The organism is Pseudoalteromonas sp. APC 3893, assembly GCF_030408095.1.
In the GTDB taxonomy this organism is placed as follows: Bacteria; Pseudomonadota; Gammaproteobacteria; order Enterobacterales; family Alteromonadaceae; genus Pseudoalteromonas.
Genome location: NZ_JASDCD010000001.1, coordinates 115,343 through 346,028, shown reverse-complemented (window position 1 = coordinate 346,028; position 230,686 = coordinate 115,343). Strand labels below are relative to the sequence as shown.

Sequence of the window (230,686 nt, the reverse complement as noted above, 5' to 3'; positions counted from 1 at the left end):
GAAAAAATTTACGCTAACTTAAAACCTGGTGGTGTATTGCTACTAAGTGAAAAAGTAAAAGGCGAAAACGAGCAATGCGATAATTTACTAATTGATTTACATCATGATTTTAAACGTCACAACGGCTATTCAGAACTAGAAATAAGCCAAAAACGTACAGCTATCGAAAATGTAATGCGACCAGATACATTAAGCGAGCATTACTCTCGCCTAAAAGAGATTGGCTTTAGTCAAACTCAAGTGTGGTACCAATGTTTTAACTTTTGCTCATTAGTTGCAATAAAGTAATTTAGGAAATATTTAATGTCTTCATGGTTTAACCAGTTTTACGCTGCAATTGCACAAACACCTCTTAGCCACTGGCTCGAAACACTGCCGAGTCAATTAAAGCATTGGCAGAATGAAGCCAGCCATGGTGACTTACCTAAATGGCAAAAAGTGTTAAAAAACTTACCCGAAGTCCATACTAAGCACGTAAATATCACTGACAAAGTTGAAATTGGTGCTGCGGGTGAAATGAGCGAAGGTGAACAAAAACAAACAACACACCTGCTCAAGCGTATGATGCCATGGCGTAAAGGCCCCTTCAACGTTCATGGCATTGAGATTGATACCGAATGGCGCAGCGATTGGAAGTGGGACAGGTTATTACCCCATATTGAGCCCCTTAAAGGGCGCACAGTATTAGATATTGGCTGTGGCTCAGGCTATCACCTATGGCGAATGCGCGGAGAAGGTGCTGAATTTGTTGTTGGTATCGACCCATCTGATTTGTTTTTGTGCCAGTTTCAAGCCATTAAACATTTCAATCCAGATGAAAACGTGCATTTACTTCCACTCGGAGTTGAAGCACTGCCAAAATTAAAAGCATTTGATACAGTTTTTTCGATGGGCGTGCTTTATCACCGTCGTTCACCAATTGATTTTTTAGCACAATTAAAAGCGCAGCTTCGCCCTGGTGGTGAGTTAGTTCTTGAGACACTCGTCATCGAAGGTGATGAGAATACCGTGTTAGTGCCAACTGACCGTTACGCAAAAATGCGAAATGTATGGTTTATTCCAAGTACCGCTGCACTGAAGCTGTGGATGGAACGCGTCGGTTTTAAAGATGTGCAAGTTAAAGACTGTGCAATCACCACACTTGAAGAACAACGTAAATCAGATTGGATGGAAAACGAATCGCTGATCGACTTTTTAGACCCTGACGATATTAGTAAAACAATTGAAGGGTATCCTGCACCACTGCGTGCAATATTAACGGCAAAGGCCTAACAACAGTTTAAAAATACGAGGCAAATGGTGAAAGTGTATAGACTCATAACTTTCACCTTGCCACTTGAAACTTTATTTATGCGGACAACTGTCCTTGTCAATGTAGCTAAACTTATATTTGAACTAGCCGCGCACCGGCAATTGTTGTAAAATACGCGCGTTTCTAAGCATACCACATGCAAAACCATGCAACTTATTTGAGGAAATCCTGTGAGCGAACAAAAACAGTCTCTAAGTTATAAAGACGCGGGCGTAGATATCGATGCCGGTAACGCACTTGTTGAGCGTATTAAAGGCGTAGTTAAAAAAACCCGTCGTCCTGAAGTTATGGGCGGAATTGGTGGCTTTGGCGCACTGTGCGAAATCCCAGAGGGTTACAAGCAACCAGTCTTAGTAGCAGGCACTGACGGTGTGGGTACTAAATTACGTTTAGCTATCGATCTTAAAAAGCACGATACTGTGGGTATCGACTTAGTTGCTATGTGTGTGAATGACCTTATCGTTCAAGGTGCTGAACCATTATTCTTCTTAGATTACTACGCAACAGGTAAGCTTGATGTTGATACAGCTGCAGATGTTGTAACGGGTATTGGCAAAGGCTGTGAGCTTTCTGGTTGTGCTTTAATCGGTGGTGAAACTGCTGAAATGCCTGGCATGTACGAAGGTGAAGATTACGACATGGCTGGTTTTTGTACTGGCGTGGTAGAAAAAGCCAACATTATTGATGGCACAAAAGTAGCTGCTGGCGACCAACTAATCGCACTTGCTTCAAGCGGCCCTCATTCAAACGGCTTTTCGTTAATTCGTAAAGTACTTGAAGTATCAAACGCTGATACTAACGCTGAGTTTGAAGGTAAAACACTGGGCGAAACACTGCTTGAACCTACACGTATCTACGTTAAACAGTTGCTTGAATTGTTTAAGCAAGTAGATGTGCATGCCCTTTCCCACATCACCGGTGGTGGTTTTTGGGAAAATATCCCACGTGTATTACCTGAATCTGCAAAAGCAGTTGTAAAAGGTGATAGCTGGCAATGGCCTTCTATTTTCAACTGGTTACAAGAAAACGGTAATATCACCACTCATGAAATGTACCGCACATTTAACTGTGGTGTAGGTATGGTTTTAGTGGTTCCTGCTGATAAACTTGAGCAAAGCTTAAGCATCTTAAAAGATCTTGGTGAAAATGCATGGCACCTTGGTGAAATAAAGGACGCACAAGCCGGCGAAGAACAAGTAGAAATCCTAGGCGGCCGTGATTAATGGCCCCTTCTCGTCTAGTAGTCTTAATTTCAGGTAGTGGCTCTAATTTACAAGCCATTATTGATGCCTGTAATAATGGCGAGATAAACGCAAACATAGCGGCTGTCATTAGTAATAAAGCAGGCGCTTATGGCCTTGAGCGAGCAAAACAAGCTGGCATTGCAACCGCGGTGCTCAGCCATAAGGATTTTGACTCGCGCGAAGCCTATGATGCAAAATTAATGGACGTTATTGACTCTTTTACACCAAATCTAGTTGTATTAGCTGGTTTTATGCGTATTCTTACTCCTAGCTTAGTGCAAAAATTTAAAGGAAAAATGTTGAACATTCATCCTTCTTTGTTGCCTAAGTATCAGGGTCTGAATACCCACCAAAGAGCAATAGATGCAAAAGACGACGTTCATGGCGTGAGTGTGCACTTTGTCACTGAAGAATTAGACGGCGGTCCCGTTATTCTTCAAGCCAAAGTTCCTGTGTTAGCTGATGATACTGCTGACACATTAGCAAAACGTGTGCATGCGCAAGAACATATAATCTATCCTTTGGTGGTCAAATGGTTCAGTGAACAACGACTTACGATGGAAGCAGATTATGCAGTTCTTGATGAAAACAAACTCCCAGTACACGGCGCAGACTACCCACAATAAAAAATTAAGTGCCCTAATTTTGTGTGCGGGCACTTTACTTCCTACCAGTTTATTCGCGGGCGAACTTACTCAATTCGAAGCCAACTATGACATTTTGCGCAAAGGTGAAAATCATGGTCAGGGTATACGAACTTTAAAAAAACTCGCTAATAACAATTACCAAGTAAGTTACCAAAGTGATATTGAGTGGATGATATTTTCCGACTCTCGTAAAGAGACCTCCAATTTCACTTTTAGCAACAACAAAGTATCGCCAGTGGATTACAGCATGATCCGTAAAGGCACCGGTCCTGATAAAGAATATACTTTATCGTTTAACAACACAGACAAGCTCGTCAATAGCAGTGAAAGTAAATACCCTATAAAATGTGAATGGAGTGAACATTTCCAAGACTCAATTTCATACCAAGTACAAGTTCGAGAAGATCTTAAAAAGGGTAAAACCAATTTATCGTACCCGCTCGTTGATAAAAAAGGTAATTGCCGTGACTACAACTTCGAAGTAGTTGGCACTGAAATGATTTCACTGCCTATAGGCAATATAGAAGCGATAAAAGTAAAACGCCTTTACGACAATGACAAACGCCAAGCATTAGCCTGGTTTGCGCCAGAAATGGACTATATGTTAGTTAGAATGTGGAAAGGCGAAAAAGGTGTAGAACAATTTGAAGTACAAATGAAATCTTTCACCGTGACCAGCCCTGTGGCAATACCAAAAGACATAAATAACGAAATAGCACCAGAGTAAATTGGGGTTGGTATATCGAGCTAATGTTCAACATCCACTGATAATTTAGTAAGGTGGTTTTCTATGGCTTCTATGCAAATTTTAATACTTAATGGAAGGTGCCTCTCATAGGTATGTAATGCATATACTTTGTTTATTGGCAGTTTCAACTTTGGAAAAACTTCGCACAAAGCAGGTTTTATCATATTGAACTGAAAATCAGGGATCAAGCCAATACCAGCACCTTCTTTTATCAAGGCTAAACAAGAATAAAATGAATTAGCTCGACAATGAGCTGTCGCTTCATAAAGTACTCGATTTCCATCAATATCACTAAACTGGTGACGAATCTGTTTACCCTGCCATTTATTCGCTATATACACAGCGTTATCAATTCCATTTTTTAATAGCAAAGCGCGACTTCCACAAAGAATATCTCTGAATTCTCCAACTCTGCGTTGTTTAATATTACTATTTTTAGAAGGACCTACTCTAATTGCTAAATCTATATTATCTGACATCAAGTCTAATTGGCTATCACCACTAATTAACTCAGGCTCAAGTAGTGGATATTGTTTTAGTAATTTCCCTATTGCTGGTGCAATCACTACATCCATGAGTGCATTGGGCGCTGTAATTTTTATAACCCCCTTTGGGACTTCTGTTGATTCTTGCGCTTGCTGCCAAGCGAATTCTGTAATTTTATTTATTTCCTTGCAGGATTCATAAAAATCGTTTCCTGCAGTAGTCAGAGCATGCTTTCTAGTGCTTCGTTTAATTAGTAAAACACCTAGCTCCTTTTCTAGTACCTTTAGATGTTGGCTCACAACCGATTTTGACAATTGAAGTGACTCTGCCGCCGCCGTAATTGAGCCAGCTTCGACAATATGAGCAAACACTGACATATAACGCAATTTTTTCATTTTTGATTGTCCTACAAAACAGAACATTAAATTCTATTATCTTTGTTTTTACACTCAATGAAAAGCTATATTATTCACCTATTCCGATAACTGATGAGAAAATCATGACTGATAAAAATATTTTAGACCTATGTAAAGAAGGGATTAGTGCTTGGAAAACAGCATTTAATAATCAAGATGCTGCTGGGTGTGCAGCTCAGTACACCGAAGACTGTATCATGGAAGCAAAACCACTAGGCGTGTTCAAAGGCCGAGAAGAGATTTTAGGGTGTTGGCAAAACATCATAGATCAAGGATTTACTAATGTTGAGTATTCGAATGTTAAGTGGGAAGCCGCTGAAGGTGAAGGGTTTATTCTTACTTCAAACTGGGAAATGAATAAAGCCTTTGGTGTAGTACATCATGAGCATTGGATAGTTGAAGCAGACGGTAAAGCTCGTTTAAAAAGCGATTCATTTGAAATCTTAGGTGAAAAATAAATTGAGGGTCTAATGATGAGCATAACTAACCATCGTTTACAAATTTCAGAGCCGAAAGCTTCACTTGATTTTTATTTAAACAAGCTAGGTATGCTCCTCATTTCACAGTATGAGATAGATAATAAACATCACTATTTTTTATCTTTTTCAGATAAGCAAGATGCTTGTTTAGAGCTTGTTTTTGCTCATGACACTGTGTTTTCTGTTCAATCACAGCCAAGCTTAACAGAGGGATATTGGAAATACTCAATTGCAGTACCGAACCTAAGGTTAGCTAGAGAACATCTTATATCCCAAGGGATAAATATTGGCTCTCCATTTGAAGTAAAAAATATTGCTTATCTTTGTCACTTTACTGATCCTGATGGATATTGTATTGAATTAATTCAGCATTACTTCACAAACAATAGCCGTAAAAGACTATCAAGCAGTAGCTCGTTCCAAGAGTGCTTGCCCACATTTAACCTCTCAACACTTAGAGTTAAACAAATAGACGAAAGCTTAGCGTTTTATACAAAACTCGGTATGAGGCTTGTTTCACGCCAAAAAGTAGAAAGCAGAAATATGCATCTGTACTTTTTATCTTTTAACATGGAATCACCACCGTCTTCGGACATTGACTCATTGAGGGTTAGAGAATGGCTTTGGCAACGACCATATACTTTATTAGAGCTTCAGCATACCGATGATATAGAATCAGAAATTGGCTTTAAGTATAGAACATCAACAAGTTCTGGATTCTTAGGCTTAGATATGAATATTTTGAAAAATTTACCAAGCAATGTTGTAGGAAAAGAAACGGAATTTTTAGTTAGCTCAGGAAAGGTTACTGGAGTTGCTCTCAATGACCCTGATGGCTATCAACTTAGATGTTTTTAAGTGCCTCGTCGCCATCAAGCTAAAGTACAGGGTATATTCGTTCGAGTGTTTGATTATAACTTGGCGTTAAATAAGCACTAAAGCTAAGTTGATCATCTAAAATAGCAGGTTCAAGCTGATGAGCTTTTGCTAACATAATGTTTTCTGACACCTGCGAAACTGAAATAAAAACAGCTAACTAAACACGGCTAATACAGTTAACTTTTTACCGCCTCTTCTACCGTTTACGTATTTACAACTTGCTCCAGACTCCCTTTTATAACAACTGTTGCTGATATTTTATCTTGAATGGCTTGACGGTTTGGGTCCCAATAGACTTGTAAGAACCCTAGTAAACCAGTTGCAAAGCCAGCGCCATAACCACCGTAACGGCCAAAGCAATCAAGTAAACCTAACGGCTCCCCATTCAAAGCCACAACACGAATATTACAGATCTTTTTACCCGGCGTTTGCCCTTTCCATAAAAGAGAAAACAAAGTGAAATAAATCGCAGCCCAGCCAAAGCCTAGACCTAAATCTTCAATAATACCTATACCCCACTTTAAAATACTATGCGATGTTGCTGAGTTTGACTGTGGCTCTATAGATTCAATTTCCGCTAATCGTTGTTCATCGTGTGATTGTTGTTCTGCTGTCATCTGCTGCAACAGGCTTCTTACCACATAAACGTTAGCATCTTCATTGAGTTCATTGAGATCGGTTAGCTTTGGTATTTGAGATACTAAGTTGGTTAACTCATTTTTCTGGCATACTTGACCGCACTTTTCATTATCCGATGTTAGTTGTAAGTATGTGTTTACTGCCTGCACTTCTTCTGAGCTTAATACAATATCTTGTTGAGTGGTCGCACTTTCAGCCACAGTGTCACCATCAAAGTAATCAATTGCTACTGACAATAAGTAAAGCGAACTGAAAAATAACAAACTAGCAGCCGTTAATTTTAATACTCGCCGCCATAGCGAGTTCATTTTAGGTAAGTGTTTTTGCGCTGTGCCTTTATAAAAAGCAACTGCAGCCACAAATGCAATTAAAGCGGCACTGAGCTTTGCCGCAAGAAAGATTAACATAACATCGATAATCATCGCTGCCGCTCGTCTTGTTGGCGATGCCAGCGATAATCCTAATAATGCTTCATCTATTTTAAATGCATAAGGTGTAATGACTTCCTTGGTTTCAGAGCGTGTTAACTTCAACTCTTCTATTTGTTCAGCCTTCATAACGTTCTTATATCCTTGCACTATTATTAGCAGCTAAACCATCAAAGCAAGTTTATCAATAAACGGTTTATTCTGTTCATCTATAATTTGAATTATTTCTTTATGTAAGCGCTTTTTATGTTCCGCAAAAATAGTTCGCTTTTTGTCAAATGTAGCGGCAAATTCCATCACATCAGTCATTAGAGTCTCGTTATCTTTAGATGCTCTTTCTATTACATGATCGACAGCTAGCTCTGCGCCTGGAACACGTCGTCCGGTTAATTTCATTTCATTAAAGCGGTAATAAGGTATCGCTTTTTTCACAAAAGCTATCATGCCAGGTAAAAATGGAATTGATAAATCAACTTCAGGAAAGCAAAAGAACCCGCGATCTGCTCGCATAAATCTAAAATCACAGGCGCATGATAAAATCGCCCCGTTACCAAAAGCATGACCATTAATCGCCGCAATAACTGGCATCGGGAACAGTAATAAAGTTTTAAAAACTTCATCCATATCGTACATAAAGCCACGTATTTCATCCGCTTTATTCGCTTTCATTGCAGGCATGAGCCAATCTGTATCAATACCTAAACTCCAGCTCTTTTCATCATTTGACGTAATAACTAGGGCTTTATGATTTTCGTTTTCAAGCACTTCACTTAATAGCGTCTTCAAAGTAGCGGCAAAAGTGGGGTTTTGGCGATTTTCGCCGTTGGTAAATGTAATCACTGCCACGCTCTCGTGCGTAGATAATGTCATAATATTCATAGTCATACCTTTTAATTTTTATTGTGTGATTAGATTGCCCCTTTAACATTACAGGCGCTTATTATTAATAATGCCATGGTTAATGTTTAAGTTGCTAGGGTTAAAGCTGTCGAATTGATTGTCTAAAGCATAAATATTGATCACAATGCTCACTCTATAGTTTAACGCAGTGGTAATTACATATGAATAAAACGGCAATTGTTATTGGTGCCACAGGCTTAATAGGTGGCCATTTAGTTAAGCAGTTAATTAGCGCAGCCCATATCACTCAAGTAATTACGCTTACTCGCCGCCCTGTTAGTTATAACAGTGATAAAGTCATTAATTATGTGGTTGACTTTGCACAATTAGAGCAACACTCAAATTTATTTAAAGCTGATATTTTATTTTCATGCTTAGGCACGACTAAAAAAGCCGCAGGCTCAATTGACGCGCAACGAAAAGTAGACTTTAACTACCAACTCCATGCTGCTCAACTTGCTGCAAAGAGTGGTGTTGAACACTATTTAGTGGTGTCGTCCAGCGGTGCGAATGCTAACAGTCGCAGTGCGTATTTAAAAATGAAAGGAGAGCTAGAGCAAGCGGTAACCCAGCTTAACTTTAAACAGATTAGCATTATTCAACCATCGTTATTACTTGGCGAGAGAGGTGATGACTTTAGGCTTGGCGAAAAACTGGGAAGTATATTGTTACCTGTTTTATGTAGGCTTCCAGGCCTTAAAAAATTTAGGCCAATAAGCGGTACACAAGTCGCTATAAAAATGTGCAACATAAGTGCACAACCAGCTCAGGGGCTAAAATATTATAAACTGAATGAGTTATTTTAAAACAGTTTGACCAAACCAATATGCAACTGACCATTATGATCACACTGCAAACTTACGCTCTAAACCTATTGCTTACATCATTATCATTATGTAATGGGTTGTAATGTTTAATCGACATTTTATCAACTATAACGTTTGTTGAGTAAGGAATGCCTCCTTATTTGTACTTTGCTTCACAAACCTTAAATGGAGATTTATTATGTCAAATACACTTACCATACTACCAAACCCAAAAACTCTCGCTGTAGCGAGCACATCACCTTCTAACACAGCATCACTTGCTGCGGGTGATGCAGAAACATGGCAAATTTCAGAAAAAAAAGGGACTATTTCAGGTGTTGGCGTTACTGTATCAGGCGCGGGAGCCTGGGCTAAAATGTCTGGCTCTTTCGATTTTTCGATTGTAAATCTAGAAAGCTCTAGCACATATCAAAAAATGGTTTCTGAATATAGTATATCAGGTGGTGTTAGTGGCTTTTGGGGATGGCTTGGATTCGGTGCAAATGCAGAAACGCACAAACAAGACATCAAAGAAACAATGCAAGAACTTAGTCAGCAGCAAAAAGTAAATGGCTCTGTGGATGTTGATCTTATGGTCACGGGTTTGATCCCAGGCTTTGAAGTAAGTGCCACGGCGTATATTCTGGTACTTCAAATCCAAAGCTCATCTGGTGCCACCTATAATATTGCTTCATCAACAAGCCCATCTACGGATGTTGGGGCACAAGATCAAAACCAGCAAAACCTACCTACATCTGATAATAATTCAACTATTAGCCTATAAAAATCAATTTAAGATCACCACTACAACTTTGCATTGGTGATCTTTTAATTATAACTATCCAATTATAGTTAAAGGAAATACCATGAGGCCTATTACCATCGCACTTCTTTTATTGCTTACTTCTGCTGTTAGAGCTGACTCATCTGTAATATCTGCAATAAATGATAATTTAAGCTCAACAGTATGGACGGATAATTTTAAAATAAGTGTAGCTTTCACTGACACCAGCTATGAAATACAAGAGACGAGTGTTACCCCCTCCCCTTTTGTGATCAATAGAAAAAACGATCTCATATTCTCTACTTTTACTCGTTTGAAAAAACAAAAAGAAGTTGTCATAAAAGATATTACTGGCGACGGTTTACCAGACATACGTATAACTAATATGCTAGATAAAAATGGGGAAGTTTTATCTTCATCTACTGAAAAAATTGTAATTACCTATGAAAAATAATTTAACTCAGTTTCATAGGTAATCGTTCAGAAAAAGTCTCATTAGTTAATGAGACTAATTACATAACCTTGTGCTACGGCGTCACTGCCGGGTAAACATAGCTGGCATCTAAACCCAGTGGAATACCAAGTGCCCAGTAGCCGAGTAAAAACAAACTCCAACCAATCATAAAGGCAATTGAGTACGGTAGCATCATCGCAATTAAGGTACCGATACCCGTGCCTTTAACATACTTTTGACAGTACACCACTACGAGTGGAAAGTAAGGCATTAACGGGGTAATAATGTTTGAGCTTGAATCCCCTACACGATACGCAGCTTGGGTTAAATCAGGCGAAATACCTAACTGCATCAACATAGGCACAAATACAGGCCCAAGTAATGCCCACTTAGCAGAACTTGAACCAACAAATAAGTTAACAAAGCCTGTTAAGAAGATTATTCCTACGACAGTTACAGCACTAGGTAGTTCCATCGCCTTTAACAGCTGCGCACCTTCAATAGCTAATAGTGCCCCTAAATTTGATTTACTAAATGCAGCAATAAACAGCGAGCAGAAGAATGCCATAACAATATAATACGACATACCATTCATCGCTTTGCTCATTGCATCAATCATGTCTTTAGAGCTTTTAAAAGTACCAACCGTGAAGCCATATACTGCACCGGGTATCCAAAACAATAAGAAAATTAGCGGCACAATTGACTGCATTAAAGGCGATCTAAAGTTTGTAAGTGAACCATCAGCGCTACGCATTGCTGAATCGGCTGGTGCAGATACAAACGCTAATAACGTAAGACCTGCAATCATCACGCTACTTGCGATAAAAAACGCACGCTTTTCGTCACTACGAGCATCCTCAAACGCCGGTAAATCTTCGGTCTCACCATCAACGGCAGTATTTTTTAGTCGAGGTTCAATAATTTTATCAGTGATATACCAACCTAATAAAACGATAAATAAGCTCGATGCAGACGTAAATGCCCAGTTATTTAATGGGTTAATCGACATCGTCGGGTTAATTATTTGCGCCGCACTTTGGGTAAAGCTTTGCAATAACGGGTCGATGCCAGATGGAATAAAGTTAGCACCAAAGCCGCCACTTACACCAGCAAATGCCGCAGCAATACCCGCAAGCGGATGACGCCCTGCCGCATAAAAAATCACACCAGCGAGCGGTATAACTAACACGTACCCAGCATCGGTTGCTGTATGGCTAACAATAGCAACCAAGATAATAGATGGTGTAAGCAGCTGTTTAGGCGTTACTTTTAACATGAGCTTTAAGCCCGTGTTAATAAAACCAGAATGCTCAGCAACACCGACACCTAACATAGCAACTAAAACCACGCCCAATGGTGCAAAACCAGTGAATGTTTTTACCATAGACGATAAGAAGGTGGCGAGTGAATCACTGGCCAACATGTTATTGATTATAATAGCTTCGCCAGTACGCGGGTCGATGGCGTCAAAGTTAACGCCTGAAAACCACCACGACAAAACCCAAATTAGTAGCATGGCAAATAGAAAGATAATTGCTGGGTCTGGAAGTTTATTCCCGACCCTTTCTACAAAGTTTAAAAATCGTGCAACTAGCCCGGTCGGCATCGTCGCATCATTATTATTATTCATTTCGCTTGTTCCTTAGGATTTTAACCAGCATACATTACCGTAAATGCTGCGTTAGGTAAATTTTAAGTAAACAATAAAGCTATTAATTAGGAACAAAAATTTGTAGCGCACAAAAAAACGGCCATACAGCCGTTTTTATTTATACAACAATAAATCACATTTAAGCGAGTGCTTTTACTTCTTCCCATAATCTAACCACTAAAGCTTTATCTTCTTCATTTAGTTCACCATTGCGATAAGCTTTAACTAAGCTTTTTTCAACCGTTTCATTGAGCTCTGACACTTCTAAATTAAGCTCTTCAACTTGCGCATACCCAACAGCTAAATCGAAATGGCCGCGTAAATAACCACCGGCAAACAATTCATCGTCAGTAGCTTTTATTACTAAATCGTCAAAATACTGCTGTGCTGCCTCAATGTAACTTACTAAACTCATTTATTTCTCCTGTACTTGCAGGGTGTCTTGGTGACCCACAGCATACATAACATGGTCGTTAAACCCGGTTGTTACCCGAATATAACCGCTTAATTCATCATCTAATTCGCTATCGCCAGTATCAGCAATGAGCGGCCGGCCACCTAAGGCCTGTAATTTTGTTTTGGTTGCCACAACGATAATATTGTCTTTACCGATTGCACGGATGAGCACTGGACTTAATTGTTGATTACCTCGGCCAAATATATGCCCTTGTCCGCCGATCAAAGTGATCACCAACTTTGTTGGCACATCTTTCGTTAAATCAATTAATTGTTGAGCGGTCAAGTCATTGCCTAAGAGGCTTTGATCTTGTACTAAATCAACCCCGAGCAAGGTGTTACTAAGGCCCATTTCTTCCATTATTGCCTCAACGGTTGAGCCACTGCCCATAATGTACTGGGTATCTTCTTCCATTTCTGACACCACGTAAGCTGCAATATCAGCAAGTACTAATTCATCAGTTTCTTTACCGCCGTTTTTAACGGCTTGTACATAACGTACTTCACTGGGTACTTGCATTTCACCGTAACGCTTGGCTTTTACTGTGCCTTGGCGAAAAGCATCTTCATCAATATCCATGACATCTGCATCTGCTAATGTAACTAGCTCGCCTTTGACCAGCATCTCCACAACCCGACCCGCTGCTTTAGGGGTAATGGCATAAACTCCTGAATGAATCTTACAGCCAGCAGGAATGCCAAGCACTGGTACGCTGTCGTCCACCGCATGACAAATATTGCGTGCGGTACCATCGCCACCAGCAAACAATATTAAATCTACACCAAGTTGCTGCAAGGCTTTTGCAGCAAGCTCTGTATCATCACTTGTTGTAGAGTGCTCGCTGCGATAAATAACCTGCGTTGAAAAACCAAGTTCCTTAGCCGTGTTTTCACCCATGACATCATTAACAGTAAAAATGGTTAACTGCTCTTTATAAGGCAGCAACACCTCAAGCGCGGCTTTAGTGCGTAAATTGGCTTTAGGCTGGGCACCTAATTCAATGGCTTTTGCTGCAGTATCAATACCATCGCTGCCCTTCAATGCAACACTTCCACCTAAACCCGCAACAGGGTTTACAACTAAGCCTAATTTAAACTGCATTCTTTAGCTCCTCAGGGGGCTGCCACTCAAATTGCGTAGCACTGATAGGCCACGGTGTTTTATAAAATGAACTTAACGCATGTAATAACCGATTAGTACGCTCATTGAAGCCTACTTGTAGCAAATGTAAAACCTGCTGGTATACGCGTGCTTGAAAAGCGAATCGGCACGTTTGTTCGCCATTTAAGTTATCAACCGAGACGTTAAAATTCACCCCAGCGGCAACACTAAGTGCCCATTCAATGGCTTGTGGTTTAATTTCAACGCTTTCAAACTCAGCTTGCTGCGCTTTATCACGGCCATCAGGGCAATACCAATAACCGTAATCTTCTAATAATCGTCGTTTATCGCCAGCGACTAACCAATGAGCAATTTCATGCAGAGCACTGGCATAAAAACCATGAGCAAATATAATTTGGTGAAAGTTTGTTTCATCACTAGCAGGAATATAAATAGGCTCATGCTCACCTTTAACTAAGCGCGTATTATGGCTTTGATAAAAAGTTGACTCAAAAATAGATATTAGATCGGCTATTTGGTGCATAAGGTTTAATAATTCGCCTCAGTAAACAGGAATAAGTACTCGCTAAAATCGAGGCGAATTGTACGGGCTTTTAACAGGAAAGTAAAAAGCCTTGCGTTATACTACTTAGATATATTTAGTGAGAAATTTAGGTTTCTGCCATATTACTACGCTCATGAAGATAACGCTTTAACAGCTGAGTATTTCGCGTATTAGCTTTAAAGTAAGCATCAAAAATATCGCCAAAAAATGGAATTAATCCACCTACAAAATCAATTAGCATATTTAAAATGATACGAGACTTTATTCGCCATCCAACTCCAAGGCGCTGAGCCTCAATTAGTACATAACTTGAAAGTATTAGTCCGGCAGCATCTCCAACGCCGGGAATAACTCCAATCAGCGCCTCAACTCCAAATTTAAATCGAGTAAAAGGAATACCTATACTGCTGTCGGTAAACCGGCTAAACCTTTCTAAGCGTTTTAAAGTTGCTTGGTGCTGCGTATTTGTCTTCATAACCACCTCACTTTAAATCATAAATTAACGCTTGATCACTTATCGAAACTGTTAATTTAAGCGCACTAAGGTACGTGTTCTTTTCGGCTCTGTTAAATAAAGAAACTGCTGAAAATCATGGGATGCATTTATTAGCATTTTCCCATCATCTTTGCCGGTGAATATGGCTCTATTACTACCTGTTTTAAGATCTATTTCGTTCATCACATAACCGTCTCTATCTGCAAGTGTGACTGTCATCGTCGACACTTCTGCGCTCAGGCCGATGATCTCTTTTGTAGGTGATTGCCAAACAGTTTCAAGCTCATTGTTTTTGTTTAATCTAAAAACTTGTTTTTCATTGGAAAAGTAAACCTGATCCTGCTCATCAATATCCATATAGATTTATTGCCAGTGATCCAAGCACACAGTGCTTACTTTGATAAAGCATTAATCAAGTTTAAGCATAGTGCAAACAAGTTAACGGCACTGGGCTCTGAATGGGTTGTATTAACAAACAGCCAACTGTTTTTAGATGCCATAGAAATCAGTGAATTATCGCCAATAAAACCCTATCCAAACACTCAGTTAGTGCACTGGACAGATCAAAAAAACAGCTCATTACCACTAATCAAATTTTAAACTAAACACGGGGGCTCAGCCCCCGAAATATTTTAATAAACATTCATTTTTAACTAACATCAATGCCAGCTTCATCCGCTGGTACAATACCCGTTTCAGTTATAGGTTCAGCGTTCCAACGTTGCAGCACAGAAATTGCATTTATTTTCCTTCTACAAAGCGAAAAAAACGCGATAAAAATCGCGTTTTAAAAAGTAAAACTGACTTTCAGCCAAGTCTAATCATTTAAACCGAGCCGTTAATGGGCCCATGCTCATGACTCACATGTGGGTTTTGCCCACGCTGGCGCAATAAATGGTCCATTAACGTAATCGCCATCATAGCCTCAGCAATGGGAATAGCACGAATACCAACACATGGGTCGTGACGACCTTTAGTGATCATCTCAACCGCTTCATTTTCTGTATTGATGCTGTTGCCAGGTATTGTAATACTTGATGTTGGTTTGAGCGCAATAGAGGCAATAATATCTTGCCCTGTGGAAATACCCGCAAGTACGCCACCGGCATGATTTGAGGTAAAACCATCAGGGGTTAACTCATCACGATGCTCTGAACCTTTTTGCTCAACCACATCAAAGCCATCACCAATTTCAACGCCTTTTACTGCGTTAATGCTCATCAGTGAATGTGCTAGTTCTGCATCAAGTCTGTCAAAAACAGGTTCACCTAGGCCTACAGGGACGTTTTTAGCCACGACTTTAACCTTAGCGCCTACTGAGTCACCCTGCTTTTTTAAATCTCGCATGTACTCGTCTAATGCTTCAATTTTACTGGCGTCAGGAAAGAAAAACAGGTTGTTTTCTACTTCATCCCAATCATAGTTCTCAGCTTTTATTGGCCCTAGTTGGCTTAAACATGCACGTACTTCAATACCATGAAATTGTTTTAGGTATTTTTTAGCAATGCTGCCTGCAGCTACGCGTATTGCGGTTTCACGGGCAGATGATCGTCCACCGCCGCGATAATCGCGCAAGCCGTATTTATGCCAATAGGTATAATCGCCGTGACCTGGGCGAAATACATCTTTAATTTTGCCGTAATCTTTTGAGCGTTGATCGGTGTTTTCAATCAGTAAACCAATGCTAGTACCTGTGGTTTTACCTTCAAATACGCCAGAAAGAATTTTAATTTGGTCGTCTTCACGGCGCTGCGTTGTATAACGGCTTTGCCCTGGTTTACGACGGTCTAAATCTATTTGTAAGTCGGCCTCTGTGATTTCAAGGCCTGCGGGCGTGCCATCCACAACGCCGCCTAATGCGACGCCATGGCTCTCGCCAAAGGTGGACACTTTAAACAACTGCCCTATGCTATTACCTGCCATTGTTTTCCTCATTCCTAATGACTACTGAGTACCGAGCCTAGGGCTCGGCTTTAATTTTTAACTTTTTTAGTAAGCAAAATAAGCGATTAATTGCTTTTTGCTGATCACAAACACACCTAAGCCGCCTTGTTCAAATTCAATCCATTCAAACGGCGCGCCAGGGTAAAGTGCATCCATGTGTACCATAGAGTTGCCCACTTCGACAAATAACAAACCGTTATCAGTTAGATGTTCTGCCGCTTCACTTAAAATTGTGCGGGTAACATCTAGGCCATCGTGACCAGATGCAAGGCCAAGTTCTGGTTCATGGTGGAACTCACGCGGTAAATCTGCCATATCCTCAGCGTCAACATACGGTGGATTAGCGACGATCAGATCGTATTTTTGTCCTGGCACACCACTAAATACATCAGATTGTATTGGCAATACGCGATCATTTAATTGGTAATCAGTAATATTGATATCAGCCACTTCAAGCGCTTCATAAGAAATATCAACCGCATCAACTTGTGCATCGTCAAATGCTTGTGCAAGCGCAATCGCAATACAGCCAGAGCCAGTGCATAAGTCTAAAATACGGTTCACCGATTCAGGCTGCTCTAACCACGGTGTAAAACGATTATTAATAAGCTCAGCAAACGGCGAGCGTGGAATTAGTACGCGCTCATCAACGTAAAATGGCATATTTGCAAACCATGCGATGTTTGTTAAATAAGGAACTGGTGTAAAATCGTTAATTCGCTCTGCGATTAAACCGGCTAAACGGTTCTTTTCCGTACTGGTTAACCGTGCATGCATTAACTCTTTTGGCGCATCAACTGGTAAACTCAATGCAGGAAGTAATAAGCTAACCGCTTCATCCCATGCATTGTCGGTCCCGTGGCCAAAGAAAATACCACTGCTGGCAAACTGGCTAGTCGTCCAACGTAACCAGTCATGCAATGTTGAAAGTTCTGCAACAGCTTCATCTAAGGTTGCTTCTTCTATTAGTAATTCGCTCATGTGTGTTATCTGCCTGCTTACTTTCAAAAAATGTATATTCAATCGAGGTGGATTAACCTCTTGATTGCCCTATTGTAACTCGTTTCAACATCGGTTTTTACTCGATTTTTAGCATTTTTTTGTTTAGACTGCCGCTATGAAAAAAGATCCTCACTCAAACAGCCAAATCAGCACTGACGACATTGACTTGTTTCGTCAAAGTATTAACGGTGCCAGTGTATTTAAACAAGACACCCATCGTTTTGCTAATAAACCTAAAGTGTCACAAGCGAAGCAATTTGCCCAGCAAAAAAAGCAACAACAGTCAGAATTTTTCTTTTCTGATGAATATGTGCCAGACATAGACACTAACGGTACAGTTAATTATGTGCAAGATGGTCAAGACCGCTTTTTAGCTAAGCAATTGCGTCGTGGGGATTTTATTCCCGATCTAACCTTGGATTTACACGGTTTAAATAAAGAAATTGCCAAAGACGAGTTAGCAGGCTTAATTCATGAATGCAAAAAAAAGCATTATTACTGTGCTTGCGTCGTTCATGGTATTGGTGGACATATACTCAGACATAAAGTCCCGCAATACCTTGTACAACACCCCGATGTAATCGCGATTCACCAAGCCCCCCTTGAATATGGTGGAAAAGGAGCTGTGCTCATTTTGATCAATCTACCGCAAAATGATGAGTTCAGGCGATAAACACCATCTTTGATTTTCCAACCACTTTAAATTTAGGGCAATAAAGCAGTGCATATTTTTTCAATTATTTTTCCACTGATCTTTATTGTTGCCCTTGGTTACAGCTGCTGTAAGTTAAAGTTTTTTCAACAACAGCACATCGCAAGACTAAGCAAGTTTACTTTTTATGTTAGTTTACCTGCCTTCTTGTTATTAAATATGTCCCGTATCGACTTACAGCAAAGTATTAGTCTATCTGCTTTTTTGAGCTTCTACATTCCTGTCTTGTTGGTATTTACCAGCGGCATTATTATCGACCGTTTTTATCTGGCTAAACAAAAAAACTATCAAGAACATGGCGTATTTGGCTTAGCGTCAAGTTATTCAAACATGGTACTTGTGGGCATACCTATCGTCATAGCCTCATTAGGCAAAGACATGATAGCCATAGCGTTTATGATTATTACTTTTCATAGCGCATTATTATTCGCATTGACGTATTTGATAGGCGCAAAAGGCAGTGAACACGCATTTTCATGGCCAACCTTTATCAAGAGTATGGTGCTAAATCCTATTGTATTGAGCATAGGTTGTGGGCTTTTGCTCAACATAAGTGGTATACACTTGTTTGATAATTTAGCCAATAGTTTAGAGTTGCTCGCAACGCCTGCCATAGCCTGTGCGCTGTTTGTATTAGGCGCTAACTTAGCATTTTACAAAATCGCGGCTAATTGGCAACCGGCGTTAATAGCGTCATTAATGAAAATCTTTGTACTGCCTGCAGGGGTGTTTTTAATAGGCAGCTATGCATTTTCACTCGATAGAGAAATTTTAAATGTGTTGGTACTGTTAAGCGCCTCTCCTGTTGGGGTAAACGCCTACCTCATTGCTAGCCAAATTGGTAAACACCAAGTTACGCTTGCAGGTGCCGTGGTACTTTCAACTGTATTAAGTGTAGTTAGCTTTAGTTTTTGGTTATCGGTGCTTTTGTAGCCATAGTGTGCATTAATTAATTCCCAAACAACCTCTGTTCAATTGCTGTTGTTTCTTTAACGGCGAAATAAAGTTTTCTTCGCGTTCTTTATTTGTTAGACAATGACGTTTATAAGGAAGTGCATTGATTGCTGCTTGTGCGATACCCTCGCTAATTGCTGGCAATGTATATACTTTATTCGTATTTGAAAGCAGCAATAGACGGTCATTTTGTTCATCAAACGCCAACGATTGATTTTGATAATCCTCACTTTGATAAAATAGTTTTCCAGTTGCAACTTCATATATGCTCGGCTTGCTGCCATTTAAAATAACGTACTTATTCGACACAGTGGCCGTTAAGTTATTAGGTTCAGTTAAGGTATTGAAGCGATGCTGTTCCTGTGCGTTTTGGCTATCATACACGATTAATTCTTGATCTTTTAAACCAACAATAAATTGTTGTTGATGTGATTTGTACGATTTAATGTCAGAATCAAATTCCAATTGTTTCAGCAACTCCCCAGTGTTGAGATCATACATAAGCAAACTACGTTTTGACTTTTGCACTATCAACCGCTGCGTCGCTTCAATAAAAAATCCACTATCAATGTTGCTCAACTTATCTATTGTGGCAATCTGCATGGCTGTATTTAAGTTATATACTTGCCCACCCGCATTATAGCTTGTGGTAAGTGCAAACAGGCCTGTTTCACTAACTATAAGTTTATCAACGGTAATATCATCCGCTAATTTAAACTCAGCCAATAAAGCTTTACTTTCTATATCAAATTTTGACAGAGTGTTACTTTTCCAATCACTTTTCAAAAGGACAAGCTGAGCTTCGTTAGCTGTGAGTGCAATATTAGCAATATTAATATCATCGCTGTCTTGACCAAACTTAAGGTAGTCAGCTTTTTTAATATCAAACACCTTGGTACTGTTAAACTGACAATTAACAGTTAAGTAGCGGCCACTTTTTGACCAAGAATTAGCTGCTAGTCTAGCTGAATTGCATAATGTAAGTGTTTGCTGGATATCACCTTGCCCGGTACCGATTAGGTAATAACGCTGTTCATTTTCATGACTTGGTGTTAAAAGTTGCTTACCATCAGCACTAAATTGGCTGCCCCATACTTTACTATCAGGTGATAATGCAAAGTGGGGTTGAGTTTTATCTAGTTGCCACAATGCAATTGATTTTTCTTTACTGGACACCCCGAGTAATAAATTATTTTTCAACTGTAACTTAGGTGCGCCCTGCAATTTAAAAGTCGTCATTTCTGTGCCTGTTTTTACATCCCATACCCTCACTGTGCTATAAGATATGGTCAATAACATAGTGCCATCACTGGTAAAGGCTGCATCAGTTACATCACCAAAGTGGCTCAATGGGCCGCCTGTATTTGTTTTAATATTCCAAAGGACTGGCGCTTTTTGTAAACCTCGAATAAATTCAGCATTAGTAGCATTATTTACAATAGGCTGAAAATTCGACATAACAAACATATATTCGCCTGAATTATCGGTCAGCGCGTGCATTCCTGAGCTTTCCCCTTGGATTTCTCCTGCTACTATTGTTTCAACTCGAGTACCCTTATTATCATAAATCAATAGACCTTGACTATCTGATGTAAAGCGCAATTGTCTTGCCAAGCTACTCGTCGTCCCATAGCTGATATCTAATTCGATATGTCTGATCAGGGCTCCTGTAAACGCATCAAATATACTGGCCTTACCAAATGCAACAGGAGAGATCACGAGATATTTACCATCTGGACTTAGAAGTAATTTATCATTAGTAAAATTGTTGGATATTGTGTGATCAAAAATAACTTTCTGCTCTGACACTGACCAGGCAATGATACGATTCATAGCAGACAAGGTGTAAACTATACTGCCGTCTGGACTTAGCAATACCTGCACTATATCTACATTGAGCTTCGTTGTTGCTAGCTGCGTTAATGATTTACTATCCCACAAAGTGACTTGGCCTTTATTTGATGCCGTGACTAATTTTGTTGCATCTTCACTTTGCGCAAAAGCAACAATCGCCTGCTCTGCGGCAATCTCTTGATCTTGAGCCATTTGATGATATGACAAATACTGTAACTTGCCATCACTCAAAGCAAACAAACCTTGCTCTGCATTAAATTTAACCTGTGAAAAATTTTCGGCACCTTGATAGTGAAAGAGCTTATTAGTGGCATAAATTGCTGTTCTTATTTGACCAATATCATCAGGCATTGGCCGCTCTCCGCCATAACGGCCTGGTAACGCATTCAAACCTAATAACAAAGCAAGGTCGTGCTCGCCATTGCTATTCGCTTGGCGCGCTCGATCAATTAAAAAACGACTTTGATTTAACAGTGATGCATCACGTTGCTCGGTCGCTAATTGTTCATTCTTTACTGCTCGTTGTTGAGCAAAAAAAGCCATGAACCCTGCCGCAATTGCAACAATAGCTAAGATAGCAACGCCACTTAACCATTGTCGTAAGCGCTTGGTTTTTTGCTGAGCAAGCTCTAATTGGTAAGCTTGATCGCGCTTTGTTAATGCGCCCAGCGGTACTGCGATAATGCCAGCAATAATTTTTAACAGCATTAGCTGCTGCTGAGCTTGATAACGAGTTACTCGTTCGTTTATTACTTTAGCCGACACAGAACCTAAAGCTTTTAAATACTGTCGATAAGCTTCTACCGATGCCCACCCCTGCTCAAGTACCCCATCATGGTTAACCCTAAAATCTGCTGCCAACGGTTCAGCAAGTTGTGATGTAGGCTGACCGTTAGCATCATATGCATATTGTAAGGGCTTCGGAAAGCATTCATCACTGGCGGTAAAACCCTGCTCTTGTTTACTAGTATCCCAACTTGCGTTTGGTTCGCCATCTATCATTACTGCAATAATTTGATCCGAACGACCTAGTTTTTTAAAGTAATCAATTTCGTCAGCTACATAAGTTGAAGCAACCGCATTAGGTGAACACAACACGATTAACAAGCCGGTATTATCAAGTGCTCGAGTAATCGCATTGGCTAAATCGGCATCTGCGGGGAGCTCTTCCTCGTCACGAAAAATAGGAAAGATCCGTTCTGGGATGACATCCCCTCGAGCATTCTTTTGACCAACTAAATCTTTAGGTATTTCATAGGTTTCAATTGCTTGGTGTAACCAGGTTGCCCATTGACGCCCTGTTTGTTTATTGTCTGCGTGACGATACGAAATAAATGCTAAATATTGATGAGTTAACTGTGACTCACTCATATTTAACTACCTCTTACAAAATCAACAATATACAAATCACCCTTCGCAGTTTGCGGTTTTAACGGGTAGCTCACTGCAAACTCTTCTGGAACTTTATTTTTCCACCAATCAACAACATCTGCGGTGCCACCTAAACCTCGCCCAGCGTTACCATCCCATACTGCAATTAAATCATCCGCAATAGCCACTAAATGTGCGCCTAATGCAGCATATTGATTAGCGCGAGCAGGATTAGTTACCTCTTCCATATCAGCAACATGCTGATACACAGGTGGGATCTCGCTATACCAAAGTGATTTCGCAATGAATTGTTCAAATTCATTATTATCATTATCAAAATCCATTTTATAGAGCTCATAAGCCATTGGCAGTAACGCTATATATGGGGCACCCAAAATAATTTTGGCGCGCTCAACAACTAACCGATCAGCTCCTTGAGCCAAGCCACTAACAAATTGAAAATGATCATTTGGGTATCGTTGTTTAATTTGCAATAAGGTAGTATCAATCGAGGCTACCAACTCGCTGTATTTTGAGTCCGCTAAATCATTAAAACGATGCCCTGTTACTGCAATTGTTCTGACTCGTTGCAAGCCAAACTCAAATTCACTGCTATTAGCCATGGTTTGTAGGTCGGTCACAGTACTTGTAAAAAAATCATTGTTACCTTGCTGTTGCAGAGTGTTGAGTTCACCCCACGGTTTTAATAATGGGTGCTGCTTGGTTAAGTTAGACCGCACATCATTAAATTGCCAACCATCAATGCTGCGCTCAGCACACCAACGCGTGTGCTCCATAGCCGACATAAGAGTAAGCTCACTGGCACTGATTTCAATTCCCTGAGCAGTTGTGCAAAATCGTGCGCCAATTGCTGCCAGCTTGTTATCCCAACTCATAGCAAACGCACGGTTTGCTTCTTTTAAGCTATATGGCAATGCTTGCCATGAGGTAGGCTGGCTGTCGTCATTGTTGCTGGCCAAGTAACTGTGCTCATGAGTGCGTTTTGCTATTAAACTGCCAAGCGGTTGGGTAATAGCACTGATATTGATGTCTTTACTATTGTTATTGAAAGCATATAAATTATCTGGAATCTTTTGATTTTGCCGCGCGGGACTATCACCAATTTCAGCATGATCAGTGGCATAAATAATCGGTGCCATAAACAAGCAATGGTTAAACATTGCGTTTCGTAGCGCCAATGCCACTTCAAAGCTATTTAAGCTTTCACTTTCAAATACATATACTTGTGTTACATCATTTAGTAGCATTGCAAGACGTTGCTGCTCAGCAACTAACTGAGCAACATCTTCTTCAATGACCTTCAACTGTGTTGCTGCAGCAATAGCAGCAAACTCAGCTTTTAAGCTGCCATTCGGCTTATCAGTAATGAACGTAATCGTTGGCGTTTGTAAACTCTTATAAATTGCATTTTTGGCTATCGTTCGTGCTAAATCTAGCGCATTATCATTACAGCCAAATATAATAATATGCGCCCGCGATACACCTTGAATATTGGCATAAGGCTGTATTGGATAACGCTGTAATAAGTGCTCCGCTAAAATTTGGCTTTTTCGCCAAAATCGCAATTCAGTTTGAGTGTTACTCATAAAGCGCGGTAATTGATTTAATTTATCAGCCAATACTCGGCTATGTAAATGTACAAAAACCTGAGGAGAGTTTTCGCCTTCAACAGTATTTAAATAAGGGAGTACTTGCTCTGCTATGGCGATATTTTTATTGTCATCACCGCAGCAAAAAAATATATTTTTCGCATGCCGTACATTTAACTTTTTAACCACCTTTAGATTGATTTCACCATTGAAAACAATCGCACCTCGGCGTTTTAACAGTGCAATATTACTATTTTGACTTTGATGCTCTATCGCTATTACTTTTTTACCTTGCTCAAGCGCCGACACGGCAATAGCAGAGCCTTTATTACCAAGACCTATCACTAACTCAAAACCAGTACGCGGACGTAATAAAAATGCCAATAATTGTTTTGCACCATCAAAAATCAGTACAAAGAAAATTAAAGCCGTGGTTAGCGGGGCTGCAAAACGTGCAAACTCAATAAAAATATTCATATGCTGAGTTTTATGAAGATCTTGTGTCCAATCTCCACTAAAGGCGAATAACCCAGCTATAGCGTATATATTATTTGCTAACGGTTCATTCCATTTGGGGGTAAGTGATAGCCCGAGTAAGCCAACCAACATAATGAAAATAAATAACCCAAATAGAAACAAACTCGATTTTTTTTCAGTATCCATAACACCTAAATTATTATTATTTATAAATTCACACTTAATAATAACGGCACATCTTAGTTACTGCCAGCTATTCCGAGTAAAGTATTAACAATTATATTGCATAAGTAATCGATTGTTACAACAAAGTAAGGTCCATGATTAGGTAAGTTTTCTATTATCAGCAGCTTTCTTTAAGGTCATGCATTGGGGATATAAGCAACGACGAGTATACTTTTGTTTTAATTACTCTTTTCTTAGTTATAAACCCCCTGCAACATCAATAAAACTTCCGGTAGTAAAAGAGGCTTGCTCAGACGCTAAAAAGTAAATTGCAGCGGCCACTTCTTCGCCCTGTCCACCACGTCCTAAAGGGAGCTTTTTCTTGAGCCTATCGACTCGATTAGCTTCCCCACCATCACGATGCATATCAGTGTAAATAAGCCCAGGTCTAACGCCGTTCACGCGAATTTTTTGCTGTGCTACTTCTTTGGCAAGACCAATAGTTAAAGTATCTATTGCTCCCTTAGACGCTGCATAATCGATATATTCGTTTGGCGATCCGGTTTTTGCTGCACCTGATGACACATTGACAATACTGCCACCATTTACCATTCGCTTTATCGCCTCGCGGCTACATAAAAAAGCGCTGGTGATATTGGTAGTCAGTATTTCATTAATACGTTTTGCGTCCATATCAAGTAGCGTCATCTGTGGTTTTAAAATACCGGCGTTGTTGACCAAAACATCAAGCTTGCCAAATATCTTATCAATACTTTCGAACATGGCTATTACATCATTTTCTTTAGATACATCAGCTTGCAGCATTAGCACCTTCACTCCTAAGGCTTGAACTTGCTGTGCTACTTTTTTTGCTTCAACGTCATTGGTTTTGTAATTAAGACAGATATCGTAACCATGGCGAGCGAAATGAATGGCAGTCGCAGCCCCTATTCCACGACTAGCGCCGGTTATTAGCACTATTGGATTTGAGCTCATTGTCTATCCTGAGAGTTAAGTTTTTAAACGGCCTATTGAGTTTGTGCTTTTCTATCAGGCCGCTTAAAGGGATTATTTAATTGCAGCGACAACTGATATCTCTACCAATAATGCATCTCGCGCCATTTTAGCTTCCACACACGCACGAGCCGGTGCGTGCCCTGCTGGTACCCACGCATCCCACACCGCATTCATATCAGCAAAGAAGTCCATACTTTTTACATAAATAGTGGCACTAAGCATATGCTCTTTTGAGCTTCCTGCTTCATCTAAGAGTGCTTCTACCTTATCAAGCATGGTTTGGGTTTGCTCTTTAATACCTTGCTCTGCATCTGCACACACTTGGCCGCATAAGTACACGGTGCCGTTATGTTTAACAATGCGGCTCATACGCGCACCTGTTTGAAGACGTTCGATACTCATGTTCATTCTCTCGTTAATTTATTTGGCGCTAATTTAACAAAGTAAGATCAATAAGGTTAACAGTTTAAGATGAAATAATTTCTAGACATCAACACTAACTGGTGAGTGTATACTCAAATATTGACTTTTTTGCTCAGTATCATCATAACTGATCACTGCAACAGCCCCCGTGTTAAATATAGGCATATTGCCATTACTCAGCTGATCAACCAAATAGCTAACAATTGGCATGTGTGCCACCACCAGCCAAGTATCGCACTCTGGATGTAATGCAATTAAAGTTTCAAGGTAGTCAGCCGCAACTTGCGGGTTTCCTTCAGGTATAATGTCTGTACAGGTTTCTTCAAATAAAAATGCGTTATTCTTTTTAACGCCTTGCGCTGTTTGTTGAGCTCTTGTGAAAGGGCTCACTAATAACGCTGTTGGAGTATAGTTAGTGTGTAACCACTTACCCATTTTTTCTGCTTGCTGTTGGCCAACTAGGGTCAAATTTCTACTTGCATCGTCTGCTTGCATCGGTGTTGCTTCGCCGTGACGCATAATTAGGATTGTTTTCATAAAAAATCAACCGATTAAAGAATATAAAACAGTAGCCAGTTTGCCCGTTTGTCCGCTATATTAAAGCAATATAACCTATCGCTTATGATATTCAGGTATTAGGCATCGCAGTTAAATACTGTCCTGAAGATATCATGTGTTGTAAACAAGTAAACGTAAGTTTCAGGAGCATCATTTGAATATCAGCCGTAATGATAACAGAACATACCACTCCCTAACACTGGACAATGGTCTAAAAGTGTTAATAGTGCAAGATAAAGATTCAACTAAAGCTGCCGCATCCATGGCTATTAATGCCGGACACTTTGATGATCCCGATGATAGGCAAGGCTTAGCACACTTTTTAGAGCACATGCTGTTTTTAGGCACTGATCAATTTCCTGAATCAAATAGCTTTAGTAACTTTGTGTCCCAATCTGGTGGCAACACGAATGCGTGGACAGGAACAGAACACACCTGTTACTTCTTTGATATTAATAATCAAGAGTTTGAACATGCTCTCACACAGTTTAGTCGCTTTTTTATCGCGCCACTTTTGAGCCCAGCTGAAACAGAAAAAGAACGTAATGCCATAGAAGCTGAATTTAAATTAAAAATTAAAGATGATGGACGCCGTATATATCAAGCACATAAAGAAACCGTTAACCCGGCTCACCCTTTTGCTAAATTTTCTGTCGGTAATTTACAAACCTTAGCGGATCGTGAACTCTGTATTAGTGATGAATTAAGAGCTTTTTTTGACACCCATTATCAAGCACAGTGGATGACTCTCGTTGTTTGTGCAAATGCTGAAATAGCACAAATGCAACACTGGGTAACGGCGCTGTTTAGTGATATCAAAGGCGCTAATGCTACAAAGCCTCCGATTGAAGCACAGCTCTACCGCGAGCAAGATTTATGTAAAGTGTTACATATTGAGCCTCATAAACACATGCAAAAACTCATTGTTAGCTTTGCAATGCCCAATATCGATGAGTTTTATCGTCATAAAACCGTCAGCTTTATTGCACACCTATTAGGCTATGAGGGGCAAGGCTCTTTATACTCCATTTTAAAAGAGCAAGGCTGGATCAACGCTCTCTCCGCAGGTGGTGGAATAAATGGCAGTAACTTTAAAGATTTTAATATCAGCATGGCGCTGACTGATGAAGGCATAGAGTATTATGAAGACATTGTTGAAATGGTGTTTGAATACATTTGCTTAATTAATCAAAATACCGACAAACTACCACGACTTTATCAAGATAAGAAAAACCTATTAAAAATAGCGTTTGATAACCAAGAAAAAGCACGGCTTATAGATTGGGTGAGTAATTTAAGCGTCAATATGCAGCATTACGACGAAGCTAACTATGTCCAAGGTGACTATTTGATGGAGGGGTTTAACCTGCATGCCCACGAAATAGCCATGCAATGGTTAGTACCGCACAATATGCGTTTGGTGCTCATTCATCCCGATGTTGAACCTGAGCACAAAACTCAGTGGTATCACACACCCTACCGCGTCGAAGGGTTATCTAGCTGTTGGCTTGAGGCGCTTAGCGAAATAAACACGCCACTACCTGAAATGTTATTACCAACTGCAAACCCCTATTTAACTAAAGAAGTGGCTTTATTTGATGTAGAACAACCGCAAACTAAACCCACGTTACTAGTAAAAGAACCCGGTTTTGATTTCTGGTTCAAACAAGACAACACTTTTCGGGTCGCTAAAGGACACTTTTATTTAGCAATGGACTCTGACTACGCGGTTAAAGATATTAAACACATGGCACTAACACGGCTATTTGCTGATTTATTTATGGATAGCGTGGCCGAACAATTTTACCCAGCTGAATTAGCAGGTTTAAGCTACCATTTAACCTCGCACCAGGGCGGACTAACACTGCATACTGCGGGTTTATCATCAAGCCAATTGGAGCTTGTAGATGAGCTACTAGATGCCCTGTTTAACGTTGATATCTGTGCCAAACGCTTCGCTGAATATAAAAAGCAGTTGGTGCGCCATTGGCGTAATAGCAACCAAAATAAACCTGTTGGCGAGTTATTTAGTGTGCTTGGCGCGAAAGTCATGCCATGGAACCCTGAACCTGAAGAACTTGCAACGGCTTTAAAAGACACCAGTTTTCATCAATTTAATTGTTTTCGGCGAGAGTTCTTTAAAGCGTTACACGTTGAGTCTTTCTTACACGGGAACTGGCGAGAAAGTGATGCAATAGAGTTTCAAAAAGAGGTCGCAAATCATTTAGCCAAATCTGCAACAATTGCTGATTTGCAACGCCCATTGTACGAAATTGATAAAATTACCCGTGCCCAGCTTGAGTTAAATTGCAGTGACAATGCCATGGTAATTTACTATCAAGCGTTAACCAGCGACGTTAACGAAAAAATAAAAATGATGGCGTTAAATCATTTAATTAACCATGATTACTTTAATGAGCTACGCACCAAGCAACAACTAGGTTACCTAGTAGGTGCTGGGTATGCCCCCTTTAATACTCGCGCAGGCATCGCTTTTTATGTCCAGTCACCAAATTATAGCGCAACAACATTGCTAGAACGCCATAATGAATTTTTAGCTAGTTTTGTTAGTAACCTGGATGCCATTGATGAGCAACAGTGGCAAATGCAAAAACATGGTCTTAAAACCCATATAGCCGAAAAAGATAAAAACTTACGTTTACGCTCGCAAAGGCTTTGGCTGGCTATCGGTAATCAAGACCACGAATTTCATATGCAGAAAAAGCTTTTAAATGCATTAAAAGAGCTCACGCTGTCTCAAATGAAACGTTATATACTCGACACCTTCAGTGATGATAGAGCAAGATATGAGCTATTGAGCGTTGCAAAATTAAAGAAACAAACAAAACAGAGTGTTTACTCGCATTCTCTTTGACACAACCTGACGCTTCTATTAGATTATCTAGTGAAGATTAAAGAAGTGCACAATGATAATAGAAAAAATAACAATAAAACTAACTGTATTTGTATTTTTACTGCTCAGTTTTAATCCACTAGCTTATAGCGAGCAGTTAGTAGATAAACAAACCTTAATGGTTTATATACCTAGCGTATTTATTGCGCTGGTTTTACCATTTCTGTTATTTACCATCCACAGACTGCGCCGCTCACGTAAACAGTTACGTGTCTCAGAGCACCGTTTAAAAAGCACTGTTGAAGGCAGTGGCGATACCTTGTGGGATTGGAATATCGGATCCGGTGAAGTATTGCGTATAAACGACAAATACATGATGGATCGAAACACTCAAACAGACTTCCCCCCTAACAGGTCGCTGATCCACCCTAATGACATATCCAGTGTTGAGCTTTTACTCAAACAACATTTTGCCGAACAAACCGCCTTTTTTGAAGCAAGTTACCGTATTAAAGATAGTTTCGACCGCTGGCGTTGGGTACTTGATCGCGGCAAAATCATCGAAAAAGATGCAAGTCTTAATCCATTGCGAATGACCGGCACAGTCCGTGATATTACCTTATTAAAATCAACTGAAGCCCGCCTAAACCTATTTGCAAAGTGTGTTGAATCGCTTACTGATGCTTTGGCTATTTACGATAAAAACTTTAATCTGGTTGATTTAAATCCAAGTTTTTTAAGTCAATTTGGCGGCAACCGTGAAAACTACCTTAATAAGCCTTTCACCTTGCAGGGCTATGAAGAAAGCTACATAGAAGAGATAAAAAATACCGTGCGTCGCACGGAGCATTGGCAACAAGAAGTAAAACTACGTAATAGTGACCGCAAAGTATTACCTATTGAAATTTCTATCGACGAAATAAAAAATGAGTACAATCAAATCTGTAACTACGTGGTGGTATTTTCAGATTTAACAGAGCGTAAGAAAGCCGAGTCGCAATTACATAATTTATCCAACCGAGATAGAACCACCGGCTTGCCTAATCGGAACTTGTTTTTTACTGATCTAAAAAAACTAGCAAAGCAAGATGACCACCATGCGCTATTGGTTTTTGATTTAGATAACTTCAAAAAAATCAATGACTCACTAGGCCATCAACTCGGCGATAGCTTATTAGCAAAATTAGCCATGCGGCTAAATAAGCTCACCCGTGAAAAAGACGTGTTTTACCGCTTAGGTGGTGATGAGTTCGCTCTTGTAATGTCTGGTACAAACGATATTCACACCATCACTCGAATGGCGAAACAGTTTTTAGCCGCTATCGCGACACCATTTAAAATGGCGGGTCATGAATTGGTGATCACTTCTAGTTTAGGTATTGTGCTATTCCCTGAAGACGGTAATACGCCAGAGCTGTTACTTAAAAATGCCGACACAGCTATGTATCACGCAAAAAAGAAAGGCAATAGTTACCTATTTTTTAACGATACAATGAATCGTCAAGCTGTTAAACGTTTACAAATCGAAAACTTAATGAGATTTGGTTTAAAAGAAGATCATTTTGAGGTGTATTACCAACCGAAAATGAACATTCGTACTGGCAAGTTCACAGGTATGGAAGCTCTGGTTCGGTTTATTACACCGAAAAAAGGCATTATTAGCCCAGGCGTGTTTATTCCTATTGCTGAAGAGACTGGTCAAATTATTGAAATAGGTGAAGTGGTATTAAACAAAGCTTGTCGTGATGTAAAAGAGTGGCTCGATGCTGGTTTATTTAACGGCCGAGTAGCGGTAAATTTGTCAGCAAAGCAATTTAGCTTGCCAGATTTAACCACGCGGATTGATGTGATTTTACAAAAAAATGCACTACCGTCTTACTTTTTAGAGCTTGAGATCACTGAAGGTACTGTAATGGATGACCCTCAAGACGCTATATCGATTATGCGTTCACTCAGTGCACGCGGTATTCACTTAGCTATGGATGACTTTGGCACAGGCTATTCATCACTTGCATACTTAAAGCAATTTCCACTTAATACATTAAAAGTTGATAAAGCATTTATTGATGATATGGAAAACGAACGGGGCCGCAATATGGTCGATTCGATTGTTACCATTGCCCACAACCTAGATTTACATGTTGTTGCAGAAGGTGTTGAAGAAGCGCAGCAAATAGCAATTTTAGAGCAACTTAATTGCGAAACCATGCAAGGTTATTATTACTCTAAGCCATTATCAAAAACCGAATTTACCGCATTTTTGCAAAAACAACTTAATGAATCAGCGCCAAGTTTAATCCATCAAGCTTAAGGGCGCCAAATGCACGCATTGACCCCAACACCCTGTAATAAAGCTCTACGGTAATGTAAGTTAAATAAACACCATGCTATGGGCCCTAGCACCCCTGCAAGCATCACCCAACGCTTAACCGGCATGCCTTTTTTGATTACTTCTAAATACATTATTGCTATGAAAATTGCGCTAATAAAAAAATACAAAATAGACCTTATAAAACTGGTTAAAAATAAAGCGTGCAATGTAACTTATGTGCAATGTTGTTTAAACTCTAATATATGAATAATGGGTATTCGTGTCATTCATAATAGATACAAAAAAAGCCGATGATGTATCGGCTTTTAATCGCTATCTAATGAGCTAAAGGTTACTTTTCAGCACGGCCCATAAATTTATGTTCAGCTGTATTAATACGAATGCGATCGCCCGTAGAAATATGCTCAGGTACTTGAATAGTTAAACCAGTTGATAATTTTGCAGGCTTTGAGCGAGCACTGGCTGACGCCCCTTTAATAGATGGGTCTGTTTCTTCAACTACCAGCTCAACGCTTGAAGGTAAATCTAAGCCTACTGGTGCACCATCAATAACAATGACGTGTACGCCTTGTGTTTCTTCATTAACGAAAAGAATTTCTTCGCTAATAGCATCTTTATTTAGGTTATATGGCGTGTAATCTTCGTTGTCCATGAACACGTATTCATCACCATCGATATAAGAAAACATTGACTCACGGCGAATTAAGTCAGCAAGCTTTAGCATATCACTGTCTTTAAACGTTTCGTCAACTTTAGCACCTGTTACTACATCATACAGACGCATGCGGTATAAACTACCACCAGCGCGGCCTTGTGGCACAGAACGAACAATATCTTTAACCACTAAAGCGCGGTTATTGAACTCAATGGCATTACCTTTTTTAACTTCACTTGCCTTAGGCATTGGTGTATTCCTATAATTTATTAATCATCAGAAACATACCATGAAGTTATTTTTCTGCAACAAGAAAATCTCAGCAAGTAGCGTTATGATTGATAATTCTAATAAATTATACCTATTGGACATTTTTTCATGACTAAACTACGAAAAAGCTGCTATGGTTAAGGTACCGTAAATGACTTCAAGGACTGGATCATGGATCAACACACAGCACATGAGTATTTAACAACTAAACCTCTGGTTATGGTTACCAAACCTTTTGGCCAAGAAGTTGATGTATATAAAGTAAATCATAAAATGTTTGCTACATTATCGGTCGGTAATGAAGGTGAAACAGATGAAGATGGCAACCTAATTTGGTGGATGAACTTAAAATGTGACCCTGACGAAGCACAAGCTTTACGGGATCTTTTTCCTTCAGTGATACCTGGCTATCATATGAATAAACGGTTATGGAATACTGTTATTCTTGATGGCTCTATCCCTCAAGGCGAAATTGAGCGCATGATTGATAATTCATTTAGTTTAGTTGTAGCAAACATGCCTGAAAAAGATCGCAAAGCGATCGAGATTCACATGTGATGCATCTATTGCACTGGGCTTCACGCTTAGTGCAATACTTTCCCAACAAGTTTTCTTCTTAAATACACACCTCGACTGTGGATAAAACAGTCTTTATGCAATGTAATTTTATGCGTTAGTGATTTTATGTAGGCATAAAAAAACGCACCTCAAGGGTGCGCTTTTAGCAGATTTAAACCTTAAGCCTTTTTATCGTCTTGTTGTTCATCTGCGGTTTCATCTTCACTGTCAGGCTCAGGGGCTTGCGTAATAATAACTTTATCCGTTGCAACTTCAACTGACGACTCCTCAACAACGCTTGGTTGCTCAGCAGGTTGAACTTCACTCTTAGTTGCAGCTACTGGCTCAACTTGGTAAAAACTCGCGCCTTTATCTGCCATATCTAGCAATGTATCACACGGGGTAAATACTGGGTTGTAGTTAGCAAAAGTCGCCATTTCTGAGCTCACTTTACTTGCGCCAAGTTTATCCATATAGCTGAATGGGCCGCCCAAAAATGGTGGGAAGCCAATACCAAATATCGCACCAATGTCACCGTCACGAGGGCTTGCTATAATGCCATCATCTAAACAACGCACGGCTTCGTTCAGCATTTGGGCTACACAACGCTTAGCAATTTCACTTTTGTTTAAACGTGGAGACGGGCTTACACCAAGTAACTCATAGATTGACTCATCCACTTTTTTGGCTTTTTTATCATAGATATAAAAACCACGACCTGTTTTACGGCCTAAGCGTTTTGCGTCAATTAAACGACTAAATGCATCAGGAGCTTTAAAGCGCTCACCCAGTTCTTTTTCAAGAATTGGGGCTATTTTAGAGCCGATGTCGATACCTACTTCATCTAATAATGCCAACGGTCCAACAGGGAAACCAAACTCAACAAGTGCCGCATCAATTTTATCAATCGGCTCACCGGCAAGGAGTAAGTTAGCTGCTTCATTTACATAAGGCGCTAAAATACGGTTTACGTAAAACCCTGCCATGTCTTTAACAACAATCGGTGTTTTACCTTGTTTACGGGCAAAGTTTACTACGCGAGCAATAGTTTCTTGAGACGTACCTTCATGTGGAATAATCTCAACCAATGGCATTTTTTCAACTGGTGAAAAGTAATGTAAGCCAATTACATTTTCAGGGCGCGTAGCCTCAGCCGCTATTTGCGAAATAGGTAACGATGAGGTATTGCTGGCAAAAATAGTGTTGTCTTGGCATTGCTGTTCTACATCAGCAACCATACCTTGTTTAAGACTTAGATCTTCAAATACCGCTTCAATAACAATATCAATATGCTTAAAGCCACTGTAATTTGTTGTGCCGGTTATTTTACTCATGGTTTTCTGTAAATCGGCTTTAGATAAAATACGACGCTTTTGCTTTTTATCTAAAATTTTGTAGCTGTAATTCATGGCATTACTAATACCCTGCTCTGCTACATCTTTAATACGAACAGGTACACCTGCTTTAACCGCGCTAACATGAGTAATACCTGCGCCCATTAGACCACCGCCTAATACAGCTGCTTTTTCTATAGCAGGGGCATCATCGTTGCGCCACTCTTTTTTCATCTCAGTAGTTGCAAAAAAGATCCCACGCAGTGATTTTGATTCATCACTCATCACCAAGGTTGCAAAACCTTCGGCTTCTGTTTTGTAGGCTTTTAATTCATCAAGCTCAACACTAGCACGCACCGCTTTAATAATTGCCAATGGTGCAGGATAATGACCACCGGTTTTCTTCAATACGTTTTCTTGGGCTTTTTTAAAGATAATATTGCGGCCAAATGGGTTTGACTCAAGCAATTGACTAATATGGTCAAGCTTTGGTTTTGGCGCTTTTGCTTTGCCTTTTAAAGCAAACTCTTTTGCCACACGCAGTAAAACAGTGTGCGGTACGCAGTCATCAACTAAACCCGCTTTTTTAGCTTGTTTAGCACGTACCTGCTTACCTGTTAACATCCACTCAAGGGCTTTTTGTAGGCCAACTAACTTTGGTAAACGTTGTGTGCCACCGCCACCAGGTAATAAGCCAAGCTGTACTTCCGGCAGGCCCAATTTAGTCATATCGCTGTTTGAACACACACGGTAATCGCACGCTAGCGCAAATTCTAAACCACCACCTAGTGCCGCACCATGAATAGCACTAACAGTTGGAAATGGTAGTTTTTTCATATCAAAAAACGCACGGTGGCACAGCTCACTGATTGCCAATGCATCTTCGCGTTTTTCAACGTTATCGAGCATTTTAACATCAGCGCCGGCAATAAAGTTATCGCTTTTACCGCTGATAAATACCATACCTTTTACAGCTTGTTGTTTTGCATCATCAAGCAGTGCTTTTAAATCATCGGCAAAGGTATCGCGCAGGGTGTTCATTTTCTCACCCGGCACATCAATAGTTACAACGGCTAAACCGTCTTCAATTTCTAAACTAAATACTGAATCTGTCATTACGCACTCTCCAATACAAAGGCTGCACCTAAACCACCCGCCGCACAGGCGGTAGTCAGGGCTAAACCACCGCCACGGCGGTTAAGTTCGTGTAAGCTTTGAGTGATAAGTCGTGCGCCAGTTGCTGCAAATGGGTGCCCATATGCAAGCGATCCGCCCATCACGTTAAACTTATCCATGTTAATTTCACCAATGGCCTTACTACGGCCAAGTTTTTCTTGGGCAAACTTATCTGATGCAAACATTTTCATGTTAGCAAGTGTTTGCGCTGCAAATGCTTCATGCATTTCAATTAAATCTAGATCACCCAGTGTGATCCCCGCTCTATCAAGGGCAATAGGTGTAGAATGGGCTGGTCCCATCAGCATGTCTTCATGCACACCAATAGCTGAAAAGGCAAAGCTACGGACATAACCTAAAATATTGTAGCCTAACGCTTTTGCTTTGCTTTCACTCATCATTAATACAGCTGCCGCACCATCGGTTAATGGCGTTGAGTTTGCAGCAGTAACTGAACCATGTTGACGGTCAAATGCTGGCTTTAATTTAGCATAACCTTCTACAGTTGAGTTATGGCGAATATTGTTATCTTGTTCGATAAAGCTCTTATAAGGTGGTAAATGCGCTGTCATTACTTCTTCAGCTAATTTGCCATCAGCCCATGATTGGCTAGCAAGCGAATGTGAACGATGTGCTAACGCATCTTGATCTGCACGGCTAATATTATGCGTTTTAGCCATTTGCTCAGCGGTTTGGCCCATTGATAAGCCTGTTGAATACTCGGCCACTGCTGGCGGTACTGGCATTAAATCTTTTAAACGCAGCTTTGAAAATATTTTTAAACGCTGGCTAAAAGTACGCGCTTTGTTTAAGTCAACCAAGCTACCCGCCAGTTTTTTGCTTACACCGATAGGTAACACTGAAGAAGAATCTGCGCCACCGGCAACACCTACTTGGACAGAACCGGCCATTATTGACTCAGCAACATTCGCAATGGCCTGAAAGCTAGTCGCGCATGCACGAGACACTGAATAAGCATCAACCGATACCGGCATACCTGTGCCTAACACAATTTCGCGAGCAATATTTGGCGCTTCAGGCATTTGTACCACTTGGCCAAATACCAATTGATCAATTTCTGACTTATCAAAATTTAAGCGCTCTAGCATTTCATTAACCACTAGTTTACCCATATCAAGGGCTGGTACATGATGGAATGCAGTTGCTTGTTTTGCGAACGGTGTACGTAAACCACTAACGATGGCGATACGATCGCCTTTTGCTGTTTTAAGTATGTTTTGCTCAGACATTTATGCTCTCCCGCTGACAGGTCTGACCTGTTTGTTTTCCTCGATTCTAAACAACCCGTGTACTAAAGCCAATAGCGAAATTGAAAATAGTGTAATTAGTTACCAACAATAGGCTTTTTTTTAACTATTTACAAAATTATCGGTTCTTTATATGTTAGGGTAAAAATCGTTAAAAAATAACGAACTATTTTGTAAAATTAGGTCTAACACTTGTGTTTTACCCTATTTACCCATATTACAAGTTAAGCTTTTTTAAACCCGTGCTAACGAGGATACTCTTTTTACTATGGCCGCTAACGCTTTTTCACAACTAAAAACTTACTTAGATAGCCAAATTATTGGCCAGCCAGAATTAACTCAAGCATTGCTGATCGCCATTTTAGCCGATGGCCACTTATTAGTAGAAGGCCCGCCAGGGCTTGCAAAGACTCGTGCTGTAAATGCATTAGCCAAAGGTGTTGAGGGCTCATTTCAACGCGTACAGTTTACGCCTGACTTGTTACCTGCGGATGTAACCGGTACTGACATCTACCGCCAGCAAACCAGTGAATTTGTATTTGAAAAAGGCCCTCTATTTCATAACCTAATTTTAGCCGATGAAATAAACCGTGCCCCAGCCAAAGTTCAATCTGCATTATTAGAAGCGATGGCTGAACGCCAAGTTACTGTGGGGAAAAATACCTACCCACTGTCTGATTTGTTTATGGTAATGGCAACACAAAATCCGCTAGAGCAAGAAGGTACTTATCCATTACCAGAAGCCCAACTTGATCGCTTTTTATTACACTTAAGCATTAATTACCCAGGGGCTGAGCATGAGCGTGATATTTTACGTCTTACCCGCGGTGAAGCATTAAGTGAACATCAAATACCAGAACAACAAATAAGCCAAGCAGATTTATTTTCCGCCCGTAAAGATATTTTAGGTTTATATCTTGCCGAGCCACTTGAACAGTATTTAGTACAACTGATTATTGCCACCCGAGAAGGTGCTCAATTTGACGAACAACTAGGCCGCTGGATTGAATATGGTGCAAGCCCACGAGCGACAATCGCTCTTGATAAATGCGCGCGCGCGCACGCTTGGCTACATGGTCGCGACTTTGTTGCACCTGATGATATTCAAGCCGTGCTGCATAATGTATTACGTCACCGTATTATATTAAGTTATGAAGCCCAAGCAGATGGCGTAACAAAAGATCAAGTGATCAGCCGTATTTTAGAACTTGTTGCCGTACCCTAAATTATGCAAAGCGAATTAGATAATCAAAGCTGGCTTAAAACCAGCCACAGTCATGGCGTAAACTTAGCGTTAAAAGAGCTAATGTATTATAAAGCTAAGGCTCGGCTTTTAGAGCTTGCACCCAAAGTAAAAATTAAAAACAGTTTAACAGGACAATACCTAGCACCGCATAAAGGGCGTGGTATGGAGTTTGCCGAAGTACGTCATTATCAGCAAGGTGATGATATTCGCTCTATTGATTGGCGCGTTACTGCACGTACAGGTGAAACCCACACTAAGTTGTTTCAAGAAGAAAAAGAGCGACCAGTATTTGTTTTTACTGATTTTTCTAATTCGATGTTGTTTGGCTCAAAGTTATTATTAAAATCAATACAAGCCGCGCACATTAGTGCGTTAGTTGCGTGGTCAGCCTGCCAACGAGGTGATCGTATTGGCGGTATTGTATTTAATCAGCACGAACATTTAGAGCTAAAACCCAGTGCCCGAGAAAAAGCTGTATTAAAACTTTGTCATAATCTATGTGATAGCCACCAACAGGCACTTGCGAAGATTGACCAACCTGCAAAAAATAATTTTAGTGATAATTTAAAACGCCTCAACCATTTAGCAAAGCCTGGTAGCCTAGTTTATTTGGTCTCAGATTTTAGCGCACTAGACGATGCTAGCTTTAAGCAGCTCGAAATATTGAGCCGTCACTGTGAGTTAATTGGTTGTCATATTAGCGACCCATTTGAGCACCAGCTACCTGCTTTTAAGCAAACCGTGACCGTCAATGCAAATGGAAGTGACTTTGCATTACCGTTAATGGATAAAGGCTTTCGCGATACTTTTGCTAAAACGGCAGCTCAAGCATTTAGCACGCGAATGGACAGGTTAACTAAATCAGGCCTTAATTTAATATCATTCAATGCAGCCTCTCCTTTAGAACTGCAGTTAGTGAGAAAGTAAATATGCAAGCATCCCCGTTAGATGGCCTTAATGATGTCATTGTGCCAGAGCAAGTAGCATGGTGGCCGCTGGCGCCAATTTGGTGGTTCATTATCGCTGCTATTGCTGTAGCCGCTATTTTATTAGCTATAAAACTATACCGTGATAACCAATTTAAAAAAGCAAAGCGTTACGCCATTGCACAAAGTGAGGCCGTAGCAAACGACAGCGCACAGCTACATATACTGATAAAACGTTTAGTTTTGCATTACTACAGCCCTGAACACGCCAGTGCTGGAACAAAAGAATGGTGTATCACTTTAAATAAACTCACTGAGCAACATTTTAGTGAACAAGAACTCATGAGCCTTTATCAAGCAAATACAGCACAACCAGAGTTGGCTACCAAGCTAAAAGCTGGTATTAAACAATTTAAGCTTAAGGAGTCGCTAAATGTTTGAATTTAGTTGGCCTTGGCTATTTATTTTATTACCTTTACCACTACTATTACGCCTATTTAAACCTGCGACCAGTGACACACAAACGCAATTACGTATTCCTGGCTTTGCTAGGCATAATTTAGCAAGTCAGGTAGCAAAACAGCATCCACGTAACATTAATGTATTAGAATGGCTTATTTGGCTGTTACTAGTATGTGCTGTTGCAAACCCTACATGGCTTGATGAACCAATTACTCTGCCTAATGAAGGCCGCGACATTATGCTTGCAGTTGATTTGTCTGGCTCAATGACAGAGCAAGACATGGCTTATCAAGGGCAATATGTTGACCGCTTAACCATGGTCAAAGCCGTACTGAGTGACTTTATAGAGCAACGCCAGGGCGACCGCCTAGGCCTCATTTTGTTTGGCGATACCGCCTTTTTACAAACCCCACTCACACGAGATGTTAAAACGGTCAGCCAAATGCTTTCAGAAGCACAAATTGGTTTAGTAGGCCGCGCGACAGCAATCGGTGACGCGTTAGGGTTATCTGTAAAACGGTTTGCAAATAGAGATGAAAGTAATCGAATTGTAGTACTGCTTACTGACGGTCAAAACACCGCTGGTAACTTAGACCCAGAAGAAGCCCTACTTTTGGCACGTGAAGAAGGCATAAAAGTGTATACCATAGGTGTTGGCTCAGATAACCCACGCGGCTTTAGCTTATTTAATATGGGTGGAGCCAGTGGTGGCAGCTTAGATGAAAGTCTATTAAAACGCATTGCAGAACAAACCGGTGGTTTGTATTTTCGTGCTAAAGACGTGGCTGGATTACAACAAATTTACCAAGAGTTAGATAAACTCGAGCCAATCAGTGCTGATGAACAAATATTTAGGCCTCAGAGCTCACTGTTTTATATCCCTTTATTAATATCACTCGCCATTGTCACCCTGCGAGTAATATTGATCACTGCCCGCACTTTTAAACAGGAGGCCTAATGGACTTTGAATTTATACGCCCAACTGTTTTATGGTTACTTATTCCCGTGGCCGCATTATTTATTATTGCGTTAATTAAGCATAAAAAAACCAACCAAGGTGAATTAATAGCCCCGCATTTGGCACAATTTGTTATGAGCTCTGAAAATAAAACGACCGGGCAACCCATGTGGTTAGTGGCATTATTTTGCGTATTAGCAGTGCTATTTAGTGCAGGTCCTAGCTTTGAAGAAAAACAAGTGCCTGTATTTCAGAGTAAAAATGCCCGCGTGATTGTAATGGATATGTCATTGTCAATGTATAGCACAGATATAGCCCCGAGCAGACTTGTCCAAGCTCGCTTTAAAGCACTTGATATGGTTGATCTGTTTAAAGAAGGCGACACAGCACTTGTCGCTTATGCAGGCACTGCTTACACAATTTCACCACTAACAAATGACGCAGCGACTCTTGAAAACTTAATTCCTAGTCTTAGCCCTGAGATCATGCCAGATAAAGGTTCTAACGTACTGGCAGGCTTAGATGAAGCAAAAGAGTTACTAACCCAAGCTGGTTATTTAGACGGCGATATTATTTTGATCACCGATGGCATTGAGCAAAATGAGCAATCCGATATCAACCAATTTACTGCGACTAATCGTTACCGGCTCAATGTATATGGTGTAGGCACAGAGCAAGGCGCCCCGATAAAGTTACCTGAAGGCGGCTTTTTAAAAGACAGCTACGGCCAAATAGTTGTGCCCACTATTAACACTTCTCGCTTATCGAGTATTGCTAATAACAGCGGCGGAAAGTTTGCACTATATCAACCAAGCGCCCGTGATATTTCCGTATTTGCGCCCAGTGCCAATACTGAAACCCTCAAAGATGAAAAGCAAAGCCAAGCGTTATGGCGGATTGATGCGGGTATTTACGGTTTGTTTATTTTACTGCCCTTAATGATGTGGTTTTTTAGAAAGAGTGCACTACTCGGCGCATTTATGATTATATGTTTTGTGCCTCAACAAAATGCCTATGCAGTAGAGTTACCCAGTATTTTTAAAAACCAAGACCAACGCGCATTAGAGGCCTATCAGCAAGGCGAATATGAACAAGCCGCAAGCGCTGCCGATTCAAGCCAACTTAAAGGGGCTGCACTTTATCAGCAAGGTGATTTTGAAGGTGCATTAAACGCATTTAGCCAAGATAGCAGTGCGACAAGTTTATATAATTATGGTAATGCCTTAGCCAAAGCCGGCAAATTAGATGAAGCGATTAACGCTTATAAACAAGCGCAAGCATTGCAACCAAATTTTGACCAAGCCAAAGAAAACCAAGCCTTAGTGGAGCAGTTAAAAAACCAACAGCAACAAAACCAAGATTCACAGGATGGTGATCAAGGCGATAATCAAGAGCAACAGAACGACGAGCAAGGCCAAGATCAAAAAAATCAGGATGAATCACAGCAAGGTGAGCAATCAAAGCAAGACTCTCAATCGCAGCAAAACGATCAACAGGGCGAGCAATCTGACGAGCAAGATAAGTCGCAAGACGGCGAGCCTTCTGCTGAGCAAAGTGATGAGCAAAATAAGCCCGAGATGGAAGCAGAGCCTGATCAAGCACAACAAAGTGAATCAAACGATTCACAACAAACACCTAATGAAGATCAGCCTGAACCAAGTGAGCAAACTCAGCCGCAAATGAGCCCTGAGCAACAAAAGCAGGCAGAAGAAGCGGCAAAGCAACAAGCGATGCAAGCACAAGCTGCCCAGCTGACTAATGAAGAAAAAGAAAAAGCGCAGCAACTAAATCAATTACTGCGCAAAGTACCTGATGATCCTGCTATTTTGTTACGTAACAAAATGCAATTAGAAGCACAAAAACGAAACTATCAACGTCGTCCACAAGGAGTCGAAAAATCATGGTAATGCGATTATTTTGCTGTTTATTGCTTATCAGCGCTATGCCCCTGTGGGCTATGACACAACTGCAAGCCAGTGTTGACAAAAACCCTGTGTTAGCCGGTGAATTTTTTATGCTAACAATCAGCGCTGATGACACAATAAAGAACGATCAGCCCGACACATCAGTGCTATTAAAAGATTTTGTGGTTGGCCCGACGAGTGTAAGCACCCGCACCAATATCGTTAATGGCAGTATTTCTAAACAAACAAACTGGTCAATTAAATTGATGACCCGAAATGCCGGCGATTACACAATTCCGGCCTTTAATGTTGCAGGTATCAGCTCACAACCAATCGCATTAAAGGTGTCCGAGCGCAGCAAAGCAACGGAACAAAATAACGACATTTTTATAAAGTCATCCATGTCATCTGACTCTTTATTTGTCCAAGAAGCCGGTTTATACACAGTTAAACTCTACCTTGCAAAGGAATTACTCGATGGTAATTTAACCGCGCCAAGCATGCCTGATGCGCAACTAAGTCAAATCGGAAAACAGCAAGAAGAATACGAGCTAGTTGATGGTAAACGCTATTTAGTGATCACGCGTGAATATTTAGTGCAACCGCAAAAAAGTGGTGTTTATACCATTGAAGCCCCTGTTTTTCAGGGTCGAGTTAGACAAAACTACCGCCAGTTAGAAGTATCAGCTATGGGTGAAAGTACCGATGTTGAGATCAAGCCAATACCGAATGATTATCAAGGTGCATGGTTACCCAGTGAGTTGGTTAATTTAGACGAGCAATGGCAACCTGACAGCGATACTGTAGAGGTCGGCACCCCCATTACCCGTACACTAACGCTTACCGCCTTGGGCATAACCAAAGAGCAGTTACCTGATATTGAACTCCCTGAAATCAACGGTATACGGAGTTACCCTGACGAAAAAGAAAATAACCACCTTGTGCGTGATGGCCGCGTTATTTCGCAACAAACTGCCTCATATGCACTATTACCACAAACGCCTGGTACATATACCCTACCTGAAGTCAGTGTACCTTGGTACAACACTAAAATTAAGCGTATTAGTTATGCCACTTTACCTGCACGCACAATTACTGTTACAGCAAGTAGCCATTCACCTGCCACAGTCCCTGCGATACCACAACAAACTGAAGGCATGACACAGCTAAATGAAAACCCAACCAATGTCAGCACAGTTACAGTGAAAACTACTCCACTGTGGCTTATCATTGTTTGTGTTATTGGTTACTTGCTATGGCTAATCACCTTGTTACTTTGGTGGCGTAGTAAAACAACCCACAAGCCAGATACACAACCGCAGCATGTATCAACAATGGCAGCTCCTTCACTTAATGAGTTAAAAGCCAAGAGCAAAAGCAACGATCTGTCTGCATTTCATCACGCACTTAATCGATACGCAATAAAGGTGACTAAGCAATCAAATAACGCGATTGATGCTTTAATCGAACAAATAAATGATCAGCAACTTAGCGAACAAATTGCTAAACTGAGGGCTGCACTCTATAGTTCAAATAGTGAAACGGTTGATTTAAGTGTGATAATTAAAGCATTAGAGCTACACACTCACTCAGCACAAAAAAATCAGAAAAATGTTTTAAAAGGACTTTATTAGTATACTCAACAGCTTGCATAGTAAATATGCAAGCAAACTATCCCTTAATATAAAAAAGTAATTATGCCGGGAAATAATAATTCTAAAAGTCAGGTCTTAGTTGATGTGGCAGAGAAAAAAGTACGTTATGAAAAACTCGTTCATGTTTATCATAGCGAATTATATCGCTTTGCCTATTGGTTATGCCGTGACCCTAATATAGCCGAAGATCTCGTTCAAGAAACTTTCTTGCGAGCTTGGCGTTCGCTTGATTCGCTATTGGATCAAAAAGCAGCTAAACCATGGTTATTGACGATTGTACGCCGTGAAAATGCACGGCGTTTTGAACGCAAGCAATTTGATTACAGCGATGTAGAAAACGATACGATCGTCGATGAGAAAAGCGTAACGTTAGATGACGAAATGGAACAAACGGTGATCCAACGTCAAATCGCTAAATTATCTGATGAATACAAAGAGCCCTTATTACTACAAGTAGTTATGGGCTGCTCTGGAGATGAGATTGCTGATATTTTAGATTTAAACAAAAACACGGTAATGACCCGACTCTTCCGTGCCAGAAACCAGTTAAAAGAGGCGTTAAGCCGTGATGATGAACAACTTAAAGGGGCATCAAAGTAATGGATGATCTCGAGTTTCGTCGCCGAGTAATCGCACAGCCAAACAGTGAAGACCAGGATATTCTGGATTTTGCTGGGCAAGATCCTGAGCGACAAGAACTAATTGATCAAATGCAAGAGTTTGACAATGCATTGAACCAAGCACTGGATATTCCTGTGCCTGAAGGCTTAGCTGAGCGTATTTTAGCAAACACTGAACTGTACGCCGATGAGCATACTTCTCAGCCAAGCACTGTAAGTAATGAGCCCGTTGCTGATAAGGCTGCGCAAAGTAATGTAATCGAAGCTGGCTCGCGTTTTAAGCTAGATAAACTTCCTCTTGCTATGGCAGCTTCATTGTTGGTGGCAGTGGGTGCGTTTTTCTTTAGTAGCGAACAAAATGTTAATTATGGTGCAGGAGAACATGCACTTGCACATGTATATCATGAACTTGGCTCGTTAGAAAAAACAAACGAGATCAGCTTAGAGCGCGTAAATGAACAGTTTGCAAAGCTTGGTGGTGAACTAAAAGAGCTACCAGGTAAAGTAACGTACTTAATGTTTTGTGACTTCAAAGGACAACGTGGACTACACCTAGTATTTGAGTCCGAGCACGGGCCGATGACTGTCTTTATTGTCCCCTCAGAAAAACAATCTTTTGGCCATGGGGAAAGTGACTTCCATGATGAACGGTTTGCTGGGCATATTGAGCGTGGGAATGGGGCAGATACTATATTAGTCGCCAGTTTAGGCAGCCCTGTTGATCGCTATACAGGTCGAATTAACGACGCTATTCGTTGGTTGCACTAAATACTTACGTTGCCGCTGTTTCAGCGGCAACGCCTTATATTTCAGCAGTTTGTATTAAATATAAGCACTTAAATCAATTCAAATTAGTTATCCTACTGACTCTATTTATATAATCCTAGAACTCATTTAGAATCGCCGCTCTAATTTGTTTTAAGGATGTTCATGAAAAACCTAATCGTTATTTTTTCTTTACTGGCATTATTATGTACTGCTAGTTTTGATGCACAAGCACGTAAAAAGTTTGGTAGTAAAAAACGCGGCAAAACCCCAGAAACCCAACAAACTGCACAAAAACAACAAACCGACACAAACACAATCTCTCCTGCAACTAAACCAAAATCTAACAAAAAAGGCATGATGGCCGGTATTTTTGGTGGTTTATTAGCGGGTGGCCTAATTGCTTCAATGATGGGGGATGACTTCGAAGGAATGCAATTACTTGAAATGTTACTCATGGCAGGTATCGCGTTTTTTATTATCAAACTTATTCTTGGTATGGTACGTCGTAAAAATTCACCTGCGATGGCGCATGCTCATCAAGCTTTTAATGCTCCACAAATGAAACAAAACGCAGTAGAGCCAACCCCTACCAGCGGATTTTCAGCAACGAATTCAATCCCTTTTAACTTGCCGCCAAATTTTGACACAAATGGTTTTTTACAAGGTGCTCGCAGTCATTACCATACATTACAAACGGCTTGGAATAACGCAGATTACAATACGATGGCCGAATATTTAAGCCCTGAACTTGTTGCTGAGTTTAAAGCTGAGCGCGACGCCATAGAGTGCGTAGCGACCGAAGTAATGTTTATTGACGCTGAATTAGTGCGTGCAGATACAGATGCAGACAAATGGCAAGTAAGCGTGCGTTTCAAAGGCAAATACCGTGATTTAGCTGATAAAAAGGAACAGCCTATTTTAGAAGTTTGGCATTTAGAGCGCTTAACACGTGACGATGCTCCTTGGTTGATTGTTGGTGTAGAAGATTTAATTGACGCCTAAACACAAAATATTGTGAGAATGAAAAAGGGTTGCTAGTTAGCAGCCCTTTTATTTTTAAAAAGTATTTAACCTGAACTTTGGATAATAAATCTATCTCCAGCGGCTACTTTCAACGCTAACTGCGTTGAATTTACTTGCAATAGACTAGCTATTGACGCGTAAATTCGCCTTGTTATCGCTAAAAGTCTCCGGCTGGAGACTAATAAATATATTTGTGATTTAATATCAATACATTAGTACATCTCTTAACCAGAGTTCAGGTTATTTAGCTAATTGGGCAGGTCGCATCAATTTTGTTAATTGCGGCAAAACAGAAAACAAAATCATTAATGTCATCAGCATATATTGCCACACCTGATATTGCTCATTTAATAAAACAACGGCGCAAATAATACCTGCAATTGGATTAGCAATCGTGCCAAAGGTAAATTCAACCACACTCATCCGCCCAAGAAGCCAAACATATAACGCATAAGCAAGCGCCGTATTGGGCACAACTAACCAAAATAGTACAAACCATTGGTTTGGGGTAAATGCCTGTGTGAGAACCTGATAAGCCTGTGGCTCAATATAAGATGCTTGCACTGATGCCGCAATCGCAAGCACTGAACCACCTAAAATCAATTGCCAAGTCAGCACCGTCCACCAATGAATATGCGTGGTGATCTTTTGTACCAAAGTACTGCCAATCACTATTGTTAATAATGCTCCTATCAATGCAATAACCCCGAGTAAGTTAAGTGCAACATGTTGTGGATCGAACAACCGCCATGCTAAATATACTAGCGCTAACGCACAAACCGACTGTAATAGCGCGGGTCGCTGCCCTTTCAACAACCAAGCATACAACAAAGCCACCACAGGCACTGAAACCATACCCACGCCAGCAATTGCAGCTGGCAAGTTGATCGCCATAACAAAAATAAAGCTAAAGAATAAAGCGATATTAACTAATGCTAATACAATTAAGCCTCGCCACTGTCTTAACTGTGGCCAAGTCGGTTTGATCAATAGTAATAGTAAACCAGCTGGTAATGCTCGTATTGCACCAAGTAAAATCGGCGGCCAATCAGGTGTTGCATACTTAGTCACCGCATACGTGGTGCCCCATAAAAAAGCAGGGATCATGGCAAGAAGAATATTCATTTCTTTCCTTTGTAAAAATAAGAGCTGTAAAGGTAAAACCTAAAGTTAAGTTGAGGTCAATATACAAAAACAAAAAAGGTTGCCAATGTGGCAACCTTTTACATTGACGGGTAAATTTAATTTACGCTTTGCGCCAAGTCGTTTTACCCGCTGAATCTTCAAGCACCACACCCAATGCGTTAAGTGCATCGCGAGCCTCATCAGCAGCAGCCCAATCTTTATTAACACGGGCGTCGTTACGCTTAACAATTAACGCTTCTATCTGAGCCACTTCATCATCCGCTTGTCCACCTTGTAAAAACGCTTCAGGAGCTTGTTGTGCGACTCCAAGTACTTCACCAATGCTGCGTAAAATATAAGCCAGTTTGCCTGCTTGTGTTGCATCTGAGTCTTTAACACGGTTAAGCTCTTTAGCAAGTTCAAATAACACAGGTAATGCTTCAGGGGTATTAAAGTCATCGTTCATGGCTTTTCTGAACTTAGCGATATACTCGTTGCCCTCAAGCTCACATACGATAGGCTTAACACCACGAAGTGCAGTATAAATACGTTCAAGTGAAGAACGGGCTTGATCTAAATTCTCTTGCGAGTAATTTAGCTGGCTACGGTAATGACCTGAAATCAAAAAGTAACGTACCGACTCAGCGTCATACTCTTTAAGTACATCGCGTACAGTAAAAAAGTTATCTAATGATTTAGACATCTTTTCTTTATTTACCTGCACCATTCCGGTGTGGATCCACGTATTCACGTATTTACCATTATTTGCACAGCATGATTGCGCGATTTCATTCTCATGGTGTGGAAATTGTAAGTCTGAGCCGCCACCGTGAATATCAAAATGCTCGCCTAAATGCTTTGAGCTCATTGCTGAACATTCAATGTGCCAACCAGGACGGCCTTCGCCCCAAGGTGAAGACCACGATGGTTCACCTGCTTTGGCTTTCTTCCACAATACAAAATCAAGTGGATCATCTTTATCTTGCGCAACTTCAACACGCGAACCTGCTTGCAGCATAGTTAAATCTTGTTGCGATAACGCGCCATATTGCTCAAATGTAGATACGTCAAACAGTACATCGCCATCTGCAGCAACATAGGCATGGCCTTTTGTAATCAAACGCTCGACCATTTCGATGATCTCATCCATGTGCCCCGTGACTTTCGGTTCAATATCTGGGCGCAACATGTTTAAGCTATCAAAATCTTCATGCATAGCGACAGTCATACGGGTGGTTAAGTCATTAATAGCTTCGCCGTTTTCATTGGCTCGCTTGATAATTTTATCATCTACATCGGTGATATTACGCACATATTTTAAATCATAACCAAGGTGGCGAAGATAACGTACAATCACGTCAAAACCAACAAATGTACGAGCATGACCAATGTGACAGTAATCATAAATGGTGATACCACACACATACATGTCGATTTTTCCTTCGACCATAGGTTTAAACTGCTCTTTTTGACGCGTGAGTGTGTTGTATATATTTACCATTTATTTTAAGTCCTTGACTATTTACTTGATTGACTATGTTACCACTTGCAAAGCCCCTGCTCTAGCGCTTTATCAAATCAATAAGCACTTTGTTAATCTTAGCTAACTAAGATAAAATAGCGCCAAATAAATCAGCTAATAGGAAACCTCATGGTTGTTCTACATACAAACTTTGGTGATATCACCATTAACATGCACAAAACCGAAGCACCAAACACTGTTAAAAACTTTTTACAGTATGCAAATGCAGGCTTTTACGACGGTACAATCTTCCACCGCGTAATTGATGGCTTTATGGTTCAAGGTGGTGGTTTTGAGCCTGGTATGACACAAAAAGAAGTACATGATCCTATTCAAAACGAAGCAAACAATGGCCTTTCAAATAAAAAAGGCACATTGGCTATGGCACGTACACCGGATCCACATTCAGCGACAGCCCAGTTTTTCATTAACGTGAACGACAATGACTTCTTAAACTTTAGCAGCGAAACTTCACAAGGTTGGGGTTACTGCGTATTTGCTGAAGTTGTTGAAGGCATGGATGTGGTTGAGAAAATCAAAGCCGTTGCTACAGGTAGCTCAGGCTTTCATCAAGATGTACCACTTGATGATGTTATTATCAAAAGCGTAACGGTAAACTAAGTTAGCTTTTCAGCTAAAAGCGGATGAAATCATCCGCTTTTTCTTTCTCTGTACTAACTCTCGAGTCATCATGCGCCAAACCTATTTTATAGCCGATCTTCACCTCACTGAAAGCCGCCCTGATATAAGTGCTGCGTTTTACCAGTTTTTAGATAGCCACATTATTAATAAAGATGTCGATGCTTTATATATCTTAGGTGATTTTTTTGAAGTATGGGTAGGCGACGATTATGTCACGCCATTATCCAGTGAAGTCGCTGCACGCCTTAAACAAGTAAGCGACAACGGTACGCCAGTGTTTTTTATTCATGGTAACCGTGACTTTATCATGCGAAATGGCTACGCCAAAAAAGCCGGTATGACCCTACTCGATGAGCAAACCGTGATTGATTTATACGGCACACCTACTGTCATTTTGCATGGCGATGAAATGTGTACTCAAGATATTGAGTATCAAAGATTTCGTAAAAAAGGTCGTGGTTGGTGGTGGCCGCGTTTAATGTTGGCACTCCCTCTGTGGTATCGCAGAGGCGTAGCAACAAAAGCCCGCGAAAAGTCAAAACAAAACCAAGCTGGTAAATCCTTAGACATTCTCGACGTGACCGAAGACGCCGTACTTGATGTTTTTGCTAAACACCAAGTCACTAATATGATACACGGCCATACTCACCGCCCTGACGTACACCACTATAATGTGGCTGGTACACAATTGACTCGCACAGTTTTAGGTGACTGGTACAGCCAAGGCTCCTACCTTGTTGTAACCGAAAAACAACAAACACTAATTAACGAGCCATTTGAAGAAAATGAATAATATCAATTAGTCTGATAGTAAAAAGTATTATCGGCTAATTTTACAACATCATCGTATTCAAAGCCTTGTAAATTTCGTTCACCGATCACTGGCACATAACGACTATTAGCACTGTAAGCCACTCCCCATTGGTTATTACTAATACCCGACACGATTATACGTAACAATGAATCCTCGCTGCGGTGTATCACACTCATCCCTGTTTTAAGCATAAGCTGTCGAATAGCCAATGTTTGCTCTTCAATTTTATAATAGGGGATTCGTTCAATGGCACTAAAATACTGCTTAAAATCAGCCGACGGCACAAAGCCAGCTTCAGCCGACGGTTTATAATCAATTACACTGTCTGGCGTATAAAAGGCATTATTAACACGATAAACATACTGGTCTAAAACGCTCACTAAATTTATCGTTGGATTTTCAGTAAAAAACGCTTCTATGGTATTGATATGAGTAATAAGTTCTCGCGCATATGCTAACCTCGGTTTTCTGCAGCTGTTTTGATGACACAAAACACGGTTCGGTAAATCTGTCGTATAGCTTTGCTTTGCATCAAAAATAGCAGAGCCCATAACACCCATATTAAAATTAGAGAAACTATTCTTATCTAAATCATCACTAAACTTCGTTGCCTGTACATCTAATAAACCATAAGGGGACGCTAATACACTTAAAAATTCAGGATTGCCATTTTTTGGCAACACATCAACAAAATGCTCTATGAGCGCAAGGTATTCTTTATTTGATTCTGAATTAAAAAAGGCAGGAACCCCTCCTTCATTAGCCCAAACAGATACACTAAAGAGTGATAAAAACCCAATTAACTTCTTCATTAAATATCCTTATAATTTTTATTATATTAGAGTCGAGCATAGCGCACTTATAAATTCGGCACACCTGAGTGGAACTTAAAGTCAGTATCAGAAGTTATAATCAACTCTCGCTCTTTTTCAGCAAAAAATTCAACGCGCTCTGTGATATCAAAATCCGCGATTTCTTGTGCGAGTGTTAAGTAGTCTTGATAATGACGGGCTTCAGAGCGTAGTAATGAAATATAAAAATCACCTAAACGCTTATCTAAATACGGGGCCAGTTTGGCAAAGCGTTCACACGAGCGCGCCTCAATGTAAGCGCCCACTATAAGCTTATCGACTAATGCATCAGGCTCATAGGTTTTAACATGCCGGAGCATGCCCTTTGCATAACGACATGGCGTAATACTTTGGTATTCAACACCGTATTCATCCATAATCTCGAGCACTTGATAAAAATGGTGCAGCTCTTCTTTTATCAACATCACCATCTTATCAACCAAGTCTTGCCCATAGGGTGAATCCGATTTTGGGATCACCGATTTATTCAACTTATTCTTAGCCGCTAAATCTTGCCAATTACCTTCACGCTTATAGATGAGTGTTTCAAATGGCTTGAGCCACTCTAGCAGTGCATCGCTACTTTGTTTATCAACCGCGTACTTGCGAATTAAGAACATGGCAGACTGCGCAGCCTTAAGCTCACATATCAGGTGATCAATCAGTAAAACATTTAAGTTCTCTGGTTTTACTGCTTCATCTATCCAAGCTTGTGGGGTTTCGCACTGAAGAAAATTATTGATTGGTTGTAAAAGTTCGCTGTAAGGCACGGTTTGAACTGCTTATATAAATAGTTTTATTGCAAGTATTTTACCACGAAAATAACCAGAGAATAAGATAAAGCCACCTTTCAACTAAGGTCTAATAGCACTCGCTGAATCGCTGTTCCTTGACAAGCCCCAACAACTGAACCATAACTTAATACAAGCTGTATAAAAATAAAACAGCAGACAACTTTTTTAAGGGGCACACAATGATATTAAACCACTTATGGGGCATCTATGCCCACCCACTCGAAGAGTGGCAAACCATAGACAACCGTCATGAGAGCTTAACCTATAGCTTATCGCATATATTACTGATTGCGTTATTTCCATCAGCTATGGGTTATTATTCTTCAGTCTATTTAGGTTGGAGCATTGGCACAGGTAACCCAGTATTCTTAACTCACGATAGTGCTATGTTAATTGCAGTTGCCATGTATGCAGCCTTAATTGTGGGTGTGTTCGCACTGGCTTATTTGGCACACTGGATGGCGGTAACATTTGGTGCAGAGCCTACCTTTACGCAAACCTTAGAGCTTGCAGCCTATACATCTACACCTGTGTTTATGTCAGCGTTGGCAGCGTTTTTACCCGAGCTTTGGTTTGTTGTATGTATTGGCATGGTTGCATTGGCTTATTCGGTGTATTTACTTTACACCGGCGTACCAATTTTAATGCATATCCCCCAAGAGCGTGGCTTTATTTATGCAAGCTCAGTGGTGACATGCGGGCTTATATTGCTGGTCATTATTTTGGCTGTTACAGCAATGCTTTGGACTAATGGAATTGTTGATCCAACCTTTACATAGTGTAGATGTTGATAGAGTGATGTTCGGCAGTAGTAAGAAGTAAAAAGCGGTATAAATATAATAGTATATAGAGTGTTCGTTATTTCCTTTCCTTTACAAAAAAGGAGCTAAACTTAGCTCCTTTTTTTATTTCTAAACAGGCTAACCAAACGTATTAGTCTGAGCCGTTTTCTTCTTGATTATGTAACTCTAAACCAGAAGACATCGCGCTTTCACGGGTAGTCTTAGCTGAGTCATTACGTAATCTATCAATACGATTTAGGTAATCTTGATCGATGCCACCAGTAATGTATTGACCATCAAATACAGAGGTTTCAAAACGGCTTATCTCTGGATTTTCTTGGCGAACTGCAGCTATCAAATCATCTAAAGATTGGAAAATTAAGCCATCAGCGCCAATACTTGCGTTGATGTCTTCAACTTCACGGCCATGAGCAATTAGCTCAGCAGCTGATGGCATATCAATACCATACACATTCGGGAAGCGAATTTCTGGCGCAGCTGACGCAAAGTAAACATTCTTAGCGCCTGACTCACGGGCCATTTCTACGATTTGTGCTGAAGTAGTCCCACGTACAATTGAGTCATCGACCAACAACACATTCTTACCTTTGAACTCGCGATCAATAGCATTAAGTTTTTGACGCACTGACTTTTTACGCATTTCTTGGCCAGGCATGATAAACGTACGGCCAATGTAGCGGTTTTTAACAAAGCCCTGGCGATAAGGTAAGTCAAGAACACGGGCAATCTCAAGAGCAACATCACATGATGTTTCAGGGATAGGGATAACCACGTCAATGTCTTTATCAGCCCAGTCACGCGCTATTTTTTCACCTAACTTAGTGCCCATGTTTACGCGTGTTGCATATACCGACATACGGTCTATGTTTGAATCTGGACGCGCAAAATAAACAAACTCAAAGATACACGGTGAATAAGACGCTTTTTCAGCACAAGCTTGAGAATAAAACTCTCCAGCTTCAGTCACGTAAATTGCTTCACCTGGTGCTACATCTCGTACAAACTCAAAACCATCAGTTTTTAGTGCCACACTTTCTGAAGCGAACATGTATTCTGTGCCGCTTGCAGATTCACGCTTACCAAATACCAATGGACGAATGCCATTAGGGTCACGAAATGCCAGTACACCATGGCCAATAACCATCGCAATAGCAGCATAGCCGCCCTGCACTTTGTTGATAACTTCAGTAACCGCAGTAAAAATATCTTCAGGATCAAGTTTTAACTTGTCTGCTTTACTTAGCTCATGAGCCATGATGTTAAGTAAGATTTCAGAATCTGAAGTGGTATTAACGTGACGGCGAGCTTCAGAGAATAGCTGCTCTTTAAGCTGCTCTGCATTAGTTAAGTTACCATTATGCGCAAGCGCAATACCAAACGGTGAGTTAACATAAAAAGGTTGTGCTTCTGACGAGCTAGACGAACCAGCAGTCGGGTAGCGTACGTGGCCAATACCAATAGTACCTTGTAAGCGTTTCATATGGCGAGTGTGAAAAACATCTTTCACTAAGCCATTTGCTTTACGTAAACTAAAGGTGTTGTTTTCAATGGTAATGATGCCCGCAGCATCTTGACCACGGTGTTGCAAAACAGTTAAGCCATCATATATCGCCTGATTTACAGGAGATGTTCCGACTATTCCAACGATACCGCACATGCAATTTTTCCTCGGTGATTAACGGTTGACCGAATTTAAAAAGCTTGAATTGTTTTCGAGGTATGAAAAAAACCACTCAACAACAAAGCCAAATTCTGGGATCAAAATAGAATTACCCCACCAATGCGTATTTGGCGCACCAGTAAAAGCATCAAGAAAGAAGAGTAACGCGCTCACGACCAACACGCCACGCAGTGCACCAAAGACAATGCCAAAAACACGGTCGGTGCCAGATAAGCCTGTACGTTGTACAAGTTCACCTAAGAGGTAGTTTAACATTCCGCCTAACAATAGCGTCGCAAAGAATAATATGGCTATGGCCGCTGCATTTCTTAAAAGGGGTTCAGAAATACTGGTTAGGAAGGAGGCTAAATATTGATAAAACAAACTAGAGATGATGAATGCACCAGCCCATACAGCTAAAGACATTGCTTCTTTTATAAAGCCACGAATTAAACCTATGATAGTAGACAGTGCAATAATGCCAAGTATGGCGTAATCAACCCAGATCATAATAACCAACTAGTCGTTAATTTGGGGCGCATTCTATAAGAGGATGACGCTAAATGCCAGATCATTTTGTTACTTCGAATTGCGTAACTTTACCGTTTAATTTTGTAAGTTGTTTTAATTCAGGTAGTTTGCTTTGAAGTTGCGCTTTATCCAGCGATGGACCTACAAAAACTTTGGTTAAAGTACCGTTTGGTGTTTTAACCGGTCGAGTAAAGGTTTTAAAACCTTTTGCCGTGAGTTTAGCTTGTAGAGATTTAACATTAGCCGCGTGAGAAAAACTGCCTAATTGAATCACATAAGCCATTTTAGTGAGGTTCTCTTCTGGCTTACGAGTAGGTTCAGGCTGAGGTTTAACAACTTTAGGAACAACTTGTGCTGTTGGTTCATTGCTTGGTGCTGACACTGTAACCACTTTTTGCTCATCGGCAAATTCAGCTACTGCGTCACCCGTTTCAGTTTTCTCTTCTAGTAGTGCGTCATCACTGGAAATATCTTCAATGGCTTGTGTATCGGGTTGTTCAACATGCGCTACACTGTCATCGATGGCTTCTTGTAAATCAATAGTTTTGAACTCAGGACGTTCAGGGATGGCTTTGAAGCCTTCTTTATAATGTACTTTCTCGCCATCCAAAATATTTGGAATAAATATAATAGCTGCAATCACTACAATGCTTGTGCCGACTAAACGATTTATAAAGCCTGAGTTCACCGTATTTCTCTCTATTTTTTCCAATATTGAATTGCTGCTGCAACCGTAAAGAATGAGCCAAAAATAATTAACACTGATTGCTCATCAATACTTGGCAACACACTATTTAACGCCTGCTCAACACTTTGATGCTGAGTTTGCGGTGCATCAGTGCACACATTGTCCATTGCTTTTGCTAGATTTTTTACTGTATCACCACGGTAACAGCCAAGCCCAGCAAGGTGCCACTGATCAACCACAGCGTTTACTTCGCTCAAAACAGCAACTTTGTCTTTATCTGCAAGCATAGCGACTAACGCATGAACTTTAAAGCCTTGATCTCGCAAGTGCTTTAACTTTTGCGTTAAGTAACGGGCCGATTCAGGGTTATGGGCTACATCCGTATACACCAAAGGCGCAGTACTGAGCTGTTGAAAACGCCCTTCTACCACAAGGTTTGTGAGGCAATCTTTTATTACCTCTTGTGTTGGTAATAAATCAAGAACCGCCAAAGTTGTCAATGCAGTCGCTGCATTTTGACACGGTATACCCGGTTTTTCGAACTGATAGCTCAGCTCATTAAATTGCCAGCTGAAGCTTTCTGCTTGCTCATTAAACATGAAATCTTGGCCAGATAGGTACATATTAGCCGCAATGTCAGTACCGTAGTCGGTTACTGTATGAGGTATATTTAAATCACCAATAATTGCTGGGGTCGCCGTTCTAAAAATACCGGCTTTATCATAGCCAACTAATTCGCGGGTATCACCGAGGTATTCTTTATGGTCTAAATCAATCGTAGTAATAACACTAGCATACGGGGTAACAATGTTGGTTGCATCAAACCGACCTCCCAAACCCACTTCAAGCAGCACGTAATCCACGCTATGGCGTTTAAATATAGCCAGCGCACCCAAAGTACCAAATTCAAAATATGTTAATGGAGTTTCACCACGGCCCAGCTCTAACAAATCAAAAGCATCAACATGGAATTGATCATCTAGCTCAGCACCATTTATACGCACCCGTTCATTGTAATGAATTAAATGCGGAGAAGCATACGTGCCCACGCTGTAACCTTGAGCCAATAATAATGACTCTAAACAACGCGCAGTGGTGCCTTTACCGTTCGTTCCAGCAATCAAAATAATTTTACTTGGGGTGTCTAATAAACCAATATTGTTGGCAACATCGGCTACGCGTTCGAGGCCCATAGCAATATTTGCAGGGTGAACACTTTCTAAATAACAAAGCCAATCATCAAGGCTTGATGATTGGCTAGGAATACTTTTTGTCATAGCGTGTAATCAGTTAAGCTGAAATTTACGCTACTCTATGCTCTTGTTCGGTAGAAGGCAAGTTCATAAATTTAGCCAGTACACGTGCTAGCGTATCGCGCATCTCACGACGATCTACAATCATGTCGATTGCACCGTGCTCTAATAAGAATTCACTGCGCTGGAAACCTTCAGGTAAGGTTTCACGTACTGTTTGTTCGATGACGCGAGGCCCAGCAAAACCAATTAACGCTTTTGGCTCTGCAACATTGATATCACCTAACATTGCTAATGACGCTGATACACCACCCATTGTAGGGTCGGTCATAACAGAGATAAACGGCAAGCCTTTTTCGCTCATTTTAGCAAGTGCAGCACTGGTTTTAGCCATTTGCATTAGCGACATCAGCGCTTCTTGCATACGTGCACCGCCTGAGGCAGAAAAACAAATAAGCGGCATGTTATGCTCTAAGCATTGGTCAACGGCATCAACAAAACGCGCGCCAACAACCGACGCCATTGAGCCACCCATAAATGAGAACTCAAATGCAACAGCGGCAACTGGAATACCCTTAAGGCGACCTTTCATTGCAACTAGTGCGTCTTTTTCACCACTGGCTTTTTGCGCTGCACTAATACGGTCTGAATATTTTTTAGAATCTTTAAATTTTAAAACATCTTTTGGCTCGTGTTCAATGCCAAGCTCTTGACGATCTGCATCATCAAGGAAATGCTCTAGGCGTTTACGCCCACTCACACGCATATGGTGATCGCACTTAGGGCAGACATTTAATGATTTTTCTAATTCTGCTTTATATAAAATCGAATCACAATCTGTACATTTAGCCCAAACACCTTCAGGGATCTCTTTACGGCCTGAAGATTTTGTCGTTTTAGGTAAGATTTTTTCTAACCAACTCATTTGCAACTCTCTTAATGCTGTTCTGTGTCGCTTCCTGCCCATATATACAGGCAGACAATTTTTTCAATTAAAACATGAATTACGCGCAGACGGTATAAAAAACTGGTCTTAGTAGTGAGATGACTGCGAGTTTTTACCGTCTTAAAACACTTATTTATCTGAATCTGCCAAAAACAACGGCCCTAAAGGGGTTGATGGTATTTCAAATTGTGCAGGGTAATCCACGTCAACTAAATACAAACCCGCTGCTTTAGCCGTGGCACTGGCTTTTGCGCGCTCTTTTAAATCCAATAATTCTTTCAACCAAACAGGCTGATGCTTATGCAAGCCAATATCCATCAAACAGCCAGTAATATTACGCACCATATGATGTAAAAAAGCATTGGCTTTAATATCAATGATCACATAATCACCCTGGCGTTCCACTGATAAATGATGAATAGTACGATTAGCTGTATTAGCTTGGCAGTGTAATGCTCGGAACGAAGTAAAGTCATGCTCACCGATTAGATACTGACAAGCTTGTTGCATTTTCACTTCATCTAAAGGGTGATGAAAGTGCGTAACTCCCTCATTCATAATGGCACCGCGGTATGAATAATTGTAGATTACGTAGCGGTAACGTCTTGCGGTCGCACTAAAGCGGGCGTGAAAATCTTCACTGACAGGTTTGGCAAAGCGAATCGCAATATCTTTAGGTAATAAGGTGTTCATACCCATAGTAAAGGCCACCATTTCACGCTCAGCGTCTGTTTCAAAGTGTACCACTTGACCAGTACCATGTACGCCAGCATCAGTACGCCCCGCGCACACGATTTCAACCGGATGATTACAAATACGCGAAAGCGCTGTCTCTACTTCTTGTTGTACACTATTAACATGTGACTGACGCTGCCAACCACTGTATCGGGCGCCATTGTATTCAACTCCAAGTGCTACTCGCATAATTACTGCTTTACCTACTGTACTAATGAACGGGGCATTTTATGCTATATAGCAAGCTAATAAAAGCAAAAAGGGCATAAACTCGCGTTCATGCCCTTTGCTGCTAACTGTTATTTTTTACACCAATTTGGCTTTTAAGCTCTGCGCTTCTTGCTGTACTTCTTCAGGGCCATTGGCAATGACATCCTCAATCGCATCAAGTGCGGAGTCCATATCGTCAATTTCAATATATGCCCTGGCTAAGTCGAGTTTTGCTGAGTAACCACCACTTTCTAAATCAACATCAGTCGGGTTATCGCCTGCTAATAAAGCATCAAACTCACCTAAGCCAACATCCATATCCACGTCATCATAAGGTTCATGCTCTGCTGTTGCATCGTCACTTTGTTCAATTAAAGCATCAATATCAACAAAATCATCATCAGTAACTTGGTCTGCCTGTGGGGCAGCTGGCACATCAACATCTTCCGTTAATTCATCAAGCTCTGCTAAGTCTTCATTTAGCAGCGCATTAAAATCAACGTCAAACTCTGCACTATCATCTAAATTAAGTGGCTCAGGCTCGGCAAGTTCACTGAGTAATGCATCAAAATCTGTTTGCGTAAGATCAGCCATAAAATCATCATCGAGCTGATCATCAGATAAGTTACTTTCATCAATTGTGCTTTCTAACTCATTAGCTACATCGCCGCTATTTGAGCCACTTAGTAACTCTTCATTGAGTTCATCATTGTCAACATCGTGACTATCAAATGTTGGCTCATGCTGGATCTGCTCTTCATTTTCAACATTGTCTTGATCATCAGCAAGCAGCTCATCACCCATTAATGGCTCGTCATCAAAGTCTTGCTCTAATGAGTCAAAATCTTGATTGTTTGACATAGCATCAGCGAGGTCTTGTTCAGCTTGGCTTAGCTGTACATCTGCTTGCTCATCCTGTTGTAACTGATCAGATGAATCCTGCTCTGTTTGCTGTGATTCACTTATTGCATCTTCAGAAATAGAGGTATCTGCTTGCGCTGGCTCAGGCTCTGTTGTTTCAGCTATATCTGTTGGGTTATCTAACAATACATCGTCAAGTAACTCATCCTCAATTAGCTGCTCGTCATCAAAATCGTGTTCTAAGCTATCTAAGTCTTGTCCACCTGCCATCGCACTGGCAAGATCTTGCTCGGCTTGGCTTACTTGTAACTCGCCAGTATCTTGGGTTACTTCTTCAACTAGCTCTTCGCTATCTAACTCCAGCTCTGGATACTCTTCAAGTTCTTCGCTGGGTGTAACAAGTTCACTGTCAAGCTCTTCACTTTCTTGCTCAAGATCTGGGGTGGCCTCTTCATCAGCAAGAGGGTCATCACCTAAATCAATTTCGACTTCTTCGATTTCATCATCGAGTGCTTCGTTTAACTCTTTATTGAGATCATCAACATTAGACCACTCTGGCGTTGGTACGTAGTCATCTTCTTGCTGAAGCTCATTTAGGAGTTCATCAACACTTTTTAGTGATGGATCGTTATATTCATCTAATAAATCGTCCTCATCCATCTCCACTTCTGATGGCGCTTCATCTAATTCAGGCTCAGCTTCTAGTTCTGGTTCAGCTTCAAACTCTGGCTCGTCTTCAAGCTCCAGCTCAGCTTCAAACTCTGGCTCGTCTTCTAGTTCCGGTTCATCTTCTAGTTCCGGTTCATCTTCTAGTTCAGGCTCATCTTCTAGTTCAGGCTCATCTTCAAGTTCTAGCTCAGCTTCAAGTTCTGGTTCAGCTTCTAGCGCTGGCTCGTCTTCTAGCTCTGGCTCGTCTGTAAGTGAAGATGCAATGTTTTCTACTTCATCAATATTGAGATCGTCTTCTGCACCTGATAACTCTTCAATCGAATCGGCAAGAGCTTCATCTAACTCAGAGTTACGATCATCGGCAAGCTCTTCTATATCATCTAAATCAAATTCATCATCTTCTTCAACTAATTCAGCTGGCTGCTCTAGTGCTGGCTCTGGTTCTGGCTCTGACTCGGATGCTTCATCAATAAGGCTATCGATATCATCTAAATCAAATTCATCGTCTTCTTCAACTAACTCAACTGGCTGCTCTGGTGCTGGCTCTGGCTCGGCTGCTTCATCGATAAGGCTGTCGATATCATCTAAATCAAATTCATCGTCTTCTTCAACTAATTCAGCTGGCTGCTCTAGTGCTGGCTCTGGTTCTGGCTCTGACTCGGATGCTTCATCAATAAGGCTGTCGATATCATCTAAATCGAATTCATCGTCTTCTTCAACTAATTCAGCTGGCTGCTCTGGTGCTGGCTCAGCCGCTTCATCAATAAGGCTGTCGATATCATCTAAATCGAATTCACCGTCTTCTTCAACTAATTCAGCTGGCTGCTCTGGCTCTGGCTCTGGCTCTGGCTCGGCAGCTTCATCAATAAGGCTGTCGATATCATCTAAATCAAATTCATCGTCTTCTTCAACTAACTCAGCTGGCTGCTCTGGTTCTGGCTCGGCAGCTTCGTCGATAAGGCTGTCGATATCATCTAAATCGAACTCATCGTCTTCTTCAACTAATTCAGCTGGCTGCTCTGGTGCTGGCTCTGAATCTGGCTCGGCAGCTTCATCAATAAGACTGTCGATATCAAAGTCGCCATCTTCATCTGCAAGCTCTTCGCTGAGCGCGGCTAGTTCATCATCAGAGCTTTCTTGTACTGACTTTTCACTCGTTTGAGCAGACTCATCTTCTTCATTTGCAAATAAATCGTCTAAGTCGCTGGCACTTAAAATATCACCATCATTTTTATCCGCATCTAGGTCAATATCATCCCCTAAACTATCGTCATCATTTTGATCAAAGTCTTGCTGCAAGAAAATATCAAGGTCATCATCTTGGCCTTCAGATTTTTCATCATCAAAAACAATGTCATCACCAAGCAGCCCATCAAGCTCATCTTGATCGAGAAGGCTGTCGCCCTCTTCAAATGTATCGTCAATGTTATCATCAAAAATAATGTCGTCATCATCTGGCAACATGTCACTTTCTAAATCATCATCGAGTTGAACACCTATGTCACTCAGTTCGTCATCAACGGGATCAGGAATGATAGGATCTAAGTCAAGGTCATCTTCTTCTGGATAAGTTGCGCTTTGCGGTAAAAATTCATCATCATCGTCACTTGGCTCTTCTTTGTTATTACGCTTACGTAAAAACATAACCACAGCGAAAATAACTAACAGAGCTGGAATTGTCATAAGCAATATGAGGACAATTGGATTATTTAACAGTGCGCCAAAGTCAAACTCACTGTCCTCTTCAATCTTTTTTGCTTTTTGCTGCTCGATTATTTCATTTTGTTTTGCAATGAGCTCTTTTAATTGCTGTTGAATTTCGCTGTCTTGTCCTAATTGGTTGCGAACATTTTCTAATTCTTTTGAAATTCCAGTTAATTGCTCTTTAAGCTTATTATTTTCAACTAATATTTCTTCAACATTTTCTACAGATGACTTGAATTGGTTTTGCAGTTCAACAAGCTGAGTACCTTGCTCTGTTTTAATGGTGTTTATTTCTTGCTTTAGTTCTTGTTTGGCTTCGTCTACGTCAACTTTACGAGCCTGTGTGACTTTTTTTTGTGAGGCTGAAATTTCACTTTTTGTTAGCGTGCCATTTTTCTTCTTTTCCCAAAGTTCGTCATCTTGCTCTGAACGTTGTTTAGCAAGCTGTGGGTTTACGCTGCGAATTTCAGCAAGTGTGGGGATTTTTAAGTATGCGCCATCACGCATATGATTTAAGTTTTGATCTAAAAATGAATTGGGGTTTTTCTCATACAAGGCTTGCATGACTTGGTAAATGCTAACAGAGTTATCTTGGCGCACCTTCGCTGCGATACGCCAAAGTGTATCGGTTGGTTTGATTGGCCCGATTGAGCGCCCTTGGACGCCATAATCAACCCCTTTTGGTCCCTTAAGCTGGGCACCATCTTGGCCGAAAACTGGTGTAACCACCAATGCAGACGCTAATAAAAGAAGTGTTGCTAAACCGCGCATGCTGATCCTTTAATGTTTAAATGTTAACGCAGCGCTGCTATATAGCGAGTATGAGCGCTTAAACATTGGTTATTTCATACAGAAATAACTTATATAAATTAAAATAACTTACATAAACTAAATTACATAAACTAATAGTTAATTAAAATTTCCTGCAAGCTTTATTCCAGTTACAAACTATAAACCAGTTAGGTTGTAATATCTATTGCAACGTATTGAAACATAATCGCTTAAACTTAATCAGCAGAAAGAATTTGTTATTGTTATGGTTAAGTTTATACGCTTTTAGTTACGTTGCGGCAATTATTTGGCAGTTTAAAAGTAAAAAGCGGCAAATATGCCGCTTAAAAAGGTGTAGTTAAAGGTAGTTTTCTATCAACTCTTCAGCAATTTGTACGCTGTTAGTTGCTGCACCCTTACGAGTATTGTCACTAACAACCCACATATTAAGTCCATGTGGGTGAGAGATATCTTGGCGCAAGCGCCCGACATAGACGGTATCGTTTCCACTTGCATCTGAAACAGCCGTTGGATAATCCCCTTCATCTTCAATAAGCTCAAGCCCTGGTGCGTCATTTAATAATTGCTTAACATGCTCAAAATCATAAGGCATACGCGTTTCAATACTAATTGCTTCTGAGTGACCAAAAAATACTGGCACTCTTACACACGTTGGATTTACAGCCACTGTGGTATCACCCAAAATCTTATGGGTTTCATTTACCATTTTCATCTCTTCGCGGGTGTAACCGTTTTCTTCGAAGGTATCAATCTGTGGAATAACATTAAACGCAATTTGCTTAGGGAATATTTCATTCTCCATTGGGCGAGCGTTCATTAAGTTAGCAGTTTGTTTAGCGAGTTCATCAACGGCTTCTTTACCTGCACCAGATACAGCTTGATAAGTTGACACATTGATACGATCGATACCATACGCATCATAAATTGGCTTCAAAGCAACCATCATTTGAATGGTTGAACAATTAGGATTCGCGATGATATTGCGGTTTCTAAAATCAGCTAAACTTGCTGCATTTACTTCCGGCACTACTAAAGGTACTTCAAAGTCATTTCTAAAGTGAGAGGTGTTGTCGATAACAACACAACCTGCATCTGCTGCAATTGGTGCATACTTTTCAGATACGCTGCCACCAGCAGAAAACAAACCTATGTGGGCTTGGCTAAAGTCAAACCCTTCAACATCTTGTACTTCAATGTTTTCGCCACGAAACTTAATATCTTCTCCAGCGCTGCGGCTACTTGCTAATAAAAATAATTGATCAACAGGAAACTTACGATCTTCTAAAGTTTCGATGATTTGACGACCAACTAGGCCAGTAGCACCGAGTACAGCAACATTGTATTTTTGTGACATGTTTATTCCTCTATTAACAATCGCCAATGTGGCCATTATTTAAAATATTAAAACCAAGCGCGCGCAGTGTGGGTGCGTAGTCCCCAGCACCGGTTATATTTACGGTGCTGAATTCTCGTCTAATGGGGTAGTTTTTTCTTAAACTATCAAACCCTTGCAATGCTAGATGGCGACGTAAAATACCATCATCACGGCGCACGTCATAAACTAGGTGTATCAGTTGGCCAAGATCAGCAAGAGTAAATGTGTCTTGCAATGAAACATCTGTAACACTTGGCTTAGGTAAAAAATCAGCCAAAGACTTATCAGCTTTTAGCCCTTCGATATTACACAGTGCTTGATACAACATTTGTGTACCGCGCGCTTTACCTTCTAACGTGTGCCCTGCTATGTGAACACTGGCAAAGCGCACGTAATCAAGTAGCTCGGTTAAAATAGTGGGTTCGTTTTCCCACACATCTAACACTAAATCGAGTGCAGCGCCACCTTGCATTAGTTCAAGTAACGCGTGGTTGTCAATAACATCTCCACGACTGGCATTGATCAAAGTCACACCACTTTTTAAAGCAGCTAATCGTGCTTTGTTCATTAAATGTAAGGTACTGTGTTTGCCTGTTTTTACTAAGGGCACATGAAAAGTCACAATATCAGATTGTGCAAGGAGTGTGTCAAGATCGCAGTGCTCTGCCAGCAAACCTGCTTCATGCTTAGGCGGGTCGCAAACAAGTATATTTACATCTAAAGCTGCAAGCTTCTTCCGTAGGCAACTACCAATACTGCCAACTCCCACAATACCAATAGTTTTGCCTTCAATACTGCTGGCATTTTCTTGTGCTAGCGCAAATAGGCTGCTTATCACATACTCTGCAACCGCAACGGCATTACAACCCGGCGCACTGGTGAAGGCTACTCCTCGTTGGGTGAGTAAATCAGTGTCAATATGATCCACTCCGATGGTAGCAGTCCCAACAAATTTAAGCTTACTTGCTTTGCTTAAAAGCGCCTCGTTTACTTGCGTAACTGAGCGGGTAAGTAACACATCGACATCCACTAATTGATCGCTTTGCAATGAACGACCATCAAAACGCTCAACTCGCCCTAAATCTGCGAAGTATTGTTCAACTAAGGGCATATTTTGATCTGCAAGTATCTTCATTAACGGACTCGTTTACTCAAAGGAGCAGTATTGTAACGAACAACCCCCTACTAGCACAAACGAAAAAGCCGAGCATTTTTGCTCGGCTTTTATATATTAAAGCTTTTATCTAGCCTTTATATTTGCTCATAACAAGTGTGGCATTTGTGCCACCAAAGCCAAAGCTATTAGACATAACAGTGTTAAGCTCTACATCTTTACGCTCAGTAACAATGTTTAAGCCTGCAGCTTGCTCATCTAATTCATCAATATTAATTGATGGAGCAACAAAGCCATGCTCAAGCATAAGCAGTGAGAAAATAGCTTCATGCACACCAGCCGCCCCAAGAGCGTGCCCTGTCATTGCTTTCGTTGCGCTTATCATCGGTGAATTACCACCAAATACTTCTTGAATAGCACCTAGCTCTTTTACATCACCTACAGGCGTAGATGTGCCATGCGTGTTTAAGTAGTCAATGCCACCATCAAGATCTTGCATCGCTTGGCGCATACAACGTACTGCACCTTCACCTGATGGTGCGACCATGTCGTAGCCGTCAGATGTTGCGCCATAGCCAGTAATTTCAGCATAAATGTGCGCACCACGAGCAAGGGCATGCTCAAGTTCTTCAACAACAACGATACCGCCGCCGCCAGAAATAACAAAACCATCGCGGTTTGCATCATATGTACGTGATGCTTGCTCTGGTGTTTCGTTGTATTTTGTAGAAAGCGCGCCCATTGCGTCAAATTCCATCGCAAGGGTCCAGTGCAACTCTTCACCACCACCGGCAAAAATTACATCTTGTTTGCCAAGTTGGATTTGCTCAACAGCATGACCAATACAATGCGCTGATGTTGCACACGCAGAACTAATTGAATAGTTCACACCTTTGATTTTAAATGGTGTCGCCAAACACGCTGATGTGGTGCTCGCCATAGTACGTGGTACCATGTAAGGTCCAACACGTTTTACGCCTTTTTCACGTAAAATGTCTGCAGCTTCAACTTGCCATTTTGATGAACCGCCACCTGAGCCTACTAATAGTCCTGTGCGTTCATTTGAAACTTGCTCTTCATTTAAGCCAGCATCTTCAATCGCTTGTTGCATTGAAATGTAAGAATAAGCAGCTGCATCGCCCATAAAGCGCATAGCTTTACGGTCAACAAACTCTTTTACGTCAAGGTCGATTTTACCAGATACGTTACTGCGTAACTTATAATCTGCAAATTCCTGGTTAAAAGCGATGCCGCTTTTACCTGTTTTTAACGATTCTAAAACTTCTTCTTTGTTGTTGCCGATGCTTGAAACAACACCGATGCCCGTAATAACGGCTCTTCTCATGGGTAATTACCTTAGCTTGATACTAAATTGTGATCTATTTTACGCTGAATTTTATAACTAAGTGGTCAGCTTTCTAGCGTACACATGTACTCTGAACGTATAGCTTATAAATAACGCCAGACTATTTCAAAGAAAACACGTAAAATAATGAAAAAAAGTACTCTTTAATTAATTGCATGCCATGATCAAAAACGCTGATATTCACTTTAATCACCTAGGCACTCCCGTTGCTGATAACTTCGACGATGTGTATTTCTCTAACGACGACGGTCTGGCAGAGTCCAATTACGTATTCTATCAACAAAATGATATTCCCAGACGATTACAAAATCATGACCAAGCACATTTTGTTATTGGAGAAACTGGCTTTGGTACTGGGCTTAACTTTCTTAATTCGTGGCTGCAATTTAAAAATCACTTAGCTAATAGGCAGCATGACGAGAATAAAGTTCAAAAGCAACAAAACGTTAACCGCTTACACTTTATTTCTTTTGAAAAATACCCTATCAAACACAGCGACTTAGCTATTGCATTAGCGGCCTGGCCAGAATTAGCACTGTTAAGTGAGCAACTCGTTGCACACTACCCTATTAATTTAGCCGGTTGTCATCGACTTGAGTTTGAAAACGGCCAAGTAGTGCTCGACTTACATTTTGGGGATGTACAAGAATCAATTAATAATATGGCCTACAACCAATCGGGTTTAATTGACGCATGGTATTTAGATGGCTTTGCACCGAGTAAAAACCCAGCAATGTGGCAGCAAAGTTTATTTAATTTGATGGTTGATATCTCTCGTAACAGTGCAACATTAGCCACCTTCACGGCAGCAGGTTTTGTACGAAGAGGATTAATAGAAGCAGGCTTTGAGATCCAAAAAGCCAAAGGCTTTGGCCGCAAACGAGAAATGCTAACGGGCAAGTTAACACAAGCAAATGCCGCGTATTCCGCTCCCCCCTACTTTGCTAACCAAGCAAGTGAATTAAACAATGTTGCGGTGATAGGCGGTGGCATTGCCAGCAGTGCAGTGCTTTATAGCTTGGCCAAACGCGGTATTCATAGCCAGCTATTTTGCCAAGACAGTCAACTTGCGATGGGCGCCTCTCATAATGTGCAAGGTGCTGTTTACCCTCATCTTCAGGCAAAAAACTCACCTCACAGCGAATTTTTTGCCCATAGCTTTTTATATGCAAAACGTGTGTATCAACAACTTACAAATAATGGCTTTAGCTATGACCATCAATGGTGTGGTGTATTACAACACGCCGTAAAGCAACCTCTGGCTGAGCGGCATCAAAATATTGAAACCAAACAACTGTGGCCAAATGAGTTAATGCATAGCGTTACTCCAGAGCAGGCAGATGAAATAGCAGGGGTTGAGTCTGGTTACGCTGGGGTGTACTTTCCCTTAGCTGGTTGGGTTAATCCGCCGCAACTAGTTAACGCTCTTTTTGAGCAAGCACGTACGCTGTCAGACATACAAAGTCACTTTAACTGTGACATTGATACACTTGAAAAAACAGCCAATGGTTGGATACTCAAAAGTGAGCATAAACAATTCGGCCCATTTACTGATGTTATTATTTGCGCTGGTGAGCACAGTGACCGCTTTACACAAACCAAAGCGCTGCCCATCGTAGGAGTGCGAGGCCAAGTGTCCCATGTAACAGCAAGTGAGGCATCTAAAAAACTTAAAACGGTACTATGCCATAAAGGGTATTTTACCCCTGCCTATTTAGGTAAGCATTGCATGGGAGCGACATTTGAAAAAAACTCAAAGAGTCGCGAAGTCACTGAACAAGACAATGTCACAAATCGCGAGCAGCTGCTTAATTTTTATGGGCAATGTGATTTTGCAACCAGCTTAGGTGAAATAAAATCAGCCAAAGCGGCTGTAAGGTGTAGCTTTATTGATCACTTACCTATGGCAGGTCAGTGGGCTGAGCAAAGCGATTATATTAATGCGTTTGCTAACTTACGTTTAGGCAAGAGGTATCAATATCAACCATTACAAAAGTCGCAGCAAGGCTTACACCTATTAACAGGCTTTGGCGCACGAGGGTTTTGCAGCGCCCCCTTGGCTGCTGAGCATTTAATTGCAAATTTGAATAACGAGCCAAGCCCGCTCAGTGAGCGGGTTAGCCAAGCTATTCATCCCGCACGCTTTATAGTGCGTGATTTAATCCGTAATAAAATTTAATAACATTCATTTAAAGGAAAGAGTGTGAACAAAATAATAACGACCGTGCTCGTCGCATTTGCGCTTACGGCATTTAACAGCGTAGCTGATTTAGACGCAGTACCTCTGCCCGATGACTTTAAACCTACGCTACAAGTTACTGATGAGTACCCGCTTGTACAAACCGGTTATTCTGCGCAATCTGTTGTTGATATTGCTGCATTTTATATTTCAGAGCTAGGTAAACCACAATTAACCCGCGGTGATAACTCACGTATGACACTATTTTACGCGGTAGGAAATGAAAATATCCGCATCAGTCTATACACAAATGACTATAAAACCGAGATTGCAATAATGCTTACAAAGTAATCTTAACCTGTCCCTAAATCACTGTGAATACGTATGCATATAACAAAAGGTTGAGCTGACTTTAAAACAACCGTAGTTTGTAATTAACACAATTATAACAATGCGGTTTTTATGCGCTATTTACCTTTAACCCTAGTGTTCTTGATTAGCTTTTTTAGCTATGGCGAGCCTATTAAATTACAAAGTTACTCAAAGGACACATCCCTCCCCCACAAGCTACTAATTGCAGCTTTAAACAATGCCAACTTAGATTACAGTCATCCATATGAAAGTGATAAAGACATTTCAAATGCGCGCATTTTAAACGATGTGAAGATAGGCCAACTCGATGTAATGTGGAGCATGACATCACAATCCCTTGAGCATGATTATCAAGCAATATACATCCCGCTTTTTAGAGGGCTGCTAGGGATGCGTTTAGCGATCGTAACTCAACAAAATGTCGAAATGTTTATGCATGTAAGCAACATAGCTGATTTAAAAAAGTTTCGCGCTGGCCAAGGCAAAACGTGGCCTGATACAACCATTTTAAAAGAAAACGGCCTCAATGTAGTCACTACATTAAAATACCCAAACCTGTTCCCAATGCTTGAAGGTGGACGTTTTGATTATTTTCCTCGTGGTGTAAATGAGCCTTGGGATGAAATAGTCAATTACCGAGATCTAAATCTAACTGTAGATCCATATGTACTATTAAAATACACCGCGCCATTGTATTTCTTTGTTGCCAAAGAAAATACGCAACTTGCACAAAAATTAACGCAATCGCTGAATGATATGATCAAAGATGGCAGCTTTAACAGCATGTTTTTTAGTGACAGCCAAGTACAAATGGTATTGCAAAAAGCAAATTTGAAACAACGTATTATTATCCCTCTTAGTAACCCTAATTTAAGTTCAATAACCCCTCTATCGCGCACAGAGCTTTGGTTCAATCCACTTAATGAGAGCACAACAACACAATGAAATCACTACAATACAAAATAACTATCGCACTAAGTATTTGTCTCGTTATCATATTTGGCTTTGTTGTTAGTGTTAACTATTACTTATTAAAAAATAGTGAAACGCAGCAGTGGCAAGAAAATATCACAGCACTGGATCAACAATTAACTGTCATTTTGGCTGAGCCTGTTTTTTCATACGATAAACCTCTGATCGCACAAATCATTAATGCTTTTGCTAAAAACCAAAATATTCAGCATATTGAAGTAGTTGATCATCGTAATAAACGTTTAGGCAATGTAGACCAACAAAGTAATAGAACAAACGTAATCGCTCATCAGTTACCCTTGTCTGTTTCAGATCAAGCTATTGGCACTATAAATATAAAATACAGCCAAGATGCACTCAATCAAGGTATATTCAAAGCGGTTAAAACTATGGTGATCACTTTGGCAATTTCGTTTTTACTGCTCGGTGTAACAATCATTTACGTGTGTCGCTTTATCATAATTAAACCTATTGTTGGTGTGAATCAACTTGTTGATGAGCTGGTACGCGGCGGTGGCGATTTAACTCAACGTATTAACTATCAATCGAGTGATGAAATTGGTTATTTAGTAGCAGGGTTTAATCGCTTTATTAACGAAGTTCAACAAATTATTGCCAGTCTTGGTACAACGGCCACTGAATTAGAAATCATCGCAGGCTCTGTGAACGAAGCCACTATGAGATCTAAATACGAAGCAGAGCAAGAGTATGCACTTACTGATGCTGCAACATCATCCTTGAGTCAACTCAGTGAAGCCACAAAAGAAATTGCATTTGGCGCAACTCAAACGGCAGATCAAACAACAAAAGTGCAAAACTTGTGTCAATATGGCCAATTAAGTATGAGTAATAACAGTACCTTAATCCATGAACTTGAAAACCAACTTGATCATACTTCAAGGGTGGTGGATCAACTGAACAGTCGCAGCAGTGAAATAAGCCAAGTACTCGATGTAATAAAAAGTATCGCCGAGCAGACCAATTTACTTGCCCTTAACGCCGCTATAGAGGCAGCAAGAGCTGGGGAGTCAGGCCGAGGTTTTGCCGTGGTTGCTGATGAAGTTCGTGCACTGGCGAGTAAAACTTATCATTCAACCTCTGAAATTGAGAGTATTATTGGTGCACTGCAAACAAACGCCAGTGAATGCGTAGCCGCCTCACAAAAAAGCAAACACGTTAGTAGCCAAGTGATCAATGCTAATGAACAAAGCCAGCACGTGTTTCATAATATTGCCGAGCAAATCGACGAAATAAACCTCATGAATGAGCGCATTGCCGCAAGCTCAGAACAACAAACCTTGACCACCCAAGGAATTTTAACCACGATGGAACAAATTAACCACGGTGCAAAATCATTAGCACAAGAAGCCGAACACCTTGACGAGACGATAAAGCAACTAAATGATCTTGAAAAAGGCATTGTACAAAAATTAGGGTTATTTAAATATTAAACGTTAGCGGCCAGCTTGTTAGGCTGGCCAACAAGATTTTAAAATTGATATTCAAATCCCAAAGCCCACTCATTAACATCGTTTTCGTTTAATGTGTAATGGCTAAAGTTAAGCGAAACATCTGTATTTTTTAATATAGGATAAGCCAATTGCCCACCAAAATAAGCGCGCGTATTTGACTCATTATACTCAATTTTTTGCCCCGAATTATTAAGACTCTCAATTGAATAATGATAGTAAAAAGCGCCTATAAACAGCTTGCTTTTTACTTGGCCAAATAAAGGAAAAACATAGGCGGTTTGAAGTGCAGGCCCTTGGCCCAAAACTGGCACCTTGTTAGATAAACGCTGGTGAGTATTGGTTGGATCAAGTGTATCGCCGGCAAAGGTCGTATTTCCTTCACCTAAGTTAATATAACGCAAGCCAAATTGCCAATTAGTGGACAATGTGTAATTACCTGCGATAGACCAACTAACATCTGTGTCGTCATAAGCTGTATTCGCGAAAACCGATTCACTCATTACTGATGGAGTCCCGGTCACTGCAGCATAACCAATCTGCCCATCAAGTGACCATGTACCTGCCGCCGCGGGCTGACTCGCAATAGATACGGTTGCAAGTAAAGCCCAAGGTGTTACTCTGGTTGTACGACGAATTAGCACCACACCAACCAGCATTATCACTAACATTCCCCCCATGCTTCCTGATGAACTATTACTCACTGCTGTGGTTGTATAAGCTTTTACAGTCACTTTTACCTCGCCCTGACTACTTGCGCCTTTGCTATCTGTTACGATGTATTCAATCAAGTCTACACCTTCAAATCCCTGTTTTGGTTGATAACTCAATGTACTGTCAGAATTAATAGTTACCCCCCCTTGAGTAGCTATGGCACTGGTTATGGTTAGTGCATCGCCATCGGCATCGCTATCATTACTAAGCACATCAATCACAATTTGGGTGCGATCATTGGTCGATGCACTGTCAGTTGCTGTAGTTGGCGCATTATTAACAACAATATCAACTGTTGCAACATCATATGCAGTTCCACCTTGTCCATCTGACACACTGTAACTAATAGTAGCCGTACCGATAAAGTTAGTGAACGGCTTATAACTCAGTTGATTATCAATAATAGTGACTTCGCCAAAATCAACATTTGCACCAGTTAATGTCAATGCGTTTGCATCTTCATCACTGTCATTCTTGAGTACATCAAGTATTATTGTACTATCTACCGCGGTGATCGCTTGGTCAGACTGAGTAACGGGGTTGTTATTACCTGTTTTCATAACAGCAACACCGCCTGGATCTACAATTTGGCCGTTTACTAACGCATCTGCATCGTTGAGACCACCATCAGCTATGCGCAGTCGCACACACCAGTCTCCCTCTTGGAGGCCCTCTTGCCACAGCTCATTTGATGGCGATGGACAATAACCTTGCTCGCCTTGAGTAGAATAAACTTGGTCTCCTTCAGTCGTGTCAAAGTCTCTCCATTCATTGTTCATGAGTTTACGGTAAACAGCGTTAGCAGGAATTGGCATGCGTTGTGGTAATACAATGTTATAGCGCGAACCTACAGGTTCAATATCTGTAACAATAAAGCCAAAATAACCGCCCATGTTGCTCATTCCTTCATCCGCTGGCAATTCTGATGACATAAACTGTAACGCACCACTACTACTCGCTAAGCCTGAATAAGCTTTTCTTAAGCAACCGCCAATATCACCCTCGACTAAAAATTGTGTTGTCTGCGTGACTTGCTCTGGCATGACATTGCAGACATTGATCGGGTCTAAGTAATCGGCGATGCCATCATTGTCACCATCTTGATAACCTTCTAAATCATCTGGGAGTAAATCCTCATCTGTATCGGTATTTGTTAACTCTGGTAATTGTGCAACCACCTCAACATAACGAGTTACTGTACTAGATAAACTCTGTTGCGCATTATCAGTAGCAGTGACCGCAATACCATAAATACCTTCTTTCAGATCAGCTGTTGAAAACACGAATGTATCAGGGTGATCTGCTAGGTTGATAATTCGTTCATCGTCTACTTGCCAACTTATTGAGATAGTATCCGCTGGATTGTTATCTGTAGCGAACGCCCGAACTGTAACCAAATCGTCATTGGCTAATACAAATGGCCGAGTTTGGTTATTTTGCTCAATAGTCGTTGATAACGTTGGTGCAATATTTTGCTCAGTAATTGTTATGATACTCGAAGCATTTACGCCTGTGTTAAGGCTTTCATCTAGCGTAATCGTCACAACCTCATCCGCTTCAACGTCACTATCAGCAAACACGTTAAAGTTAATTTCGCCAACCAAACCTTGCTCTATCACAACTTCACCAGAAGTTAAATCATGGTCATCCTCAGTTGCTGTTCCTGAGATACTATATGGTATAGTTATTGGATAGCTCGGTGCCTCACCATTTAAGTAAACGTAGGTGGTATAACTTTGTTGTTCAGCTACCTCCATACCCTGCTCAAGGGATACTTGTGGGTGAACGAGTACTTGCTGTTCAGCCAAGGCCATGTTGCCAGCGCTATCTGTTGTTTGCCAATATACTTGATGTGCGCCTGGAGCAAACAACATACTTGGCTCTACTGTGCTAACCGCTAGTGGATTTCCTTGATCATCAAAGGCCGTTGCAGTACCCAATTTAACCCGTGTAAATAAGCCAGTTGCATTTATGCTAACATCTGCTGGTGCAGTTATTGTTGGTGCTCCGTCCATATTTTCATTAAAGCTAAGCGTAGCAATTGCACTGCTACTAGCATTGTGCGGATCAGCAACCATATATTCAATATTAATACTGCTCTGTGTGCTTGCAGCCAACTCAAATAGTAATTGATTATCAACAATTAAGACTGTACCCACACTCGCTTTAGCACCAATAATACTGAGCGGATCACCGTCAACATCGGTGTCATTAGCAAGAACATCTAAGGTATATTGACCACTTTGTGTAGGCGTTAGATTAAATGTATCGGCCAAGGCCACTGGCTCATCATTCACTGGTGAAACGTTTATTGCTACAGTCGCGATTTGCGAGTTATCTTTACCGTCGAATACTGAGTAACTAAAGCTGTCACGGCCATGATAATTCGCCTCAGGTTGATAACTAAATACCCGGCCTTGTACTGCTAAACTACCAAATTTTGGCTCAGTGACTAGCTGTACAGCTAAACTATCTTCATCATTATCACTAATTAGCGCGCTAACACTAATAGTGGTATCTTCTTCAATATTCAGCTGCATATCATTAGCAATAGGCGGCGCGTTCACATACGTTACATCAATGTTGAATGGGTTAAGCGTACTGCTTAACTGCCCATCGCTTACGGTGATCAAAATATTACTATATAAACCAACGTCGTCTCGTGTTGGTACACCACTTAATGTACCACTTATGCTATCAAACGTTGCCCAACTCGGCTTGTTCGCAATCGTGAATGATAGACTAGTATTATCAATATCCGACACAATTGGGGTAAATGAGTAGCCTGTATCTTGCGCTATTGATGTTGCAGGTGATCCGCTGATTGTTGGTGCATCGTTAACATTCACTACTGTTAGTGTAAATGGGGTTAAACTTTGGCTTGCAATCCCATCAGATACACGCACCGTAATACCAGCGTAACTTCCTACATCAGCGTTATTTGGTCTGCCTGATAGCTCCCCTGTAATGGTATCAAACTCAAGCCAACTTGGTTTATTTACAATACTGAAACTTAAGCTATCGCCATCGTTGTCTGTTGCTGTTGGTATAAAGCTATACAAGTCATTTTCATTAACCGCTAAGCTTGGTATTCCACTAATCACCGGCAAATCGTTAATACTATTAATAGTTACTGACACTGTGTTCGGTGCTGAATCAAGCAAGCCATCATTCGCGATGTAAGTAAACTGATCTTCGCCAAAGTAATTTGCATTACCTTGATAAGTTACTTGCTCGCCAGAGATAGTCGCAGTACCGTGAGCTGGCTGTTCAACAACTAAATACGTTAAAGTATCTCCTTCAATATCATTACCAAGTAAGTTAATAACAACCGCTGTATCTTCGTCAACATTGGCACGTTGTGCGCTGACCGTTGGGGCATCATTAACTGCAGTAATAACTAATGAAATAGCTGTGCTTGCAGAATCTAATTGACCATCATTAACAACAAAATTAAAGCCATCACTGCCGTTATAATTAGCGTTTGGCGTATACAACCAACTGTCATTACTTTGCTGCACGAGCGAGCCATGTAATGCACCTTCATCAATACGATAACTTAGCTCATCGTTCTCAATATCAGAGCCTGCCAAGGTGATCAAGACACTATTATCTTCTGCAAGTATTAAGCTTTGTGGAAGACCTAGAGGTGCATCATTCACTGGAGTCACAGTCATGGTTACGCTCGCCTCGTTGGAGGTTGCGCCGTTACTGTCTTTAACAGTGTATGTGAAGCTGTCGCTGCCGAAGTAATCAGCATTGGCGGTGTAAATAATTGCCCCAGTCGCTGTTACTTGAGTTTGCCCGTTGCTTGGTGCACTGACAACCGTCACACTGCTGACATCTAAGCTGTCGCCGGTATCCACATCGCTGTCGTTACCCAGTACGTTAACCTCAAATGAGCCTTCTTCTTGTAGTTGCGCGGTGTTATCCATGGCAACGGGGGCGTCATTCACGGCATTGATGGTTAATGTTACTGTCGCTGGTGTTGAGCTGAGCCCTTCACTATCAGTGAGTGTGTAAGTAAAGCTAAACACACCGTTGACATCTTGCTGAGGCGTTATCGCTAAACTGCCATCAAGATTCACACTCACATTAGCAAAGTCGTACATGCCAGCGCCTGAGCCTTTGTTCTCTAAGCTGACGTTCGCCGCATTAAAGCCGCTGTCTTCAACATCTGAGTCGTTGGCTAAAATAGCCAAGCTCACTGCGGTGTCTTCATCGGTTGTGACTGCATCATTCACGACTACAGGACGGTCATTCACAGCACCGATATTTACCGTAACAATGCCTGGCAATGATACCCCCCCCTCGCTATCGGTAATCGTATAGGTAAAACTGTCTTGCCCTGTCACATTCGCATCAGGCGTATACACAAAGGTGCCCGCTGCTTGGTCTAATACCACTTGCCCTGACGTTGGGCCTCTTACAATGGTGATATCCCCTGTGGGTGTCGTGTCTTCCACATCCGTCGCTACACTGCGTAGTGCCGTTGCCACTGATGGCGTGTCTTCATCCACGTTGATATTGAGCGCCTGTACCTCAGGGATATCATTCACTGGTGTAATGGTCACTGTCACTGTGGCCGCGGCTGAGGTATTCAGCGCCGCATCTTTAACGGTGTAGGTAAAAGTGTCGGTGCCGGTTTCATTGGCGTTCGGTGTGTACGTGGCAATGCCATTAGTAATACTCACCGAGCCTTTGCTTGCAGGTGATACAATCGCCGCTGAGGCGGCCACTAAATCACCTTCAGCATCGGTGTCATTGGCCACTAAACTAAAGTTAACGGCGGTATCTTCATTCGTCGTTGCACTGTCATCCATGGCTATTGGCGCATCCGCCACGGGGGCTATCGTCAGTGTCACTGTCTGCACCGCCGAGAGTGCCCCATCACTGTCACGGACTTGGAAGGTAAAGCTGTCGCTATGGTTTTCACTGCCATCATGTTGGTAACTAAAGCTACCGTCATTATTAAGCGTTAAGCTACCAAATTGCGGTTGGCTCACCCCGACCGCTGTTAGTGTATCACCTACATCATCATCGCTCGCATTACTCAATAAACCATTGGCCAGTGCCACCGTGAGCGTGGCGCCTTCATCAAGGTTAAAGCTAAAGTTCTGCCCAACAGGCGCATCGTTAGTGTTGGTTACCTCTAACGTAAACGGGGCTAAACTGGCACTGGCCGTACCATCACTCACACCAATGGTGATATTGGCGTAGCTGCCTACATTACTGTTATCTGGCGTGCCAGATAGCTCACCTGTATTGGTATTAAAATCAGCCCAGCTAGGTTTATTGATAATAGTAAAGCTTAAACTGTCACCATCAATATCATGCGCTGATGGCGTAAATTGATACGGGCTGTCTTCGCTCACCGTAGTGCTGGGTGTCCCACTGATTGTGGGTGCATCATTGATATTATTTACCGTGAGGTTAAAACTACTCAATGCTGCCGTGATCGCGCCGTCTGATACTGAAATAACGATATTGCTAGTCATGCCTACATCATCATTACTTGGCGTACCTGACAACTGCCCAGTGCTGCTATCAAAGTTTGCCCAGCTCGGCTTGTTGCTGATGCTAAAGGTTAAGCTGTCACCGTCAATATCATTCGCTGTTGGGGTAAAGCTATACAGTGCATCTTGATCAACATTTAATGCAGGAACACCACCAATCGTTGGTGCGTCATTAACGTTGATCACGGTTAAGTTAAAGGCTGGTAGGCTTACGGTATCCATACCATCGCTGACACTGATCACAATATTATTGTGTACGCCCACATCGGCGTTCGTGGCCGTGCCACTGAGTGTTCCACTGGTGCTGTCAAAGCTCAACCAACTTGGCTTATTGGTAATACTAAAGGTGAGGCTGTCGCCTTCTGTATCAACGGCAGTTGGGGTAAAACTGTAGGCGGTTTTCTCACTGACCGATAAAGTCGGCGTGCCGCTGATCACTGGCACGTCATTCACGCTAGTGACATTTACTGTAATGTCTGCCGGTGCTGAATCCACCGTGCCGTCGTTAACAATAAAGTTAAAGGAGTCTGTACCAAAGAAATCAATGTTTCCTTGATACACGACTTGTGAGCCCGTCAAAGTCACGCTGCCGTTTTGAGGCTGACGGCTTATTTGATAGCTTAAAGTATCTCCTTCGATGTCGCTGCCTGCCAAGTTGATAGTTATTGCGCTGTCTTCACTAACGGACACGGTATCATTGATGGCAACCGGTGCATCATTGATGGCATTGACACTCAAGTTTACGCTCACTGGTGTTGAGTCTAACTCGCCATCATTAGCAATAAAGCTAAAGCTGTCGCTGCCATTAAAATTCGCGTTTGGTGTATATAACCAGCTGTCGTTGCTTTGCTGTACTAAAGTTCCTTGTGCTACATCATTGTCAATACGATACGTTAAGTCGTCATTTTCAATATCATTTGCCACTAAGGTGATAAGTAAACTGCTATCCTCATCAAGGCTCAGCGTTTGTGCAACAGCCACCGGTGCATCATTCACTGGGGTCACTGTCATGGTTACGCTCGCCTCGTTGGAGGTTGCGCCGTTACTGTCTTTAACAGTGTATGTGAAGCTGTCAGTACCAAAGTAATTCGTGTTCGCGGTGTAAATAATTGCCCCGGTCGCTGTTACTTGAGTTTGCCCGTTGCTTGGTGCACTGACAACCGTCACACTGCTGACATCTAAGCTGTCGCCGGTATCCACATCGCTGTCGTTACCCAGTACGTTAACCTCAAATGAGCCTTCTTCTTGTAGTTGCGCGGTGTTATCCATGGCAACGGGGGCGTCATTCACGGCATTGATGGTTAATGTTACTGTCGCTGGTGTTGAGCTGAGCCCTTCACTATCAGTGAGTGTGTAAGTAAAGCTAAACACACCGTTGACATCTTGCTGAGGCGTTATCGCTAAACTGCCATCAAGATTCACACTCACATTAGCAAAGTCGTACATGCCAGCGCCTGAGCCTTTGTTCTCTAAGCTAACGTTCGCCGCATTAAAGCCGCTGTCTTCAACATCTGAATCGTTAGCTAAAATAGCCAAGCTCACTGCGGTGTCTTCATCGGTTGTGACTGCATCATTCACGACTACAGGACGGTCATTCACAGCCCCGATATTTACCGTAACAGTGCCTGGCAATGATACCCCCCCCTCGCTATCGGTAATCGTATAGGTAAAACTGTCTTGCCCTGTCACATTCGCATCAGGCGTATACACAAAGGTGCCCGCTGCTTGGTCTAATACCACTTGCCCTGACGTTGGGTCTCTTACAATGGTGATATCCCCTGTGGGTGTCGTGTCTTCCACATCCGTCGCTAAACTGCGTAGTGCCGTTGCCACTGATGGCGTGTCTTCATCCACGTTGATATTGAGCGCCTGTACCTCAGGGATATCATTCACTGGGGTAATGGTCACTGTCACTGTGGCCGCGGCTGAGGTATTCAGCGCCGCATCTTTAACGGTGTAGGTAAAAGTGTCGGTGCCGGTTTCATTGGCGTTCGGTGTGTACGTGGCAATGCCATTAGTAATACTCACCGAGCCTTTGCTTGCAGGTGATACAATCGCCGCTGAGGCGGCCACTAAATCACCTTCAGCATCGGTGTCATTGGCCACTAAACTAAAGTTAATGGCGGTGTCTTCATCCGTCGTTGCATTGTCATCCATGGCTATTGGCGCATCCGCCACGGGGGCTATCGTCAGTGTCACTGTCTGCACCGCCGAGAGTGCCCCATCGCTGTCGCGCACTTGGAAGGTAAAGCTGTCGCTATGGTTTTCACTGCCATCATGTTGGTAACTAAAGCTACCGTCATTATTAAGCATTAAGCTACCAAATTGCGGTTGGCTCACCCCGACCGCTGTTAGTGTATCACCTACATCATCATCGCTCGCATTACTCAATAAACCATTAGCGAGCGCCACCGTGAGCGTGGCGCCTTCATCAAGGTTAAAGGCAAAGTTCTGCCCAACAGGCGCATCGTTAGTGTTGGTTACCTCTAACGTGAACGGGGCTAAACTGGCACTGGCCGTACCATCACTCACACCAATGGTGATATTAGCGTAGCTGCCTACATCACTGTTATCTGGCGTGCCCGATAACTCACCCGTGCTGGTATTAAAACTCGCCCAGCTTGGTTTGTTAATGATAGTAAAGGTGTGAGTATCGCCTTCATCACTATCGGTCAGTGTCGGTATAAAGCTATAAGCTGCATCTTCTGCTGTTATTGTATTGGGAGTTCCACTTAATACTGGCGCTACATTATATTGCTTGGTTACTGTTGCAGTCACCGCTGAGCTTGCATTACCTGCGGTGTCTGTAGCTATTGCTGAGAAGGTTAACGTTCCCTCAGCCAATGAGGTCACATTAATACCTGTGATTTGCAGCGTTGCTGCGCTGATAGTTGCCGTACCACTGACTGAATTACTGCCGTCACTTACTTGATAACTAAGTGTGCCGGCTCCTTCCAAACCAGACAAAGAAGCACTCATTGCAGATTCATTACTGGCATTTATTACACTCTGATCAACACTCGCAGCATGCCCTGTAGGCGCTATATTGTCTAATGTAATACTAGTAGTTGCAGCCGGTGAAGTATTACCAGCGCTGTCCGTTTGTGTTGCAGATACCGTTAAAATACCGTTATTTAACGCGCTAATGTCTAATTCACTGCCGTTAAGAGACCAATTACCACTGCCATCTGCAGTTATTGTACGACTGACCCCTGCAACATTTACATTCACAGTCGCACCTGCTTCTGCCCCTGAGCCGGCGATCAATACACTGCCATCTTCATTGGCATTAACTATGTCATCACCCTCAATCGGGGTGGCAATCGTTAAAGCACTTGGTGCAGCGTTATCTAAAATCACGGAGGTGCTGGCTACGCTGGAAGTATTACCCGCGGTATCAGATTGTGTGGCGCTGACGGTGAGCGTGCCATTGTTAAAGCTGCTCACATCAAACTCGTTACCACTGATAGTCCATGCACCAGAGCCATCAGCCGTCACACTGCGCGATTGGTTATTTACGCCATCGCTGATAATCACATTCACGCTGGCATGGGCTTCTGCGCCAGAGCCGCTGATCAACACACTGTCATCTTCTGCCGCATTGACTATGCCATCGCCCTCAATCGGCGTAGTGATGATCACTGCACTTGGCGCTGAGTTATCTAAAACCACCGAGGTACTGGCTGCACTTGACGTGTTACCCGCCGCGTCACTTTGAGTAGCGCTGACGGTGAGCGTGCCATTGTTAAAGCTGCTCACATCAAACTCATTACCACTGATAGTCCATGCACCAGAGCCATCAGCCGTCACACTACGCGATTGGCTATTTGCGCCATCGCTTATAGTCACACTCACGCTAGCATTGGCTTCAGCCCCAGAGCCGCTGATCAACACACTGTCATCTTCTACAGCATTGACTCGGCCATCACCCTCAATCGGCGTAGTGATAGTTACAGCACTTGGTGCAGCGTTATCTAAAATCACAGAGGTGCTGGCTACGCTGGAAGTATTACCCGCGGTATCAGATTGTGTGGCGCTGACGGTGAGCGTGCCGTTATTAAAACTGCTCACATCAAACTCGTTACCACTGATAGTCCATGCACCAGAGCCATCAGCCGTCACACTTCGCGATTGGCTATTTGCGCCATCGCTGATAGTTACATTAACCGTAGCACCAGAATCAGCACCGCTTCCTTGAATAAGCACATGCGCATCTTCTACAGCATTGATCCGACCATCTACTTCAATGGGCGTGGTAATACTCGGAGTACTCACATTAGTGTCAATCGTTATTGTAGTACTCGTACCATTGGTGATATTACCAGCAGAGTCCGTCGCACGTGCCATAATGGCATGCGAGCCACTGGACATAGCTGAACTTGCTGTGATACTCCATACCCCACCAATAACAACTGCGCTCCCTATTGAGCCATCAATACTTGAAATAAGAGTAATGCTGTCACCTGTAGTACCGGTTCCCGTAAAGGTCGGTGTGGTATCGTTTGTAATATTATCTGTGTTAGAAGCACCGCTATCACTTGCTGCTGACAAGTCTGGCGAACTCGGAGCGATCGGCGCAGCAGTGTCTATTGTAATAGTCAACGCACTTGAGCTACTACTCACATTACTTGCAGCGTCAGTTGCTTTTGCTGAAATAGCATGATCTAAACCGCTAGTTAAAGCACTGGTTGTGATCTGCCAATTACCACCAGTCGCCGTAGCAGTTCCTATTACCGTTGCTCCGCCACCAACTTGATCACTATACAAAGCAACCGTTGAGCCACTCTCAGCAGTACCACTAAATGTTGGCGTGGTATCACTGGTAATGTTGTCTGTATTAGATACCCCTGAATCTGAAGCCACGTCTAAATCTGGGGTTGAAGGTGCATTAGGCGCTACATCATCCGTGACTGTAATAGTAAACGCTTTTTGAAACGTGGTCGTAGCATCACTACTTTGTACACAGATAATGTAACTTCCTGCACTAAGTGCAGCTTGCGTTTGAATTAAGCTGCCACTGATCTGAAAACTACTATTGTTTGTATCAGCGCTACATGTGCCGCTTACACTTGCACCTGAGCTTACAAACGAATAACTGTGGCTGTCGCTAGTATCTACATCTGAGGTAGAAAGCGATCCTATATTAGCAGCCACCCCAGTTGATGATTGATTGATACTTGCCGATGATAGCGAAATATCAGTTGGGCTATCATTTAGCCCAGTAATGTTCACTACAGCTTGATTTGTACCCGTACTGTTTGCTACCCCATCATTAAAAACATAATCCAAAGTCACTGCGGATGATGGTGATTCTGAACTATTTTGATAGGTAATGCTTTGCAGCACTGAGTCAACAATGGCAGAGGTCGCATTCGCATTAAAGGTCAGTACTAACGTACCTACTGAGTTGGTGGTTACCGTGCCGACCGTGGTCGAATTATAAGTAAATGTATTACCCTCAATTAGCACCCCCAATAAGCTATTGTTCGCAAAGGCATCTTGCGTACTTGCTCCACCGTTTCGACTAATGGTTAAGCTGGCATTATTATAATTACCTATCGCGCCATTAAGAGCATCGAGCTCAGTATCAGCAATCGTCACATCAGAGTCGATAACAATTGCCGAGCCATTTTCAGTAAAGGTCGTACCGCCATTCAAGCTACTAAATACAGGAGCGCTATTTGGCTCAACAAAAGTGATAACAGTATCGCTCCCACTGTCAGCCACACTAAAAGCTAAATTTGCCGCTGGGGAGTTACTTAGCGCCAGCGTAAGCTCTGAAATATTAAAATCAGTGGCATCTGTATCAACTTCTAATGTACTAGTACCATTAAATCGCACATTGGCACTTGAAAGCCCTGTCACACCTGTAATAGTTAAGCTATCACCTACGGCTAGATCAGTGATTGTATCCCCTGATAATTGTGCCACACTACCAACAAAGTTATCGCTACCGGCATTGCCTGTCATCGAATCAGTACCACCGCCAGGGCGAATGGTATCTGCACCGCTACCACCAGTAATAGTATCATCGCCGTTAAAATTACTGGCCGAAATCGTTAATGCGTCACTGCTAAAAGCTGAAGCATTTATTGTTAAATCTGCTGTAATTTCGCCGCCACTCGCATTTGCTACTGATACGGCTTGACCATTTGCATTAAAATTATCAGTTAAAATTATCGTCGTATTATTGTCAGTCCCTATTGCGATTGCTTCAACCGCAGACACTGAAGTACTGGTGAAATCAAACGCCCCACCATCCATCAGTTTCAGTGTTTCAGAACCCGCGCTCCCCGTTATCGCAGTGCTAAAATTACCAATATTAGCCGCATCAATAACCACTGTTGCGCCGCTAGCTAACGAAAGAGTGCCTATATTTAAAAATCCACCGCCGCTAATGTCTGCACCATCAGTGACTTGTACTTGGTCGGCAACACTACCCTCGCCAATTAAGGTGCCTGTGTATGCGCTGCTACCAATTGCAAAAGTGATTGCATCTGTAGATGAACCGGCGGTTACATTAGTAGTCCCCGTTGATACGGTGATGGTTCTGGTATTTGTACTGTCATCAGCTACATCGTAGCTTTCAATACCAGTTAACGTTGTAAAATCACCATCACCGGTGATAGTAATCGTTTCTGAGCCTGGTGCGGTTATGGTGCCTGTAAAGTTGCCATGCTGACTGGCCGTCATCGACACTGATGCGCCCGACGCAAGTGTTAAATTAGCCACATTACTGATGGTCGCATTAGTAATATTTGCGGCATTATTCATCGATAACGTATCAGCAACACTATTTTCGCCGGTAATTATTCCCGTATAAGCTAGTGTGCCAATATCAAACGTAATAGCATCACTTGCTGAGCTCGCTGTTACTGAGTGCCCTGCACTACTAATAGCAACCGTTCGTGCATTGCTGCTGTCATCCGCTATTGTATAGTTTTCAATTGCAGAGACTGTTGCGAAATTACCGTCACCTAAAATAGTCAATGTCTCTGTGCCACTACCTGTTACCGTACCGGAGAACAATGCTAATTGTGATGCAGCAATACTTGCTGAACCGCCACTGGCTACAGCCAAGTTTTCAAAGCCGCTAATCGTGGCGCCAACAATACTGCCACCACTACCAATAGATAACGTATCAGTACCCGTATTGCCCGCTAAAATACCCGTTGCAGCAAACGACCCCACATTAAGAGAGTCATCCCCTGTACTACCCGTAAAATTTTGCCCCACAGCGCCAAGTGTGAATGCATTTGCCGCAGCAAGTACATACGTTTCAATCGCACTGTTACCTACTAGCCCATCCGTTGCTGAACTAATGGTTATTGTTTCACTACCCGGTGCCGTAAACGTTGAAAAATTATCGTGCTGCAATTCGGTCATCGTTACACTTGCACCGCTGGCAAGCGTTAACGATTCAAAAGCAGAAATTGTTGCACCGCTAAGATCAGCCCCAGCGCCGACCTGTAATACATCGGTGCCTGCAGCACCGTTTAGTGTTCCAGTAACTGCAAAGGCATTAATATTAACCGTATCAGCTGCGCTGCTACCAGTTACATTTTGCGCTGCGCTACCAAGAGTAAAGGTCATTGCTGCGCCAAGCACATAAGTTTCAATATCTGCATCGCCAGTGAGTGTTTGATCGCCGTTCGCACTAGAGATAGTGAACTGATTCGTACCTGTGCCATTTATGGTGGTGAAACTCTCGTGCTGCGTTTCACTTAAAGTCAATGAACCATCGTTATAGGGGGTGAGGGTTTCAAAACCGGTCAACGATGCAAAACCGGTAAGGTCAGCACCATCAATTACATTGATAGTATCTGTTCCACCGCCACCATCGGCGGTTGATCCCGCAATATGTAATGCATTACTAATAGTTAGAGTTTCATTATCATTACTAAACGTTATTGCAGGACTTAAATTTGTGCCATTTGAAGTATTGAAACCAGCGGCTATTGAGCTTGCTGCAGTCACGTTCGCAATGCTGATACTTGCACTTCGGGTTACACTATTTTCTGTACCATCGTTAATGACAACTGTGATATTTCTGGCTGTGGTATTGGGGGTAGAGCTGGTGTTGTTATAAGTTATTGCCCTTAAAAAACTAGCAACTTCTGCAACAGTTGCAGAAGCACCCGTTATCGAAATCATATCTTGCAGAGTAATGTCTGAGGCACCTGATATACCACCAAGTGCATTTTGTGCCGCCGCTGAAACACTCAGCCCTTCTAAGACGCCATCTTGGTCGTTGGTTAATGCAACCGTTACTGTTGTTATTGTATCTGCATCGCTATCAGCTACATTAGCGCTAGATGCTATATTTATCGCACCATTGCCTTCAGTAAACGAAGCAGAACTATCGGCTCCAGCTCCTCCTCCATTTAAATCAACTACTGGGGCTGAGTTTACTGGAGCTGCCGATAAGTTATTTATGGCAAGGTTATCAATTCTCAACCAGCCTAATGTTGAGCTATCTGTATAAGAAACTTTTAACCACTTTATTCCTGTGAATAATGAGCCCGAAGTATTTATATTCTCTCCCTGACGGTTAACTAAACTACTAGAGTCCGCAACTCCTCCTTTGTCTGTAGTTAGACGGACAGCTCGATTAGTACCACTTGAGTTATATACGTAAAGGCTTGATACATTAAACTCCTCATCATTCGTAAAATATATTTTACTGTAAGTTTGAGCTGAGCTGTTGGTAGCGACATAGACATAACCTGTTGTGAAATTATATAAATCTAGCCCTCCCCCCGCTCCAGACTTAACTTTTATGGTATAGCTAGTCCCAGAAATTTGATAACTTTTACTGTTCGCATAGCCAGTAGGTAAATTATCAAACGTTAATGTACTGTCAAAAGCCAATACATCTGAAAAGTCCTGTAGTGCATGCTCTGAAAAAGGTCGGTTAGCAAAATCCACGTCGCCTTTAACGATTTCTAAATCCCAATCCCCTCCTTTGCTAGCATTACCCGTTAAATCATCAGAAGCAGCAACATCTAAATCCGTTGCTTGATTAAATACTGTTAAAAACTGCTCACCCTGCGTATCTTTGCCAACATCACAACCATAAAAAAATATGTCACCACCTGATGCAACTGCCCCTTTAAACGCCTGCATAAATTGTGTGTTTTTTTCAACCACCGCGGTATTTATTGAGCTGTTTCCAAGTAATACTTCGCCACTGCGCCCATGAGCAAAAATACTCACGCTCTGTAGGTTATGATAATCAACTAGTAGTGCTTCAAGTTGCTTAATGCCAGACTCATTAGCTTGCAATTCAACTATTTCAGTACCTATTTTGCGTTGCCCGTAAAGTAAGCTTTTATCAGGGACAGCCGCATCAATAATGATCAAATGCTTAATAACATTGGCACTTTCGATCACCAAATCATTTTCACCCGGCGCAACCGATTGCTCTCTTTTCACCTTATCTTTGCTAACCTGACCAGACCTAAATACGCTTACGCTGTGCTCAGGCTGCGCTGGTAATTGAGCGTATTCACTAACAGTAACACCAGCCACTTGAGTAAGCCCTAGGGCTGAACCGACAAAGATAGAAATTGGAGATAAAGAGAAATGCAGCATTAGTTTAGTCCTCTAACCATATTGTATAAAGCGTTGCTTTAGTACTACTTATTTAAAATGTTAAGGTGTTTTTTGTGTGATTAAGCTTGCGTTACTACCTTGTGGTTCCAGCCAAAAAGCCATATCGCTGTATTTTTTAAACAATTCAGGAGGAAGCACCGTTTTGCGGCCGGTAAATTCCACCTTTTGCTTCACCGCATGTAACCCCTCTGCTCCCAAGTTTTTATCAAATTCACTAGCGTTATAGCTGACATTTTCAAAATCATGCTGATAACCAGACAAACCTAAAAACTGATAAATCAGCGCTAGGCTATTTTCTGGTTTAGTCACCAACAAGTCATAATCGAGCAACAACAATTGCTCTGAAAACTCACCATAAAAACCTTCTTTTAATGCAGCCCACGCACTACCAAATGGCCCAAGATTAGACGCAATATGCTCACAGCGGGTATACACGTTTTGCCGCGTTGCAGCGGAATATATACGACTAAATTCAAGGCTGTTTTTTCTGTAAATACGCTCAAAACTATCCATCACCCATGCCGGGTTTCTTACTAAGCAAATCACCTTAAAATCATTGCCAAATAAAGTATTTAGTACGTTAAGTTTTGCGGTCCATAATCGGTTAGTGTCAAACACGACTGGCTTTTCAACTTCCTGATAATAGCCAGAGCAAATAGCTCGACATATATTCAGTCGCTGGACCGAAGTAATACTCGAAGCGAACTCACTCCCAGACCCCATTTGCTCCAATAGGTTAGTGACGAAGCCAGCAACAGGCGTTGACATATCAGCGTGAAAATCAGGGTTTTGTCTTAATATACTCGCCAATAATGTTGAGCCTGCTCTGGGCAAACCTGCGATAAAATGATAACGATGCTGCATAAATAATTAATTCCGACTCGGGAATAACCCCTGCAAAGCAATAACGTAGTTCATTGCAATGGAAGGTGTGCGAATATCCATAGCTTGATTACCACCAGATAGAGACACCGTCCCATGTAAACTATTAGCTGGCAGCGTCAGTGGCACATTTGTTTGTGCTGGGATATCAAACGAATCAACACTCACATTACCAAGGCTAAGCAAGGATGATGGCGCGGTTTGATAGATCAATTCTTGTTTATCAGGGCCGCCACCAGCAACAACCGTAGCCAATGCCGCACCTGCTGTAGGCTCACCTGTATCGGCATTTTGTGCCGTTGCAATATTTGCAGTACCGGTCACATCGGTTATGGTTTGCCCTGGAATACTGACTGAGACTGACTGCGCAGAGCTTGGCAATGACACTGTGCTATGCATTGAAGGTAAATAGGGTTGTGAAATATATACAGATTCAACGCCTCCTTTTTGACCAAGCTTATAACCGCTCAAGCCGGGGCCATGGCCATAGCCAATAGGTGCTCGCCCACGTATATCTGGTAACGCCATAGTGGTACGGCCGTCACCACCGTATATCGTCCCAATAATAGAAAAAAGCGCAGTATTGCTACTAATCGGCAATAACTGCCCGTCGCACATAGCCCAACTTCTTGGGGCAAAGTTACCCGCAAATATTTCTACATCGCCAATATATGGATCTGCACTCATAATTTATTTCCTCTAAATTTTATATAGTTATAATTGCATTCCAGCGCTAACATTCGCTAAAGATGCAAACCGATAACCAGAGATGCAGCCAAACTGGCTAGAAATAATATCTAGTACCACCGCTCCCTGTTTAGTTTGTACAATTAACCCTGCTGATTTATTGATTGTTAAAATCGTACCCGCAGGCTCAAAAAACTCATTTTGCTCAATAGTTGAAGCTTGCAGCACGTTAATTTCACCCAACTGAGTTATCAAAATAAACCCCCCATATAGTGGATTACCTGCTTTTGCTGCAGCAACGAAATCATTAGCACTATGAGTTTTAAAAGATAAAGTTATGGCTTCGCGGGTGATTGGTTTTGCAGTATTTGGCAAGACTTGTTTTTCATTTAATGATTGCCAAGTAATCATATTTAGCTTCGCCATTACATTTACTAAAGCAGACGCTAACGCTGAAGCCACTCGTAACGACAAACTTTGGTAGGTATCAAACGGATGAATCACAACAGATTGCAGCGCTGTATTTTCATTACTGTTGAGTCTTTGCAAAGTGGTAGGCAGTTCATTTTGCTGCGTTCTGATATGCCAATATAAACTATTGGTCCATTGATGACTCTTAGCTATACCACAGCACAGTCCATAAGCTTGGCCATGAAAAAATTTAATAATTTCATCATCCAATGCTCTTGCTGTAAAACACGAAACTGCGATTGATGCATGCCACTGATCAAGTTGAGCTACCAATTGATCATTATTGTTCCACCTGGTGAGGTTTATATTTAATGCCTCACATTGGGCGCGTAACTGTTGCTGCTCATGTTGAATATGTTGTGCTTCGTCATCAACAAAAACCACCGAAACCAGCAGTTCTGCTTGCAACAGCAAATTGATTGTAGGCATAGCCAAACAACTTGAAGTAAAAAGTACTACACGATTAACTTGCTGCATAACTCACCTGCTGCTCGGCTTTAGTTGGCAAAAACCCTGTTAATCCAGTCAGCTTGTAATAAAAAGTAATTTTGTCTGTCGAACTCAGTAGTAAGTCATCCACGGTTGAACTTTGCGGCACAAAGTCGATACATACATTGAGTAAAGGTAATGGATGGGTAATGCCTGATTGATATTGAGTCAGCCAGTGATCGTTATAAGTCATCACTTGGGCATAAAGCACCACTACATGCTTACTTGCATCTTGCGTATTTTCAGGGATCGCCAATGTGTTACAACACACAACCTGCTGCTGCCCTAAATTAATAATATCAAGGTTTAATAAACTATAGCGGTCAAGGGTCAGTACATTTCCTAATTCAATTCTTTCATTTAAAATCTCTGGATTAGGTTTAGCACTCACCTCCCCTTGTGCTGAAGCCTGCCACTGTTCAATATACTCACGTTGGCACTTAACTAATGCTGCATTAATAGTGGTTTTACAAGGCAGCATCACACCGTGACTACTTAATTGAGCCGCAAAGTTTTTACAAATACTTAAATGCGCCTCTTTTGATAAACCATGTTGAAATGCTTCTGCGATAAAAATATCGTATGGTTTTTCCCCTTGATATAACACTGCATCACTTAAAAATACGCCATCAAAATAATCACTGAGTTCTAACTCATTTATTAACGCATTAAGAGACTTAATAGCACCGGGTTGAATATCGATAAGTGAAACTCGCACTGTTTTTGGCGAGATCAGGTTTTGTTTATCCATGTACAACAAAATGGGTAGCAATAACGGCGCAAAAGGCCCACATGCCGGATAGGCAATATTGATCTGAGCACTGCGCTTTAATAAATCTGTTACCAACTCAAATATTGCCTTATAAAAACAGCTATTGCGGTGCACATCTTTAATTGTGGTGGTGCAATTTAAAACCGACATAACCAAACCATGCTGATTAATAAATTGCTCGGTTATTTCTGACTCTTGCAACTGAGCTTGATTAAGGCAATGCATTGCTTGCTCATAAGCGTCTGAGAATAACTGCTTAGTTAATGCTTCATCATGAATCTGATTCAGAGCTTGGCTGGCAATTGCTATAAACGATTGCTGCAAGGTTATTGCAGTTGTAGGTTGTTGAGTAAGCGAACGAATTTGGTTACGTAATGCTTGGTTTAGTAGCCCCGTAACCATCGGATCTTCTGTAATATAAGCAGTAGCTGATTTAGGCAAATGCGGGTTTGACATCACAACCTCCTGCATTAACATTGAATTGTGTTGAATCATGTAATGCCCAGATCAACCCTTTGAGCCAGTCATTTACTTTACAATCTACAACCAAATTTATACGGGGTGTTGAGCCTGCATTTTTTACACTATGAACAGCATCTGCATTTACATACCATGCACTATTATTGCTCATGGGCACACGGTGGCCATCAACATAAAATTCAATATTGGCAGAGTAACCTAAACAAATGTGTATACGGGCCTGTTGTGACTTTTCAACACTCAAGCCGTGATCCCGATGGGGTTTGATAAAAGAATTTGGATGCAAACGCATTAAACGAGCCGACAAAATCTCGCACTCAAAACTAGCAAGCAGACCCTCAAATGCACTCAGTAAATCTAAATTTGGTCCGTCAATCCATTCACATGCAGCTTCAATAGCGAATGCCTGCAAAATACGATGACTATAAAGGTGCTCTTTTGGCACTTTAAGCTCAAGCACATCCCACTTACCCTGATATTCATCAGTATTAACATGCTCCAGCCAAGTTAACTGCTCAGCAATTAACAAGTCATCAGCAAGGTTAAACTCACTAAGTGGGATAGGTAATTGAGTAAATGTAATCGGCTGAGTAAACATATCTAAGCAGTCCCTGAACTATGTTTACTGAGGATAGACAAATTCTTTGTTTTAAAATATTACAGCGTATTACAGCAACGCTGTAATAAATCGAAAATCATGGCTTTGTAGTCTAAACTGATGAAAACATTAATTAAGGTTGAGGCAAACTTGCAGCTTAAAGATCTCACCACTCAACATCTGGCTTTAATTTGCAATGACCTAGCAACACTGCGGTTACAGGCCGACCTCACCCTTGCACCGAAAATGCCGCACTTTGCAAATAAGCCATACCCGATTGGCCGCTGTAGAGAAATTCGTGACGAAATGTTTAACCTGTTACAAATAGCATTACAGCAAAGCCAAAATCCGGGCTTAAGTTTGCTAAGAGACGGCGTCTCGCAAGGTCATGTTATAAAAAAAGCATGGGGATCACTGCGAGATGAATATTTTCAAAATGCCCTGATTTTTGGCCCCTGGTATATCGATGTTGCCAACGACACCGTCAATGCCAATAAACCTCGAGTAGAGATTTTGCCACTCGCCACATCGCAATTTTCAGCAATAACCAGCTTTACACAATTTACAAAAATTGCCCGTTCGTATTGGCAAGTAGACATCTATAAAAATGACGTTTGCCCTGCATTAGCGCCATACATGCCACTACTATGTGTTGGTATAAATGGCGTAAGTTGGTTGGCAGCCGCCAATGACGATATGCTATCGCTCGCAATAGCGAGTCAATTTGAAGCATCCATAGCAATTCTCAATACATTACCAAGCCCTCCTGAGCATATAAAAACACGGTGGGCGAACCTATTAGCCACATTAAATAACAACCCATTTTTAGTTAATCATGGCAACCCAATTAATTATTGCCGTCAGTACCAACAAAGCTTACGCCACCCAGATATTGCACAGCGCGATGGTGCAGTAATTGCGTATTCAAGCTTGCCAAAATCACTCTAATCTAAGCCCACACAATGTAATACCCTGTAATAGAAAAGCCTGACGTTATTCATATACTCCATATTGAGTACAGCAATGAGCTTTGCTCAAAAACCTATTCAATAAACAATTTAAGGAGAAATTTATGAGTACATTTAAAGTGAATATCCCAGCAGGCCCAATCTGGGATCAAAAAGATGCAGAAGAAAAAGCCCCCGCCGTTGCCGCTGCACACCAAGGTAAATGGACGGGTCAATGGAACACAGTAGTACAGAGCCAAATGAGTGTTGTTGAAGTTGAACTTGAAGTAACAAACACTGGTAGCAACTCATTCAAAACCAATGTATTAGCCGGCCCACTTTGGAGCAATGACGAAGCTCAAAAAATAGGTAAAACAATCGCTGCATCATACGGCGCAGAATTTACCGGCGAGTGGAAAACTATCGTAGAAGGCGTAATGAGTGTTATTGAAATCCAATATAACTTTTAGTCAGTAAAAAGCTAAATCAAACAGGTAGAGTGAATGGTCGAATATTGTGAAAAGGAATGAGTTCAACCTCAAGGTTAAACCATAGACTGGCTTTATTATGGTTTTTTAACCTTGTGAAAGATATCAAATTTGCGAAACGACCGACTTTCCCTTGTTGCTAGTATAAAGCGCTATAAAACCTAGGCTTATAGCGCTTTAACTGGTTTAAACTAAAGCCCTTGAAAACCTTGCCATGCTAATTGCAGCGCCAGTAACGTTAAAACCGCACGAAAAACAGCTTTAAATTTAGCCGCAGATATCCGCTGTAATAGCTTTAAACCAAGCCAAGTACCGAGCACACCACTTATTATCATGGCCGTCACCAGCGGCAACCACTGCCAAAAAGAAAACCCTACAAAGCCATACAAAATAGCTTTAAAAGTATGCTGCACACTCATACAAGCTGAAAAAGTAGCGGTATACCTTAATTTATCGTAATTGTTAACGTACAAACAACTGCCTACCAACGGGCCACTCGCACCAACAAACATCGATAAAAATGTGGTGACAGCACCCGCCATATAACGCCATAATTTTGAGGTTTCACGTAGCTTTGGTGTCACGCCCCATAGTAAATAAAGTACAAACCCCGCCACCACAATTTTCATCAACTCAAGTGGGATATGCGCCACAATCGACGACGCCGCAAATACTCCCAATACCCCACCCAATGAAAAATACACAAACATACTTTTATCAAGGTGCTTAAAAGTCAGCATAAACCTATTGGCATTAGACCCCAATTGCACTAACCCATGCACCGGAATCACAATACTCATCGGCAATAACGACGCCATCACCACCAATAACAACAACCCGCCACCAGCCCCAAAAGCCGCCGACACCATCGATGTAATGGCCGATAAAACAATCAGCCCAATAACGCTGAACGGCGTTAATAAATCACCGGCTAAAAATTCCATTTAACACAACTTAGCAATACAACAACATGCTAGCAAAGTTACCATGAGACAAAACAAGTTACGAGAGCCAAAAGAGCTAACAGTTATCCCCCCTTTGAATACATAACCGCTTTAAAACAGGCATAAAAAACCCGCAAACTTGATTACTCAAATTTGCGGGTTTTTTAGGGTTTTTAAATCAACGAATTTAAAAACCGATATTGGTGGAGCTTAGGGGAACTTCTCGACCGAAAAACCTCGATTGTTATAGGTAAATAATAAAAACAAGTACTTACTTTATAATCAAGGAATTAGTTACTTATGTTATCTAGTTGTATCTTGTGTTATCAAATGAACTTGGGCACAATGTGGACAAAAATTAAAGGGAAGTTAGATGCACGCAATCACACCATATCTTCTTCAATCGTTTCATAAACGAGAAAATAAAGAATCCATTTATCATAAATTATCGAGTGTTCACTCAAAAGACACTTTAGAAATAATATATACATTCATGAAAAAGTTTTCAGCTCATGTATACGATTATGCAGCAGATAAAAAAGTCTACTCTTTCAAAAATATAAAGTTTGATAAAAAAAATCGCACTGTTTCCGCTTTTTTTGTTACTGGGCAGTATGGTGTAAAAAGTGATATTTTAGATAAAACAACAGGTCAGATTCGTTTCCCCAAGACTGAATCTGATGCTGAAGTTTTAAAGCACTATATTCAATTCACAATACCAAGTAACTCAACTGATGGTATTGCACTATTTCACAAAAGCATGGGTGTAGGTATAAAATCACTATTTTGTGCAATATTTTTAGGCTACTTTAAGGAAGAAACAGAAGCCACATTACAATTTAAGCCCTACTCACACACTACAGCTATTACTGAATGGGTTGAAAATGCAAAAATTAAATCGTTTAATGTCAAAGGCTATAAAGGCAACTCTGATGTCACTAATGCGGTAAACTCCGTTGCTGAATGTAATATTGAATTCTCAGTAAGGCCAAAAAATAAAAAGAAAGGATTTGAAGCAACTTTTGGTAAACTTAAGGATTTAATGGGTTCAAATCCGGACCCCAAGCTTCAACAAATTGTAGCAGTTTTAAACACGCAAGGAGCTGAAGTTACTACAACTGCAAAATTAAATGGCGTTACCCGTTCATTTAATGTTGGCACTAACAGTAAGGGGACTTATTGTGATATTTTAATTAATGAAGATGGTGCAAAAGACGTTGAAATGATAGGTAATCAACCAGATTTTCTTTCAATTCAAAATTGGTCACTTTCTCTAACGAATGATATACTCAAAGGAGTTCATGGACGACAGGCTTTCCAGGTTATTGTGCCTTAGGAGGTATTATGAGTGACAAAATTAATGTTTCTGAAATAATAAAAGGACATTTTTCAACCCTTAAAAATTATCATACAGGGAAAATTTGTAAGTCGGATGTTTTTGTATTCATAGTTATTCCACTTCTAATAGCCATTGCAAACATGGTTTTTGGTATGTCCATAGGCAAAGAACTCAGAGCTGCCCTAATAAATTTCGGTGCTATTTTTTCTGCCCTTTTAATAAGCGTATTAGTACTTGTTTATGACCAAAAAAATAAACTTGCAACGAAACTAGAAAACAAATCTAAAGATAAAGAATCTTGTCAGGATAATCTACCAAACCTTAATGCACTTTCTACTACATTACATGAACTTTACAGCAATATTTGCTTTGCTATTTTAACGTCACTAATGCTTGTTGTTTTCTCGATGGTTCAGATTATATTAATTGATTTAAAAATTACTGTACTAAATTTATATTTGATTAATCCGTTAATAATTTTTTGTATTTGTACTATTATTCTAACAACGCTTATGATTATTAAACGCCTTCATAAGTTGCTCTCAGCTTTTGATAACATTGTAGATAAATGAATACTCTTTTCAAGGAAAGGATCTAAATGAGTAAGAATACAAAAAACATCAAAAAAAGTTTCCACACTAGCTTCGCAAACTTTGAAGGATAAAGACGCTTCGAAAATTGCAAAAAATTAGCAGCTTCTGCTTTATCACAATCTAGTTCATCTAACCAAACTGGTGCGGAAATGGAAAAGTTGCTTCAAAAGTTCTTAATAGCGAAAAATATAGTGATGACACAAAAGCCTTGGCTGCAAGTGTGCTATCGCAATCGAATAAAGAACGCTAACTAACCATCAATTTTGGTCCAAATTTTATAGCATCTTCTAGGTGACTTGGTGCAAAGTGTGCGTAAACCATGGTTTGTTCAATCTTTGTATGACCAAGAATCTGTTGTAGCACCAATATATTACCTCCGTTCATCATAAAGTGACTCGCAAAAGTATGCCTTAAAACATGGCTACACTGCCCTTTCGGTAAATTAATATCGGTTTTATTTACTGCACTTTCAAACGCCTTTCGACAATCTGCTATTAACTTTGTAACAAAGATACAATGTAGATCCCTACATTTTAAACTCAACAGCACTTACCTTACCCGATAACTCATCTTGTACTGATTGAAACAATTTAATTAGTGTTGAAGTTAAATACACCTGAAATTTTTCCAATGCTAAAGTGCGGTCAAATACATCAGTGGGTAAGAAGCGTTTCATCTCAGCTATAAATGCTTCACTCTTAACAAGCTCAGCTAGGCGCTCAATTAAATTAGCAAGCAACACATCATAGTGATCAAGTTTATAGTCTACGATCTTGCTTTTGACTAAATCCATTTTCAATGTAGCGCCTTGCTGCTGTAACCAAGCGAGGTCCCAAATATCTCGATGCCGAACATATTTTGTTGTAGCAGGTAGCGAAATAATTTTATCTGCCATCACTTCATCTAGCGTCTCTGTTAAGATCAGAGTATCGCTATAGCCATCCGGTAAAAAGTCATAATTTGCCTGCAGAGGTAACGGCTCCTTTGTATAAGCTGGGATATTTGCTATTTCAAGTTTAATTTTTTGTTTAGGTATATCTTTTCTTTCAGGAAAGGTAACAACTGCAATTTGCCACTTATCAATGTTTAATTCTGCATATTTTGGGTCTGTTTTTAACTCTTTTGGTTCTTTAACGCTTACTTCAAGTCCGTCCCTTTCGCCGATATATTTTTCAATACAAGATTTCATGTCAGCCAGCATCGTCGAGCTAAAATCTTTGCCACCAGCAAAATCTAAATCTTCGCTGAAACGATTGCCGCCATAACATAGCCGTAAACATGTACCTCCTTGAAAAGTTAACTTGTCCAGAAACCTCGCTTTTTCTAACGCAAATAAAATATCGTAATGTAGGAGCTCTTTTTCTATAACTGCGCGCATGTGCGAAACATTGTCACTTTGCATTGCTTGGTTTACTAACCTTGCGAAGTTCTGTTGATCAATTTTCATAACGTACGCTCCTCCAATTCATCTATATTAACCAAATGGGTATTGCGGCCAACACGTTTTAAATCTCTATAAGCGATTTGTTTGGTGGCTAATCTAAGCGGCCTATCAATTAGATTTGTACCTTCTAGAATGTCCATCGGTGCTCGTTTTGTATGGGTAAATTCAATGGTTCCAAACGGGGTTTTATATTCAGCCGAACGCCCTGTTGTCATTACCGTTAAACGATCAACTGGGATTTGCGAGATAGCTCCAAATTCAGACAGTGCAGATTCCAAACTAACGTAATTGTATTCACCACGTCTAATCGTTTTGGCAATCTGCTCTAACGTATCACTTCCCTTAGATTGCGCTAGAGTATATAAATACACGCCATTAATGATGCGCACAAGTAAGCCGTCATCTAGTAAACGCTTGATTCCCGCCCGCAAAGTTCGCTCGTTATCTTGATGGAAAATTTTCGAAAGATCTGAATTAGTAAAGATATAACGACCACGCTTATCGTATTCTGCAAGTTTTTTAATGGCCTCAGATTTCTTCAATATAAACCTCAAGTTATCATTAATAACACATAAAGATGTCATAATTGTAGACTTAACCGTTCACTTTAACAAGTCTACAAAAAACACATATTATAGTGTCATATTTGTATACTTAAATATCATGTTTGGGGAAAGCTTTGTTTTAGACAGGAAGAGCGTGTAGCGTGTAGCGTGTAGAGTTACTATTAAAATAGCCCCGCGGCTTACAATATCAAAGCTGATACATCGTAGAGAAGCATTACTCGTTTTATAAAAAACGCTTCTGTTTTACTGCGCTGTTTTTGTGCAGGCTGTTAGCGTTTAACCTGCCAATACCCTGTTTTCTTTGCGCCTATGCGGGTTATTAATCCTACGTCTTTTAAAACTGTTATGCGCCTTTCAATAGTACTTTGCGACTTGCCACATTTTGCAGCAAGCTGGACATTAGTGATATAGCGGTCTTGCTCAATAAACGCCAAAATGGTTTTATCAACGTCAGATAGTTTTAAACCCTCACTTAAACCCGCATTTAAACCTTCATTTTCTGACGTTTTCGCCTCAGTTATTGCAGCAAAAATCATTTGTAACATGAACTAAATAAATGGAGCGCTATCGGTTTACTGGGTACTTTGGCGAATAGCGAGGTAGTAGTCGTCTTGATGTTGATGCACCATACTTTCAACAGGAATATTAATAAACACGTCATCAATTAGGTTATTAAATTGAGCAGCGGTTAATAAAGTAACACTTTCAAACTTTATTTGTACAGCCAGCCCGTTGTTTATATAAATGAATTGCATAAAAAAACCCGCAAACTTGATTACTCAAATTTGCGGGTTTTTTAGGGTTTTTAAATCAACGAATTTAAAAACCGATATTGGTGGAGCTGGGGGGATTTGAACCCCCGTCCGAAAAGCCTCGACCGTCGGTACTACATGTTTAGTATTGTCATTTAATTAACCTTTAAGTCCCGGACAAACACGGTAAATAAAGGCGAGGCCGCTTAGTTTTAACGCTTCAACCCCGGCCAGGGTTTCCGTCGCGATCAGGTGTTAGGGTGACACTCCAGAATCCAGTCCACAAGAATACATGGAAGGAGCGCTAGCCAGCCTAAGCTGCTAGAGAGTAGTTATCGTCGTTTGCGATTACTTTAAATTGCGGCTTTTTTACGAGGCAAACCGCACCTCGACATGCACCTCGGGCTTCTTGAATTCCGTCGAATCCTAATCAGCCCCTGAATTAGTAAACTCATTCAGAGTGTGCAAGCAGTATAACTGACTAAGGTGCTGATACTCAAGACTCTTCAGTGCTTTATTTTATTAGCTCCCACTAAGTGGTGAATAATTAAACACAAAATGAGAATTATGCAAAGTTCCATAAAATAAAACAAACAATTACTTAACAAATTAGCATGACTGTGCTCAAATAGCGTACTAAACCACCATTTTGTATTACACATGTATAAAATACATAGAGTGGTAAAAATAAATAATAAGAACAGGCATATTCTAAAGGATGTTATAAATGTCGCTGTTTAATCATGACCCTCAAACTGGTTTTGTTGCGCTTGCTGAGCACCCAAAAAACAGCGGTTTCCCTGTTACTAGCTCACAGTTAATAGAATTATTAGAACAATCTCAGTACGCCGACTTTGAAGTAGTCAGTGCTAATATTGGCAAACTGTTTGCTCCAAGTAGTAATTATCAAGCTGATTCATTGATTATTGCGCGTGCGGTGGATGCCTCGTTACTCATTCAAATTGATGAAAAAAATATGGTTGCTGAAGCCACCTTAACCACAGCCCGAGGTGGTCAATTGATGTCTGTTGATGGTGCCCGTGACGCCCTACTCGAAGCGGGAGTTATTCAAGGGATCAGCCAACGTGCATTAGATAGCTTTTTAGGACAGCAATTTGAAAAACCCGCAGGGGCTTCGTATAGCGCGATTGTAGCTCATGGCCGCAGACCTAAAGAAGGTAGCGATGCTAAATTTGTTCGCTTATGTTCAACAGCACAAGACCGTGTTTTAAGTCCACAAGCAACAGAAGGCGGAAAAGTGGATATGCGCGACTTAGGCGCCATAATCACTGTAAACCCTGGTACCCCATTAATGCAGCGCATAGCGGCAACACAGGGTGAAGACGGCTACACTGTGTTTGGTGACACCATTGCTGCTTGCCCAGGTAAAGACCTTCCTCTACAGCCCTTCGAAGGAACTAAACTCGACCCTGATAACCCTAATATGCTTATTGCTGATAGTAAAGGTGTACCCGTTGCATTACCACGTGGCATGCGTGTTGATGACGTATTATGTTTTGATAACGTTGATATTGGTACTGGTCATGTTGATTTTGATGGCAGTGTCATTATCAGTGGCGATATAAAAGACGGTATGCGTGTACGCGCCAGCGGCGACGTTACTGTGTTAGGCTTTGTAGAGTCAGGCAACATAGAAAGTGCCAGTGCAGTCACCGTGCTGCTAGGGGCAATTGGCCGAAAACGTGAAGATGGTGATGAGTTTACATGTAAGATAAAAGCCGCAAGAACAATCTCATTAGGATACGCCCAATATTGTTTTATTGAGGGGCAACAAGATTTATTTATAGAGCGCCAAGCTCTCCACTGCGATTTAAGTGCGCGGCGGTTAATTAGAGTCGGTAAAGCGAATAACCCCAAGGGTAAAATTATTGGGGGTAGTATTTTAAATGCAATGCGTATTGAAACGGGTGAACTAGGTGCGCCTTCTGGTACTAAAACTAAGGTACACCTCGCCCAATATTGGCATGACTTACGACAAAAACAGATTCAAGTCTCTGACTTTGAAAAGCTACTGGCTACAAAAGCCGCATCACTTAAACAAGCGCGTAAAAAAAGCAGTTAAAATTCCCGCAGCCGATAAGCGACAGCTATTTTTAACTAAAATAGCGGCCAGTGAAGAACAAATAAATATAAGAATTGCGCATATTAAGCGTAAGAAGCATTTAATTAAAACCAAAATAGCGCAGCTTTTAGCAATCAGCCGAGTAAAAGTTAATGAGCTAATGCATCCAGGTGTGGAATTAAAAATAGCAAAAGACTCAAAAAACTTTTCCCGTATTTACCCGCCTCATTTAGTAAAAATGAGTGAAGGAAAAATTACTCAGTCGTTTTAGCGGCTGAGTCTTGCGTTGATACTTCAGTATCTAATTCGCCTTCACTTTCAGCTAGCGGCCAACCACCTAATTGCTGCCAACGATTCACAATTAAACAATATAACTCAGCTGTACGCTCTGTATCGTAAAGTGCTGAGTGAGCTTGTTTGTTATCAAACTCAATCCCCGCAGCACGGCACGCTTTAGCGAGTACTGTTTGACCAAGAGCAAGTCCAGCTAAAGAGGTTGTGTCAAAACTGACAAACGGATGAAAGGGTGTGCGCTTAATTTTATTACGCTCAATGGCTGCATTTAAAAAACCATGATCAAATGCCGCATTATGTGCCACCACGACAGAGCGCTGACAGCCTGCTGCTTTTTGCGCTTTACGTACAGCTTTGCAGACTTCTTTTATTGCTTCGTCTTCAGGTACTGCGCCACGAAGTGGCGAAAAAGGATCAATACCGTTAAATTCAATAGCAGCTTGTTCAATATTGGCACCTTCGAATGGCTGCACATGAAAATGAACCGTGTGATCAATACTTAACAAGCCTTCGTCATCCATTTTTAAAATAGAGACCGCAATTTCTAATAGCGCATCAGTTTCTTTATTAAAGCCCGCAGTTTCAACGTCAATAACAACAGGAAAAAAGCCACGAAAGCGTTTTGCGAAAAGTGTTTGTTCAGTATTTGCCATAGTCTTCTTGGTTTATGGATGTAAGCCTTCTATTATGACAAAGTTGATGCCCTCTAGGCTAGGGGTTAAGGGATTTATTACACGATAAATTATAGGCATGTATATTGCTTATGTATGAATTAGGTTTATACATTAATTAAGCCCGTAGCCTTGAAAACCTACTTATTTGAATTAAATAAGCTCTTAAGCTGGTGCATTGAGCCAAAATTTTGGCACGTTAAAGCAAATAGAAAGTTAATATTGTTGGAGAACTCTACTGTGAAGTTATCATCCTTATCTTTTGGTATCACAACAATTGCCCTACTATCGAGTAGCTTGGCAGATGCTGCGATGCGCCAATACAGTGCAGATGCCGATACCTCACAATGGGAAGTAGTAAAAACCACTCGCTTACAATGTCAGTTAAATCATGAAGTTCCTTACTACGGCGAAGCCATATTTAGCACCACGGCGAGTAAGAACAAAGATGTTTTATTTAACTTAGATATGGTGGTTAGGCCAGATAATTACAGCATCGCAGGACTAAAAGCGGTGCCACCCTCTTGGCGGGCTGGTCTTGCTGCGCGTGATATAGCAAACATGAAGTTATTGCGAAAATTTGACGGTGAACTTGGCAATAAAACAGCATGGGAAATGCTCACGGAGCTAGAGAAAGGTTACTACCCTACTTTTTATTATCAAGACTGGCAAAATAGTGCCGACAAAATTGCCGTCGGTCTATCAAGTATTAATTTTAAACAAGCTTACTGGGCTTTTTTGCAATGTCGTGATGAGTTACTCCCATACAGCTTTGAAGATATTTCATTTACGGTGATGAATTATCAACCTAATACCAGCACACTAACTAAATCATCACAACAGCGCTTAGATAAAATAGCGGAGTATTTAAAACACGATACCAGTATCGCTTCAATTTCTATCGATTCATACACTGATAGCTATGGTGGGCGCTGGAACAATTTAGAATTATCTAAAAAGCGCGCCAAAGCCATTAAAGATTATATGGTCAGTTTAGGTATTGATGAGTCAAAAGTTGAAACACAAGGCTTTGGTGAAAAGCGCCATGTTGCAACAAATGACAATATTTTAGGCCGAGATAAAAACCGCCGTTTAGTGATCCAAATAGCAAAAATGTAATGTTAACTTTTAAGAGGTTTGTTTTTTAACTTACCTCTTTTGCTAAACCACCCTTCGCCAAATTGAAATACCGCTAAACTTAATAATATTATTACAGCTCCCATAATGAGTTGCAGATCTACAGGTTCGTTGTTTAACCATGCCCCTAGAGCAATAGCGAAGCTAGGTGTGATGAGCGTGGTTAAAGCAACCGTGCTTGCTGCTAACTTTTGTAGAACATGAAAATAAGCAAGTGCGCCGATTAACGAGCCAAACACCCCTAAATAGACTATTGACCATAGTGACTTAGCCGACCAAAGCGCACTATTGAGTTCACCATCAAGCAACCACCAAGTAATAAAGAATAAGGGGGTTACAAATATCAGGGCACCAAATGTTGTGGCCATTGGATGTATCGCAATTTTAACGCGCTTGATCATGACACCACTTAAACTAAAAAAGCAGACGGCCAATAGTACATATAGCAGCCCTTGCATTTGCATTAGTGAACCTTGAATATGCCTTTGGCTGACCAAGTACAAACCTATTAATGCAAAAGCCAATGCAATAAGTTTTATCGCGCTGAACTTAGGTTCGTTTAATAACCGCTGAGCCAGCAAACCAGATAAAATAGGTGCTAAGCCAAAAGTTAATGAGATTAACCCTGACGGCACCGTTTTAGCTGCCATATAACTAAGTAGCATGCCACCATAAATACCAATACTAGAGTAACCATATAAAAAACAAGCCCGACGATGCCAGGGAATACGCACATTTGCAATCGATACGACAAACGCCGCTAACACCAAGCCAATAAGCATGCGCATCAGCACAGCAAGGGTTGGAGCAACTGTTTCACTGCTAAATACGATGCCTAGCGGTGTTGTTGACCATATCAACACCATAAACAAATAAGATACTTTGACGTTCACCCGGCTATTCCTTTATGGAAGCGGTACAACACAGAAGAGAAAAAGAGGATTCTAACCGCGTTATACCGCGGTTAAAATAAAAACTATATTTTACCGCGACCCATACATGAGCGCATCACTGATAGAGTCAGCCATGGGCACAAAATTGAAGGTACTCGGTTAGTTAGTTGCATTTAATTATCTACTAAAAATCTGAAAAATAAGGATATACCTATAGAAATAGCAGACTTGGTTTATAAGTCAACATAAATTAGGTTTCAGTGAATAAATTAAGCACTGTATTACGCATGTAAATCATAAGTTACATTTAATTTCTTTGATTTATAACAAAACTATTTAAGTTTGTGCCAACTAGTTATATCTTGCTTGCCTCTCACGAAGTTTCAAGGGTAAAAGAGTGCTTAAAAATAAAACAATAGGCAGCATGTTAATTGTTGCAGGTACCACCATAGGCGCAGGGATGTTGGCGCTACCTATTGCAAGTGCAGGACTTGGGTTTACTACCGCCCTTACATTGATAGTCGCTACATGGTTATTAATGACATACACCGCATTACTTATGCTCGAGTTACATCAGCATGCCGAGCGCGATGCAACATTAAATACGTTAGCAAAATCATGGCTGGGGAAGCGTGGCCAATACGTGGCTAATTTTTCTGTGATGTTTTTATTCTACGCATTATGCGCTGCATATATCGCAGGGGGTGGTGCTCAATTACAAGAAAAGATAAATTCTGGGCTAAACTTAGATCTAGCACCACAAATTGGCTCTATTATTATTGCTGTTGTTATTGGCACCGTGGTCACCCTTGGCACAAGTAAGGTCGATAAACTTAATCGGGTGTTATTTAGTATTAAAATAATTGTACTTGCGAGCTTGTTTTACATGCTGACGCCTTATGTTCATGGCCAGCATTTACTTGAAATGCCCATCGAACAAGGGCTTATTTTATCAGCCATTCCGGTTGTATTTACCTCTTTTGGTTTTCATGGCTCCATTCCTTCTATTGTTAAATACGTTGGATTGGATATTAAAACACTGCGCCGCGTTATGATCGCAGGTGCTGCACTACCACTCGTTATTTATATTTTTTGGCAACTAATTAGCCAAGGTATGATGAGTCAAGCTGAGCTTTTAACCAGCACGGGTTTACCCGGTTTTGTAACGAGCATGGCCAATATTGCCAATAATTCAGCGGTTTCAACGGCCGTTAATTTATTTGCCGATTTAGCCTTAGCCACTTCGTTTTTAGGGGTAAGTTTAGGCTTGTTCGATTTTTTTGCTGATGCATTTAAAAAAGGCGATGGAAGTAAAGACCGTATTAAAACCGCCTTAATCACTTTTATTCCGCCGTTAGGCTTTGCCCTTTTCTACCCGCAGGGCTTTATCATGGCGCTTGGCTACGCAGCGATAGCACTCGTCATTTTGGCCGTATTTTTACCCGTCGCCATGGTATACCAACAACGCAAAAGCGAATATGCTGGCTACAATGTTAAAGGAGGTAACATAGGACTTGCGATTGCAGGGCTATGCGGTGTGTTAATAATAAGCGCACAAGGCCTGCAAATGGCTGGTTTAATTCCTGCTATTGGTTAACTGGCTAACTGGCTAACTGCAAATATTTATACTTTCCTATAACAACAAAAAAGGCACATTGAGTGCCTTTTTTGTCAATAAAATACAAGTCTCGCTTATTTAAGTTTAGTACTAAGCCTTTCAAATAACGCTGGTAGCTCTCTTTCTGCAATAGGGGGGCTATAATAGTAACCTTGCACAATGAAGCAGTTATTGTTCTGTAAAAACTCAACCTGCTCAACCGTTTCTACTCCTTCGGCAACAACATCTAATTTAAGCTTTTGCGCCATCGCAATGATTGCTGCGGTAATTTCCATATCATTGGAGTCATCTGGAATATCTTTTACAAATGAACGGTCAACTTTTAATATATCAACAGGGAAACGTTTCAAGTAACTCAATGACGAATAACCCGTACCAAAATCATCAATAGATATAGAAATACCCAAGTCTTTAAGTTGATGAAGTTGTAATATCGCAGCTTCAACATTGCCCATTAGCATGCTTTCGGTTAGTTCTAAGTGCAGGCGTTTAGCTGGGACTTGTGTTTTCTCAATAATAGAGGCAAGTAGTGGTACTAGGTTAGCGTCTTTAAATTGGCGCGCAGAGAGGTTGATAGAAATATTATTTTCACGTTCTTGTCTGGCTAACCTTGCAGCAAATTCACAGGCTTCCTGTAGCACCCATGCACCAAGCCCAACAATTAAGCCTGTTGCTTCAGCAATAGGGATAAACTTAGTCGGCGGGATCATACCTTCGGTTGGGTGAAACCAACGAATTAGTGCTTCGTAGCCCGTAACTTGTTGCGTTCTACAATCTACCTGTGGTTGATAGTAAAGCACAAACTGACGCTCTTTAATCGCTAAACGTAGTTCATTTTCAATAAATAAACGTTCATTAGCAGCAGCGTTAAGCTCTTGGCTATAGAAGTGAAAAGTATTCCGCCCTTTTGCTTTCGCCTCATACATTGCTAAATCAGCATGTTTTAATAGCTGATCTTCTTCTTGACTATCGTATGGTGCCATTGTAATTCCGATACTGGCACTTATAATCACTTCATTATTGCCTAGCATAATAGGCTCATTTAGTGTTCTTTGTATTGTATTGGCCACCTCTGTGGCATGCTCTTGTTGTTCAATGCCACTGAGTAGCACGGCAAATTCGTCGCCGCCCAAACGGGCTATTGTATCTTCAGCACGCAAGCGTTTTTTCAACCGGTTTGCCACTTCAACGAGCAATTGATCACCAGCATCGTGGCCTAGTGTATCGTTTATCCGTTTAAACTCGTCTAAATCAAAATAAAATAATGCAAATGCATAATGTCCGCGCTCAGCAAGTGCCATTGATTTGCGCAACTGCATTCTAAAGAAGGTACGATTTGCCAGTCCGGTCAAAGTATCAAAGTATGCCAATTGCTCCATTTTGCGCTGGCTTTCTTTTACGAACGAAATATCTTGAGCAGATGCCACATAACTGGTGATCTCCCCGCCCTCTTCACGAATAGGTGAAATACTCAATGAAACCCAGATAGGCGCTTTATCTAACCCTTGTATTAAGGTATCACCGCGCCAATAATTTCGGCTGCGTAGATCTATATCTATGTCATCCACCAAAATAGCCATTTCATCAGCAATAATGCTTAACAGTGGCGACTGCATAAAGTGCTTTTCGCTAAATTTGGTCATTTCTAGCATTTTTGGATTAACGTACTCAATCACAAAATTATGATCGGTTATCACTACCCCAGTGCCAGAGAACGCCACGGCTTTTGAAAGTCTATTTGCGGCTTTTTCTGCGATTTCTTTTTCAGTGATCCGTTGATTTAAACCATCAATAAGTTTACGTATCTCCACTGCCATATCACGAAAGGAACCATTTAAAGTACCTATTTCGTCTTTATTTTCTTTTGGAAATTCAATTTGTAAGTGTCCTTTACCAAAACTCGTGACTGCATGCACTAAAGAGTGGATTCGGCGTAAGACAAGTTGATACAAAGCTTGGTGCAATAACAAAGCGACTAAAATGGCATATAAAATAAATAAGCCAAAAAACTTTACTTTAAGTTCTTGCAACGCAGATAACGCCGAAGAACGCTTTTTATAAATACCGATATACCAATCTAAGTGCTCAACTTTACGGATATTAATAATGTGAGTTTCACCATCTTGAATAAATGAATCAGCATTTTTTGGCAGTTTCATTTTAATCGTTTGATTTATAAGCTGTTGTAAATCTGTATTAACAAAATCACTGGTGCGTAGGGGTTTACCAGCTTGGCCATATTGTTCGTACTGATTTTTGGTCAACTTTGGATGCGCAAGTAGTTGGCCTTTACTGTCAAATACAAACAAGTGCTGATCGTTATCACCTACGGGGAGTTGCGATATTAATGTTTCAAGAGCCAGATCACTGCCTGTAACACCAAAAAACTCATTATTAATATAAATTGGCACCAATACACTAATAACCCATTTATGCCAAATTTGATCATAATAAACTTGTGACCATACAGCTTCGCGCGTTGGGTTTAGTGCTTCTTTAGCGTAGTTAAAACTGCTGCCATCAGTAAACTGGTGCTCACTGGCAACATTAAGTGCCCAATTAGGTGGCGCAATACGGATAAAATTATCTTTTGAGATCAGATAAAAGTTAAAAAAATCTTGGATCAAAGTGGGGGAAACTATTTTCCATAATGACTCAGAATCATTAATTAGTTTTTTATAAAACGGAGTGAACTCTTGCTGCGGTAAAAAAGCTGCTGACAACCCGTCTTCTGACGCGCTACGAATACTGCCATCTGCATCAAAACTCAATTTAGCATTTTGGCTACTTGCCAATTGAGAAGAATTATAGAAAAGTTGACTCGATACAACTGTATTCGCTTGCTCTGCAATATTAACCTTTGTTTTCACTAGGTTATTAAATTGCTGGTTCAAACGTTCGCTAGATAGCTTCAGCACTTCGTGTTCTTCAAACACGAGTTGTTTTTCTTCAGATTTAAGCATTAGTGCAGCCGCACAAATGCCAGCGATCAAACAAATCGCTGAAATTAACAGCGACAGTTTCATACTTAATGAATTAACACCAAAACGTGATGGTGGGCGTCTATACACCACAAGCCAACCTTATTTATTAATAATTGTTATTATTTGAATCGACACTCAGAAATATACCAGATCCCTATTTAGATTTATAAATTTTTTGTAAATATTCATAAAAAAACTCAATTCTACGAATAAACGAGTTCAATTGCCCGATTAAAGACAATAGAGTGTTGACTTTATAGCCTAGTCTCCATACATTTAAAGCATGAACATAAAATTCTCGCTTTTCACATTTTCTTTTTTTAGCTTCTTTATCAAATAGAAGAGGCTTACCTGTTTGCGAGATTAAATCAACCGAATAGCAAAGCCTCCCAACTGGGAGGCTTTTTTGTTTTTGCCTTTTTAAGGTAACTTTTGGAATGAGGAACCCAAATGACAAATGATGTACTAAATTCGCTCAGACATGATATCAACGAGATTGATTCAGACCTGCTTGTGCTACTTGCCAAGCGCCGCCGTATTAGTCATGGCGTAGTAGAGTATAAAATAGCTAATAACAAACCGATTCGTGATGAAGCGCGTGAGCAAGCTTTACTCGAAAAGCTAATTGGTTACGGTAAATCCTTGGGATTAGATGCTTATTATGTCAATAACGTATTTCAAACAATTTTAGAAGATTCAGTACTCAATCAGCAGGCCATGCTACAGAAGAATTTAAACCCTGACGCAATGAGCGAAACTCACCGTGTTGCTTATTTAGGAGGTCAAGGTACGTACAGCCAATTAGCCTGTCATAAGTACTTTAGTCGTCGCCCTGGCAAACTGGTTGAACTTGGCTGTGCAAGTTTCGAACAAATTACTGGTAATGTAGAAAGCGGCCAAGCCGATTTTGGTTTATTGCCTATCGAAAACACCAGCTCAGGTAGTATTAATGAAGTCTTTGACTTACTGCAACATGCACAAGTATCCATCGTGGGCGAAGTAACTCACAGTGTTGAACATTGTTTATTAGCCTCACCTGATACAGAGCTCAGCAAATTAACTAAAATTTTTGCTCATCCACAACCTTTTGCGCAATGTAGCCGATTTTTACAAGGCTTAGGCGATATTCAACATGAAACCTCTGACTCTACTGCAAGTGCATTACAATCAGCAATTGACACACCTAATAGTGCAGCGATAGGCTCAGCCCAAGCAGGCAAACATGTCGGGTTAGAAGTATTAAAATCAGGCCTTGCTAACCAACGCGAAAACCATAGCCGCTTTATTGTGGTTGCTCGCCAACCACTTCAAGTGTCAAAGCAAATTCCAACAAAAACCAGTTTAATTATGGCCACTAAGCAACAAGCCGGTTCATTGGCAGATGCATTAATGATTTTCAAAGAGCACAATATCAACTTAGTGAAGCTTGAATCTCGTCCAGTGCCTGGAAACCCATGGGAAGAAGTATTCTATGTTGATTTAGAAGCCAACTTAGTAGATAACCACGTGCAGCACGCTTTAGAGCAGCTAAAAGAGCATACGCAATACGTACGTGTGCTTGGCTGCTATCAAAGTGAGTCATTACAAGCGGTGAGTGTTGAGGCTTAAATTTAGTACATTTAAATGATTTAAGGCCAGCAAATTGCTGGCCTTAATATTTGATAATTCATACCACTAGCGTGCGCTGAATATCAACCCATTTTCATCAGCATCTATCACTATCATACTGCCACTTTGATACTCACCTGCTAGCAGTTTTTGCGCCAGTGGATTCTCAATGGTATGTTGAATAGCGCGTTTAAGTGGTCGTGCCCCATAAACTGGATCAAAGCCGCTGGCTGCAATCCGCTCTAAAGCTGCATCGCTAATATCTAATAAATACCCCATTTCAGTTAAGCGCTCTCGCAATTTCGTTAACTGAATATCCGCAATTTCTTTAATATGCTCATTAGCAAGTGAATGGAACACCACGGTTTCATCAATTCGGTTAATGAACTCTGGTCTAAATTGGCTCACCAACACACCCATCACTTTTTCTTTTAGGGTATCGTAGTCGTTATTACCCGCTTGCTCTTGAATGATATCTGAGCCAAGATTTGAGGTCATAATGATCACGGTGTTTTTAAAGTCTACCGTGCGCCCTTGACCATCGGTTAAGCGGCCATCATCTAATACTTGCAGTAAAATATTAAATACATCAGGGTGCGCTTTTTCTATTTCATCAAGCAAGATGACAGAATATGGGCGACGTCGCACAGCTTCAGTTAAATAACCGCCCTCTTCATAACCTACATAGCCCGGAGGTGCTCCCACTAAGCGCGCGACTGAATGTTTTTCCATAAACTCTGACATATCAATGCGCACCATGGCACTTTCAGTGTCAAACATGTACGTGGCAAGCGCTTTGGTCAACTCTGTTTTACCCACCCCTGTTGGGCCTAAGAATAAAAAAGAGCCAATTGGACGATTTGGATCCGCAAGCCCTGCACGGGAACGACGAATTGCGTTTGAAACTGCAACAACCGCTTCATCTTGCCCTATTACTTTAGCATGGAGTTGATCTTCCATTTGTAATAGCTTTTCACGCTCACCTTGAAGCATTTTAGATACAGGAATACCTGTCCAACGCGATAAGATCTCCGCTATTTCATCTTCGCCAACTTGGTTTTTTAGCAAGCTCATATCTTGCATTTCAGCTTGTGAGGCTAAATCAAGTTTGCGCTCTAAATCGGGAATACGCCCATATTGTAACTCCGACATACGTTGTAAATCGGTTGCACGTCTTGCAACTTCTAAATCTAAACGCGCTTGTTCAAGCTCCGCTTTGATTACTTGAGTGCCTTGTAACGAGGCTTTTTCTGCGTTCCACACTTCATCAAGTTCACGATATTGTGATTCAAGTTCACCGATAAGCTCTTGCATCTCTGTACGACGTTTTTGACTGGCTTCATCTTTTTCTTTGGCAAGGGCGTTATCTTCCAGTTTTAACTGAATAATACGACGCTCTAATTTATCTAAAGATTCGGGCTTTGAATCTATTTGCAAACGAATTGAAGAACCCGCTTCGTCAATTAAATCAATCGCTTTATCAGGAAGTTGCCTGTCGCTAATATAGCGATGTGATAAATGCGCCGCAGCTACTATTGCAGGATCGGTAATATCAACACTGTGATGTAATTCATAGCGCTCTTTTAAGCCACGTAAAATAGCGATAGTGTCTTCAACTGATGGCTCTTCAACAAGCACTTTTTGAAAGCGACGTTCGAGTGCGGCATCTTTTTCAATGTATTGGCGATATTCATCAAGGGTTGTTGCACCCACGCAGTGTAATTCACCACGAGCTAGCGCAGGCTTTAACATATTACCCGCATCCATTGCACCATCGGTTTTACCAGCGCCGACCATAGTATGTATTTCATCAATAAAGAGAATAACTTGGCCTTCTTCTTTAGCTAACTCGTTCAATACTGATTTTAATCGCTCTTCAAACTCACCGCGGTATTTGGCTCCTGCCACCAGCGCACCTAAATCAAGTGACAATACGCGCTTGTTTTTTAGTCCTTCTGGCACTTCGCCATTAATAATACGCTGCGCTAACCCTTCGGCAATAGCTGTTTTCCCTACACCGGGCTCACCGATTAATACCGGGTTATTTTTGGTACGACGTTGTAATACCTGAATGGTTCGGCGAATTTCATCATCGCGGCCGATCACAGGGTCTAGCTTACCTTGCTCTGCACGCTCGGTAAGGTCTATAGTAAACTTTTTCAGGGCTTGACGGGTTTCTTCGGCATTGGGGTCATCCACCTTTTGCCCACCGCGAATCGCTTCAATCGCAGTCTCTATTTTCGTCGCTGTTACATTTAAAGCACGGAAAATATCACCAAGAGGACCTTTGTCTTCACAGGCGGCAAGTACAAATAATTCGCTAGAGATAAACTTATCTTTACGCTTTTGCGCATATTTATCACATAAGTTAATCAGCGAAACCATGTTGTTAGACAGTTGAACATCACCGCCTACACCTTCTACTTTGAATAACTTTTCAATTTCTTTTGACAGTTTAGTATTAAGCTCGTCTGCACTAACACCTGCTTGTGCTAATAAAGCACGCACACTAGAGCCACTTTGTTGTAACAGTGAGTACATCAAGTGAACAGGCTCAATAAATTGATGGTCACGACCAAGTGCCAATGATTGCGCATCAGAAAGCGCAGATTGAAATTTACTGGTAAATCTATCTAAACGCATGAGGGGTACCTATTAAAAAAACTAATTACTTTATTAATGGGTATGTTCGATGATTTGTTCAAGGTTTTGAAGGTAATATATTCGCAATGATGAACAATTATTTGCGCCAGATCAAAGTAGCCATTCGCCCTGTTTTACCATCTCGTCGATATGAAAAAAACTGCGCTTGCTGATTAACAGTACAATGCTCACCACCTGAAATTTTTAAAATACCTAAATGGTTTAGTTGAATGTGTGCAATGGCGTAAATATCAGCTAAATATTTGCCATTATCTTTTGCTTGAAAAGCATGTTGATACTGTGCACTAAACTGACAAAAAGCAGCCTTGACCTCAGCACCCACTTCGAAGTTTTGCGCCCCAATAGCAGGTCCAAGCCAAGCTACTATTTTTTCTGAAGGAGTCGTAAAGAGAGCAGTTGTGTTAGCGATGATGCCAGCATATAAACCTCGCCAGCCACCATGAATTGCAGCTACCTCACTCCCACATTCAGTGGTGAGTAGAATGGGTAAGCAATCTGCCGTCATTATCGCTAAAGGTTGCTCTGGCAAACGAGTAAAAAGCGCATCGGCATCCACTAGTTTGGAATGATCAAACTGCTCATCAACAACAACAACATCGCTGCTATGAACTTGATTTAACCAAACCGGCTTAGTCGGTAAGTGGCTCGCTAATAACTCACGGTTAGCCAGTACTTTTTGTTCATCATCACCTACATGTAAACCCAAGTTAAAACTACTAAATGGAGCATCAGAGTAGCCCCCTTTTCGAGTGGTGCTCAGGGCACCAATATTTATTGGTGCGGGCCATGTAGGTGTGATCATCGCGATTAAAAGTCTATATTAGGGTTAGCTTTGGTGTCTTCGCGTAATGCGTGTGTCATTGCCACCATGTCGTCAGGAATAGGTGCTTGCCACGTCATCATTTCACCTGTGATTGGGTGAGCAATACTCAGCTTAACCGCATGTAATGCTTGACGGTTAAACGCTCTGAGCATTTCAAACAACTCAGGTGTGGCACCTTTTGGTGGGCGCGGACGGCCACCATAAGCTTTATCACCAATCAATGGATGATTAATAAACGCCATATGCACACGAATTTGGTGAGTACGGCCAGTCTCTAGGCGTAAACGTAAGCGTGTATGGGCACGGAACTTTTCTGCAACACGAAAGTGCGTAATAGCAGGTTTTCCCTGCTCATGTACCGCCATATGCGTACGTTGAGTTGGATGACGGCCGATTGGTTTTTCAACCATTCCACCTGCGGTCATCGTCCCATTACAAATTGCTTCATATTCACGAGTGAAGTTTTCACGCTTTTGTAATGCAGTCACTAAGTGGGTTTGTGCAGGAATTGTTTTGGCAACAACCATTAATCCTGTGGTGTCTTTATCAAGACGGTGAACAATACCAGCACGCGGGACGTTTATAATCTCAGGATAATGGTGAAGTAACGCATTTAATACTGTGCCATCTGGGTTACCCGCCCCAGGATGGACCACTAAACCCATTGGTTTATTGATAACTAAAATATCATCGTCTTCATAAACGATGTTTAATTTGATATCTTGCGCTTCATATTCACGTGGCGCTTCAATGCTGGTTTCAACATTGACCACTTCGCCACCTAAGAGTTTTTCTCTTGGTGTGTTGAAAATTTCACCATCCACGGTGATTTTATCATCCAAAATCCACGTTTTTATACGTGAACGTGAATAATCAGGGAACAATTGCGCCAATACTTGGTCTAGACGTTTACCGCCTAACTCAGTTGGCACCTCGGCTTGAAGAGAAATTTGTTCTGACATTAGTAACTTTACCCAATTTACCAGTGCAAGCTGTGCTCGACTGGGTTAGAATCGCTTTTAATAAAAGCATTTATATAATAAGCATAGTTTACTCGGTTTTACCCAGTTGGCCTAGCCGAAGACATCGAAGGTAACAAATAAAATGATAAATAGAATAGGGAAACGTGCATTCGCCATTGTTTTTACAGTTTCATTACTTGGTTTAGGCGCATGTTCGTCTGCTCCAGATGAAGAAGATATCCAACGCGTTCCTAATAAATCAGCACAAGCGCTTTATGAAGACGCTAAACAAACACTAGACTCAGGCCTTTATGCACGTGCAATTGAGCTATTAAGTGCAATTGATTCACGCTACCCGTTTGGCCCAATGTCAAAACAAGTACAAATGGATTTAGTCTATGCCCATTACCAAGCAGGTAATACAGAGCAAGCATTAGCGACCATTGACCGCTTTATTCGCTTAAACCCTAATCACAAAGATCTAGATTACATGTATTACATGCGTGGGTTAGTGAACATTAAAGCGGATGAGAATGCATTCCAAGAATACTTTGGTGTTGATAGAGCCGACCGTGATGCAAACCGTACTCGTGTTGCCTTTACTGACTTATCAACCTTAGTCAACCGCTTCCCACAAAGTGGTTATGCGCCAGAGGCAAAACGTCGTTTGGTTTGGTTGCTAAATAAAATGGCACGTTATGAGCTAAAAGTGGCTGATTACTACTATGAGCGAGAAGCATACCTTGCAGCGGCAAATCGCGGTAAATATGTTGTAGAGCATTATTCACAAAGTAGTTATTTAGATGAAGCATTAGAAATGATGGAAAAAAGCTATTCCAAGCTGGGATTGCCTGAACTAAGTGAGCACGCTAAATTGACTCGTGAGTTGAATAAAAACAAATAGATTTAATTATATATAAAAAAGGCGCTAATTTGATTAGCGCCTTTTTTATATCAAGTGAAGACTTATTAACTTAAACCGAATTAATTAAATAGCTTCTTCGTCTTCTTCTGCCGTACGAATACGCACAACACGCTCAACATCAGTAACGAAAATTTTACCATCGCCGATTTTACCTGTTTGCGCAGTTTTAACGATCACTTCGATGGCACGGTCAACATTTTCATCACCTAACACAATGTCTAGTTTTACTTTCGGTAAAAAATCCACCATGTATTCAGCGCCACGATAAAGCTCGGTATGCCCTTTTTGACGACCAAAGCCTTTTACTTCGCTGACGGTCATACCTGTAATACCGACTTCTGATAATGCCTCACGTACGTCGTCTAGTTTAAAAGGTTTGATGATTGCTTCTATTTTTTTCATTGTTCGTTGCTACTTTTAAATTCTGTTTGAGTCGATTTTAGACAATCCTGCAGTTCATAGCAAACAAAGCAATTGAATTACGGTGATTTAATCATCAACAATGATATGATAATTAAAAATCTAGCAACCATAGTGATAAAATACGTTGTTAGTATGGCTTGTTAATGAGTCACCTAGTATTTAGAGGTAGATATGAAACAAATACAACACGGCTTTACGCTCTTAGAATTGATGGTCACTATTGCTATCGTTGGCATTGTTGCTGCAATCGCTTTTTGGAATAGCAGTGATATGCTTGAAGAAAATCGAGCCGAAAACTTTTTGCTCGAGTTAAAACGCAATATCAATTTTGCCCGCGCAAAAGCCACCAGTACAGATTCACTTATCGTAGTGTGTAGCGCAGACACAACCAATATAGAAAATAATACACAATTGACCTGCTCTAAAGATTGGAGTGACGGCACCATCATTGTATTTTTCGATGACAACAGTAATGGTGGCTATGATCCACAAGAAGGAGACAAAATTCTTAGAGCCATGGCTGAGATATCTGAAAATAGTAAATTAACATTTTCGGGAGATACTTCATTAACATTTGATGCAAGTGGCCGGATCACCTCAAACCCAGGTACATTTACATACTGCCCAAATAAAGACAATGAAAACAATAAAGCATTAACAATCAGCCAATCGGGTACCGCTTTATATAATGGAGATACTAATAACTCTTGTGTTGCTAAAGCACTTTAATTGAGCTTGCAACTCCAGCAAGCTCAACTAATATTAGAATAATAGTAATCAAAAGAGCTCAAGGATGAGAAAGCCACCCCAATTCCAAGCAAAATTAGGGACAACATTGCTCGAAACAATGGTGGTATTGAGTATTGTCGCTATCATGGCTAACCTTGCTCTGTTTCACTTGCAGCCTTTTCTTGCACAAACTCGCCTTGAAAATTATAGCCACCTGATAAAAAGAACCTTGAATTTAGCGCGTAACAATGCGGTATCTTTAAATAGCCAAATTACTGTTTGTGCATTGAAGTCGTCTGTATGTGACAGCAGTCGTTGGCATGAAGGTATTACCGTTTTTGTTGATAAAGGAGATGTTGGAGTCTTTGGTTCTGATGACACTGTTATGTTTGTCACTGAAGCCATTAATAAGTCAGATAAACTTACTTACCCCCGAAACGCCATCACTTACCGCCCTGATGGTACACCCAGGGGGTTTAATAATGGTACATTTATATATTGTGCTGACTATAAATCAGCAAATTTACCGGGGATTGCTATTTCGGTGAGTACTACAGGTAGAATAACACTAAAGGACACCAAAGAATGTCAAAATAGTATTTGAGCAAAATCTAGCTTACTTATTTGTTAGCCTTTTTTAGTTTATTTGCAATGCCAAGCGCAAGCGAAGTCGTTAAACCAAAATGAAATTACCCCCAGCACTCACTTTTATCCGCACTTCCTTTGGACGTTTTAAGTCCGGCGTCATCAATAGTAAAAGATTTACAATCGTCGTCTTTTAGTGGTGGTCCAGCAGCGGGGGTAGCAGTGATCTTGAACGTGCCCGCAGAATTATCAACGCTTACTTTTATGGTATAAAATCCATGCTCTGTCGGAGATACCACACCCAAGTTTTCTAAGCTTTGTGTATACACTCGATTATCAACAAAAAACTGTTGTTGCTTATTTGCAGCATCAAGTAATGAAGTAATAGCTTCTGTGCGAGCTGTACGTTTAACATGTTCAAAGTAACTAGGCAGAGCGACAGATGCGATAATGCCCAATATAGCCACCGTAATCATTAACTCAATTAAAGTAAAACCATTTTTTTGTATTTTCATTCTTCGCACCATCTATTTTGCATTATACGCCGAAAATTATTATGTGTGGGGTGTAAACTAAATCACCCCATCATAAGTGCCTACTGCATCGAATGCAATTATTGCCTGAATTTACCGCATTAAGCACCTTTTTTAATTATTGAGAAATAATGTCTTGCTTATATACATACGTCTGCTGAACCCGAAAACCCAGACCTTGTGTTGATGAACTCGTTACTAATTTTATATGGCCATTTTCATCAAATGTAATGTCTGGTCCTAATAATTCTTGTGGCACAAACGATTCACTAGGTTTTAAAATACCTGCCACTTGCTGTGTATTTAACCAAGGACCAAGTAGTAAAAACTGACTTTTTTTGGCAACCGGCTCCATAGTATCATCGCAAAGATTATCATCATCTTTATCGTCGCATTGCTCTTGAGCTCCAAAATACAATTGCGGTGTATCTGGTAACTCATCACGCGTTAAATAAGCCAATTGCTCATAGGCTTTAGTGCCATAATGCAAATGAAACGCATACATAGCACCTTGCCCACGACTATTTATACACTGTTGACTTGCCTCAGGCGCAGTCGAGGCTGCAGGAGTATAGCTTGTAAAGTAAGCAATACCGCCAACCACTGTTGCAACAGCGAGAGACTTTTCACCTAGTTTAGGTAAGTTGTAGTACCACCCTTTAAAGTTTCCCAGTTCGACCTCAAGTTGAACAAACGCCTCGTTATCATCAAGCTTGGTGGAAAATGGATCTAAACTAACATCCATTAACTCGTCAATACGAATCGGCTCAGGTAAGCCATTAGGAAATTGGCCAGTAACAGTATTTATATCACGCACCATATAAAGTTGATCTTGAGTATTTGTGGTCATCGGATCTGCACGATCTCCGCTACCGATTAACACCGCATCAAACGGAATATCTTCGCGTACTTGATGCATTTCCCCATTATAAAAAACACTACTAACACGGCTAAATAATGTTCTTGCAATCATAGGTTGATTTAAAAAACGACGCCTATTAGCTATCCCACTAGCACTGAGTTCGGCTAATTTAAAATGTGTCCACGACTTGCCTTCTGGCATATCTACCCGCCATACATTCCCTCCGGTGTCAGCAGCATAAAGACGGTCTATATAACCATCATAATTAGCATCAAATACCGCAACATCGCCCGCAATACTATCTACACCTGCAAATCCATTTTCAGGGGTCAATGACCATACTTTTTCGCCACTGCTTGCATCAACAATATATATGCCTCGCCCTTTATCATCACTGCTTGGCTGCTCATTATCTTTATTCGCATCATAACCGGCAGCAAAGATCAGTACCGGTTTATTTTCAAAACCTGCCAATTTAATATAAGTTACAATTGGTTTTGACCACGTTTGCCCAAGCTCTTTAAATGATGATACCCCCCCTTGAATTGGAGTGCTCCAAAGTAATTTTGGTGAATCAGGCTCTGAAATATCAAGTCCGTAATAATTACGTCCTCCCCGACGCAAACCAAAAAATGCCCAGACACGATCATCATCGTTAATTATTCCATTGCTATTTTTATCATCAATAAATAAACTGATAGGACCGTCAACACCATATACTTTACTATTTGATTGGTTAGCTCTTAATGGTTTGAGAATGCTATAAAGGCTGCGTGGAATAAATGCCCAGCTTTCAGACAAGGTATCGTTTTTATCTTGAAACATATGTAAAAAACCAGCATTTGTGCCAACAAGAATCCTTATATCGCCATTCCCATAATCAATAGCTACGGGTTTAGAGTGCAGTGGATCACCAAAAATATTACTGCGAGTTTCAGTCCGGTTGTCATTGTTATTTTCGTCATCAACATCAACTCCTCGCGCCCAATTTATAGTCGCTTCAATCTCCGATAATGGTTCATTAAACAATTCATCAAGGTCATCTAACTGATTTTCTAAATTAGAATAAGTAAAAGGCATCAACCCCGCGGCTGTATCCGTATAAATATTACGTTCAGCAAATTCCGACAACCAATAATTAACCCCTCCACTTTGCAACTTGGCGCCATCATTAGGTTCCGCATCAGGAAGCCAAAAAGTACGACTATCTTGGCTTATTGCCCCACTTCCATCCAGTGCAAAATTACCTGTCGCATCAGTAATTTGCGTACCTGAAACCTTTAATTTTTTTAAATTCCCCAACCAACGAGCACCTAAAGCTGGTTGAAACATAGTTAAATAAATACTATCTAAGTGGCGCGTTCTATCGGCACTACTTGCGACAATCGCAGGGGAAGAAAAGCTAGCATCAACAGTGCGTACTGTTTTCATTGTCGTCGCAAACGCTTCATTTAGCTCCTCTAGTGACTCAGCTAAAAAATACTGCCCGCCACCTTGCTTTGCCGTTTCTACCAATACCTGCTCAGCATAAAGAGGCATGCCATGACCAAACCCGACTGTATATACATTAACATTATCGATAATTGCAGTGTCTGGATAGGCATCAAAATTACTAATTCCTTGCCCATGTAAGAGTCTGGCCACGGTTGGTAAATAAGTATTTTTAAATTTATCGGCAGGATAACCATATAGGTTTTGATGCAACTGCTTTATATCGTTTTCACGGCTATTTTCTAATAATGGCAAGCTTTCTGTTAAGGATATACCATCGGTGATCAATACAACATTCACTTTACTTTCACAGGGGATTTCAGAGTCATCATTCAAACTAAAGGGGGAAATATATTGCCCCTGTTGTTGAATACGAATATCAATGAGATCAAGTAAGTTAAGGTGATCATAACCAACTTGTTGGCCATGTAAATAAAGCATCGCTTCATGTAACATTTCAGTTGCAGGACTTATGTTTACTAATGATAGTAGCCCCCAATCATCAATTGTTTCGATAATATCGCTGTGTTCAGCTCCAAACCCATGAGTGACATAACCACCTGTTGAGCCTAATAAGCTACCTAAATCAAGTAAATTATTTAATTTTAAATTTAAAGGGCCATTCGATTTTATAAGCGCAAAATCAACATTGGGATTATCATTGATCAATTTTTTCATCGCAGTTTTTGCAGCTGATAGTCGAGTCTCAGGGCATAGCTTAATTACACCAAGCAACCCTTTACACTGTTTATTACTATTTATTGATAAAGCCATACTTAGCGAGTTATCAAATACTAATAATACCTTTGACTTATCATCATTTTGTGAATGATATAATTCAATATCATCAGCCAGAGTCACTTGACTGGTAAAAACAACTAAAAAGCCAAACAGTTTTGTAATTCCATGCGTAAATTGAAACATAGCGACAACCCTATCCATGTGAAAATCTTTTCGTTTAAAACTCATACAGAAGACTTCTCTCCATTTAGTATGAGTACTACTTTAGTACAGCACAGAATTTAGATTTCACAACATAAAACAGTCACTTTTCTGTATAAAAAACACACCAAGCAATCCTTTTTAACTACATCTAATTGATTAGACTAATATAATGACTACATCTGTGAAATCATGTTTTTCGTTAATTTTCTCAGAACAGAAAATTACAAAATAGGGTTGGAATTGGGGTAAAAAGATAGAATACTTTGTAGGTATAGAGCTTATTCAGTACAAAAAGCTGTAATACGCCTTGTGCTTCGTATGTGAAGGTTGGTTTTAAGTAAAGTATTTAAACAATCTGACTGTAAAGGGAGTTACACGGTTTTACTACATTAACGATAGTAAAACCGTATAAAAATAACTTTAATCTTTATTTATAGTTATCATTCAACTCGCGTTTATAAATAAATGTTTGTTGGGTTTTAAAACCAAAACCAATTGGTACAGCATCGCTTACTAGTTTAATTTTGCCATCTTCATCAAATGAAATACCAGGCCCTATAATTTCCTTTGGCACAAATGGGTTTTTCGCGCTTGAGTCCCCTTGCGTTTCTTGTGTTTGCTTAACCCCAGGCCCTAGCAATAAAAACTGGCTCTGTTCATCACAATCATCAGTCTCACATGTATTTGTTGAACCAAAATACAGTTGTGGTGTATCAGGCACATCATTACTCGTCACATAGCGTAACTGCTCATACACTTTGGTGCCATAATGTAAGTGAAATGCATATAAACCGCCGCTTCCGCCGCTTAAAGAACATTGATTAATAACCGAATCTTCTGAAGCCGGTGTAAAACTCGTAAAGTAAGCAACGCCACCAACTACAGTTGCAGCTGCAAGTGATTTTTCACCACTTCGAGGAAGATCATAATACCAGCCACTTTTTTGACTAAGCTTTAACTCCTCATCAGTAAATTTATCGATATCACTGAGCGCATTCGCAAAAGGGTCATTATTCACATTCATTAAATCACTGATTGTAATGGGAACTGGAATGTCATCATCCAAAAATGACTTAGTCACAGTATTTATATCACGGATCATAAATAACTGATCTTGCACGTTCGTTAACGTGGGCTTGGGCCTATTACCACTGCCAATTAATACCGCATCAAAAGGTGTATCTTGGCGAGTAATCGTTGTTTTATCATTTTCAGTAGTGTTAGTTACCTTGCTAAACATTGTACGCGCTACAACCGGCTTATAGAAAAAACGTCGATCTTGGCTAGATAATGCTCCTCCTAATTGTGCTAGTTCAAAGTGAGTCCATGGGTTTATGCTATCTTTCGGGTTTGCACCAGGCATATCAACACGCCAGATACTACCCGCTGTATCAGCTGCATACAGACGGTCTATAAAGCCATCATAATCAGAATCAAGTATCGATACAGTTGCGGCTATACTATGCTCTCCTTTAAAGCCTGTTCTAGGGGTGAGCTCCCACACCAAACTACCATCTGATGCATTAACAATATATAACCCCCGTCCTTTACTATCATTACTAAGCTGTATATTGTCTTTATTAGTATCAAAGCCCGCCCCAAAAATTAACACGGGATCTGTTTTCCCTTTAATGTATGTTGCGATTGGCGCTGACCAAGTTTGTGCTAGCTCAGAGAAAACACCTGTGCCTCCTTGAATTGTCCACATTAATCGAGGAACATCAGGGTTCGTAATATCTAAACCATAATAATAATTACCGCCTCTACGCATACCAAAAAACGCCCATACACGATCGCCAGTTTCAACAACACCATCACGATCAGCGTCATCAAAAAATACAGTAATAGGTCCATCAACGCCATACACTTTAGTATCAGCTTGGTTCTCCCGCAACGGTGCTAAAATTCTATATAAGCTATTAGGAATAAATGACCATGTTTCACCCACTTCGTCCCCTTTATCCTGAAACATATGTAAAAAACCAGCATTAGTACCAATCAGGATACGTATATCATCATTACCATAATCAATAGTGACGGGCTTTGAGTGTAATGGATCACCAAATATGTCCTGACGCTGATCCCGACGAGAGCCATCCTTATCCTCATCATCAACGTCAACACCTCTAGCCCAATCAATAGTTGAAGCGACATTGAGTAGATCAGTCCCAAAACTATTCGCTAAATTTGCAAGCCCACCGAAGGCTGTTTGTAAAAGATTACTTTTAAACTCGATCAGTCCTCCTGCGGCAGAATCGGTGTAAACGGTTCGCTCTGCTAAATTTGTAAGATGTAAATTAACACCACCATTTTCCACTGAATTACCATCTGCAGCTGAGTTTTCAGGTAACCAAAAGGTATGTGCTGTTGATTTAATTAACCCATCATCATTAAGTGCAGGGGTACTTCGCGCATCAACAATTTCGGTGCCAGACACTTTTAATTTTTTTAAATTCCCTCGCCAACGGGCACCTGTTTCGGGGTAAAACATAGCATAGTAAATCGATTCCCGGCTTCGAGTCTGATCCACATTGTTACTTGCAATTGAAGGAGATGTAAACGTGTCATTTACTTCTCGAATATTTGTAATGAACTTTTTAAATGCATCTGATAACTCATCTGCCGTATTAGCATGTTCATATTGACCACCACCCAATCTCGCAGTCTCTTCTAATAAATACTTGCCTGAGGCACTCATCCCAGAACCAAACCCAACGGTATATACCCGTCCCGTTTCGTGGATATCAGGAGTTTGTGGGTATAGATCAACAATAACTTCTTCGATACCGGCTTTTTTATTTGCGTCTACACCATGAATTACTTTCGCAAGTTGATGTAAATAATTACTGTAAACATAATCATCGTTGGTAAGTGAACGGCCAAAATATTTTCTATATTCGCTACTTATATCAGCATCGCTGCCGTTATCACTCCCTGAAGACGGATCACCATCAGTCATATAAATTATATTCACTGAGTTATCGCAGCGTATAGCTTCAGCTTCGCTATCAGCAAAAGGAGAAATATATGTGTAATCGTAGGTATTTTGCCATTCATTCCAACAATTCCACCACGAACTACACTTGCGAACTCTCACTCTTCCTGTATAAACTTTATTCTCAACACCTGTATCCCTACTACTCTCATTGAGATTTAATGCATAGTGCAAACTTTTCCCTGTTATATATAAATAGGCTTCCCAAAGTGTTTCGGCTAAAGGCGTTCCTCCGTCTGCTGGCAAGTTATTTATTGAACGAGTAATTGTGTCATGAGAGCTACCAATACCATTGACAATATATCCACCATCGGTGCTATGGTAACGCATAAGACCAAAATCAATATCTGGATGTCCTTCAACTAATTGTGTCATTGCATCTTTAGCCACCCCCAACCGGCTATCACTGCACAACCGCCAATCTCCATTACTATATTGTCCACAGTCATCCCCTGTTCTTGAGGAAAAAGCCATACTTCCAGAGGTATCAAAAATTAATAAAACACGCGGCTTTTCATCAAGCTCAACATTATGATTAACATATAATTCAATATCTTCAGCGTAGCTGTGCATACTCAAAAGCAGTGCAATACTGAGCGAAATACTTATAACTAACTTTTCAAACTTCATCATATTTACTCACTTAACCGCCAGTATTTAAACTAGCCATTTCTTGGGCGATTCCAGTCGTTATTGTAATAGTGTGTTTACTTTTTGAGCCATAGGTTATGGTGCTATCAACTTGTACCATGTTGCATGAAATACCCGCTGTAAAGCTAAACTTGCGGGGACAGGGCAGATCTAGCGCACCATTATTTAAATTACTCATTGAGTTTACTGTATCGCCCACTTTATCTAATGCGATTGAACCATTCGGTATTTGCGCTCGCGTATATAAAAAGTAACTGGTTCCTCCTTTAGTCGCTTCATCAGCTATCACTTGTTGTACATTACCCATCAAAGCGTTTTCAGCTTCTTCTCGCTCAAATGCGGCATTGGTAATTTTCATATCCACACTACTGCTACTCATAAGCGTCACAGCTATACCTGTGACAGCAACAACCATGATCAGCGCCACAATAAGAACAACACCTTGCTGTTTTGCAGCTAACCTTAAATTCTCCATAGGTTTGCTCCTACATTATTTAAGCGAATCGTTGTTGTAAATAGAGCTCGACGAAACTTATCATCAAACTCAAGTATTCTTTGGTCGACATCTTCGCCTAAGGTATATGTTTGATTGAGCTGTTTTAAGTTAGCATCTTCTTGTAATGCTCGTACTAAAATAAATACTTGCACCGTTAAAATGCCTCGGCGGTTTTCCCAATCAGCTGCGGTCATTTTATTAACACTGCGGTAAGTATCTACTCGACTATCATTGTTCGTATCTAAACCGAATAAAAACCGCATATTTTCAACGCCTTCCATAATCGTTTCAGTGACCATTTTTCCACTCGGTGCCAGCCGACGTCGCATCAATACGGGTACTTCTCTATCACGATCGTTTATTTTAAAAGTTTGCTCATCAATATAATAAACATGATGACGATAGCGCCAAAGCGTTGCATTACCGCCTATGGTATTTGCAGCAATGGGGCCTTTACGAAACTCGCCTCGCTCTTGCTCTGCAATAAAATAATAGTTATTCGCAGTGCTATCAGTTGGATCAATTTGTAACCCTTCTAAAAATTTTACCTGCAAGATATCAGTGTTTTCTTTTGTCTTATTAAGGCAATTTAGTGCTTCTCCCCCCATTGTTTCAATGGAATACACTGAACGAAAATTAGTGTTCACGTTAAAAACAGGAAAGCTACCATTATTCGCCCCCGCAAAACAATCTGGGGCTGGTTTTTGTCCAGGTGTAAGTGACACTTGTGTATTTTCTGCTGAAAAAGAATCTTCATAAAAGGTGCCCCAAAAACCAACTTGCTCTATATCACGCTGCATAATATTAAGCGCTAAGCGACCTGTTTCTTGCAAGTCACCTATTGTCATTGTATCTCTCGTGGTTACTTTCATACTGACATACGTGAACATCACTCCACCAAGCACTAAACCACCAATAAATAGCGCTACCATCATTTCGACTAAAGTGAAACCTTGCTGCTTCATATTAGCTCCTTAGGTAAATATAACTTTTCAAAACCATAATACGGCGATTGCTATTACTCTCACCACACGTTAATTGCTGGGTTTCTGTCGTGCCGGTAAACTTTTGGCGGCCTTGCCAACTCACCACTACTTGAATATTAAATGCTTTATCATCGCTATTTGGTACGGCAGTATTCTCTATACATACCGTTGCATCATCTAAAGCGCCTGTATTTTCTTTAGCCTGTATTGCACGGATCCATTGCTGCCGATCAAGTGCCGCTATTTGCGCTGAGCTACATGCGTCACTGTAGCAAGTACGTGACTGTTCAAGCTCGGTATCACTCGTAAATGTGCCATTATATTGAGTAATTGCTGCCACACGATCATTAGCCCGTATCCGTTGAATAATATCATTGCCTAGAGCAACCGCAGCCGCTCGCTGCATTGAATCAAAGCTTGCTTGTTTCGCTTTTGCTTGTAATGCAACGGCACCCAATAAACCGAAGCTTAGAATCACAAACGCAATTAATACCTCTACTAATGTAAAACCTTGCTGTGGTGTATGATTGACTAATTTCATAACGCACCTAATATAAAACTATCTCATTATAAGCATATGCTATCAGTAGGTAGATTCAACTCTGCTCAGGATAAACGGTTATATTTGTTGATAAATGGTTACTCGGACAGCTTTAATAACCTGTGTATCTAAAATGAGGAGGGGGAATTAAAGGTGCTCTTTTACGTTCTTATACGCACGTCGACTAACAGGTAATAAACAATCACAACCTTTCAATGCAACAGCATGCGTTCCGTTAGCGCCTTTTTTCAGCTCAATTAGACGTGATTGATTAATTAATATTTTGCGATGAATTCGTAATAAGTGCGTGGAAAACTCTTCCTCTAACTGCTTTAAACTGTGGTCAAGTAATGCTTCGCCACCAGTAAAAACTAAACGTGTGTATTTGTCTTCAGCGATCACATAATAGACATCTTCTAGTGCAACACTTCGCGTAACTCCTGCCAGTTGATAGTTAATCATCGCTGGGCGTTGTTTTTGCACATGAGCACGAGTGAGACGACCAAGTTGCTCTATAGTATTGGCCAAATTTTGCTCTGTAACTGGTTTAACTAAGTAACCTGCTGCACTAAGTTGTAAAGCATCCAAAGCATGTTCAGGGTAAGCGGTCACAAATATTATCGCGGGTGGCACACTAAGTGTATTTAATTGCGCAGCAATTTCTAAACCGTTCATGGCGGGCATATTGACATCTAAAAATACAATATCTGGCGCCAAACATTTTACTTGCTGTATAGCTTCGGTGCCATTACTTGCATGTGCTATATCACTGTAGTCTGGATTTTTCGCAAGTAAGCGCTGCAAGCGAGCTCGAGCTAATGGCTCATCATCGACAATAAGAACTTTCATTGTTGCTCCTGTGTATAATCAACATCCAAAGGCAGTACCAATTTAACCCGATACACCCCTTCTCTTACTGTCATTGTCAACTTAGCACGCCCCTGATAATAGAGATCTAACCGTTGGCGAATATTATCTAATGCCATGCCATTTCCTGGCCGTGTTTGTTGCGATGATGAAGACACGGGGTTTTCGACGATAATCACCAACGAGCGTTGACTTACATGTAATTCGACATAAATAACAGCCCCTGTCAATGAAGGCTCAACACCATGACACACGGCATTTTCTAATAGTGGTTGTAATGTTAAACAAGGAATTGTTATGTTTGGGAGTTGTTCTGGTAATTGCCAGTCAACTTGTAGCCGCTCTGCAAACCGCCAGCTTTCTAACCTTAAATACTGCCGGGTCAATGTAATTTCATCAGACAATGCGGTTTCTTTTCCGACTTGCATTGCAGCTTGCGATAATGCAGCTAATGCTAAGATCGCTTGCTCCGCAGCATCTGGATCGTAATGAGTCAATTCGGCGGCTGTATTAAGGCTATTATATAAAAAGTGTGGCCGAATACGCGCCTGTAGTGCATCCAGCTCAGCTCTTGCTAATGCATTAGTTTGCAGCTGTTTTTCAACGTAAATTGTGAGAAACTGCACAAATAAACACGCAACTAAAACTACAATAAGTAAATTTCGTAATATAAACGCAATAGGATCAGCAACTTCAATCACACTGCCAGCAAAAAAAAGGACCGCGATACTCATTAACAATGTAGTTGATAAAAGAGAGATGAATAAACTAACACTTTGAATGAAGCGCGAATATCTCTGTAGAATAAACCGTAGCAGAAAAAGCCAGGACAGGCTTAATAAAAAGATAAGCTGTAAAAATAAACTAATGACACCTAAACGGATCCAGATGTCTTGGGCTGCAGTAGGTGCAAAAGCCAATATAGTAGCAATAACTTGCACCACAACTAATGTAGCTAGCACACCTCGCTCAGTAAAAAGAGCCGCAAAAAGCAAAGTATTGGTTTGCACCGACTTGCTCATTGCACTCTCCTTAAAAATGCCCCATAAATAGATTAAGGCTAGCGTAACTCAACGGGTACAGCAAATACTATGTTTTCTTCTTCGCCTGGATTTTCAACAACCTGTTTACCACCCAATTCTTTAAGACGACTAATAACTTGTTGAACAAGTACTTCAGGTGCAGATGCACCGGCGGTTACACCAACAGCTTTTGCATTAGTAAACCAAGCATCTTCAACATTGCTGGCATCATCAATCAAGTACGCTACGGTGCCCATTTTATCAGCAAGCTCTCGTAAACGATTAGAGTTTGAGCTGTTTTTAGCGCCAACCACTAATAACACATCAACTTTATCAGCTAAGTCACGAACTGCATCTTGGCGATTTTGCGTGGCGTAGCAAATATCATCTTTACGAGGACCATCAATAACCGGGTATTTAGCGCGTAAAGCATCAATCACATCAGCCGTATCATCAACCGACAAAGTCGTTTGGCTACAGTAAAAAAGGTTATTTTGATTTTTTACGTTGAGTTTAGCGACATCTTCTGCAGTTTCAACTAAATAGATACCGCCATTACTATTATCGTACTGCCCCATGGTGCCTTCAACTTCAGGATGACCGTGGTGACCAATTAAAATACACTCAGTTCCCTTACGGCTAGCACGGGTCACTTCCATATGCACTTTAGTAACCAGTGGGCAGGTTGCATCAAACACTTTAAGCTCTCTGCGTTTTGCTTCACTACGAACAGCTTGTGATACGCCATGAGCACTAAAAATTACAATGCTTTCATCAGGTACTTGATCAAGCTCTTCAACAAATACCGCACCACGGCGTTTTAAGCCATCAACCACATAACGGTTATGTACAACTTCATGACGCACATAAATTGGTTTTTCGAATATATCTAACGCACGCTCAACAATACTAATCGCACGGTCAACGCCCGCACAAAAACCGCGAGGATTGGCTAATAAAATATCCATTAATCATTTACCTTAGGTGTATTATCAACTTCTAAAATTTCAACTTCAAAGGTTAAATTCTGACCAGATAAAGGATGATTAAAATCAATTGTTACCGACTCGCCTTGCACTTCGCGTACAAGTCCTGGTAATTCAGTACCATCAGGTTGCGTGAACGCGATGATAGAACCTACAGTAGCTGGCGTATCTGGGCCAAATTTACTACGCTCAACATAATAGATGTTATCGGGGTTTGGTTGACCAAAGGCATCTTCTGGCTCCAGCTCAAACGATTTGCTGTCGCCTGGCGCTAAACCAAATAAACACTTTTCAAAGTTTGCGGTTAAGCTGCCATCACCCATTACCAGCTTAGCTGGTTTATTATGTACTTTGGTCGAATCAGCTGCAGAGCCATCAGAGAGTTTTATTGAAAAATGAAAAATCACTTCTGAGTTTTCGGTGATAACTGTTTGGCTCATGCTTTATGCTCCTTTGGACTTTCGCCAGTAAAGGCATCAAATAATAACAATGCTGCACCTATACAAATTGCACTATCAGCGATATTAAACGCAGGAAAGTGCCAGTTTTCATAATAAAAGTGCAAAAAGTCGATTACATAACCATAGTACATACGGTCGTATAAATTACCTATCGCGCCAGCTAAAACAAGTGAATAGGCACCACATAAAATTTTATTAGACGCTGGTAAGCGCTTTAACCACCAAATCAGCAAACCACTAATGGTGATTGCTATTAAACTTAAAAACCAACGTTGCCAACCGCTTTCATCACTTAAAAAGCTAAAAGCTGCGCCGTAATTGTGTACATAAGTAAGGTTAAAAAACGGTAATATATCAATCGAATCACGCAGATTCATTGTATTCACCACTAGCGTTTTACTGGCAAAGTCTGCTACTAAAAGTAGCAGACTCAACCAAAGCCACACTAAACCACTTTTTTGGGCTAGCTTGCTCACTGACTACTCCTATGCGAATTGGCGCGTTTCGCCTTCGCCATCTACGTTGCTAACACAACGACCACAGATTTCAGGATGTGCAGGGTTCGCGCCTACATCATCACAATAGTGCCAACAACGCTCACATTTTTCTGCATCTGTTGCTGCTACACTAATGTACAAACCATCAATTTCAGTTGTTTGAGTGCCTTCTGGTTGCTCATTAACAGCAGTAACCGTTACTTGAGAAGTCAGTAGTACAAAGCGTAACTCATCACCTAATGCCGCTAATTTATCCGCGATTTCTGCATTTGCAAAAATACTTACATTAGCCTGTAACGTTGCGCCAATGATTTCTTCTTTACGAGCACCTTCAAGTACACGGTTTACTTCATCACGCACGGTTAAAATAGTTAACCAATCATCATTGCTAAATTGGCCTTCAGTCACTGCTTTTAAGCCATCATACCAAACTGAGGTAAATACATACTGGTCACGCTCACCTGGTAATGCTTCCCAGATTTCTTGCGCTGTAAAGCTCATGATAGGCGCCATCCAACGCGTCATTGCTTCAGCAATATGGTATAAGGCTGTTTGGCATGAACGACGTGCATGGCTATCACTTTTAGCTGTGTACTGACGGTCTTTAATTACGTCTAAGTAGAACGAGCCTAGCTCACCCGTACAGAAGTTCATTAATTTTTGCGTAACTTGCAACATTTGGTAACTGTCATAGGCTGCCACAATTTCATCTTGTAATTGCGCTGCACGGCCTACAATCCAACGATCAAGCTCAACCATGTCTTCAATAGCCACTTGATCAGTTTTTGGATCAAAGCCACTTAAGTTAGCCAGTAAGTAACGGCTGGTATTACGGATACGACGGTAGCGATCCGCTGAACGTTTGAAGATCTCATCAGAAACCGTCATTTCAGCAGTGTAATCTGTTGAAGCAACCCAAAGGCGTAAAATATCAGCGCCTAGTTTGTTCATCACATTTTGTGGTGAGATTACATTGCCTAATGATTTCGACATTTTACGGCCATTCTCATCCACGGTGAAACCATGAGTAAGTACTTGGCGATAAGGTGCATGACCATTAATCGCAACTGAGGTCATCATTGATGACATAAACCAACCGCGGTGCTGATCTGACCCTTCTAGATATAAATCAGCTGGGCCTGTTAACTCTTCACGAGCGTCAACCACACACGCATGCGTTACACCTGAGTCAAACCATACATCAAGTGTATCTTGCACTTTCATGTATTGCTGAGCGTCTTTTTCACCTAATAACGTTGCAGGCTCTAAATCATACCAAGCTTGAATACCTGATTTTTCTACCAGTTTAGCCGCGTCTTCAATTAATGATTGCGTATTCGGATGTAATGCACCGGTGTCTTTATCAACAAATAAAGCAATTGGTACGCCCCACGTACGTTGACGTGAGATACACCAATCAGGGCGCCCTTCTACCATATTTGCAATGCGGCTTTCGCCCCACTCTGGTAACCACTGAGTGTTTTTAATTTCTGATAATGAATCTTGACGTAAATTAGCTTGGTCCATGCTAATAAACCACTGCGGTGTTGCACGGAAAATAATCGGCGTTTTATGACGCCAGCAATGCGGGTAGCTATGCGTTAACGCATGATGGTGCATTAACGCGTTACGCTCAGTTAATACATCAACCACATTAGCGTTTGCTTTAAATACGTGTTGCCCTGCAAACAGTTCGGTGTCTGGTAAGTAAACACCATTAGCGCCAACTGGGTTAGCAACTTCTAAACCGTATTGTAAGCCTGCCACGAAATCTTCTTGGCCGTGACCCGGTGCTGTATGAACAATCCCCGTACCAGAGTCAGTCGTAACGTGTTCAGCCACAATTACAGGCACATTAAAGTCATAAAATGGGTGAGCAACTTGAAGGTTTTCAAGTACCGCCCCTTTTACATAACCTAAAACGTGGTAATGGTTAAAGCCGTAACGGTCCATAGCATCTTTAACAAGCTCTGAACCTAAAATTAAACGCTGTTGTGCACCTTCATCGTCAACTTGAACAAGGGCATATTCTAAATCAGCGTGAACGGCAACTGCACGGTTAGCTGGTAGCGTCCACGGTGTCGTTGTCCAAATCACGGTGCTTACAGTGCCTGTGCCTTCATGATCTGCCTTTAAATCAAATGCGTTAACAACAGCCGCTTGATCAGTGAACTCAAAGCGTACATCAATTGCTGGCGATTGCTTATCTTGATACTCAACTTCTGCTTCAGCCAATGCTGAACCACAATCTGTACACCAGTGAACTGGCTTAGCGCCTTTATGCAAGTGCCCTTTTTCGATAATGCGACCCAATACGCGAATGGCGTTGGCTTCAAAATCAAAGTTCATCGTTAAATAAGGCTTATCCCAATCAGCAAAAACACCTAAGCGTTTAAAGTCAACTTTTTGACCTTCAACTTGCTTTTTAGCATAAGCACGGCATTTCTCACGAAATTCTGCCGCAGTGACTTTAACACCCGGTTTGCCAACCTTTTTTTCAACCATTAACTCGATTGGTAGACCATGACAGTCCCAACCCGGCACATAAGGGGCATCAAAATCAGATAAAGTCTTAGACTTTACGATAATATCTTTTAAAATTTTATTTACTGAATGGCCTAAATGGATATCGCCGTTTGCATACGGAGGGCCGTCATGCAAAATAAAGGTTTTTTTACCTTTTTTAGCGTTGCGAATTTGACCGTACAGGTCGTCTTCATACCATGTTTTAAGCATTTTTGGTTCACGTTGTGCCAAATTGCCGCGCATTGGAAACATTGTTTCCGGTAAATTCAAAGTATGTTTGTAGTCGCTCATTAATCCTACTTTCCGTATCGGCTACCTAATTTAAACCAAAACACTGCTTAGCGGCAGCAACATCAGTTGCTATTTGTGCCGTCAATTGTGTTAATGTCTCGAATTTTTGCTCATCGCGAAGTTTTTCAATCAACTCCACATGCATAAACTGTCCGTATATTTCTTGCGCAAAATCAAATAAGTGCACTTCTAATAATGCGCGTGTTCCATTAAATGTGGGTTTGTTGCCTATATTTGCAACCCCATATATTGTTTTATCTTTTAGCGTTACCTGCACCGCGAACACCCCATTTACAGGGCATACTTGACGCTTTAAAGCTATGTTAGCTGTTCTAAAGCCAAGTTCACGACCACGCTTCCAACCATGTATTACACGCCCTGAAATAGCATAGTCATGACCAAGCATCGCCTTCGCTTGCGTTAATTGTCCGTGAGCAAGTGCTTCACGGATTAACGTGCTGCTTACTCTAGCATTTAATTGACGAAAACTCGCGGTGCTTTTAACATCCATTTTTGCCGCTTGCCCCATTTGGGATAGCAACTTAAAATCACCTCGACGCTGCTTACCAAATCGAAAATCATCGCCAACCGTTAATGCTTTTACACCAAGTTTATCAATCAGTATTTCACTAACAAACTGCTCAGCCTGCATATTTGCAAACTGTTGATTGAAGCTAATGCAAATAACTCGCTCAATGCCCAAGTTAGCTAAAAACTTGAGCTTATCACGTAATCGCGTTAAGCGAGCTGGTGCGTTATCTTTGGCAAAAAATTCTTGTGGCTGAGGTTCGAATAACATCACCGTGCTTGGCAGCTGGTATTTTTTAGCATCATTGAGTAAGCCTTTAAGCACTTCGCCATGGCCTAAATGAACACCATCGAAATTGCCAATGGTCAACACACAACCATAATGTTGCGTGCGAATATTATGAATACCTCTGATTAACTCCATACCACCTAATTGCCTTTTCGAGCCAGCCTGAATATATATTCCAGCTATAGAAACGCCGATTATAATCTTTTTTTTAATTTGATTCAGTAGTTGCTACGTTTTTTATCGTATTTAGTCGCACACCGAGCATGAACATGGACAAGAAATAAACAAACCCAGCCAAAATCAATAACCCACTGAGTAAAATAACTTGCTGCATAAAATGCCAATCACGCCATAAGAATTGATTTGAGGTATACCAAACAGATAAACCCATTACAGCACTTGCAACAATACACTTAAATGTAAATCGTCCACTAAAACTTGAAAAATGATATACCTGCTCTTTATTTAATTGTCGGTATAATAAATAAGCATTGCAACTTGCCGACATTGACGTGGCCAAAGCTAACCCTAAGTAGCCAATAAACGGCGCTAGCATAATATTAAACACCATATTTAAAACCAAAGTAATAATACCTATACGCACTGGTGTTTTAGTATCTTGGCGTGCATAAAAACCTGGCGCCAGCACCTTAATTAACATAAAACTCACTAAACCAACGGAGTAAGCCATTACACCCAGGCTCACCGCTTGAACATGGTCAATATCGCCTTCTTTAAATGCGCCATGATCGAACAAGACTGAAATAATTAACGGGCTAATCAGCATCAAGCCAACCATGGCAGGGAGCCCTAAAAATATTACAAATCTTACGCCCCAATCTAATGTGTGTTGGAAGTCAGTACTTTTATCGCTGTTATGTAATTTAGATAGTGCAGGTAAAATAACGGTGGCAATGCCAATGCCAAATAAACCTAATGGAAATTCAATTAGTCTATCTGAGTAATAAAGCCAGGCGATTGATCCTGTCATCAACAATGAGGCAATCATGGTATCAAGCAGCAAATTAATTTGACTAATAGATACACCAAACAGCGCAGGGATCATCAAGGTGCGGACTTTTTTTACATTATCGTCCTGCCAAGCCCAACGCGGCTTACTGAGCATCTTTGCTCGGTATAGAAACGGCAATTGAAACAATAACTGCACAACACCACCTACAAATACCCCTATGGCAAGTGAGTATGCCCCGACTGAAAATTGATCGTGTAATAAAATTGCGCAGCTGATAATTGAAATATTCAGTAATACTGGTGTAAAGGCTGCCACCGCAAAGCGGTTATAAACATTCATAACCGCGCCACTTAGCGCTACGAGACTCACGAAAAATAAATAAGGAAATGTCCATTTAAGTAATTCACTAGCAAGCACAAACTTCTCACCTTCAGGGTTTCCTTGATACCACTCAATAAACCAGCCTGTACCAAATAATGCCGCTATCACTGGCGATGCAACCACGCCAGCTAAGGTAACAATCAATAATATAGTGCCTAGTGTGCCCGCAGCTTGAGCAACAAAAAATCGTACTTTATCGTCGCCCTGTTGCTCTTTGATTTCAGACAAAACCGGCACAAACGCTTGTGCAAAAGCCCCTTCAGCAAATAATCGGCGTAAAAAGTTTGGAATACGATTGGCAAACAAAAAAACATCAGCAGCGGCATTGGCACCCAGTAAATTTGCCACCACGGCATCTCGTACTAAGCCCAAGATACGCGATATCATGGTCATTGCACTCACAATCATACCAGAACGAAATAATCCTTTTGCCACACTAAAACCTGCTTTAAAACCAATGAGAAAGTTAATTATGCCACAGACTTTTTTATAAATCGCTCTAAAGCACTAGGCTCAGTGCATGGGCTTTGTTACAATAGCGATATTAACTGCTAAAGCGGCAAATTGATGTTCGTTACAAAGGAGCAGTTTTTCTTGTTATGTCAATTTTTTATTGACATTCATGATTAAAAAAGGCATATTCCACGGCCTTTAAATTAAGCTTATTTTAAGATTGTTAGGAGCAAACCTTGGCTAACATCAAGTCTGCAAAAAAACGCGCTATCACTAGCGAAAAAAACCGTCAGCATAACGCAAGCCGTCGTTCAATGATGCGTACATACTTCAAAAAAGTAGTTGTTGCTATTGAAGCGGGCGACAAGGAAGCTGCACAGCAAGCTTTCGCAGTTGCTACACCAATTTTAGACCGTTACGCAACTAAAGGTCTAATTCACAAAAACAAAGCTGCTCGTCATAAGAGCCGTTTAGCTGCTAAAATTAAAGCACTATAATTTGTTTTTGTAGATTATAAAAAACCGGCCTAGGCCGGTTTTTTTGTATCTAAAATTTGTTTTCAACACTATTTATTAAGCTATTTCTAATTCTGGATAAAACTTTTTCAACATTGCAGCTATCTTCTTAGGGGTAAACGGCTTTACAACAAATCCTTTCGCTCCTTTATCTATTGCGTCTTTAACGTTTTCAACCGTAGAATGAGCGGATACCATAACAACATTTGTTGCAGGGTTGATTTCATTTATTTTGGCAATAATTTCTTTGCCGTCACCATCAGGCAACTCGATATCTAAAAAGATAATATTGTAGTCTGCTGCTTGGCAGGCACTAATACACTGGGCCGCTGTAGAAGCCTCTTTGACATTTTCGATACCCAAATGCATAAGCGTTTGGTTAAGAAAGCTACGTACCGTCCCTACATCATCCACGATTAAAATTGAAAGCTGCGCATTCATACTTGATCCCCATAGGCTATAAGCTAGGTTTAAGTTATTATACTAAACATATAAACTTATTTAATTCATTGATCTCATTATAGAGACACCTGCTTAAAAGGCCAGATTTGCTTCATGTCTAATAAAATAAAAAAACAAGCGTTGCTTGGTAAAGCCCCGCAAAGAAAAAAGACGCAACCAACAACAAATAAAAGAAAAGCCACAGCAAATACAACAAGCACAAAGGTTGAAAATAGTAATTCGACAAATACCACTACGCATAGTAAGCCCAAAAGTAGAGTATTAACCATTACTTTAGTTATTCTACTATTAGTCTTTTTAATTACCCCTAAACCGCAGTTAATTACCTATCAAAAGTTAGGTCTAGTAACACAAAGCGTGTATTGGCCTGGTTTGTTTGGTTACGGCGCTAACTTGTTTGATTCTAGCTTAGAGCCAAGAGCAGACTTAGAGCGTAATACCTTATATCTATGCCAAAACCTAAATCAACCTGCTAGCTGTCAAAAATACCGAGTCACTGAGAAAAAAGGCTTTTTTGCAGCGATGAGTAAACTAATTTTGGATTAATAAAACTAATCTGAAAAATATAAAATTACTTGGTTGAAAGGTGTGCAAAAGATCACCATAATGGCGCTCCTTTTTCAACACAAGTACACTGAAACGATCATGTTAAACGAGCTAGATTGGCTTTTAAACTTTACTCTGTTAGCCCTAGGATTAGGGGCGTTATTTATCAATCAATTGACTTTATTACGTGTTGCCGCACTTAGCGCCTGCGTATTACTGTTTTTATCGTTTAGCTTAGATGTAATGTCATCGAGTGTTATCTCGAATATGAGTTTAGTGTTGATCAACACATTTTACTTGTTCAAGGTTTATACCTTTGGCCAATTGAATGTAACACCCAATTAATATCTCTCCCAAGATAATTTGATACCCCATTGAGTTTACTCACTGGGGTATTTTTTTGTCTATCGAATGACTAACATTATGAACTAAGTTAAAATTCGCTGCGTATTAATTTATTTTGAGGTGGCCTATCTTATGTCGTTATCTGATTTTGATTTATTTTTATCTTCTATGGAAGATGTAGAGCCACTTAGCCATGATACTGTAACACCACAGCATTTGAAAAAATCGCCCTCGTTTGCACAACAAGAAAAACGTAAAGCCGCCGAAACAGACCGAATGATTGATGAAAACTATCTTAGAAGCGAACTCGTTGAACTGTTGGCCCCTGATGCGTTACTGAGTTATAAAAACACCGGAGTGCAAGAAGGGGTGTTTAAAAACTTGCGCCTAGCAAAATACCAAATTGATGCCACACTCGATTTACACGGACAACCACTTAAATCTGCTCGCCAAGCGTTATTTGATTTTATACATGATTGCCATAATAAAAATATACGTGTGGTATTAATTCGCCATGGTATTGGGATAAAAAATAGGAAGACACCGGGTATATTAAAAAGTTACACCAATAAATGGCTGCAAGAACTCAGCGCTGTATTAGCGTTTCATACCGCTTTAAAACACCACGGAGGTATAGGTGCAACGTATGTTTTACTGAAAAAAAGTGATGAGAAGAAACACGAAAATAGAGAGCGTCATGCTAAGCACTGAGCTCTCACAAGTGTATGGTTAATCTTGTTGGGTAATTTCAGCTTGGTTTGGCTCATCGGCATTCGCCTGATTAAACCAAGCAGACACTCCCATAAGAATGACCGATAATACAATGAGACTGAATTTAACGCCGCCTTGTTGGTTTTTCATAACTAACCTTGTTTTTATAATTATTTTTGTGACATCACTAGACTAGCTAAAATCATATATGTTAACAAGATGTATAAAGCATTAATTGTTCAAATTTTAATAACCTTTTGTTCTATCAACCTGATGATTTAGTTCTAACCTTTTTCCTAGCCGCTGAACATTCTCTGCAATTTGCTGTGCAACACTCGTTATACTGGATAATGCAGCGCAGTGCGGAGTCATAGTAATGGCATCATGAGACCAAAATGGGTGCTCTTTTGCTAAAGGTTCTTGCCTGAATACATCTAAGGTCGCGGCGCGTATTACTTTATTGTCGAGTGCCCAAATTAAATCCTCTTCAACAACATGCTGACCACGCGCAACATTGATCACAACAGCATGCTCAGGAAGCTGAGTTAATAGCGCTTTATCAATAATATTTTTAGTCTGTGACGTTAAAGGCAATAAGCACACGAGGTAATCTGCTTTAGACAGAATATTTGTCAATCCTTCTTGAGTATGAACACAGGTTACATTAGTAAATTGTTTAGGGCTTTGTGAAAAAGCACTTACAACAAAATTATTAACAAGTAAACGTTTAGCGCAGTGCTGCCCTAATTGGCCAAAACCTAAAAATACTACATGATCAAATTTATGTGCTCGTTTTGGTTGCCAAAGCTGAGCTCGTTGTTTACTAAAATACTCTTTTAATTTTAGCTTTTGCGCTAAAATATGAGTTAAAACATATTCAGCCATATCATCCGCTAAGACTTCATCAACAATTCGTGTCACCACAACATCATCAGCTAACAAGTCTAATTTTATACTATCAACTCCAGCGCCGAATGATGAGACAGCTTTAAGATTGGGCAATTGTTGCCACATTTGTTCAGGTGCTTGCCACGCAATAACAAATTCAACATTGGCCAAATTATGGCAATCAGGCCACTGCGATATCTCTACCTCAGGTAAGTACATTTTTAACGTTTCAATAAGCTTTGTGCAGTCTCGGTTACTAATCGCGATAAGTAGATGCATGGCATTCCTAAAGTTTATGTGTTTTTAATCATTATATCCTTAAGCTATTAAAAAACGATGATTAAAGATACCCTCTTTAAAAAGTCATACAACTGCAACCTAACTGTCATAGCAAACTTTTAATCTGTTCGTATATTGATCACCAGAGACAATGAGGTAATTATGATCAGTGTTGATAAAGTCATTGCGGCCAACCTTCCACAATTAGAAAACTCTCCGAAGGTAAAAGGATTAGTAAAAAAAGGATTGGGTTATTTGCTTCATGAGCAAGAGTTTGTCGCATTTGGTGACGCTTATCCTCATTTACAAGGCATCGAGTTTGTTGAGCAAGTGCTTGATGAACTTGACTTTGACACCCGATACAAACCAAAGCAGATTGAGCATATCCCGAGCGAAGGGAAGTTAGTAATTGTGGCAAACCACCCCATAGGTTCATTAGATGCATTAGCGCTGATCAAGGTACTTTTTGGCGTTCGACAAGATTTAAAAGTGGTTGCCAATCGTATGCTAATGTCGGTCACTCCCATGCATTCGCTCTTATTACCGGTAGATAATTTATCTGGTACAAGTAAAAAACAAGAACTCAGCAACATCCACCAGCATCTAAAAGATGAAGGCGTTATTTTAATATTTCCGGCTGGGGAGGTCTCTCGCCTTGGCCCAACAGGTATTAAAGATTGTAAATGGAATAGTGGATTTTTGCGCATTGCTAAAAAAGCGAACTGTCCAATATTACCTATTTATATTAAAGCCAAAAATAGTCCTCTGTTTTATGGTACTTCAATGATTTATAAACCTCTGGCTAGTTTACTATTAGTAAAAGAAATGTTTAAACAGCGGCAAAAATCGTTAGAGTTTGAAATTGGCGCATCGATCCCTCCCGAATCATATTTAATTGAAAATCTAAAAGATAAAGAAGTCGTCAATTTAATTCGCAAACAACTCTATGCGTTAACATCTAAGAAAACATTACCACTAAAAACGCAGACCCCTATTGCTACATCAGAATGTCGTAAGGAACTGAAAAAAGCCATTGAAAAGTGTCAATTATTAGGCACTACACAAGATGGCATGCAAATCTACTTATATCAATACCAAGGTAGCTCAGCTATTTTTAGAGAGCTTGGAAGGCTACGAGAGATTTCATTTCGTACAGTGGGCGAAGGTAGCGGTAAACGTCGCGATATCGATAAATATGATATGGATTATCAGCATTTAGTATTGTGGGATCCTAGCCAATTAGAGTTAGTGGGCGCCTATCGCCTCGCATGTGCACAAGAGATCATTGATAAACATGGTCGTGAAGGTTTATACACTGATAGTTTATTTTCCTACAGCGATGAAATGACTCCCTATTTTAAAGCGGGTATCGAACTTGGCCGCAGCTTTGTACAACCTAAATATTGGGGTCGTAAAAGTCTTGATTATTTATGGTATGGCATAGGCGCATTTGTCAAAAACTATCCGCAATATCGCTATTTATACGGCGCAGTAAGTGTATCGAACGCACTACCTGATCAAGCCAAAGCAATGCTGGTGCACTACTACCAGCATTATTACGGTGCTAAACAAATCATTGCGACTCCAAACAATGAATTTAAAGCCACTGAGCAACAAATAAAACAATGCCAAAGCTTATTTACAGGTGATGATATAAAAGAAGATTTTGTTGAATTAAAACATGTTCTCGCCAATATGGGAGCCCAAGTACCCACTTTATTTAAGCAATACACTGAATTGTGTGAGCCTGGTGGTGTGCAGTTTTTAAGTTTTAGTGTAGATCCTGAGTTTAATAATTGTATTGATGGGCTCGTGCTGGTTGATCTTGAAAAAGTAAAAGCAGGAAAGGCAAAGCGCTATCTAAGCAAAGAGTAATGGCCTATTTTGTTTAGCTTACTTTAATTAAGCTAAAAATGCTCGCCATACAACGCGAGCATTTTATTAGCCCTTAAATAAATTGCTTACTACCTGTGTGTATATCTGCTCTATTTTTATTAAATCACCAATAGGTACGTGCTCATTAACTTGATGAATAGTGTTATTGCGAACACCGCACTCAATCACTTGGGTGTGGCTATTAGCAAAAAAACGGCCATCGGACGTTCCCCCACTCGTGCTCAATAAAGGGTAACTCCCCGTCACGTTAAATATTGCTTGCTCTACTTGTGCCAATAAGCAATGACTACCTTGGTGAGCGGTATAAAATGATTCACATGGGCGCTCCCATTCGATATTGAGGTATTGTGCTAAATCCTCTAAAGCAAATCGAATTTCATTTTTTATATCGGCACTTTTATAACCATGACTATAGCGAATATTAAATGTCATCTCACATTGTGCTGGCACCATATTATCGACCACGTTTGCAATATTGATCCCTGTAATTTGTAAGCTGGTTGTTGAACCCATTTCATCGTGTTGCCAATCAATATTAGTCAAGCGTTTGACAATATCAGCACTTAAATGAGCTGCATTAATGGAATTATCAGGGTATGCAACATGACCTGCTTTACCTTTTATCTGTAAGCGTGCTGAAAGCGCGCCACGACGACCGTTTTTAATAGTGTCGCCAACATATAAGTGGCTCGTTGGCTCACCCACAATACAACCATCTAGCTCTATTCCCTGCTGCGCCAAGCGTTCTGCAATCAGCAAAGAGCCGTACTCAGCTTCACCTTCTTCATCTGAAGTAATTAGCCAATAAAAGCAGCCTTCTTTTTGCGAAATATCGGCTATCAGTTTACGGGTTGCGCTCAACATTGCAGCCACTCCTCCTTTCATATCGGCAGCTCCGCGCCCATAAACGGCATTGTCTTTTATCAGCCCAGAAAAAGGCGGGACACACCATTGCTCTGCCGCTGCAGGTACCACATCTATATGCCCCGAAAATGCATAAACAGGCCCACTGCCAAAACTTATTTTGGCAATTAAATTCGTCACGTTATTAAAAGAGAATTGCTCACACTCAAAACCTAGCTCTTTTAACTGATGCGCTAACCAGTCAATTGCACCCGCTTGCTGTGGCGTAACTGACTTAAATTGAATGAGATGTTGTAAACAAGCAACCACAGATTCTGCATGGCTTGTATCACTTAGAGAGTGTGTTTGAATTGCTAACGTCATAATAAGCCTACCTAATAAAAACTAAGTAAGTTCATTACAACGCGAGTTTATGACCGCTTAATGACTGCCCTCTTCGATAAACGCTTCTTGGGTAACTTTTGCAATGTTTTTATCATCTTTTGTTAATTGTGTTTGCTGCCAGCGACCGCGACAAAACCATGCATAAGACACCAGTGCAACTAAAACATTGGTGACAGCAAATGAACACCAAATACCGTAATCACCTAAATTAGTATGTTTAGATAAAATATAAGCCGCTGGAAATTGCACTACACATTGCGAAAATAAAGCCAATATCATCGCATTTAGCATATTACCTGATGCCCTAAAGGCAGCAACAACACATAATTGCACGCCAATACCCCCCCAGGTTAAGCACATCACACGAATAAATTGCGCACCTTTATTAATTACATTGATATCATCGGGAATAAAAAACGCCACCAGCACAGGTGCAAATACATACGCCAGAACACCAATCACAGTTAAGCCTATTAACCCCCAAACAACGGCTAATTTTGTTATTTGTTCTGCACGTTTAATATTTCCAGCGCCCATATTTTGCCCAACTAAAGTAGACACAGCCATCGATAAGCCCATCGCTGGGATCATTACCATTTGCAATATATTAGAGCCAACCCCATATGCCGCTATCGTTTGCGTACCAAAGCTTGCCACTAGAAAAGACATGAGAATTAAACCAAATGCGCGTGTAGAGAGCTCCACAGAGCCTGGGGCTCCTAAAAAGAAAGCTTGTTTAATATAAGAGTAGTCGGGAATGAAACTTGAAAGCTTTAATTGGATACCATGGCGGCCACGCATAAAAATAACGACCCCAGTTATCGCTGCCAAACTTTGCGTAACAAGGGTTGCTAAAGCGGCCCCCATCACACCATAACCAGAAAAGCTGCCATAGCCAAAGATAAATAGTGGATCAAGTATAAAGTTTAGCAGTACAGTTGAGCTAACAATAATTAACGGTACTTTTGTTTGCCCGATCCCCCGCATGAGTGCTTGAAACATGGCATAAATAAAAACAAAAATAACTCCAATAAATGACACATGCATAAATTTTAGCGCATCGTTATATACCGCTTTATCAACACCTAGCAAAGCCAAAAAATAGGGTGAGAGCATATACCCTAGGCAACCTAACACACAGGCTGTAATTGTCACCATCAGCATGGTTTGCGCAGCAACATGGTTAACCTTATCTTGTTGTCCTGCTCCCATATATTGCGCCGATAAAATAGCCCCAGCCATAGCAAGTCCTGAACCAATAGCGATAACTAAAAATGTAACAGGCATACTCACTGAAACTGCTGCAACTTGAGCCGCACCTAAACGACCCACCCAAAAGGCATCAGTCAGCTGATACGCTGACTGTAAAATATTAATAAGTATTATAGGAACTGCGAGTGTCAGTAATGCTTTACTGATTGAGCCATTGAGAAAAAGAAAGTTGCTTTGATTCATAGTACCCCTTGTCTATGGCTAATATTATAGCTTAAAACAATGACCTATTGATGAACAAATAGGACTTGAGACGAGTCAATACTTTTTAAGCGCAACCGAGCAAAACTTTAATCTAAATCAAACAATTTAATAAAGATGGAATACGCCTTGATAAACCTTGATCTAGAACAGTTTTTTATTCCGAATTCACTTGATAATAGACCTAATTCAAAAAAAGTAGTTCTCGGAGAACAGCATGAAAAAACAACTTAGCGCAGCTTTATTTACCTCTTTATTAATCGCGTCTCCATTTGCTAGTGCAAACTTGAGCGTTAATCTGGGTGCTATTAATGTAAACCCTGATAACAGTAGCTCAGCAATCAACGAAAACTCAGCTTTGGGTTTAAAACCAGATTCTGATACGCAATTAGGTATTACTGTAGATTATGCATTTAATGATCAATGGGTATTAGAGTTAGTTGCTGCAACACCCTTCTCTCACGATGTAAACGGTGCGGGCGGTTTAGCAGGTAATAACATTGCTAACATCAAGCATTTACCACCATCGCTTATTGCCCAGTATCACTTTTTAGAGGGCACATCAGCATTTCGCCCATTCGTTGGTGTTGGGGTTAACTATACCGTGTTTTTTGATGAAGAGCCGTCTGCTGCACTTAAGTCAGTACTTGGCACAAATGACGTTGAAGTAAAACTCGATGATTCATTTGGCTTTGTTGCACAAGCCGGTTTCAATTATATGTTCGACCAAAACTGGGGCCTGCACGCTATGGTATCTGTAATGGATATCGAAACTGATGCAACCGTCTATGCAGATGGTGCTCAAGCACTTACCTCAACTGTAAAGATTGACCCCGTTGTGGCAATGCTAGGTATTAAATATAAGTTTTAATAATACGCACTTAAGTAAAAAGGCCGCAAGGCCTTTTTTTATGGAGCCAGATTAGTGACTTTTTTCTGCTCAAGCATTTCTTTCCAATGCATCACTTCGGCAGGTAAAATAGGTGCAACCCCCTCAAATCCTGCTTCAGTAAGCATTTCTTCAACGCTTACCACGCCTTTTTTACGCTTAAAAACACCACGCACATAAGCAATTGCATGTAAGCCGCGCTCAGAGTGAAATTTTTGCTCGATATAAAAGTATTTATGATCCCAGCCAACCAAACGCGTACTAATAGTATAGCGCTGCATTGGTTTTATATCTCGTATGTAAGTAATCGCTGTGGCATTAACAATCGGGAACCAACGTTTCTTCATTATTACGCCTAGTAAGCCCACCCGCTCAGTCATCCATGTGCGCGCTAAATCCATCATCGCGAGGTAGCGAGAATTTGTCAGGTGTAAATTAATATCGCAATCAGATGGTAGTGCTTTATAGTCAATATCAACCGTGTCTAATAATGACTGATAGCTGCGGTTACGTTTAATTTTAAAAAATAATAGTAGGAGACGAAAATAAAGGTTCACAATAAAGGTCTTACCAGTTAACAATAGCCTGAGTGTAGCACAGCTAGTTGCAATGGAGAATATTCTACTCTAATCTCTTGCATACGATAAAAAATAGTATTTTAAATGATGATTAAACTAATATCTTCTATGAGTATTTTACTCGCGCTTTGCTCCTGCCCTACTTGGGCCGATTTTGATTACCCAGGAGAAGGTAAAGTACGCTATCCAACTGGGGTTGAAAAACCTTTTAAATTTGGTTTTGGTTGGCACGCAGATAGTAAAAAATTCACCATCGGCGAAAAAAGTTATGACATGCAATTACCTGAGTCTTACTCTATTGCCATCACTTTATCTAAGGATGAGCAACAAATTTGGGTGCAAGAATTCAACAATGGATTTATCGAGAGCTTTAACTGGCAAATTGGCGAACATACGCTGCAACTTAAAAAACAAAAATTTAAAGACCCAGTAAAAGGCGATTACGTTATAAGCTTAGACAACAAAGACTACTTCTTTGCCCGTAATAATATTAGCATTATGGTTGAATTTAAAGATGAAGGTATTGATAGTGTCGCTATTGATGGAGTAACAAAAAACATGGGCACTAAACAGTAGCGCCCAATATAAATTTATACCTTAACTGTTTTGCGATTAATACCATAATCGCGAAGCTTATTAGCCACCGCAGTGTGGCTTAAACCTAAGCGTTTCGCTAACTGCCTTGAGCTTGGATACGCCGGATACAGTTTACGTAACAGGGTCGCCTCAAAACGTTTAACGGCTTGATCCAATGAACCTTCAAAATCTGACTCTAAATAACCTAAATCATGTGTGAATGTAGGCAGCTGTAAGTGCTCTACTCTTAACTCATTATCATCAAGTAATGACACCGCTCTATAGATAGCGTTTTCTAACTGACGAACATTACCAGGCCAAGGATAATCTTGTAAAAATGCTAAACACTCAGCCGATAACTCAGGTATTGCGTGGCCATTTTGCTGCGCATATTTTTGAATAAAGTGCTCAGCTAGTGGCCCTACATCTGCTTTTCGGTCGCGTAGAGGAGCGATCTCAAGCGTTAATACATTGATGCGGTAATATAAATCTTCTCTGAACGCCCCTTCTTGTACCATTGCAGGTAAATCTTTTTGTGTAGCAGCAATAATACGCACGTTTACTTTAACTTCATTCTCGTCGCCAACCTTTCTAAAGGTACCATCTTGTAAAAAACGAAGTAATTTAGTTTGTAGCTGAGTCGACATTTCTCCAACTTCATCTAAAAATACAGTCCCACCATCGGCTTGTTCAAGCACACCACGTTTCGGCGCTGCATTTTCCTCGTAACCGGCGTAACCAAATAATTCAGACTCTGCCACATCATCTGGCAGCGAAGCACAAGACAAGGCAATAAATGGTTTTACTGAGCGGTTAGAAGCGTAATGACAGGCACGTGCTAATAATTCTTTTCCTGTGCCAGTTTCACCGGTGATCAAAATAGGCGCTTCAAGTTGTGCCATTTTACGCGCTTCACGAACCACTCGACGCATAGCAGTGCTAAAATTATGAATAGTTGCAAAACTTTCTTGACCATATCGTCTAAACGCACTTACCTGCTGACCTAAGCGGCTTTGCGATTTAATATTTATTACCGCGCCCGCAAGTACATCGCCTTCGGCTCCTTGCGGTACAGCAATTGGCAAAATATCCGCAATATAATCCTCGCCAGCCACTTCAACTCGAGTTGTTTGACCGAGCACTTCTTTACTTTCTAGCCAGCGCGTAAAGTTAAAGCCTTTCAGTAAATTATTAATATTTGAGCCAATAACTTCCTGCTCAGTGAGTTGAAGGTCTTTACATGCTGCATCGTTACAAAGCCGAACCCACCCTTTGGCATCTATAGAAATGATGCCATCAGGTAATGCTCTTAATAGTGTATTAAGCTCATTATGCTCACGTTCAGAAGGTAAGAAAGCCGTGGTACGAACATCCATCACGCCATCAATCAAGCGAATGGATGGCATTATTTTTTGAAATTGTTCAAATTCAATAGGCGGAAAACTTACATACATACGACAGTTAACTGAGTCGACTTCAATCCCTTTTAAATCAACTTGGTAATTAACTAAAATATTAAGTATTTCTTGAGCAATACCGATGCGGTCTGCACAGTGTATATCTAAACGCATTTCACCCTCAAAAAAGAGAAAATCAATATGGGGCGAATAATACGCGAACTAAAAGGTTGTGGATAGTAGATTGTAAAGATTTTTGGACAATTACACTTTAATTTTTAAGTTAGCTCCCTTTCTTTTAAACTTCCTGTAGCTTAGTGATTATCGCACTAACCATAAACGTTAAATAACGCGGGTGAAAATGCAACAAAATTAACTCCTAGACCTAAATACAACTAAAGTAACTTTTGTAATGGAAGACCCTTCACATATTAATGATTTAACCTTTGTTGATAGCAACTAATTCAATCAGTACATAGCTACATAAAGCTAAACCTATTAAGCCGGGAGCACACTTCCCGGCTTTTTTATGCCTATTTACTTAATTGCTTTGCGGGTAAGCTGTCCACTCACCACCATCAAGTTGAATATAGGGCTTATTACCAATATACATCATTATGGTATCTTCATTTTCAGCCACTTTAGGGGCACGAGGTAAGTTATCTAACAATGATTGTATCGAGCTTTCACCTGAAAAAATATCATTACGTAATGCTCGGCTTATTATCTCTGACAACCCAAAATAACTAGTCGAGTCTTTTACTTCAATTAATCCTGAGTGCCTTACATTCGGACCAATAAACTTAATGGCGCTAGGTACTGATACAATTTTAGGGCTTGGTATTTCTCTTAGGCCTGAAAACTGAACTTTATCTCCTTCAAGTGCAGCACCGTGCTCTGGCACTATCACGAGTAGGGTATTACGCTGTTGTTGCTCTAACTTTTCTATAAACTGGTTTATATCTGAAAATAGCTGCTGCTGCCTAATGGGGTAACTTTTGGTGCTACTCATTCGATCATAACCTGCGATCTGATTGCCATCATGAAGACTTATAGTATTGTAATAAAGAGAACGTGGGCCACTATTTTGACTCTGAGCATCCAACCAATTTGTGAGTACGTCTTTATCTGAATATATCGGCTTACCATCAAAGCCATATTGGGCAGGAGAGTAACCTGAAAAATCCAACTCGGTCGTATTCATCCCACCGTACTTATTTATTAACCCTTTAAAGTCATCAAAGTGGCCATCATGATTCATCGCCACAGAAGTATCATAACCAAGCTCTTGCAGGTTATTAAATAAATAGCATTGCTCTGGCACAGATTTAAATAAATCTGTTTGACTTGTTTGCCCACAACTAGCTCTTAAAAGCCTAATAGCCGCGGGGCCACTGTATGAGGTCGCAGAATTGAAATCGCTAAATAAAATATCAAAATTACTAAATAGCTGAGTTTCATCAACACCAATAGCCTCAAGATCAGCGGTAGCAAGTGAGCAGATGTTCAAAATTAAAACATCAAAAGGCTCACCAGTGGGCCGATCAGGAAAAACGCTTTTTAACAAACTTTGTTGCTGATAAAAATCTTCTAATTGTTCATCTGGGGTTTGCTCTCGTTTACCTGCCCCAACATTTACAGTGGGTTGAGTTGATGTAATTGGCTGATTTCTTTGTTCGGTTAATTGTGCTGTTTGAGAAGAATTAATTACCGGTGCAGTAGATAACCAATACGCATAAGCAAAGCCTAATAATGAGATACTAGTATAGCGAAGCCATTTATGCGAAAAACGATACAATACACAAACAATAAAAATACTTAATAGTAAATCGATACTCACTACGCGAGCGCTAATTTCAAAAAAGTAGTCCAGGCTAAAGTCTTGTACATTACCAACCTGTTTTGTTAAACGGGATATTGGAGGCAGCCATGAATCATAATATAACAAAGCACTAGCAAAAATAGCTGCAGATACGTTTTTCAACCTTTGTTGCCAAGCTTCACTAAACGATAGCGTGAGGAAAGCAAAAAACGCTAAATTTTCTAAAAAGTGAAATGAAATTTCACCATAAGCAAATAATGCAAATTTAATTAAAAAGTATAGATTCCAAACCCCTAAACCTGATATTTTCACTCTTCATCCTTCTTTCTTTTAGCGGGTGTATAAGGCGTCAACAATACATGGCGAAATGTCAGTTTACGGTAATATTTTAGTAATTTTGTAAAAACTGTTTTACTCACGTTACTCAGAATAACACCGATAATTAACGCAATTGAAAATGTGATAAAAAATTGATCTAAACTCATAATTTTGATTCATTCAATGTCATTGGAAAACGTTGAGCATCCGGTCTTTTAACGCGATTAAACTCTGGTGATTCAATATCTAATGAAGATAAGTCTATAGACTCTTGACTATATGTATAACTAGAATTCCCTTTCAATTTATCTGTATAATCTGGAACGTCTCTATCTTTATAATCTTTTTTCAATCGTCTACATTCTTGTTGAATAAAAAAGTGATCGGCAATGACTGTCTTTGAATCAAAAAAATCAGCAATTTCAAGTTTAAATAAATGTCCAATGGCATTATCTACGTCATGCTCTCGACATGCATGAAGATATAGATACACGTACTCATCAACGGTGCTAAAAACGTCTCCTTCACGCTTAACATGAAATAGCTGTAGCGGATGAATTGCATCTATTCTTGGTAATAACCTCAATGTAACCATTACGCCACTAACGCCCAAATTAGCCGCTGAATCGCTATAGTCTATAACCTGCTCCACAAACTCAGATAAAGGTAAAAAACCTTTGCTCAGCGGGCTTTGTGAGTGTTGTAATACCTCATCAATCGAGCTGGGTAACGGCCTTGAAAACTCAAATCCCTGAATAGATTGAATCTGAGATAATAATCGGGATGGCTCAGAGAAACTATATAAAATAAGGTTAACCCCAAGTGTTAAAAATAAACATTCATCTTGATGGCGTATAATACCATCTACATTTTGAATAACGAGTTTCAGTTTTTTGCCACATAACTTTCGTAAAGAAAAGCATTGTTTTGCTAAATCTGCCAAATCTGTATAACGTGTTACTGCAAACACTAAAGTGGCTGCTTTCATTTCACTCGCATGCTGGTAAAGAGCTTTGTTATCTTCAAGCAGTTTATAAGATTCGGGTAGTTTGGTGCCTTCTGGTACTGCGCTTTTTACGAGCCAAACATCATTTTCATCAAAATCGTGATTACGTTTGAACGTTTTAGTTTCAGTATTATTTCCCTCGATAACTTTAAATTTATTAGTGCTCGCTTCTAATAGCACAGTTTCTCCAGCTATGATCCCCTCTGAATGGCTCCAGTAATCATACTCTAAGGCCTTAACCGTTGACTCATTTACATACACTATGCCATCAAAGGATTTATTTGCGCCGCGAATCAGCATCCGCGCGCGCGCAATTTCAAGGCCGGTAGTTATAAATATAAGAGTCAGTTGATATTTTTTTGTAAAACTTTCGAACAATTTAAACTGTTCAATCAATTCACTATGCTTATAGTGTGTTATCAAATCTGTATTGATATGCAAAATAACGGTAGAGCCAAATAGTCCATCATAAATTTTTAATTCTGCCAGTAAGCTACGGATGAAATGTAATTTCTTTTTCAAGGCAATATCGCTATTAAATGTAAATGGATGTACTTTGCCTTTGTTAAATAAATCGCTTACACCGTCAGAATATGGAGTCTCGAAGAAAATCTCTATTTGCGAAGATAAAATAAACACATCTTGCTTTGATTCTTCTGAAATTGCCTGTAAAGCAAACTCGACTCCTTGGTTATCCAACGGAGAGAGCAGTATATATATGGCATCACTTTTCAGTTCTGCAAGTGCAGTGGGTAACCCCTCTATTTTCAAGCTAGGCACATGAACATCCTATAAAAAAAGTACTTTTTCACTAGTTTTGTTTCTTATTCTATATATAATGTAAATTAAGTCCACAATTTCAAAGCTTATTATTTAACATGAGTAAGTACATGCATAATATTTACAAAGATCAGTCAAATATTTTAACTCAATATGATATTGAATGTTTGTTAAACCGTTTCGGTGGTAAAGATCAGAGTTATATTGAAATTGTTGATGTGCAAAAAAATCAACAAATCTTTGCAAAATACCCGCTATTAAAAGAAATATCGCATGCAAAATCGATAAGTACTTTCAAGAATAAGTAGGAAGCAATGAAGAGAGTTTTTCTTAAAGGTATTAAAGGGGGTACTGGTTCAACATCTGTTGCGGCTAATCTTGCATGTGCATTGCGAAAATCTAATGAAGATATTTTACTCATTGATCTTGATCCTAAAAGTGATGTCGGACTGCATCTTGGTCTTCCTTGGCAGCATAATTCAGGTTGGAGTAATTTCCCCAACTTCGAAAGTGCAATAGAAGAGTTTTTTACTGATAATGATGGCGTAATATTTCTTCCTTATGGCAGTAATTCGGTGGGAATTAAGCGCTTGCAAGAAACTATAGCGGGTGTAAGCAATTTAAAAACAAGTCAAAGTGCGTGGGTTATTTTTGACTGTCCTAATTATATCGATCTCAATGATTTTTCTTTCACTGAACAAGATATCGTTTTAGAGGTCATTAATTGTGATGCGATTTGCCACAGTTTAGTCTATAAGCGATTAGTTTCATTAAACCAAGCGACAAAAGATTGGCAACATTATTTTTTAGTAAATAAATATAATTCAGCCAGTGAACTTGAGTCTGACCTGTTACAGGTATGGCAATCTGAAACCCCGCTATTAGCCCCTATCCATATAAATAAAGATGAAGTGATAAAAGAATCTACTGCATTTAAAAATGTCGCTGTAAATTGCGCACCTTACAGTGTTGCTTATGATGATTTTGAAACACTTGCAGGGTGGCTAGTGAGCAAGGCGAGTAAGAATGACTAAGCATCATTATGCCTCAGGCGTTCTTCAGCAGTTCTTTGCTCTCATACTCAGTATTTTATTTACTGAAAAGCTCGTTCGCTTCATATTTTATAAGTTTCATTGTTATTTTAATCAACATAAGATGAGTGCCTTAGCAGCATTTATAATGCCATTCTTTTTGCTGTTTGCAGCTATATTCGTCAAGCTTAATAATAAGAAAAAGAGACATTTAGAAACTAAGTTATCACTGCTCTACCCTCATATCACATCGCCATTTGGCACATTAGCAAACTTTATACGGATATTATTACAAAGTATTTATTTGATTCTTTTTAACGTTACAACAAAAAATGTACCCGCGCGAAATAAATATACAAAAACAACAACACGATTAATAAACAGAGTCTTTAGAATTATTCGTTACATAGATAGTAAACTGACGCGACGATGCAAAAAATTATGGTTACAATTACAAATCAGAACAAATGTAAAACCATTACAGCGTGTTAATAATTTCAACTTATGGCAAAACCGTATATTAAAATTTGTATTATATTTTATGCTCGCGTTTACTGTACTACTTTTTGTTACAGTCCCTTTCAGCCTTGAAGCACAAGCAATATTTATTAGTTTGATTCTAATTGTTGCCTACTCATTGAGACGCGTTGATGGTCAAATGGCCACAATTACCATGATAACTCTTGCTGTGACGACTTCAACACGTTATTTATGGTGGCGTTATACTGACACCTTAAATTGGGGTGATCCGCTGGCATTAACTTTAGGTATTGGTTTATTACTCGCAGAAACCTATGCATGGCTAGTACTGATTTTAGGCTTTTTTCAAACGATTAACCCATTACATAGAAAACCGATCCCAATGGATGGTGATACATCAAAATGGCCAACTGTCGATATATATATTCCTACCTATAACGAGCCACTAAATGTTGTTAAACCTACTGCAATTGCAGCACAAAGCATAGATTGGCCAGCAGATAAACTAAACATCTACATTTTAGATGATGGTAAGCGACCTGAGTTTGCAGAAATGGCAAAAGAAATTGGCGTGGGTTACCTTGATAGACCAGATAATAGCCATGCCAAAGCAGGTAATATGAATCACGCGATGAAATATACCGATGGCGAGTACATTGCTATTTTTGATTGCGACCATATACCTGCCCGTTCATTTTTACAAATGACCATGGGCCAATTTATTAAAGACAAAACTGTATGCTTAGTTCAAACTCCACATCACTTTTTCTCAGCTGATCCATTTGAACGTAACCTTGATAATCATCGCCAAATACCCAATGAAAACATGTTGTTTTACGGGCTTATTCAAGATGGTAATGATATGTGGGACGCGACCTTCTTTTGCGGCTCTTGTGCAGTTTTAAAGCGCAAAGCGCTGGATGATATTGGCGGTTTTGCAGTCGAAACTGTCACAGAAGATGCACACACTGCACTGCGAATGCAACGCGCGGGCTATAAAACAGCATATATCAACATTCCTCAAGCTGCAGGTCTTGCTACAGATAGTCTATCAGCCCATGTTGGCCAACGTATTCGTTGGGCTCGAGGCATGGCGCAAATATTCAGACTCGACAACCCACTACTAGGAAAGGGACTCAGTTTGGTACAACGTTTATGTTATATAAATGCCATGCTGCACTTTTTATCTGGTATTCCTCGAATTGTATTTTTAACTGCCCCGCTGGCATTAATTTACCTAGATGCTTACATAATCTACGCCCCTTTTATCGCTATATTTTTATATATAGTGCCGACCTTGATGCAAGTGAAAATTACAAATTCACGTATTCAAGGTAAGTACCGTTACTCATTTTGGGGGGAGGTCTATGAATCTGTACTTGCTTGGTATATTTTAAAACCCACCACTGTCGCCCTATTCAATCCTAACAAAGGGAAATTTAACGTAACAGAAAAAGGCGGTTTAAATGATGTTGCTCGATATGATTGGCTTATCTCGAAGCCATATATAGTACTGTTACTATTAAACGTACTTGGTATGTGTTACGCCATCTTTAGGTTAATCTTTGGTGATGTGTCACAAATTGGTGTGCTATTAATCAGCATGTTGTGGGTTAGCTATAATATGATGATCTTAGGTGCCGCTGTTGCCGTAGCAGCTGAAGCTAAGCAAGTGAGAAGTTCTCATAGAATAAAAGCTAACTTTCCTGCGGCCATTAGACTTGCAAACGGACGCACAATAAAAGTAAAAATTACAGATTATTCTGACAGTGGTGTTGGTATTGAAACCGTACATGAACATTCTTGTCGAGAAAATGATAAAGTTGAACTACTCATGAGCCGAGGGAAAAAACAGTTTTCCTTTCCGACCTTTATTTGTAATACAAGAAAAAGGCAAATTGGCTTAACGTTAAGAGACCTTAGCTTAGACAAACAAAAAGCATTCATTCAATGCACATTTTCTCGCGCAGATGCTTGGCTCGATTGGCAAGATAATTTTAAACATGATAAACCATCGTACAGTTTCAAGCGGGTATTTTATACAAGTCTTCGTGGCTATAGTAACTTGATTTTCCATGCGCCTAAACCATTTAGGCCATTCATTATTTTTATGACTAACGTAATTGAAGTCATGATTTCGCTATTACCAAAAAAACCAAAAAAGTATTCTAAATTATATGATTAAACAATTAGCTACCTCTGCCCTAATAATGCTAGCTTTAGCCAATAGTCAATTTACAAAAGCAGCAACCCCTCTTATAGATAAGTCTATATTTGACGATGGCTACCCTGAGCAAGCACCTACAGAAAGTCTAACACTCAGCTTTAAACGTCTGGGGGTTAATAAATTTAAACTAGACGGAGTTGACACCACAACCTATGTCGATTTTACCAATAGGCTAGATAAAATAGGTAAACAACTTAAGTTAAACTTCTCCTATAGTCATTCGCCAGCGCTAATCAGCCGCGTATCACACTTAAAAGTCTATTTTAATGATAACTTGATTACTGTTATGCCAATCAAAGATCAAGAGACACAAATTAGTCAGTTAAAAAGCCATAGCCTTGATCTCAATCCAAAGTTAATTAAAGACTTTAACCAAATACGTTTTGAACTCGTTGGTTATTACGACTTGATCTGTCAAGATGATTTTAGTAAAACAATTTGGACTGAGTTAAGCCAAAATAGCTCTATTACTCTAGAACAGCAATCATTAGCCTTGGAAAGCTTGCTTGAGTATTTTCCTGCACCATTTTTTGATGAGCGAGATTATACACAACTAAGTTTACCTTTTATCTTTGCGAACAACCCTGATGAAAATACACTTGAAGCCGCTGCGACTCTATCAAGCTGGTTTGGGGCGCAAGCCGATTGGCGTAAAGCAACGTTCCCAGTGCAGTTTAATCAAACACCTACTACACATAGTGTAGTATTGGCGACCAATACCAATAAACCTGACTTTTTGCTCGATTATCCAGATGTATCAAAACCAACCGTTGAAATCATTTCAAGCCCAACTCAACGTTATGCAAAAGTACTACTGATACTAGGTAAGGATACGAAGCAGCTAAAAGATGCCGTCGTAGGTCTAGCATTTGGTCACAAAGTAATGACTGGGCGAACTGCAAGTATTAATGAAATTAATCATTTACCCTTAAGAGATGCTTATGATGCGCCTCGTTGGGTAAGATCTGATAGAGCCGTTACATTTGATGAGTTTATTGAGTATCCAACCCAATTACAAACACAAGGATTAAAAGGACAACCAGTTGATCTTAATCTTCGTTTTGCCCCTGACCTATTTACTTGGCGTAAAGAAGGTATACCTATCGACTTACATTATCGTAATGCACCAGCCGAAGATGCTCTACTTTCTCGCTTGAATATGCTCATTAATGGTAAGTTTATCAATGGTTTTGAACTTAAGAGTCATGATGAAAAAACAGTTGAAAACGAAAGTTTTGCCCCTTTAGTTTCACGCCAAGGTACAGCGCACAACGAACAAGACTTTGATATTACAGGGTTGGATTTAAGTAAAAAGAACAAGCTTACCTATGACTTTAAATTTGGCGTAATTAAAGTGGGCGAATGCAGTGCGGTACCAGCCGGCGGTGAATATGGAGTGATAGACGGCAGCTCTACCATTGATGTAAGTGGTTTTGAACATTACATCGCATTACCTGATTTAAATGTATTTGCAAACAGTGGATTCCCATTTACGAAATTTGCTGATTTAGATCAGACGACACTTATTATGCAAAAAGAAAGTTCTGCGCAGGCGATACAATTACTGTTAAATTTTACGGGGCATTTAGGAGAGATTACGGGGTATCCAACTCATAGACTTGATATTGAGTTTCCAGATCCCACTCTAGTTCTTGATGATAAAGATTTGATCGTCATTGCAAAACCGGATGCTTTAACGACAGAGTTACCTCAAGATGCTGCAATCAGTGTCTTGTTAGAAACTAATCAACGGATCGTTGAACAAGCAATTTATAATGGTGCTTACGATAATAACAATGCTCAAAAAGTAAAAGTGAGTATTGAAAGCCAAGGTAAACTAGGGATTATTGCTGGTTTCCAGTCACCATTTAATTCTGAGCGTTCTGTAGTATCAATGACAGCAACGACCGATAATGCATTTACATTACTAAGTGACGCTATGATAAAAGATGAATCAACAGCTTTAATCAAAGGCAGCGCTGCAATAATTAATAGTGCTGGCATAAAGACAATTAATACTGATGATCAATATTTTGTCGGCTACGTACCTATTCACACATTAATATGGTTCCACTTTTCTGATCATCCGTTTATATTAGCGCTACTTTCGATTTTAGTCTTATTGCTTATCTCCTTTTTATTATGGCGGTTACTAGGTGTGTTAACTCAAAAACGTTTGTCTGAAGGGGATGCGTAACTATGAATATTTATTTTAAAGCGTGTTTAATACTCATTATATTTGTATTTTCAACACCTAGTTTCTCACAAACTATGTGCACACCTTGGCCACAATGGGATACATTTAAAACGAACTTTATCAGCCCAGAGGGTCGAGTAATCGATATAGGTAGTCGCCAATCAATTACCACCTCAGAAGGTCAATCTTACGCCTTATTTTTTGCACTCATTGCAAATGATCAAGCTACATTCGACAAAGTATTGGACTGGACACAAATCAATCTTGCCGAAGGTGATTTAAGTACACGTTTACCAGCCTGGCAATGGGGCATAAACAAGCAAGGCCAAGAAACTATTTTGGATTCTAACCCTGCTTCTGACTCAGATTTATGGATAGCATATGCATTATCGCAAGCAGCGCAACTATGGCAAGATAGACGTTACAGTGTACTTGCAGCTGTTATGGCAAAACGTATCATTCGTGAAGAAACAGCTTACCTGCCTAACTTAGGTTTATCATTATTACCGGGACCACATGGCTTTGAATTTGATAAGACACGTTGGAAGCTAAACCCAAGCTATGTTCCGCTGTTTATTTTAAAGCAATTTAGTCAACTATATCCAAATTCTCCATGGCAACAACTTCATGATGCATCGGCTAAAATGATCATAGAATCAAGCCCCAAAGGTCTTAGCCCTGACTGGGTAATGTACCAAGCAGATAAAGGTTTTTATCATGATAAAACGACTACCGATATCGGCAGTTATAATGCAATTAGGGTTTATTTGTGGGCAAGTATGATGGCCGACGACGCACCTTTTAGAGATGAGTTAATTACACATTTTAAGCCCATGAGCAATCACGTTGCTAACAGAGTAAAGACTCCATTGAATGTTTTTTCAAAAACAGGCAAAGCACAAAAGAATGGACCTCTTGGCTTTGATGCAGCTATGCTTCCTCTACTTGAAATCCATAATGAAATACAAGCAAAGACGGCATTACAGCAACAATTAATGGTTGATACTACATTTACCAAAAACCGCTATTATGACAGCGTATTATATTTATTTGGCCTAAGTACAATTAATAAATTGTATGAAATCGACACGTTAGGCAAGCTAGAACCTAAATGGAGCAATAAATGCCACTAAAATGGCTAATTGGCGCGACTATTTTAAGTGCTTGCTGTTATATCTCCGATGTAACATCTCAAACATCTGCTGATCTTGATACAGACTCCATAGAATGGTTAGTTAGCCAAATTGAGCTTGGTGAAATTCAGCAGAATCAATTACTGATGACTGATAGCCTTGATAAGCTGTTAAGCATAGCACCTAATAATATTCTCGCTAAATGTGCCCGAGCTCGAGTATTTCTGACACAAAATAAATTGGATCAAGCAAAAGCTATTATCAACCAATTTAATGCTTTAGATAATAAACAAGCATGTGTGAAGCAATTAAAGTTGCTCGTACGGGTAAATACTTCTGATAAACAACAAATTCAACAGGCTAAATTGCTTGCTCGTGCAGGTCAGTACCCTGCAGCGATAAAAATTTACAGTAAATTATTTTCTAGTGCTTACCCTAGCATTGAGTATGAATTTGAACATATCAACTGGATTGCCAGTGATTCAAGTAATTGGCAACAAGCGTATAGAGGCTATCAATCCTTACGTGCCCGCTACCCTAACGTAGGTCGTTTTGATATAGCCTACGCCAGACATGTTTTAAAACAGAAACCTCATGATAAAGGCGCTTTAGCAATTTATCGCCATTATGCACAAAGTAATCAATACAGTGTAGAAACTGAATTTGCTTGGTTAGCGGCGCTCAATAATATGCCCATTACTCAAAAAACCGATAAAGCATATCGTGAGTATTTAAATAGTTACCCTAATAGCAGTAAAGGCCAGTTACAATATACAGACTTTCAAAAAGCATTAAAGCAAGAGCTAATAAAGCAATCGGATCCTGCTTATAAGTTATGGAAAAGAGGCGCTGTTGCACTTGAAAAACAACAATACAGTAAAGCTGAAAGACTGTTATTACAAGCCTATAAAGGACGCCCCTCTGATCATGATGTGCTTAATAGTTTGGGCTTGTTATATTTAAGGCAAGGTATAAATTCAAAAGCATATACTTATTTTAAAAAGGCTCAACGCAGTACTGATAATATAGATTTAGTTGCGGTCTATCGCGGTTTGGCTAATACAGCTAAATTTTGGCAGTATATTGATGAAACAAAAAAAGCTATAGCCTCTAAGCATTTCAAAAAAGCGAAACTAAAAATAGATCTTGCTGATACCCTCTCTGAAAACCCTGAAACCGTAAACTATTACCGCGGTGAACTTTTGCGTACGCAAGGGAAATTCAAGCAAGCAATAGATTATTATAATAAAGTACTCCAAAGCGACCCAACTAACGCATCAGCACTAAGTGCGATATTAGAGGTTTTAAGTATAGATAATAACTTTGAGCGCACAAACCAATTTTATTATCAATTAACTCAAGCACAACAAATCGCGATTGCACAGCAATACTCTCAATTACAAAGTCAACAACTGCGGCTACGGGCAACAAATTTAGCCGAACAGGGTCGGCTTGATGAAGCTGTAAATTTATTACTATTGGCGATTAAGCAAACTCCAAGACAAAGTTGGTTATATTACGATTTGGCTAATTTATATCAACAGCAAGGTTTATTAGATCATGCTAAAGCTCTTTATAAAAAAACATTATGGCAATTCCCTCTTGATGCGGAGCTAAGATATAGCCATGCAGTTTTTCTTCGCTCTCTTAATGACTATCAAGGTGCTTTAGAAACCCTTTCTTATGTTCCAAACAATGCGCGTGATGAAAATGTTGTTCAGCTAATGCAACAGCTCAATATCAATGCAAAAATGAATAAACTTGCCAGTAATATAACGGATAATAGAGCGACTATAATTTATAATTTAACTGAACTTGGGGCGCAACCATTAACCCCGCTAATGCAAGCGGAGCTCGCTACACAGTGGATGCAAATCAATGAATATAATTACGCAATTAGACAGTTAAAAACAGCTTTAGAGCGAGACTCTAGTTTAAATGCATACTGGCATATGACCTATGGGCAGTGGCTTTTAGAAGGTGATAACGAACAAGAAACGAAGCAATGGTTTGCTAACTATCAATTGCCCCAACCTGCAACTGAAGAACAGCAAACTAATTGGGTTATTTTACAGGCTGATTATATAAACAAATTTAACCAAGGCGAAGATCGCCTTGGTTTGTTAAATCAACTTATGCAGTCCTACCCCAATAATTCTGCTGTATACGATGCTTTGATTAACGCAAATATCCAGTTGGGCTACTCTAATGAAGCCATTGAATTATACAAAAAGCAATATCAGCAGGGTGTCGCCTTAGCTCAAGAAACAGAGCTTGCTGTGGCAAGAGTTAGCCGTGAATTAGGTGAAGATGCTTTATCTGACCGAATCATCGCTGGGTTAATAAATGACGTTGATAAAGAACAGACTTATCAACAACAATTACTAATGACCGCTCTTACAGACTTCAAAGACGAAGCGAATGTGATACGCCTTGCAAATGACTTGCTTGTAAAATCAAACTATAGTCAAGAGATGTATTATCAAGCAGCGCAAGTTGCACAAAGTCATGAACAAGCAAATTTTGCTAAAAACTGGTATAAAGAAGCGATTGAGCCGCACAGTAGTATTAGGTCGAAAAACAACCCTTCTCTAAATTACCAACTTTATAGCATAGATGAAAATGCCCCGTGGTATGTCAATAATGCTAAACGAGAACTTGCAAGAATGCAGCAACAAAACCAAGCCTATATCACCGCAGGTATTAATTTAAGTAGTCAAACAAGTACGCAAAGCGATGCGACCTTAGGTGCAAATTCTTTTCCTATAGAAGCTGGTTTTTCGTTATGGGACGGGATGGCTATTATTAAACTCGATCCAATGTCGGTATCGAGTCAAGAAACCCGTTTTGACGAAACATTCTCAGGCAGTCGTTATGGCCAAGGCCTATTATGTATTTTAGATTGCCCATTGAATAGTATTACACCAAAACAGCAAGGTCTTGATATTGGTTTAGCGTGGGAAAATGAAACTTGGCGGTTTGACTTAGGGACGACTCCACTTGGTTTTTTAGTTGAAGATATTGTTTGGGGTGTTGACTATAATGACAGTTTTGGTGACTTCGGCTATAGCGTAACATTGAATAAACGCCCCGTAACTAGCTCCGTATTATCGTATGCAGGCCTAGAAGATGTACGTACCAATCAAATATGGGGCGGTGTAAGAGCAACCAGTTTACGCTTTAACCTATCTCATGACCTAGGTCTCGACTGGGGTTTTTGGGGCTCGACTGGTTTTCAACTATTACAAGGTAAAAACGTTAAAGACAACCAACGCTATAGCATCATGGGTGGAGTATATAATCGCTACATTCGCGAAAAAAATACCGAGTTAACTCTGGGGGCTAACTTATTGCATTGGGCTTATCAGTACAATTTAAGTGAAGAAACCTTTGGCCATGGGGGTTATTATAGCCCACAAAGCTATATAGGCGTTTCTCTACCAGTTACCTTTGACCAACGGGTAAATAACGACTTTATATATCAATTGCGGGCTGGGCTATCATGGTCAACGACCACCAATGACGGGAGCGATTTTTTCCCCAATGACTCACAACTCCAACAACAAGCTGAAGGATGGAGGTCTATAACGGGTGTTAACCCTTACTTTGAAGGGGATTCAAGCTCAGGGATATCTTACAACCTCGGAGGCAGTTTTGAGTACCGCTTTACTCCGCATTGGTTTTTCGGTGGTTTCTTTAATTTAGACCGTGCTGATTTTTACGAGCCAAACTACGCACAGTTATACTTTAGGTATTATTTCAATCCGGTGTACAGCGAAATGATATTCCCAGGAACACCTGTAGTACCTTACGCAGACTATTAAAATATGCCAAACAATCTCAATAAGACTCTCAAAATGAGATTGTTTGGCAATACCCACTATTTATACCAACTGTCGCAAGCACTTCCCCTAACCATAAGGTCTATGTATACTTAGCCGCAATTGTAGCTAGGATAAGGGTGTGACTCTTTCCACTAAGTAACATCTTAGTAAGCAAACCATTACCTTAGCTGCATTAAAAAACATTCATGGCCGCCCGTTCAGTTAGTGTATTACTTACACGAGCAATAAAAGCAAAAATATAAGGCCGCAATAATAATATAAGTTAGGAAGTAAATATGAGTTCATCTTCAACTGGGGGTTTTTTCGGCCACCCAAAAGGACTTTCAACACTGTTCTTCACTGAGATGTGGGAGCGAATGAGCTATTATGGCATGCGTGCCTTACTAGTACTCTTCATGACTGCTAGTTTGCAAGAAGAAGGTCTTGGTTTCACTGTCGCCTCAGCAGCGGCTATCTATGGTTTATACACAGGTGCGGTTTACTTTTTAGGCTTACCAGGTGGTTGGCTCGCTGACCGTTTATTTGGTGGCCAAAAAGCGGTCTGGTACGGTGGTATCATCATCATGATTGGTCATATTATTTTGGCTGTACCGCATGAGTATTCGTTTTTTATCGGTTTAGTTTTCGTCGCCTCGGGTACTGGTTTATTAAAGCCAAATATCAGCGCGATGGTTGGTCAACTTTATTCGAGTGAAGATGAGCGCCGTGATAGTGGATATGCCATCTACTACATGGGTATCAACTTAGGTTCAATTATTGGTTACTACGTTTGTGGTTACTTTATGGAAAATGTCGGTTGGCACTGGGCATTTGGTGCAGCAGCTGTTGGTATGGGTATTGGTCTAATTCAATATCATTTAACCACTAAGCACTTACCTAGTCATAGTTCAGCTCCAGCTAATCCATTAAGCCCTCGCGGTATCACTCGCACTTGGTTTGCAATTGCAGCGTTTGTTATTATTGTAGCATCAGTAATGACTGCAACAATGACAGGTCATTTAGTTATTGACCCTGTGATTATTGCCGGTTATGTAGCGATCGTGTTTTCACTAATTTTCTTCGCATACTTTGGCATTATCTATTTTAAAGGCAAGTTAACCGAAGCTGAGAAGCGCCGCATGTGGGCCTTATTTTTAGTGTGTGTTGCTTCAGCGTGTTTCTGGTCTGGTTTTGAACAAGCGGGCTCTTCACTGAATTTATTTGCTCGTGACTACACCGATCGCCTTGTCGGTAGCTTTGAAATACCTACCGCTTGGTTTCAGTCATTAAATGCTATCTTTATTATTGTATTATCTCCATTTTTTGCTGCCCTTTGGATTAACCTATCTAAAAAAATGATTTCACCGTCATACAGTGTCAAATGTGCATTTGGTCTTATCATTATGGCGAGTGGTTTTTTAGTTATGTTTATGGCAGCTCATTACGCCGCTGAAGGCTTAAAGGTTGCGCCTTATTGGTTAGTAACAACCTACTTCTTACATACAGTGGGTGAACTTTGTTTAAGCCCTGTAGCATTAAGTGCTGTTAGCCGTTTATCTCCACAACGCTTCTCTGGTCAAATGATGGGGATATTCGTACTTACTTACTCTATTGGTAACATTATTGCGGGTATACTTGCTGGTGGTTTTGATCCTAATAATATGGAAGAAATTCCTTACCTATATCTACAAATCGCATTATTTAGTATAGGTGTAGGTATTGTATTAGTACTGATGAGCTTTAAAGCCAGAATATGGGAAAAGCAAGGTTTATCTGAGACAGGTGCTCAGTAGTTCATAAACTTGATGCATTAACAGCAATGTACTTTTCCTAAAAGGCAAGATAGCAATATCTTGCCTTATTACCTTCAAACCCATCGCAATTTAAATTTACTCATTTTTAGTCACTAAAAATAATGTTTAATAGAAGCAATTAAGCATTATGGAGTATTAATCAACAAACTAATTTAGTGTATTTCGAATCGTTGATGATTGATTTTCCTACAAGCTTGTTTCTATAACTGATATAATTAAGCTATTCAATTAATTGGTAGCACAGGTATATGTCTTTCTCTTCATTAATTAAACTCCCTATTTTTATAGCTACTTTAGTTTTACTAAACGGTTGTGGCGGTGACGATACGAACAAAGACACTAACTTTGAAGTTGAAGAAACAGGCTTAGTGATTTCAGCAAATAATGGGTTAGTTAAAAGTTTTGATAACAATTTAGTTCAGCTAAGCGCCCCCGCTAATTCAGTTACAGTTGACACAAGCTTTATTTTTAGTAAAGCCGAGTTAGATACCTCTAATAAAGAACTCGATATTGTTTCTCCTCTTTATACATTTAGACCCCAAAACTTAGAATTCAAAAAGTCTATTACCATAAAAATTGATGTTACAAGTACTGAACCACAGCAAATGTTGACTATCGTGCAATTGGTCGATGGTCTCTGGCAGCCTTTAACAACTATAACCAGTAGCTCAAACAGTGTTAGTGCATTAATGACTAGCTTTGGTACTTTTGCCGTTCAGGCAAGAACAATTCCTACAATAACAAAAAATATAGGCCCTACCTGTACAGATAACCAAACAGAGCAAACTCTGCGTTTTATCCACGTTGCTGACTTGCACGCCCGTTTTGGCTTTAAAGAGCAGTATTTTAGCCGTATTAAAAGTTACTATAACAACGCATTAACTGAGCAGCCATATACCTTATTTACCAATGGCGGTGATGATTATGAAAAAGGCACGGTCGCTGAACAAACCTCATTAGGCGTAGCAACTGTTGAAGCTATAAAAGCAATGAAATTTGATGTACGTGTTGTGGGCAATCATGACTATGCCTGGGGACCGCAACAGTTATTAGAGTATGCCAATGATGATCATGCAATTGTACTAGCAAGTAATACCCGTTACGCTGGAAATAGTGAACAAACCTTTGATGGGGTGGAGTTTTCTATCGTACAAGTCGGCTGCCTAAAAGTAGGCTTTTTTGGCATGACATCTGTGCCTTGGAATGAATTAGATCAACCAATAGAAACCGCACCGATCCCAGACTTCATCGCGAACTTTAAAATGAACTGGGAATGGCAAGAAATAGCTGAAGAAATAGTCGGTAAATATAGCCAAGATGTAGACTTCATGGTGATGCTAAGCCACCTAGGTGAAGGCACTGATACCCGTATAGCACAAAATGTTCCGGGAATAGATTTAGTACTTGGCGGACATACCCATGGTGGCGAAAATTATCAACTATTAGAAAATGGCAGTATTGTTATACAACCTAACTTCTTTGCCCAAGGGCTGACGGATTTAACACTTACTTTCGATTCAAATACGAAAGAGCTTACGAATATTGATTACGAAACTATAGCAACATCTACCATCTCAACGACTGATGAACAGCTGCAGAGTGAAATAGATTCAATAATGGGTAAATATGCACCAGATGCAAATACTGAAATAGCAATTTCAGAAAACTACCCTACAGCAGAACAAGTCATGGAAATTACCGCGCTAAGCGCACAGCATCAGTATCAAGTCGATGCTGTATTGTTTGACTCCGCTCAAGTACAAACTCGCTGGACACCGGGCACACTAACACAAGAAGATTTTCATAATGCCTTTAAAGTCGAAAGACAGCCTTCTAACACGCCAGGTTTTAGCGCTATCTATCAGGTAACAGTGTCAGGATCGCAATTAAAAGACATTGTTTCTAGTCAACCTGACTGGGTATCGCTTCTTCCTGAGTCTATTAATGATGACAGTAATTACACTTTAGCTTTACAAAAAGGGCCCGCATTTAATGGTGAACTATTCTTTAACGATATAGGTTTCACTGACCCTGCTTTATTAGCTGAAACCTGGGAACTACTTGATAAATATGCCCGCTATCGCACCAGTCAGTGTTTACATATAGATACAGATAAACCTCTAAATGCGTGCCAAAGTATTGATAATATAACTGTTTGGAACTTTAACGACGCAAGTAATCCATTCAAAGCAGACTATGGACCGTCAACACTAAACTACTATGATCCAAATACTACAAATTGGGGACCAAGAGAAAGTACATTCGATACTACCACCTCTCTAGAAATAGATGATTTAATTGATGGCCCATCTGGCGTTATGGCTTTTAGCGATCATGCACCAAATGAAGGCTTAATTATTAATTTAAATACTCCAGCTAATGGCGATTTTGCAGAGCAAGGGTTAGTATCAGATTACACAATAGTCATGGATATATATTGGCCATTTGCCGCTAAGGATATCTACCGGGCACTGATGCAAACAAACATCGAAAATACTCCCGAAGACGATGCTGATATTTTTATTAATCCTGAGGGCGGTTTGGGCAAGTCTACAAGTAAGAGTGGGTATTTTGGTGCAACTCAACCTGATACTTGGCATCGCATCGCATTTGTCTTTTATACCGCACCAAGCAATGGTGTCTTTGAAGTATATGTAGATGGTGAGTTAGCAGGAGTGAAAACTGAAGGTGAAATAAACAGTCGCTGGGCACTGAATAAAGCAGTACTACTTTTAACTGACGATGATTATGAAACAGAACCCGGTTATTTAAATGCGCTGTTATACGCTGGGCGAAGTATGACTCGAGATGAAATAAAGGCAATGGGTGGTGCGCAGCAACAACTGCAATTTATACCGAGCACTCGTGAACTAAATCAAACTGTAGAACGCCATTATCAAAACGCCCCCACCATCATGCCTAACCTCTGGCTTGAACAACGTAGCAAGTTTTTTAACAATCGCGCTAAAAACGTAAACAAATAATTACAATCGCAGGGTGAGATATAGAGAGAAACGCTCCTATTATTTACCCTGCGACTTCACTGAAAGTCTCATAAATACTATATAAATCAATATCAAAAAATATATTAGCATTATTTTTAAAGTGAAAAATCTCAAGCTTATATAACGGTATTCTAAAACCTGCAATTCAGTTTTGACTCACCGTCCCATTTAATTTACAAACCTCCTCTGAGCTAAATAATTGCCCCCTCTTCCCCTCATGCAATTTATGGTTAATCATCTGCGCTATTAAATACAACAAAACGCAGTGCTTAAATATTGCGGGAGAATTAAAATGAGTGAAGTAAAAAACCCTTTAGGTTTAGTTGGTATCGAATTTACTGAGTACGCAACGCCAGACGCTGACTACATGGACAAAGTATTTACCGATTTTGGTTTTTCTAAATTAAAAACATTTAAAGGTAAAGATATCGTTTACTATAATCAAAACGATATTCACTTTTTACTGAATAACGAGCGCGGCGGTTTTTCTGCTGAATTTGCAAAAAGCCATGGCCCTGCTATTTGTTCGATGGGTTGGCGTGTTGAGAATGCACAAAAAGCATTCGAAACAGCTGTAGAACGTGGGGCAAAACCAGCGACTGACTCAACCCATAAAGACCTACCATACCCAGCAATTTACGGTATTGGCGACAGCTTAATCTATTTCATTGAACAATTTGGTGATAATGGTTCTATCTACGAAAATGATTTTGAAGATTTAAGCGAACAAAATATTGTTGCTGACAAAGGCTTCTTGCGCATCGACCACTTAACAAACAACGTTTATAAAGGCACGATGGAAACATGGGCTAACTTCTATAAAGACGTGTTTGGTTTTACCGAAGTGCGTTACTTTGACATTAAAGGTCAAAAAACTGCGCTACTTTCGTATGCACTTAAATCACCGTGCGGTACCTTCTCTATTCCAATTAACGAAGGTAAAGGCAACGATAATAACCAAATTGATGAATACCTAGGTGAGTATAATGGTCCAGGTGTTCAGCATCTAGCATTCTTAACAGATGACTTAGTAAGCTCGCTCGATAAGCTAGATAAGTCAACGATTGCCACGCTTGATATTATTCCTGAGTATTACGACACTATTTTTGACCGTGTACCTTGGGTTGCAGAAGACAAAGAAAAAATCCGTGAGCACCAAATATTAGTCGATAGCCAAAGCGAAAACTGCTACCTATTACAGATTTTCTCTAAAAACTTATTTGGCCCAATCTTTATCGAAATGATCCAACGTGTTGATGACGGTGGTTTTGGTGAAGGTAACTTCCAAGCACTGTTTGAATCGATTGAGCGTGACCAAGAGCGTCGCGGCGTCCTTTAAGCTTTAGAATATAAAATTAAAAAGCAGCGAACTCGCTGCTTTTTGTCGTTTAAATTTGTGCTGATTGCCTCCATATACTAGTGTATTCAATCAGCGCAAACCATAAGGAAAGAATATGAGCCTCATTAACGAAACCCATGATATTAATTTAACTAGCTGGGTTGAATCCGCCAACGCCGAAAATTGTGACTTCCCAATTCAAAACTTACCTTTTGCTGAAGTTCGTCGTAAGCACTCTAACGAAGCTTTTCGCGGTGCGGTTGCTATTGGCGACCAAGTAATTGACCTTGCAAAAGTAAACGAGCTCGCTATTTTTTCTGGTGATGCCCAAACAGCGGCTGCTGCTGCAAGCCAAGCAACCTTGAACGAATTTATGGGCCTTGGCCAACAATACTGGTCAGCATTGCGTTTAGCTTTATCTAAAGCACTACGTGAAGGTGCAGCTGAGCAAACACAACTAACTGATGCATTAATCGCTCAAGCTGACATTGAATTTGCCTTGCCATGTCGCATCGGTGATTACACTGACTTTTATACCTCAATTTATCATGCAACAGCCGTAGGCAGTTTATTCCGCCCTGATAACCCATTACTGCCTAACTACAAGTGGGTGCCAATTGGTTACCACGGCCGTTCATCATCAATTGATGTATCAGGACAAACGTTCCATCGCCCTAACGGACAAACTAAAGCGCCAGATGCCGATGTTCCATCGCTTGGCCCATGTAAACGCTTAGATTATGAATTAGAGCTTGGTATTTACTTAGGTAAAGGTAACGAGTTAGGGGATGCCATTGCTATTGAAAATGCAGAAAATCACGTATTTGGTTTCTGTGTATTCAATGACTGGTCAGCACGTGATTTACAAGCATGGGAATACCAACCGTTAGGGCCATTTCTTGCGAAAAACTTTGCTTCAACAGTATCACCGTGGATTGTCACCACTGAAGCATTAGCACCTTACAAAACATCATGGACCCGTGATGAAAATGATCCACAACCATTAGATTATTTAGAGTCAGCTCATAACCGTGAGCACGGTGCTTTTGATATTAAAATGGATGTACAGATTGAAACGCAGAAAATGCGTGACGAAGGCCATGCACCAGCGCAAGTGTCTAAATCAAGCTTTAAGCATTCATACTGGACGGTAGCGCAAATGGTTACTCACCACACCGTCAATGGTTGTAACTTTATGCCAGGTGACATGTTAGGCTCAGGTACTCAATCAGGCCCAACGCATGAAGAAGCGGGCTCTTTACTTGAGCTATCGCGTGGTGGCAAAGAGAAGATCACGCTAAGCAATGGAGAGCAACGTAGCTTTTTAGAAGATGGAGATAATGTTATTATGCGTGGCTGGTGTGAAAAAGACGGGTTTGCTCGAATTGGCTTTGGCTCTGTTGAAGGCACAGTTCTACCTGCTAAGTGATTAAACCACCTAACTTTTTAACTACATGTTAAAAAAATGAAAGCGCCCAGTTGGGCGCTTTTTACACACTAAATTGTAAAGGTTACAATTTTTTTCTGGCTTTTTTATATCAAATTGCTATCTTAATCTGGTTAATAGCCAGTATTTATAAGCCATGTCAGTATTTATTAAGTCTTTTTATCACAAATTATTCCCAGTTAGACAGCTTTTGATCCGTCAAAATGGTGAAGTGAAGCATGTGATCTTAGCCCCTTGGCTGCAAGTTTTTGCCGTGTTTTGTATTTTAACAGCAATAACTTGGTTAACAGTTTCTACTTTGCAGGTTTATAGCCAAACCAATATAATTTCTGATATTGAGCAAAGCCAAATAACAAAACAACAAAAATGGCAACAGCAGCAACAAGCGCAACAGCGTCTGCATGAACAACAGTTAGAACAATTAGCCACACTCGAACAAAAACATGCACTACTACAAAGCATGATTGAATCACTACCTGACTCTCTAAGTAAAGCTGAAGATAGTACGACACTTGAAATTGAAGAAAAACAACAGCAAAGCGACTTACATGAGCCGTTAATAGATGAAAGCAAAGGAAGTCATATACCACTACAGCAAAGCAGTTCGCTTGAGCAACGCTTAGCTGCACTCAGTACACAATATAAGCAAAGCTTTAATAAGCTAGAAACTCATATTGATCAGCGCCAAAAAAACATTTTAACAATGCTCAAAGGTGCAGGCCTTGATACAGCGTTTGCTAATCAATTAAATTATCCAGTTAATGATTCGGCCCAAGGTGGTCCTTTAAATTTATTTGATGAATCAAGGATCCCCAGCGAATTTTTAACCACTGCCGATAAACTATTATCCTTAAATAACCTTGAGAGTTTACTCAGCGAACTTCCACAGTCGCTACCCGCTGCTGACTATTATATTTCGAGCAGCTATGGTTTACGTAAAGATCCAATGAATGGTCGTCGTGCTTTTCATAAAGGTGTTGATTTAGCTGGGTGGCATAAGACTGAAATTTTTGCCCCTGCCGATGGCACCGTACTACGAGCCGGACGCAATGGCGGCTATGGTAACTTTATTGAGCTTGAGCATAAAAATGGTTTTGTAACACGCTTTGGCCACCTTAATAAAATTAAAGTTAAAAAAGGACAGTCAGTTACTAAAAATGATGTCATTGGCTTGATGGGCAGTACTGGCAGAAGTACGAGCACTCACCTACACTATGAAGTGTTACTTAACGACAAACATGTTAATCCAGTTAAAATTACAAAGGCGCTCTCTCGTGTTCGGTAAAAAAAAGCAAACTAATACTCACTCAGCTGGTAACCAACTTAAAAGAACTAATCACGCACCTTCAATTATATCTGAAGATGTTCGTCTTACTGGCTCGTTAATCAGTCAGGGCGAAGTTCAACTTGATGGCAGAATTGATGGTGATGTAAAAGTTAGTCATCTTGTCATTGGTACCACAGGTACTGTTGAAGGCAGCGTTGTCGCAGATAGTGTTATTGTCAAAGGCAAAATTATTGGCTCACTCAACGCGAGTAAAGTCACGATTGAACAGACTGCCGAAGTACACGGCGATGTTTATCAAGATACGTTAAGCATTGAAGCTGGAGCTGTTATTGAGGGTAACTTAAAACAGCGGCATGAGGCCGAAACTGTTGAGTTGATCAGTCAATCAATTGAGTCAAAACCTGAGCTAACATCGGTTTTAAACGAAGGTGATAACGACTTGTCGTTTTTCAACAAGCAAGCCGCAGAAAAGGAATAAGGTTATTTTTTCTTAGTAATGTACATTGTAATATCTGCGGTGAATACAAGCTCATTGCGGGTATTGTACAGTTTGACCGGAACCACTAAATCTTCTTTATCAATCCATGGCCTTGGCAACTGAATCTCTGCAATAGCTGTGACATCTGTATCCACTTTTGCTAAATAATTAACAGTCATTCCTTTTGGGATCCAGCGATGGGTTTTATAGGGAACTGTTGCGTCAACCATAACCCCAGCACATAGTTCAGCCAAATTACATTGTGCAATGGCATGAATAGTCCCAATGTGATTATGAACGCTACGACGGTTTTTAACCACGGCACTGCAATAGCCATCTCTAACATCTAAAATATAGGGCTTCATTGAAGCAAAATAAGGGGCTTTAACACAGACGGCTTTAGTAAATAGCCAATTCCCAAATGGTAGCTTTTTTAATTTTAGCCAGGTTTTTAAAACGGCAGATTTATCACTCATTATTTTTCTCAAGCAAATTTTTTATTATCAATAAAACTAACACATCAGACCAGTTAACAAAAGTTTAATTATTATGGTGCATCTTGATATTAAGCGCCTGTTAAACGCTGAATTCTGCATCTTGAGGTGATTTGGGTATATGTCTCTCTATTATCGCTTTCAATTTCATAACAGGCACAATAAAATACGAGTATAAGGAGCATCCATGCCAAAAACTGAACACTCATTGCATACCGTATTAATTCTCGCTTTATTAATTATTTTCTGCCCGTTGGCTATTGATATTTACCTGCCTGCTTTTCCTGAAATAGCGCAAGCACTCTCTGTAGGTGAGCAAAAAGTGCAGCTCACTGTTGCTATTTTTATGCTCACTGTTGGTTTGGGTCAGCTTATTGCAGGGCCCTTAGCTGATAAGTTTGGCCGTAAACCCATTGCAATTACAGGAATAAGCCTTTATGGCATCGCGGGCTTACTGGCCTACCTAGCACCAAGCTTTAGTGTTTTAATGATTGCTAGAGCACTACAAGGATTTGGCGCTTGTGCAACTTTTGTAGTGGCATTTGCAATTGTACGAGACATATACGGTAGCGCTAAGAGTGGCCAAATGATTACTTACTTAAATGGAATTGTATGTTTTGTGCCAGCGCTCGCACCTATTTTAGGCGCTTGGTTAACCGTGCAATTTGGCTGGCGAATGAACTTTTTATTTTTAGTCGGCTTCGCCTGCCTAGGCCTTATAATCACCTTGTTGTTTTTTAAAGAAACTCGGCCAAGTGATAGTCACTATCAAGGGCATATTTTAGACTTACGTCGGTTTGTGCCAATTATTACCACAAACGTATTCTTTTTTAACAGCCTTTTATGCATGATAGCCATGTCGGCAATTTTAGCTTTTGTCACTCTTGCGCCGGGTTGGATCATGACCGAGTTGGGTGGCACTGTGAGTGACTTTACTTTTTGGTTTACCTTGAATGCGATTATTAGTATCGTCGCCAGCTTTATTGCGCCTATGTATATCAAGCGTCACAGTCAAAAAGCATTGAAGCTAGGAGTTAGCTTACTCATTTTTTCTGGTGTGCTCATATTGTTACTGAGTCATTTTAAAACAGCATTTACTTTTATGTTGCCCATTTTGATTGCTGCACTTGGCTTTGCACTGAGTTTAGGTTCCGCCGCGGGCATGGCCTTGTCACATTTCCCAAAACAAGCAGGCACCGCATCTGCACTGATTGGCTTAATGCAAATGAGTGGTGCAGGTGTATTAGTCATACTAACCCAAGTGCTGCCCTTTAATGCACCGCAATTTATTGCCTTTCATTTATTGCTATTGTTACCACTATGGATAATTTTAATCACGCGCAAAGCAGATATTTATCATCCAACAACTGAAGTGGTAAAGTAATGCTCGTCAATCCTGAGTTTGTATTATCATTTTTAGCCGCGAGTTTTTTAATAGCAGTGGCACCAGGGCCTTCTAATGCATTTTTAATGGCGCAAACGTTTGCTAATGGCCGTGCTGCCGGCTTACAAAGTGCGTTTGGTTTTGCCCTTGGCGGCGTAGTACACACTTTATTAGCCGTAGTTGGTTTAACAGCTATCTTAAAAGCCTCTGAAACAGCATATGCGACAGTTCAGTACGCTGGCGCTGCCTACCTTTGCTACTTAGGCGTTATTATGCTTAAAAGCACGTTTATGCAACCACAATGCAGTAGTGACGAGAAGCCTCATGTAAGCACCAAAAAGAAGTCCAATGTTATGTTTCAAGCTATGATGACAGAAGTGCTTAATCCAAAAGTGGCGCTGTTTTTTATTGCTTTTATACCACAATTTGTTGATCCGACGTTGTCGAGTTCAACCACATTTCAGCTGGCATTTTTTGGTTTACTCTACCCTCTTTTTGCTTTTCCTATCGACTGCACTTATATTTACTTTGGCGATAAAATTGCAAACTATTTTAGAGCACATCCACAAAGCCAGATTTGGATAGATCGTATAACAGGCGTAGTATTTATAGCACTGGCCATTAATTTACTGATGTAATAACAATAAGAGTCAATATGGAACAAAAATTACAGTCACTCCCAGCACATAAAAATATCGCTTTGGTTGCCCATGATGGTAAAAAAGCAGCCCTTCAAGCTTGGTGTAAAAAACACCACGCAAGCCTTAGCCAACACACATTGTATGGTACAGGCACCACAGGACATTTAATCGAACGCACGACAGGATTAAACGTTGTAAAACTATTGAGCGGCCCTATGGGTGGCGATCAACAGCTCGGAGCAAAGATTGCCGAGCACGAAGTACATATGCTTATATTCTTTTGGGATCCTCTTGCATCACAACCCCATGATCCAGATGTAAAGGCATTGCTAAGATTGGCTGCAGTATGGAATATTCCTGTGGCCTGTAATGAAGTCAGTGCAGATATGTTATTAAGCTCAACGTTAATGAATAGTGAGCTTGAGCGTACCTTGCCGGATTACGAAAAATACCTCGCAACTCGGCAAGTAGATTTATAAGTAAACATCGGCTTACTTATAAATCATATTTGCCCATTTGGTTAGGCCGGCGGTAACACTACCAAAGTGGTCGCCGTTCACCATATTAATATCACCTAAGTGCTGTTTGAGTGCCGCTTTTATTAACGGCGACTGTGCACTGCCTCCCGTTAAATAAATAACATCAGGCGTGACACCTGCCTCTTTAATTGCTTCTTTAGCCAGCGTCACTATTTGACTTATAGAATCATCAACGGCTAACGCTAGGTCACTTAAATTCAATATTTTAGATAAATCCTTCGCTAGAAAGTCTAAATTACAATTAAAGCTTTGCTGGGATGATAAGGCAATTTTAGCGGCTTCGCCTTGTTGTACTAGCTGATGCCCTTGTTTATTTTGCTGTAAATTAATTAAGCGTTGGAAAAGCGCAGGTTCACTTACTTCACGAAGCGCAGCAATGAGCTCACGAGCATGTGCTTGCGCGTAAAATTGGCTTTGCAAATTCACATCGTTAATTTTACATGCCTGCCAAAAAGGCTGATTGGGTAAAGGTAAGCCCGATTTGAACGAACTGCCAAGGCCTAATAGCGGCATTAAACCGTGATAGCTCAGCGCAATATCCAAGTCATTTCCACCGATACGTTTACCGCTGTGGGCTAAAAAGTCATGATCGCGCTCACTGTTACCACGAAAATCAGGGCCCATTTGCACAAATGAGCAATCACTCGTACCACCACCAATATCGACCACGAGTACTTTCTGGTTTTGAGTTAAATTACTTTCGTAATCAACCCCTGCGGCTAAAGGCTCATATAAAAAGGCAACGTCTTTAAAACCTGCACGTTTAGCTGCGCGCTCCAAAATACCAATGGCTTGCTGGTTTGACTCGTCCCCACCCACAGCCTGAAAGTTAACTGGGCGACCAATTACTGTATGTGTTAAGGATTGTTGTAAAGACGCTTCAGCGCGTTGTTTTATTTTTAAAATCATTGCCGTAGCAATATCTTCAAAAAAATTGATTTGTCCTTGTTTTAAGCCCGTTGCGCCAAAAAATGATTTCGGCGATTTAACAAAGTAACCTTCTTCAGGAAATTGCACATACTCGTTAATTGCTTCACGGCCAATAAATAAGCTTTGTTCATCAACCGCTAAATCAAGGTCAGACTTTATACGTGGCAATGTATTTAGCAAGGCTTGGCGTTGGCTTTTATAATCGTGTTCGAATGGAGTGCCAGTTAGGTGCTTAGCAACAAAATCAACGACTAATGCACTATGATGAGTGTATAGAGTCGATGGCAAGTAATGCTTACCTTGCTCTAATGGCACAAGTTCAACAAGGTTGTTTTCACCCATGACACCCATTGCACAATTAGAGCTACCATAATCAAAACCTACTACCATTGCTTCACCACGTTGACGACAAAAAGGCCGCGCAATTTAGCACATTTAATCCAGCTTTAAAACGTTATTCCTGCACATGCTCACGTAAAAAGCTGGCAAAGCGAGGTAATCCATTTTTTGTATAGCCATGGTAACGGTACGTTATCTTTGCGCCAATAGCGGGTGGATTTTGTCTTTGGAGGTCACTAAAGCCTGTGCCGATTGTAAATTCAATGCCGGCTTCATTTTTAACGCGTATTGCACCAAGCATACCTAAGTATTTACCTTTACCTGGTAAATAGTCAAGTATAATGGCTTCATCATCAAAGTAAGGTTTGAGTTTTAATAGTGCTGATGTACGGCCATTTTGATGCTTTGCACTCGCAAGATGTAACATAACCCCTTCACCACCGCGTTTAATTATTCGTTCAAAAAAGGCGGTTAAGGCTTGGTTTGATAAAAACTGATGTTGTTCTACAGCAATGATGTGTGGCTTGTTAATTGCTTTCACTAACTGCTGGTAATTTTTATAGCGAATACTGAATGGATTTGTCTGATCGGGCATATCAAATATACGAAAAGACACTTTCTGCCAATCACTGTCTATCGGCTTGGCTGTGCGCACAATGCCACTTAAAGCTGCAAAGTCATTATGCTTTGTCCAAAGCTCCCCATCGAGCCACACATTAGGCAAAACACTGCTAAACCAACGCGGTGGATTAATGGAGTTGCCATTTCGAGTGACAAACTCAGCCCCAGTCCAAATGGCCCTGACTCCGTCAAACTTTTCACTTACTAAATATTCAGATACTTCAGCTGTGTTATTTTTATCATACACTTTTGCAAGTTGTACGTGGGGTGTGGTATCTGCCTTATCAGCACTTTGGGCTAAAAAAGGTAAGCTTAGTAAAACTAGCCATAAATATAATAAAGTATAGAGTCCTTTTTTCATTGTTGTATCCTTACAAGTAAGATACTTAAACTATAGTTTATTTTGTACCCATTGCAAAAACTCATGCAAATTAACAAGCTGTGCCGTTGCTTTGCTTAAGTCATGGCTTAAAGTATGTTTATTAGGCACTGCAATTACAGCAAGCGCTGCATTAAAAGCAGCAGTTACGCCGGTATTGGTATCTTCAACCGCGACGGCATTTGCAGGATTAATTGCGAGTGTTTGCAGTGCTAATAAATACGGATCGCCAGCAGGTTTTGGGTTTACCACATCATCCTTCGTTACTACACAGTCAAACAGCTCATAAAAGCCATATCCTTTAAGGATAGGTAAGGCTTCATCTCGTGCACTGCCTGTTACTAACGCCATCTTTAGACCACTTTGTTTAACCGCGAGTAAGGTTTCTTTTGCAAATGGCATAAGTGGTGGCAAGTGAGTTGTGACAAATTCACTAAAGTAGTCATACTTACGTTGCGCTAGTGCTTGCGGTGAAATTGCTAAATTGTAATAACTAACAACTTCTTTTGCCGCTTCTACAGTTGCTTTACCTGAAAAACGCTGACAAAATTCATCTTCTTCATAACGAATTCCATACTCGGCTAAAATGTCATTCCAGCAATTAAAGTGCACACTTTCGGAGTCAACCAGCGTGCCGTCCATATCAAATAGTATTGCCTGTAAAGTCATCACCACTCCTTATTTAAAGTGCTAAAAAAAGGCGCACTTGGCACCTTTTCATTTTACATTATTGCGTTAAGCCTGCAGGAGGCTCGGCAAAGGCCTCTTCACCTGTTTCAACGTCAACAAGTTCATAACCTCGTTCTTTACGAACCACTTTTAACACCGGCTTATCAAATGCCGTTTTTAGGCGATCACTGTCAGCTTGTAGTTCTTCGACAGTGTTACCAAATGGTGCAGCACCGGTTTCAGACCAGTTCGTTACTTTACCATTTAAGTTATATTCAACTTCATGAATTTGATATTGCGCCGCTTCATCTTTGGTTGCTTCACAAAAAATTACGCGGTAGTTCCAAAATCCAGCCATGGTCATTCTCTTTAAAATATAATTAGTGCTACTTTAGCAGTAACAGCGGGTAATATAAACGAAAAAACCCGCTGTAAAAGCGGGTTTTATATATATTTAGTTAACCTTAAAAGAAGTTAACTTTAAACTCTGCGCCAATAAAGCGAGGTTCATTTACGATGCCTGCATTATTACTAAAATCAACACCGCCAATAAACACTTGCTCATCTGTTATATTACGCGCAAATGCAGCAACTTCGTATTCATAGTCACCTGAGAACCATTTATAACCAGTGCGCACGCCACCTTCAAGTAGGGCTTCACCAGTAAATTCAACCGATTCATATAAAAAGAAGTCAATTTCGCTACGGTAAGACCAGTCAGTGTATGCGTAAAACTCTCCATCGCCCACTTCTTTTGTATATCGTAAAATAAAGTTAGCAATCCATTCTGGCGCATGTGGTAAGCTATTACCGTCTAAGCTATAACCTTGTTCTGTCAGCGGGTCAGTTATAGTACAAGCAAAACAACCAGCTGAATATAAACCATCATCTTGTAACTCTGTATTGTTATAACTGAAGTTAAAGGTTGCATCAAAGTTATCTGATAATACCCACTGCGTATCCACTTCAAAACCATAACCCACTGTTTTATCAGCGTTAAGCAAGCGTGCCTCATTACCTGAGCTACCACCTACAGCCGTTAGCTGCTGGTCATCCATTTGATAGTAAAAAACGGTTGCATTAACACGACCACTGCCATCAAGTACGTCTGACTTAATACCGGCTTCAATAGAGTTAATGGTTTCTGAGTCTGCAACTGTCACGTCGTTGCTAAATAAAATACGTCCTTGAACACTTGGTGCACGGAAACCGTTTGCAGCACGAACAAATAAGTTTACGTCATCAGAGTATTTATAAGCAGCAGCTAAATCCCATGACACATGGCTATCTTCTGGTGCCACTGATTTAGTTAAGTTAGCAGTAGTTGACTCAGGTGATGCATAACGTGACGCAGTAAAGTCACGCTTGTCATCTGAATAACGTAAACCAGCTGTGATTTCTAGCTTATCGGTTAACTGATATTCACTTGAGGCGAATACAGCCCATGCAGTCGTTTCCTGATCTTGACGTACATAACCCGTTAAGATATTGGCGCCTAAACCGTCATAACCGTAAGTTTCGATTACCTGCTCTTCATTATAATAAAAAGCACCTACTTGATAGTTGAAATCGCCAGCAAAGTCACTTGATAAGCGTAACTCTTGCGTGTATTGATTATGATCAGGTAATGCATCTGCCGTTTCGGATGTCAAAAAGATGAACCCCGGCCCCATCTCAGCTGTAGGGCAACCTGGTTGAAATGGGTTATCACACCCGTAACCACCATCAACATCCGCACGAGAGAAGATTTCAGCACTTTCCCAACCGGTGATTGAGGTTAACGTATAATCATTAAAATCATATTCAACTTTTAAGCTTGCACCTTGCGATTCAACATTTTGCGTCGCAAACTGCACTGAATCTTGATAAATAACTTCTGGGTCAAAATCAGCACGAGGCTTATTAGTGCCCGCTTCAATTGCATTTGCATGGAATACAATTGGCTTACCATTTAAATCACGTGTGTGGTAGTTAAATAGTGCACTTAAGTCATCTTTTTCATATAAAAACTGCACACGAGCAGCTGTTTCTTGATAGCCACCCGTTGCATCATCAATCTCGTTACCTGCTAAACGATTATCAATATAGTCATCACGCTCTTGGCGTAATAAAGACACACGTGCAGATAAGTTATCAGTTAAACCACCACTTACAGCACCTTCAAAATCAATTGAATTGAATGAACCATAAGATAAAGCAGCATAACCTTCAAAGTCTTGCGTTGGACGCGCTGAATCAATTTTAACTAAGCCAGCCGGTGTATTACGACCAAACAGCGTTCCTTGAGGTCCACGAAGAACTTCAACTCGGCCCGTATCAAATACAGGGAAGCCTTTTAAAATAGGGCTTTCTTGAACAATTTCATCTACCACTAAAGATACTGGTTGCGATGAGTTCAAATCGAAATCTGAGTTACCAAGACCACGAACATAAAAGCGTGGGAATGAACGACCAAATGAAGATTCAACAGTTAAACTTGGGATTTTCGCATTTAAAAAGCGAATGTCCATACCAGCAGAGCTTGCTGCTTCTAACCCATCACCTTGTAAAGCAGATGCCGCTACAGGAACTTCCTGTGCGTTTTCTACACGTTTGCGTGCGGTGATTTGAATAACTTCTAATTGATTGCTTTTTTCTGCAGCGGGGGCGTCTTCTGCTGCGCTTGAAAATGAAGTACCTGCTACTGCAGAGAACAACGTTGCATTAATAAGGGTTGCTAACGTAGATCTTTTCATTGCTTTCATGTTGGGGTTTAGCCTTTTGTGTGCACTCTTGTTCAACGGTGTATGTGTTGCGCTAGTTCACTTAGCGGGCTCGGCCAATTTTTCGCGCCTTATATTAAGCTGCGCGGACCTCACTGTCGAGAGTGCAAAACGAAGTAGTGAGGCTGAACGAACGATGAAGATTATAACACTTCATGACATTATTACTGCATAAATATGTACATTTAAATAAACTTTTTACAACAATTAACGACACAATCAGCGAACTTAGGCAGTTTTATGCATATATTTTTGAACTTAGCGGACATATGTCCTTGATCAAGCATTTGCAAAGCTATAGCCAAATCTTATAAATGACAATAACTATCACTTACAAGGTTAAACTGCTTAATTCGTATTTAACCACTCACTTTGGCAAAATCGATAGTATTAACATAGCTTAGTACATCACTTTGTACTGCCCTAGGTGTGACTCCTTTGAATTTAACACGGCAAGGATCATCCGCTATTTTTTCATGGCCATCTAATAGCTACTTGCGAACTGCTATGCTAAAAAGGCTAATATGTCTCGTGGAGTTTGAATTCTTAAACAGAGTAAAATAGTGTATTCGAAATTCGTAAACTTATGCTTATCATTAAGGAACAAGATGAATCTAACAACAACACTTGCAAAAAACTGGTCTGTGCTTTTTATACGTGGACTAATAGCAATCGTATTAGGCGTACTAACCTGGCTAGCCCCACAAGCATCGTTGAGTATTATGTTATTGTTTTTTGCTGGTTACTTTTTATTTGACGGTTTACTGCGTAGTTGGATTGCATGGAACTCCCGGCAAAATAACCCCTATTGGCGTTGGTTATTGATAGGCGGTGTGTTATCTATTATTGCTGGATTAGTTACCCTACTAGCGCCAAACATAACAACTATTTTATTACTTTATTATGTAGCTGCTTGGGCAATCGCTATCGGCGCTGTTGAGATACTCGTAGCGGTCAAGTTAAGGGTTGAGATATCAGGTGAGTGGCTATTGATTATTACTGGTGCATTATCGGTAATATTTGGTTTATACCTTGTGTTTAATCCAAGTGCGGGTATTCATACCCTACTGTGGTTAGTTGCAACATACGCCGTTATTTTTGGTACCTTAATTGTTGGTTTTTCTTTGAAGCTTAAAAAGCTTGGTACTTTACAATAATGAGAAAGCCTTGGAGCATTACTGTTTCAAGACATTTATACCTATTCAATAATCCACAGCGATTAAATCAATTTAGCTTTAATAGTCCTTACGCGATATCACAATCTCACCACCTAAGTGAATATCGCTGTGCATTAAACTACATGACAAACAAAATGAACGATCTGTTCTAAGTTCATAAGCATCTGCAAAAAAAAGTTTAGCTATTCAGGGGTTAGTAAGTTTGACACGCCATAATACCTTTTAAGTGCAGAACGTCTAAGTTCATTATGCTCTTTATGAACAAAATATTAACAATTCTTTACAACCGCTGCTATACCTATATTGTAAGGTCAATACAGCACGAGGAGAACGCGATGTCACAACTAACCTTAAATCAAAAATTAGCCAGCTTACAGCCATTGGTTGATCTAGCGCTATTCGAATCTAGCTTAGCTTACCGTAACAAAATTTTATGTGTACTTGCCGAGCAAGAGCAAACGCTTAATTCAATTAATAAAGAGTTTGGTCATGCACAACCGGAAGGTTTTGGTAGCGAAAAGAAGTTTGTACTTGGCTACAACTAATTTTGCTTAGCATGATTAACTTTTTTCTAAATTACCCATTAAGTAATATGACAACAACCCAACAGTAGCTTTTTTATATAATTTATAATTAAGCTACTTTTTTAATTTTTACCGATAACTTATCTGCTTTTTTCATTTTTTGCGCTCAATCCCCCCATTAAACCGATAAACTTTGTTGTATATAATCCAAAATTTGCTAAGTTAAGATGCTAATGCCTTATTTGTTTTTAAAGGCTAATTTTTTTATTGGAGCTCTTATGCGCAAATCTCTCATCGCTAGCACTATCGCCAGCGCTTTATTACTCTCAGCTTGTAGTTCACAACACGTTGAAGATTCAACTGAACAAGCAACGCAAGTACAAACAATGAATGTTGATAACGTTTTAATGAAGCCAAGCCCACTGCAATATATGGCGCCAGAGTTTGATAAGTTTGGCACAAAAGATTATGAACCTGTTTTCGATGCCGGTATTGCACAGCAAAAAGCCGAAATCGCTGCTATCGCTAATAATCCAGCACCTGCAACATTCGAAAATACGTTAGTTGAAATGGAATACTCTGGTGAGCTTCTTGATCGTGTCTCAACTGCATTTTATAACTTGTCAGGTTTAATTTCTGATTCAGAATACCAACGCATTGCCGCTAAAATGGCACCTGTATTGTCAGCCCATTCTGATGATATCTTCCTAAATAAAGCATTATTTTCACGTGTTGAAAGTGTGTACAACGATAAAGACAGCTTAAACGCTGAAGATCAACGTTTAGTTGAGTTTTACTACACTAAGTTTATTAATGCCGGTGCAAAGCTAAACGAAACACAAAAAACAAAAATGCGTGAAATTAACGCTGAGCTTGCTAAGCTCTCAACCGCATTTTCGCAAAACGTATTAAAGTCGTTCAAAGAAGACGTTGTACTAGTGACAGATAAAAGCGAGTTAGCTGGTTTGTCTGAAGGCGAAATTGAAAACCTAGCCGCTGCTGCGAAAAAAGCAGGTAAAGAAGGCTACATGATCACGCTTGTGAACACGACACAACAGCCTATCTTAAGCAGCCTTGAAAACCGCAAACTTCGTGAGCGTATTTTTAAAGCTTCTGCAACACGTGCACAAAACACTAACGGCCCTATTATCATTAAAGAGACCAACTTACGTGCACAAAAAGCGGAGTTACTCGGTTATAAAGATTGGGCGTCATATGTAATGACCACGCGTATGGCTAAAACTACCGAGAACGTTTACGGTATTTTAGATGATCTAGCACCAAAAGCCGTAAATAAAGCAAAAGCTGAAGCTGCTGAGATTCAAAAGGTAATTGATGCATCAGGCGAAACATTTGCAGTGCAACCATGGGATTGGGCATTTTATTCTGAAAAAGTACGTCAAGCAAAGTACGACCTAGATCCTGCATTAGTAAAACCTTATTTTGAAATGCAATCAGTGATCCATAACGGTTTATTCTTCGCAATGGAAAAACTTTACGGTATTACGTTTAAAGAACGTAAAGACCTACCGCTTTACCACGAAGATGTAATGGCGTTTGAAGTATTTAATGCCGATGGCAGCGCAATTGGCTTGTTCTATATGGACCCATATGCACGTGAAGGTAAGCGTGGCGGAGCATGGATGAGCTCATACGTTGGTCAAAGTGGCTTAAAAGGCACCAAACCTGTTATTTATAATGCGCAAAATATTCCTAAGCCTGCAGAAGGTCAGCCAACCTTAATGACCTTCTCTGAAGTAACCACTATGTTCCATGAGTTTGGTCATGCAGCACACGGTTTATTCTCAGATGTTAAATACCCAAGCCTTGCCGGTACTGCAACAGCACGTGACTTTGTTGAGTTTCCTTCTCAAGCACATGAAGATTGGAATATTGAACCAACAGTCCTTGCTAACTACGCTAAACACTACAAAACGGGTGAGCCAATTCCAAAAGAGCTACTGGATAAAGTACTTGAGTCACAAAACTTCAATCAAGGTTTTGGCACAACTGAATACTTAGCTGCTGCATTACTTGATATGGAATGGCACTCATTTGGTTCTGATATGAATATCAGCGACGTTCAAAAGTTTGAACACGAAGCACTAGAAAAACACGGTATTGCCTATTACCCAGTACCGCCACGCTATAAGTCTTGCTACTTTAGTCATACTTTTGCCGGTGGTTACTCAGCGGGGTACTACGCTTACCTTTGGACTGAAGTATTTGCAGCCGATGCATTTGCTCACATGACAGAGCAAGGTGGCCTTACTCGTGAAAACGGTGATAACTTCCGTAAAGAAATTTTATCAAAAGGTAACAGCCGCGACTTAATGCAAAGCTACATTGAGTTCCGTGGTCAAAAGCCAACTACAGACGCATTACTTAAGCGCCGTGGTTTAGTTGAGTAACAAGAGCGAATTTTAATGAGAGCCTACAACAGGCTCTCATTTTTATATAACGATCATCCCGTATTATTGACCTTCTAACTCAAATTAACTCCCTTTCATTTTCCCTGTGCTAGTCTGAATAAAAAATTCAAGGCTAAAAAATGAAACATACACTGCTATTTCCAACTTGCTTAGTATTAGCTGCATGTACAACTCAACCAACTGAACATGCTGATATTGTTATCGCTAATGCAACCATTATAGATATGAAAACAGGGTTATTAACTCAAAATCAATCTCTCGCTATACGCGATGGTGTGATCATAAAACGTAGTAACCAATCACTTAAAAGTAACTATATTGTTGAAAACTACATTGATGCAAATGATCAATACCTGATGCCTGGTCTTTGGGATATGCATGTACATTTTGGCGGCGGTGAAGAGTTGATAGAAGAGAACAAACAACTGCTACCGTTATATTTAGCATACGGTATTACAACGGTGCGCGATGCTGCCGCCGATTTAAGTGGATCAGTATTGAGCTGGCGTGCGCAAATAAATAGTAACCAATTAGTTGGCCCTACTATTTATACATCAGGACCAAAACTTGAAGGTAAAGATTCAATTTGGCCTGGCGATTTAGAAGTTGAAACGGTCGCAGAAATGAACGCTGCGATAGACAGTCTTGATGCTATGCATGTGGATTTTGTTAAAATCACCGATAGCGCTTTAACGCCAGAACTGTATTTAAAAGCAGTCAAAGAAGTAAAAAAACGGGGTTATCAGATATCAGGACATATTCCATTTTCACTATCTGTAACGGACGTATCTAATGCAGGGTTAGATGCTATCGAGCACATGACTTACTTATTAAAAGCAGCTGCAAACAACGAGCCTGAAATATCAGCAAAAGTGGCCTCTGGGGAACTGAGTTATCACAGTGCTTTACCTATTATCACCGCCAATATTGATACCCAAACCGCCTTAAATAAATACGCCGTACTGGCTGAGAATAATACCGCAGTTGTGCCAACTTTAATTGGCGGACAAATTACCGCCTATATTGATGAAGATAATCACCGAGATGATGCGTTTTTAAACTACCTTGGCAAGGGCCTCAAGGCCACTTACCAATGGCGTGTAGATAGAGCAAATAAAGACACGCCGGCACAAATAGCACAACGAAAAGAACGCTTTATAAAAACCGCACAATTACTGCCACTGGCACAACAAGCCGGCGTACCAATTATTGCAGGAACCGATGCCGGCTTTTTAAACTCATATATTTATCCGGGTTTATCACTGCACCAAGAACTGGCTATTTTTAGTGACTATGGTTTAACACCTTTACAAACACTGCAATCAGCAACTCTTGCAGGGCCTGAATTTTTAGGTAAGAGTGAACAATTTGGTGAACTAACTGAAGGCAAAACTGCCGATATCATTTTTTTAACCGCTAATCCATTAATTGACGTGCGCAACACGCAAAAGCTAACGGGGGTTATTTCACATAGTCGTTATTACAACAAAACCGCACTTGAGAAACTTAAAGCGGATGCAAAACAGTTTGTGGCACAACAATAAAAACAACGGACTCAGCTAGCTTTATAAGCCAGCTACGCGGAGCTTTTCTATTATGCGATTATTATTTTATCGTCCACTGGTATAGAATCGTGTTTTTGCAAAGGCAACTCAACCATGACCTACTTATTTGCAACCACCCTACTTTGGGCTTTTTCATTTAGTTTAATCGGCGTGTACTTGGCAGCCCAAGTTGATGCATGGTTTAGCGTGCTAATGCGTGTAGCTCTAGCGACATTGGTATTTCTACCATTTTTAAAATTTAAAACCGTCCCCAAAGTTGTCATTGCTAAGCTTATGCTTATTGGTGCAATACAACTGGGTGCCATGTATAGCTTTTATTACCATTCGTTTTTATACCTTAGCGTACCCGAAGTATTACTCTTTACTGTAATGACACCTTTATACATCGCACTGTTGAACGATGTAATTGAACGCCGGTTTAATCCCCAATATTTGCTGGTTGCATTAATTGCTATAGCAGGAGCAATTGCGATTCGTTATGAAGGTGTTGATGAAAACTTTATTTTGGGCTTATTATTGGTTCAAGCTGCAAACTTATGTTTTGCCACCGGGCAAGTCACCTACAAACGCTTAATGGCTGGTAGTGAGCTACCACAACGTACCGTGTTTGGCTGGTTTTTCGTTGGCGCACTGATTGTTGCATGTGTATGTTTTGCTTTATTTGGTGATACCAGTAAGCTTCCCACCACCAGCACTCAATGGGGAATTCTTATTTACTTAGGGACAATTGCCTCTGGCTTTGGTTATTTTGCATGGAATAAGGGCGCAACTCAGGTTAACGTCGGTGGCCTAGCAGTGATGAATAATTTACTCATTCCCGCCGGTATTTTGGTTAACGTTATTATTTGGAATCGCGAAGCTGACCTTGTAAAACTCAGTGTTGGCGGTGCGATTATTATCTCAGCTCTATTATTGAATCAATACCTTAATAGAAATGCCACAAATAAAGCCTAGACTGTCATTAATGAGTAGTGAGGGTTTTATGAAATTACTGATTTGTACATCATTGATAATATTGCTGAGTGCTTGTAGCCAAACACCCCAAAGTAAAAATATTCAAGTGGGCTCTCGGCCTTATTATCTCATTAACGATCTGCCAGCCAGTGAGCTAAAAACACAACTGCAGGCATGTAGCGAAGGCCCTTTTTACAAAACAGACTTTTCCATTGGTCACCGTGGTGCGCCAATGCAATATCCTGAGCATACTAAAGAGTCTTATATCGCAGCAGCGCGAATGGGCGCGGGTGTTTTGGAGTGTGATGTAGCCTTTACCAAAGATAAAGAGCTTGTGTGTCGCCACTCTCAATGTGATTTACATACCACCACCAATATTTTAGCCGTACCTGAACTTGCCGCCAAATGTACCGTGCCATTTAAGCCAGCTCAAAACGGCCAACCGGCTCAAGCAAAATGCTGCACCAGCGATATTACTCTCGCTGAGTTTTTAACGTTAAAAGGTAAAATGGACGGCGCGAACCCCAAAGCCACCACAGTCGCTGAATATTTAAATGGTACGCCGAGTTGGCGCACTGATTTATACGCAAGTAATGGCACATTAATGAGCCATAAACAAAGCATTACCCTATTCAAGCAGCTGGATGTAAAAATGACGCCAGAGCTTAAGTCGCCGCAAGTAACCATGCCATTTAATGGCTTTACTCGAGCCCATTATGCACAAAAGATGCTTAATGAATACTCAGCGCAAAACGTGCCAAGTGACCACGTTTTTCCACAATCATTTAACCTTGATGACGTAAAATATTGGATAAACAATAACCCTGAGTTTGCAAACAACAGTGTGTACTTAGATGGTCGCGACGAAACAGCTAATTTTAACCCAAACAACCCTGCGACGTGGCAACCGAGTATGGCAGAGCTTTATGATGACGGCATACGTATTCTTGCACCACCTATTTGGATGCTGTTAGCGCTTGATGACAACAAACAGATTGTGCCGTCCTCTTACGCTACTTCCGCTAAAGCCGCAGGGCTTAAACTTATAGCATGGAGCCTTGAACGCTCTGGCCCGCTATATAGCGGTGGAGGTTATTACTATCAATCAATTAAACAAGCAATTGATCGCGATGGCGACATGATGAAGGTGGTTGATGTGCTCGCCCAAAAAGTTGGCGTAATGGCCATATTTTCAGACTGGCCCGCAACGGTAAGTTATTATGCCAGTTGCATGAATATGGCAAACAGTGAGTAATCCTTTTTGCTTTGTTATGATAGGCCATATTCTTTAGTATAAGGCTCACTATGATTATTCAGCACCAAAGCCATGATATCGAAACGGCAACGGGTACTATGCGTACCAGTGTTTATCGCCCTCAAGCGGATGGACAGTACCCGGCTATAATTTTTTACTCTGAGATTTTCCAACAAACCGCTCCCATTGCACGCAGCGCAGCTATTTTAGCCGGTCACGGTTTTGTAGTATTCGTACCAGAAGTGTTTCATGAGTTAAACCCTATTGGGACTGTACTTGCTTACGACGACGAAGGTAAAGACAAAGGCAATGCGGATAAATGGGCAAAACCACTTGAATCCCATGACAGCGATACTCAAGCATTAATAGATTTTGCACAAACACAACACTATTGTACTGGCTCAGTGGGTGCGATGGGTGTCTGTATTGGTGGGCATTTAGCTTACAGAGCGGCACTAAACCCAGCAATTAAAGCTGCATTTTGCTTATATGCTACAGATATTCATAGCGATACCCTGCCCGCAGAAACTGGCAATAATTCGTTCGAACGTATGGCAGATATCCAAGGTGAAATTCACTTTATTTGGGGGAAGCAAGACCCGCATGTACCACAAGAAGACCGCGCTAAAATCTATCAGCAAGCTGTAACAACAGGCATTAACTACCAATGGCAAGAGGTAAATGCACAGCATGCGTTTATGCGAGACGAAGGCGAACGCTACGACCCTGCATTAGCGATTGCCATGTATCAGCAAGCAGTGGCACTGTTCAGTCGTACTTTATAAGCTTATTTTAAGCAACTGGCTGCTGCGTTAGTTACTTTTAAGCATACCCAAAGCGGTGTGCTTTTTTACAAAGTAATTTTTAAGGTAATCAATAAATAGACGCAACTTCTTCGACCCAGCACCGCCAGGTGGAAATACGCCATAGAGCTCGATGTCTTTACTTTTGTAATCATCCAATACAATTTCTAGCAAACCGGCTTGCACTTTAGGCCACGCATCATAAAGAGGAACACGTCCGATACCGTGCCCAGCTTCAACAAACGCAGTACGTGCTGCGGCGTTATTCGTGCTTAACCCACCTTGCATAATCAAACTGTATTTTTTGCCCTCTTTTTGCAATGTCAGTGATTTACTCCCTAACTGATACACCACCCATTTATGCGCTTTGAGTTGCTCAGGGGTTTTAGGCTTACCAAAGTGAGCAAAGTAATCTGGCGAGCCACAAATACAAGTACTCATCACTGTTAGCTTAGTTGCTTGTAAATTGGAATCATTAAGAGCTACACCACGAATCGCAAAATCAAACCCATGCTTTATAATATCAACAACTTCATCACTTAACTGTAAGTCGATATCGATTTTCGGGTATTGGCGTTTAAAGTCGTTAATGGCCGGTACTATCAATTGCATACCAACATTTACAGGGCAGCTTATTTTTAATAACCCCTGAGGCTCATTTTTAATGTTTTCTATCTGTTGGTTTGCAGCATTTGCTTGCTCTGTAATAACCCTGCAACGTTCATAGTAGGCAATACCCGCCTCTGTTAACGCCATGGTCCGTGTAGAGCGATTTAGTAAACTCACTTCAAGCTGGGTTTCTAATTTTTTTAAGTGATAGCTCGCCACTGCACGGGTTAAACCTAACTGTTTTGCAGCTGCTGTTAAGCTACCTTGCTCAACAATTTGTGCAAACACTACCATACTTTTTAATTGTTCAAATGAAACTTTCATGGTCTCTCCAACTTTAAACGCACTTATTGTATCAATTTATAAATCAATAAAGTTAAATTTATCATCGTTGTTTAAACTAACCTTGGCGCATATAGTAATTAACAGATTAAAATTCATTTCATCAGAAGGAATATCGTTATGGCTAAAAAAATACTTATGGTTCTTACTTCACATGCTGATTTAGGCAACACAGGTGAAAAAACAGGTTTTTGGGTAGAAGAATTCGCAGCCCCTTATTATGCTTTCATCAATGCGGGTGCAGAAGTAACTTTGGCATCACCTGACGGTGGTCAGCCACCGATTGATCCGACAAGTACACTAGCCGACTTTGAAACGGATGCCACTAAACGTTATGACAACGACAGTGCAGCAAAGACATTGATGGCTAATACCAAAATTTTAAGCGAAGTAGACGCCAGCGATTTTGATGCCGTATTTTACCCAGGCGGCCATGGCCCACTATGGGATTTAGTTGATAATGCTGACTCAATAAACTTAATTGAAAACTTTATTCAGCAACAAAAACCCGTTGCCGCGGTTTGCCATGCGAGTGCTGCATTTTTAAATATTAAAGACACAGACGGAAATGCATTAGTTGCAGGTAAAAAAGTAACAGGCTTTAGTAATACAGAGGAAGCCGCAGTACAACTTACTGACATTGTGCCATTTCTAGTTGAAGACGAGCTAATTAAAAAAGGCGGCGATTACCAAAAAACCGATGACTGGGGCGTACTTGCACTAGAAGACGGGCTTGTGATCACAGGTCAAAACCCAGCAAGTTCTGAGCTTGCCGCTAAAAAGCTACTAACCAAATTAGGTTAACTATTGATTTTAAAGCCTTGCCTACTGGGTAGGGCTTTTCATTTAAGCATCAAGATAGGTATACTCACCCAAACCCATTTTCAATTAAGCTAAGTATGCCAACCAAAAAAAGCTCTTTGAGCGTCCCTCCTTTATCCAGTAAGCGCTTTACACTTATTGGCATCATTTTACTATGTACTGCATTACAAGTTTTTAATAGCTTACCGGGTGTTAATTTAAATGGCTTAGGTATATACCCGCGCAGCCTTAGTGGTTTAACTGGAATTTTTTTCGCACCGTTTTTACACGGCGGTTGGGCTCACTTAATAAGTAATTTAATTCCCTTTGCTGTGCTTGGTTGGTTGGTTTGCCAATACAGTGTTAAGCGGTTTTGGTTGGTGTTTATTTTCACAGCCCTCGCTGGTGGATTGTTAGTTTGGTTATTTGGCCGTAGCAATATTCATGTTGGACTTAGTGGCGTATTGTATGGTTTGTGGGGCTTTTTAATTTGTTACGGCTTCATGCATCGCTCATTTAAAGCCATGGCAATAAGCGTTGTAGTGGTATTTTTATATAGTGGTTTAATCTGGGGCGTATTACCGCAGCGACCCCACGTGTCTTTTGAGAGTCATTTTTTTGGGGCTATTGCCGGTATAGTGATTGGTTATTATCTAGCAAAAAAAGATAAGAAAACGAGGCTCTAGCGAGTTGGCGAGTTGAAAATCAAGTATCAATTCGCATCGTCAACTTTAAGTTTTTCTATCTGTGCTTTTTCATTGTCAGTCAACGCTTGATACCAGCGTGGGTAAGACCAACCATAACCCCATCTAAATGATGTTGGTAAATAAGGACTGCCACCTACTCTAACACCTGCGAGCATAAGCTGAGCTATTTGCGGTTCGCCGACGGCATGTACACATTCTCGTAGCTCTTTATCTGCTTCAAGTCTTTCATTATATGTACCGCCTTGCCAATAACTATAGTCATGATCAGTACAGCACCCTAGCCAAAGCTCATTCTGTTTAAATGTACCATCAGGAAAAGAACTACAGCCATCTGATGTAAAAGGCTTAATGTTTTCAGCATTTACTTTCATACACGCTAGGCATACCACCATTGATAACAATAAATGTATCGATTTACTCAATTTTAAGATCTCAAGGTTAATGTAATAAGTATCACTGCATGGTCCGTGCTTTGGTCATCTCGCTCAAACACGGGGTTAACCAAATGCCTATCGTAGGTATAATAATCACTTACTGAAAAGAAGCTATCGTCGTAACTTGCATCAAACTCACAAGATAACAATATATAATCAAGTACTGAGCTGCTTGCACCAAAATAATGTGTGGGAGTGCGCTTAAGCACAGTTGTAGCTTCTTGTTTTGCTTGTTCAGTACAATCGGTTTGCGCCTTTACGAATAGCTGCCACGCATCATTTAAGCAATATTTTTCAAGGTAGGTTTTGCTATCAAATGCTGGAGCAAAACGTAGTGAGCTGGTGAGCAAATGACTAAGTACGCCATCGGTTAGATTATTATTAAAATCCCCCATTAGCAGCATTGGGTTTTGAGTGGCCTCGCGGCGCTTGATCATTTCAAGCATTAATAAGGTGGCTTCACTCCCTCGCTGGACAGTTGATGCCCAACCACCTGCGATATCCGCCTTCAAATGTTCAATAATATTCTTTTCAGGTGTTGTAACTTTACATTCTGCAACTTCTACCATCGAACGTTTAGATTTAAAATGGACCACATAACAATCACTTAAACCTATATGTGGCAGCTCAATTGTCGCTCTAAGCACTTGGCGGCTAAATGTAAATGAATCAGCCAAGCCAAGAGCTTGCGCAAGTTCAACATCATGTTCTATGGCAGCCACAGCAACAATTGGGTATCGAGAGGCAATAGCCACCACAGGGCGCTTATATATAAAATCATCTATCACCTCTGGCTCATCAACTACTGCGAAATATTCATAGCCAAGGCCACTTAATAATAGTTTGAGGGACTCAATACTAAATACTTCTTGAAAGCCAATTACATCTGGTCGATATTCAGTTAAATAATCCGTTATCCAACGCTGCTTTTTGGTCCACTGCTGCGCACTATAAATACGCTCAAATTCATAAAATGCATTAGGCGGCTCAAGGTAATTAAACAGATTAAAGGTAGCAATTTTAAGTTGCGTGTTTTTTATCAAAATTTGCTCAGTTGAGTATTAAGGATTGGTTTTTTATGATGAAGCATAACTTTACTTCCCTTGGTCTTAATGATCAACTAGGATGGAGTATTCGTAATAGCATCTATACCTTGATTTAAGTAACCAACGTTTGAGGAGTTTTGATGAGTAACAACGACTATACGCCCCCAGCAGTTTGGCAATGGGATGCAGAAAGTGGCGGTGAATGGGCTAAAATAAATAGGCCAATAGCAGGTGCAACCCACCAGCAAGACTTACCCGTTGGTGAGCATCCGCTTCAGCTGTACTCTTTAGCGACTCCCAATGGCCAAAAAGTCACTATTATGCTCGAAGAGCTGTTAGAGCTTGGTATTAGTGAAGCTGAGTATGATGCATTTTTAATTAAAATTAGTGATGGTGATCAGTTTGGTTCTGGCTTTGTCGGTGTTAACCCGAATTCTAAAATACCCGCTTTAATGGATCACTCCACCAATCCAGTTACACGTGTGTTTGAATCGGGTGCGATTTTACAATACTTAGCCGAAAAATTTGATGCCTTAATCCCAAGCGATCACACCAGTAAAACCGAATGCCGCAATTGGCTGTTTTGGCAAATGGGTTCTGCACCCTATTTAGGCGGTGGATTTGGCCACTTTTACGCTTATGCGCCGGTCAAAATGCAATACCCTATTGACCGTTTTACCATGGAGGTTAAGCGCCAGCTAGATGTACTTAATCGCCACTTAAGCGACCATGACTATATGGCTGGCAGCGAATATTCAATTGCCGATATTGCTATTTGGCCGTGGTACGGCAATTTAGTGATAAACAATTCATATGAAGCTGCTGAATTTTTAGATGTTGAGTCTTATACACATGTAGTTCGCTGGGCTAAACAAATTGAGCGACGCCCTGCGGTGAAACGCGGCAAAAGAGTTAATCGCGTTTGGGGCCCTGAAGAAGAGCAATTAGCAGAACGCCATAACACTAATGACTTTAGTTAGCTTCTAGGAAATTACTCGCAGCGTTTGATTATGTTGCGAGTATAATTATACAAACTCAATTTCCCTTCCTCATTTTTACAAATTTAGGTTTATTACACTTGCTTACAAAACTAAGATTGTAAAAACCACTTAATTGTTAATAATATATTTACAAAATTTATCGACGATTAAATTTAAATGGAACTTACAATGCTCAAGCCTTTATTAGCCACTACAGTATTACTTCTAGCGCCACTTGCTTTTGCTAGTCAGCAATTAACTATAAAAACCACAAAAGGATTAATTACAACAGACTCACCAATTGTGTTTGCTTATAATGACGAGCTGCAACAGCTTGCGAAGGTTGATTTAGCAAATAACCAAAACCAGATGCTTACTTTACCTAAAAATTTAATTGGCTTTGATACTGCCACGCTGGCAAATACTTTAAACCCTCAAGCGCTTGTTTTAACCACTGATGGCGTCTATCTGAGCGAACAAAGTAAGAGTACGCTGCTATTTAAATTTGAATCGGTATTAAATCAATTAGAAGTCAACAAATTTACTAAAGTTAACTTTGTCATTGACGCGAACAATGATGGCCTAAGTGACATTTTATTGCCTGATATTGAAACCAATACACTGTACCTTCAGGATCAACAAGGTAAGTTCCACCCTCACGTATTTGCCAAACAAGCGCAATTTAAGGGCGACTTTAGATCTAAACGATTTAAATTAGATATTGATATAAGTATTACCCCACAAGTAATTGATGTAAACCAAGATGGCCGCACTGACTTGGTGTTTAGCAATGATAAACAAGCCCAAGTATTGCTAACAAAAGATACAACTTTTGCCGATAAGGTGACTAACATTACCTTTCCTGTAAAATTTGGAAAAATAGAAAACGACAATTTCCACTATATAGATTTAATACATGATATTAATAATGATGGTTTTGTCGATCTTATCACCAAAGTTATGCCTGATGCTGATGGCATGGATGCCATGAATGCGACAGTGCACCGCAGCCTTTATATGGGCCTTGCAGGCGGCGGTTTTTCAACACAAGCGATCGTTCTGCCACAAACAAGTATGATAGGTAACTTAAAGTTTGATGAGGACTTTAATAACGATGGCTTAATGGAGTTACAACGATTTAATATCGATTTTGGCTTTGGCACCTTAGCGTCCATGGCCATGGGGGGCGGTGATACTGATGTTGATGTTGAGTTCTCTGTTCATAAGCAGCTTGCAGATGGTACATTTAGCGAAGAACCTAATGCAGACTTTGAGGTGGAAACCCCACTTTCTATGTCTAACGATTCATCATTAAAACCCTTATTTTTAGCTGATATCAACGGTGATAGCAAACTCGATGCCATTTATAAAAGTGGCAGTAAAACACTGTCGGTATACTATGGTAATGATAATTTACTCAGCTCAAAGCGCAAAAAAATCAAACATAAACTCCCTGATAACAACAGCGATATACTTTTAGTCGATATTAACAATGACGACAAGAAAGACTTTGTATTTAAATTCACCGAAGAAGACGGCACTAGCAGCATTAAAACCGTTATTAATTAACTTAAGTTTTGGTTAACTAAAAATAGCCAGATACATAAATGTGTATCTGGCTTAACAACTAAAAATTAATATTGAGCTTTAAATAACCTCGTCTACCGAGTAAATCGTAGGTCATTACATCCGTATTGGCATCATTCCATGATGTTAAAAACGGCGCTTTTTTATCAAAAATATTATCAATTCCGATCGATAAGAAAGTGTTTTGACTAATAAAATAACGCCCTTGAATGTCGTTATAAATAATACTCGGTACTGCACTGCCAATTGGACCACCACCATTAACATCGTCTGCGGTACCAATATAACGCATCGCATAATGTGCCGACCACGTATCAGCTTTGACACTCACGCCTAAGTTAGCGCGCCATTTGGTATAACTGCCCTGATCTTCGGTGATATACCCTAATAGACTTTGCGTATCTTGACCTGCAAACGGGGTTGTTTCGTGCTTTAACAAGCGTGTGGCATCTAATTCAAACTGACTAGTTAAACCAAATAACTCGGTATTGTAGCGCGTGTTGAAATCTATCCCACTGACCTTTTCAAATGCTGCATTTACCGGGCGTTGACTTAAGGAGTTAACTTGACCTGTCACAGGATGACGCGTGAATGTATCGCAGTAAGCGCTATATACATCAGGATCGGTATAACATAATTTGAGCGCATCAGAGCCATTGACTGAGGTAATAGCATCTTCAACTTCGATATCAAAATAATCAACGGTAGTCGATAAGCCTTCAATAGTATTAGACTGCCACACCATACCTAGGGTGAGTGTGTCTGCTGATTCTGGATTTACATCGGGGTTGCCACCAACTGAGGTACGCACTGTTGTACCATCTTGAACAAAATCAGCGGGTAAACCAGCTGCTAAGCAGTTTGTAGCAATATCACCAGTAGCCCCTTCACAGGGGTCTATTGTACGCAGGTTTTCGGCATTTGTACCACCAAATAGCTCCGTGATCATCGGTGTTCTAAAGGCTGTTGATTTAACTCCTCGCAGCATTAAACTATCAACAACTTGCCATGTTAAACCCAATTTATAAGTCATCTTACTGCCAAATGTACTGTAATCTGAGTACCGCGTAGCAACTTGCGCCTCAACACTCTCAAGTACTGGAATTGCAAGCTCTATAAAACCCTCTGTTACTGAGTAACTGCCATCAATGGCATCTTCACCGCCATTGGCAAGTACTGTTGAATCCGGGTTACGCCAGCCTTTTTCATCACGCTTTTCAACCCCCGCAGCAAAAGCTAAAGCCCCTGCTGGTAATTCAATAATATCGCCTGATAAATTGAAAGTAAGCGACCTTAATTCATTGCCACCATTGCCTTCACGGTGATACTTTACATACTCGATAACATCTGGCGTTAATTCGTCGACACCAAACCAATCACCACACGGAATTGCTGCGCCGCTTTCGTAGCTACAAATATTTTCATCTAACGTATTAGCCACTTTGCTAATATCTTGATCAAACGTCCAGCCATCGGTGCCAGTATTGCGGCCATAGTTGTAAGCTAACTGCCAATTCCAATCATTATTTAATGTGCCCTCGAGTCCTACAACAATGCGTGCTGTATTGGTTTCTTGAAAAAAATACGGCGCACCTAGCTCAACATTACGACGCCGTGTTATTTCTAAGTCTTGCCCTGTTGGGTTATATAGAAAGTCTTTTGACACCATAATACCGCTGATACTACGCGGCGTTACAATCTGCTCAGATTGACGATTGCTGTACTGCGCTTCGGTAAATAAATTTATGTTGTCGCTCAGCTCAAAGGTAAAATTGGTCGATAAGTTAATACGTTCGCTTGGGTTAACGGCATTTAAGTAACCGATGTAATTAAAGCCGTGTTTAGCTGAGTCATATGCTTCATAACTATTGCCATCTCCGTTTGGGTCTTGATTAAACTGCACACTGCTACCACCAGCTAATAATGCCCGTCCACCAGCGGTTGTCGCACTACCAAAACACTCTAACTGACTACTGCCATCATCATTAACTGTTTCACTTTTAGCGCAATCAATTCGATCTGACTGCCTGACTGCCTCGGTATTTATATAGCTTGCGCTAAAAATAAAGTGTCCTCGGTCAAACTCTCCACCGACATTAAAACTCAGCTCTTGACTTTGCCCTTCACCATCATCGGCAGCGCCTACTTTAGCGGTGAACTCGGCGCCATCTAGTTGTGTTTTGGTAATGATGTTAACCACCCCCGCAACGGCATCAGCGCCGTAAATAGCCGATGCACCGTCTTTAAGTACTTCGACTCGTTCAATAATTGAGGTAGGTATCATATTTAAATCAACTGAACTATTTGCCCCTGTACCGCCATTAACTATACGCCGCCCATTGAGTAGAACTAAAGTACGTTTGATCCCCATGCCACGAAGGTTAACTTGAGCCGTGCCATAACCACCACTGGTCCAATAGGCATTAGTAGCATTACCTGCAACCCCCGCAGAAAAAGACATACGCTGTAATAAGTCTTCCACGTTTACTATGCCTGTCTGAGCAATTTGCGCAGCATCTATTACGGTTACTGGGCTGGCACTTTCAAAATCAGTACGTTTAATATGTGAGCCAGTAACATTTATGCGTTCAATATTATCGTTTTGTTTATTAGCAAATACGTTAAAGTTTATCAGTGCAAGTGAAATGGCAGAAAGTGCCATGAGGTTATTCATAAATATGACCTATTAAAATTTTTATTTTAAAAATAGGCGCTTATGATAAAGATTTTAGGAATATTGAGAATGTGACAAATTGTCGCAGGTGAAAGATTAATCAGCTACAGCCCCCCCCCCCGAACTGATTAATTTGATGGTTAATTAAGCTTTTACTCAAAATGAGGCCGCCCCTTGCCTTTTGACACTTGTTATTTGAATACCTGCGATAGACACTTTTGCGACTGTCAGATCGCGTCTGTTAATCCAATCTGCCTTTAAACATTAACACTGATTCGTTTAACACTTTAAAAAAGCACTCCCCTATAAGCTTAATGGCAGCGTTATAAAGTTGGCCGCTTTAAACTAAACATGTCCGTTGTTTTAGTAAACTCATCTCCGCCCAGTTTACCTACGCTTTTTAAAGCAACGGGGTCGATATAACCATCAACAAGTACTGCATCGTCAATATAAACTCCCACAACATTAAGTAACATCATTTGCCCACCAGCTGATTGTTCACTAATGGTAATCACCTCGCGGAGGGAGCATTCATAGCGGACTTTTGACGCTTTTACGCTGATGGGTTTAACAAGCCGACTTGCTGTTGATTCAATATGTGCCGCATCAAATTCACTGACCTCAGGTGAGTAGTTTGCACAGCTTTGGTTCATTTGCTCAACTTGCTGCTCACTGACAATATTAACCACACACTCTTTGCTCGCCAGCAGGTTGTTTAGCGTGTCTTTATTGCGCTTTTCACCGGGGTTAACTTGGGTAACACTCAATACAGGCGGGTTAACGCTCGCCACTGTAAAAAATGAATAAGGCGCAATATTTGCCACTCCATCACTACTAAGCGTACTTATCCACGCAATCGGCCTTGGCGTTATGCCGCCGACTAATTGACTATAGACATTTGGTTTTTCAAGGGATTGAGTTAAATCTAAAAACACATATCGCTCGCTTTAATGTTGATAAAATAAAAAGTCACACGTATTAAACGTGTTCAGTGTTTGTCACGTATTGACACAAAATGGATTAATAAAACCCTAATGACAAGTTTATTATATGACACACTCTGTATATTGGTTCACTCACGACCTACGGTTATCTGACAACGCGCTACTACGCCATGCATGCGAGCAAAGCTCATCAATCAGCTTTATTTATTGCATTGACCCTGATTGGTTTAAAAGCAATCGGTTTAACTGCCAAATACTGGGCGAACAACGATGGGCGTTTTTGGTTAAATCGCTGCACCAATTAAACAGCCAGCTTAATGCACGTGGGCAACACTTAGTTGTTTATTTTAAATCGCCGCTGGAAGTGATTGATCATTATTACTCTCATCATAATACCCGAGTAATTTACTGTAGCGACCAAGTTGGCTTATACGAACGGCAATCACTCAGTGCAATCACTGATAAATACAGCGAAATTACACTTAAACAAAGTAATACATTTACCTTGTATGACATGCATCAACTGCCCTTTGAGCTAAGTGATCTGCCGTCAACATTCAGTAAATTTCGTAAAAAGGTAGAATCATCAAACCTCTCTATAAAATCGCCCGTTGAGAGACCGAGCCATTTCCCTGCGCCGTTAATTGCCCCAGTACCTTGGCCTAAATCTTTACCTAAGGTTGAGCAGTTACACTGTGAGTTTGATGCAGGCGAAGTAGCAGCTCAGCACCACGTTGGACAGTATTTTTCAAGTTCAGCTCCGAGCGAATATAAACTGACTCGCAATGCCCTTGATGGCATGGCAAACTCAACTAAGTTCTCGCCTTGGCTTGCCAACGGTAATGTGTCGGTGCGACAAATCATGCACGCATTGCAAGAATATGAGCAACAACACGGCGCGAATGATTCAACTTACTGGATTTACTTTGAGCTACTTTGGCGTGAATATTTTCAGCTTTATAGTGTGCGCTATGACCATCAATTATTTGCATTTAGTGGCATAAGTGCAAACAAACCACTGACCAGTTTTTATTCTGGACGCTTTAAACAATGGTGCATGGGCACCACCCCCTACCCCATTGTCAATGCGTGTATGAAACAACTAAATCAAACGGGTTATATGTCTAATCGCGGACGCCAACTTGTTGCTAGCTGTTTAGTGAATGAGCTCAAATTAGATTGGCGTTTTGGTGCAGCTTACTTTGAACAACAACTCATTGATTACGATGTGGCAGCAAACTGGGGCAACTGGCAATACCTTGCTGGGGTGGGTGCTGATCCTCGCTCTGGCAGGCATTTTAATTTAGTTAAACAAACTCACACTTATGACCCCGAAAATACCTTTATTAAGCGCTGGCGAGGTGATGAGGTTTATAGCATAGACTCTGCCGATGCTGCAGATTGGCCATTAAGCAGTTAATAATGCGCGAAAAGGTTAATATAGTCTGGTTTAAACGAGATTTACGTTTATCTGATCATCAGCCACTTAAGTACGCGTTTGACAGCGCACTGCCGACCCTGCTTATTTATAATTTTGAGCCACTGCTCATTGATGATGCTCATTATAACGAGCGTCATTGGCGTTTTGTTTATCAATCGTTGATTGAAATGAATAAACAGCTCGCGCGCTTTAATGCCCGCGTTTATCTGTTCAATTGCCCAATGGATGAGCTACTTGATTCATTAAACAAGCAGTTTGAAATTGTTAGCTTATTGAGCCATCAAGAAATTGGCTTAAATAATACGTTTGAACGCGACAAAGCAGTTAAAAAATGGTGTAAACACCATGCAATAAACTGGCTTGAGTTTCCTACCGGTGGGGTTATACGCGGGGCTAAAAGCCGTAAAGGCTGGAACGAACACTGGCATCAGTACATGCATAGCCCTATTGCTATTCCAAACTGGAAAAACGTCAATGCGGTGGCATTAAATGATTACCAGATGCCTACGTTACCCGATAGCTACACAGAGCAACATCCGCACTTTCAAATTGGCGGTGCGTTGGAAGCCCAGCAAGTTATGCAAAGCTTTTTTGAAAGTAGAGGCAAAGGCTATCAAAAAGGCATTTCAAGCCCCAGTTTAAGCCAAACCCATTGCTCTAGGCTCTCGCCTTATTTAGCATGGGGTAATATTAGCCTTAGGCAAGTGTACCAAAAAGCAATCCATGCATATGACTCAAAACACCCTGACAAACGAGGCTGGAAGCGCCCGCTTGCGGCGTTTGTTTCGCGCTTGCATTGGCATTGCCATTTTATGCAAAAGTTTGAAAGCGAATGTTCAATGGAATTTAAAGCGCTTAACGCGGGGTATCATCAATTTCCCTACCGCGATGACGATCAGGTCGCTGAGGATATACAGCGTTGGGCCCAGGGGCAAACAGGCGTGCCGATTATTGACGCCTGCATGCGCTGCTTAAAGCACACCGGCTACATTAATTTTAGAATGCGCGCCATGTTGGTCAGCTTTGTGACCCACCACTTAAACATAAGTTGGCAGCAAGCGAGTTTCCCGTTAGCTAACTACTTTTTAGACTTTGAACCAGGCATTCACTATCCGCAAATACAAATGCAAGCCTCAGTGACCGGTATCAACACCATTCGCCATTACAACCCAATTAAGCAATCTGAAGATCAAGACCCAAATGGCGAGTTTATAAAAAAATGGTGCCCAGAACTTGAAAAGCTGCCCATAGAGTACTTACATGAACCATGGCAACAAACGCCCATGGAAGCGTTATTTAACGACTTTAAAATAGGCGAAGACTACCCCGAACCTATGGTAGATTTAACAAAAGCCTCAAAAGAAGCGCGAGATAGGCTGTGGCAATACCGCGAACGGGTTGATGTACAACGGGCCATCCCTGCGATACTCAAAGCCCACGTAAGTATTACACCGCGACCAAAAAACACTAAAAAGAAGCGTAACAATGGCGCATAAGAAATTACACTTACCGCAAAAAACCTGCCCCGTTTGCAAGCGTGACTTTACCTGGCGAAAAAAATGGCAACGAGACTGGGACAACGTAATTTACTGTTCAGAGCGGTGTCGGCGAAACGCAAAATAAACCTTGGTGTCAATATTGCAAAACCCTACTTGAGTATCGTGTAAATACCGATTAGCCGGTAAAAGCATGAAGAGCTTGCAATGTTATTGCAAACTTTACACAACAAACCCAAGGAGACATTATGACGATTAAAAAATCAGCATCAGCCAATTGGTCAGGGGATATTAAATCAGGTAAAGGATCAATAAGTAGCGAAAGTGGTGCACTTGAGAGCCAGCCATATGGGTTCAACACTCGCTTTGAAGACAAAGCAGGCACTAATCCTGAAGAGCTAGTTGCAGCAGCCCACAGTGCTTGTTACAGCATGGCGTTGTCACTGGCGCTCACTGAAGCGGATTATGTAGCCGATGATATCAAAACCACCGCAACCGTTAGCCTAGATGAGGTAGATGATGGCTTTGAAGTAAGCCACATTGCGCTTAATGTAGAGGCTAAGATTGAGGGTATTTCACAATTAAAGTTTGACGAACTGTGTGTACAAACCAAAGAAGGTTGTCCTATCTCAAAACTAATGAATGCTGAAATATCACTGTCAACTCAGTTAAATTAACACGTTAGTTAACTATTAATTATTTTTAAGCCAAGCTATTTTGCTTGGCTTTTTAATGTTTATGGTAAATACGCTACTTAGTAGCTTACTACACTCTCCACGTATTACAAAATGGCAAGTGATGGTTATGCGTTATGAGCGCTGATGCTTACCCAATGAAAATTAACCAGCTGCTGTTAGTTGCTGTTGTGCTAGCAGTTTTTTGAGTCGCTCGTTTTCTTCTCTTAATAAAGCAACTTCCTCTTCCAGCGGTAATTTTTTATCTGCAGTGTGTTCGCCATGGCGTTTTTCACGTAGGTGCATAATGACTTGTTCTGAGCTTACAATATCACCTACTTTTGCTTTAAAGTTATGAATAACGCCTGCTTGTGGTGTCACGACCTCTAAAACGGCTTTTTCAAATTCTACATCAAACAATGCTTGATTGGCGATAATTTCGCTGAGGTATTCATCAAACTCACTAAATTGAGATTCAAGTTCCTCTAGCTGGATAAGCAGCCGTGAAAGTTGGTCATCACAGGCTTCAGGGGTTTTTGCATTATTCAGCGCATTGGTAATGCTTTGCGAAAACAGTTTAAAACGCGCTGCAGAACCATGCGCTTAGTCGAAATATCCATGACTTCCATTTTATGGTTCACAGGATAAACAATATCGTCCGTTGTAGTGACATCAGGCTCGTTTTTCATTTTGTTGATGATTAAAGCTTGGCCTTGCTCAACCTTGCGGTAAAACTTACCAACGATAAGCAAGATAGCAAAAATGATCGCTATTGCTATACCTACAAATGTTAGTATAGGGATGAGATTATATAAAAATTCCATGTTATGTCCTCTAACGTAATTATCGGTTTTTATATTCTACGCATACCATTTCAGGCAATCTGCTTACCACGGTTTACGAGTTATGGTGTAGCAGCGTTGATCTTTGAGGTGTTCAAGCAACACGGCTGTGTCACCTGAGGTAGACTGTTCAGTATCTGCGCGAACTTGAATAAGTTGCTCAGTACCTTGAAACTGCACGCGCGCTTGACCAAATGTACTTGTTACTTTGCCCGTGACAACTGTGCACTCTAAGCCTAATAAGTCAGAGTTTTTTGAAGTTTCGGCGCTATTAAAAAAGCGCTGTAGAGGTTTTGAAATAATCGCGGCGATAGGCATAGCCACTAACACACTGGTAGCCACCATTAATATTCCAAAAATGTAAAATAATATGCCATTACCTAGCAAGAATGAAAGGACTTATGAGCGTATATAGAGATAAGCCAACTTGTCAACACAATGAGGCTCAATGAAACCGTAATTGGCCCCCCAAACCCCATGTTAAACCATGAAGATATACTTGGGCTTTGCGCTGCATCGGCATCAATATCGAGATCTGATTCGAACATACCTATATAGGCAAAACCAACAAGGGTTATTAGCCAAAAAAGTACAACAACTAAAAGAAGCGCTGTAAAAATGGCTGTAGGGAAAGTAAATGCTAAATTTAAAAATCCATTGTAACTGCTACTCAGCTTTTATATTTATTATCCTTATAGAAAATTTTTACCATTTTAAGGCACAATTGTTAGGTACTTTATAAAAGATAGATCTAATTATGTGCACAATTACAACTAAAAGATCTTCAAACAAATTGCATTCGCTTACTTGCTTTTAACCCGTGTACCTATGTTATGCTTAAAATTAAATTACAAAAAATTAACTTCCTATTGACACAAAGAGGTGTTTTTGTACTTAATAGCGCACCAAGTTTAATTTGTACTCATAACATAATGGGTTATTTTTAACCTAGCATAAGACTCTATATTTTTTACACAAAATAAAATATAGGTACGCAATGTTCACTATAACTGGGTTGCATTCTGCGCTTGAAACTAATAAATACGAGGGAATGATGAAAAAACTTTTTATTATCTATACTGTAATGCTTATGCTAAGTGCATGTGGCGGAGGCTCTACAAACACTTCAGAGGATGAAGTTCCGGTTGCAGATGATCCATTTCAACCTATCGAATCGACGGATAATTTATCTATCCCCAACAATAGGGAATTTGATACATATAATATTTTAATATTGGGTAACAGTCATGTTGCAGGCCTTGATTCTTTATTAACAGAAATATTCGCTCATGCAGAAGTCAATAAAACGGTAAATTTTAAAACCCTTGGAGGTTTGTTTCTCGATACAATTGTTAACAACGAAAACATTATCAAAGCATTACAAAACTCACAATGGACCCATGTTATTTTACAAGGTCAAAAATACTCGCAAAGCCATACCATATCCTATCCGACTAATGCCACAAGAACATGGATACAACGGGCAAAAGCAATAGGCGCCACACCTATACTCTTTCCTGAACATCCACTCGCTAATAGACCAACAGATGCCGCTTACGTGCATGGAATACATGAAGGAATTGCTGAGAAACAATCGAGTTGTGTTGCGCCGGTTGGATTAACATGGAATAAAGCGTTAGAGCTATCACCTAGATTAGACGTTCATCACTCTGATGGCAATCATGCAACAAACTTAGGTAAGTTACTATCTGCTTTCGTATTTTATGAGACCATAACCGGTGAATCTGCAGACTTATTAACATTTAGTGATACGTTCCCAGGTGATGCTGCTACTCAAGCATTATTCGGCCAAGTAACATCACAAACAATTCTTGAGAATCCACCTTGCGATTTTTAAATCAAAATAGTATCCATGCTTTTTTCAGCATGGATACTACTAGTCATAGAGTGACCAGCCTTTAAGTAGCTTTGTATAGACTAAATTAAAGTCATCACATATTACCCAGTTTTATCATCATTGCGGTGTACATCTTAAGGTTTAACTTTAACTGCTCAATGGTTATAAACTCATGCTCTGAATGACCTGTGTATTTTTTGCCAGGCATGGATGGGCCAAACGACACTGCATTATCAAATAATTTTGCGTTGGTGCCCCCTCCTATCGATACAAAGCCTGCATCTTCATCACCCGTAAAGTGTTTAAATATATCAAGTAATGCTTGGGCATGGGGGGCGCTATCAAGCAGCATCGGTGTGCCAATGATCACCTGTGTATCTTTTAATGTAACCTGATTAATAGCCTGCCAATTAGCCAATGCCGAGTCGATTTGTTGTTTTAGCACAGTTTCATCTTTACCTACTGGGCGGCGCATATTAACAGATAAAGTAATATCGCTATCATTTCGTTTTAATAACGTAGGTGAAACTGTCATCGGCCCCATAAAGTCATGTGTATACGCAATATCACCAAACTGTTTGCCATATAAATCCAAGCCTATGAGCTGATTTATAAACTCAATAGCCTGCCCGTCGCTATTATTTTCAAGCTCAATACCTTTAAAGACTTCTGCTAGGTGGGCAATGGCGTTAAAGCCAGCTTCTGGCTCTGATGAATGCGCCGACGTGCCTTTAACTGATGCCTTAATACCTTGATTAACTTCAGTAACGGCAACTTTGACATCCTTGAGTGCGGCAATATTGGTATTAAGTGTTTCAATATCTGCCTCTGTCGCATTATGTAAGATAGCGCTGGCGTCTTCTGGGATTTGGCTTACAAATGAACCGCCTTCTAAATTGCTCACATATGCACTTGTTTGGTTTGAATTGCCTGAAAACGTAGGTGCAATTAAGCTCCAGCCTTTTTCTGCTACAACAACTGGGTACGATGCATCAATCGTTACCGCATATTTAGGCTGTTGATAGGTTTTCATAAACTCTTCAAGCGGGCCCCAATCTGACTCTTCAGCTAAATAAATCATCAGTTCTATGCGGTTTTCAAGCTTTATGCCTTGATCTTTAATGGCTTTCATCGCATAAAGTGCTGTAGCGATTGCGCCTTTGTCATCTTCAGTACCGCGGGCAATGAGTTTACCGGGCTCTGACGTGCTATCAATTTTAAACGGGCTTTGTTGCCATTTACTCGCATCGGCTGGTTGCACATCACCATGGGTTACTATGGTTACTTTATCTGTTTGTTTACCCATACCAATGAGTACTGTGTAACCTAAATCTTGGTAGTCAAAGCCAAGTTCTGCTGCTTTCATTTTTAACAACGCTTTAAAGCCAATAAAGTCCGGGTTAGTAGGCGTAGCTACCCCCTCTTGATTGACTGTTGGGTATGACACTAAATTGGTCAAAGTATGAATTTGTGCATTTTGGTATGTATCTACTGCATATGCAGCCGCATCATCACTGATTTGGTGTAAATTGGCATGAGCGCTGGCGGTGAGTAATGCGAGGCTAGCTATAACAAACTTTTTCAAAGCAAATTCCTATAAATGAAAGGTAGGCAAGAAGTTATAATTGTAACGCTGTTAACTCCCTCTTAGCCAGCTTTGTACCAGTTATTAAAGATTGAATATTTAAATAGCTAAACATGGCTTATACGCTGTATACTACGCCACCAATTTTAAGTAGCTGTTAGCGTAATCAAACATGAACCGTAGAAAGAAGATCGTCACTAAATTTCAGAAAAAAGATAAACGCGCTAACGCAAAATTACATAAAAGTAATAAGCCTGCTTATGTTTCAAAGGCTGAGCGTGAAAAGTTAGCGTTAGAGCAAAGCCAACTTGATCATGTAGATGAAACTGAAGAAGAATAAAGCTATTTATAGTCATAGCTTTATTCTTAATTAAAAATTCTAAAAACTATAACTCATACCCAAATTAATCGAGCGACCTTGTCCTGCAAGTTGCGTAAAGCCTTGGCTTTGATCTACATTAAACTGCGCGATACTCACGCCGCCTAATGGCTGTTGGTAGTATTCATCAAGTAAGTTTGTTATAGCTAGTTTAACGGTTAGCTTATCCCACGTACCTTTCGTCTGTAAATTTAATAAGCTATAGCTATCTGTTTGATTTTCGAGACGACGAGGATCAATACGTGTTTTACTATCAATCCACTCCCAACTGAGTGAACTCTGCCAATTACCCATTTGCTGTGCTAATGCTATTTTACTGTGTAATGGCATAATTTGATAAAGTGGTTCATTACTGTCATCACGTTCACCATGAGTACTGGTAATAGCCGCTGTTAAGTCCCATATACCTGCGCTTTTGCTATCGCTCACACGTACAGCAGCTTCAATTTTTCCACCATATAATGTAGCGTCTAAATTAGTAAACTGGAGCGTATTTCGCTGCATAATGGCCATTTCAGTTCGATTAGTGTTCCCCACAACTGTGCCATCAATATAATCATTAACTTGGGTATACCAAACATTGGCGCTTATCTGCCAAGTATCATCTTTCGCAGATTTAGTATAACTACTGCTGAGTGTATGTGCGGTTTCTGCTTCTAAATCAGGGTTACCAATATAACCGTTACCATCACCAAACCAGCCAATCATACTGGTTGACATGGTACTCACTCCCCAACTGTAACGTTCATATAAATTAGGGGCTCGGTTTTTACGTGCTAAGCCAAGTTCTAGCTCATCTTCATTTGTTATTTGATAGCGCACGAGTAGGCTTGCATCTACTAATGTATCGCTGCGTTCTCTATCCATAGCATTAAATGCCATTGCTGCATCTTGATTTGGGTCATCCATCATCATCGATGACATGTCGCCCATACCCGACATATCACCCATTGCATCCATACCTGACATATCGTCCATGCCGCCATCCATGGTCATATCACTATAAGGTTGTACTTCGCCAGCATCCGTGTGCACATATTCAATTCGTGCGCCCGCTGATACCCACCACTTTTTATCTAGCTGCTTTTGTAACTCTGCAAAAGCAGTGTAGCGATCGCGTTCACCATCATTTATATTTACATAATCATTTGGCCCCATCATCATTGAACCTTCAATCGCAGGCCACCAATCATCAATGCGATAACCAAAGTATTCTTGTCCTAATAATAATGTAGTATCTTTATCGAGTTCTAAACGCCAGTTAAGTTGATAACTCATATCTTGCGCATCGGTATTCATCGGCATCATGCCAGTTTTTTCAGCCGTGAAAAAACCCATTTCGTGCTTTACATCGTTATAGTTAATCTGGGCTTGAAACTCACCGCTTTCGAGAGTGCGTTTATATTGACTGATCAAACCGTAACTGGTGTTATCAGTCATATCCATATATTGGTTTGGGAACCCTTGAAACGGTATTTTTTGATGCGTTAATTTAACAACTAGTTGTTGTTTTTCATCTCTTAATGCAGCTGTTAGTGCATGGCTTTGGGCGCGATACAAGGTATCTAAAACAAGATCTCCGTTACCATCTTCGTAACTATCCGCGTCTTCATATGCGCCTTGATAACTTAAACTGAATGTGTCGCTGGCAATACGAGCGCCAACGCCCACAGCTTGCGCGTTATTAATACTGCGGTATTGTGCAGAAACATAACCCGAATGCCAGCTTAATGAATCACTATTGCTGTACTGAGGAGCTATAGAATTAACACTGATCACCCCTGCAATATTATCGCCACCAGCACTCACAGGTGAAACACCTGCCACCACTTGATATGAGGTAATTTGGTTTGCTGATATATAAGACAAAGGTGGATTCATTTGATTACCGCATGCCGCTGTAATATCTGCCCCATCAACTAAAACCTTTACTCTATCGCCCATCATACCATTTAGAATAGGTAGGCTAGACACACCGCCCGCGGCAGAAAAATCAACGCCCAATTCACTTAGTAGCTGATCTGCATTACCTAAATTTGCATGTGAATTGAGATGTTGGCCTTGAACTTCAATATGTTCAATTGAATTATCAGCAACTGCATAGGGAGAAAGTAAACATGCAATACTAATAGCTAAAGGAGAAAGTACATACTGAGGATGAGATAGTGATAATTTGCTGCTCATTTTATTGTTTATTTACAATAGGTTTAAGATGAGCAAAGTATATAACTTGGTAACAAGCCTGAAAACGCGACAAATTGTCGCACCCCCTGTTTTATATAATTACAAATAGTGAGCATGCTACCTAGCAGCATGCCCTACCAAAGGCCTGAGGTGATTAAAGTTGACTAAGCTCTGTGTTTAATTGCGCAATAAATTGATTTATACGCTCAGCATTTTTACCTAAATCACTTTTACCTACTCGTGACTTACTGCGGATATCTAGCTCACTACCATCACCTTTAGCAGTCACTCGGATAACAACGTCATCCTTAAAGCCAAACCACATGGTCGTATCTGTGGCTTCAATAATTCCGTTTTCAATATCAGCACTGACTAGCTCCCAACCTAAGCTTTTTACCGAGTCAATAGAAACACGGATCACATGTTTTGTATTCTCTTTAAATCTTAATGTAGTTAGGTCTGGGTAGGCTTTAAGCTGCTGCGCGGCAGTTTCTGGTCCTGCGTACTCAACCGGATTAGGAGCATCGGCTCGTAATTTTGCTATAGCAACAAATTCAGGTGGGGTAACTACATCGGTCGAAATATCATGAATAGGCGGTACACTTTTAGCTTTACTCATAATACTAAGAGGCATAGCCACAGCAACAATAGCAAGTACTGCACTTATAGCAAATAATGGCCAATATGTGCTTTTACGAAAAAAACCAGCTTGAACAACAAGTAGAATAAGCCCTGCAATTGCAGCAAATACACCATAGCGAATGCCGGTAAAAGCGGTACTAAGCTCAATTAATTGCCATTTATACAAAGGCCCAGGAAGTACCACAAGCAAAATAGCTAATAGGCATACTATACTACTTAATTTTTTCATCTTACTGCTCCGCAATATTTATTTAAACTTGACCCACACAATACCTTATTTACTTGCTAATAGATCAAATTAATCATTGATTATTAAATATCGAGCTGTAAAATCACACTTATTGGAACGTTCCTAATAAAATTAAAGTATACCAATATTACGTATTCTGCATTACTGATTCAGAGCTTTAACATAGTTTGTTCTTCTCTCATATTCTTTATGCTTCTATCTACAAGGGTTAATTATGTCTTTACAACCTAGCGCTGTTAAAAATGCGCTAAGTACTTCTGCTATTTTATTGGTGCTGGCACTTGGCACATTTATTTTAGGTCTTTCTGAATTTTCTATGATGCCGATGCTCCCGTTGATCAGCGAAACCTTTGCATCAACACCTGCGCAATCCGGCTTTGCGATAAGCGCCTATGCATTAGGTGTGGTGGTTGGCGCACCTATATTAATGCTCAGTACGGCTAATATGCGTAAGCGTAAAGCTTTGTTAATTTTTTTAGCTATGATGTGTGTAGCTAATGGTCTAAGTGCTATTGCAACATCATTACAGCAATTAGTACTGTTTCGGTTTTTAAGTGGGTTACCCCACGGCGCTTATTTTGGCGCTGCTATATTGCTGGCAGCAGACATTGCCCCATCAGGTAAACGAGCAAGCTTTATGTCTAAAGTATTTATGGGCCTGACCGTCGCAACCATTGTGGGTGTACCCGTAGTTACCTTAATCGGGCAAAATTTTAGCTGGCGTTATTGCCTTGCTGGTGCAGCCATACTGGCTTTTATCGCATTCTTTTTGGTTTATAAAGTAGTGCCAAATAAAGACAATCAACAAGCATCAAATATAAAAGGTGAAGTAAGCGTACTTAAAAATAAATTAGTCTGGTCTATTTTAGGCATCATAATTATTGGCTTTGGTGGTGTATTTTGCATATACACATATATAGCCGATACAATTTTACAAGTTACACACACCCCAGCTTATACTATTTCTATTGCTATGATTATGTTTGGTATTGGCTGCACATTGGGTAACTACATACTCGGTAAAGCGGCGGATCACTCACCGTTATATACAACAGGCATAGCACTATTAAGCGCTATTGCCTTTGCAGCTATGTACGTCAGTGCAAGTGAGCATATTTGGCTCATGTATGTAGTTATCTTCTTTATTGGCTGTAGCGTAGGTCTAGGTACCGTTATTCAAACTATGCTAATGGATGTGTCACCAAACGGCCATGCCATGATAGGAGCATTAGTGCAATGCGCATTTAATGTTGCAAATGCGATTGGCCCTTGGGTTGGTGGGCTAGTTATAGCAAATGGTGCTCTACCCAATCAAACCGGCTACGTTGCAGCTGCTTTATTTGCTGGTGGTTTAATAATGTGGCTTATAAGTGCCATGCAGATGGGCAAAAATAAAGATTTAACGGCCCCAGCTTAATCACTTCTCGACTTAAGCAACAGAGTAAAACACTTTTCATGTCTCTTTAATCTCATAATATTGTATTAAAATTACTCTTGCAGTAGGATGCTAATAGAGTATTACTGCTTAAATAACAATAATGAGCAAAGCATGAGCACACCTATCTTTTTTGTTGGTGATTGGCAAGTAACGCCAGCAACAAATACCCTTCGCTTAGGCGATAGCATTAAGCAACTAGAACCCAAAGCAATGGATGTGCTGTTATTACTTTGTGAAAAGCAAGGTGAACTACTCAGCAGTGACGAAATAATAAATCATTGTTGGCAAAATATTGCCGTAGGTGACAACCCGTTACACAAAGTTATCACTCAATTACGTAAAGCCTTTAATGATAAAGCGAGCGATCCTAAATACATTGAAACCATTCGTAAACGTGGTTATCGTGTTATTGCTCCTATTCGGTTCCCCCTTGATGACGAGCAAAAAGCAAATAATACAACCTGGCAAGGTGACTCGCCTTTTGTTGGCTTAAGTGCATTTTCGCCTGAGCAAGCCAATGTATTTTTTGGTCGCTCCAAACAAATTGCCACCTTGCTACAACGTGTTTCAACACAAATTAGTTATGGACGCGCGTTTTGTTTATTACTTGGCTCAAGTGGCTCTGGTAAATCATCATTAGTCAACGCCGGTGTTTTACCAGCATTAATGAGTGGCGCCGGCTACGATGGTTTTCGGGTTGAATCATACTGTCAGCTCGATTTTGCCGATATTAACAAAGAGCGACTGTTTCTTGATTTAGCCTCGACCTTACTTGATTTAGAAATTAACCATACCCCTGTTTTCAACGATATTAGTGCAGATGCGCTATGCGAGTTGCTATTAACATCGCCAGAGCAAGTAATTGAACTATGTAAAAAAGCACTAAAGCAGCAAGCAAATCAAGTAAAACCCTACTTGTTTTTGTTTATTGACCGCCTTGAAGTCTTACTCTCATCAGCGTTATTTAGCGAGCAAGAGCGCAGTCAATTTCTCGCTTTAATAGAGTTGTTTGCTAGTAGTGATTGCATAATAATTTTTAGTGCCTGTCGCAATGACTTCTATCCCCATGTTGTCAACGAGCCAAGCTTAATGGCAGGCAAAGCCAATGGTGCTCATTTTGATTTACTCGCGCCCACACGCGCTGAACTCAAACAGATGATACGCCTTCCAGCTTTAGCTGCTGACCTTAAATGGCAGCTTGATCCTGAGCACCAAACACCACTAGATGAAATACTCTGTAACGACACCATTAATAACCCAGACGCCCTACCAATGTTGCAATACACCTTGCAACAACTGTATTTACAGCGCAGTGACAACGATGAGTTATTGGTTTCACACTACCAAGCACTAGGCGGTATTGAAGGCGCTATAGGCCAAAAAGCCGAACAGGTATTTACGCAATTACCCAAACCACAACAAGTTGAACTGGGTTTAATACTGTCTAGATTAATTACCTTAAACGCCGATGGTGAAACCCTCACTAGCCGCGCAGCACGTTGGGATGAGCTAAGCAATCCAGCGCAAAACCAATTAGTACAAGCGATGGTGGACAGCCGCTTATTTGTGTCACACCTTAAAAATGAGCAAGCCTGCTTTAGCTTAGCGCATGAAGCATTACTGCGTCATTGGCAACGTGCTATTAGTTGGATAAGCGAGCACCAAGAAAGCCTTGCGATAAAAAGCCGATTGCAACACGCTGCTGAGCGCTGGCTAAACGAGCAAAAACACCCTGACTTTTTATTAGCTCAAGGTAAACCACTGCAAGAAGCGCAAAGTATTGCCAATAGCTCACTGTTTAGGTTATCAAATTCTGAATCTGCTCTGCTTAAAGCCTCAAACAAAAAAACTAAACGTAATAAACGCTTACTACAATTAACCACTACGGTGTTTTTTGTTATCAGTGTCATTGCCATTACAATGAGTGTGCGCAGCTACCACGCTGAGCAAGTAGCCCAACAAAAACGACTAGAAGCAGAGAGCTTACTCGGCTTTATGGTAGGTGAATTTGCCGATAAACTGCGTAGTGTTAAACGCATGGACTTACTTGATGGCATAAGTAATAAAGCGCTGGAATATTTTACCAACCAAGCAGAAGAGCGCAGTTCTCTCTTTCGTTTTACCGACCAAAAAACAGACTTTAACAACCGCTTTCAATATGCACAAACCCTTGAGGCTATGGGAGAAGTGGCCTATTCCCGCGGTAAAACAGACGAAGCCTTTACCGCCTTTGAAAACGCCCGCACTCGTCTTGAGGCATTATTAAAAACCCAACCAAACAACATAGAGATACTCACGCTTGCAGGGGCTAATGCCTTTTGGTTGGGTCAACTTAATTATGACAACAGTGACTACGCCGCCACTGAGCCATTATTTAAAAAATACCACGCTTATAGTGAAACCATGTATTCGTTAGCACCGAATGACTTTAACTCCATTATGGAGCTATCGTACTCACATAATTCACTGGGGTCATTGTATTTAAAGCAATTTAACTATAACGCAGCAAAACAAAGCTTTACAAAGTCACTCACCCTTAAAAACAAGGCCCTTGAACTTAAACCAAACAATAAAAACTTATTGCGCGATAAAGCCGACACCATCAGCTGGCTTGCAAAAACAGAAGAGAGATTGGGTAACTTTAATGCAGCAGTAGATATGCTGGAAAATGCAGTTAGCGTGTTCAAAAAAATGGCTAATCACTACCCCAATGACGCAAGCCTTTTTTATATGTCAGCAAATATACACATGCAACAAAGTTACTTACTTAGCTATTTAACCGATAAACGAATAGCCTATCAAAAAGCTCTTTTTGCTAACAAAATTATAAACAAGGCTTTAGAGCAAGATCCAAAAGACAATAAATTTCAGCTAATGTATTATCGCTCTTTAGCGCACTTACTAATGCTGTCTAACGATAAAAATATTGATTTAAGAATAGAAGAAACTATTAAGTTCTTAAAATCACAAGGTTTTAATAATATCAGCCCTATCAATATACAAATTAGTCTGATTCACTATTTCATTGACAGAAACGCTTCCCTTAAAGCGCAAGAGTTATTAACAACCCTTGAGAGTGACGAAAACTATCAAAAGTATAGAGCAAATCAAATACAAACAGGCGATAACGTAGTGCTCATACGGGTAAACTTACTTAAAGCAAAAATAGCTGCAATCAGTGAACAGCGAGAGCAACTTTGCTTAAATGCACTTAATGACATTGCTCAAACAGTAAAAATCAGCCAAAGCGTTCACGTAACGTACCCACAGGTACAGGCGTACACCTGCTTAAACCGAGCAAACGAAATACCAGCAATAAAAGCAAACCTAGTTAAATTAGGCATTACTAATTTTAAGCTATAAGCATAAATACAAAAGGAAATAATATGAATACCACTCAAGAACAAATTAACTTTACTGTCAATATTGAACTAGACAGTAACGACAAGGCCAACTTTACATACTTTAAGGATAACAAAGAAGTTACTGGCGGTGGCGTTGTTAGAACCGAAACAGCGGGTATTTATAGCTTAAATGAAGCAACACTTGCTAAAGGTTTTTTATTCACAGGGGCAACTATCACCGATAAAGAAGGCAACTGTGCCAGCAACTTTACAACAAAAGTCAATGATAATGGTCAAGCAATCACCATTATCGACACCGATGAAAACCCCGGCACTGCCTGTTTAGTATTTCATGTTGAGTGCAATGAAAAGCCTTATTCAAGCCCTGATCCTCAAGTTATAAATGAAAAAGAACTTTAATTAACAACGCTTAATTATTGATTTTTAAATTGCATGGGGCTGATTTATTCCTGTGCAATTTTTATAAGCCAAACACCTTAACGCTAACACTTACACATTAATACCCGCAAAACCAATCCTTTAATAACTACTCTATAATAAAAACCAAAACTTGCGATTACTTAATGATTTAATATACGAAAAAATCTAATAGTAAATTGATCTATATATTAGAAAGCCCCTCATAAGCTGATGCCTGTTCGCTACCTTTAACATACTGGCGATGTTAGCAGTCTAACAGCAATTTTCGCCAGCTTAGTCAGCCTAAAACAAGCATGCTTTGACCTGCTTAAGTTAGGCTTATGCCATAATCCAAGAATAGTAAACAAAGGAAAAATGATTTACACCGGCGTACCGCATTAAATCAACCCTGCGAATAATAAAAATAAATCAATTAAATTCAACAACTTAAAAACAGAAGGTTACCAGAAGGTATATTTGCTGTTTTTTTCATAAATTAGTAGACACCAAAAACGTATAGCAAAGCGTAAAGGAATTAACGTGTCTAACCAAACTAATAATAACAGCCAACTGTTGGCTACAGATGCACAAACAAAGCAAGTTGGAAGTAGCCTGTCTACCTCTTTGTCTCATCTGCAATTTGGTTCTTTAATTGAATTGTTTAACGGCACAGCTGAAGGCATGTTTGTAATCGACCAACACGGTAATTTTGAGTTTGTAAACCCAGTAGCCGCACAATTGCTAGGAGACTCACAACAAGCGTTAATCAGCCAAAGTTTATTAGACTTTTTATATAATACTGATCGCGACAAATACATGTATACATTATTAAATTGGTTAGATATTAAAGACACTCGCCTTAACTTTGGCCCAAACGAAGTAAAAATAGCTAAATCTGATGGCAATATTATTGAAGCCGACTTATCTATTTCAAGTATTCCAAATAGCATAGCGAACGCACAAAAACTCTATTTATGTATTTTGCATGATATTAGCTCACATAAAGCTATGTATAATAAATTAAAAATACAGGCATCGACCGATCATTTAACTGGTTTAGCAAACAGGTTAACGCTCGATGAGTCATTAGAAAAATACTGGCAAGAAAGCATCCAAAGTAAACAAGCATTAAGCAGTATACTCATTGATGTGGATCACTTTAAAAAATTCAATGATACCTATGGCCATATTAAAGGTGATAAATGCCTGCAAAAAATAGCCAAAGTTATACTAGATTGCGCTCCTTCAAGAGATTGTTTGGCAGCGCGATACGGCGGTGAAGAGTTTGCAGTGATATTGCCACGCTGTAACCGTGAAAGCGCAAACGTAGTGGCAAAACATATACAGCAACAAATAAACACCATGACTTTTACCGATATTGGCCTACCGCCAGGCGTTAAAATTAGCGTTAGCCAAGGTATTGCCTGCGAAAACAATAACCAATACCGCACCTATGAAGCATTAATCTGCGCAGCCGACACCGCTTTATATAGAGCTAAGACCGACGGCAGAAATAAAATAATTGTCAGTGCGTAAACACCTGCTTAACATTATAAGAAATAGGTTAACAAGTCGTACTCGTTACACATATACTATACTTTAATGTTATTTGTTTGTTCCTAATTGGCTATATAGACTGCGCTAAAACACGATAGTCAGATGGGATCAACTATGACATTTTTTAAGAAATTACCTTTGCAACTCGCCATTGCAACTACACTTGGGGCTTCAGTGACTGCAATCGCTGCTGAACAGATAGTGGATACAACAGCACAAGAGGTTGAAGTTATTTCAGTCACTGGTACACGCCGTAGCTTACGCAGTATTGCCCAAAGCACAGTGCCTGTAGATTTATTAACAAGCCGCGACCTTGCAACAACAGGTCAGCTAGAAATCAGCCAAGTTCTTGCCGCACAATTACCGAGCTTTAATTACCCAAGTGCTACCCTTGCTGATGGCACTGATCATGCAAAACCTGCCGTGCTTCGTGGCCTCGCGCCAGATCACACTCTAGTGTTGGTCAACGGTAAACGCCGTCATTCAGGTGCATTATTAAATTTAGGTGGCACTGTAGGGCGTGGCTCAACTGCAGTCGATTTAAATAATATCCCAACCTCAGCTATCAAGCGCGTTGAAGTACTACGCGATGGTGCAGCTGCGCAATATGGTTCTGACGCCATTGCAGGGGTGATCAACATCATCCTTAAGGATGACGATGACGGTGGAACCGTTAGTTACACCTTTGGCCAGTACAACACACAAATGGCAGGCTCCCCCCAATTGTTAGGCACCAGCGCTGACCAAGCTGGCGGGTTAAGCTTTACCAAAGGCAGCGACCGTAAACTAAAAGATGGTATTTCACGTACTGCCAGTGCTAATGCTGGCTTTTCGTTGGCTGATAACGGCTTTATTAATATATCTATTGAATCGCGTAATAATGAACCGACCAATCGTTCTGGTATAGACGAACGTGAGCAATACAGCCGCGATGCAAATGATGCTTTAGACTCACGTGAATTTGACTTTGACCGCTATAACCACCGTTTTGGTAAAGCCGATATTGAAGACATCACCCTGTTTTACAACCTAGGCTACGATTTTGACAATTCGCTGTCACTGTATTCATTTGCTAGCTATTCAAATCGTAAAGGTAACTCAGCTGGTTTTTATCGCCGTGCGAGCGACATACGTAATTTACCTGAGGTTTACCCTGACGGCTTTTTACCACAAATTGATACTGACGTAGACGACTACTCATTTGCTATTGGCCTGAATGGCGAAACCAACGACTGGGCATGGGATGTAAGTACTAACTATGGTTTAAATGACTTTGGTTTAGGCGTAAGTAACAGTATAAATACCTCAATGGGCATAGATAGCCCTACCGAGTTTGATAACGGAGCATTAGTTTACGAACAATACCTAGTAAACATGGATGCAAACAACAGTTTTGACTTTGGCTTACCCGATGATGTGTTTGTTACTATTGGGGCTGAGTACCGCCACGAGAGATATCAAATAAAAGCCGGTGAAGAAGCTTCTTATATTACTGTACTTGATGAGAACGGTGATCCGGTTGCTGCTGGTGGTGCTCAAGTATTAGCCGGTTTTTCACCACAGAACACCGCTGATAGAAGCCGTCATAATATAGCTGTATTTGCTGAGTTTGATACTTATTTAACTGAAGATTGGAATGTTGTATTAGCTGGGCGCTTTGAAGATTACAGCGATTTTGGCAGTACCTTTACCTCAAAACTTGCATCACGCTATAGCATTAACGAGTCATTATCGCTTCGTGGCGCAATTAGTACAGGTTTTAGAGCTCCTTCGCTTGCACAAACTAGTTATAAATCTGTGAGCACGGTATTTGAAAACGGTGTTCCTAGTGAAGTTGGCTTATTCCCAGTAGATGAGCCAGCAGCAATAGCGCTTGGTGCCCGCGATCTTGATGCTGAAGAGTCGGTGAATATGACAGCTGGATTTATCTTTACTCGAGGTAATTTAAGCCTAACGCTTGATGCATACCGTATTGAAATTGATGATCGAATTGTGTTATCTGAAAATCTACAAGGAACTGAAGTTGAAGAAATTTTAGCTCAGTCAGGCGAGCTAAACACGCAAAGCGTTCGTTACTTCACTAATGCAATTGACTCACGCACGCAAGGGGTTGATATTGTGGCAACCTACTCGTTAAATTTAGAAAATTATGGTGATTTACGCTTAAGCGCTGCTGTGAACTTTAATGATACCGAAGTGACTCATGTAAAAGAAAACCCACCAGAACTTGAAGCACTGGGCGATGACTACGAGTATTTTGCTCGTCGTGAAATCACGCGCTTTGAAGAAGGCACCCCAGCCGATAAATGGAATCTATCAGCAACGTGGGATTTCGCTGATTTTCAAACAACATTACGCGCAACTCGCTACGGCGAAGTCACGGATACTTCAAGTACACCTGAAGGCGATGAAGTCATTGCAGCAAAATGGATCACTGATCTTGAAGTAGCGTATCGCCCATCTGAGCAATGGAAAGTGGCAGTCGGTGCGAACAACTTATTTGACCAATATCCACAAGATACGGTAAGTAATATTGGCTTTAGTGATTTTAATCAAATATTTAGCTATAGCCCGTTTACACCATATAGCCTAGATGGCCGCTTTATTTACGGCAATATCACTTATAGCTTTTAACTATGGTTAAGAGTAGCTTCTACAATAATTAGTTAAGGAAGGAGATGCCGACAATGATGATAACTTTATCATCATTGTCGAGCACTAAACAGCGCTTCTGCTGCCACTTAAAATTAAGCTGACTTCTTAAGTGCTTTTTTAAGCTTACCGATTTTTGCTTTTTGCTTAGCAACTTTTTCTTTACGTGCACTGATTTCTTTTTTGATTGATTTTACTTCTTTTTTAGCAAGTTTTACGTCACTTTTCTTAGCTTTAGCTGGCTTTTTTGACATTATTTTTCCTTTAAAATTAATGAATCTCTGGTTGCAGAGAAAGCCACAATATTATAAAAAAGTAGTAGTTAATAGCCTGCAACCACTTATTCACCAAAAATTCATAAACCCGCAATAAAACTGAAACCAATCAAACTAATAGCCGTAACCATTTCACAAAAATAATATAACTAAAAGTGCTAACCCTTTAAAGAAGTAACAAACTACCCAACCCTAAAAAGGTCACAAAGCCAACAATATCAGTGACAGTGGTTAGAATAACAGATCCAGACAAAGCAGGATCTATTTTCATTTTGTCTAAAATTGACGGTATAATAACCCCCGAAAGCGACGCGGCCACTAAATTCAACAGTATTGCGACCGTAATAGTAATACTGAGCATAACATCATTAAACCAAAGGTTAGTGAGTACACCTATAACAATAGCCCACACACAACCATTGACGGCCCCTACCCGTAATTCTTTTTTCAGCAATGCTTTACGATTCGAATCTGTTACTTGTCCCAGCGCTAAGCCTCGTACTATCACGGTAAGCGTTTGGCTACCTGCAATACCGCCCATTGACGCTACCACAGGCATTAACACAGCTAGAGCAACAACTTGCTCAATAGTGGCGCCAAACAAGCCGATAAACCACGAAGCCAAAAAGGCGGTTCCTAGATTAATACCTAACCAAATACCACGGTTTTTCGCTGATTTTGCAACGCTTGAGAACAAGTCTTCATCCTCACGTAAACCACCCGCTTTAGCAGCCGCTTCATCGGTCACTTCTTGGCGTAACTCGTAGGCTGAAGATACTTTTAATCGGCCAAGTAATTTATTGTCAGCATTAACTACTGGCATCGCCATTTTTTCACTGTGGATCACCACTTCTGCTGCCTCATATAGGTCATCATCAGCATGCAGTGAAGCTACATCTAAATTGGCATACTCTAATAATGAAGCTGATTCTGCGGCTTTTAATAAGTTATTTACACTCACTTCTCCAATAAGCGTGCCTTTTCGACTAACTAAATAAATCACTTCGGTAAACTGTGGCAGCCCTTTGTGTAAGATTTTTTGTGCGCCACCAACGGTCAGCTTTTCTGACACCTTTAAAGCGTCAAAATCAAGCCAGTGGCCCAGCTGTTCTGGATCAAACTGCTGCGCTAACTCATATTGTTTAGTTTGTACTTCATCAAGTTGCTGGCGAGCGTATGCTATAAAACGCTCAGGAATAAACTCTTCTAGCTCAAGCAGCTCTGCAACGCTTACTTCGTCTAATAATGTAAAACCTTGTGTTTCATTTAAGGTTTGTAATAGCCAACGACAACTATCACCGCCTAGATTTATAAATATTTCGTGCTGGGTGTCTTCATCAAGTAATTCCCACACCTCCAAGCGCTGCTCTTTTGGCAATGCTTCGAATAATAGCGATAAATGCTCAGTGGAGAGTTTTTCTTTAGCATCAGCTAATAATTTGTTTTTTCGTGCTGTGGTGTCGCACTGTAATAGCTCATCAATAAGCTGAGGGAGTTGATCAACTGGATACTCAATCATATTAAAACTCGATAAAAGATTGTAATAACATGAGTCTAACTTAGGGTGACTAAAATTAGCTATTATATTTTTAACTGACTCGGTGTAATGCCGGTCCAACGCTTAAAAGCGCGGCGAAAATTGGGTATATCATAAAATGCTAAGCGCTCTGCGACTTGCTCATTACCTTGCTGGCAAACCCCCAGTAAATGCAGAGCTTTGAGTTTATTTTGCTCATCTTGTAATTGCGAATAACTCATACCGTGTTGTTTTAACTTACGTTTAAACGTAGCTGGGCTCATTGCAAAGTATTGAGCACTATTGGCAAGGCTGTTGTTATTATCGTAATAAATACGCTTACAAACCGCTTCAACAAAAGAAACCGGAGACTTTAGGTACTGCTGGCTTTGTGCCAAACATTGTTGCCAACGTAATTTACTGGCTTGAGGGTTAGCGTATTTAAGGAGCTGCTTGTCAAAGTGCCAGCGAGTAAACGGTTGCTCAAACCGTACCCGTAAACCTAAATGCTGTTCATACTCTTGAATATGCCTTGGTCGTTTGCAGGTAAAGTCAAAATAACAGTGCGGATAGTGATTGCTAACCCTTTTGAGTAAACTCATAAACGCAGCGCTGTAAATTTCAAAGCAATAATTTTTTAATGATTCGTCCATACCAACACTTGGCTGTAAGTACAGATAAAAATCATCGTGAAAAATATGCTGGCGAGTAAAAAATAAAGGCGCAAGCGTGGCGCGAATTTGTTGCAATTGTTTTAACGCAGCACCAAGCGTCGGGCTTAAACGAACACTTTGCATTACCGAGCTAACATCATTAACCAATTGATGACCAAGTAAAAAGCCACTGTCGTTACTTTTCATTAAGGTTTTAAACTGGCTAATTAATGCTAATAGCTGCGACAAACTAAAACGCTGTGATAAATCATATAAGTCTTGCTCAAAAATACCCGTACCACGGAGCAACTTATGCAGCGGGATCCCACGTCCTTGAGCAAGTTCCACCAGCGCAGTTATAGTACCTTCAGCACTTATGTACTTATCATCTTGGCTAATATACTGTTGCACCTACAAGCGCCTTTTGTTGTTGTAGTTGTTGATGTAACTGGCTGGTTTGCTGCACTGGGTCTTGCGCTAAATCCATAGCCATTGTGGCAGTTAAAATATGCTGAAACTGTGCACCTTTGCTTTTTGCGACTTTAAACGCACAATGATTAAGGGCTGCTTTCATTTGCGCTAACAACTCTTTTGCTTGGCTTTGACTGGTACCCGACATAAGCACAATAAAGCAGTCACCCGCATAGCGGCATAACACATCATTCAAACGGCAATTCATTACTAATAAATCACTAATTTCTCGCAGTAACCTATCGCCTTCACTAAAACCAAACTGCGCATTAAACTTTGCAAAATCTCGAATATCAATAACCCCCAAAGTGGCGACTTGTTGCTCACTTTGGCGTTGCTGTATTAACGAATGTAAATAGTTAACTCGGTATAACCCTGTTACAGGGCAGACTTTTTCATGCTCTCTTAAATGTGCTTCACGCCGACGTAATTGACGGTTTAAAACAAACTGCTCTTGGTGCCAATAATAAAGCCCAACACTGGTTAGCAACATACCAAACGGTGCTGGTAATGATTCAAACCAAGTGAGCCATAATTGCGAAGGTTGTTTTAACCACTCATCAAGTAAATCAAGCGTGGCTGAAAACATAAACAAACCTAAACCCAGCACTAATAAGGTAGTTACTTTGCCTGGCGGGCGTGAGATAAGTAAAGCGATTATCCAGCTTAGGGTCATCAACACAATACCGCCTTCACCGACAATATCGAGCCATGTAATTTCTTGCCATTGCTTAAGTTCGCCAAAGTAAGCGCATATTGCTACAGCAATAACCAAGAATAAAATAATCGTATTAGTTAATTTTACATGGCTGGTAAATGGGTTATATCGCATGATATTGAATCTTCTTAAGCTTGGTTTGATCCATATGCTAGCGCGGGATCATTTTATACGTCAGGGTCATTTTGGCTCATTGATATGACATTCAGATTAAAGTTTATAAATAAATTATCTCGCAACAGCCATTTTTAGCGACCTTCAGCGCTGTTTTAAAAGCTCAAATAGGTATTAGAAAGCCTGTAAATAAAGATTTTTTCACTCATTAACGATGAAACTGTCACATTAGCGTCATTAACTTTTTTTAGTTTGCTCACCAAACCAAGGACAACCGGAGCAAATCAATGAAACAATTTAAATTAAATGCTGTTGTAACGGCATTAGCACTGAGTCAATTTAGTGTTAGCGTGAATGCACAAGAGCAAACATCGCTATCAGAGCCTGAAGTAAAAGTCTCTGAAGAGCTTGTTGTATATGGTGAGATTGGTTATCGCAACCGCTCGCAAGAATTAGCACCAACACTTGAATATTCACAAGAGTATTTTCAACGTTTTGAACCTCTCACAGCGGGCGATGCATTAAAGCGTGTTCCTAGTGTTACTTTTTTATCTGACGTACTTGAGTCTGACGGCGCACGTATGCGCGGTTTAAGCCCTGCTTACACAAAAGTACTTATCAATGGCGAGGAAGTGCCAGGTGCTGGCGCTGATCGCTCATTTTTTGTAGACCGTATTCCAGCAGAATTAATTGAGCGTGTAGAAATTATTCGTTCATCAAGTGCCAACCGCTCTGCCGATGCAATAGCGGGTACCCTTAACATTGTACTTCGCGATGGCTACAGCTTAGACGGTGGTTACATTCGCGCAGGTGGCTTACGCTATGATGACGGTGAGCTAAAAGAAAGCTTTGCCGGTGTTTACGGTACTGAGTTTGCAGGTGGCCGTTTACTATTAGGTGCTAATTTACAAGGTCGTTATAACCCAAAACAAAAATCAAGCATCCGTTATGGCGATAGCCCTGAAAATAACCCTAATTACGCTACAGATGATTTTGATAACCGTGAAGATCAATCTGATACCCGAGATGGTGATGACACATCACTCAATGCCAGCTTTGAAAAAGTATTTGATAATGGCGGCAAATTTGATATTAGCGCCATGTGGGTTGATACCGACCGTACCGAAGACGAACGCTCTTTTGAGTATGACGACGCAACGGCCACGTCAGGATCGGTTGTAGAAGGCGGTAATTTACTTTCTGATAACGCAAACGTTTCGTTTATTGACCAAACTAACTACAACATTAACTCAGGTTATGAATTACCGTTATTGGGCGGTACCAGTAAGTTCAAAGTAGGCTATGCAAGCTTTGAAGAGTCCGTTTACGAGCAAGAAGTTGAGCTTGATACATCCGAACTACCCATGGTTTTTGAAGAAGCAGAAGAAACCGTTGATATCGATGATAAAGAGTGGTCATTACAATGGCAGCACAGTTTACTAGTCGGTGATTCAAAAGAAATTCAGTTTGGTGCTTTTGTACAAGGTAAAGAACGTGACACCGCAATTTTTGAAGCTGAAGATGAGAGTGAGCAAACACTTACTAGCTGGGACCAATTTTACCAGACACCTATGTCACTCGCTGTATTCAATAACGAGTTTGAAGCAGTAGACGGAGGCGTTAATACGCTTGAAGAAGACCGCTTTGATTTATTTGCACTCATTAAACACGAAGCTGATGTGTTCTCATGGGAAATGGGTGTGCGTTGGGAGTCAACTGACTCAAGCATTAACGATACCAATGAGGGCGTAACAGCCGAAAATGATTATGACTTTTTCTTACCGTCGGCTCACTTTCGTTACAGCGTAAGTGATAATGGTCGGGTGAGTGCCTCTGTTGCACGTAGCTTACGTCGCCCTGACTTTGACTACATGACACCCGCCTTACTTGAAGAAGAACTCGCTGATAATGACTTTTTAGGTAACCCAAACCTTAAACCAGAATCATCTTGGGGTATCGATTTAGGCTACGAATACCGATTAGGTAAAAGTGGTGTTGTCGGTGTGAACGTATTCTATCGTGACGTTAGCGATTTAATCGAAATTGCCAGTACAGGTGTTGAAGGCTCTGAGGGCGAAGGTACATTTGTACTGCAACCACAAAATACCGGCGATGGCACAGTTCAAGGTATTGAGTTTGATTTATCAACCCCACTTAGCGCATTAAACATGCCTAACACCGGTATCTTCTTAAACTACTCTTGGCTCGACAGTGAAGTTGAAGACAGTTTTGGCAAGCGTAAATTTAACGACCAATCTGATTATGTTTATAACATTGGCTTTATTCAAGATTTACCAACATTACGTGCATCATTTGGTGCAACTTACCGCAACCAAGGTGATGCATACGGACGCTTTGTGGGTGAAGAAGTAACAACCTCTTACGGTGCTGACTTAGAGCTATTCGTTGAAAAGCGCTGGGATGACGTAACCCTTCGCCTAGTTGGTTCAAACTTACTTGATGCCAGTAAAGATGAAGTTTTCAACAAGTTTGACTCACTTGATGACCAAAACAGCCGTGACTTTGATGAGTACGAGCTTGAATCTGAAGAAGCAGGTCCTGTCATTCAGCTAATGTTACGTTACGCATTTTAATAACAGCCATAATCATATTAGGCACGTAATGGCTTGCTATCACGTGCTTTTTTGGAGTTAGAACATGTTTAAATTGTCTTTCATAGTGGCTGCCCTGAGCTCATCAGCGCTCAGTGCTGGCGAACCAGTTATATATAAAGATGAGCTTTATCAACAGCAAAAAATAACCAAATTAAATACGCTACCTGATAGCCTTAACTTTATGGTTATTGGTGATTGGGGACACAATGGCCACTTTTATCAAAAAGAAGTGGCTCACCAACTAGAGATAGCCATGTACCAAACCGATGCCGACTTTATCGTCTCAACTGGCGATAATTTTTATCCAAATGGCGTGGCAAGCGTTAACGATCCTCTTTGGCAATCAGCCTATGAAGATATTTACCACGGCCCGCACACATTTGAAGATTGGTACGTTGTTTTGGGTAATCACGATTACCTAGGTAATGCTCAAGCCCAAATTGACTACACAAATAAAAGTCAGCGCTGGCAATTACCAGCAAGGTATTACAGCAAAGCGTTTGAGCTTGAAAACAACGAGCAAGTATTGATGGTATTTTTAGATACCAACCCAATTCAGCCTGAATATAAAACCCGCGACAAATACCGTTCAACTCAAGGACAAGGTTATAAAACCCAGCTTACTTGGCTTGAAACCCAACTTGCGGGTAGTGACGCAAAATGGAAGATTGTGGTTGGCCATCACCCGCTTTATTCAAGTGGTAAACGTTTTGGTCGTAACCAAGGTCTTCGCGATATTTTAGAACCCATAATGGAGCGTCATAACGTGCAAGCTTATATCGCAGGACACGAGCACGACTTGCAATACAACCAACCTGAAAATAGCAATATTGCTCACTTTGTCTCTGGTGGAGGCAGTGAAGCACGCTTTGTGAAACAGCGTGAGTTTACCCGCTATGCAGAAGCAACCCCAGGCTTTTTAAGTGTATCAATCAATGGTGAAACACTCAAAGTTAGCGCTATCAACCATTTGGGTGAAGTACGTTTTAGCACTGAAAAGCACATTGGAAAGTAAAGGATAAAAAATGAAATTCAAACTAAATACAATCTCAACAGTGCTATCAAGCGCACTTCTTTTAACTGTACTCAACGGGTGTAGTAACCATAGAGAAGCCGTTCAAAACGAAGCGCTATTAGCAACAAGCTCTATCAAGGTAACGCCGTTTGGCCCACAACAAAATATGCAAGGGTCACAAGCGGCTGCTCTTGGTAATAATCAATGGGTAGTAGCAAGTGAAAGCCAAGGTTTATTACTTAGCGATAGAAAACAAAGCAGTGTGTTGTTGGCTGGTAACTTCGAGTCAATTTCACTGAAAAAAATATCGGCGCAGCATTTTATACTCGCAAGTCTTGATAACAATCAAGACAATGTCGTTATTTTTAATCTAGTCAACAATGCATCATCTTGGCAGCTAGAAGAGCTCACTCGCATTAGCCCACCTCAAGCTCAGCCTGATGCTGTGTGTTTATTTAAAAACAGTAATACCGAGACTGTATCAGCGTTTGTGCCGGATGTTCGAGGCCTGATCAGCGAAACTGTTATTTATGATTTAGCCACTAACCAAGCTAAAAACATTGCAGTACGTGAATTTTCTGCAGTAACGGAAGCCTCAGGCTGCGCCGTAAATGATGAAACTAAAACTCTGTATGTCGGTGAAGCAGAGCTCGGCGTGTGGGCAATTAATGCTGATGCCGAATCAGATGCCAATAAACAGCCTGTTGCTTTAGTTGAGCCGTACGGTGAATTAAACAGTGAAATCGGGGCTTTATCAGTATCACAAGACGGTACTTTATGGCTCAGTGCTACTGATGGCAATATGGTTTATGCCTATAATGCCCAAACAGAAAAGCTAAGCAAATGGTCACTAAGTGGCGAATTAGCAATTGAATCAGTTGCAACGAATTTGATTAATGATAATCAAGCACAGCTTGTTTTAATAGATGATGAAACGGGCGCATATATCGAAGCAAACGTTAACTACAGTGCGCAGCCTGCGCCTTCAAAAAATAAAGTTGCCATGACGCATATTCACGCCAATGCACAAACAACACCCGTTGCAGCATTTGGTGATGCAGCTGATGATCCGGCTATTTGGGTCAACCAGCAAGACGCTAAAAACAGCTTAATATTGGGCACAGATAAACGCCGTGGGTTAATGGTCTATGACCTTGAGGGTAACAAAGTACAGTCGCTAGATATTGGCCGCTTAAATAATGTTGATGTACGTCAACATCAAAGTATAAACAACCAAACCCATACTTGGATCACGGCCAGTAACCGAACACTTAACAGTATTAGCGTGTTTACTGTCGATAGCGAGAACAAAGTAAACCATGTGACAGAAGTAGCCACAAACCTAGCCGAAATTTACGGTATGTGTATGTACTCGTCTGATTCTGGTAATTATGTGTTCGTGAATGATAAGTCAGGTTTATTTCAACAATATAAACTAACAGGTAATCAAGCGAACTTAAGCGGCGAGTTAGTCAGAGAGTTTACCCTGCCAAGCCAACCTGAAGGCTGTAGTGCTGATGATAAGCGCGGCCAATTATTTGCCGGCGAAGAAGATAAAGGTATTTGGTATATCGGTGCTGAGCCTAGTGCTGGTAACAAAGCGCTCATGCTACAAGGTGTAAATGAGCAACTTGTTGCTGATGTTGAAGGCATGGAAATTTATCATGCTGGTGATACCCGCTATTTAGTCGTATCAAGCCAAGGCGATAATAGCTATGTGCTTTATAAAATCTCCGATGATACACAGCCTAACCTAAGCTTTGCAGGTAAGTTTAATGTAACTGCTAATTTAGATAAAGGGATTGATGGCGCAGGTGAAACGGATGGTTTAACCGTAACATCCGCTGCTTTGCCAGGTTACCCTGAAGGCATGCTTGTAGTACAAGATGGTTATAATCGTATGCCGCTACAACCACAAAACTTTAAAATTATTGACTGGCGCGAAGTGAAAAAAGCCATAAAATAATTTAAATAGAAAAATGCCGCTTAATTGCGGCATTTTTGTATTAAACAGTAGTAGTGCCTATCTTTAACTAAACGCTAAACGACCCTTTCTATATATACCCCTAAATATCGTCATTAACTGTTTTGTATGTATTGCAATTTAACTTAATGATGAGCTTATTAATCTCAATTCTCTTGCTCAAGAAATTTTTGCATCTTAGGATGATGTTTTATTATACAAAAAATGAAAAACTATGAAATTAAATGCATTACTAACCTTAAGCTCGGCGCTGCTCTGTGCATCTTACTCCGTGCAACTTTATGCAAGTGACACTTTTACAGCCGAAGACATTTTCCAGCTAGAGTATGTTAACAGCCCGCAAATAAGCCCTGACGGTAAGAAAATTATCTACCTAAGAAGTGGTTATGACATCATGCAAGATACTGCAAAACGCAGTATTTGGATGTACGATGTAAAGCTAAATCAACATTACCCATTGCTCGCTGATG

The 230,686-nt window shown here is 40.5% G+C and carries 186 protein-coding genes, 1 other RNA gene and 1 pseudogene (2 of these 188 cut by a window edge); 91 read left to right on the top strand and 97 right to left on the bottom strand.

Annotated features, from left to right (window positions below):
* The 5 genes from cmoA to QMA12_RS01460 all read left to right on the top strand — a co-directional run.
* Window positions 1-288, top strand: partial view of a carboxy-S-adenosyl-L-methionine synthase CmoA gene (cmoA, locus tag QMA12_RS01480; protein ID WP_087531741.1) — the final stretch only. 438 nt of this gene lie to the left of the window's left edge; 288 of the gene's 726 nt are visible here — the last part of the coding sequence; the start codon falls outside the window, past its left edge; the stop codon is at window positions 286-288.
* Window positions 289-303: 15 nt separating this feature from the next.
* Window positions 304-1,272 (top strand): tRNA 5-methoxyuridine(34)/uridine 5-oxyacetic acid(34) synthase CmoB, encoded by a 969-nt coding sequence (gene cmoB, locus QMA12_RS01475; protein ID WP_290208794.1) that lies wholly within the window; start codon window positions 304-306, stop codon window positions 1,270-1,272.
* 210 nt (window positions 1,273-1,482) lie between these two features.
* Entirely contained in the window at window positions 1,483-2,535 is a 1,053-nt protein-coding gene (gene purM, locus QMA12_RS01470) for a phosphoribosylformylglycinamidine cyclo-ligase (protein ID WP_290208795.1), read from the top strand.
* A complete protein-coding gene (purN, locus tag QMA12_RS01465; protein ID WP_087531744.1) occupies window positions 2,535-3,182 on the top strand; it encodes a phosphoribosylglycinamide formyltransferase in 648 nt (215 codons plus the stop codon). The genes purM and purN overlap by 1 nt, the downstream gene beginning before the upstream one ends.
* A gap of 16 nt (window positions 3,183-3,198) precedes the next feature.
* A complete protein-coding gene (locus QMA12_RS01460; protein ID WP_087531788.1) occupies window positions 3,199-3,930 on the top strand; it encodes a DUF3108 domain-containing protein in 732 nt (243 codons plus the stop codon).
* A gap of 20 nt (window positions 3,931-3,950) precedes the next feature.
* Here QMA12_RS01460 and QMA12_RS01455 read toward each other — a convergent pair whose 3' ends face one another.
* Window positions 3,951-4,832: a LysR family transcriptional regulator gene (locus tag QMA12_RS01455; protein WP_087531745.1), complete on the bottom strand. Its 882-nt coding sequence runs from the start codon at window positions 4,830-4,832 to the stop codon at window positions 3,951-3,953.
* A gap of 104 nt (window positions 4,833-4,936) precedes the next feature.
* On the opposite strand from QMA12_RS01455, the gene QMA12_RS01450 reads away from it, so the two are divergent.
* Window positions 4,937-5,311: a nuclear transport factor 2 family protein gene (locus QMA12_RS01450; protein WP_087531789.1), complete on the top strand. Its 375-nt coding sequence runs from the start codon at window positions 4,937-4,939 to the stop codon at window positions 5,309-5,311.
* A gap of 12 nt (window positions 5,312-5,323) precedes the next feature.
* Window positions 5,324-6,190 carry a VOC family protein gene (locus tag QMA12_RS01445; RefSeq protein ID WP_290208796.1) on the top strand — a complete coding sequence of 289 codons (867 nt, stop codon included), beginning with the start codon at window positions 5,324-5,326 and terminating at the stop codon, window positions 6,188-6,190.
* A gap of 224 nt (window positions 6,191-6,414) precedes the next feature.
* Here the strand turns inward: QMA12_RS01445 and QMA12_RS01440 are convergent, their stop codons facing one another.
* Together QMA12_RS01440 and QMA12_RS01435 are read right to left on the bottom strand one after the other, a co-directional pair.
* Window positions 6,415-7,407: an RDD family protein gene (locus tag QMA12_RS01440; protein WP_290208797.1), complete on the bottom strand. Its 993-nt coding sequence runs from the start codon at window positions 7,405-7,407 to the stop codon at window positions 6,415-6,417.
* Between the two features lie 33 nt (window positions 7,408-7,440).
* A complete protein-coding gene (locus tag QMA12_RS01435) occupies window positions 7,441-8,157 on the bottom strand; it encodes an enoyl-CoA hydratase/isomerase family protein (protein ID WP_290208798.1) in 717 nt (238 codons plus the stop codon).
* 182 nt (window positions 8,158-8,339) lie between these two features.
* On the opposite strand from QMA12_RS01435, the gene QMA12_RS01430 reads away from it, so the two are divergent.
* The 3 genes from QMA12_RS01430 to QMA12_RS01420 all read left to right on the top strand — a co-directional run bounded on the left by QMA12_RS01430 (window position 8,340) and on the right by QMA12_RS01420 (window position 10,222).
* Window positions 8,340-8,984: an NAD(P)H-binding protein gene (locus QMA12_RS01430; RefSeq protein WP_290208799.1), complete on the top strand. Its 645-nt coding sequence runs from the start codon at window positions 8,340-8,342 to the stop codon at window positions 8,982-8,984.
* A gap of 199 nt (window positions 8,985-9,183) precedes the next feature.
* Window positions 9,184-9,768 (top strand): hypothetical protein, encoded by a 585-nt coding sequence (locus tag QMA12_RS01425; protein WP_087531750.1) that lies wholly within the window; start codon window positions 9,184-9,186, stop codon window positions 9,766-9,768.
* 82 nt (window positions 9,769-9,850) lie between these two features.
* Window positions 9,851-10,222, top strand: a complete 372-nt coding sequence (locus tag QMA12_RS01420; RefSeq protein ID WP_087531751.1) for a hypothetical protein — start codon at window positions 9,851-9,853, stop codon at window positions 10,220-10,222.
* A gap of 73 nt (window positions 10,223-10,295) precedes the next feature.
* On the opposite strand, the gene QMA12_RS01415 is transcribed toward QMA12_RS01420, so the two are convergent.
* The 6 genes from QMA12_RS01415 to QMA12_RS01390 form a co-directional block, all read right to left on the bottom strand.
* Window positions 10,296-11,855 carry an AbgT family transporter gene (locus tag QMA12_RS01415; protein WP_087531752.1) on the bottom strand — a complete coding sequence of 520 codons (1,560 nt, stop codon included), beginning with the start codon at window positions 11,853-11,855 and terminating at the stop codon, window positions 10,296-10,298.
* Window positions 11,856-12,015: 160 nt separating this feature from the next.
* Window positions 12,016-12,291, bottom strand: coding sequence for a YfcL family protein (locus QMA12_RS01410; RefSeq protein ID WP_087531758.1), 276 nt, complete (start codon window positions 12,289-12,291; stop codon window positions 12,016-12,018).
* Window positions 12,292-13,434 carry an ATP-NAD kinase family protein gene (locus QMA12_RS01405; protein ID WP_290208800.1) on the bottom strand — a complete coding sequence of 381 codons (1,143 nt, stop codon included), beginning with the start codon at window positions 13,432-13,434 and terminating at the stop codon, window positions 12,292-12,294. It lies immediately after the preceding gene.
* A complete protein-coding gene (locus QMA12_RS01400; RefSeq protein WP_290208801.1) occupies window positions 13,424-13,978 on the bottom strand; it encodes an elongation factor P hydroxylase in 555 nt (184 codons plus the stop codon). Before QMA12_RS01400 ends, QMA12_RS01405 begins: the two co-directional genes overlap by 11 nt.
* 127 nt (window positions 13,979-14,105) lie before the next feature.
* A complete protein-coding gene (locus QMA12_RS01395; RefSeq protein ID WP_087531761.1) occupies window positions 14,106-14,474 on the bottom strand; it encodes a DUF4112 domain-containing protein in 369 nt (122 codons plus the stop codon).
* A 51-nt stretch (window positions 14,475-14,525) separates the two neighbouring features.
* Window positions 14,526-14,852 (bottom strand): hypothetical protein, encoded by a 327-nt coding sequence (locus QMA12_RS01390; protein ID WP_290208802.1) that lies wholly within the window; start codon window positions 14,850-14,852, stop codon window positions 14,526-14,528.
* A 15-nt stretch (window positions 14,853-14,867) separates the two neighbouring features.
* On the opposite strand from QMA12_RS01390, the gene QMA12_RS01385 reads away from it, so the two are divergent.
* Window positions 14,868-15,095: a hypothetical protein gene (locus QMA12_RS01385; protein WP_176372512.1), complete on the top strand. Its 228-nt coding sequence runs from the start codon at window positions 14,868-14,870 to the stop codon at window positions 15,093-15,095.
* 225 nt (window positions 15,096-15,320) lie between these two features.
* On the opposite strand, the gene aroC is transcribed toward QMA12_RS01385, so the two are convergent.
* Both aroC and prmB read right to left on the bottom strand, forming a co-directional pair.
* Entirely contained in the window at window positions 15,321-16,418 is a 1,098-nt protein-coding gene (gene aroC, locus QMA12_RS01380; protein WP_087531762.1) for a chorismate synthase, read from the bottom strand.
* A gap of 66 nt (window positions 16,419-16,484) precedes the next feature.
* On the bottom strand, window positions 16,485-17,420 hold the full coding sequence (gene prmB / locus QMA12_RS01375) for a 50S ribosomal protein L3 N(5)-glutamine methyltransferase (RefSeq protein ID WP_290208803.1): 936 nt from the start codon (window positions 17,418-17,420) through the stop codon (window positions 16,485-16,487).
* A gap of 136 nt (window positions 17,421-17,556) precedes the next feature.
* Between prmB and smrB the strand changes: the two genes are divergently transcribed.
* On the top strand, window positions 17,557-18,114 hold the full coding sequence (gene smrB / locus QMA12_RS01370; RefSeq protein WP_290208804.1) for an endonuclease SmrB: 558 nt from the start codon (window positions 17,557-17,559) through the stop codon (window positions 18,112-18,114).
* A gap of 48 nt (window positions 18,115-18,162) precedes the next feature.
* A complete protein-coding gene (locus QMA12_RS01365) occupies window positions 18,163-19,086 on the top strand; it encodes an AEC family transporter (protein WP_290208805.1) in 924 nt (307 codons plus the stop codon).
* Window positions 19,087-19,098: 12 nt separating this feature from the next.
* Here the strand turns inward: QMA12_RS01365 and QMA12_RS01360 are convergent, their stop codons facing one another.
* The 5 genes from QMA12_RS01360 to sixA all read right to left on the bottom strand — a co-directional run bounded on the left by QMA12_RS01360 (window position 19,099) and on the right by sixA (window position 26,561).
* Window positions 19,099-22,332 carry a toll/interleukin-1 receptor domain-containing protein gene (locus tag QMA12_RS01360; RefSeq protein WP_290208806.1) on the bottom strand — a complete coding sequence of 1,078 codons (3,234 nt, stop codon included), beginning with the start codon at window positions 22,330-22,332 and terminating at the stop codon, window positions 19,099-19,101.
* A gap of 2 nt (window positions 22,333-22,334) precedes the next feature.
* Window positions 22,335-24,605: an NAD-binding protein gene (locus QMA12_RS01355; RefSeq protein WP_290208807.1), complete on the bottom strand. Its 2,271-nt coding sequence runs from the start codon at window positions 24,603-24,605 to the stop codon at window positions 22,335-22,337.
* 237 nt (window positions 24,606-24,842) lie between these two features.
* Window positions 24,843-25,580, bottom strand: coding sequence for an SDR family oxidoreductase (locus QMA12_RS01350; RefSeq protein ID WP_290208808.1), 738 nt, complete (start codon window positions 25,578-25,580; stop codon window positions 24,843-24,845).
* 72 nt (window positions 25,581-25,652) lie between these two features.
* Window positions 25,653-26,003: a RidA family protein gene (locus QMA12_RS01345; RefSeq protein WP_087531769.1), complete on the bottom strand. Its 351-nt coding sequence runs from the start codon at window positions 26,001-26,003 to the stop codon at window positions 25,653-25,655.
* Window positions 26,004-26,084: 81 nt separating this feature from the next.
* Window positions 26,085-26,561: a phosphohistidine phosphatase SixA gene (gene sixA / locus QMA12_RS01340; RefSeq protein WP_290208809.1), complete on the bottom strand. Its 477-nt coding sequence runs from the start codon at window positions 26,559-26,561 to the stop codon at window positions 26,085-26,087.
* Window positions 26,562-26,736: 175 nt separating this feature from the next.
* On the opposite strand from sixA, the gene QMA12_RS01335 reads away from it, so the two are divergent.
* Together QMA12_RS01335 and QMA12_RS01330 are read left to right on the top strand one after the other, a co-directional pair.
* The gene (locus QMA12_RS01335) at window positions 26,737-29,457 is read left to right on the top strand and encodes an insulinase family protein (RefSeq protein WP_290208810.1); all 2,721 of its coding nucleotides are present in this window, start codon (window positions 26,737-26,739) and stop codon (window positions 29,455-29,457) included.
* Between the two features lie 52 nt (window positions 29,458-29,509).
* Complete coding sequence (locus tag QMA12_RS01330; protein WP_087531771.1) at window positions 29,510-31,747, top strand: EAL domain-containing protein; 2,238 nt, start codon at window positions 29,510-29,512, stop codon at window positions 31,745-31,747.
* A 352-nt stretch (window positions 31,748-32,099) separates the two neighbouring features.
* Here QMA12_RS01330 and yeiP read toward each other — a convergent pair whose 3' ends face one another.
* On the bottom strand, window positions 32,100-32,672 hold the full coding sequence (yeiP, locus tag QMA12_RS01325; RefSeq protein WP_087531772.1) for an elongation factor P-like protein YeiP: 573 nt from the start codon (window positions 32,670-32,672) through the stop codon (window positions 32,100-32,102).
* 192 nt (window positions 32,673-32,864) lie between these two features.
* Between yeiP and QMA12_RS01320 the strand changes: the two genes are divergently transcribed.
* Window positions 32,865-33,251: an MmcQ/YjbR family DNA-binding protein gene (locus QMA12_RS01320; RefSeq protein ID WP_087531773.1), complete on the top strand. Its 387-nt coding sequence runs from the start codon at window positions 32,865-32,867 to the stop codon at window positions 33,249-33,251.
* Between the two features lie 179 nt (window positions 33,252-33,430).
* Here the strand turns inward: QMA12_RS01320 and fadJ are convergent, their stop codons facing one another.
* Together fadJ and fadI are read right to left on the bottom strand one after the other, a co-directional pair.
* Window positions 33,431-35,701: a fatty acid oxidation complex subunit alpha FadJ gene (gene fadJ, locus QMA12_RS01315; protein WP_290208812.1), complete on the bottom strand. Its 2,271-nt coding sequence runs from the start codon at window positions 35,699-35,701 to the stop codon at window positions 33,431-33,433.
* Complete coding sequence (gene fadI / locus QMA12_RS01310; protein ID WP_290208814.1) at window positions 35,701-37,011, bottom strand: acetyl-CoA C-acyltransferase FadI; 1,311 nt, start codon at window positions 37,009-37,011, stop codon at window positions 35,701-35,703. Before fadI ends, fadJ begins: the two co-directional genes overlap by 1 nt.
* 286 nt (window positions 37,012-37,297) lie before the next feature.
* Between fadI and QMA12_RS01305 the strand changes: the two genes are divergently transcribed.
* The 9 genes from QMA12_RS01305 to QMA12_RS01265 all read left to right on the top strand — a co-directional run bounded on the left by QMA12_RS01305 (window position 37,298) and on the right by QMA12_RS01265 (window position 46,570).
* Complete coding sequence (locus QMA12_RS01305) at window positions 37,298-38,254, top strand: MoxR family ATPase (protein WP_290208815.1); 957 nt, start codon at window positions 37,298-37,300, stop codon at window positions 38,252-38,254.
* Between the two features lie 3 nt (window positions 38,255-38,257).
* The gene (locus QMA12_RS01300; protein WP_290208816.1) at window positions 38,258-39,202 is read left to right on the top strand and encodes a DUF58 domain-containing protein; all 945 of its coding nucleotides are present in this window, start codon (window positions 38,258-38,260) and stop codon (window positions 39,200-39,202) included.
* Between the two features lie 2 nt (window positions 39,203-39,204).
* Window positions 39,205-39,642, top strand: coding sequence for a DUF4381 domain-containing protein (locus tag QMA12_RS01295; RefSeq protein WP_290208817.1), 438 nt, complete (start codon window positions 39,205-39,207; stop codon window positions 39,640-39,642).
* Window positions 39,635-40,621 carry a VWA domain-containing protein gene (locus QMA12_RS01290; protein WP_290208818.1) on the top strand — a complete coding sequence of 329 codons (987 nt, stop codon included), beginning with the start codon at window positions 39,635-39,637 and terminating at the stop codon, window positions 40,619-40,621. The genes QMA12_RS01295 and QMA12_RS01290 overlap by 8 nt, the downstream gene beginning before the upstream one ends.
* Window positions 40,621-42,528, top strand: coding sequence for a VWA domain-containing protein (locus QMA12_RS01285; protein ID WP_087531779.1), 1,908 nt, complete (start codon window positions 40,621-40,623; stop codon window positions 42,526-42,528). Before QMA12_RS01290 ends, QMA12_RS01285 begins: the two co-directional genes overlap by 1 nt.
* Window positions 42,522-44,159: a BatD family protein gene (locus QMA12_RS01280; protein ID WP_087531780.1), complete on the top strand. Its 1,638-nt coding sequence runs from the start codon at window positions 42,522-42,524 to the stop codon at window positions 44,157-44,159. The genes QMA12_RS01285 and QMA12_RS01280 overlap by 7 nt, the downstream gene beginning before the upstream one ends.
* A gap of 63 nt (window positions 44,160-44,222) precedes the next feature.
* Window positions 44,223-44,780 carry a sigma-70 family RNA polymerase sigma factor gene (locus tag QMA12_RS01275; RefSeq protein ID WP_087531781.1) on the top strand — a complete coding sequence of 186 codons (558 nt, stop codon included), beginning with the start codon at window positions 44,223-44,225 and terminating at the stop codon, window positions 44,778-44,780.
* A complete protein-coding gene (locus tag QMA12_RS01270) occupies window positions 44,780-45,568 on the top strand; it encodes a DUF3379 family protein (RefSeq protein WP_087531782.1) in 789 nt (262 codons plus the stop codon). Before QMA12_RS01275 ends, QMA12_RS01270 begins: the two co-directional genes overlap by 1 nt.
* 162 nt (window positions 45,569-45,730) lie before the next feature.
* The gene (locus tag QMA12_RS01265) at window positions 45,731-46,570 is read left to right on the top strand and encodes a TIM44-like domain-containing protein (protein ID WP_290208819.1); all 840 of its coding nucleotides are present in this window, start codon (window positions 45,731-45,733) and stop codon (window positions 46,568-46,570) included.
* A gap of 261 nt (window positions 46,571-46,831) precedes the next feature.
* On the opposite strand, the gene QMA12_RS01260 is transcribed toward QMA12_RS01265, so the two are convergent.
* Window positions 46,832-47,716: a DMT family transporter gene (locus tag QMA12_RS01260; protein WP_290208820.1), complete on the bottom strand. Its 885-nt coding sequence runs from the start codon at window positions 47,714-47,716 to the stop codon at window positions 46,832-46,834.
* A gap of 121 nt (window positions 47,717-47,837) precedes the next feature.
* Complete coding sequence (gene cysS / locus QMA12_RS01255) at window positions 47,838-49,217, bottom strand: cysteine--tRNA ligase (protein ID WP_087534635.1); 1,380 nt, start codon at window positions 49,215-49,217, stop codon at window positions 47,838-47,840.
* A 150-nt stretch (window positions 49,218-49,367) separates the two neighbouring features.
* On the opposite strand from cysS, the gene ppiB reads away from it, so the two are divergent.
* Together ppiB and QMA12_RS01245 are read left to right on the top strand one after the other, a co-directional pair.
* Window positions 49,368-49,859 carry a peptidylprolyl isomerase B gene (gene ppiB / locus QMA12_RS01250; protein ID WP_087534636.1) on the top strand — a complete coding sequence of 164 codons (492 nt, stop codon included), beginning with the start codon at window positions 49,368-49,370 and terminating at the stop codon, window positions 49,857-49,859.
* Between the two features lie 67 nt (window positions 49,860-49,926).
* Window positions 49,927-50,673, top strand: coding sequence for a UDP-2,3-diacylglucosamine diphosphatase (locus QMA12_RS01245; RefSeq protein WP_290208839.1), 747 nt, complete (start codon window positions 49,927-49,929; stop codon window positions 50,671-50,673).
* Between the two features lie 2 nt (window positions 50,674-50,675).
* Here QMA12_RS01245 and QMA12_RS01240 read toward each other — a convergent pair whose 3' ends face one another.
* Both QMA12_RS01240 and miaE read right to left on the bottom strand, forming a co-directional pair.
* Window positions 50,676-51,506 (bottom strand): hypothetical protein, encoded by an 831-nt coding sequence (locus tag QMA12_RS01240; RefSeq protein WP_290208821.1) that lies wholly within the window; start codon window positions 51,504-51,506, stop codon window positions 50,676-50,678.
* A gap of 47 nt (window positions 51,507-51,553) precedes the next feature.
* Window positions 51,554-52,315 carry a tRNA isopentenyl-2-thiomethyl-A-37 hydroxylase MiaE gene (miaE, locus tag QMA12_RS01235; protein ID WP_087534639.1) on the bottom strand — a complete coding sequence of 254 codons (762 nt, stop codon included), beginning with the start codon at window positions 52,313-52,315 and terminating at the stop codon, window positions 51,554-51,556.
* A 203-nt stretch (window positions 52,316-52,518) separates the two neighbouring features.
* On the opposite strand from miaE, the gene QMA12_RS01230 reads away from it, so the two are divergent.
* The gene (locus QMA12_RS01230; protein ID WP_087534640.1) at window positions 52,519-53,118 is read left to right on the top strand and encodes a Yip1 family protein; all 600 of its coding nucleotides are present in this window, start codon (window positions 52,519-52,521) and stop codon (window positions 53,116-53,118) included.
* 154 nt (window positions 53,119-53,272) lie between these two features.
* Here the strand turns inward: QMA12_RS01230 and purF are convergent, their stop codons facing one another.
* From purF to fabB, 10 genes are all read right to left on the bottom strand, one after another.
* The gene (purF, locus tag QMA12_RS01225; RefSeq protein ID WP_087534641.1) at window positions 53,273-54,799 is read right to left on the bottom strand and encodes an amidophosphoribosyltransferase; all 1,527 of its coding nucleotides are present in this window, start codon (window positions 54,797-54,799) and stop codon (window positions 53,273-53,275) included.
* 18 nt (window positions 54,800-54,817) lie between these two features.
* Window positions 54,818-55,312 carry a CvpA family protein gene (locus QMA12_RS01220; protein ID WP_058561253.1) on the bottom strand — a complete coding sequence of 165 codons (495 nt, stop codon included), beginning with the start codon at window positions 55,310-55,312 and terminating at the stop codon, window positions 54,818-54,820.
* Between the two features lie 61 nt (window positions 55,313-55,373).
* Complete coding sequence (locus QMA12_RS01215) at window positions 55,374-56,021, bottom strand: SPOR domain-containing protein (protein WP_290208842.1); 648 nt, start codon at window positions 56,019-56,021, stop codon at window positions 55,374-55,376.
* An 11-nt stretch (window positions 56,022-56,032) separates the two neighbouring features.
* Entirely contained in the window at window positions 56,033-57,298 is a 1,266-nt protein-coding gene (gene folC / locus QMA12_RS01210; RefSeq protein WP_290208822.1) for a bifunctional tetrahydrofolate synthase/dihydrofolate synthase, read from the bottom strand.
* Window positions 57,299-57,323: 25 nt separating this feature from the next.
* The gene (accD, locus tag QMA12_RS01205; RefSeq protein ID WP_087534643.1) at window positions 57,324-58,199 is read right to left on the bottom strand and encodes an acetyl-CoA carboxylase, carboxyltransferase subunit beta; all 876 of its coding nucleotides are present in this window, start codon (window positions 58,197-58,199) and stop codon (window positions 57,324-57,326) included.
* 150 nt (window positions 58,200-58,349) lie between these two features.
* Complete coding sequence (truA, locus tag QMA12_RS01200; protein ID WP_087534644.1) at window positions 58,350-59,144, bottom strand: tRNA pseudouridine(38-40) synthase TruA; 795 nt, start codon at window positions 59,142-59,144, stop codon at window positions 58,350-58,352.
* Window positions 59,145-59,261: 117 nt separating this feature from the next.
* Window positions 59,262-63,170 (bottom strand): FimV/HubP family polar landmark protein, encoded by a 3,909-nt coding sequence (locus QMA12_RS01195; protein WP_290208823.1) that lies wholly within the window; start codon window positions 63,168-63,170, stop codon window positions 59,262-59,264.
* 358 nt (window positions 63,171-63,528) lie between these two features.
* The gene (locus QMA12_RS01190; protein WP_087534537.1) at window positions 63,529-64,545 is read right to left on the bottom strand and encodes an aspartate-semialdehyde dehydrogenase; all 1,017 of its coding nucleotides are present in this window, start codon (window positions 64,543-64,545) and stop codon (window positions 63,529-63,531) included.
* 13 nt (window positions 64,546-64,558) lie between these two features.
* The gene (locus QMA12_RS01185; protein ID WP_087534538.1) at window positions 64,559-65,701 is read right to left on the bottom strand and encodes a 4-phosphoerythronate dehydrogenase; all 1,143 of its coding nucleotides are present in this window, start codon (window positions 65,699-65,701) and stop codon (window positions 64,559-64,561) included.
* 109 nt (window positions 65,702-65,810) lie between these two features.
* Window positions 65,811-67,025, bottom strand: coding sequence for a beta-ketoacyl-ACP synthase I (gene fabB, locus QMA12_RS01180; RefSeq protein WP_087534539.1), 1,215 nt, complete (start codon window positions 67,023-67,025; stop codon window positions 65,811-65,813).
* 181 nt (window positions 67,026-67,206) lie between these two features.
* Between fabB and mnmC the strand changes: the two genes are divergently transcribed.
* The 4 genes from mnmC to QMA12_RS01160 all read left to right on the top strand — a co-directional run bounded on the left by mnmC (window position 67,207) and on the right by QMA12_RS01160 (window position 72,020).
* Complete coding sequence (gene mnmC / locus QMA12_RS01175; protein ID WP_290208824.1) at window positions 67,207-69,225, top strand: bifunctional tRNA (5-methylaminomethyl-2-thiouridine)(34)-methyltransferase MnmD/FAD-dependent 5-carboxymethylaminomethyl-2-thiouridine(34) oxidoreductase MnmC; 2,019 nt, start codon at window positions 67,207-67,209, stop codon at window positions 69,223-69,225.
* Window positions 69,226-69,249: 24 nt separating this feature from the next.
* A complete protein-coding gene (locus QMA12_RS01170) occupies window positions 69,250-69,576 on the top strand; it encodes a hypothetical protein (protein ID WP_290208825.1) in 327 nt (108 codons plus the stop codon).
* A 111-nt stretch (window positions 69,577-69,687) separates the two neighbouring features.
* Window positions 69,688-70,542, top strand: coding sequence for a transporter substrate-binding domain-containing protein (locus QMA12_RS01165; protein ID WP_290208826.1), 855 nt, complete (start codon window positions 69,688-69,690; stop codon window positions 70,540-70,542).
* On the top strand, window positions 70,539-72,020 hold the full coding sequence (locus QMA12_RS01160; protein WP_290208827.1) for a methyl-accepting chemotaxis protein: 1,482 nt from the start codon (window positions 70,539-70,541) through the stop codon (window positions 72,018-72,020). The genes QMA12_RS01165 and QMA12_RS01160 overlap by 4 nt, the downstream gene beginning before the upstream one ends.
* A 38-nt stretch (window positions 72,021-72,058) precedes the next feature.
* Here the strand turns inward: QMA12_RS01160 and QMA12_RS01155 are convergent, their stop codons facing one another.
* Genes QMA12_RS01155 through QMA12_RS01130 form a run of 6 tightly spaced genes read right to left on the bottom strand, consistent with a single transcriptional unit; the run spans window position 72,059 to window position 92,262 of the window.
* A complete protein-coding gene (locus QMA12_RS01155) occupies window positions 72,059-87,862 on the bottom strand; it encodes an Ig-like domain-containing protein (RefSeq protein ID WP_290295239.1) in 15,804 nt (5,267 codons plus the stop codon).
* A 60-nt stretch (window positions 87,863-87,922) separates the two neighbouring features.
* Window positions 87,923-88,747, bottom strand: coding sequence for a sulfotransferase (locus QMA12_RS01150; protein ID WP_290210844.1), 825 nt, complete (start codon window positions 88,745-88,747; stop codon window positions 87,923-87,925).
* 6 nt (window positions 88,748-88,753) lie between these two features.
* Window positions 88,754-89,452: a tail fiber protein gene (locus QMA12_RS01145; protein WP_290210843.1), complete on the bottom strand. Its 699-nt coding sequence runs from the start codon at window positions 89,450-89,452 to the stop codon at window positions 88,754-88,756.
* Between the two features lie 27 nt (window positions 89,453-89,479).
* Entirely contained in the window at window positions 89,480-90,400 is a 921-nt protein-coding gene (locus QMA12_RS01140; protein WP_290210842.1) for a hypothetical protein, read from the bottom strand.
* Window positions 90,387-91,640, bottom strand: coding sequence for a hypothetical protein (locus QMA12_RS01135; protein WP_290210841.1), 1,254 nt, complete (start codon window positions 91,638-91,640; stop codon window positions 90,387-90,389). Before QMA12_RS01135 ends, QMA12_RS01140 begins: the two co-directional genes overlap by 14 nt.
* Entirely contained in the window at window positions 91,618-92,262 is a 645-nt protein-coding gene (locus QMA12_RS01130; protein WP_290210840.1) for an aspartyl/asparaginyl beta-hydroxylase domain-containing protein, read from the bottom strand. The genes QMA12_RS01135 and QMA12_RS01130 overlap by 23 nt, the downstream gene beginning before the upstream one ends.
* 120 nt (window positions 92,263-92,382) lie before the next feature.
* Here QMA12_RS01130 and QMA12_RS01125 point away from each other — a divergent pair, with 120 nt between their 5' ends.
* Both QMA12_RS01125 and QMA12_RS01120 read left to right on the top strand, forming a co-directional pair.
* Complete coding sequence (locus QMA12_RS01125) at window positions 92,383-93,210, top strand: hypothetical protein (RefSeq protein WP_290210839.1); 828 nt, start codon at window positions 92,383-92,385, stop codon at window positions 93,208-93,210.
* Window positions 93,211-93,334: 124 nt separating this feature from the next.
* A complete protein-coding gene (locus QMA12_RS01120; RefSeq protein ID WP_087532112.1) occupies window positions 93,335-93,679 on the top strand; it encodes a mannan-binding lectin in 345 nt (114 codons plus the stop codon).
* Between the two features lie 209 nt (window positions 93,680-93,888).
* On the opposite strand, the gene QMA12_RS01115 is transcribed toward QMA12_RS01120, so the two are convergent.
* Entirely contained in the window at window positions 93,889-94,641 is a 753-nt protein-coding gene (locus tag QMA12_RS01115) for a sulfite exporter TauE/SafE family protein (RefSeq protein ID WP_290210838.1), read from the bottom strand.
* A gap of 373 nt (window positions 94,642-95,014) precedes the next feature.
* Here QMA12_RS01115 and QMA12_RS01110 point away from each other — a divergent pair, with 373 nt between their 5' ends.
* Together QMA12_RS01110 and QMA12_RS01105 are read left to right on the top strand one after the other, a co-directional pair.
* A complete protein-coding gene (locus QMA12_RS01110; RefSeq protein ID WP_290210837.1) occupies window positions 95,015-95,977 on the top strand; it encodes a hypothetical protein in 963 nt (320 codons plus the stop codon).
* An 8-nt stretch (window positions 95,978-95,985) separates the two neighbouring features.
* Window positions 95,986-96,552, top strand: coding sequence for a hypothetical protein (locus QMA12_RS01105; protein ID WP_290210836.1), 567 nt, complete (start codon window positions 95,986-95,988; stop codon window positions 96,550-96,552).
* A gap of 267 nt (window positions 96,553-96,819) precedes the next feature.
* Here QMA12_RS01105 and QMA12_RS01100 read toward each other — a convergent pair whose 3' ends face one another.
* The 6 genes from QMA12_RS01100 to ssrA all read right to left on the bottom strand — a co-directional run bounded on the left by QMA12_RS01100 (window position 96,820) and on the right by ssrA (window position 99,773).
* Window positions 96,820-97,122 (bottom strand): tyrosine-type recombinase/integrase, encoded by a 303-nt coding sequence (locus QMA12_RS01100; protein WP_290210835.1) that lies wholly within the window; start codon window positions 97,120-97,122, stop codon window positions 96,820-96,822.
* Window positions 97,100-98,020 carry a nucleotidyl transferase AbiEii/AbiGii toxin family protein gene (locus QMA12_RS01095; RefSeq protein WP_290210834.1) on the bottom strand — a complete coding sequence of 307 codons (921 nt, stop codon included), beginning with the start codon at window positions 98,018-98,020 and terminating at the stop codon, window positions 97,100-97,102. The genes QMA12_RS01100 and QMA12_RS01095 overlap by 23 nt, the downstream gene beginning before the upstream one ends.
* Window positions 98,017-98,559 (bottom strand): DUF6088 family protein, encoded by a 543-nt coding sequence (locus tag QMA12_RS01090; protein ID WP_087532107.1) that lies wholly within the window; start codon window positions 98,557-98,559, stop codon window positions 98,017-98,019. The genes QMA12_RS01095 and QMA12_RS01090 overlap by 4 nt, the downstream gene beginning before the upstream one ends.
* 293 nt (window positions 98,560-98,852) lie before the next feature.
* Window positions 98,853-99,128: a winged helix-turn-helix transcriptional regulator gene (locus QMA12_RS01085; protein ID WP_290210833.1), complete on the bottom strand. Its 276-nt coding sequence runs from the start codon at window positions 99,126-99,128 to the stop codon at window positions 98,853-98,855.
* Between the two features lie 27 nt (window positions 99,129-99,155).
* On the bottom strand, window positions 99,156-99,338 hold the full coding sequence (locus tag QMA12_RS01080) for a hypothetical protein (RefSeq protein ID WP_290210832.1): 183 nt from the start codon (window positions 99,336-99,338) through the stop codon (window positions 99,156-99,158).
* Window positions 99,339-99,416: 78 nt separating this feature from the next.
* Window positions 99,417-99,773: a transfer-messenger RNA gene (gene ssrA / locus QMA12_RS01075) on the bottom strand.
* A gap of 289 nt (window positions 99,774-100,062) precedes the next feature.
* Here ssrA and QMA12_RS01070 point away from each other — a divergent pair.
* Window positions 100,063-101,689 (top strand): annotated as a pseudogene (locus tag QMA12_RS01070) (FapA family protein).
* On the opposite strand, the gene rnt reads toward QMA12_RS01070, so the two are convergent.
* A complete protein-coding gene (gene rnt / locus QMA12_RS01065) occupies window positions 101,673-102,365 on the bottom strand; it encodes a ribonuclease T (RefSeq protein WP_290210831.1) in 693 nt (230 codons plus the stop codon). The pseudogene QMA12_RS01070 and the gene rnt overlap by 17 nt on opposite strands.
* A 285-nt stretch (window positions 102,366-102,650) precedes the next feature.
* On the opposite strand from rnt, the gene QMA12_RS01060 reads away from it, so the two are divergent.
* Complete coding sequence (locus tag QMA12_RS01060; RefSeq protein WP_254911172.1) at window positions 102,651-103,502, top strand: OmpA family protein; 852 nt, start codon at window positions 102,651-102,653, stop codon at window positions 103,500-103,502.
* Window positions 103,503-103,504: 2 nt separating this feature from the next.
* Here the strand turns inward: QMA12_RS01060 and QMA12_RS01055 are convergent, their stop codons facing one another.
* Window positions 103,505-104,413 (bottom strand): DMT family transporter, encoded by a 909-nt coding sequence (locus QMA12_RS01055; protein WP_290210830.1) that lies wholly within the window; start codon window positions 104,411-104,413, stop codon window positions 103,505-103,507.
* A 397-nt stretch (window positions 104,414-104,810) separates the two neighbouring features.
* Between QMA12_RS01055 and QMA12_RS01050 the strand changes: the two genes are divergently transcribed.
* A complete protein-coding gene (locus tag QMA12_RS01050) occupies window positions 104,811-106,010 on the top strand; it encodes an aromatic amino acid transport family protein (protein ID WP_290210829.1) in 1,200 nt (399 codons plus the stop codon).
* Window positions 106,011-106,105: 95 nt separating this feature from the next.
* On the opposite strand, the gene QMA12_RS01045 is transcribed toward QMA12_RS01050, so the two are convergent.
* Window positions 106,106-109,105 (bottom strand): EAL domain-containing protein, encoded by a 3,000-nt coding sequence (locus tag QMA12_RS01045; RefSeq protein WP_290210828.1) that lies wholly within the window; start codon window positions 109,103-109,105, stop codon window positions 106,106-106,108.
* Between the two features lie 360 nt (window positions 109,106-109,465).
* Between QMA12_RS01045 and QMA12_RS01040 the strand changes: the two genes are divergently transcribed.
* Window positions 109,466-110,623, top strand: a complete 1,158-nt coding sequence (locus tag QMA12_RS01040) for a chorismate mutase (RefSeq protein ID WP_087532101.1) — start codon at window positions 109,466-109,468, stop codon at window positions 110,621-110,623.
* A gap of 66 nt (window positions 110,624-110,689) precedes the next feature.
* Here the strand turns inward: QMA12_RS01040 and clpB are convergent, their stop codons facing one another.
* The 3 genes from clpB to rluD form a co-directional block, all read right to left on the bottom strand.
* Complete coding sequence (gene clpB, locus QMA12_RS01035) at window positions 110,690-113,266, bottom strand: ATP-dependent chaperone ClpB (RefSeq protein WP_087532100.1); 2,577 nt, start codon at window positions 113,264-113,266, stop codon at window positions 110,690-110,692.
* A gap of 97 nt (window positions 113,267-113,363) precedes the next feature.
* On the bottom strand, window positions 113,364-114,089 hold the full coding sequence (pgeF, locus tag QMA12_RS01030; protein ID WP_290210827.1) for a peptidoglycan editing factor PgeF: 726 nt from the start codon (window positions 114,087-114,089) through the stop codon (window positions 113,364-113,366).
* Between the two features lie 5 nt (window positions 114,090-114,094).
* On the bottom strand, window positions 114,095-115,072 hold the full coding sequence (gene rluD / locus QMA12_RS01025; protein ID WP_290210826.1) for a 23S rRNA pseudouridine(1911/1915/1917) synthase RluD: 978 nt from the start codon (window positions 115,070-115,072) through the stop codon (window positions 114,095-114,097).
* A gap of 142 nt (window positions 115,073-115,214) precedes the next feature.
* Here rluD and QMA12_RS01020 point away from each other — a divergent pair, with 142 nt between their 5' ends.
* Window positions 115,215-115,976 (top strand): outer membrane protein assembly factor BamD, encoded by a 762-nt coding sequence (locus QMA12_RS01020; RefSeq protein ID WP_290210825.1) that lies wholly within the window; start codon window positions 115,215-115,217, stop codon window positions 115,974-115,976.
* Between the two features lie 84 nt (window positions 115,977-116,060).
* On the opposite strand, the gene glnB is transcribed toward QMA12_RS01020, so the two are convergent.
* A complete protein-coding gene (glnB, locus tag QMA12_RS01015; protein WP_087532096.1) occupies window positions 116,061-116,399 on the bottom strand; it encodes a nitrogen regulatory protein P-II in 339 nt (112 codons plus the stop codon).
* Between the two features lie 192 nt (window positions 116,400-116,591).
* On the opposite strand from glnB, the gene QMA12_RS01010 reads away from it, so the two are divergent.
* Window positions 116,592-117,149 carry a GspH/FimT family pseudopilin gene (locus tag QMA12_RS01010; RefSeq protein WP_290210824.1) on the top strand — a complete coding sequence of 186 codons (558 nt, stop codon included), beginning with the start codon at window positions 116,592-116,594 and terminating at the stop codon, window positions 117,147-117,149.
* A 64-nt stretch (window positions 117,150-117,213) separates the two neighbouring features.
* Complete coding sequence (locus tag QMA12_RS01005; protein ID WP_290210823.1) at window positions 117,214-117,753, top strand: GspH/FimT family pseudopilin; 540 nt, start codon at window positions 117,214-117,216, stop codon at window positions 117,751-117,753.
* Window positions 117,754-117,838: 85 nt separating this feature from the next.
* On the opposite strand, the gene QMA12_RS01000 is transcribed toward QMA12_RS01005, so the two are convergent.
* From QMA12_RS01000 to murJ, 14 genes are all read right to left on the bottom strand, one after another.
* The gene (locus tag QMA12_RS01000) at window positions 117,839-118,249 is read right to left on the bottom strand and encodes a type IV pilin protein (RefSeq protein ID WP_087532093.1); all 411 of its coding nucleotides are present in this window, start codon (window positions 118,247-118,249) and stop codon (window positions 117,839-117,841) included.
* Between the two features lie 136 nt (window positions 118,250-118,385).
* Window positions 118,386-121,562 (bottom strand): PilC/PilY family type IV pilus protein, encoded by a 3,177-nt coding sequence (locus QMA12_RS00995; protein ID WP_290210822.1) that lies wholly within the window; start codon window positions 121,560-121,562, stop codon window positions 118,386-118,388.
* Between the two features lie 430 nt (window positions 121,563-121,992).
* Window positions 121,993-125,190 carry a PilC/PilY family type IV pilus protein gene (locus QMA12_RS00990; protein WP_290210846.1) on the bottom strand — a complete coding sequence of 1,066 codons (3,198 nt, stop codon included), beginning with the start codon at window positions 125,188-125,190 and terminating at the stop codon, window positions 121,993-121,995.
* Window positions 125,191-125,203: 13 nt separating this feature from the next.
* Window positions 125,204-125,686: a pilus assembly protein PilX gene (locus QMA12_RS00985; RefSeq protein ID WP_087532091.1), complete on the bottom strand. Its 483-nt coding sequence runs from the start codon at window positions 125,684-125,686 to the stop codon at window positions 125,204-125,206.
* Entirely contained in the window at window positions 125,674-126,672 is a 999-nt protein-coding gene (locus tag QMA12_RS00980) for a PilW family protein (RefSeq protein WP_290210821.1), read from the bottom strand. Before QMA12_RS00980 ends, QMA12_RS00985 begins: the two co-directional genes overlap by 13 nt.
* A gap of 1 nt (window position 126,673) precedes the next feature.
* Window positions 126,674-127,234 (bottom strand): type IV pilus modification protein PilV, encoded by a 561-nt coding sequence (gene pilV / locus QMA12_RS00975; protein ID WP_087532089.1) that lies wholly within the window; start codon window positions 127,232-127,234, stop codon window positions 126,674-126,676.
* Between the two features lie 147 nt (window positions 127,235-127,381).
* Window positions 127,382-128,083: a LytTR family DNA-binding domain-containing protein gene (locus tag QMA12_RS00970; RefSeq protein ID WP_290210820.1), complete on the bottom strand. Its 702-nt coding sequence runs from the start codon at window positions 128,081-128,083 to the stop codon at window positions 127,382-127,384.
* Complete coding sequence (locus tag QMA12_RS00965; protein WP_290210819.1) at window positions 128,080-129,123, bottom strand: histidine kinase; 1,044 nt, start codon at window positions 129,121-129,123, stop codon at window positions 128,080-128,082. The genes QMA12_RS00970 and QMA12_RS00965 overlap by 4 nt, the downstream gene beginning before the upstream one ends.
* A gap of 38 nt (window positions 129,124-129,161) precedes the next feature.
* Window positions 129,162-130,091, bottom strand: a complete 930-nt coding sequence (gene ispH / locus QMA12_RS00960; protein ID WP_290210818.1) for a 4-hydroxy-3-methylbut-2-enyl diphosphate reductase — start codon at window positions 130,089-130,091, stop codon at window positions 129,162-129,164.
* Window positions 130,091-130,549 (bottom strand): FKBP-type peptidyl-prolyl cis-trans isomerase, encoded by a 459-nt coding sequence (gene fkpB / locus QMA12_RS00955; RefSeq protein ID WP_087532085.1) that lies wholly within the window; start codon window positions 130,547-130,549, stop codon window positions 130,091-130,093. The genes ispH and fkpB overlap by 1 nt, the downstream gene beginning before the upstream one ends.
* Window positions 130,546-131,046, bottom strand: coding sequence for a signal peptidase II (gene lspA, locus QMA12_RS00950; RefSeq protein WP_087532084.1), 501 nt, complete (start codon window positions 131,044-131,046; stop codon window positions 130,546-130,548). Before lspA ends, fkpB begins: the two co-directional genes overlap by 4 nt.
* A gap of 9 nt (window positions 131,047-131,055) precedes the next feature.
* Window positions 131,056-133,884 carry an isoleucine--tRNA ligase gene (gene ileS / locus QMA12_RS00945; protein WP_290210817.1) on the bottom strand — a complete coding sequence of 943 codons (2,829 nt, stop codon included), beginning with the start codon at window positions 133,882-133,884 and terminating at the stop codon, window positions 131,056-131,058.
* 25 nt (window positions 133,885-133,909) lie between these two features.
* Window positions 133,910-134,836, bottom strand: a complete 927-nt coding sequence (ribF, locus tag QMA12_RS00940; protein ID WP_290210816.1) for a bifunctional riboflavin kinase/FAD synthetase — start codon at window positions 134,834-134,836, stop codon at window positions 133,910-133,912.
* A gap of 73 nt (window positions 134,837-134,909) precedes the next feature.
* On the bottom strand, window positions 134,910-136,490 hold the full coding sequence (murJ, locus tag QMA12_RS00935; RefSeq protein WP_290210815.1) for a murein biosynthesis integral membrane protein MurJ: 1,581 nt from the start codon (window positions 136,488-136,490) through the stop codon (window positions 134,910-134,912).
* Window positions 136,491-136,744: 254 nt separating this feature from the next.
* Here murJ and rpsT point away from each other — a divergent pair, with 254 nt between their 5' ends.
* A complete protein-coding gene (rpsT, locus tag QMA12_RS00930) occupies window positions 136,745-137,005 on the top strand; it encodes a 30S ribosomal protein S20 (protein ID WP_016708897.1) in 261 nt (86 codons plus the stop codon).
* 75 nt (window positions 137,006-137,080) lie between these two features.
* Here rpsT and QMA12_RS00925 read toward each other — a convergent pair whose 3' ends face one another.
* Window positions 137,081-137,464, bottom strand: coding sequence for a response regulator (locus QMA12_RS00925; RefSeq protein WP_087532081.1), 384 nt, complete (start codon window positions 137,462-137,464; stop codon window positions 137,081-137,083).
* A gap of 114 nt (window positions 137,465-137,578) precedes the next feature.
* Here QMA12_RS00925 and QMA12_RS00920 point away from each other — a divergent pair, with 114 nt between their 5' ends.
* The 3 genes from QMA12_RS00920 (at window position 137,579) to smrA (ending at window position 139,087) form a co-directional block, all read left to right on the top strand.
* Window positions 137,579-138,031: a hypothetical protein gene (locus QMA12_RS00920; RefSeq protein WP_290210814.1), complete on the top strand. Its 453-nt coding sequence runs from the start codon at window positions 137,579-137,581 to the stop codon at window positions 138,029-138,031.
* 99 nt (window positions 138,032-138,130) lie between these two features.
* The gene (locus tag QMA12_RS00915) at window positions 138,131-138,376 is read left to right on the top strand and encodes a hypothetical protein (protein WP_087532127.1); all 246 of its coding nucleotides are present in this window, start codon (window positions 138,131-138,133) and stop codon (window positions 138,374-138,376) included.
* Between the two features lie 132 nt (window positions 138,377-138,508).
* Entirely contained in the window at window positions 138,509-139,087 is a 579-nt protein-coding gene (gene smrA, locus QMA12_RS00910) for a DNA endonuclease SmrA (protein WP_290210813.1), read from the top strand.
* Between the two features lie 18 nt (window positions 139,088-139,105).
* On the opposite strand, the gene QMA12_RS00905 is transcribed toward smrA, so the two are convergent.
* Together QMA12_RS00905 and QMA12_RS00900 are read right to left on the bottom strand one after the other, a co-directional pair.
* Window positions 139,106-139,237 (bottom strand): hypothetical protein, encoded by a 132-nt coding sequence (locus tag QMA12_RS00905; protein WP_254911166.1) that lies wholly within the window; start codon window positions 139,235-139,237, stop codon window positions 139,106-139,108.
* 96 nt (window positions 139,238-139,333) lie between these two features.
* The gene (locus QMA12_RS00900) at window positions 139,334-140,254 is read right to left on the bottom strand and encodes a glyoxylate/hydroxypyruvate reductase A (protein ID WP_087532078.1); all 921 of its coding nucleotides are present in this window, start codon (window positions 140,252-140,254) and stop codon (window positions 139,334-139,336) included.
* Between the two features lie 162 nt (window positions 140,255-140,416).
* On the opposite strand from QMA12_RS00900, the gene QMA12_RS00895 reads away from it, so the two are divergent.
* The gene (locus tag QMA12_RS00895) at window positions 140,417-142,129 is read left to right on the top strand and encodes a lysophospholipid acyltransferase family protein (RefSeq protein ID WP_087532077.1); all 1,713 of its coding nucleotides are present in this window, start codon (window positions 140,417-140,419) and stop codon (window positions 142,127-142,129) included.
* Between the two features lie 66 nt (window positions 142,130-142,195).
* Here QMA12_RS00895 and dapE read toward each other — a convergent pair whose 3' ends face one another.
* Window positions 142,196-143,377, bottom strand: coding sequence for a succinyl-diaminopimelate desuccinylase (gene dapE / locus QMA12_RS00890; protein WP_087532076.1), 1,182 nt, complete (start codon window positions 143,375-143,377; stop codon window positions 142,196-142,198).
* Between the two features lie 57 nt (window positions 143,378-143,434).
* Window positions 143,435-144,853, bottom strand: coding sequence for an MATE family efflux transporter (locus QMA12_RS00885; protein ID WP_290210811.1), 1,419 nt, complete (start codon window positions 144,851-144,853; stop codon window positions 143,435-143,437).
* Window positions 144,854-145,088: 235 nt separating this feature from the next.
* On the opposite strand from QMA12_RS00885, the gene QMA12_RS00880 reads away from it, so the two are divergent.
* On the top strand, window positions 145,089-145,742 hold the full coding sequence (locus tag QMA12_RS00880) for an OmpW family outer membrane protein (RefSeq protein WP_087532074.1): 654 nt from the start codon (window positions 145,089-145,091) through the stop codon (window positions 145,740-145,742).
* Between the two features lie 38 nt (window positions 145,743-145,780).
* Here QMA12_RS00880 and QMA12_RS00875 read toward each other — a convergent pair whose 3' ends face one another.
* Window positions 145,781-146,317, bottom strand: coding sequence for a thioesterase family protein (locus QMA12_RS00875; RefSeq protein WP_087532073.1), 537 nt, complete (start codon window positions 146,315-146,317; stop codon window positions 145,781-145,783).
* A 108-nt stretch (window positions 146,318-146,425) separates the two neighbouring features.
* Between QMA12_RS00875 and QMA12_RS00870 the strand changes: the two genes are divergently transcribed.
* Window positions 146,426-146,914, top strand: coding sequence for a hypothetical protein (locus tag QMA12_RS00870; RefSeq protein WP_087532126.1), 489 nt, complete (start codon window positions 146,426-146,428; stop codon window positions 146,912-146,914).
* A gap of 14 nt (window positions 146,915-146,928) precedes the next feature.
* On the opposite strand, the gene tyrR is transcribed toward QMA12_RS00870, so the two are convergent.
* The 3 genes from tyrR to bcsE form a co-directional block, all read right to left on the bottom strand.
* Window positions 146,929-148,485, bottom strand: a complete 1,557-nt coding sequence (tyrR, locus tag QMA12_RS00865; RefSeq protein ID WP_087532072.1) for a transcriptional regulator TyrR — start codon at window positions 148,483-148,485, stop codon at window positions 146,929-146,931.
* Window positions 148,486-148,852: 367 nt separating this feature from the next.
* On the bottom strand, window positions 148,853-150,445 hold the full coding sequence (bcsG, locus tag QMA12_RS00860; protein WP_290210810.1) for a cellulose biosynthesis protein BcsG: 1,593 nt from the start codon (window positions 150,443-150,445) through the stop codon (window positions 148,853-148,855).
* A 169-nt stretch (window positions 150,446-150,614) separates the two neighbouring features.
* On the bottom strand, window positions 150,615-152,237 hold the full coding sequence (gene bcsE, locus QMA12_RS00855) for a cellulose biosynthesis protein BcsE (RefSeq protein WP_290210809.1): 1,623 nt from the start codon (window positions 152,235-152,237) through the stop codon (window positions 150,615-150,617).
* 110 nt (window positions 152,238-152,347) lie between these two features.
* On the opposite strand from bcsE, the gene bcsR reads away from it, so the two are divergent.
* The 12 genes from bcsR to QMA12_RS00795 all read left to right on the top strand — a co-directional run bounded on the left by bcsR (window position 152,348) and on the right by QMA12_RS00795 (window position 172,500).
* Window positions 152,348-152,545 (top strand): BcsR/BcsP family cellulose biosynthesis protein, encoded by a 198-nt coding sequence (gene bcsR, locus QMA12_RS00850; protein WP_290210808.1) that lies wholly within the window; start codon window positions 152,348-152,350, stop codon window positions 152,543-152,545.
* A 6-nt stretch (window positions 152,546-152,551) separates the two neighbouring features.
* On the top strand, window positions 152,552-153,271 hold the full coding sequence (bcsQ, locus tag QMA12_RS00845; protein ID WP_290210807.1) for a cellulose biosynthesis protein BcsQ: 720 nt from the start codon (window positions 152,552-152,554) through the stop codon (window positions 153,269-153,271).
* Window positions 153,264-155,933, top strand: a complete 2,670-nt coding sequence (gene bcsA / locus QMA12_RS00840) for a UDP-forming cellulose synthase catalytic subunit (protein ID WP_290295237.1) — start codon at window positions 153,264-153,266, stop codon at window positions 155,931-155,933. The genes bcsQ and bcsA overlap by 8 nt, the downstream gene beginning before the upstream one ends.
* Window positions 155,926-158,172, top strand: a complete 2,247-nt coding sequence (bcsB, locus tag QMA12_RS00835) for a cellulose biosynthesis cyclic di-GMP-binding regulatory protein BcsB (RefSeq protein WP_290210044.1) — start codon at window positions 155,926-155,928, stop codon at window positions 158,170-158,172. The genes bcsA and bcsB overlap by 8 nt, the downstream gene beginning before the upstream one ends.
* Window positions 158,173-158,174: 2 nt before the next feature.
* Window positions 158,175-159,305: a cellulose synthase complex periplasmic endoglucanase BcsZ gene (gene bcsZ / locus QMA12_RS00830; RefSeq protein WP_290210045.1), complete on the top strand. Its 1,131-nt coding sequence runs from the start codon at window positions 158,175-158,177 to the stop codon at window positions 159,303-159,305.
* Entirely contained in the window at window positions 159,296-163,129 is a 3,834-nt protein-coding gene (locus tag QMA12_RS00825) for a cellulose synthase subunit BcsC-related outer membrane protein (RefSeq protein ID WP_290210046.1), read from the top strand. The genes bcsZ and QMA12_RS00825 overlap by 10 nt, the downstream gene beginning before the upstream one ends.
* A 296-nt stretch (window positions 163,130-163,425) precedes the next feature.
* Window positions 163,426-164,922, top strand: coding sequence for a peptide MFS transporter (locus tag QMA12_RS00820; RefSeq protein ID WP_290210047.1), 1,497 nt, complete (start codon window positions 163,426-163,428; stop codon window positions 164,920-164,922).
* 269 nt (window positions 164,923-165,191) lie between these two features.
* Entirely contained in the window at window positions 165,192-167,927 is a 2,736-nt protein-coding gene (locus QMA12_RS00815) for a metallophosphoesterase (RefSeq protein ID WP_087532063.1), read from the top strand.
* A 313-nt stretch (window positions 167,928-168,240) separates the two neighbouring features.
* Window positions 168,241-169,287 (top strand): 4-hydroxyphenylpyruvate dioxygenase, encoded by a 1,047-nt coding sequence (gene hppD, locus QMA12_RS00810; protein ID WP_087532062.1) that lies wholly within the window; start codon window positions 168,241-168,243, stop codon window positions 169,285-169,287.
* 115 nt (window positions 169,288-169,402) lie between these two features.
* Complete coding sequence (gene fahA / locus QMA12_RS00805; RefSeq protein ID WP_290210048.1) at window positions 169,403-170,716, top strand: fumarylacetoacetase; 1,314 nt, start codon at window positions 169,403-169,405, stop codon at window positions 170,714-170,716.
* Window positions 170,717-170,870: 154 nt separating this feature from the next.
* Window positions 170,871-172,019: a M23 family metallopeptidase gene (locus QMA12_RS00800; RefSeq protein WP_290210049.1), complete on the top strand. Its 1,149-nt coding sequence runs from the start codon at window positions 170,871-170,873 to the stop codon at window positions 172,017-172,019.
* Entirely contained in the window at window positions 172,009-172,500 is a 492-nt protein-coding gene (locus QMA12_RS00795) for a polymer-forming cytoskeletal protein (RefSeq protein WP_290210050.1), read from the top strand. Before QMA12_RS00800 ends, QMA12_RS00795 begins: the two co-directional genes overlap by 11 nt.
* Window positions 172,501-172,502: 2 nt before the next feature.
* Here QMA12_RS00795 and QMA12_RS00790 read toward each other — a convergent pair whose 3' ends face one another.
* Entirely contained in the window at window positions 172,503-172,976 is a 474-nt protein-coding gene (locus tag QMA12_RS00790; RefSeq protein WP_087532058.1) for a hotdog fold domain-containing protein, read from the bottom strand.
* Between the two features lie 205 nt (window positions 172,977-173,181).
* Between QMA12_RS00790 and QMA12_RS00785 the strand changes: the two genes are divergently transcribed.
* The 3 genes from QMA12_RS00785 to QMA12_RS00775 are packed head-to-tail and all read left to right on the top strand — an operon-like array spanning window position 173,182 to window position 175,498.
* On the top strand, window positions 173,182-174,378 hold the full coding sequence (locus QMA12_RS00785; RefSeq protein ID WP_290210051.1) for a multidrug effflux MFS transporter: 1,197 nt from the start codon (window positions 173,182-173,184) through the stop codon (window positions 174,376-174,378).
* Window positions 174,378-175,016 (top strand): LysE family translocator, encoded by a 639-nt coding sequence (locus QMA12_RS00780; protein WP_290210052.1) that lies wholly within the window; start codon window positions 174,378-174,380, stop codon window positions 175,014-175,016. The genes QMA12_RS00785 and QMA12_RS00780 overlap by 1 nt, the downstream gene beginning before the upstream one ends.
* Before the next feature lie 17 nt (window positions 175,017-175,033).
* Window positions 175,034-175,498: a methylglyoxal synthase gene (locus QMA12_RS00775; protein ID WP_087532055.1), complete on the top strand. Its 465-nt coding sequence runs from the start codon at window positions 175,034-175,036 to the stop codon at window positions 175,496-175,498.
* A gap of 12 nt (window positions 175,499-175,510) precedes the next feature.
* Here the strand turns inward: QMA12_RS00775 and yegD are convergent, their stop codons facing one another.
* From yegD to QMA12_RS00750, 5 genes are all read right to left on the bottom strand, one after another.
* A complete protein-coding gene (gene yegD / locus QMA12_RS00770) occupies window positions 175,511-176,878 on the bottom strand; it encodes a molecular chaperone (protein ID WP_290210053.1) in 1,368 nt (455 codons plus the stop codon).
* Between the two features lie 64 nt (window positions 176,879-176,942).
* Window positions 176,943-177,809 (bottom strand): DNA ligase, encoded by an 867-nt coding sequence (locus tag QMA12_RS00765; RefSeq protein ID WP_290210054.1) that lies wholly within the window; start codon window positions 177,807-177,809, stop codon window positions 176,943-176,945.
* A 30-nt stretch (window positions 177,810-177,839) separates the two neighbouring features.
* A complete protein-coding gene (locus tag QMA12_RS00760; protein ID WP_087532052.1) occupies window positions 177,840-178,496 on the bottom strand; it encodes an HAD family phosphatase in 657 nt (218 codons plus the stop codon).
* A 58-nt stretch (window positions 178,497-178,554) separates the two neighbouring features.
* A complete protein-coding gene (locus tag QMA12_RS00755) occupies window positions 178,555-178,854 on the bottom strand; it encodes a hypothetical protein (RefSeq protein WP_087532051.1) in 300 nt (99 codons plus the stop codon).
* A 106-nt stretch (window positions 178,855-178,960) separates the two neighbouring features.
* On the bottom strand, window positions 178,961-181,240 hold the full coding sequence (locus tag QMA12_RS00750; RefSeq protein WP_290210055.1) for a TonB-dependent receptor: 2,280 nt from the start codon (window positions 181,238-181,240) through the stop codon (window positions 178,961-178,963).
* A gap of 626 nt (window positions 181,241-181,866) precedes the next feature.
* Here QMA12_RS00750 and QMA12_RS00745 point away from each other — a divergent pair.
* From QMA12_RS00745 to QMA12_RS00715, 7 genes are all read left to right on the top strand, one after another.
* Window positions 181,867-182,415 (top strand): DUF308 domain-containing protein, encoded by a 549-nt coding sequence (locus tag QMA12_RS00745; RefSeq protein ID WP_087532049.1) that lies wholly within the window; start codon window positions 181,867-181,869, stop codon window positions 182,413-182,415.
* Window positions 182,416-182,771: 356 nt separating this feature from the next.
* A complete protein-coding gene (locus tag QMA12_RS00740) occupies window positions 182,772-182,981 on the top strand; it encodes a hypothetical protein (protein WP_087532048.1) in 210 nt (69 codons plus the stop codon).
* A 257-nt stretch (window positions 182,982-183,238) separates the two neighbouring features.
* On the top strand, window positions 183,239-185,371 hold the full coding sequence (locus tag QMA12_RS00735; protein WP_290210056.1) for a M3 family metallopeptidase: 2,133 nt from the start codon (window positions 183,239-183,241) through the stop codon (window positions 185,369-185,371).
* 140 nt (window positions 185,372-185,511) lie between these two features.
* Window positions 185,512-186,936 carry an amidohydrolase family protein gene (locus QMA12_RS00730; protein WP_290210057.1) on the top strand — a complete coding sequence of 475 codons (1,425 nt, stop codon included), beginning with the start codon at window positions 185,512-185,514 and terminating at the stop codon, window positions 186,934-186,936.
* A 114-nt stretch (window positions 186,937-187,050) separates the two neighbouring features.
* The gene (locus QMA12_RS00725; RefSeq protein WP_290210058.1) at window positions 187,051-187,911 is read left to right on the top strand and encodes a carboxylate/amino acid/amine transporter; all 861 of its coding nucleotides are present in this window, start codon (window positions 187,051-187,053) and stop codon (window positions 187,909-187,911) included.
* 28 nt (window positions 187,912-187,939) lie between these two features.
* Entirely contained in the window at window positions 187,940-189,166 is a 1,227-nt protein-coding gene (locus QMA12_RS00720) for a glycerophosphodiester phosphodiesterase family protein (protein ID WP_290210059.1), read from the top strand.
* Between the two features lie 50 nt (window positions 189,167-189,216).
* A complete protein-coding gene (locus QMA12_RS00715) occupies window positions 189,217-189,951 on the top strand; it encodes a dienelactone hydrolase family protein (RefSeq protein WP_290210060.1) in 735 nt (244 codons plus the stop codon).
* Between the two features lie 27 nt (window positions 189,952-189,978).
* On the opposite strand, the gene QMA12_RS00710 is transcribed toward QMA12_RS00715, so the two are convergent.
* A complete protein-coding gene (locus QMA12_RS00710; protein ID WP_290210061.1) occupies window positions 189,979-190,902 on the bottom strand; it encodes a LysR family transcriptional regulator in 924 nt (307 codons plus the stop codon).
* A 138-nt stretch (window positions 190,903-191,040) separates the two neighbouring features.
* Here QMA12_RS00710 and QMA12_RS00705 point away from each other — a divergent pair, with 138 nt between their 5' ends.
* Together QMA12_RS00705 and QMA12_RS00700 are read left to right on the top strand one after the other, a co-directional pair.
* A complete protein-coding gene (locus QMA12_RS00705; protein WP_290210062.1) occupies window positions 191,041-191,724 on the top strand; it encodes a type 1 glutamine amidotransferase domain-containing protein in 684 nt (227 codons plus the stop codon).
* Between the two features lie 95 nt (window positions 191,725-191,819).
* The gene (locus QMA12_RS00700; protein WP_087532124.1) at window positions 191,820-192,407 is read left to right on the top strand and encodes a rhomboid family intramembrane serine protease; all 588 of its coding nucleotides are present in this window, start codon (window positions 191,820-191,822) and stop codon (window positions 192,405-192,407) included.
* 26 nt (window positions 192,408-192,433) lie between these two features.
* Here QMA12_RS00700 and QMA12_RS00695 read toward each other — a convergent pair whose 3' ends face one another.
* Together QMA12_RS00695 and QMA12_RS00690 are read right to left on the bottom strand one after the other, a co-directional pair.
* On the bottom strand, window positions 192,434-192,820 hold the full coding sequence (locus QMA12_RS00695) for a hypothetical protein (protein WP_290210138.1): 387 nt from the start codon (window positions 192,818-192,820) through the stop codon (window positions 192,434-192,436).
* Window positions 192,821-192,852: 32 nt separating this feature from the next.
* Window positions 192,853-193,866 (bottom strand): endonuclease/exonuclease/phosphatase family protein, encoded by a 1,014-nt coding sequence (locus QMA12_RS00690; RefSeq protein ID WP_290210139.1) that lies wholly within the window; start codon window positions 193,864-193,866, stop codon window positions 192,853-192,855.
* A gap of 179 nt (window positions 193,867-194,045) precedes the next feature.
* Here QMA12_RS00690 and yghU point away from each other — a divergent pair, with 179 nt between their 5' ends.
* Both yghU and QMA12_RS00680 read left to right on the top strand, forming a co-directional pair.
* The gene (yghU, locus tag QMA12_RS00685; RefSeq protein ID WP_290210063.1) at window positions 194,046-194,888 is read left to right on the top strand and encodes a glutathione-dependent disulfide-bond oxidoreductase; all 843 of its coding nucleotides are present in this window, start codon (window positions 194,046-194,048) and stop codon (window positions 194,886-194,888) included.
* Window positions 194,889-195,077: 189 nt separating this feature from the next.
* Window positions 195,078-196,457: a VCBS repeat-containing protein gene (locus QMA12_RS00680; protein ID WP_290210064.1), complete on the top strand. Its 1,380-nt coding sequence runs from the start codon at window positions 195,078-195,080 to the stop codon at window positions 196,455-196,457.
* Window positions 196,458-196,515: 58 nt separating this feature from the next.
* Here QMA12_RS00680 and QMA12_RS00675 read toward each other — a convergent pair whose 3' ends face one another.
* Together QMA12_RS00675 and QMA12_RS00670 are read right to left on the bottom strand one after the other, a co-directional pair.
* Window positions 196,516-199,149 carry a TonB-dependent receptor gene (locus QMA12_RS00675; RefSeq protein ID WP_290210065.1) on the bottom strand — a complete coding sequence of 878 codons (2,634 nt, stop codon included), beginning with the start codon at window positions 199,147-199,149 and terminating at the stop codon, window positions 196,516-196,518.
* Window positions 199,150-199,472: 323 nt separating this feature from the next.
* Entirely contained in the window at window positions 199,473-200,084 is a 612-nt protein-coding gene (locus QMA12_RS00670) for a flavin reductase family protein (RefSeq protein ID WP_290210066.1), read from the bottom strand.
* A gap of 115 nt (window positions 200,085-200,199) precedes the next feature.
* On the opposite strand from QMA12_RS00670, the gene QMA12_RS00665 reads away from it, so the two are divergent.
* The 4 genes from QMA12_RS00665 to QMA12_RS00650 all read left to right on the top strand — a co-directional run bounded on the left by QMA12_RS00665 (window position 200,200) and on the right by QMA12_RS00650 (window position 203,707).
* Window positions 200,200-201,513 (top strand): DASH family cryptochrome, encoded by a 1,314-nt coding sequence (locus QMA12_RS00665; protein WP_290210067.1) that lies wholly within the window; start codon window positions 200,200-200,202, stop codon window positions 201,511-201,513.
* A 2-nt stretch (window positions 201,514-201,515) separates the two neighbouring features.
* A complete protein-coding gene (locus QMA12_RS00660; protein WP_290210068.1) occupies window positions 201,516-203,030 on the top strand; it encodes a deoxyribodipyrimidine photo-lyase in 1,515 nt (504 codons plus the stop codon).
* The gene (locus tag QMA12_RS00655; protein ID WP_109875568.1) at window positions 203,020-203,157 is read left to right on the top strand and encodes a DUF2256 domain-containing protein; all 138 of its coding nucleotides are present in this window, start codon (window positions 203,020-203,022) and stop codon (window positions 203,155-203,157) included. The genes QMA12_RS00660 and QMA12_RS00655 overlap by 11 nt, the downstream gene beginning before the upstream one ends.
* A 121-nt stretch (window positions 203,158-203,278) precedes the next feature.
* A complete protein-coding gene (locus QMA12_RS00650) occupies window positions 203,279-203,707 on the top strand; it encodes an OsmC family protein (protein WP_290210069.1) in 429 nt (142 codons plus the stop codon).
* A gap of 162 nt (window positions 203,708-203,869) precedes the next feature.
* Here the strand turns inward: QMA12_RS00650 and QMA12_RS00645 are convergent, their stop codons facing one another.
* The 3 genes from QMA12_RS00645 to QMA12_RS00635 form a co-directional block, all read right to left on the bottom strand.
* The gene (locus QMA12_RS00645) at window positions 203,870-204,139 is read right to left on the bottom strand and encodes a biotin/lipoyl-containing protein (protein WP_254911171.1); all 270 of its coding nucleotides are present in this window, start codon (window positions 204,137-204,139) and stop codon (window positions 203,870-203,872) included.
* Between the two features lie 110 nt (window positions 204,140-204,249).
* Window positions 204,250-204,528 carry a hypothetical protein gene (locus tag QMA12_RS00640; RefSeq protein WP_254911164.1) on the bottom strand — a complete coding sequence of 93 codons (279 nt, stop codon included), beginning with the start codon at window positions 204,526-204,528 and terminating at the stop codon, window positions 204,250-204,252.
* Between the two features lie 63 nt (window positions 204,529-204,591).
* Window positions 204,592-204,891, bottom strand: coding sequence for a hypothetical protein (locus QMA12_RS00635; protein ID WP_290210070.1), 300 nt, complete (start codon window positions 204,889-204,891; stop codon window positions 204,592-204,594).
* Between the two features lie 652 nt (window positions 204,892-205,543).
* Here QMA12_RS00635 and QMA12_RS00630 point away from each other — a divergent pair.
* Window positions 205,544-206,404 (top strand): hypothetical protein, encoded by an 861-nt coding sequence (locus QMA12_RS00630; RefSeq protein WP_290210071.1) that lies wholly within the window; start codon window positions 205,544-205,546, stop codon window positions 206,402-206,404.
* A 94-nt stretch (window positions 206,405-206,498) separates the two neighbouring features.
* Here QMA12_RS00630 and QMA12_RS00625 read toward each other — a convergent pair whose 3' ends face one another.
* Window positions 206,499-207,989, bottom strand: a complete 1,491-nt coding sequence (locus QMA12_RS00625; protein ID WP_290210072.1) for a dipeptidase — start codon at window positions 207,987-207,989, stop codon at window positions 206,499-206,501.
* A gap of 172 nt (window positions 207,990-208,161) precedes the next feature.
* Between QMA12_RS00625 and QMA12_RS00620 the strand changes: the two genes are divergently transcribed.
* The gene (locus QMA12_RS00620; RefSeq protein ID WP_087532030.1) at window positions 208,162-208,329 is read left to right on the top strand and encodes a DUF2986 domain-containing protein; all 168 of its coding nucleotides are present in this window, start codon (window positions 208,162-208,164) and stop codon (window positions 208,327-208,329) included.
* Between the two features lie 39 nt (window positions 208,330-208,368).
* Here the strand turns inward: QMA12_RS00620 and QMA12_RS00615 are convergent, their stop codons facing one another.
* Both QMA12_RS00615 and QMA12_RS00610 read right to left on the bottom strand, forming a co-directional pair.
* Window positions 208,369-210,552: a TonB-dependent receptor gene (locus QMA12_RS00615; protein ID WP_290210073.1), complete on the bottom strand. Its 2,184-nt coding sequence runs from the start codon at window positions 210,550-210,552 to the stop codon at window positions 208,369-208,371.
* 154 nt (window positions 210,553-210,706) lie between these two features.
* Window positions 210,707-211,423: a DUF1499 domain-containing protein gene (locus tag QMA12_RS00610; RefSeq protein ID WP_290210074.1), complete on the bottom strand. Its 717-nt coding sequence runs from the start codon at window positions 211,421-211,423 to the stop codon at window positions 210,707-210,709.
* A gap of 235 nt (window positions 211,424-211,658) precedes the next feature.
* Here QMA12_RS00610 and QMA12_RS00605 point away from each other — a divergent pair, with 235 nt between their 5' ends.
* From QMA12_RS00605 to QMA12_RS00585, 5 genes are all read left to right on the top strand, one after another.
* Window positions 211,659-212,861: an MFS transporter gene (locus QMA12_RS00605; RefSeq protein WP_290210075.1), complete on the top strand. Its 1,203-nt coding sequence runs from the start codon at window positions 211,659-211,661 to the stop codon at window positions 212,859-212,861.
* A 132-nt stretch (window positions 212,862-212,993) separates the two neighbouring features.
* Window positions 212,994-216,245, top strand: coding sequence for a winged helix-turn-helix domain-containing protein (locus QMA12_RS00600; RefSeq protein ID WP_290210076.1), 3,252 nt, complete (start codon window positions 212,994-212,996; stop codon window positions 216,243-216,245).
* Window positions 216,246-216,268: 23 nt separating this feature from the next.
* Window positions 216,269-216,646 carry a DP-EP family protein gene (locus tag QMA12_RS00595; protein ID WP_290210077.1) on the top strand — a complete coding sequence of 126 codons (378 nt, stop codon included), beginning with the start codon at window positions 216,269-216,271 and terminating at the stop codon, window positions 216,644-216,646.
* A 570-nt stretch (window positions 216,647-217,216) separates the two neighbouring features.
* Window positions 217,217-218,182: a GGDEF domain-containing protein gene (locus QMA12_RS00590; protein ID WP_290210140.1), complete on the top strand. Its 966-nt coding sequence runs from the start codon at window positions 217,217-217,219 to the stop codon at window positions 218,180-218,182.
* A gap of 135 nt (window positions 218,183-218,317) precedes the next feature.
* Complete coding sequence (locus QMA12_RS00585) at window positions 218,318-220,837, top strand: TonB-dependent receptor (protein ID WP_290210078.1); 2,520 nt, start codon at window positions 218,318-218,320, stop codon at window positions 220,835-220,837.
* 113 nt (window positions 220,838-220,950) lie between these two features.
* On the opposite strand, the gene QMA12_RS00580 is transcribed toward QMA12_RS00585, so the two are convergent.
* The 4 genes from QMA12_RS00580 to QMA12_RS00565 form a co-directional block, all read right to left on the bottom strand.
* The gene (locus QMA12_RS00580; RefSeq protein ID WP_290210079.1) at window positions 220,951-221,109 is read right to left on the bottom strand and encodes a hypothetical protein; all 159 of its coding nucleotides are present in this window, start codon (window positions 221,107-221,109) and stop codon (window positions 220,951-220,953) included.
* Window positions 221,110-221,296: 187 nt separating this feature from the next.
* Window positions 221,297-222,649 carry a magnesium transporter gene (locus QMA12_RS00575; RefSeq protein WP_290210080.1) on the bottom strand — a complete coding sequence of 451 codons (1,353 nt, stop codon included), beginning with the start codon at window positions 222,647-222,649 and terminating at the stop codon, window positions 221,297-221,299.
* 62 nt (window positions 222,650-222,711) lie between these two features.
* The gene (locus tag QMA12_RS00570) at window positions 222,712-223,710 is read right to left on the bottom strand and encodes an AraC family transcriptional regulator ligand-binding domain-containing protein (protein WP_290210081.1); all 999 of its coding nucleotides are present in this window, start codon (window positions 223,708-223,710) and stop codon (window positions 222,712-222,714) included.
* The gene (locus tag QMA12_RS00565) at window positions 223,694-224,602 is read right to left on the bottom strand and encodes a GGDEF domain-containing protein (protein ID WP_290210082.1); all 909 of its coding nucleotides are present in this window, start codon (window positions 224,600-224,602) and stop codon (window positions 223,694-223,696) included. The genes QMA12_RS00570 and QMA12_RS00565 overlap by 17 nt, the downstream gene beginning before the upstream one ends.
* 287 nt (window positions 224,603-224,889) lie before the next feature.
* Here QMA12_RS00565 and QMA12_RS00560 point away from each other — a divergent pair, with 287 nt between their 5' ends.
* The 4 genes from QMA12_RS00560 to QMA12_RS00545 all read left to right on the top strand — a co-directional run.
* Window positions 224,890-227,196 (top strand): TonB-dependent receptor, encoded by a 2,307-nt coding sequence (locus QMA12_RS00560; RefSeq protein WP_087532020.1) that lies wholly within the window; start codon window positions 224,890-224,892, stop codon window positions 227,194-227,196.
* 64 nt (window positions 227,197-227,260) lie between these two features.
* Window positions 227,261-228,232, top strand: a complete 972-nt coding sequence (locus QMA12_RS00555) for a metallophosphoesterase (RefSeq protein ID WP_290210083.1) — start codon at window positions 227,261-227,263, stop codon at window positions 228,230-228,232.
* Between the two features lie 10 nt (window positions 228,233-228,242).
* Entirely contained in the window at window positions 228,243-230,198 is a 1,956-nt protein-coding gene (locus tag QMA12_RS00550) for a phytase (RefSeq protein WP_290210084.1), read from the top strand.
* A 232-nt stretch (window positions 230,199-230,430) separates the two neighbouring features.
* Window positions 230,431-230,686, top strand: the beginning of a protein-coding gene (locus QMA12_RS00545; protein WP_290210085.1) for a S9 family peptidase. 1,784 nt of this gene lie beyond the right edge of the window; 256 of the gene's 2,040 nt are visible here — the first part of the coding sequence; it begins with the start codon at window positions 230,431-230,433; its stop codon lies beyond the right edge, outside the window.

What these genes read in the sequence shown, in the direction of transcription:
- QMA12_RS00985 (WP_087532091.1), bottom strand. Translation starts at nt 125,686, where the DNA reads ATGGAGAATTTAAGGTTAGCTGCAAAACAGCAAGGTGTTGTTCTTATT.
- QMA12_RS01290 (WP_290208818.1), top strand. Translation starts at nt 39,635, where the DNA reads ATGTTTGAATTTAGTTGGCCTTGGCTATTTATTTTATTACCTTTACCA.
- QMA12_RS00605 (WP_290210075.1), top strand. Translation starts at nt 211,659, where the DNA reads ATGTCTTTACAACCTAGCGCTGTTAAAAATGCGCTAAGTACTTCTGCT.
- QMA12_RS00655 (WP_109875568.1), top strand. Translation starts at nt 203,020, where the DNA reads ATGGCGCATAAGAAATTACACTTACCGCAAAAAACCTGCCCCGTTTGC.
- QMA12_RS01395 (WP_087531761.1), bottom strand. Translation starts at nt 14,474, where the DNA reads ATGAAGACAAATACGCAGCACCAAGCAACTTTAAAACGCTTAGAAAGG.
- clpB (WP_087532100.1), bottom strand. Translation starts at nt 113,266, where the DNA reads ATGCGTTTAGATAGATTTACCAGTAAATTTCAATCTGCGCTTTCTGAT.
- QMA12_RS01330 (WP_087531771.1), top strand. Translation starts at nt 29,510, where the DNA reads ATGATAATAGAAAAAATAACAATAAAACTAACTGTATTTGTATTTTTA.
- truA (WP_087534644.1), bottom strand. Translation starts at nt 59,144, where the DNA reads ATGCGAGTAGCACTTGGAGTTGAATACAATGGCGCCCGATACAGTGGT.
- QMA12_RS01300 (WP_290208816.1), top strand. Translation starts at nt 38,258, where the DNA reads ATGCAAAGCGAATTAGATAATCAAAGCTGGCTTAAAACCAGCCACAGT.
- QMA12_RS01435 (WP_290208798.1), bottom strand. Translation starts at nt 8,157, where the DNA reads ATGAATATTATGACATTATCTACGCACGAGAGCGTGGCAGTGATTACA.
- QMA12_RS00745 (WP_087532049.1), top strand. Translation starts at nt 181,867, where the DNA reads ATGAATCTAACAACAACACTTGCAAAAAACTGGTCTGTGCTTTTTATA.
- QMA12_RS00735 (WP_290210056.1), top strand. Translation starts at nt 183,239, where the DNA reads ATGCGCAAATCTCTCATCGCTAGCACTATCGCCAGCGCTTTATTACTC.
- sixA (WP_290208809.1), bottom strand. Translation starts at nt 26,561, where the DNA reads ATGAAAACAATCCTAATTATGCGTCACGGCGAAGCAACACCGATGCAA.
- ileS (WP_290210817.1), bottom strand. Translation starts at nt 133,884, where the DNA reads ATGAGCGACTACAAACATACTTTGAATTTACCGGAAACAATGTTTCCA.
- cmoB (WP_290208794.1), top strand. Translation starts at nt 304, where the DNA reads ATGTCTTCATGGTTTAACCAGTTTTACGCTGCAATTGCACAAACACCT.
- QMA12_RS00695 (WP_290210138.1), bottom strand. Translation starts at nt 192,820, where the DNA reads ATGGTGGTATGCCTAGCGTGTATGAAAGTAAATGCTGAAAACATTAAG.
- rnt (WP_290210831.1), bottom strand. Translation starts at nt 102,365, where the DNA reads ATGGCAAATACTGAACAAACACTTTTCGCAAAACGCTTTCGTGGCTTT.
- QMA12_RS01080 (WP_290210832.1), bottom strand. Translation starts at nt 99,338, where the DNA reads ATGCAATTCATTTATATAAACAACGGGCTGGCTGTACAAATAAAGTTT.
- prmB (WP_290208803.1), bottom strand. Translation starts at nt 17,420, where the DNA reads ATGAGCGAATTACTAATAGAAGAAGCAACCTTAGATGAAGCTGTTGCA.
- QMA12_RS01350 (WP_290208808.1), bottom strand. Translation starts at nt 25,580, where the DNA reads ATGAGCTCAAATCCAATAGTGCTAATAACCGGCGCTAGTCGTGGAATA.
- QMA12_RS01105 (WP_290210836.1), top strand. Translation starts at nt 95,986, where the DNA reads ATGAGTGACAAAATTAATGTTTCTGAAATAATAAAAGGACATTTTTCA.
- QMA12_RS01115 (WP_290210838.1), bottom strand. Translation starts at nt 94,641, where the DNA reads ATGGAATTTTTAGCCGGTGATTTATTAACGCCGTTCAGCGTTATTGGG.
- QMA12_RS00825 (WP_290210046.1), top strand. Translation starts at nt 159,296, where the DNA reads ATGCCACTAAAATGGCTAATTGGCGCGACTATTTTAAGTGCTTGCTGT.
- QMA12_RS00610 (WP_290210074.1), bottom strand. Translation starts at nt 211,423, where the DNA reads ATGAAAAAATTAAGTAGTATAGTATGCCTATTAGCTATTTTGCTTGTG.
- QMA12_RS00550 (WP_290210084.1), top strand. Translation starts at nt 228,243, where the DNA reads ATGAAATTCAAACTAAATACAATCTCAACAGTGCTATCAAGCGCACTT.
- yeiP (WP_087531772.1), bottom strand. Translation starts at nt 32,672, where the DNA reads ATGCCTAAGGCAAGTGAAGTTAAAAAAGGTAATGCCATTGAGTTCAAT.
- QMA12_RS01415 (WP_087531752.1), bottom strand. Translation starts at nt 11,855, where the DNA reads ATGAATAATAATAATGATGCGACGATGCCGACCGGGCTAGTTGCACGA.
- QMA12_RS00555 (WP_290210083.1), top strand. Translation starts at nt 227,261, where the DNA reads ATGTTTAAATTGTCTTTCATAGTGGCTGCCCTGAGCTCATCAGCGCTC.
- fkpB (WP_087532085.1), bottom strand. Translation starts at nt 130,549, where the DNA reads ATGAGCCAAACAGTTATCACCGAAAACTCAGAAGTGATTTTTCATTTT.
- QMA12_RS01160 (WP_290208827.1), top strand. Translation starts at nt 70,539, where the DNA reads ATGAAATCACTACAATACAAAATAACTATCGCACTAAGTATTTGTCTC.
- QMA12_RS00705 (WP_290210062.1), top strand. Translation starts at nt 191,041, where the DNA reads ATGGCTAAAAAAATACTTATGGTTCTTACTTCACATGCTGATTTAGGC.
- QMA12_RS00760 (WP_087532052.1), bottom strand. Translation starts at nt 178,496, where the DNA reads ATGACTTTACAGGCAATACTATTTGATATGGACGGCACGCTGGTTGAC.
- smrB (WP_290208804.1), top strand. Translation starts at nt 17,557, where the DNA reads ATGAAAAAAGATCCTCACTCAAACAGCCAAATCAGCACTGACGACATT.
- QMA12_RS00765 (WP_290210054.1), bottom strand. Translation starts at nt 177,809, where the DNA reads ATGAAAAAAGGACTCTATACTTTATTATATTTATGGCTAGTTTTACTA.
- cysS (WP_087534635.1), bottom strand. Translation starts at nt 49,217, where the DNA reads ATGGTAAATATATACAACACACTCACGCGTCAAAAAGAGCAGTTTAAA.
- QMA12_RS01085 (WP_290210833.1), bottom strand. Translation starts at nt 99,128, where the DNA reads ATGTTACAAATGATTTTTGCTGCAATAACTGAGGCGAAAACGTCAGAA.
- QMA12_RS01230 (WP_087534640.1), top strand. Translation starts at nt 52,519, where the DNA reads ATGATATTAAACCACTTATGGGGCATCTATGCCCACCCACTCGAAGAG.
- QMA12_RS01125 (WP_290210839.1), top strand. Translation starts at nt 92,383, where the DNA reads ATGAAAACATTAATTAAGGTTGAGGCAAACTTGCAGCTTAAAGATCTC.
- hppD (WP_087532062.1), top strand. Translation starts at nt 168,241, where the DNA reads ATGAGTGAAGTAAAAAACCCTTTAGGTTTAGTTGGTATCGAATTTACT.
- tyrR (WP_087532072.1), bottom strand. Translation starts at nt 148,485, where the DNA reads ATGCGTTTAGATATACACTGTGCAGACCGCATCGGTATTGCTCAAGAA.
- QMA12_RS00715 (WP_290210060.1), top strand. Translation starts at nt 189,217, where the DNA reads ATGATTATTCAGCACCAAAGCCATGATATCGAAACGGCAACGGGTACT.
- QMA12_RS00620 (WP_087532030.1), top strand. Translation starts at nt 208,162, where the DNA reads ATGAACCGTAGAAAGAAGATCGTCACTAAATTTCAGAAAAAAGATAAA.
- glnB (WP_087532096.1), bottom strand. Translation starts at nt 116,399, where the DNA reads ATGAAAAAAATAGAAGCAATCATCAAACCTTTTAAACTAGACGACGTA.
- pilV (WP_087532089.1), bottom strand. Translation starts at nt 127,234, where the DNA reads ATGAAATTAGTCAATCATACACCACAGCAAGGTTTTACATTAGTAGAG.
- QMA12_RS00870 (WP_087532126.1), top strand. Translation starts at nt 146,426, where the DNA reads ATGATTAAACTAATATCTTCTATGAGTATTTTACTCGCGCTTTGCTCC.
- QMA12_RS00925 (WP_087532081.1), bottom strand. Translation starts at nt 137,464, where the DNA reads ATGAATGCGCAGCTTTCAATTTTAATCGTGGATGATGTAGGGACGGTA.
- QMA12_RS00585 (WP_290210078.1), top strand. Translation starts at nt 218,318, where the DNA reads ATGACATTTTTTAAGAAATTACCTTTGCAACTCGCCATTGCAACTACA.
- QMA12_RS01355 (WP_290208807.1), bottom strand. Translation starts at nt 24,605, where the DNA reads ATGGATACTGAAAAAAAATCGAGTTTGTTTCTATTTGGGTTATTTATT.
- QMA12_RS00635 (WP_290210070.1), bottom strand. Translation starts at nt 204,891, where the DNA reads ATGGTGGCTACCAGTGTGTTAGTGGCTATGCCTATCGCCGCGATTATT.
- QMA12_RS00660 (WP_290210068.1), top strand. Translation starts at nt 201,516, where the DNA reads ATGCGCGAAAAGGTTAATATAGTCTGGTTTAAACGAGATTTACGTTTA.
- ppiB (WP_087534636.1), top strand. Translation starts at nt 49,368, where the DNA reads ATGGTTGTTCTACATACAAACTTTGGTGATATCACCATTAACATGCAC.
- QMA12_RS01240 (WP_290208821.1), bottom strand. Translation starts at nt 51,506, where the DNA reads ATGAAGAAGTTAATTGGGTTTTTATCACTCTTTAGTGTATCTGTTTGG.
- QMA12_RS00600 (WP_290210076.1), top strand. Translation starts at nt 212,994, where the DNA reads ATGAGCACACCTATCTTTTTTGTTGGTGATTGGCAAGTAACGCCAGCA.
- QMA12_RS00880 (WP_087532074.1), top strand. Translation starts at nt 145,089, where the DNA reads ATGAAAAAACAACTTAGCGCAGCTTTATTTACCTCTTTATTAATCGCG.
- QMA12_RS01390 (WP_290208802.1), bottom strand. Translation starts at nt 14,852, where the DNA reads ATGGATATTGATGAGCAGGATCAGGTTTACTTTTCCAATGAAAAACAA.
- QMA12_RS01120 (WP_087532112.1), top strand. Translation starts at nt 93,335, where the DNA reads ATGAGTACATTTAAAGTGAATATCCCAGCAGGCCCAATCTGGGATCAA.
- QMA12_RS01295 (WP_290208817.1), top strand. Translation starts at nt 39,205, where the DNA reads ATGCAAGCATCCCCGTTAGATGGCCTTAATGATGTCATTGTGCCAGAG.
- QMA12_RS00785 (WP_290210051.1), top strand. Translation starts at nt 173,182, where the DNA reads ATGCCAAAAACTGAACACTCATTGCATACCGTATTAATTCTCGCTTTA.
- QMA12_RS01405 (WP_290208800.1), bottom strand. Translation starts at nt 13,434, where the DNA reads ATGCAGTTTAAATTAGGCTTAGTTGTAAACCCTGTTGCGGGTTTAGGT.
- fahA (WP_290210048.1), top strand. Translation starts at nt 169,403, where the DNA reads ATGAGCCTCATTAACGAAACCCATGATATTAATTTAACTAGCTGGGTT.
- QMA12_RS01455 (WP_087531745.1), bottom strand. Translation starts at nt 4,832, where the DNA reads ATGAAAAAATTGCGTTATATGTCAGTGTTTGCTCATATTGTCGAAGCT.
- QMA12_RS01185 (WP_087534538.1), bottom strand. Translation starts at nt 65,701, where the DNA reads ATGAAGATACTTGCAGATCAAAATATGCCCTTAGTTGAACAATACTTC.
- QMA12_RS01165 (WP_290208826.1), top strand. Translation starts at nt 69,688, where the DNA reads ATGCGCTATTTACCTTTAACCCTAGTGTTCTTGATTAGCTTTTTTAGC.
- QMA12_RS01150 (WP_290210844.1), bottom strand. Translation starts at nt 88,747, where the DNA reads ATGCAGCATCGTTATCATTTTATCGCAGGTTTGCCCAGAGCAGGCTCA.
- QMA12_RS01285 (WP_087531779.1), top strand. Translation starts at nt 40,621, where the DNA reads ATGGACTTTGAATTTATACGCCCAACTGTTTTATGGTTACTTATTCCC.
- pgeF (WP_290210827.1), bottom strand. Translation starts at nt 114,089, where the DNA reads ATGATCACACCTACATGGCCCGCACCAATAAATATTGGTGCCCTGAGC.
- rluD (WP_290210826.1), bottom strand. Translation starts at nt 115,072, where the DNA reads ATGTCAGAACAAATTTCTCTTCAAGCCGAGGTGCCAACTGAGTTAGGC.
- QMA12_RS01420 (WP_087531751.1), top strand. Translation starts at nt 9,851, where the DNA reads ATGAGGCCTATTACCATCGCACTTCTTTTATTGCTTACTTCTGCTGTT.
- QMA12_RS00750 (WP_290210055.1), bottom strand. Translation starts at nt 181,240, where the DNA reads ATGAAAGCAATGAAAAGATCTACGTTAGCAACCCTTATTAATGCAACG.
- QMA12_RS01010 (WP_290210824.1), top strand. Translation starts at nt 116,592, where the DNA reads ATGAAACAAATACAACACGGCTTTACGCTCTTAGAATTGATGGTCACT.
- QMA12_RS01095 (WP_290210834.1), bottom strand. Translation starts at nt 98,020, where the DNA reads ATGAAAATTGATCAACAGAACTTCGCAAGGTTAGTAAACCAAGCAATG.
- QMA12_RS00740 (WP_087532048.1), top strand. Translation starts at nt 182,772, where the DNA reads ATGTCACAACTAACCTTAAATCAAAAATTAGCCAGCTTACAGCCATTG.
- QMA12_RS00980 (WP_290210821.1), bottom strand. Translation starts at nt 126,672, where the DNA reads ATGAAGCAGCAAGGTTTCACTTTAGTCGAAATGATGGTAGCGCTATTT.
- QMA12_RS01410 (WP_087531758.1), bottom strand. Translation starts at nt 12,291, where the DNA reads ATGAGTTTAGTAAGTTACATTGAGGCAGCACAGCAGTATTTTGACGAT.
- QMA12_RS00920 (WP_290210814.1), top strand. Translation starts at nt 137,579, where the DNA reads ATGTCTAATAAAATAAAAAAACAAGCGTTGCTTGGTAAAGCCCCGCAA.
- aroC (WP_087531762.1), bottom strand. Translation starts at nt 16,418, where the DNA reads ATGGCAGGTAATAGCATAGGGCAGTTGTTTAAAGTGTCCACCTTTGGC.
- QMA12_RS00990 (WP_290210846.1), bottom strand. Translation starts at nt 125,190, where the DNA reads ATGAAGTTTGAAAAGTTAGTTATAAGTATTTCGCTCAGTATTGCACTG.
- QMA12_RS01130 (WP_290210840.1), bottom strand. Translation starts at nt 92,262, where the DNA reads ATGTTTACTCAGCCGATTACATTTACTCAATTACCTATCCCACTTAGT.
- QMA12_RS00680 (WP_290210064.1), top strand. Translation starts at nt 195,078, where the DNA reads ATGCTCAAGCCTTTATTAGCCACTACAGTATTACTTCTAGCGCCACTT.
- QMA12_RS00650 (WP_290210069.1), top strand. Translation starts at nt 203,279, where the DNA reads ATGACGATTAAAAAATCAGCATCAGCCAATTGGTCAGGGGATATTAAA.
- QMA12_RS00780 (WP_290210052.1), top strand. Translation starts at nt 174,378, where the DNA reads ATGCTCGTCAATCCTGAGTTTGTATTATCATTTTTAGCCGCGAGTTTT.
- QMA12_RS00710 (WP_290210061.1), bottom strand. Translation starts at nt 190,902, where the DNA reads ATGAAAGTTTCATTTGAACAATTAAAAAGTATGGTAGTGTTTGCACAA.
- QMA12_RS00905 (WP_254911166.1), bottom strand. Translation starts at nt 139,237, where the DNA reads ATGAAAAACCAACAAGGCGGCGTTAAATTCAGTCTCATTGTATTATCG.
- bcsQ (WP_290210807.1), top strand. Translation starts at nt 152,552, where the DNA reads ATGAAGAGAGTTTTTCTTAAAGGTATTAAAGGGGGTACTGGTTCAACA.
- QMA12_RS01145 (WP_290210843.1), bottom strand. Translation starts at nt 89,452, where the DNA reads ATGAGTGCAGATCCATATATTGGCGATGTAGAAATATTTGCGGGTAAC.
- QMA12_RS01270 (WP_087531782.1), top strand. Translation starts at nt 44,780, where the DNA reads ATGGATGATCTCGAGTTTCGTCGCCGAGTAATCGCACAGCCAAACAGT.
- ispH (WP_290210818.1), bottom strand. Translation starts at nt 130,091, where the DNA reads ATGGATATTTTATTAGCCAATCCTCGCGGTTTTTGTGCGGGCGTTGAC.
- QMA12_RS00755 (WP_087532051.1), bottom strand. Translation starts at nt 178,854, where the DNA reads ATGGCTGGATTTTGGAACTACCGCGTAATTTTTTGTGAAGCAACCAAA.
- QMA12_RS01135 (WP_290210841.1), bottom strand. Translation starts at nt 91,640, where the DNA reads ATGTCAAACCCGCATTTGCCTAAATCAGCTACTGCTTATATTACAGAA.
- QMA12_RS01345 (WP_087531769.1), bottom strand. Translation starts at nt 26,003, where the DNA reads ATGAGTATCGAACGTCTTCAAACAGGTGCGCGTATGAGCCGCATTGTT.
- QMA12_RS01450 (WP_087531789.1), top strand. Translation starts at nt 4,937, where the DNA reads ATGACTGATAAAAATATTTTAGACCTATGTAAAGAAGGGATTAGTGCT.
- QMA12_RS00995 (WP_290210822.1), bottom strand. Translation starts at nt 121,562, where the DNA reads ATGGATAGGGTTGTCGCTATGTTTCAATTTACGCATGGAATTACAAAA.
- QMA12_RS01000 (WP_087532093.1), bottom strand. Translation starts at nt 118,249, where the DNA reads ATGAAAATACAAAAAAATGGTTTTACTTTAATTGAGTTAATGATTACG.
- QMA12_RS01440 (WP_290208797.1), bottom strand. Translation starts at nt 7,407, where the DNA reads ATGAAGGCTGAACAAATAGAAGAGTTGAAGTTAACACGCTCTGAAACC.
- ribF (WP_290210816.1), bottom strand. Translation starts at nt 134,836, where the DNA reads ATGGAGTTAATCAGAGGTATTCATAATATTCGCACGCAACATTATGGT.
- QMA12_RS00885 (WP_290210811.1), bottom strand. Translation starts at nt 144,853, where the DNA reads ATGAATCAAAGCAACTTTCTTTTTCTCAATGGCTCAATCAGTAAAGCA.
- QMA12_RS00675 (WP_290210065.1), bottom strand. Translation starts at nt 199,149, where the DNA reads ATGAATAACCTCATGGCACTTTCTGCCATTTCACTTGCACTGATAAAC.
- QMA12_RS00565 (WP_290210082.1), bottom strand. Translation starts at nt 224,602, where the DNA reads ATGCGATATAACCCATTTACCAGCCATGTAAAATTAACTAATACGATT.
- QMA12_RS01425 (WP_087531750.1), top strand. Translation starts at nt 9,184, where the DNA reads ATGTCAAATACACTTACCATACTACCAAACCCAAAAACTCTCGCTGTA.
- QMA12_RS01445 (WP_290208796.1), top strand. Translation starts at nt 5,324, where the DNA reads ATGATGAGCATAACTAACCATCGTTTACAAATTTCAGAGCCGAAAGCT.
- QMA12_RS01320 (WP_087531773.1), top strand. Translation starts at nt 32,865, where the DNA reads ATGGATCAACACACAGCACATGAGTATTTAACAACTAAACCTCTGGTT.
- mnmC (WP_290208824.1), top strand. Translation starts at nt 67,207, where the DNA reads ATGATCAAAAACGCTGATATTCACTTTAATCACCTAGGCACTCCCGTT.
- QMA12_RS00970 (WP_290210820.1), bottom strand. Translation starts at nt 128,083, where the DNA reads ATGAAAGTTCTTATTGTCGATGATGAGCCATTAGCTCGAGCTCGCTTG.
- QMA12_RS00640 (WP_254911164.1), bottom strand. Translation starts at nt 204,528, where the DNA reads ATGGAATTTTTATATAATCTCATCCCTATACTAACATTTGTAGGTATA.
- QMA12_RS01110 (WP_290210837.1), top strand. Translation starts at nt 95,015, where the DNA reads ATGCACGCAATCACACCATATCTTCTTCAATCGTTTCATAAACGAGAA.
- QMA12_RS01005 (WP_290210823.1), top strand. Translation starts at nt 117,214, where the DNA reads ATGAGAAAGCCACCCCAATTCCAAGCAAAATTAGGGACAACATTGCTC.
- QMA12_RS00665 (WP_290210067.1), top strand. Translation starts at nt 200,200, where the DNA reads ATGACACACTCTGTATATTGGTTCACTCACGACCTACGGTTATCTGAC.
- QMA12_RS01140 (WP_290210842.1), bottom strand. Translation starts at nt 90,400, where the DNA reads ATGCAGCAAGTTAATCGTGTAGTACTTTTTACTTCAAGTTGTTTGGCT.
- QMA12_RS01265 (WP_290208819.1), top strand. Translation starts at nt 45,731, where the DNA reads ATGAAAAACCTAATCGTTATTTTTTCTTTACTGGCATTATTATGTACT.
- QMA12_RS01220 (WP_058561253.1), bottom strand. Translation starts at nt 55,312, where the DNA reads ATGATCTGGGTTGATTACGCCATACTTGGCATTATTGCACTGTCTACT.
- bcsR (WP_290210808.1), top strand. Translation starts at nt 152,348, where the DNA reads ATGCATAATATTTACAAAGATCAGTCAAATATTTTAACTCAATATGAT.
- QMA12_RS00730 (WP_290210057.1), top strand. Translation starts at nt 185,512, where the DNA reads ATGAAACATACACTGCTATTTCCAACTTGCTTAGTATTAGCTGCATGT.
- QMA12_RS01360 (WP_290208806.1), bottom strand. Translation starts at nt 22,332, where the DNA reads ATGAGTGAGTCACAGTTAACTCATCAATATTTAGCATTTATTTCGTAT.
- QMA12_RS00725 (WP_290210058.1), top strand. Translation starts at nt 187,051, where the DNA reads ATGACCTACTTATTTGCAACCACCCTACTTTGGGCTTTTTCATTTAGT.
- QMA12_RS01260 (WP_290208820.1), bottom strand. Translation starts at nt 47,716, where the DNA reads ATGAATATTCTTCTTGCCATGATCCCTGCTTTTTTATGGGGCACCACG.
- QMA12_RS01275 (WP_087531781.1), top strand. Translation starts at nt 44,223, where the DNA reads ATGCCGGGAAATAATAATTCTAAAAGTCAGGTCTTAGTTGATGTGGCA.
- QMA12_RS00575 (WP_290210080.1), bottom strand. Translation starts at nt 222,649, where the DNA reads ATGATTGAGTATCCAGTTGATCAACTCCCTCAGCTTATTGATGAGCTA.
- folC (WP_290208822.1), bottom strand. Translation starts at nt 57,298, where the DNA reads ATGACAAAAAGTATTCCTAGCCAATCATCAAGCCTTGATGATTGGCTT.
- QMA12_RS00790 (WP_087532058.1), bottom strand. Translation starts at nt 172,976, where the DNA reads ATGAGTGATAAATCTGCCGTTTTAAAAACCTGGCTAAAATTAAAAAAG.
- QMA12_RS00700 (WP_087532124.1), top strand. Translation starts at nt 191,820, where the DNA reads ATGCCAACCAAAAAAAGCTCTTTGAGCGTCCCTCCTTTATCCAGTAAG.
- QMA12_RS01305 (WP_290208815.1), top strand. Translation starts at nt 37,298, where the DNA reads ATGGCCGCTAACGCTTTTTCACAACTAAAAACTTACTTAGATAGCCAA.
- QMA12_RS00900 (WP_087532078.1), bottom strand. Translation starts at nt 140,254, where the DNA reads ATGCATCTACTTATCGCGATTAGTAACCGAGACTGCACAAAGCTTATT.
- QMA12_RS01020 (WP_290210825.1), top strand. Translation starts at nt 115,215, where the DNA reads ATGATAAATAGAATAGGGAAACGTGCATTCGCCATTGTTTTTACAGTT.
- smrA (WP_290210813.1), top strand. Translation starts at nt 138,509, where the DNA reads ATGTCGTTATCTGATTTTGATTTATTTTTATCTTCTATGGAAGATGTA.
- QMA12_RS01195 (WP_290208823.1), bottom strand. Translation starts at nt 63,170, where the DNA reads ATGCGCGGTTTAGCAACACTTCTTTTATTAGCGTCTGCATTGGTGGTT.
- fadI (WP_290208814.1), bottom strand. Translation starts at nt 37,011, where the DNA reads ATGTCTGAGCAAAACATACTTAAAACAGCAAAAGGCGATCGTATCGCC.
- QMA12_RS01040 (WP_087532101.1), top strand. Translation starts at nt 109,466, where the DNA reads ATGACAAATGATGTACTAAATTCGCTCAGACATGATATCAACGAGATT.
- QMA12_RS00820 (WP_290210047.1), top strand. Translation starts at nt 163,426, where the DNA reads ATGAGTTCATCTTCAACTGGGGGTTTTTTCGGCCACCCAAAAGGACTT.
- QMA12_RS00595 (WP_290210077.1), top strand. Translation starts at nt 216,269, where the DNA reads ATGAATACCACTCAAGAACAAATTAACTTTACTGTCAATATTGAACTA.
- QMA12_RS01155 (WP_290295239.1), bottom strand. Translation starts at nt 87,862, where the DNA reads ATGCTGCATTTCTCTTTATCTCCAATTTCTATCTTTGTCGGTTCAGCC.
- fadJ (WP_290208812.1), bottom strand. Translation starts at nt 35,701, where the DNA reads ATGACAGATTCAGTATTTAGTTTAGAAATTGAAGACGGTTTAGCCGTT.
- QMA12_RS00915 (WP_087532127.1), top strand. Translation starts at nt 138,131, where the DNA reads ATGTTAAACGAGCTAGATTGGCTTTTAAACTTTACTCTGTTAGCCCTA.
- QMA12_RS00615 (WP_290210073.1), bottom strand. Translation starts at nt 210,552, where the DNA reads ATGAGCAGCAAATTATCACTATCTCATCCTCAGTATGTACTTTCTCCT.
- dapE (WP_087532076.1), bottom strand. Translation starts at nt 143,377, where the DNA reads ATGACGTTAGCAATTCAAACACACTCTCTAAGTGATACAAGCCATGCA.
- bcsB (WP_290210044.1), top strand. Translation starts at nt 155,926, where the DNA reads ATGATTAAACAATTAGCTACCTCTGCCCTAATAATGCTAGCTTTAGCC.
- purF (WP_087534641.1), bottom strand. Translation starts at nt 54,799, where the DNA reads ATGTGCGGTATCGTTGGAATAGTCGGAACATCTCCTGTAAATCAGGCG.
- QMA12_RS00580 (WP_290210079.1), bottom strand. Translation starts at nt 221,109, where the DNA reads ATGTCAAAAAAGCCAGCTAAAGCTAAGAAAAGTGACGTAAAACTTGCT.
- QMA12_RS01280 (WP_087531780.1), top strand. Translation starts at nt 42,522, where the DNA reads ATGGTAATGCGATTATTTTGCTGTTTATTGCTTATCAGCGCTATGCCC.
- QMA12_RS00560 (WP_087532020.1), top strand. Translation starts at nt 224,890, where the DNA reads ATGAAACAATTTAAATTAAATGCTGTTGTAACGGCATTAGCACTGAGT.
- QMA12_RS00965 (WP_290210819.1), bottom strand. Translation starts at nt 129,123, where the DNA reads ATGAGCAAGTCGGTGCAAACCAATACTTTGCTTTTTGCGGCTCTTTTT.
- accD (WP_087534643.1), bottom strand. Translation starts at nt 58,199, where the DNA reads ATGAGTTGGTTAGAAAAAATCTTACCTAAAACGACAAAATCTTCAGGC.
- fabB (WP_087534539.1), bottom strand. Translation starts at nt 67,025, where the DNA reads ATGAGAAGAGCCGTTATTACGGGCATCGGTGTTGTTTCAAGCATCGGC.
- QMA12_RS01400 (WP_290208801.1), bottom strand. Translation starts at nt 13,978, where the DNA reads ATGCACCAAATAGCCGATCTAATATCTATTTTTGAGTCAACTTTTTAT.
- QMA12_RS00800 (WP_290210049.1), top strand. Translation starts at nt 170,871, where the DNA reads ATGTCAGTATTTATTAAGTCTTTTTATCACAAATTATTCCCAGTTAGA.
- QMA12_RS00775 (WP_087532055.1), top strand. Translation starts at nt 175,034, where the DNA reads ATGGAACAAAAATTACAGTCACTCCCAGCACATAAAAATATCGCTTTG.
- bcsA (WP_290295237.1), top strand. Translation starts at nt 153,264, where the DNA reads ATGACTAAGCATCATTATGCCTCAGGCGTTCTTCAGCAGTTCTTTGCT.
- QMA12_RS00815 (WP_087532063.1), top strand. Translation starts at nt 165,192, where the DNA reads ATGTCTTTCTCTTCATTAATTAAACTCCCTATTTTTATAGCTACTTTA.
- QMA12_RS01430 (WP_290208799.1), top strand. Translation starts at nt 8,340, where the DNA reads ATGAATAAAACGGCAATTGTTATTGGTGCCACAGGCTTAATAGGTGGC.
- purN (WP_087531744.1), top strand. Translation starts at nt 2,535, where the DNA reads ATGGCCCCTTCTCGTCTAGTAGTCTTAATTTCAGGTAGTGGCTCTAAT.
- QMA12_RS00720 (WP_290210059.1), top strand. Translation starts at nt 187,940, where the DNA reads ATGAAATTACTGATTTGTACATCATTGATAATATTGCTGAGTGCTTGT.
- QMA12_RS01190 (WP_087534537.1), bottom strand. Translation starts at nt 64,545, where the DNA reads ATGTCACAAAAATACAATGTTGCTGTACTCGGTGCTACTGGCCTAGTT.
- QMA12_RS00895 (WP_087532077.1), top strand. Translation starts at nt 140,417, where the DNA reads ATGATCAGTGTTGATAAAGTCATTGCGGCCAACCTTCCACAATTAGAA.
- QMA12_RS00630 (WP_290210071.1), top strand. Translation starts at nt 205,544, where the DNA reads ATGTTCACTATAACTGGGTTGCATTCTGCGCTTGAAACTAATAAATAC.
- bcsZ (WP_290210045.1), top strand. Translation starts at nt 158,175, where the DNA reads ATGAATATTTATTTTAAAGCGTGTTTAATACTCATTATATTTGTATTT.
- yegD (WP_290210053.1), bottom strand. Translation starts at nt 176,878, where the DNA reads ATGGTAGTAGGTTTTGATTATGGTAGCTCTAATTGTGCAATGGGTGTC.